General features: G+C 41.2%; 223 protein-coding genes, 1 tRNA gene, 4 pseudogenes and 1 riboswitch (2 of these 229 cut by a window edge). Of the genes and pseudogenes, 152 read left to right on the top strand and 76 right to left on the bottom strand.

Annotated elements, in window-relative coordinates; all coding sequences use genetic code 11:
* A protein-coding gene (locus BK049_RS03725) for a homocysteine synthase (RefSeq protein ID WP_071167865.1) crosses the window boundary here: on the bottom strand, positions 1–1,231 show its 5' portion. 62 nt of this gene lie to the left of the window's left edge; only the first 1,231 of its 1,293 coding nucleotides appear in the window; its start codon is at positions 1,229–1,231; its stop codon lies off the left edge, out of view.
* Between the two features lie 264 nt (positions 1,232–1,495).
* On the opposite strand from BK049_RS03725, the gene BK049_RS03720 reads away from it, so the two are divergent.
* The 12 genes from BK049_RS03720 (at position 1,496) to BK049_RS03665 (ending at position 10,741) form a co-directional block, all read left to right on the top strand.
* Entirely contained in the window at positions 1,496–1,651 is a 156-nt protein-coding gene (locus BK049_RS03720; protein WP_034739115.1) for an FbpB family small basic protein, read from the top strand.
* A 163-nt stretch (positions 1,652–1,814) separates the two neighbouring features.
* Positions 1,815–2,582, top strand: a complete 768-nt coding sequence (locus BK049_RS03715) for an ABC transporter ATP-binding protein (RefSeq protein ID WP_071167864.1) — start codon at positions 1,815–1,817, stop codon at positions 2,580–2,582.
* 14 nt (positions 2,583–2,596) lie between these two features.
* A complete protein-coding gene (locus BK049_RS03710; protein WP_071167863.1) occupies positions 2,597–3,586 on the top strand; it encodes an aliphatic sulfonate ABC transporter substrate-binding protein in 990 nt (329 codons plus the stop codon).
* 80 nt (positions 3,587–3,666) lie between these two features.
* Positions 3,667–4,419, top strand: a complete 753-nt coding sequence (locus BK049_RS03705) for an ABC transporter permease (RefSeq protein ID WP_425304333.1) — start codon at positions 3,667–3,669, stop codon at positions 4,417–4,419.
* 14 nt (positions 4,420–4,433) lie between these two features.
* A complete protein-coding gene (gene ssuD, locus BK049_RS03700) occupies positions 4,434–5,576 on the top strand; it encodes an FMNH2-dependent alkanesulfonate monooxygenase (RefSeq protein ID WP_008358669.1) in 1,143 nt (380 codons plus the stop codon).
* 543 nt (positions 5,577–6,119) lie between these two features.
* Positions 6,120–6,332 (top strand): hypothetical protein, encoded by a 213-nt coding sequence (locus tag BK049_RS03695; RefSeq protein ID WP_008358673.1) that lies wholly within the window; start codon positions 6,120–6,122, stop codon positions 6,330–6,332.
* 115 nt (positions 6,333–6,447) lie between these two features.
* Positions 6,448–7,194 carry an ABC transporter ATP-binding protein gene (locus BK049_RS03690; RefSeq protein WP_008358675.1) on the top strand — a complete coding sequence of 249 codons (747 nt, stop codon included), beginning with the start codon at positions 6,448–6,450 and terminating at the stop codon, positions 7,192–7,194.
* The gene (locus BK049_RS03685; protein WP_071167861.1) at positions 7,172–8,638 is read left to right on the top strand and encodes a hypothetical protein; all 1,467 of its coding nucleotides are present in this window, start codon (positions 7,172–7,174) and stop codon (positions 8,636–8,638) included. The genes BK049_RS03690 and BK049_RS03685 overlap by 23 nt, the downstream gene beginning before the upstream one ends.
* The gene (locus BK049_RS03680) at positions 8,622–9,527 is read left to right on the top strand and encodes a PqqD family protein (protein WP_071167860.1); all 906 of its coding nucleotides are present in this window, start codon (positions 8,622–8,624) and stop codon (positions 9,525–9,527) included. The genes BK049_RS03685 and BK049_RS03680 overlap by 17 nt, the downstream gene beginning before the upstream one ends.
* Positions 9,524–9,805, top strand: a complete 282-nt coding sequence (locus BK049_RS03675) for a hypothetical protein (protein ID WP_008358682.1) — start codon at positions 9,524–9,526, stop codon at positions 9,803–9,805. Before BK049_RS03680 ends, BK049_RS03675 begins: the two co-directional genes overlap by 4 nt.
* An 80-nt stretch (positions 9,806–9,885) precedes the next feature.
* Positions 9,886–10,539: a hypothetical protein gene (locus tag BK049_RS03670; RefSeq protein ID WP_071167859.1), complete on the top strand. Its 654-nt coding sequence runs from the start codon at positions 9,886–9,888 to the stop codon at positions 10,537–10,539.
* A 128-nt stretch (positions 10,540–10,667) separates the two neighbouring features.
* A tRNA-Gly gene (locus BK049_RS03665) sits at positions 10,668–10,741 on the top strand.
* Positions 10,742–10,838: 97 nt separating this feature from the next.
* Here BK049_RS03665 and BK049_RS03660 read toward each other — a convergent pair.
* The gene (locus tag BK049_RS03660; RefSeq protein WP_174549222.1) at positions 10,839–11,435 is read right to left on the bottom strand and encodes a hypothetical protein; all 597 of its coding nucleotides are present in this window, start codon (positions 11,433–11,435) and stop codon (positions 10,839–10,841) included.
* 83 nt (positions 11,436–11,518) lie between these two features.
* Between BK049_RS03660 and queG the strand changes: the two genes are divergently transcribed.
* From queG to BK049_RS03615, 9 genes are all read left to right on the top strand, one after another.
* Positions 11,519–12,667: a tRNA epoxyqueuosine(34) reductase QueG gene (gene queG, locus BK049_RS03655; RefSeq protein ID WP_034739126.1), complete on the top strand. Its 1,149-nt coding sequence runs from the start codon at positions 11,519–11,521 to the stop codon at positions 12,665–12,667.
* A 62-nt stretch (positions 12,668–12,729) separates the two neighbouring features.
* Positions 12,730–13,632 (top strand): amidase domain-containing protein, encoded by a 903-nt coding sequence (locus BK049_RS03650; protein WP_071167858.1) that lies wholly within the window; start codon positions 12,730–12,732, stop codon positions 13,630–13,632.
* 43 nt (positions 13,633–13,675) lie between these two features.
* A complete protein-coding gene (trmL, locus tag BK049_RS03645) occupies positions 13,676–14,149 on the top strand; it encodes a tRNA (uridine(34)/cytosine(34)/5-carboxymethylaminomethyluridine(34)-2'-O)-methyltransferase TrmL (protein ID WP_003211950.1) in 474 nt (157 codons plus the stop codon).
* Positions 14,150–14,637: 488 nt separating this feature from the next.
* The gene (locus BK049_RS03640; protein ID WP_071167857.1) at positions 14,638–16,533 is read left to right on the top strand and encodes a PrkA family serine protein kinase; all 1,896 of its coding nucleotides are present in this window, start codon (positions 14,638–14,640) and stop codon (positions 16,531–16,533) included.
* Positions 16,534–16,673: 140 nt separating this feature from the next.
* Positions 16,674–17,837 (top strand): sporulation protein YhbH, encoded by a 1,164-nt coding sequence (gene yhbH, locus BK049_RS03635; protein WP_008358696.1) that lies wholly within the window; start codon positions 16,674–16,676, stop codon positions 17,835–17,837.
* 360 nt (positions 17,838–18,197) lie between these two features.
* Complete coding sequence (locus BK049_RS03630; RefSeq protein ID WP_008358698.1) at positions 18,198–18,830, top strand: biotin/lipoyl-containing protein; 633 nt, start codon at positions 18,198–18,200, stop codon at positions 18,828–18,830.
* A 39-nt stretch (positions 18,831–18,869) separates the two neighbouring features.
* Positions 18,870–20,489 (top strand): DHA2 family efflux MFS transporter permease subunit, encoded by a 1,620-nt coding sequence (locus tag BK049_RS03625; protein ID WP_008358699.1) that lies wholly within the window; start codon positions 18,870–18,872, stop codon positions 20,487–20,489.
* Between the two features lie 17 nt (positions 20,490–20,506).
* A complete protein-coding gene (locus BK049_RS03620; RefSeq protein ID WP_008358701.1) occupies positions 20,507–21,031 on the top strand; it encodes an NAD(P)H-dependent oxidoreductase in 525 nt (174 codons plus the stop codon).
* A gap of 13 nt (positions 21,032–21,044) precedes the next feature.
* On the top strand, positions 21,045–21,404 hold the full coding sequence (locus BK049_RS03615; RefSeq protein ID WP_008358703.1) for a hypothetical protein: 360 nt from the start codon (positions 21,045–21,047) through the stop codon (positions 21,402–21,404).
* Between the two features lie 110 nt (positions 21,405–21,514).
* On the opposite strand, the gene cspB is transcribed toward BK049_RS03615, so the two are convergent.
* Together cspB and BK049_RS03605 are read right to left on the bottom strand one after the other, a co-directional pair.
* On the bottom strand, positions 21,515–21,715 hold the full coding sequence (gene cspB, locus BK049_RS03610) for a cold shock-like protein CspB (protein ID WP_003212277.1): 201 nt from the start codon (positions 21,713–21,715) through the stop codon (positions 21,515–21,517).
* A 211-nt stretch (positions 21,716–21,926) separates the two neighbouring features.
* Positions 21,927–23,018, bottom strand: a complete 1,092-nt coding sequence (locus tag BK049_RS03605; RefSeq protein ID WP_071167856.1) for a diguanylate cyclase — start codon at positions 23,016–23,018, stop codon at positions 21,927–21,929.
* Between the two features lie 96 nt (positions 23,019–23,114).
* On the opposite strand from BK049_RS03605, the gene BK049_RS03600 reads away from it, so the two are divergent.
* Entirely contained in the window at positions 23,115–23,495 is a 381-nt protein-coding gene (locus BK049_RS03600; protein WP_008358708.1) for a hypothetical protein, read from the top strand.
* A 34-nt stretch (positions 23,496–23,529) separates the two neighbouring features.
* Here the strand turns inward: BK049_RS03600 and BK049_RS03595 are convergent, their stop codons facing one another.
* A complete protein-coding gene (locus BK049_RS03595; RefSeq protein WP_071167855.1) occupies positions 23,530–23,949 on the bottom strand; it encodes a spore coat protein in 420 nt (139 codons plus the stop codon).
* A gap of 153 nt (positions 23,950–24,102) precedes the next feature.
* Between BK049_RS03595 and BK049_RS03590 the strand changes: the two genes are divergently transcribed.
* Complete coding sequence (locus BK049_RS03590; RefSeq protein WP_008358712.1) at positions 24,103–24,609, top strand: YhcN/YlaJ family sporulation lipoprotein; 507 nt, start codon at positions 24,103–24,105, stop codon at positions 24,607–24,609.
* A 156-nt stretch (positions 24,610–24,765) separates the two neighbouring features.
* Positions 24,766–25,641 carry a hypothetical protein gene (locus BK049_RS03585; protein WP_008358714.1) on the top strand — a complete coding sequence of 292 codons (876 nt, stop codon included), beginning with the start codon at positions 24,766–24,768 and terminating at the stop codon, positions 25,639–25,641.
* 28 nt (positions 25,642–25,669) lie between these two features.
* On the opposite strand, the gene BK049_RS03580 is transcribed toward BK049_RS03585, so the two are convergent.
* Entirely contained in the window at positions 25,670–26,314 is a 645-nt protein-coding gene (locus tag BK049_RS03580; protein WP_071167854.1) for a spore coat protein, read from the bottom strand.
* A 144-nt stretch (positions 26,315–26,458) separates the two neighbouring features.
* On the opposite strand from BK049_RS03580, the gene BK049_RS03575 reads away from it, so the two are divergent.
* From BK049_RS03575 to BK049_RS03565, 3 genes are all read left to right on the top strand, one after another.
* The gene (locus BK049_RS03575; protein ID WP_071167853.1) at positions 26,459–29,833 is read left to right on the top strand and encodes a CheR family methyltransferase; all 3,375 of its coding nucleotides are present in this window, start codon (positions 26,459–26,461) and stop codon (positions 29,831–29,833) included.
* An 83-nt stretch (positions 29,834–29,916) separates the two neighbouring features.
* Positions 29,917–32,823, top strand: coding sequence for a 5'-nucleotidase C-terminal domain-containing protein (locus BK049_RS03570; RefSeq protein ID WP_071167852.1), 2,907 nt, complete (start codon positions 29,917–29,919; stop codon positions 32,821–32,823).
* Positions 32,824–32,872: 49 nt separating this feature from the next.
* Positions 32,873–33,442, top strand: coding sequence for a class D sortase (locus BK049_RS03565; RefSeq protein WP_071167851.1), 570 nt, complete (start codon positions 32,873–32,875; stop codon positions 33,440–33,442).
* A gap of 31 nt (positions 33,443–33,473) precedes the next feature.
* Here BK049_RS03565 and BK049_RS03560 read toward each other — a convergent pair whose 3' ends face one another.
* Entirely contained in the window at positions 33,474–34,376 is a 903-nt protein-coding gene (locus BK049_RS03560; RefSeq protein ID WP_071167850.1) for an RluA family pseudouridine synthase, read from the bottom strand.
* Positions 34,377–34,485: 109 nt separating this feature from the next.
* On the opposite strand from BK049_RS03560, the gene BK049_RS03555 reads away from it, so the two are divergent.
* The 3 genes from BK049_RS03555 to BK049_RS03545 all read left to right on the top strand — a co-directional run bounded on the left by BK049_RS03555 (position 34,486) and on the right by BK049_RS03545 (position 37,353).
* Positions 34,486–34,827, top strand: a complete 342-nt coding sequence (locus tag BK049_RS03555; protein WP_008361526.1) for a DUF5365 family protein — start codon at positions 34,486–34,488, stop codon at positions 34,825–34,827.
* Between the two features lie 306 nt (positions 34,828–35,133).
* Entirely contained in the window at positions 35,134–35,799 is a 666-nt protein-coding gene (locus BK049_RS03550) for an HAD family hydrolase (protein WP_071167849.1), read from the top strand.
* Between the two features lie 15 nt (positions 35,800–35,814).
* Positions 35,815–37,353, top strand: a complete 1,539-nt coding sequence (locus BK049_RS03545) for a bifunctional GNAT family N-acetyltransferase/carbon-nitrogen hydrolase family protein (RefSeq protein ID WP_008361523.1) — start codon at positions 35,815–35,817, stop codon at positions 37,351–37,353.
* Positions 37,354–37,399: 46 nt separating this feature from the next.
* Here the strand turns inward: BK049_RS03545 and BK049_RS03540 are convergent, their stop codons facing one another.
* The gene (locus tag BK049_RS03540) at positions 37,400–37,816 is read right to left on the bottom strand and encodes a hypothetical protein (RefSeq protein WP_008361521.1); all 417 of its coding nucleotides are present in this window, start codon (positions 37,814–37,816) and stop codon (positions 37,400–37,402) included.
* Between the two features lie 165 nt (positions 37,817–37,981).
* Between BK049_RS03540 and BK049_RS03535 the strand changes: the two genes are divergently transcribed.
* From BK049_RS03535 to BK049_RS03485, 11 genes are all read left to right on the top strand, one after another.
* Positions 37,982–38,398, top strand: a complete 417-nt coding sequence (locus tag BK049_RS03535; protein ID WP_071167848.1) for a VOC family protein — start codon at positions 37,982–37,984, stop codon at positions 38,396–38,398.
* Between the two features lie 87 nt (positions 38,399–38,485).
* Complete coding sequence (locus tag BK049_RS03530) at positions 38,486–39,403, top strand: AEC family transporter (RefSeq protein ID WP_008361518.1); 918 nt, start codon at positions 38,486–38,488, stop codon at positions 39,401–39,403.
* Positions 39,404–39,433: 30 nt separating this feature from the next.
* A complete protein-coding gene (locus tag BK049_RS03525) occupies positions 39,434–41,026 on the top strand; it encodes a PucR family transcriptional regulator (RefSeq protein ID WP_008361515.1) in 1,593 nt (530 codons plus the stop codon).
* A 253-nt stretch (positions 41,027–41,279) separates the two neighbouring features.
* Entirely contained in the window at positions 41,280–42,620 is a 1,341-nt protein-coding gene (locus tag BK049_RS03520; RefSeq protein ID WP_071167847.1) for an aspartate aminotransferase family protein, read from the top strand.
* Between the two features lie 151 nt (positions 42,621–42,771).
* A complete protein-coding gene (locus BK049_RS03515; protein ID WP_008361512.1) occupies positions 42,772–43,329 on the top strand; it encodes a glycerol-3-phosphate responsive antiterminator in 558 nt (185 codons plus the stop codon).
* A 216-nt stretch (positions 43,330–43,545) separates the two neighbouring features.
* Positions 43,546–44,361: an MIP/aquaporin family protein gene (locus BK049_RS03510; protein ID WP_008361510.1), complete on the top strand. Its 816-nt coding sequence runs from the start codon at positions 43,546–43,548 to the stop codon at positions 44,359–44,361.
* Between the two features lie 15 nt (positions 44,362–44,376).
* Positions 44,377–45,873, top strand: a complete 1,497-nt coding sequence (gene glpK, locus BK049_RS03505) for a glycerol kinase GlpK (protein WP_008361508.1) — start codon at positions 44,377–44,379, stop codon at positions 45,871–45,873.
* A gap of 139 nt (positions 45,874–46,012) precedes the next feature.
* The gene (gene glpD, locus BK049_RS03500; RefSeq protein ID WP_008361506.1) at positions 46,013–47,674 is read left to right on the top strand and encodes a glycerol-3-phosphate dehydrogenase; all 1,662 of its coding nucleotides are present in this window, start codon (positions 46,013–46,015) and stop codon (positions 47,672–47,674) included.
* Between the two features lie 158 nt (positions 47,675–47,832).
* Positions 47,833–49,578, top strand: a complete 1,746-nt coding sequence (locus tag BK049_RS03495) for a phospho-sugar mutase (RefSeq protein ID WP_071167846.1) — start codon at positions 47,833–47,835, stop codon at positions 49,576–49,578.
* Positions 49,579–49,733: 155 nt separating this feature from the next.
* A complete protein-coding gene (locus BK049_RS03490; protein ID WP_008359898.1) occupies positions 49,734–50,879 on the top strand; it encodes a GAF domain-containing sensor histidine kinase in 1,146 nt (381 codons plus the stop codon).
* Positions 50,876–51,526 carry a response regulator gene (locus tag BK049_RS03485; protein WP_071167845.1) on the top strand — a complete coding sequence of 217 codons (651 nt, stop codon included), beginning with the start codon at positions 50,876–50,878 and terminating at the stop codon, positions 51,524–51,526. Before BK049_RS03490 ends, BK049_RS03485 begins: the two co-directional genes overlap by 4 nt.
* A gap of 69 nt (positions 51,527–51,595) precedes the next feature.
* On the opposite strand, the gene BK049_RS03480 is transcribed toward BK049_RS03485, so the two are convergent.
* Complete coding sequence (locus tag BK049_RS03480) at positions 51,596–51,844, bottom strand: YhdB family protein (protein WP_008359893.1); 249 nt, start codon at positions 51,842–51,844, stop codon at positions 51,596–51,598.
* A gap of 192 nt (positions 51,845–52,036) precedes the next feature.
* Here BK049_RS03480 and BK049_RS03475 point away from each other — a divergent pair, with 192 nt between their 5' ends.
* The gene (locus BK049_RS03475) at positions 52,037–52,357 is read left to right on the top strand and encodes a YqzG/YhdC family protein (RefSeq protein ID WP_008359890.1); all 321 of its coding nucleotides are present in this window, start codon (positions 52,037–52,039) and stop codon (positions 52,355–52,357) included.
* 45 nt (positions 52,358–52,402) lie between these two features.
* Here BK049_RS03475 and BK049_RS03470 read toward each other — a convergent pair whose 3' ends face one another.
* Positions 52,403–53,878: a catalase gene (locus tag BK049_RS03470; RefSeq protein WP_008359888.1), complete on the bottom strand. Its 1,476-nt coding sequence runs from the start codon at positions 53,876–53,878 to the stop codon at positions 52,403–52,405.
* Positions 53,879–54,038: 160 nt separating this feature from the next.
* A complete protein-coding gene (locus BK049_RS03465; protein ID WP_008359887.1) occupies positions 54,039–54,470 on the bottom strand; it encodes an Rrf2 family transcriptional regulator in 432 nt (143 codons plus the stop codon).
* 184 nt (positions 54,471–54,654) lie between these two features.
* Here BK049_RS03465 and BK049_RS03460 point away from each other — a divergent pair, with 184 nt between their 5' ends.
* The gene (locus BK049_RS03460) at positions 54,655–55,854 is read left to right on the top strand and encodes a globin domain-containing protein (RefSeq protein WP_071167844.1); all 1,200 of its coding nucleotides are present in this window, start codon (positions 54,655–54,657) and stop codon (positions 55,852–55,854) included.
* A 67-nt stretch (positions 55,855–55,921) separates the two neighbouring features.
* Positions 55,922–57,346, top strand: a complete 1,425-nt coding sequence (locus BK049_RS03455; protein WP_412096212.1) for a SpoVR family protein — start codon at positions 55,922–55,924, stop codon at positions 57,344–57,346.
* 168 nt (positions 57,347–57,514) lie between these two features.
* Here BK049_RS03455 and BK049_RS03450 read toward each other — a convergent pair whose 3' ends face one another.
* A complete protein-coding gene (locus BK049_RS03450; protein ID WP_008359875.1) occupies positions 57,515–58,879 on the bottom strand; it encodes an alkaline phosphatase in 1,365 nt (454 codons plus the stop codon).
* Between the two features lie 355 nt (positions 58,880–59,234).
* Between BK049_RS03450 and BK049_RS03445 the strand changes: the two genes are divergently transcribed.
* Together BK049_RS03445 and bcaP are read left to right on the top strand one after the other, a co-directional pair.
* Positions 59,235–60,056 (top strand): C40 family peptidase, encoded by an 822-nt coding sequence (locus tag BK049_RS03445; protein WP_008359873.1) that lies wholly within the window; start codon positions 59,235–59,237, stop codon positions 60,054–60,056.
* Between the two features lie 453 nt (positions 60,057–60,509).
* Positions 60,510–61,910 carry a branched-chain amino acid transporter BcaP gene (gene bcaP / locus BK049_RS03440; RefSeq protein ID WP_008359871.1) on the top strand — a complete coding sequence of 467 codons (1,401 nt, stop codon included), beginning with the start codon at positions 60,510–60,512 and terminating at the stop codon, positions 61,908–61,910.
* Positions 61,911–61,974: 64 nt separating this feature from the next.
* Here the strand turns inward: bcaP and BK049_RS03435 are convergent, their stop codons facing one another.
* The 3 genes from BK049_RS03435 to BK049_RS03425 are packed head-to-tail and all read right to left on the bottom strand — an operon-like array spanning position 61,975 to position 63,795.
* Positions 61,975–62,265, bottom strand: a complete 291-nt coding sequence (locus BK049_RS03435) for a hypothetical protein (protein WP_008359869.1) — start codon at positions 62,263–62,265, stop codon at positions 61,975–61,977.
* Positions 62,253–63,311, bottom strand: a complete 1,059-nt coding sequence (locus BK049_RS03430) for an anti-sigma factor (RefSeq protein ID WP_071167843.1) — start codon at positions 63,309–63,311, stop codon at positions 62,253–62,255. The genes BK049_RS03435 and BK049_RS03430 overlap by 13 nt, the downstream gene beginning before the upstream one ends.
* The gene (locus BK049_RS03425) at positions 63,304–63,795 is read right to left on the bottom strand and encodes a sigma-70 family RNA polymerase sigma factor (RefSeq protein WP_008359865.1); all 492 of its coding nucleotides are present in this window, start codon (positions 63,793–63,795) and stop codon (positions 63,304–63,306) included. The genes BK049_RS03430 and BK049_RS03425 overlap by 8 nt, the downstream gene beginning before the upstream one ends.
* A 386-nt stretch (positions 63,796–64,181) precedes the next feature.
* Between BK049_RS03425 and BK049_RS03420 the strand changes: the two genes are divergently transcribed.
* On the top strand, positions 64,182–64,784 hold the full coding sequence (locus BK049_RS03420) for a lysophospholipid acyltransferase family protein (RefSeq protein WP_008359863.1): 603 nt from the start codon (positions 64,182–64,184) through the stop codon (positions 64,782–64,784).
* Positions 64,785–64,823: 39 nt separating this feature from the next.
* Here BK049_RS03420 and BK049_RS03415 read toward each other — a convergent pair whose 3' ends face one another.
* Positions 64,824–66,155, bottom strand: a complete 1,332-nt coding sequence (locus tag BK049_RS03415; protein ID WP_008359861.1) for a hemolysin family protein — start codon at positions 66,153–66,155, stop codon at positions 64,824–64,826.
* 58 nt (positions 66,156–66,213) lie between these two features.
* Positions 66,214–66,654, bottom strand: coding sequence for a MerR family transcriptional regulator (locus tag BK049_RS03410; RefSeq protein WP_008348973.1), 441 nt, complete (start codon positions 66,652–66,654; stop codon positions 66,214–66,216).
* A 335-nt stretch (positions 66,655–66,989) separates the two neighbouring features.
* Between BK049_RS03410 and BK049_RS03405 the strand changes: the two genes are divergently transcribed.
* Both BK049_RS03405 and BK049_RS03400 read left to right on the top strand, forming a co-directional pair.
* Entirely contained in the window at positions 66,990–68,372 is a 1,383-nt protein-coding gene (locus tag BK049_RS03405) for a hemolysin family protein (RefSeq protein ID WP_071167842.1), read from the top strand.
* An 87-nt stretch (positions 68,373–68,459) separates the two neighbouring features.
* Complete coding sequence (locus BK049_RS03400) at positions 68,460–68,852, top strand: transcriptional regulator (RefSeq protein ID WP_071167841.1); 393 nt, start codon at positions 68,460–68,462, stop codon at positions 68,850–68,852.
* On the opposite strand, the gene crcB is transcribed toward BK049_RS03400, so the two are convergent.
* The 3 genes from crcB to BK049_RS03385 are packed head-to-tail and all read right to left on the bottom strand — an operon-like array spanning position 68,849 to position 70,332.
* Positions 68,849–69,214, bottom strand: coding sequence for a fluoride efflux transporter CrcB (gene crcB / locus BK049_RS03395; RefSeq protein ID WP_008359846.1), 366 nt, complete (start codon positions 69,212–69,214; stop codon positions 68,849–68,851). The genes BK049_RS03400 and crcB overlap by 4 nt on opposite strands.
* A complete protein-coding gene (locus BK049_RS03390) occupies positions 69,215–69,610 on the bottom strand; it encodes a fluoride efflux transporter FluC (protein ID WP_008359845.1) in 396 nt (131 codons plus the stop codon).
* A 5-nt stretch (positions 69,611–69,615) separates the two neighbouring features.
* Positions 69,616–70,332, bottom strand: a complete 717-nt coding sequence (locus BK049_RS03385; protein WP_008359844.1) for a glycerophosphodiester phosphodiesterase — start codon at positions 70,330–70,332, stop codon at positions 69,616–69,618.
* Positions 70,333–70,640: 308 nt separating this feature from the next.
* On the opposite strand from BK049_RS03385, the gene BK049_RS19265 reads away from it, so the two are divergent.
* From BK049_RS19265 to BK049_RS03375, 3 genes are all read left to right on the top strand, one after another.
* Positions 70,641–70,742, top strand: coding sequence for a YhdX family protein (locus BK049_RS19265; protein WP_008359843.1), 102 nt, complete (start codon positions 70,641–70,643; stop codon positions 70,740–70,742).
* Positions 70,743–70,906: 164 nt separating this feature from the next.
* Positions 70,907–71,995: a mechanosensitive ion channel family protein gene (locus tag BK049_RS03380; protein WP_008359837.1), complete on the top strand. Its 1,089-nt coding sequence runs from the start codon at positions 70,907–70,909 to the stop codon at positions 71,993–71,995.
* Between the two features lie 29 nt (positions 71,996–72,024).
* Positions 72,025–72,756, top strand: coding sequence for an NAD-dependent protein deacylase (locus BK049_RS03375; RefSeq protein WP_034739446.1), 732 nt, complete (start codon positions 72,025–72,027; stop codon positions 72,754–72,756).
* A gap of 40 nt (positions 72,757–72,796) precedes the next feature.
* Here the strand turns inward: BK049_RS03375 and BK049_RS03370 are convergent, their stop codons facing one another.
* Positions 72,797–73,651, bottom strand: a complete 855-nt coding sequence (locus BK049_RS03370) for a polysaccharide deacetylase family protein (RefSeq protein WP_008359834.1) — start codon at positions 73,649–73,651, stop codon at positions 72,797–72,799.
* A gap of 296 nt (positions 73,652–73,947) precedes the next feature.
* Here BK049_RS03370 and dat point away from each other — a divergent pair, with 296 nt between their 5' ends.
* Positions 73,948–74,802 (top strand): D-amino-acid transaminase, encoded by an 855-nt coding sequence (gene dat, locus BK049_RS03365; protein ID WP_071167840.1) that lies wholly within the window; start codon positions 73,948–73,950, stop codon positions 74,800–74,802.
* A gap of 207 nt (positions 74,803–75,009) precedes the next feature.
* Here the strand turns inward: dat and BK049_RS03360 are convergent, their stop codons facing one another.
* A complete protein-coding gene (locus BK049_RS03360) occupies positions 75,010–75,516 on the bottom strand; it encodes a universal stress protein (protein WP_008362069.1) in 507 nt (168 codons plus the stop codon).
* Positions 75,517–76,070: 554 nt separating this feature from the next.
* On the opposite strand from BK049_RS03360, the gene bmrC reads away from it, so the two are divergent.
* The 3 genes from bmrC (at position 76,071) to BK049_RS18715 (ending at position 81,262) form a co-directional block, all read left to right on the top strand.
* The gene (gene bmrC / locus BK049_RS03355) at positions 76,071–77,828 is read left to right on the top strand and encodes a multidrug ABC transporter ATP-binding protein BmrC (RefSeq protein ID WP_071167839.1); all 1,758 of its coding nucleotides are present in this window, start codon (positions 76,071–76,073) and stop codon (positions 77,826–77,828) included.
* Positions 77,825–79,840, top strand: coding sequence for an ABC transporter ATP-binding protein (locus BK049_RS03350; RefSeq protein WP_008362065.1), 2,016 nt, complete (start codon positions 77,825–77,827; stop codon positions 79,838–79,840). The genes bmrC and BK049_RS03350 overlap by 4 nt, the downstream gene beginning before the upstream one ends.
* A gap of 70 nt (positions 79,841–79,910) precedes the next feature.
* A protein-coding gene (locus BK049_RS18715; RefSeq protein WP_145939389.1) for an IS3 family transposase occupies positions 79,911–81,262 on the top strand; the annotation gives its coding sequence in 2 pieces (ribosomal slippage) (positions 79,911–80,355 and positions 80,355–81,262; 1,353 coding nt in all).
* 89 nt (positions 81,263–81,351) lie between these two features.
* Here BK049_RS18715 and BK049_RS03335 read toward each other — a convergent pair.
* The 7 genes from BK049_RS03335 to BK049_RS03305 form a co-directional block, all read right to left on the bottom strand.
* Positions 81,352–81,969: an NAD(P)-dependent oxidoreductase gene (locus BK049_RS03335; RefSeq protein ID WP_008361302.1), complete on the bottom strand. Its 618-nt coding sequence runs from the start codon at positions 81,967–81,969 to the stop codon at positions 81,352–81,354.
* A gap of 284 nt (positions 81,970–82,253) precedes the next feature.
* Positions 82,254–82,457, bottom strand: coding sequence for an alpha/beta-type small acid-soluble spore protein (locus tag BK049_RS03330; RefSeq protein WP_008361305.1), 204 nt, complete (start codon positions 82,455–82,457; stop codon positions 82,254–82,256).
* Between the two features lie 227 nt (positions 82,458–82,684).
* Positions 82,685–83,791, bottom strand: a complete 1,107-nt coding sequence (locus tag BK049_RS03325) for an ABC transporter ATP-binding protein (RefSeq protein ID WP_008361307.1) — start codon at positions 83,789–83,791, stop codon at positions 82,685–82,687.
* Between the two features lie 141 nt (positions 83,792–83,932).
* Positions 83,933–84,808, bottom strand: a complete 876-nt coding sequence (locus BK049_RS03320) for a helix-turn-helix domain-containing protein (protein WP_008361309.1) — start codon at positions 84,806–84,808, stop codon at positions 83,933–83,935.
* Between the two features lie 20 nt (positions 84,809–84,828).
* Positions 84,829–85,038, bottom strand: coding sequence for a YheE family protein (locus tag BK049_RS03315; RefSeq protein WP_008361312.1), 210 nt, complete (start codon positions 85,036–85,038; stop codon positions 84,829–84,831).
* A 150-nt stretch (positions 85,039–85,188) separates the two neighbouring features.
* Positions 85,189–86,541: a YheC/YheD family endospore coat-associated protein gene (locus BK049_RS03310; RefSeq protein WP_008361313.1), complete on the bottom strand. Its 1,353-nt coding sequence runs from the start codon at positions 86,539–86,541 to the stop codon at positions 85,189–85,191.
* Positions 86,498–87,604: a YheC/YheD family protein gene (locus BK049_RS03305; RefSeq protein ID WP_008361316.1), complete on the bottom strand. Its 1,107-nt coding sequence runs from the start codon at positions 87,602–87,604 to the stop codon at positions 86,498–86,500. The genes BK049_RS03310 and BK049_RS03305 overlap by 44 nt, the downstream gene beginning before the upstream one ends.
* A gap of 214 nt (positions 87,605–87,818) precedes the next feature.
* Between BK049_RS03305 and BK049_RS03300 the strand changes: the two genes are divergently transcribed.
* From BK049_RS03300 to BK049_RS03280, 5 genes are all read left to right on the top strand, one after another.
* Positions 87,819–88,952 carry a DUF445 domain-containing protein gene (locus BK049_RS03300; protein ID WP_008361318.1) on the top strand — a complete coding sequence of 378 codons (1,134 nt, stop codon included), beginning with the start codon at positions 87,819–87,821 and terminating at the stop codon, positions 88,950–88,952.
* Positions 88,953–89,074: 122 nt separating this feature from the next.
* A complete protein-coding gene (locus BK049_RS03295; RefSeq protein ID WP_008361320.1) occupies positions 89,075–89,431 on the top strand; it encodes a YlbF/YmcA family competence regulator in 357 nt (118 codons plus the stop codon).
* A gap of 444 nt (positions 89,432–89,875) precedes the next feature.
* Positions 89,876–90,742: a Cof-type HAD-IIB family hydrolase gene (locus BK049_RS03290; protein WP_008361321.1), complete on the top strand. Its 867-nt coding sequence runs from the start codon at positions 89,876–89,878 to the stop codon at positions 90,740–90,742.
* 113 nt (positions 90,743–90,855) lie between these two features.
* On the top strand, positions 90,856–92,355 hold the full coding sequence (locus tag BK049_RS03285; RefSeq protein WP_071167836.1) for a coproporphyrinogen III oxidase: 1,500 nt from the start codon (positions 90,856–90,858) through the stop codon (positions 92,353–92,355).
* A 75-nt stretch (positions 92,356–92,430) separates the two neighbouring features.
* Entirely contained in the window at positions 92,431–93,705 is a 1,275-nt protein-coding gene (locus BK049_RS03280; RefSeq protein WP_071167835.1) for a lysine N(6)-hydroxylase/L-ornithine N(5)-oxygenase family protein, read from the top strand.
* A gap of 39 nt (positions 93,706–93,744) precedes the next feature.
* Here BK049_RS03280 and BK049_RS03275 read toward each other — a convergent pair whose 3' ends face one another.
* Positions 93,745–94,968 (bottom strand): cation:proton antiporter, encoded by a 1,224-nt coding sequence (locus BK049_RS03275; RefSeq protein ID WP_008361327.1) that lies wholly within the window; start codon positions 94,966–94,968, stop codon positions 93,745–93,747.
* Positions 94,969–94,971: 3 nt separating this feature from the next.
* The gene (locus tag BK049_RS03270; RefSeq protein WP_008361329.1) at positions 94,972–95,469 is read right to left on the bottom strand and encodes a cation:proton antiporter regulatory subunit; all 498 of its coding nucleotides are present in this window, start codon (positions 95,467–95,469) and stop codon (positions 94,972–94,974) included.
* Positions 95,470–96,045: 576 nt separating this feature from the next.
* Here BK049_RS03270 and BK049_RS03260 point away from each other — a divergent pair.
* Positions 96,046–96,810 (top strand): enoyl-CoA hydratase, encoded by a 765-nt coding sequence (locus tag BK049_RS03260; protein WP_034739834.1) that lies wholly within the window; start codon positions 96,046–96,048, stop codon positions 96,808–96,810.
* A gap of 233 nt (positions 96,811–97,043) precedes the next feature.
* Here BK049_RS03260 and BK049_RS03255 read toward each other — a convergent pair whose 3' ends face one another.
* Positions 97,044–97,232 (bottom strand): YhzD family protein, encoded by a 189-nt coding sequence (locus BK049_RS03255; protein WP_008361117.1) that lies wholly within the window; start codon positions 97,230–97,232, stop codon positions 97,044–97,046.
* A 170-nt stretch (positions 97,233–97,402) separates the two neighbouring features.
* Between BK049_RS03255 and BK049_RS03250 the strand changes: the two genes are divergently transcribed.
* The 4 genes from BK049_RS03250 to BK049_RS03235 all read left to right on the top strand — a co-directional run bounded on the left by BK049_RS03250 (position 97,403) and on the right by BK049_RS03235 (position 102,764).
* Positions 97,403–98,617, top strand: a complete 1,215-nt coding sequence (locus BK049_RS03250; RefSeq protein WP_071167833.1) for a metallophosphoesterase family protein — start codon at positions 97,403–97,405, stop codon at positions 98,615–98,617.
* Between the two features lie 16 nt (positions 98,618–98,633).
* On the top strand, positions 98,634–101,408 hold the full coding sequence (locus tag BK049_RS03245) for an ATP-binding protein (protein WP_071167832.1): 2,775 nt from the start codon (positions 98,634–98,636) through the stop codon (positions 101,406–101,408).
* A gap of 62 nt (positions 101,409–101,470) precedes the next feature.
* Entirely contained in the window at positions 101,471–102,418 is a 948-nt protein-coding gene (yhaM, locus tag BK049_RS03240; RefSeq protein ID WP_008361123.1) for a 3'-5' exoribonuclease YhaM, read from the top strand.
* A gap of 115 nt (positions 102,419–102,533) precedes the next feature.
* The gene (locus BK049_RS03235) at positions 102,534–102,764 is read left to right on the top strand and encodes a sporulation YhaL family protein (RefSeq protein WP_008361125.1); all 231 of its coding nucleotides are present in this window, start codon (positions 102,534–102,536) and stop codon (positions 102,762–102,764) included.
* 61 nt (positions 102,765–102,825) lie between these two features.
* On the opposite strand, the gene BK049_RS03230 is transcribed toward BK049_RS03235, so the two are convergent.
* On the bottom strand, positions 102,826–103,701 hold the full coding sequence (locus BK049_RS03230; protein ID WP_008361127.1) for a peptidylprolyl isomerase: 876 nt from the start codon (positions 103,699–103,701) through the stop codon (positions 102,826–102,828).
* A gap of 161 nt (positions 103,702–103,862) precedes the next feature.
* Here BK049_RS03230 and BK049_RS18710 point away from each other — a divergent pair, with 161 nt between their 5' ends.
* Both BK049_RS18710 and BK049_RS03225 read left to right on the top strand, forming a co-directional pair.
* A complete protein-coding gene (locus tag BK049_RS18710; protein ID WP_008361129.1) occupies positions 103,863–103,949 on the top strand; it encodes a YjcZ family sporulation protein in 87 nt (28 codons plus the stop codon).
* A gap of 145 nt (positions 103,950–104,094) precedes the next feature.
* Complete coding sequence (locus BK049_RS03225; RefSeq protein WP_034647786.1) at positions 104,095–104,184, top strand: YjcZ family sporulation protein; 90 nt, start codon at positions 104,095–104,097, stop codon at positions 104,182–104,184.
* Positions 104,185–104,237: 53 nt separating this feature from the next.
* On the opposite strand, the gene BK049_RS19670 is transcribed toward BK049_RS03225, so the two are convergent.
* Positions 104,238–104,423, bottom strand: coding sequence for a hypothetical protein (locus BK049_RS19670; RefSeq protein WP_082194762.1), 186 nt, complete (start codon positions 104,421–104,423; stop codon positions 104,238–104,240).
* A gap of 82 nt (positions 104,424–104,505) precedes the next feature.
* On the bottom strand, positions 104,506–105,024 hold the full coding sequence (locus BK049_RS03220) for a DUF3267 domain-containing protein (RefSeq protein WP_008361131.1): 519 nt from the start codon (positions 105,022–105,024) through the stop codon (positions 104,506–104,508).
* A 233-nt stretch (positions 105,025–105,257) separates the two neighbouring features.
* Here BK049_RS03220 and BK049_RS03215 point away from each other — a divergent pair, with 233 nt between their 5' ends.
* The gene (locus tag BK049_RS03215; RefSeq protein ID WP_071167831.1) at positions 105,258–105,602 is read left to right on the top strand and encodes a YhaI family protein; all 345 of its coding nucleotides are present in this window, start codon (positions 105,258–105,260) and stop codon (positions 105,600–105,602) included.
* Here the strand turns inward: BK049_RS03215 and BK049_RS03210 are convergent.
* A complete protein-coding gene (locus tag BK049_RS03210; protein ID WP_008361135.1) occupies positions 105,580–106,194 on the bottom strand; it encodes an HTH-type transcriptional regulator Hpr in 615 nt (204 codons plus the stop codon). The genes BK049_RS03215 and BK049_RS03210 overlap by 23 nt on opposite strands.
* 187 nt (positions 106,195–106,381) lie before the next feature.
* The gene (locus tag BK049_RS03205) at positions 106,382–106,738 is read right to left on the bottom strand and encodes a YtxH domain-containing protein (protein WP_071167830.1); all 357 of its coding nucleotides are present in this window, start codon (positions 106,736–106,738) and stop codon (positions 106,382–106,384) included.
* A gap of 128 nt (positions 106,739–106,866) precedes the next feature.
* Between BK049_RS03205 and yhzF the strand changes: the two genes are divergently transcribed.
* Complete coding sequence (gene yhzF, locus BK049_RS03200) at positions 106,867–107,058, top strand: membrane protein YhzF (protein WP_008361139.1); 192 nt, start codon at positions 106,867–106,869, stop codon at positions 107,056–107,058.
* A gap of 51 nt (positions 107,059–107,109) precedes the next feature.
* On the opposite strand, the gene BK049_RS03195 is transcribed toward yhzF, so the two are convergent.
* The 3 genes from BK049_RS03195 to BK049_RS03185 form a co-directional block, all read right to left on the bottom strand.
* Positions 107,110–107,628: a tryptophan transporter gene (locus BK049_RS03195; RefSeq protein ID WP_008361141.1), complete on the bottom strand. Its 519-nt coding sequence runs from the start codon at positions 107,626–107,628 to the stop codon at positions 107,110–107,112.
* A 127-nt stretch (positions 107,629–107,755) separates the two neighbouring features.
* Positions 107,756–108,835 carry a 3-phosphoserine/phosphohydroxythreonine transaminase gene (serC, locus tag BK049_RS03190; RefSeq protein ID WP_071167829.1) on the bottom strand — a complete coding sequence of 360 codons (1,080 nt, stop codon included), beginning with the start codon at positions 108,833–108,835 and terminating at the stop codon, positions 107,756–107,758.
* 161 nt (positions 108,836–108,996) lie between these two features.
* Positions 108,997–109,425, bottom strand: a complete 429-nt coding sequence (locus BK049_RS03185; protein WP_008361144.1) for an HIT family protein — start codon at positions 109,423–109,425, stop codon at positions 108,997–108,999.
* Positions 109,426–109,912: 487 nt separating this feature from the next.
* Here BK049_RS03185 and BK049_RS03180 point away from each other — a divergent pair, with 487 nt between their 5' ends.
* The 3 genes from BK049_RS03180 to BK049_RS03170 are packed head-to-tail and all read left to right on the top strand — an operon-like array spanning position 109,913 to position 112,624.
* The gene (locus BK049_RS03180; protein WP_008361146.1) at positions 109,913–110,653 is read left to right on the top strand and encodes an ABC transporter ATP-binding protein; all 741 of its coding nucleotides are present in this window, start codon (positions 109,913–109,915) and stop codon (positions 110,651–110,653) included.
* Positions 110,646–111,866 (top strand): ABC transporter permease, encoded by a 1,221-nt coding sequence (locus tag BK049_RS03175; RefSeq protein WP_071167828.1) that lies wholly within the window; start codon positions 110,646–110,648, stop codon positions 111,864–111,866. The genes BK049_RS03180 and BK049_RS03175 overlap by 8 nt, the downstream gene beginning before the upstream one ends.
* A 50-nt stretch (positions 111,867–111,916) precedes the next feature.
* Positions 111,917–112,624, top strand: a complete 708-nt coding sequence (locus BK049_RS03170) for an EcsC family protein (protein ID WP_071167827.1) — start codon at positions 111,917–111,919, stop codon at positions 112,622–112,624.
* A gap of 26 nt (positions 112,625–112,650) precedes the next feature.
* Here BK049_RS03170 and BK049_RS03165 read toward each other — a convergent pair whose 3' ends face one another.
* Positions 112,651–113,838, bottom strand: coding sequence for a M20 family metallopeptidase (locus BK049_RS03165; RefSeq protein ID WP_008361153.1), 1,188 nt, complete (start codon positions 113,836–113,838; stop codon positions 112,651–112,653).
* A gap of 121 nt (positions 113,839–113,959) precedes the next feature.
* On the opposite strand from BK049_RS03165, the gene BK049_RS19660 reads away from it, so the two are divergent.
* Entirely contained in the window at positions 113,960–114,358 is a 399-nt protein-coding gene (locus BK049_RS19660) for a hypothetical protein (RefSeq protein WP_242059748.1), read from the top strand.
* Between the two features lie 149 nt (positions 114,359–114,507).
* Here BK049_RS19660 and BK049_RS03155 read toward each other — a convergent pair whose 3' ends face one another.
* Positions 114,508–114,993, bottom strand: a complete 486-nt coding sequence (locus tag BK049_RS03155) for an antibiotic biosynthesis monooxygenase family protein (protein WP_071167826.1) — start codon at positions 114,991–114,993, stop codon at positions 114,508–114,510.
* A 127-nt stretch (positions 114,994–115,120) separates the two neighbouring features.
* Between BK049_RS03155 and BK049_RS03150 the strand changes: the two genes are divergently transcribed.
* The 7 genes from BK049_RS03150 (at position 115,121) to BK049_RS03115 (ending at position 125,166) form a co-directional block, all read left to right on the top strand.
* Positions 115,121–117,256 carry a transglycosylase domain-containing protein gene (locus BK049_RS03150; RefSeq protein WP_071167825.1) on the top strand — a complete coding sequence of 712 codons (2,136 nt, stop codon included), beginning with the start codon at positions 115,121–115,123 and terminating at the stop codon, positions 117,254–117,256.
* Between the two features lie 124 nt (positions 117,257–117,380).
* Positions 117,381–118,439, top strand: coding sequence for a uroporphyrinogen decarboxylase (gene hemE / locus BK049_RS03145; protein ID WP_008359013.1), 1,059 nt, complete (start codon positions 117,381–117,383; stop codon positions 118,437–118,439).
* Positions 118,440–118,471: 32 nt separating this feature from the next.
* A complete protein-coding gene (gene hemH / locus BK049_RS03140) occupies positions 118,472–119,410 on the top strand; it encodes a ferrochelatase (protein WP_008359015.1) in 939 nt (312 codons plus the stop codon).
* 22 nt (positions 119,411–119,432) lie between these two features.
* Positions 119,433–120,845 carry a protoporphyrinogen oxidase gene (gene hemY, locus BK049_RS03135; RefSeq protein ID WP_071167824.1) on the top strand — a complete coding sequence of 471 codons (1,413 nt, stop codon included), beginning with the start codon at positions 119,433–119,435 and terminating at the stop codon, positions 120,843–120,845.
* Positions 120,846–121,019: 174 nt separating this feature from the next.
* On the top strand, positions 121,020–121,598 hold the full coding sequence (locus BK049_RS03130; RefSeq protein WP_008359019.1) for a TetR/AcrR family transcriptional regulator: 579 nt from the start codon (positions 121,020–121,022) through the stop codon (positions 121,596–121,598).
* A 64-nt stretch (positions 121,599–121,662) separates the two neighbouring features.
* Entirely contained in the window at positions 121,663–123,972 is a 2,310-nt protein-coding gene (locus BK049_RS03125; RefSeq protein ID WP_071167823.1) for a YhgE/Pip domain-containing protein, read from the top strand.
* 144 nt (positions 123,973–124,116) lie between these two features.
* Positions 124,117–125,166, top strand: coding sequence for a M42 family metallopeptidase (locus BK049_RS03115; RefSeq protein WP_071167822.1), 1,050 nt, complete (start codon positions 124,117–124,119; stop codon positions 125,164–125,166).
* 33 nt (positions 125,167–125,199) lie between these two features.
* Here the strand turns inward: BK049_RS03115 and BK049_RS03110 are convergent, their stop codons facing one another.
* Positions 125,200–126,489, bottom strand: a complete 1,290-nt coding sequence (locus BK049_RS03110) for a glutamate/proton symporter GltT (RefSeq protein ID WP_008359027.1) — start codon at positions 126,487–126,489, stop codon at positions 125,200–125,202.
* 339 nt (positions 126,490–126,828) lie between these two features.
* Positions 126,829–126,966 (bottom strand): protein YhfH, encoded by a 138-nt coding sequence (gene yhfH, locus BK049_RS03105; protein ID WP_008359029.1) that lies wholly within the window; start codon positions 126,964–126,966, stop codon positions 126,829–126,831.
* 156 nt (positions 126,967–127,122) lie between these two features.
* Here yhfH and BK049_RS03100 point away from each other — a divergent pair, with 156 nt between their 5' ends.
* From BK049_RS03100 to BK049_RS03090, 3 genes are all read left to right on the top strand, one after another.
* On the top strand, positions 127,123–127,866 hold the full coding sequence (locus BK049_RS03100; RefSeq protein ID WP_071169179.1) for an MBL fold metallo-hydrolase: 744 nt from the start codon (positions 127,123–127,125) through the stop codon (positions 127,864–127,866).
* Between the two features lie 2 nt (positions 127,867–127,868).
* A complete protein-coding gene (lplA, locus tag BK049_RS03095) occupies positions 127,869–128,858 on the top strand; it encodes a lipoate--protein ligase (RefSeq protein ID WP_071167821.1) in 990 nt (329 codons plus the stop codon).
* A gap of 169 nt (positions 128,859–129,027) precedes the next feature.
* Positions 129,028–130,581 carry a fatty acid--CoA ligase family protein gene (locus tag BK049_RS03090; protein ID WP_008359035.1) on the top strand — a complete coding sequence of 518 codons (1,554 nt, stop codon included), beginning with the start codon at positions 129,028–129,030 and terminating at the stop codon, positions 130,579–130,581.
* Positions 130,582–130,595: 14 nt separating this feature from the next.
* Here the strand turns inward: BK049_RS03090 and BK049_RS03085 are convergent, their stop codons facing one another.
* Complete coding sequence (locus BK049_RS03085) at positions 130,596–131,012, bottom strand: YhfM domain-containing protein (protein WP_071167820.1); 417 nt, start codon at positions 131,010–131,012, stop codon at positions 130,596–130,598.
* A gap of 177 nt (positions 131,013–131,189) precedes the next feature.
* Here BK049_RS03085 and BK049_RS03080 point away from each other — a divergent pair, with 177 nt between their 5' ends.
* Entirely contained in the window at positions 131,190–132,473 is a 1,284-nt protein-coding gene (locus BK049_RS03080; protein WP_008359040.1) for a M48 family metallopeptidase, read from the top strand.
* A 47-nt stretch (positions 132,474–132,520) separates the two neighbouring features.
* Here the strand turns inward: BK049_RS03080 and BK049_RS03075 are convergent, their stop codons facing one another.
* The 4 genes from BK049_RS03075 to BK049_RS03060 form a co-directional block, all read right to left on the bottom strand.
* Positions 132,521–133,666: a serine alkaline protease SapB gene (locus BK049_RS03075; protein ID WP_008359041.1), complete on the bottom strand. Its 1,146-nt coding sequence runs from the start codon at positions 133,664–133,666 to the stop codon at positions 132,521–132,523.
* A 386-nt stretch (positions 133,667–134,052) separates the two neighbouring features.
* The gene (locus BK049_RS03070) at positions 134,053–134,637 is read right to left on the bottom strand and encodes a histidine phosphatase family protein (protein WP_008359043.1); all 585 of its coding nucleotides are present in this window, start codon (positions 134,635–134,637) and stop codon (positions 134,053–134,055) included.
* Between the two features lie 62 nt (positions 134,638–134,699).
* Positions 134,700–136,046, bottom strand: coding sequence for a globin-coupled sensor protein (locus tag BK049_RS03065; protein ID WP_406566821.1), 1,347 nt, complete (start codon positions 136,044–136,046; stop codon positions 134,700–134,702).
* Positions 136,047–136,087: 41 nt separating this feature from the next.
* Complete coding sequence (locus tag BK049_RS03060) at positions 136,088–137,620, bottom strand: FAD-dependent oxidoreductase (protein ID WP_071167819.1); 1,533 nt, start codon at positions 137,618–137,620, stop codon at positions 136,088–136,090.
* A gap of 141 nt (positions 137,621–137,761) precedes the next feature.
* Between BK049_RS03060 and BK049_RS03055 the strand changes: the two genes are divergently transcribed.
* Positions 137,762–138,622: an SDR family oxidoreductase gene (locus BK049_RS03055; protein WP_071167818.1), complete on the top strand. Its 861-nt coding sequence runs from the start codon at positions 137,762–137,764 to the stop codon at positions 138,620–138,622.
* 56 nt (positions 138,623–138,678) lie between these two features.
* Here the strand turns inward: BK049_RS03055 and BK049_RS03050 are convergent, their stop codons facing one another.
* Complete coding sequence (locus tag BK049_RS03050; protein WP_008348804.1) at positions 138,679–138,915, bottom strand: IDEAL domain-containing protein; 237 nt, start codon at positions 138,913–138,915, stop codon at positions 138,679–138,681.
* A gap of 289 nt (positions 138,916–139,204) precedes the next feature.
* On the opposite strand from BK049_RS03050, the gene BK049_RS03045 reads away from it, so the two are divergent.
* From BK049_RS03045 to BK049_RS03030, 6 genes and pseudogenes are all read left to right on the top strand, one after another.
* Complete coding sequence (locus tag BK049_RS03045) at positions 139,205–139,783, top strand: competence protein ComK (protein WP_071167817.1); 579 nt, start codon at positions 139,205–139,207, stop codon at positions 139,781–139,783.
* A gap of 147 nt (positions 139,784–139,930) precedes the next feature.
* Positions 139,931–140,053, top strand: a pseudogene (locus BK049_RS19260) (D-TA family PLP-dependent enzyme); the annotation flags it as partial.
* Between the two features lie 21 nt (positions 140,054–140,074).
* Entirely contained in the window at positions 140,075–140,746 is a 672-nt protein-coding gene (locus tag BK049_RS03040) for a helix-turn-helix transcriptional regulator (protein ID WP_071167816.1), read from the top strand.
* 24 nt (positions 140,747–140,770) lie between these two features.
* The gene (locus BK049_RS03035) at positions 140,771–141,880 is read left to right on the top strand and encodes a threonine synthase (RefSeq protein WP_071167815.1); all 1,110 of its coding nucleotides are present in this window, start codon (positions 140,771–140,773) and stop codon (positions 141,878–141,880) included.
* 98 nt (positions 141,881–141,978) lie between these two features.
* A pseudogene (locus BK049_RS18695) lies at positions 141,979–142,228 on the top strand (cupin domain-containing protein); the annotation flags it as partial.
* A gap of 293 nt (positions 142,229–142,521) precedes the next feature.
* Positions 142,522–143,004 carry a hypothetical protein gene (locus tag BK049_RS03030; protein ID WP_071167814.1) on the top strand — a complete coding sequence of 161 codons (483 nt, stop codon included), beginning with the start codon at positions 142,522–142,524 and terminating at the stop codon, positions 143,002–143,004.
* Between the two features lie 31 nt (positions 143,005–143,035).
* Here BK049_RS03030 and pdxR read toward each other — a convergent pair whose 3' ends face one another.
* Positions 143,036–144,475, bottom strand: a complete 1,440-nt coding sequence (gene pdxR / locus BK049_RS03025; protein ID WP_071167813.1) for a MocR-like pyridoxine biosynthesis transcription factor PdxR — start codon at positions 144,473–144,475, stop codon at positions 143,036–143,038.
* A 145-nt stretch (positions 144,476–144,620) separates the two neighbouring features.
* Between pdxR and BK049_RS03020 the strand changes: the two genes are divergently transcribed.
* The 7 genes from BK049_RS03020 to BK049_RS02990 all read left to right on the top strand — a co-directional run bounded on the left by BK049_RS03020 (position 144,621) and on the right by BK049_RS02990 (position 150,999).
* Positions 144,621–145,790 carry an MFS transporter gene (locus tag BK049_RS03020; protein ID WP_071167812.1) on the top strand — a complete coding sequence of 390 codons (1,170 nt, stop codon included), beginning with the start codon at positions 144,621–144,623 and terminating at the stop codon, positions 145,788–145,790.
* 63 nt (positions 145,791–145,853) lie between these two features.
* Positions 145,854–146,132: a barstar family protein gene (locus tag BK049_RS03015; RefSeq protein ID WP_008359067.1), complete on the top strand. Its 279-nt coding sequence runs from the start codon at positions 145,854–145,856 to the stop codon at positions 146,130–146,132.
* A gap of 158 nt (positions 146,133–146,290) precedes the next feature.
* Positions 146,291–147,241, top strand: a complete 951-nt coding sequence (locus tag BK049_RS03010; RefSeq protein WP_008359069.1) for an ABC transporter permease — start codon at positions 146,291–146,293, stop codon at positions 147,239–147,241.
* Positions 147,234–148,184, top strand: coding sequence for an iron chelate uptake ABC transporter family permease subunit (locus BK049_RS03005; protein WP_008359071.1), 951 nt, complete (start codon positions 147,234–147,236; stop codon positions 148,182–148,184). The genes BK049_RS03010 and BK049_RS03005 overlap by 8 nt, the downstream gene beginning before the upstream one ends.
* Positions 148,175–148,933 carry an iron ABC transporter ATP-binding protein gene (locus BK049_RS03000; protein ID WP_008359073.1) on the top strand — a complete coding sequence of 253 codons (759 nt, stop codon included), beginning with the start codon at positions 148,175–148,177 and terminating at the stop codon, positions 148,931–148,933. The genes BK049_RS03005 and BK049_RS03000 overlap by 10 nt, the downstream gene beginning before the upstream one ends.
* A gap of 22 nt (positions 148,934–148,955) precedes the next feature.
* Complete coding sequence (locus BK049_RS02995; protein WP_071167811.1) at positions 148,956–149,900, top strand: siderophore ABC transporter substrate-binding protein; 945 nt, start codon at positions 148,956–148,958, stop codon at positions 149,898–149,900.
* A 139-nt stretch (positions 149,901–150,039) separates the two neighbouring features.
* Positions 150,040–150,999, top strand: coding sequence for an LCP family protein (locus BK049_RS02990; RefSeq protein ID WP_008355118.1), 960 nt, complete (start codon positions 150,040–150,042; stop codon positions 150,997–150,999).
* A 40-nt stretch (positions 151,000–151,039) separates the two neighbouring features.
* Here the strand turns inward: BK049_RS02990 and BK049_RS02985 are convergent, their stop codons facing one another.
* Complete coding sequence (locus BK049_RS02985; RefSeq protein ID WP_232532167.1) at positions 151,040–151,471, bottom strand: enoyl-CoA hydratase; 432 nt, start codon at positions 151,469–151,471, stop codon at positions 151,040–151,042.
* Between the two features lie 88 nt (positions 151,472–151,559).
* Positions 151,560–151,922 carry a YhjD family protein gene (locus BK049_RS02980; RefSeq protein WP_008355122.1) on the bottom strand — a complete coding sequence of 121 codons (363 nt, stop codon included), beginning with the start codon at positions 151,920–151,922 and terminating at the stop codon, positions 151,560–151,562.
* 157 nt (positions 151,923–152,079) lie between these two features.
* On the opposite strand from BK049_RS02980, the gene BK049_RS02975 reads away from it, so the two are divergent.
* Together BK049_RS02975 and lepB are read left to right on the top strand one after the other, a co-directional pair.
* Positions 152,080–152,697 carry a TVP38/TMEM64 family protein gene (locus BK049_RS02975; protein WP_008355124.1) on the top strand — a complete coding sequence of 206 codons (618 nt, stop codon included), beginning with the start codon at positions 152,080–152,082 and terminating at the stop codon, positions 152,695–152,697.
* A complete protein-coding gene (lepB, locus tag BK049_RS02970) occupies positions 152,697–153,209 on the top strand; it encodes a signal peptidase I (protein ID WP_008355125.1) in 513 nt (170 codons plus the stop codon). The genes BK049_RS02975 and lepB overlap by 1 nt, the downstream gene beginning before the upstream one ends.
* 37 nt (positions 153,210–153,246) lie before the next feature.
* Here lepB and BK049_RS02965 read toward each other — a convergent pair whose 3' ends face one another.
* Positions 153,247–154,392, bottom strand: a complete 1,146-nt coding sequence (locus tag BK049_RS02965) for an AbrB family transcriptional regulator (protein ID WP_008355127.1) — start codon at positions 154,390–154,392, stop codon at positions 153,247–153,249.
* 271 nt (positions 154,393–154,663) lie between these two features.
* Here BK049_RS02965 and BK049_RS02960 point away from each other — a divergent pair, with 271 nt between their 5' ends.
* Genes BK049_RS02960 through BK049_RS02950 form a run of 3 tightly spaced genes read left to right on the top strand, consistent with a single transcriptional unit; the run spans position 154,664 to position 156,386 of the window.
* Positions 154,664–155,086, top strand: coding sequence for a BlaI/MecI/CopY family transcriptional regulator (locus tag BK049_RS02960; protein WP_008355129.1), 423 nt, complete (start codon positions 154,664–154,666; stop codon positions 155,084–155,086).
* A complete protein-coding gene (locus BK049_RS02955; protein WP_008355132.1) occupies positions 155,079–155,918 on the top strand; it encodes a M56 family metallopeptidase in 840 nt (279 codons plus the stop codon). The genes BK049_RS02960 and BK049_RS02955 overlap by 8 nt, the downstream gene beginning before the upstream one ends.
* Positions 155,919–155,975: 57 nt before the next feature.
* Entirely contained in the window at positions 155,976–156,386 is a 411-nt protein-coding gene (locus tag BK049_RS02950; protein WP_008355134.1) for a DoxX family protein, read from the top strand.
* 195 nt (positions 156,387–156,581) lie between these two features.
* Here the strand turns inward: BK049_RS02950 and BK049_RS02945 are convergent, their stop codons facing one another.
* The gene (locus BK049_RS02945; RefSeq protein WP_008355136.1) at positions 156,582–157,028 is read right to left on the bottom strand and encodes a ferritin-like domain-containing protein; all 447 of its coding nucleotides are present in this window, start codon (positions 157,026–157,028) and stop codon (positions 156,582–156,584) included.
* A 167-nt stretch (positions 157,029–157,195) separates the two neighbouring features.
* On the opposite strand from BK049_RS02945, the gene addB reads away from it, so the two are divergent.
* The 5 genes from addB to BK049_RS02920 are packed head-to-tail and all read left to right on the top strand — an operon-like array spanning position 157,196 to position 169,299.
* A complete protein-coding gene (addB, locus tag BK049_RS02940; protein ID WP_071167810.1) occupies positions 157,196–160,705 on the top strand; it encodes a helicase-exonuclease AddAB subunit AddB in 3,510 nt (1,169 codons plus the stop codon).
* Entirely contained in the window at positions 160,683–164,387 is a 3,705-nt protein-coding gene (gene addA / locus BK049_RS02935; protein ID WP_071167809.1) for a helicase-exonuclease AddAB subunit AddA, read from the top strand. The genes addB and addA overlap by 23 nt, the downstream gene beginning before the upstream one ends.
* Positions 164,388–164,413: 26 nt before the next feature.
* Positions 164,414–165,589, top strand: coding sequence for an exonuclease subunit SbcD (gene sbcD / locus BK049_RS02930; RefSeq protein ID WP_008355143.1), 1,176 nt, complete (start codon positions 164,414–164,416; stop codon positions 165,587–165,589).
* A complete protein-coding gene (sbcC, locus tag BK049_RS02925; protein ID WP_008355145.1) occupies positions 165,586–168,981 on the top strand; it encodes an exonuclease subunit SbcC in 3,396 nt (1,131 codons plus the stop codon). Before sbcD ends, sbcC begins: the two co-directional genes overlap by 4 nt.
* 18 nt (positions 168,982–168,999) lie before the next feature.
* Positions 169,000–169,299, top strand: coding sequence for an HNH endonuclease family protein (locus tag BK049_RS02920; protein WP_008355148.1), 300 nt, complete (start codon positions 169,000–169,002; stop codon positions 169,297–169,299).
* A 47-nt stretch (positions 169,300–169,346) separates the two neighbouring features.
* Here the strand turns inward: BK049_RS02920 and BK049_RS02915 are convergent, their stop codons facing one another.
* The 8 genes from BK049_RS02915 to BK049_RS02880 form a co-directional block, all read right to left on the bottom strand.
* The gene (locus tag BK049_RS02915; protein ID WP_003211468.1) at positions 169,347–169,565 is read right to left on the bottom strand and encodes a spore germination protein; all 219 of its coding nucleotides are present in this window, start codon (positions 169,563–169,565) and stop codon (positions 169,347–169,349) included.
* A 22-nt stretch (positions 169,566–169,587) separates the two neighbouring features.
* Positions 169,588–170,022 carry a spore germination protein GerPE gene (locus tag BK049_RS02910; RefSeq protein WP_008355151.1) on the bottom strand — a complete coding sequence of 145 codons (435 nt, stop codon included), beginning with the start codon at positions 170,020–170,022 and terminating at the stop codon, positions 169,588–169,590.
* Positions 170,022–170,198 carry a germination protein GerPD gene (locus tag BK049_RS02905; RefSeq protein ID WP_003210893.1) on the bottom strand — a complete coding sequence of 59 codons (177 nt, stop codon included), beginning with the start codon at positions 170,196–170,198 and terminating at the stop codon, positions 170,022–170,024. Before BK049_RS02905 ends, BK049_RS02910 begins: the two co-directional genes overlap by 1 nt.
* Positions 170,195–170,809, bottom strand: a complete 615-nt coding sequence (gene gerPC, locus BK049_RS02900; protein WP_008355155.1) for a spore germination protein GerPC — start codon at positions 170,807–170,809, stop codon at positions 170,195–170,197. The genes BK049_RS02905 and gerPC overlap by 4 nt, the downstream gene beginning before the upstream one ends.
* 31 nt (positions 170,810–170,840) lie before the next feature.
* On the bottom strand, positions 170,841–171,074 hold the full coding sequence (locus BK049_RS02895; RefSeq protein ID WP_008355157.1) for a spore germination protein GerPB: 234 nt from the start codon (positions 171,072–171,074) through the stop codon (positions 170,841–170,843).
* Positions 171,075–171,088: 14 nt separating this feature from the next.
* On the bottom strand, positions 171,089–171,310 hold the full coding sequence (locus BK049_RS02890; protein WP_003211745.1) for a spore germination protein: 222 nt from the start codon (positions 171,308–171,310) through the stop codon (positions 171,089–171,091).
* Positions 171,311–171,437: 127 nt separating this feature from the next.
* Positions 171,438–171,599: an aspartyl-phosphate phosphatase Spo0E family protein gene (locus tag BK049_RS02885; protein WP_008355160.1), complete on the bottom strand. Its 162-nt coding sequence runs from the start codon at positions 171,597–171,599 to the stop codon at positions 171,438–171,440.
* A 122-nt stretch (positions 171,600–171,721) separates the two neighbouring features.
* Complete coding sequence (locus BK049_RS02880) at positions 171,722–172,816, bottom strand: CotH kinase family protein (RefSeq protein WP_008355162.1); 1,095 nt, start codon at positions 172,814–172,816, stop codon at positions 171,722–171,724.
* Positions 172,817–173,018: 202 nt separating this feature from the next.
* Between BK049_RS02880 and BK049_RS20220 the strand changes: the two are divergent.
* The 4 genes and pseudogenes from BK049_RS20220 to BK049_RS02865 all read left to right on the top strand — a co-directional run.
* A pseudogene (locus BK049_RS20220) lies at positions 173,019–173,069 on the top strand (hypothetical protein); the annotation flags it as partial.
* Positions 173,070–173,262: 193 nt separating this feature from the next.
* Positions 173,263–173,610, top strand: a complete 348-nt coding sequence (locus BK049_RS20215; protein ID WP_083381077.1) for a hypothetical protein — start codon at positions 173,263–173,265, stop codon at positions 173,608–173,610.
* A 46-nt stretch (positions 173,611–173,656) separates the two neighbouring features.
* Positions 173,657–174,562, top strand: coding sequence for a fumarylacetoacetate hydrolase family protein (locus tag BK049_RS02870; RefSeq protein WP_008355167.1), 906 nt, complete (start codon positions 173,657–173,659; stop codon positions 174,560–174,562).
* Positions 174,563–174,654: 92 nt separating this feature from the next.
* Entirely contained in the window at positions 174,655–175,023 is a 369-nt protein-coding gene (locus BK049_RS02865) for a YisL family protein (protein WP_008355169.1), read from the top strand.
* Positions 175,024–175,264: 241 nt separating this feature from the next.
* Here the strand turns inward: BK049_RS02865 and BK049_RS02860 are convergent, their stop codons facing one another.
* A complete protein-coding gene (locus BK049_RS02860; protein WP_071167808.1) occupies positions 175,265–175,792 on the bottom strand; it encodes a DUF2777 family protein in 528 nt (175 codons plus the stop codon).
* 154 nt (positions 175,793–175,946) lie between these two features.
* Here BK049_RS02860 and asnB point away from each other — a divergent pair, with 154 nt between their 5' ends.
* The 4 genes from asnB (at position 175,947) to BK049_RS02840 (ending at position 181,757) form a co-directional block, all read left to right on the top strand.
* Positions 175,947–177,788, top strand: a complete 1,842-nt coding sequence (gene asnB / locus BK049_RS02855) for an asparagine synthase (glutamine-hydrolyzing) (protein WP_071169178.1) — start codon at positions 175,947–175,949, stop codon at positions 177,786–177,788.
* A 147-nt stretch (positions 177,789–177,935) separates the two neighbouring features.
* Positions 177,936–179,453: a phytoene desaturase family protein gene (locus BK049_RS02850; RefSeq protein WP_008355175.1), complete on the top strand. Its 1,518-nt coding sequence runs from the start codon at positions 177,936–177,938 to the stop codon at positions 179,451–179,453.
* Complete coding sequence (locus BK049_RS02845) at positions 179,450–180,925, top strand: phytoene desaturase family protein (RefSeq protein ID WP_071167807.1); 1,476 nt, start codon at positions 179,450–179,452, stop codon at positions 180,923–180,925. The genes BK049_RS02850 and BK049_RS02845 overlap by 4 nt, the downstream gene beginning before the upstream one ends.
* Positions 180,918–181,757 (top strand): phytoene/squalene synthase family protein, encoded by an 840-nt coding sequence (locus BK049_RS02840; protein WP_008355179.1) that lies wholly within the window; start codon positions 180,918–180,920, stop codon positions 181,755–181,757. Before BK049_RS02845 ends, BK049_RS02840 begins: the two co-directional genes overlap by 8 nt.
* A 50-nt stretch (positions 181,758–181,807) precedes the next feature.
* Here the strand turns inward: BK049_RS02840 and BK049_RS02835 are convergent, their stop codons facing one another.
* Positions 181,808–183,184: an MATE family efflux transporter gene (locus BK049_RS02835; RefSeq protein ID WP_008355181.1), complete on the bottom strand. Its 1,377-nt coding sequence runs from the start codon at positions 183,182–183,184 to the stop codon at positions 181,808–181,810.
* 114 nt (positions 183,185–183,298) lie between these two features.
* Between BK049_RS02835 and BK049_RS02830 the strand changes: the two genes are divergently transcribed.
* The 10 genes from BK049_RS02830 to BK049_RS02785 all read left to right on the top strand — a co-directional run bounded on the left by BK049_RS02830 (position 183,299) and on the right by BK049_RS02785 (position 194,355).
* Positions 183,299–184,165: a helix-turn-helix domain-containing protein gene (locus BK049_RS02830; RefSeq protein ID WP_071167806.1), complete on the top strand. Its 867-nt coding sequence runs from the start codon at positions 183,299–183,301 to the stop codon at positions 184,163–184,165.
* A gap of 14 nt (positions 184,166–184,179) precedes the next feature.
* Complete coding sequence (locus BK049_RS02825) at positions 184,180–184,740, top strand: GNAT family N-acetyltransferase (protein ID WP_071167805.1); 561 nt, start codon at positions 184,180–184,182, stop codon at positions 184,738–184,740.
* Positions 184,741–184,809: 69 nt separating this feature from the next.
* Positions 184,810–185,076 (top strand): hypothetical protein, encoded by a 267-nt coding sequence (locus BK049_RS02820; protein WP_071167804.1) that lies wholly within the window; start codon positions 184,810–184,812, stop codon positions 185,074–185,076.
* A 36-nt stretch (positions 185,077–185,112) separates the two neighbouring features.
* The gene (locus tag BK049_RS02815) at positions 185,113–185,373 is read left to right on the top strand and encodes a hypothetical protein (RefSeq protein ID WP_232532052.1); all 261 of its coding nucleotides are present in this window, start codon (positions 185,113–185,115) and stop codon (positions 185,371–185,373) included.
* A gap of 671 nt (positions 185,374–186,044) precedes the next feature.
* Positions 186,045–187,391, top strand: coding sequence for an aspartate aminotransferase family protein (locus BK049_RS02810; RefSeq protein ID WP_071167802.1), 1,347 nt, complete (start codon positions 186,045–186,047; stop codon positions 187,389–187,391).
* Positions 187,378–188,874, top strand: a complete 1,497-nt coding sequence (locus BK049_RS02805; protein WP_008355197.1) for a pyridoxal phosphate-dependent decarboxylase family protein — start codon at positions 187,378–187,380, stop codon at positions 188,872–188,874. The genes BK049_RS02810 and BK049_RS02805 overlap by 14 nt, the downstream gene beginning before the upstream one ends.
* Positions 188,871–190,652 carry an IucA/IucC family protein gene (locus tag BK049_RS02800; protein ID WP_008355200.1) on the top strand — a complete coding sequence of 594 codons (1,782 nt, stop codon included), beginning with the start codon at positions 188,871–188,873 and terminating at the stop codon, positions 190,650–190,652. Before BK049_RS02805 ends, BK049_RS02800 begins: the two co-directional genes overlap by 4 nt.
* Positions 190,649–191,203, top strand: a complete 555-nt coding sequence (locus BK049_RS02795) for a GNAT family N-acetyltransferase (RefSeq protein WP_008355203.1) — start codon at positions 190,649–190,651, stop codon at positions 191,201–191,203. The genes BK049_RS02800 and BK049_RS02795 overlap by 4 nt, the downstream gene beginning before the upstream one ends.
* Positions 191,178–192,527, top strand: coding sequence for a lysine N(6)-hydroxylase/L-ornithine N(5)-oxygenase family protein (locus BK049_RS02790; RefSeq protein ID WP_071167801.1), 1,350 nt, complete (start codon positions 191,178–191,180; stop codon positions 192,525–192,527). Before BK049_RS02795 ends, BK049_RS02790 begins: the two co-directional genes overlap by 26 nt.
* Positions 192,528–192,540: 13 nt before the next feature.
* Positions 192,541–194,355, top strand: coding sequence for an IucA/IucC family protein (locus tag BK049_RS02785; RefSeq protein WP_071167800.1), 1,815 nt, complete (start codon positions 192,541–192,543; stop codon positions 194,353–194,355).
* Positions 194,356–194,399: 44 nt separating this feature from the next.
* Here the strand turns inward: BK049_RS02785 and BK049_RS02780 are convergent, their stop codons facing one another.
* From BK049_RS02780 to BK049_RS02760, 5 genes are all read right to left on the bottom strand, one after another.
* A complete protein-coding gene (locus tag BK049_RS02780; protein ID WP_071167799.1) occupies positions 194,400–195,257 on the bottom strand; it encodes a GNAT family N-acetyltransferase in 858 nt (285 codons plus the stop codon).
* 97 nt (positions 195,258–195,354) lie between these two features.
* The gene (locus tag BK049_RS02775; RefSeq protein ID WP_071167798.1) at positions 195,355–196,290 is read right to left on the bottom strand and encodes an anti protein; all 936 of its coding nucleotides are present in this window, start codon (positions 196,288–196,290) and stop codon (positions 195,355–195,357) included.
* Positions 196,291–196,410: 120 nt separating this feature from the next.
* A complete protein-coding gene (metH, locus tag BK049_RS02770) occupies positions 196,411–199,839 on the bottom strand; it encodes a methionine synthase (RefSeq protein ID WP_071167797.1) in 3,429 nt (1,142 codons plus the stop codon).
* Positions 199,823–201,664 (bottom strand): bifunctional homocysteine S-methyltransferase/methylenetetrahydrofolate reductase, encoded by a 1,842-nt coding sequence (locus BK049_RS02765; RefSeq protein ID WP_071167796.1) that lies wholly within the window; start codon positions 201,662–201,664, stop codon positions 199,823–199,825. The genes metH and BK049_RS02765 overlap by 17 nt, the downstream gene beginning before the upstream one ends.
* A 78-nt stretch (positions 201,665–201,742) precedes the next feature.
* Positions 201,743–201,862: riboswitch (SAM riboswitch) on the bottom strand.
* Between the two features lie 81 nt (positions 201,863–201,943).
* The gene (locus BK049_RS02760; RefSeq protein ID WP_071167795.1) at positions 201,944–202,435 is read right to left on the bottom strand and encodes a YajQ family cyclic di-GMP-binding protein; all 492 of its coding nucleotides are present in this window, start codon (positions 202,433–202,435) and stop codon (positions 201,944–201,946) included.
* A gap of 228 nt (positions 202,436–202,663) precedes the next feature.
* Here BK049_RS02760 and BK049_RS02755 point away from each other — a divergent pair, with 228 nt between their 5' ends.
* From BK049_RS02755 to BK049_RS02735, 4 genes are all read left to right on the top strand, one after another.
* Complete coding sequence (locus BK049_RS02755) at positions 202,664–203,512, top strand: CvfB family protein (RefSeq protein ID WP_008355220.1); 849 nt, start codon at positions 202,664–202,666, stop codon at positions 203,510–203,512.
* Positions 203,513–203,669: 157 nt separating this feature from the next.
* Positions 203,670–204,647: a BMP family lipoprotein gene (locus BK049_RS02750; protein WP_008355221.1), complete on the top strand. Its 978-nt coding sequence runs from the start codon at positions 203,670–203,672 to the stop codon at positions 204,645–204,647.
* On the top strand, positions 204,644–206,293 hold the full coding sequence (locus tag BK049_RS02745; protein ID WP_008355224.1) for a methyl-accepting chemotaxis protein: 1,650 nt from the start codon (positions 204,644–204,646) through the stop codon (positions 206,291–206,293). Before BK049_RS02750 ends, BK049_RS02745 begins: the two co-directional genes overlap by 4 nt.
* 119 nt (positions 206,294–206,412) lie before the next feature.
* Positions 206,413–207,566, top strand: a protein-coding gene (locus BK049_RS02735) for an IS3 family transposase (RefSeq protein WP_145939387.1) whose coding sequence is annotated in 2 segments (ribosomal slippage) — positions 206,413–206,686 and positions 206,686–207,566 — 1,155 coding nt in all. Because the reading frame shifts where the segments join, the coding sequence is not laid out codon by codon here.
* Positions 207,567–207,623: 57 nt separating this feature from the next.
* Here BK049_RS02735 and BK049_RS02730 read toward each other — a convergent pair.
* The gene (locus BK049_RS02730; protein ID WP_008355227.1) at positions 207,624–208,481 is read right to left on the bottom strand and encodes a DegV family protein; all 858 of its coding nucleotides are present in this window, start codon (positions 208,479–208,481) and stop codon (positions 207,624–207,626) included.
* A 140-nt stretch (positions 208,482–208,621) separates the two neighbouring features.
* On the opposite strand from BK049_RS02730, the gene BK049_RS02725 reads away from it, so the two are divergent.
* Positions 208,622–209,464, top strand: a complete 843-nt coding sequence (locus tag BK049_RS02725; RefSeq protein WP_008355229.1) for a YitT family protein — start codon at positions 208,622–208,624, stop codon at positions 209,462–209,464.
* A 14-nt stretch (positions 209,465–209,478) separates the two neighbouring features.
* Positions 209,479–209,934, top strand: a complete 456-nt coding sequence (locus tag BK049_RS02720) for a BsuPI-related putative proteinase inhibitor (protein WP_008355230.1) — start codon at positions 209,479–209,481, stop codon at positions 209,932–209,934.
* A gap of 221 nt (positions 209,935–210,155) precedes the next feature.
* On the opposite strand, the gene BK049_RS02715 is transcribed toward BK049_RS02720, so the two are convergent.
* From BK049_RS02715 to BK049_RS02705, 3 genes are all read right to left on the bottom strand, one after another.
* Positions 210,156–210,347 (bottom strand): DUF3813 domain-containing protein, encoded by a 192-nt coding sequence (locus BK049_RS02715; protein ID WP_008355232.1) that lies wholly within the window; start codon positions 210,345–210,347, stop codon positions 210,156–210,158.
* Positions 210,344–210,496 (bottom strand): hypothetical protein, encoded by a 153-nt coding sequence (locus BK049_RS02710; RefSeq protein ID WP_008348539.1) that lies wholly within the window; start codon positions 210,494–210,496, stop codon positions 210,344–210,346. Before BK049_RS02710 ends, BK049_RS02715 begins: the two co-directional genes overlap by 4 nt.
* An 88-nt stretch (positions 210,497–210,584) precedes the next feature.
* Positions 210,585–211,397, bottom strand: a complete 813-nt coding sequence (locus tag BK049_RS02705) for a Cof-type HAD-IIB family hydrolase (protein WP_008355235.1) — start codon at positions 211,395–211,397, stop codon at positions 210,585–210,587.
* Between the two features lie 137 nt (positions 211,398–211,534).
* Between BK049_RS02705 and yjfP the strand changes: the two genes are divergently transcribed.
* The 13 genes and pseudogenes from yjfP (at position 211,535) to BK049_RS02640 (ending at position 225,934) form a co-directional block, all read left to right on the top strand.
* Positions 211,535–212,320 carry an esterase gene (gene yjfP / locus BK049_RS02700; protein WP_008355237.1) on the top strand — a complete coding sequence of 262 codons (786 nt, stop codon included), beginning with the start codon at positions 211,535–211,537 and terminating at the stop codon, positions 212,318–212,320.
* Positions 212,321–212,366: 46 nt separating this feature from the next.
* Positions 212,367–212,675 carry a metal-sulfur cluster assembly factor gene (locus BK049_RS02695; RefSeq protein WP_008355239.1) on the top strand — a complete coding sequence of 103 codons (309 nt, stop codon included), beginning with the start codon at positions 212,367–212,369 and terminating at the stop codon, positions 212,673–212,675.
* Positions 212,676–212,791: 116 nt separating this feature from the next.
* Positions 212,792–214,169: pseudogene (locus BK049_RS02690) on the top strand (FAD-binding oxidoreductase).
* Complete coding sequence (locus tag BK049_RS02685) at positions 214,166–214,714, top strand: MFS transporter (RefSeq protein WP_008355242.1); 549 nt, start codon at positions 214,166–214,168, stop codon at positions 214,712–214,714. The pseudogene BK049_RS02690 and the gene BK049_RS02685 overlap by 4 nt, the downstream one beginning before the upstream one ends.
* A 137-nt stretch (positions 214,715–214,851) precedes the next feature.
* Positions 214,852–215,889 (top strand): N-acetyl-gamma-glutamyl-phosphate reductase, encoded by a 1,038-nt coding sequence (argC, locus tag BK049_RS02680; protein WP_008355245.1) that lies wholly within the window; start codon positions 214,852–214,854, stop codon positions 215,887–215,889.
* A 20-nt stretch (positions 215,890–215,909) separates the two neighbouring features.
* Positions 215,910–217,130 (top strand): bifunctional ornithine acetyltransferase/N-acetylglutamate synthase, encoded by a 1,221-nt coding sequence (gene argJ / locus BK049_RS02675; RefSeq protein WP_008355247.1) that lies wholly within the window; start codon positions 215,910–215,912, stop codon positions 217,128–217,130.
* A 14-nt stretch (positions 217,131–217,144) separates the two neighbouring features.
* Positions 217,145–217,921: an acetylglutamate kinase gene (gene argB / locus BK049_RS02670; RefSeq protein WP_008355249.1), complete on the top strand. Its 777-nt coding sequence runs from the start codon at positions 217,145–217,147 to the stop codon at positions 217,919–217,921.
* Positions 217,918–219,069 carry an acetylornithine transaminase gene (locus BK049_RS02665; RefSeq protein WP_008355252.1) on the top strand — a complete coding sequence of 384 codons (1,152 nt, stop codon included), beginning with the start codon at positions 217,918–217,920 and terminating at the stop codon, positions 219,067–219,069. The genes argB and BK049_RS02665 overlap by 4 nt, the downstream gene beginning before the upstream one ends.
* A gap of 69 nt (positions 219,070–219,138) precedes the next feature.
* Positions 219,139–220,200, top strand: a complete 1,062-nt coding sequence (locus BK049_RS02660) for a carbamoyl phosphate synthase small subunit (RefSeq protein ID WP_008355254.1) — start codon at positions 219,139–219,141, stop codon at positions 220,198–220,200.
* Entirely contained in the window at positions 220,193–223,273 is a 3,081-nt protein-coding gene (locus tag BK049_RS02655; RefSeq protein ID WP_071167793.1) for a carbamoyl-phosphate synthase (glutamine-hydrolyzing) large subunit, read from the top strand. Before BK049_RS02660 ends, BK049_RS02655 begins: the two co-directional genes overlap by 8 nt.
* A complete protein-coding gene (gene argF / locus BK049_RS02650; RefSeq protein ID WP_071167792.1) occupies positions 223,270–224,220 on the top strand; it encodes an ornithine carbamoyltransferase in 951 nt (316 codons plus the stop codon). Before BK049_RS02655 ends, argF begins: the two co-directional genes overlap by 4 nt.
* A gap of 101 nt (positions 224,221–224,321) precedes the next feature.
* Positions 224,322–224,501, top strand: a complete 180-nt coding sequence (locus BK049_RS02645) for a YjzC family protein (protein WP_071167791.1) — start codon at positions 224,322–224,324, stop codon at positions 224,499–224,501.
* A gap of 167 nt (positions 224,502–224,668) precedes the next feature.
* On the top strand, positions 224,669–225,934 hold the full coding sequence (locus BK049_RS02640) for an MFS transporter (RefSeq protein ID WP_071167790.1): 1,266 nt from the start codon (positions 224,669–224,671) through the stop codon (positions 225,932–225,934).
* 117 nt (positions 225,935–226,051) lie between these two features.
* On the opposite strand, the gene BK049_RS02635 is transcribed toward BK049_RS02640, so the two are convergent.
* A complete protein-coding gene (locus tag BK049_RS02635) occupies positions 226,052–226,246 on the bottom strand; it encodes a YjzD family protein (RefSeq protein ID WP_071167789.1) in 195 nt (64 codons plus the stop codon).
* A gap of 297 nt (positions 226,247–226,543) precedes the next feature.
* Between BK049_RS02635 and BK049_RS02630 the strand changes: the two genes are divergently transcribed.
* From BK049_RS02630 to BK049_RS02610, 5 genes are all read left to right on the top strand, one after another.
* Positions 226,544–227,002, top strand: a complete 459-nt coding sequence (locus BK049_RS02630; RefSeq protein ID WP_071167788.1) for a DinB family protein — start codon at positions 226,544–226,546, stop codon at positions 227,000–227,002.
* 173 nt (positions 227,003–227,175) lie between these two features.
* A complete protein-coding gene (locus BK049_RS02625) occupies positions 227,176–227,916 on the top strand; it encodes an alpha/beta fold hydrolase (RefSeq protein ID WP_008355266.1) in 741 nt (246 codons plus the stop codon).
* 75 nt (positions 227,917–227,991) lie between these two features.
* On the top strand, positions 227,992–228,570 hold the full coding sequence (locus BK049_RS02620) for a hypothetical protein (protein WP_008355268.1): 579 nt from the start codon (positions 227,992–227,994) through the stop codon (positions 228,568–228,570).
* 90 nt (positions 228,571–228,660) lie between these two features.
* Positions 228,661–229,620: a BMP family ABC transporter substrate-binding protein gene (locus tag BK049_RS02615; protein ID WP_008355270.1), complete on the top strand. Its 960-nt coding sequence runs from the start codon at positions 228,661–228,663 to the stop codon at positions 229,618–229,620.
* Positions 229,621–229,631: 11 nt separating this feature from the next.
* On the top strand, positions 229,632–229,829 hold the full coding sequence (locus tag BK049_RS02610; protein WP_008355272.1) for a ComZ family protein: 198 nt from the start codon (positions 229,632–229,634) through the stop codon (positions 229,827–229,829).
* A 10-nt stretch (positions 229,830–229,839) separates the two neighbouring features.
* Here the strand turns inward: BK049_RS02610 and BK049_RS02605 are convergent, their stop codons facing one another.
* On the bottom strand, positions 229,840–230,073 hold the full coding sequence (locus BK049_RS02605; RefSeq protein WP_008355274.1) for a hypothetical protein: 234 nt from the start codon (positions 230,071–230,073) through the stop codon (positions 229,840–229,842).
* A 169-nt stretch (positions 230,074–230,242) separates the two neighbouring features.
* Here BK049_RS02605 and BK049_RS02600 point away from each other — a divergent pair, with 169 nt between their 5' ends.
* Positions 230,243–230,686 carry the 5' end (the start) of a beta-ketoacyl-ACP synthase III gene (locus tag BK049_RS02600; protein WP_071167787.1) on the top strand. Its footprint extends 495 nt past the window's final position, so 444 of the gene's 939 nt are visible here — the first part of the coding sequence; its start codon is at positions 230,243–230,245; its stop codon lies off the right edge, out of view.

The following is a 230,686-nucleotide window of genomic DNA, read 5'->3' as shown; positions in this document are numbered from 1 at the left end:
TTCCAACAGATAAACGGATGAGTTCTGGTGTAACGCCTGTCGCTTTTTGCTCTGCTTCACTTAATTGTTGATGCGTTGTGCTGGCAGGATGAATAATCAGTGACTTAGAATCGCCCACGTTGGCAAGGTGTGAGAAAAGCTGGACGGAATCAATGAGCTTTTTCCCTGCTTCTCGCCCACCTTTAATACCGAATGTGAGGATGGCTCCTTGTCCTTTTGGTAAATAGGTTTGAGCCAGCTCAAAGGATTCATGGCCTTCAAGACCTGGATAGCTTACCCATTCTACAAGAGGATGCTCCTGTAAAAATTGTGCGGTCTTCAATGCATTTTCACTATGACGCTCAAGACGTAGATGCAATGTTTCTAAGCCTTGCAAAAGTAAAAATGAGTTGAATGGTGATAAAGCCGCCCCTAAATCACGCAAGAGCTGTACACGTGCTTTTGTGATATAAGCCGCTTCTCCAATCGCTTCGGTATACGTCAGTCCATGATAGCTTGGGTCTGGTTCCGTCAGTCCTTTGAACTTATCACTGTCAGCCCACGGGAATTGACCACTATCGACGATGACTCCGCCAATAGATGTGCCGTGGCCGCCAATAAATTTCGTCGCTGAATGGACGACAATGTCTGCACCAAACTCAATAGGTCTTAACAAATAAGGACTGGCAAGCGTGTTGTCCACAATAAGTGGAATATGGTGCTTGTGTGCAATGGCTGAGACGGCTTTAATATGTAAAATGTCGCCTTTGGGGTTCCCGATACTCTCTGCATAGACAGCTTTTGTTTTGTCTGTAATGGCCGCTTCGAGTTCTTCAAGGTTAGATGAATCTACAAATTTCACGGTAATGCCAAGCTTTTTTAATGTATGGGCAAATAGATTGTATGTGCCGCCATAAAGACTGCTGGAGGATACGATTTCATCGCCAGCACCTGCAATGTTTAAAATGGAATAAGTAGTAGCTGCTTGTCCAGAAGAGACGGCAAGCGCACCAATTCCACCTTCAAGCGCTGCGATCCGTTTTTCAAACACGTCATTTGTAGGATTCATAATACGTGAATAAATATTGCCGGGTTCCTGAAGTCCAAATAAATTCGCTGCATGCTCACTATCTCTAAAACCGAAAGAGCTTGTTTGATAAATAGGTACGGCTCTTGAATAGGTGGCTGAATCAAGTTCCTGACCTGCGTGAATGGCTTTTGTTTCTAGACGAAATTGAAGATCTTCTGACATGTGTGTATCCTCCTTTTGTTAGATAAAACCAACTATTTTGATAAGAAATATTTAATAAGACTATAAATCTTGTTTCCTGTCCGGTCAATGATTTTTTAGATAAATCTGAAAAAACAATAATTATAGTTGACAGGTCGGAATAGTGTGTATTAACATGACCATACTGAAAACATCAACAAGAATAGCTGATCGGTCAACCGAAGGCTCTATCACTTATCATGAGTGAAGGGCCTTTTTTTATTTTAATTAGAAGGGAAGATGAACATGGAAAAAAAGAAAAAACGAAGAAAATACAGAAGACATCTGGATCTTACACTAGACATTTTGATTGAGCGGAACAAATATGAGATTTACAGTAATCAAGAACGAATAGAAGCGATTTACGATCGAATTGATGAAAAGCATACAAGGTCGAAATAACTATTTTATAAAATATAGTTGATTTATAGGGATAATATGATTTAGGATGGTGCTAACAAATCAATATGAACAGCTGATCGGACAACACGAAGGCTCTTATCTCTCTTTTGGGATAAGGGCCTTTCTGTGTATATGCAAGAAGACAAGAGGAGTGAAGGGTGCAGTGACAATTTCCATTGATATTGTGGGGAAGTCTTTTTGGAAAGACAAACAAACCATTCAAGTGCTTGAGGACGTGAGGCTCACCATCGTTCCTGGTGAATTCGTGACGGTGATTGGTCCGAGCGGATGCGGGAAAAGTACATTGCTGAAGATCATTGGAGGGCTTGATACAGATTATGAAGGAGAGATCGTGATAGGAAAAAGGCGTGTGACAGAACCAGGAATGAAACAGGGCTTTATCTTTCAAGAGCATCGCTTGTTTCCGTGGCTGACGGTCGAAGAAAATATCGCTGCCAATTTCAATTTAAAACAAGCAGCTATACGCCGAAAAGTGGATGAATTGATTGAGATTGTTCGGTTAAAAGGTTTTGAACATGCTTATCCACATGAGCTTTCGGGCGGAATGTCACAACGTGTAGCCATCGCAAGAGCACTCCTGCGTGATCCGGAGATTTTACTGCTTGATGAACCATTTGGTGCGCTGGATGCATTTACACGGAAACACCTACAAGATGTGCTGCTGGATATTTGGCAGGAGAAAAGAACCACGATGGTGCTTGTCACTCATGATATTGATGAATCCATTTATTTAGGCAATGAAATTGTGCTGTTACAGGCAAGACCCGGCCGAATTCATAAAATCCTTCCCGTGAATTTACCGTTTCCGCGGAATAGAACGTCAACAGCCTTTCAGAGCTTAAGACAAAAGGTGCTTTCAGAATTTGAGAAAACAGATGAGCTGTTATTGACGGATGGCTCAGGAATTTAAGGAGGTCAAATCGGATGAAAAGGCAAAATAGAATCGCTCTCTTTCTGGTTCTCCTCCTTGTATTAGCAGGGTGTGATCAAAGCGTCAATGGATCAGAAAACAAGCCGAAAGAGATTCGGATTGGCATTCAGCAAAGTCTAAGTCCACTACTTTTAGCAAAGGAAAAAGGATGGTTTGAACAATCATTTGAAAAAGAAGGTGTGAAAGTCAAGTGGGTGGAGTTTCAAAGTGGTCCTCCCCAATTCGAAGGACTGGCCGCTAATCAATTAGATTTTTCTCAGGTTGGTAACTCACCTGTTATAGCTGGCCAGGCAGCAGGAATTGATTTTAAGGAAATTGGTTTATCTCAGGATGGACTGAAGGCGAATGGGATTTTAGTGAACAAGAACAGTGAGATTCAAAAAGTAGAAGATTTAAAAGGGAAAAAAATTGCTGTTGCGAAAGGGAGCAGTGGTTTTGACTTTTTATACAAAGTGTTAGATCAGGTAGGATTATCTGCAAAGGATGTTCAGATCATTCAGTTGCAGCCGGATGAAGCAATATCTGCGTTTGAGAATGAGTCCGTTGATGCTTGGGCGATTTGGGAGCCGTTCTTATCACTTGAAACGATACAAAAAGGGGCAAAACTGCTGGTCAATGGAGAAGCGACCGATTTATATTCTCCAGGATTCACACTTGTCAGAACCAAGTTTGCCGATCAGTATCCTGAACTGGTGGTGCAATTTTTAAAAGTTTATAACAAAGCGGTGAAATGGCAGAAAGCAAATCAACAGGAAGCCATTACACTATATGCTCGTTTGAAGCAGCTAGATCAGAAGGTGGTGACACAAGTATTAAACAATACAGAGCCGCTCAATGAGCCCATTTCTAAGAAGATCATAAACGCCCAGCAGCATACAGCTGATTTTCAATATCAAACAAAGGCGATCCAGCGGAAGATTGATGTTAAACAGGTAGTAGATAATTCGTTTATTGAAAAAATGCTGAAAGAGGAGAAGAATTGATGAAAGCTGTATCTAATCCAGCTCTTGTGACTAAAACCGAGAGACCGAAGAAAAAGAGGAGAAAAGCTTCATCCTTGATCATGTTAAAAGGACTTGTATTACCTGTTTTACTCATTGTGATTTGGCAGGTAACTGCTGGTTTCCAAATCGTTTCTTCGACTGTACTTCCTGCCCCCACTGTCATTGCGGAATCTTTTCGAGAGTTGATCCGTTCCGGTGAGCTGTTTGGCCATCTTTATATCAGTCTTTACAGAGCGATTTGCGGGTTTTTACTTGGGGGAGGTTTAGGACTTGTGATGGGCGTGTGTGTCGGTTTTTCTAGGAAAACAGAGCAGTATGTAGATCCGACCTTGCAGATGCTGAGAACAGTTCCTCATTTAGCGGTGACACCTTTATTTATTCTTTGGTTTGGTTTTGATGAATCAGCGAAAATTTTGTTAATTGCACTTGGGGCTTTTTTTCCAATCTATATCAATACCTTTCTAGGGATTCGCAGTGTAGATAACAAGCTATTTGATGTGGCTCGCGCTTTAGAGTTTAATCTGTATCAAAACATCACAAAGCTGATTTTACCTGCTGCCCTTCCACATATTCTTCTGGGCGTGAGGCTTTCATTGGGCATTGCCTGGCTTGGTTTAGTCGTGGCTGAATTAATGGGGTCGAGCAGTGGTGTCGGCTATATGATTATGGATGCAAGGCAATTCTCGCAAACGGATAAAGTGTTTGTAGGGATTATCATCTTTGCGGTAGTTGGTAAAGTGACAGATTCATTTGTACGTCTGTTAGAAAAGCGTCTGCTTAGTTGGCGCACAAGTTATCAAGGTGAAAAATAATTGGAGGCGATGTGATGAATATTCTATGGTTTATTCCAACTCACGGGGATGGTCGTTATTTAGGATCATCAAAAGGTGCAAGACAGGCAGACTATCCATATTTTAAACAAATTGCTCAAGCTGCTGATCAGCTTGGTTATACGGGGGTCTTGCTGCCTACAGGAAGATCTTGTGAAGATCCATGGCTGACGGCTGCTGCTTTAGCGGCAGAAACAACTCATTTAAAGTTTCTTGTGGCTTTGCGGCCGGGTTTGATGCAGCCGTCTGTTGCTGCTAGAATGACCTCCACACTCGATCGACTTTCAGGCGGGAGGCTGCTGATCAATGTTGTGGCGGGCGGAAGTAAAGAAGAACTTGCAGGTGATGGGCTATTGATTTCTCATGATGAACGCTACGAGGCAACAGAGGAATTTTTAACCATTTGGAAGCGGCTATTGAAAGGGGAGAAGGTGCAGTTTCAAGGAAAGCATTTGCAATCACAAAATGGACAGTTGCTATTTCCACCAGCTCAAACGCCACATCCACCCGTCTTTTTTGGTGGATCATCAGAAGCAGGAATTCAAACAGCTGCAAAGCATACAGATGTTTATTTAACTTGGGGCGAGCCGCCTGCACAAGTAAAGGAAAAAATCGCACAAGTGAAGAAGCAGGCTGAAAAGGAAGGAAGAACGGTGAAGTTTGGTATTCGTCTTCATGTGATTGTGAGAGAAACGGAAGATGAGGCTTGGCAGGCAGCGGAACATCTGATTCGTCATTTAGATCAAAAGACGATTGATGAGGCGCAAAAGGCTTTACAAGGGATGGACTCAGTAGGGCAAAAACGAATGGTTGAATTACATCAAGGAAATAAAGAAAAGCTTGAAATTAGCCCGAATCTTTGGGCAGGCATTGGTTTAGTTCGTGGCGGTGCCGGAACAGCGCTCGTCGGTGACCCGCAAACAGTGGCAGAACGTATCGTAGAATATCAATCTCTCGGTATTGATACATTTATCTTTTCTGGTTATCCGCACTTAGAAGAGGCTTATCATTTAGCAGAACTTGTTTTCCCGCTTCTTCCATTTAAAAGAAATGGTGATGCAAGACTTCATGTGCCAGCTGGAGAAATTATAGGGAACCATTACTTCCCTGATACAGCCTCTGCTGCAAGTTCGTCATAAATGAAAAGCAAAGCAGCCCAGCGAGTGTGGCTGCTTTGCTTTTTTATATAGAAAAACAAGAACGTAAAAAGGTGTGTGCGGTTGAAGAAGGTAAGGGCTTTTTTCCCAATGCGCTTTCTTGTATATACATATTTCGAGTGGCAAGAGAAGAAGGAAAATATACTCACTCTTTTGTCCGAATTATCAGTAAATATTTCATAATTGGTCTGTTAACGACATATAAACAGGACTTTTATATCTGATATATCGGGGGAATTCTTTCTAGCTCATAAAAATGAAAGAATATATAGAACAGATGATAAAAATGAACTATTTGAAAAGAAACAGAAAAAAGATGGTTTTATTGACATTATATGGGTTTTATGGGCATTCTGTTGTGGCAGAAAATAGTAAAATAGAGAGTGTCTATCCAGTCGAAAGGGAGTAATTGAATAAAAAGTCACATTTTGAACGAAAGTACGTTCCCTCAAAAATGGGATCTTCTGTTGATGTTTGAAGTGTGACGCCTATGATACGATCATCATAAGCTGGGAGGTGAAAAGTATGACTTATGCAGCGCCGCAAGTTGACTATTCCACTATGGAACCTGCTATTATGGACCAAGCTTGGTTCTTAGTATTTATTGCAGTCCTTCTCGGATTGGGAGCAACAGTTGTTCTAGGAGCAGCAGTTTGGTGTTTAGCAAACGGCAAGGGCAGCTTTACAGGAGCCGTTCAGTGGGAAAGTGGCTTAAAAGTCCAAATTGAATGTAAGTAGCTATACTTAGGATTCATCTTTTTACTTCTAGGATAAGACACCAGGGCTAAACCGTCTGTGGCGGGCGGTTTAGCCTGATCTGTTTTTAAAGAATATGCAGACACTTGGAGGTTATATGTTTACGATCGAGAATTTAACCAAGACGTATAAAAATAATGTGACTGCTGTCAATGATTTTCATTTAAAGATCGCCCCTCATCAAATCGTTGCTGTTGCTGGACCGAATGGATCCGGTAAAACAACGATGATTAACTGTATACTCGGGATTATTAAGCATACAGAAGGAACGATTCATATAAAGGATGTCACAAATGATGATCCATCCTTTAAAAAACAAGTAGCCTATGTTCCAGATGACCTGCTGCTCCCTGAAGCATTGACTGGTGCTGAATATTTAGAGTTTGTTTCTTCTATGTATGAATGTAAAACAATTCAAAGAAGAAATCAACTAATTGAATTGTTCGATATGGAATCGGCTTTATCTAGACCGATTGAAACCTATTCACATGGGATGAAAAAAAAGACACAGCTGATTGCTGCCTTTATGCTTGATAGTCAACTGGTGATCATGGATGAGCCCTTTAGAGGACTTGATATTGAAGCGGTTATAAACACAAAGAAACTGATGAAACGTTATGCCGAGCACCATGGTGCAATTTTGCTTTCAACGCATGATATGCTTTCAGCTGAAGAGCTGTGCCACAAAATCGCCATTATTTCTAAAGGAAATAAAATGGATGAAGGAACAGTTTCAGCTTTAAAAGAGAAGTATCAATCAAGCACACTGGAACAGGTGTTTCTGAAAGCTTCAATGTTAAGTGATAGGGGTGCACATTTTGATGAAATCATTAATCATTTCTAAAATGATGCTTAAAATGTGGCAGCAGGAGATGTATAAGCTCTTTGATACTCAAACGAAGCGAATCATTGTGGTCTTATTCTTTTTGTTTGCCGTCATAATGGGGGCTATCATTGGATACAGCTTTACCGGTGTCTTTATGAAGGCTTTCTTAAATGGAGATGAACGTTCACTTGGGTTGTTGGTTGTGTCGATGGCCATCAATGCATCCATTTTTACAAGCTTGTTATTTGTGCTGATCAAAGTCAGAACACCTGAACAAGACCGGTTTTCTATGCAGCTCAGCTGGTTTCCGCTGTCTACTTTTCAGAAAAGTCTAGGTTACTTCATTCCGATGGTGATAGTGGTGACAGGGCTTGTTTTGTTTTTTATCGGTATCTTGCTTTTGCCTAATTTTATTGCTCAAGGAATGGGTATTTTCTTTATCTTTACGTTCTTTTTGATGGTGCTGCTGCAATCGCTGTTCGTCTTAACGCTGCTTCAGCTCATTTATAACATGACTTATTTACTCGTACTAAAGTTAAAATTACCGTTGCAAAAATTTGCAGCGATATTTGTTTTATTGGTGTTGGTTGTAGCGTATGGCATGACGCATTTCGACATCAACCAAATACAGCAATCATATGTACAGTTTGATTATCATTTGATGTATTTGACAACACCGTTTTTCTTAGCGGCACAAGGGATGTCTCCTGATGGGGTGAATCCTGCAATGTTGACGATCTTCATCCTATTATCTGCGGGCGGCGCATTTATTTCTCTCGCTTTGATGCCGATTATGGCTGAGAAGAAAGCGTTAACCTTTCTGCACAAACTGCCATTTTCATCTTCAAAAAAGTGGTCACTCATTGTAAAGGAAATGAAGTCACAGGTGCGAAATGAAGAAAATATTTTAAACTTTCTCATTCTCCTCATTGTGATCTTATTTGTTCGTTATCAGTTTGCCTTCCGTTTTGATGGAGAAGCTTTTTTTGTCCTATGTGCTTTAGCTGGATTAACAGCCTTTAATTCATTTGGCAATGATAAACGAATGCTTGGCATGTATAAAACATTTGGTCTAAGGTCGTGGGAAGTGGCTCTTTATAAGTTTCTAGGACTTTTGCTCGTTGGTGTGATGCAAATGGCTTTATTTATGATCACAACATTGACACTCCCTGATCAGATCTGGATCGTTTTGCTTGGCGTCGCTGTCTTGTGTAATGCGACTGCTCTGTTTTATGTGGTGGGTATCTTACTGCCTCTTGATCGAAATAATCCATACACAGGCATTTTTTCGTTTGGAGCGCTTATTTTAATCATGATTCCGATTGTCTTTATTGGAAATTATGTGATAGGGGAATCGAGTCAAACGCTTCAGTGGCTGCTTGTGGCAGGATTTGAATGTCTGCTCATCTTTGCCATATATAAAGGTTTTTCATGGAGGTATTCACATGATTCAACTTCTTAACAGTAAGCTAAAGATTGAGCGGATACCGGCACTTGCGCCGTATGTGACCTTACAAAAAAGGCATCTGACTGATACGCAGTATGGAAGTTCACTTCCGATCAATGAAAGTGCATATCATATGTTAACGAAAGTTGATGGTCAGAGGACAGAGGCAAGTATTACAGCAGAGCTGGCTGATTTGTTTCAGGTCGATGAGTCTGTGATTGCTCGTGATTTCTATCAACTGATGATGGGGCTGAATCAGCATCATTTGTTATCGATTCATTATCAATCGCCATATCGGGCTGTGACAGCCTGCTGTCAATTTTTTAAGCAGTATCAAGTAAAGATGAAGGAGCGGTTTGATTGCACAGGGCATTCATTCCTTCACCTATTGGGGACTGCTTTGCTCATGGTAACGCGCAAAATCATCTTTTTCTGGATGCTCTTTATGATCATGGCTGGAATCGCCTTTTTATTTATTCCAGATCCATCAATTGCGGCCATCGCCATTTATTTTACGATTATTTATTTCGGATTAATAACTGGAACCGCCTTGCATGAGGCAGCACATGGGTATGCACACCGGAAGTTCGCAGGCCGGGATGGTCCACAAGGTTTTTTTGCGAGCGATATGATGTCCGTGAAATTTGTGAGACCCGTACTAGATCCATTTCAGAAAAAACAAGTATGGATTACACTGCTTGGTCCGCTCTTGCCTGGTGTAATCGGGGCAGCTGGAATCATGGTGACTGTTTTATTTTTGGATGAAAATCCGATTTCGACAGGCTTTTTCATTTTTTCAATCACGTATTTTATTCAATTGCTCTATCTTCTTCCGTTTATGGGAGATGGGAAGTCTATTATAAAGCAGCTATTGCTTGGTGGGATGGGAGGACAACGATCATGAACGTTCAAGCAATAAAACAAGGGGCAATTGTTGGTAGTTTTCTAGGATTTTTAGGCTATCCAATGCTGACAATTGGTGTATTGTTCTATCATTTATTTCAATCAAAAACAAATGATGAATTATTATTTAACAGTCTTGCTTTTGAGATGGAAGGTTCATCAGCTTTTACATTCCAAATCAAGCCAAATTTTTTTATTTATATGGTTGTGATTTTTGCTGTGAGTTTTCTCATTGTGGCACTGCTCTCGTCGATGAAGCAGAAAAAAATGAAAGATTAGGAGAACTATCCTAATCTTTTTTTGTCTATTCAACCAAATTTTAGTATAATGAAGAATAAACATATAAAAGGGGATTATTAATGATTAAAAAATGGAGTATTCTTTTATTATCTGTTTTTCTATTAGCAGGATGCAGCGAGAAGGCGGCAGAAACACCGACGACAGAGAAGACGGTATCTAAAATAGAAACAGAGCCTGTCTCTAAAAAACAAGTTACCATTGAAAACATGAAACTGACAAAGAAAGAAAAAAACTTACTCGATGCATCAACCCCAAATGAAATGGTGGCTCTAACATTGAAAGGACTAACGAAGAAGAATAAGAGTATCACTTTTATTGGGAGTCATTACAAAAATGGCCGGCTAATTGATAAAGAAGCATCATCTGCCACTTTTACTTTACATCAAGATGGAACTGATCAAACGCTGAATGTGCTCTTTCAATTAAACCATGAGAAAGATACATATACATCACAATTTAGTATTTGGTCAGACAAAAAGAATGATGTGACGAAAGCTACATCAAGTTTTCCATTCAAAGTAAGTGATTATGTATTTTCTGCACAATCAGAATCTGTTACATTGGCTTCAGGAGAAAAAGCGCTCATTGCGTACACAGCGTCAATGGGGAAAGATGGGAATTCGCCTTTTCTAGAGCAAGTTGAGAAGAACCCGAAGCAAGCACTGAAGAATATGTCGCAGGCCTATTTATTTTATATACAGCTAGACAAATAACTATCGTAATATATATGGAGAATATGAAGATTTTTTGACGAAAAATTTTCATATTCTCTTGACGAATGATGAAGAAAGTTGTAACATAATAAAAGTCAACGCAATGATGTTGTCTTTAAAAGATTGATGCGGGTGTAGTTTAGTGGTAAAACCTCAGCCTTCCAAGCTGATGTCGTGAGTTCGATTCTCATCACCCGCTCCAATACATAATTTTGTGTATAACGCAGTATTTCGTTTCATAGATAAACGAAGTGTTGCGTTTTTTATTATGTCAGTATAATGGAAAAAGCACTGTCAGCCTACAGTGCTTTTTCCATGAGTTCATATTTACTTTCTCCACCATGTATTTGTATAAACATCTTCGTCAAGGATTGTATAAGCGCTTCACTCTTTTCCCGGGAAATAGATGGCGGGAAGAGGATAATTTGAAGAATGTTCTCTGTGTCCTGGGAAATGTGTGCTTGACTTGCCTGAGAAAATAACCCTTTAAGACCTGCACCGTCCTGCCATTCAATATGACCCGTATCAGTCTTTGTCAATGACAGTGGGTCTTTAAGACGATCGGCATCTAATGTAAGGATAGGCAAGAAATATTTTAACGAAAAAAATATCGACAAATCCTGTACGGAATTGGTCGAGTCAATAAATTGTTCCTTTTGAATATCAGAAAGAAGGGGAAGAAAAGGGACGCCTTCTAAAAGACCAGTCCATTCTTTGATCTCTGGCACTTCTTCCAAGAGTTGATCTTCATACTCGAAAAATAAAGATTCTTGAAACAGGCGTAATCGGCCTTTTAGCATTTGAGGTGACTTTCCTACCTCAATATGTGAATATTCAATCTGTCCAACATGGATAGACGGGCTTTGAGGTTGAGAAATTTCCATATGTATCTTCACAGTGACTCACTCCAATCGGTCATGATACACTCGTATTATACTGAAAACAACTGAAGAAACAAAGAAAGGAGGTTTGCAAGGTGATTCATGTTGGACAATTAAAAGAAGAATTGATTCAATATGCGAACGAAATTGGTGTCGATAAAATTCGATTTGCAAGTGCTGATACATTTGATTCATTAAAGGACCGCCTCATCTTACATGAATCGTTAGGGTATTTGTCCGGCTTTGAAGAACCTGATATCGAAAAACGAACAAATCCTGCTTTGCTGCTTCCAAAAGCAAAATCAATTGTTGCCATTGCGCTCGCTTATCCTTCCAAAATGAAAGATGCTCCCCGCAGTACAAAGGATGCGAGAAGAGGAATCTTTTGCAGGGCTTCATGGGGAACGGATTATCATGTTGTACTGAAAAAAAAGCTTGATATGCTCGAGGAATTTTTGCGAAGCAAGCATGAAGATATACGTACGAAATCAATGGTGGATACAGGTGAACTGTCTGATCGTGCTGTAGCAGAACGTGCTGGCATTGGCTTTAGTGCAAAGAACTGTATGATTATCACACCTGAGTTCGGATCTTATGTGTACTTGGCTGAAATGATCACAAATGTCCCGTTTGAACCGGATGAGAAAATTGAAGAACAGTGCGGGACATGCAATAAATGTGTGGACTCATGTCCAACCGGTGCTCTTGTGAATCCAGGACAATTGAATTCTCAAAGGTGTATTTCGTTTTTAACTCAGACAAAAGGGTTTTTACCTGACGAATTTCGTTCGAAAATAGGGAATCGATTGTATGGATGTGATACGTGCCAAATAGTTTGCCCAATCAATAAAGGGAAGGACTTTCATCTGCATCCTGAAATGGAGCCGGACCCTGAAATTGCAAAGCCGCTCTTAAAGCCGCTGCTGACGATCAGCAATCGTGAGTTTAAGGAGAAGTACGGTCATGTTTCGGGATCATGGCGTGGGAAAAAGCCTATTCAGCGGAATGCCATTTTGGCACTTGCTCACTTTAAAGATACATCTGCCTTGCCAGATTTGGTTGAACTGATGCATAAAGATCCAAGGCCGGTCATTCGAGGCACAGCCGCTTGGGCAATTGGCAAAATTGGCGATGAGCAGCAGCTGTCAGAGCTGGAAAAAGCCCTTGAGCGGGAAAGTGATGAAGAAGCAAAACAAGAGATCATCAAAGGGATCGAGCTGTTACAGACACCTTTAAATACTAAATAACATCCCTTTGAACATAGAATGAACCAAACAGAGATTTTTAAAAAAAGTTTGGTGGTGTCTGTGTGAAACAATTATTAGAGCAAACGTTAGAAGACAGGCTGGCCTATTTATTAAATGGCAGTACGATCAAACAGCCGCAGCTTGTGTCGGATGTGGACGCAGTGGAACGGAAAAAAGAGCTTTTTGCTAGAAGACAGGTTGAGATTGTGAAGGCGAAAGCAAAAGCAAAACTTCTAGGTTCCATGATTCAAGATGATGGCGTTCAGCAAGTGGAATATCTTGCGCATCTCACTTATGTCTGTAAGGATATAGACGATTCTTTTTATTTAGAGGAACAGGTTGAGAAAAGAGAAGCGTTTCTTTATCATGACATGCTTGTGAAGGATCGTATGGTACAAGAGGAACGGCAAAACGAAGATCAGGTTGATGAGCGCTTCCAGCACGAAGAACAATTCGGGAGAGCCTTTCACTATGACCGGCGGGCAGCCGTGCAATATGCGGAGACGTACTGGAATAAACGGAATCCAGCCTATAAAAATTTTGAAGATAACTGTACAAATTTTATTTCGCAATGTCTAAAAGCAGGGAATGCGCCAATGAGAGGATATCCGAATCGCGGATCAGGCTGGTGGGTGCGTTCACATACGTGGAGCTACAGCTGGACGGTGGCACATTCGATGAAAAATTATTTAGCGAATTCTAAAGCGGGATTAAGAGCGAAGAAGCTGAAGGAGCCGCAGGAGCTTCAAATTGGTGATGTCATTTGCTACGATTTTGAGGGGGATGGAAGGTATAATCATACAACAATTGTCGTTGATCATGATAAAGGCGGGATGCCTCTTGTGAATGCGCAGACGTATGACAGCCGCATGCGGTACTGGTCATATGAGGATTCAACCGCTTATACACCAGCTATCCGTTATACGTTTTTTCACATTTTGGACGATGCCGCGAAAGATAGTTAATGGTATAATGTTGAGCGGAAAAGAAAATTAGAGGTGAACTTTTTTGGGACTTCATGTCGTTTTATATCAACCAGAAATTCCAGCTAATACTGGAAATATTGCGCGTACATGTGCAGCAACAAATACAACACTCCATCTGATTCGTCCGCTTGGTTTTTCGACAGATGACAAAATGCTGAAGCGTGCAGGACTCGATTATTGGAAATATGCCAATGTCGTCTATCATGATTCATTGGATGAATTGTTTGAGGCGCATCCGAAGGGACAATTTTTCTATATTACGAAATTTGGTCAAAAGCCGCATACAACGTTTGATTACTCTCAGTTAGATGAAGACTATTTCTTCGTTTTTGGCAGAGAAACAAGTGGATTGCCGAAAGATTTAATTGAACGCAATATGGACCGCTGTCTTCGTTTGCCGATGACAGAGCATGTTCGTTCACTTAATCTGTCCAATACGGCAGCGATCCTAGTTTATGAGGCGCTTCGCCAGCAGCAATATCGGGATCTGATATAAGGTCATAATGTAAGCCGGGATTCCTATCTTGGCTTTTTTTAGCGGTCACGCCGACTTCGCTTCAGGTGTCAGTCAATCGAGCTTGATATGAAAGCGTAGAAAACAACGAACTAAATAAAAAAGGATGTTCCGCTGATGGAACATCCTTTTTTTCATTTACCAGGCTTGCCTTCGTAGCCAGCTGTGAAAATGGATACTAAAAACGTAATGATGACGCCCATCATAATGACCGTTCTCATATAAGCTCCCCCTTATCCCTTTGTTCCTTCGCTGCCGGTTTCATATGTTGTGAAGTTCGCCTTGAAAAGCAGGAGAAGAAGATCATTTTTCTCCTGTTTTTCCTTTATTATGAAGGGTCTTGCAGATGGTTGTCAATTCAGTTTGCCAATTCGTCATTTTGAAGAACGAAAGCATGTAATAGGACGCCTCCGCATAGATTGTAAAACAGTATCTGATTTCTAGCTTCAATCTTGAAAGAGGAGGTTCATATGGATATTTTAAAGAAAATTGAACAGCACAGAGAAGAAGAGCAGCGTCTTAAATGGGAAGGCACATTCAGCGATTATTTAGACATTATTAAGGAAAATCCACTGGTCGCTCAATCTGCTCATTCTCGCGTTTATCATATGATTAAAGACAGCGGGATTGAAGAGGAGAATGGGGTCAGAACCTACAAATTTTTTGATCAGGAGCTTTTTGGATTAGAGGAATCACTGGAAAGGCTAGTAGAAGAATATTTTCACCCTGCTGCTAAGCGATTAGATGTCAGAAAGCGTATTTTATTGTTAATGGGTCCAGTCAGTGGCGGGAAATCCACGTTAGTGACAAGGCTGAAACGAGGGCTTGAAGAATATTCACTGACAGATAATGGCGCAGTTTATGCGATCAAAGGCTGCCCAATGCATGAAGATCCGCTTCATCTGATTCCACAAAATCTGCGGGAAGATTTCTATAGAGAATATGGCATACGTGTGCAGGGGAATCTATCTCCACTGAATATGATGAGGCTGGAAGAGGAATATGGCGGCCGCATTGAGGATGTAAGGGTGGAACGTATTTTCTTCTCAGAGGACAAACGGACCGGTATTGGTACCTTCAGTCCGTCTGATCCGAAATCGCAGGACATTGCTGATTTAACAGGAAGCATTGATTTTTCAACCATTGCTGAATTTGGATCAGAATCAGATCCTCGTGCGTACCGGTTTGATGGGGAACTTAATAAAGCAAACCGCGGGATGATGGAATTTCAAGAGATGTTAAAGTGTGATGAGAAATTTCTATGGCACCTTCTGTCCTTAACGCAGGAGGGAAATTTTAAGGCGGGCCGTTTTGCGTTAATTAGTGCGGATGAATTAATTGTGGCGCATACGAATGAAACGGAGTACCGGTCATTTATTTCTAATAAAAAGAACGAGGCACTGCATTCAAGAATTATTGTGATGCCTATTCCTTATAATTTAAAGGTGACAGAGGAGGAACGCATTTATCATAAAATGATTTCAGAAAGTGATGTCTCAGATGTTCATATTGCACCGCATACGCTGAAGGTGGCCGCAATGTTTTCTATTTTGACGAGACTCAAAGAGCCGAAGCGGTCTGATATAGATTTGGTGAAAAAAATGCGTCTGTATGATGGGGAAAGTGTCGAAGGCTTTCAATCGGCTGACATTGATGAGATGAAAAAGGAATTTCATGACGAAGGAATGAGCGGAATTGACCCGAGGTATGTCATTAACCGCATTTCATCCACCATTATTCGAAAGAATATGGAATCGATCAATGCGCTGGATGTTCTTCGTTCCTTAAAAGAAGGGCTTGATCAGCATCCGTCCATTTCAAGCGAAGACAAGGAGCGTTATTTGAATTTTATTTCAGTTGCGCGTAAAGAGTATGACGATATAGCGAAGAAGGAAGTTCAAAAGGCATTTGTGTATTCCTATGAAGAATCTGCGAAAACGCTCATGGATAACTATTTAGATAATGTCGAGGCTTACTGTAATAAAAACAAACTGCGTGATCCGTTAACAGGTGAAGAAATGAATCCTGATGAAAAACTCATGCGCTCAATTGAGGAACAGATTGGTATTTCTGAAAACGCCAAAAAGGCATTTCGAGAAGAAATTCTGATTCGTATTTCCGCTTATGCGAGAAAGGGCAAACGCTTTGATTATAATTCGCATGAGAGATTACGAGAAGCCATTCAGAAGAAGCTCTTTGCGGATCTGAAAGATGTAGTGAAAATTACGACATCGACGAAAACGCCAGATGAACAGCAGTTGAAAAAGGTCAATGAAGTAGTGGCTCGGTTGATTGATGAGCATGGCTATAATTCCACAAGCGCAAATGAACTCTTAAAATATGTAGGCAGTCTTCTGAATCGTTAATAAATGAAGGAGGCATTATTGGCGCAAACCCGCACCGATAATGTCTTTTTTAGAAATAATCGTCATTTCGATGACAGGCAGCATACGATAAAGGAATCATTGATTACAAGAAGTGTGCAAAAAGGTGAGGAGGGGGATGGATGTCCCGGCAAGAAAAAAGTCAGTTTATTGTTTCACAGGAAGACTGGTCCCTCCATCGAAAAGGCTTTGACGACCAGCAGCGTCATCAGAAAAAAGTCAAAGAGGCGATTAAAAACAATTTGCCGGATCTTGTCACAGAGGAAAGCATTATTATGTCTAATGGCAAGGATGTTGTCAAAATTCCGATCCGTTCTTTAGATGAATATAAAATTCGGTACAACTATGATAAGAATAAGCACGTGGGTCAAGGGGATGGAGACAGCGAGGTTGGCGATGTGGTCGCTCGGGATGGATCAGATAGTAAGCAAGGACAGGGGAAGGGGCAAGGGGCTGGAGATCAAGCAGGTGAGGATTATTACGAAGCAGAAGTCTCATTAATGGATCTAGAGGAAGCGCTGTTTCGTGAATTAGAACTGCCAAATCTTAAACAAAAGGAGCTTGACGACATCATTGTTGAGCAAATTGAGTTTAATGATATTCGCAAAACGGGGCTAACAGGCAATATCCATAAAAAACGAACGATGCTGTCGGCATTTAAACGAAATGCGATGATAGGAAGCCCTTCCTTTTATCCCATCTATCCAGAGGATATCAAATATAAGACGTGGAATGAAGTCACTAAACCAGAGTCGAAGGCGGTTGTCCTAGCGATGATGGATACGAGCGGTAGTATGGGACTTTGGGAAAAGTATATGGCGAGGAGCTTTTTCTTTTGGATGACACGTTTCTTACGGACAAAGTATGAGACGGTCGATATTGAATTCATTGCCCACCATACGGAGGCGAAGGTCGTAGATGAGGAGCATTTCTTTTCTCGTGGTGAGAGCGGGGGAACCATTTGCTCGTCTGTCTATCGAAAGGCACTGGAGCTTATAGACGAACGATATCCACCGTCACGATATAATATTTATCCTTTTCATTTTTCAGATGGTGACAATTTGACCTCTGACAATGCCAGGTGTGTGAAGCTCGTTTCTGAGATTATGAAAAAAGCCAACTTATTCTGTTATGGTGAAGTGAATCAATATAACCGACATTCGACGTTAATGTCAGCATATAAGCATATTCAGGATGAGAAATTTAAGCATTATATTTTGAAGCAAAAACCGGACGTTTTTCTCGCATTAAAAAAATTTTTTCAGCAGGAAGAAGTTCTTTCTTAAAGAGAACATTTGAAAAAACCTTTCAGCATAAGGGCTGAAAGGTTTTTTGTGTTGAGAAGGAAGGGATCGCCAGAAAAAAAGTAAAACTTTCTCTTTGACATTTCAATTTTCATTTATTAATATTTAATCTTGTTAAATATATTTTTCAAAAAAGATGCCGATCGTCTTTTCTTCTTTTTCTGCTTTTTGCTCATGAGTGAACAATACGTATAAATGGGCTGCACACCACTTTTCAGCGGAGTAGAGAGAGGGGAAACATGCAGCGTATGAGCTTGTTTCATATTCTGTCAGATGATGGGCATTCTAATCTTGCTAAAGCAGATGACACTATATTTTTATACATGAAAGGAGAAACAAAACATGAACAGAGGACGTTTATTGTTAACGAATATTATTGGCCTTATTGTGATTCTTGCCATTATTGCTGGAGGTGCTTATTACTACTACGAAAGCACAAACTTTGTCAAAACGGACGAAGCAAAAGTGACAGGCGACATGTATCAAATTACAGCACCAGCAGCTGGACAAATCAAAGGCTGGAACATTGATGAAGGTGACGAAGTGAAAAAAGACAGCACCGTTGCAAAGGTTGAAGGAGAAGCAAAAACAAACATTAAAGCAGTAGCTGATGGCACATTAGTCAAAAAAGAAGTACAAAACAACCAACAAGTGCAGGCAGGTACAGTTCTTGGTGAAACCATTGACCTAAGCAAGCTTTACATTACAGCAAATATTAAAGAAACAGACATTAAGAACGTTGAAAAAGGTGACAAAGTCGACATCGTTGTAGACGGCGATCCTGATACAACATTTGAAGGAACTGTTGAACAAATTGGTTATGCGACAAACTCAACATTCAATATGCTTCCGGCAACAAATTCAAGTGGTAACTATACGAAAGTCACACAAAAAGTAGCAGTGAAAATTTCTATTAAAAATCCATCTGACAAAGTACTTCCAGGTATGAATGCTTCTGTCAAAATTTCATCTTAATGATGACTGATATCAAAAAATGAAAGGAGGTTGTCTGAGATGGCAAATCAACCTGCAGCGACAAAACAGGGAACAGGCTCCTTGTCTTTACTGATCATTTTAATGGCCGGTTTGTTCGTAGCGATTTTAAACCAAACGCTTTTGAACGTAGCCATGCCCCATTTGATGACTGAATTTAACGTGAGTGCGACGACCATTCAGTGGCTTACAACAGGTTACATGCTTGTCAACGGTGTGCTCATTCCGTTATCTGCGTTTTTGATCACACGTTTTGGTCAGCGCAGCTTATTCCTCGTGGCGATGATTTCATTTACACTAGGGACCTTTATTTGCGGTATTGCGCCGAACTTTTCTACGATGCTCATTGGCCGTTTGATTCAGGCAGTCGGTGGCGGTATCTTACAGCCGCTCGTCATGACAACAATCCTTTTTATTTTCCCTCCGGAAAACAGAGGGAAAGGAATGGGGATTTTTGGTCTTGCGATGATGTTTGCACCAGCGGTTGGACCAACATTATCGGGTTATATTATTGAACATTATTCATGGCGTATTATGTTTTATGGACTTGTACCAATCGGTGCGATTGTCATTATCGCGGCTTTCTTTATGTTTAAAAATATTGTAGAGCCTAAAAAAATCAAGCTGGACAGCCTTGGAGCGATTCTGTCGATCGTTGGTTTTGCTTCGCTTCTATACGGAGTGAGTGAAGCGGGAAGTGATGGTTGGACAGATCCAATCGTTCTATCTACGATTATTATTGGTGCGATTGCGATCATTCTTTTTATTTTCCAACAGCTAAAAGCGGAAAATCCGATGCTCGATTTCCGCGTGTTTAAATACAGCATTTTCTCATTATCAAGTGTCATTAACATTATCATTACCGTTGCCTTATACACTGGGATGTTCTTACTTCCGATCTATTTGCAGAACCTTGTTGGGTTTACTGCATTGCAATCGGGATTATTAATGCTTCCAGGGGCACTTGCGATGCTGATTATGTCCCCAATCTCAGGGATCTTGTTTGATAAATTTGGACCTCGTCCGCTTGCCATTTTGGGGATGCTGATTACCGTTGTGACCACATACGAGTTTACAAGGCTGACGATTGATACTTCTTATAGTCACATTGTGCTCATGTATGCAGTACGTGCCTTCGGTATGTCACTCTTGATGATGCCTGTCATGACTGCTGGGATGAACCAGTTGCCACAGCATTTAAACAGTCATGGTACAGCGATGTCTAATACATTAAGACAAATTAGTGGTTCGATCGGTACGAGTTTGATCACGACGATTTATACAAATCGGACGACATTCCATTATTCCAATATGGCGGATCAAACGAATACAGCTGACCCGTTCTTTATGAATTCATTCCAGACGGCTGTGTCAAATGTGATGCATCATATGGGTATGACAGCAGAAGCTGCTCAAAAATATGTATACACCCAGCTCTTTACAAAAGCACAGGTCGATTCAAACGTGATGGGTATTAATGATGCTTACATGTGGGTGACATTATTCTGTGCGGCTGGCGTGATTCTCAGCTTATTCCTGCGCGATGTACGTAAGGATAAAAAGCGAAAAGAAAAGCAGGATAAGAAACAAGAAATGACATTGCTTCCAGCACCTAAGGAAGCAAACCAAGATGCAAGATAAGTGTGGAGGGACCGTACATGAAAATTTATGTCGTATACGATAGTGAAGGTGACCATACAAAAGCACTTGCAGAAGCGATTGCAGCGGGCGCAGGTGAAACAGAGCAAGCTGAGGTGTTCATTGATCATGTGAAAGATGCGGATATTCGCAAGCTTGATCAAATGGATGCGATCATTTGGGGTTGCCCTGGTCACTTTGGTACCATTAGTTCAGGATTAAAAACATGGATTGACCGCCTTGGCTACTTATGGGCAGAAGGAAAACTGATTGATAAAGTCGGTGCTGTTTTCTGTACAACGGCTACAACACACGGCGGATTAGAAATGACAATGCACAATTTGATTACACCTATGTTCCATCAAGGGATGCTTGTGGTTGGTCTTCCTGGAAATGTTCCAGAGAATGCGTTATACGGTTCTTATTATGGAGCGGGTGTGACTTGCCCAATTGATTCTGATGAAGTGATTTCTGCAGAAGGCATTGAGCTGGGGAAAGCATTAGGAAGACGTGTAGCATCAGTCACTGCGTCATTTAAGCGATAAGGAGAGGGTTCTTTTGGCGACGATTATTGTAGCGTTAGCAGCTGCTATTCTAGTCATTATTGGATTAGTAGCGTTCAATGTCAGACACGCTTCGGTCGAGAAGGAAGAGGTCAAAGAAGATGTGTCTAATCAGTCTCACGCGCCGCGCAGCGAGCCAAAAGTTGCGGCGAGACCTGTAGAGCCTGTTGAGGAAGAAAAAGCGTCAGAGCCTTCTCGAACGGACGATACGGCGTCTGGCGACGATTTCTATAGACAGGCGCTTCAAAAGTTTAAACAGCCAGAACCACCTGTCAAAGAAGAAGAACCAGAGACGAAAATGAATGATGATATGTATCGTTCTGCTCTGCAAAAGCTTAAGCAGAAGGACAAATAAAAAAGAGAACCTCTCAGCAGGTTCTCTTTTTATTGCACAAAAAAACCGACGGCAGAAGCCGAGCGGTTTTCCTTCACTCTATAAAGTGCTAAAAGAGCAATGCTCTTAAATTACGCTTTGTTAACGTTAGCAGCTTGTGGTCCACGGTTACCTTCAACGATTTCGAAAGAAACTGCTTGACCTTCTTCTAAAGTTTTGAAGCCTTCGCCTTGGATAGCAGAGAAGTGAACGAATACATCGTCTTGACCTTCTACTTCGATGAATCCGAAACCTTTTTCAGAGTTGAACCATTTTACTTTACCTTCTAACATGAAATTTCCTCCTAAAGCGATCTTAACGCTTAAATTCACTATTCTTGCTCTTACACAAACTTCAAAGACGAAAACTATTTCAAAACTTTCTTCTTAAAGATGATACGAACAAAAATAATTACCTTTACTTTACCAGTGTTTGCGGGAAAAAACAACTGTTATACGAAAACTTTTTTAAAAATAATTAGCGCTAACAAATTGAGGAAAAAGCTTATCTGAAATGATCTCTTTTTCGCTTTGAAAAGCTCACTTGGTTTCGGCCTGACTGCTTCGCTTTATAGAGCTCCTGGTCCGCTATAATCGGTAATTGTTTGATGTTTTCACTTGCTCCTGTATCATAAGCACATCCAAGTGACGCCGTGATGTGAATAGACGTTCCGTTTTGTAAATAAATCGGCTGGTCCGCTATTTTTCTCCGCAATCGCTCTGCAATTTGCCATGTTTTTTCAACTGAACAATTCGGTAAAAGCACAGCAAATTCTTCACCGCCAATTCGCCCGATATAATCAGAGCTTCTTGTGTTTTTGATCAGCCTTGTTCCGATTTCTTTTAAAACAATATCTCCCTCATGATGCCCATATTGATCATTGATGGATTTAAAATAATCAATGTCTAGGTAAATAAGGGACATTTGATGGAGAGGCTGCTTTAATTTGAGAGCAAAAGCGTCACTTAATACCTCATCAAACTTCCGTTTATTTAACAAACCAGTTAAAAAGTCATAATGAGCTTGGGATTTATACAAATTTAACAGCTGATAGGCTTTTGTTTGATGCTCAATGACATAAAAGTTAAATAAACCGGCAATATACGAGAAAATCCAGTAAGCGACATGCAGTTCAAATGTTGTTTCATGGACGACGGTGATAAATAAAATGGTCGCTATGACGTTGCTGATTGTAATAGATAACAGCATTTTTACGACATGATTGATATGACGTTCAGCAATCAAAAAAGAGGCTGTTGCGATAAACGTCATAGAAAAAATATTGATGAAAGAAGCGACGTTGACTTCAATTAATAATCGCCCGATGATGACAACACATGCTGCGATGAACGTTTGCGCGATGCCTCCGTAAAATGCCGTTAAAATAAGGGGAATATGTCTTAAATCAATGATGGCTGGTCCTGCTTTAATAGAGAAAAACATTAAGAGGACACCGAGTAACCCAGAAATCATGCCTTTGCATACTTGTCTGAGCAGGGTATCTTCCTTCTTTAGAAAATTCTCTTTAAACACAAGCATCAATAAATAATGGAAAGTAACAAGAATTGTTAAATTAATAAAGAGGTCTCTTAGCAAAATAAAATCACCTTTTTAAAATTACTAAAATTTGTTGCAAAAGAAAAGGGGAGCAAGATAATTAATAAAAAATTTCACTTATGAGGGGGTTAAAAAATGGGGAGAAAACAATTTCCAGATCAATCGGACTGGCTTTCTTTTTTTGAGACGAGGCCTGTTGAAGGGTTTGAACGAGATATGCCTATTGAATATCAAGATCTAACATTTCGGTTTGAGAATCAAGAAGAGCGATTTGTGGTGACGATGTTACTTGGGGTTCAAGAGTTTTCTTTAAAGGCTGTTCGAAAAAAAGATGCATCCGTTTTAGGCGTGTATGATTTTAAAACCGTGAGACATGTCGAAATAAAAAAGGACCGGCAGCATGAGAAAGAGCTTTTGATCATACTAGATGATGTGGATCGGTTTGTTATCACGGTCGAAATCACCTTTTTGCCTTCCTTCTGCATGATGGTGAAAGAGCACTTTTCAGGAGAGTAAACAGGAGCCTTTTTCGTGAAGGCTCCTGTTTTGATTATTTGTGCTCGATGTCATTGAGCACTTGCTGAATAGATTCATCATCCATGACATTCATGACATTTTCATCAATGTGAAGTGACTGTGCGTAAGATTCTCTTGGCTTGTGGGTTTGATGCGTAGTTGATGATGATGGCTGCTGCTGTGATTGGTTTGTCTGGACAGCGGTGAAAGCCTGTTTAATCATTTGACCGACTTCAGCCGTTCCTTTAGATTCTTTCTGTGCATGCGATTTCGAATGTGACTCATGGCGAGATGGCTCATGACGGTTATGATCGTGGCCTTTCATCATTGAGGACAAGTTCATTTGTGTCATGCGGCTGATTCTTTTCCGTAATACAGGGGAGAACAGTGCAATCACCGCTGTCGAAGCGGCGATCATTGTGCCAGTGCTCATGCCTTTTCTTCTTTTAAACAAACGAATCCCTCCAGTTGATCGTGATGATACTTCTTTATCATGTTTAGGATGACCAAAGAAGGCTGAATTATGAATTCATTTTCCTGAAATAGAGGATGTGTGCATAAAAAGCCTGCTGGATGAAAAACCTATGAACAAAAGGAGGGATAATTGATGAATAAGAAATGGATGCTTTCTTTACTACTCGTTCCGACATTGATGACTACTGGGTGTGGAATGAATAATCAAGGCGATGAGCGAAGAGGAACAATGAATCAACAGTATGAAAATGTCACATATAAGAACGAAAACATGAGACAGGATCAGCCAAATGTTCAAACACCTCAGAAGGTCAAAGTGGCAGACAAAGCGTCAGAGCTTGTTGCTAACATGTCTGAAGTGAAAACAGCGAACGTACTTGTCACAGGGAAAAATGCATTTGTTGCCGTTGTGCTTGAAGGCAATAAAAGCGGTGATGTCACAGATGATTTGAAAAAGAAAATTTCTGATAAAGTAAAATCTACTGATCAACAAATTGATAACGTGTATGTATCCGCTAATCCAGACTTTGTCGATCGTATGACAGGGTACGGAAAACGTATTAGAAGCGGAGAACCAATTTCAGGATTCTTTGACGAATTTACTGAAACCGTTCGACGTGTTTTCCCTGAATCAAAATAGCTACGACAAAAGCCGTATGTCAAATGCGGCTTTTTTGTTTGGAACCGCACCTTGTGCACCTGAATGCATAAAGTAAAAAATAGATCACCTCTTGTTGATCTTTGTTTTTTCATAGAGAGAAAAAGAGGTTGCAGGATGAATTCAGGTGGGGAGTAAATGAAAGCAAAACCGGTATTGATTCATAAAAAACTTGTAAGCGGAATGATTGCAGCAGGTTTGATTTTTTATGCGTTCACCGCATATTTGATTTATGTTGCGTTTCAGCTGACAGGACAATATTTAGAACAGCAGTCCTCTCCGAAAACAGTATTAACGGAGGGACTCAATAAACAGGTCTATGAACATATTAGAATTTACTATGCAGAGGAAGAGGACGCCTTTGTCGATTTGACCATAGAGGCGCTGGAAAAGGCAAAGAAGAGAACGATGTCAGTGTTTCAGTTTGAACCTGACAAAGCGTTAGATATCATTTACTTTGATGATAAAGAGACGATCGAGCAATTTGCAGGCATCAAGCATATTACGGGTTTTTACTCTGATTATGATCGCATGATTGGATTATACCCAGATAAACGGGAAGAATTGTTGAAAAAAGAGACACTGCCCTTATACTTTTTCAACACGTTATTCATTCATGAGTATGCTCATTTCGTTTTCTATGAAAGCGTGCATGCATACAAGGTGTCTCCAGTCATCTTTCCACTTTGGTTCCATGAAGGAACAGCAGAATGGACGGCCTATGATGTGCTGAATGCCACGTCTGAACGGTTCGATGTCATTCCTTTTCAATCTCTTCATTCTGATCAAGACTGGCAGAATTCTCGAACGACGTATGAGACAGACGTCTATTTACAAAGCTACTATATGATCTATGAGTTGGTACAACTTTATGGACGAGATATCATACATGAGATCATGGAGGAAACGGCGAAAACCGGCCGTTTTGATAGAGGCTTTGAACAAGCGACAGGACAACGTCTCACAAATTTTGAAGAGCACTTTACACTGATCTATCAAAGAAAAAACGGCTGACCAGGAAAATAGGTCGGCCGTTTTTTGTCTAATGAAGCGGCTTTTGCTGATTGGCTTTGCTTGGCGGCATTTGAACTTGTCCCTGCATAGGGGCAAAAGTAGATGTCATCGCTTGCATGTCTTGAGTTGTAAGCTGCGGAACTTGATAGTAGCCATGTTTGTTTTGATATAAGAAAATTTCATACGCCATTTCAATAAAGTTCGGAATTTGCGCTGCAAGTACCCGTCTAACGACAGGATTTGTTACCTCTAAAGCGGTCATTGACAGTAATCCTGCATGTGATTTCACGAGACCGAGCATATGCCCTGTAATCCCTGCGTCTTTTACGTCCTGCATTGACTGATTCGGCTTCTTCGGCTGTGACGGTTTAATCCCGTATGTGACCTGTGTTTGTTCTTTCATCATATAAGTAGCAGTGTCTTCACTAGGCTTTTGTCCAGTAGAAAAACAATCTACCGTGACATTGTACTGCGACAAAATGAATTGATATTGTCGATCTAAGATGTCGGATAATGCAGGATCTTGGATGAACTGCCGAAAGATCATGTATTGATCCAAAATATTAATGGTGCCTGCTAAAATTTCATGTAAATCGAATAACTCGTGCCCGCCATGGTTGAATTCAGGCTGCTGAGCATGTCCTTGTCCGAATGACTGTTGATCGTTTTGCATAGAAATTCCTCCTATTGTTTATACATTCTGTTTTAATGTGAGGAAATTTTCCTTCTTTCATACAAAAAACATTATTTACAATTAGAGGGTTTTCTTCCTTTTTGTCGAAAAAAAGTATCAGACGAATGAACATGGGGGTAGCAGATGCAGGACAAAATCATTAATCGTTTGATAGAAGACGAACATGTGCAGGCACCAGTGATTGGCATCGGTGTTTCGCCGTTTGAGCAGCATCATCTCGAGGCTTTTTTTCAATCATTTCCACATGAATTAAATGCCTCTTTTATTGTTGTGCAAAATCATGTGACGGACGATTGTGTAATTGATTTGGAAGCACTTGTTTTACCGATTGGCTACCGGGCAAAAACGATTAAACATGGTGAGAAAGTCATGCAAAAAACGATTTATGCTTGTCCGCAGCATGCAGTTGTGACATTGACAGAAGATAAACGGCTGCACATATCGGAGCAGCTTCCAACGAACAAGACATGCGCTGTCAATTCGTTGTTTCAGTCACTTGCCAGCGTGCAAAAGGAAGAGGCCTATGCGATCTTTTTCCAAAAAGGCTATTGTGTAGGAAGTGGTTTGCTTCAATTAGTTGAGCAAGGCGGTACAGCCTTATCATGCAGTGAGACAAATAATGAGCTGGATAGTATGCAAACATTTCAAGACCCTTCTGCACTTGCGGCTTATATTGGAAACATCATCACGGCTTCGCATATCGATATTTCCAACCCTGTTTTGGTCAGAATCATTGAACGTCTTGAAATGCATAAAGGAATTGCATTTTCAACCTATGACAAGAATAGGCTGCTCTCTGTTCTTCAAAAAAGAATGCGGAGTGCCAAACAACCGATTTCATCATTGGCAGATTATGATCGTTTATTAGACAGAGAATCAGATGAGCTTGATCGCCTACATGTACAGCTTCTCAGTGGGACGACTTCTTTTTTTAGGGATATGGAAGCTTTTCGTGTATGTGAACATAAGGTCATTCCGTCGATCATTGAAAATACAATGAAAAACGGGAAATCTCGATGCCGCATTTGGATTGCAGGCTGTTCTACAGGTGAAGAAGCCTATTCTTTTACGATTTTATTTTTAGAAGAACTGAAGCGAAGACAAGTGTCCGTTGAACTTCAAGTGTTTGCAACAGACATCAACCGAAAAGCCATACAAAGGGCAAGTAAAGGGGTGTTTTCCGCTGAGTCTATGGCGAGGATGCCAGAAAAATGGAAGACGCGATATTTCGAAAAGAAAGGTGACGCTTATATTGTGAAGCAGTCGCTTAGAAAACATATCGTCTTTGCTCCTCACAATTTATTGATTGATTCACCTTTTATCCACCTCGATTTTATCAGTTGCCGAAATGTTCTGATGTACTTCCAGCCAGAAGTCCAAAAACGAGTATTATCCCGATTCCAATATGCATTAAAGGATCAAGGGATGCTGATACTAGGGCCGAATGAAACGGTCCCCAATATACCTCGTTTATTTCATTTGTTCAATGAAAAGTGGAACATTTATACCCACTCAAACGTTTCTAAACACAATGTGCCTTGGGCGCAAGACTCGTGTGATATGGAGTTAAAAGAACGAGCTGCCCAATATATGAAAGAAATCGCCCAGGATGATGCATGCATCGTCATAAATGATTGCGACAAAATCCTCGCAATGTCAGAGGGTGCCTCTTCTTTTTTAGAACATACAGAAGTGTCAGATCAATCTTGTAAATATGTAACACCAGATTACATGAAAGAGATGTTGAGTCAATCCTTTCAAAAGGTGTGGACAGAAGAGACCGAAGTGGTATTTCAGCATGTCCCCATCTCTGAAAATGGCAGACAGCAGTATGCTGATTTTACAGTGAAAAGTTTTGATCGCCGTTTCAAGGGAGTATACGTCATTCTCATTCGAATGAGTGAGAGAGGAAAAAATCAAAAGAACGGCAGGGACAAAGAGATGCAAGAGCAGAATTCAGTCTATCAACAGCGAATTGTCGATTTAGAAAACGAGCTCAATGAGGTGAAACAAAAGGAGCAGGAAGCAAGAGCCGAACTAAAAGAAAAAAACATGCAGGTAGAGAAGCTTGAGAAAACCCATGAACATTTTATTAATATCATAAACAATTTGAAGGTGACAAGAGAAGAACTGTACCGGCCATCTGTGAAGCCAGAGATTGCCACGTTGTTTGTCGACTGGGAAATGAATATTCACTATAACACACCTACAGCTGCCTCTTTATTTACTTCAGCTCAAGCCCGGAACCAGCAAACTTTTCAATCAATGGCGAAGAAGCTCACGCAGGAAATACTCTATCATGACATTCAATCTGTCATGTCGGACAGGCGCATCATCGAACGTGAAATTGAAACAAACGATGGAGAACAATTCATCGTGCATATCACACCTCACTATGAACAGGATCATGAGGGAGCGGTGATGACTTGGTTCAAAATGACGGAAATGACGAAATTGAAGCAGGCACTTCATCTTTCGGTGACAGCACTAGATAACAGCCATATTCATATTGTGGTCGCAACGGAGGAAGGGGTCATTCAATGCGTGAATCAGCGCTTTTGTCAGTTTGTACAGAAGCATGAATACAACCTGATCGGGAAAGATGTTTTTTCTGTCTATCAAGCGTTGTGTCAATGTGATGATTTAGCTAAGCAATGGGACGTTTGTTTAAGAGAGGGCAGCTGGTCTGGGGAGTTGTATTTTCAGGATTTATCCGGACGTGAGCGGTGGGAGAGAGTCTCATTACATCGAATTGATGATCCTGGCAAAATGCAGACATCCGTCATGCGCATTTCAGAGGATATTACGAGTCAAAAGCAGTCGGAGAAAATGCTGATGAAGTCAGAAATGCTGTCGGCAGTTGGTCAGCTTGCAGCTGGCATTGCCCATGAGATACGAAACCCGCTTACGTCGTTGAAAGGCTTTTTGCAGCTGATGATTCAAAGTAAAAAGTATCAGAAGGATTATGCGGATGTCATGATGTCAGAGTTTAACCGGCTTGAAGCGATTATTAATGAATTCCTTGTGCTCTCTAGAAGCAAGTCTGTTAATTTTGAGCCAGTACATGTCAATCTTCTGCTTGAAGAAGTCATTATGGTTGTTGAATCGCAGGCGGTCTTAAAAGGAGTGTCCATTCAAAAAAAACTTTCTCCATCACTCCCTAACATTCAAGGCATACCGAATGAACTGAAACAAGTCTTTCTGAACATTCTTAAAAACGGAATTGAAGCGATGGATGGTGTGAGAGGTGTGATCCAAGTGACCTCCATGCTGAAAAATAATCAAATGATGCTGATATTTGAAGACCAAGGAAAGGGCATACCAGAAGATGAGATTGCGAAACTGGGTGAACCGTTTTATACAACGAAAGAAAAAGGGACGGGACTGGGATTGATGATGACGATTAAAATTATTGAAAGCCATGGCGGTACCATTCGTTTTGAAAGCAAAAGCTTTGAAGGGACGCGCGTGATTATTACGTTTCCAACGAATTCTTAGGGATAAGTTTTACATGAAATCCATCCAGCATCAATATTTACTTTGTACACTATGAGAGATGAAGCTCAAAGGGGAGAGATCTAATGAAACGTATGCAATCCATTCGAATGATCTGTTGTTTGGTTTTGGTGATATTTAGTCTGCAATCCTTACTGCCTGGTATCATGACAGCGGAGCCGGTCAGTGCATCTGACAAGAAGGAAAATGTCTCGAAACAAATGAAGCAAGTGACCATCAAAAAAGCCCGTAAGCTCATCGGAGAGACGGTGACGGTGAGTGGAATTGTGACAGCAGATCAATCCGCTATAGGAAATGGGAAGCTCTCAACATATATTCAAGACAAGACCGCTGGAATGAATATTTATTCTGCGCAGCCGAACAATTTTCCGGAACTGAAAGCTGGTATGAAGGTGACGGTGACTGGCAAGGTAACGCTATATAAAGGGCTGGTTGAAATTGTGCCAGATCAAGACCGTTTGCAGATAGATGCTATGAATCAACCATTGCCAGCGCCGAAGCGAGTCTCCATTAAACAACTGGAAACGGATCATGCAGGTAAATATGAAGGAAGACTTGTAAAAGTCAAAGGCTACGTGGAATTAAAACCAGACCAGTCTGCTGGCGGCGGTTACAATGTAACCATGATCGATCGGAAATATCATAGCACTGTCCTTAGAGTGATGGAGAATACGGGTGCCATTGATCAAGTGAAGACAGGGAAATGGTATGAGTTTACAGGGATTCTAAGCAGATACGATACGCTGCAGGTGCTGCCAAGGCACAAGGCTGATATCAAACTGCTGAAACGTCAGCCAAATCCGCCAAACATCAAGAAAGAATATCAGGCAACCGTTGACCGTGTTGTAGATGGAGACACCATTCATTTAAAGAAGCCAGTGCTAGGTACGACAAAGGTGCGCTTTGTTCATATGGATACGCCGGAAACCTATCATAAGCCCAAAAATGAATTAGATCAGAACCAACTGCGCTTTGGACAAAAAGCGACTGATTATTTAAAAACACTTCTTTCAAGCGGTGATCAAGTGACATTAAAGATTGGCCCTGAAGCGAAGGATGGCTATGGACGTCTTCTAGCTCAAGTGAAAACCAAAAAAGGCATCAATACGAACTTAGAGCTTGTGAAAAAAGGATATGCCCCTACTTATTTCATCTGGCCTGTTGGAGATGAAAAAGAGTACGATGCGTTTCAGCAAGCTGTGAAAGAAGCGAAGGAAAAAGGGCTGGGTATTTGGAATGAAGCGGATCCTTTGATAGAACAGCCATTTGAATTTAGAGCGCGTGAGCAGAAAAAAGGGCTCACACGTTATGTCGGTGATTCTTCTGCAAAAACCTACGTATCACCTGACAACTGGAAAGAGGTTGATGTAGAGAAACGTGTCTTTTTTGCCTCAAAAGAAGAAGCAGAGCAGGCTGGATATCAGGCATCCACGTCATCTCGTGAAGTACCATTAACCATTTTAAGCATGAATGATTTACATGGGAAAATTGATCAGCAATATGAGCTGGATCTAAAAGGTGATGGCAGTAAAGGAATGTATGGACGGATGGATTATGTGGCGGCTTATATGAAACAAAAACAAGCGTCACAAAAAAATACAATCACGGTCCATGCAGGAGATATGATTGGCGGGAGCTCACCGGTATCATCTCTTTTGCAAGATGAACCAACAGTTGAACTAATGGAGAACATCGGTTTTGATGTCGGTACAGTCGGCAACCATGAGTTTGATGAAGGCGTTGATGAACTATTGCGTATCCTAAACGGCGGGGAACACCCTAAAGGTACAAAAGGATACGACGGCCAGAACTTCCCGCTTGTTTGTGCGAATTGTGAATACAAGGATACTGGGAAACCGCTTTTACCTGCTTATGAAATCATAGATGTTGAAGGAATCCCAGTGGCATTTATCGGTGTTGTCACAAGATCAGCCGCGGGCATGGTGATGCCAGAGGGAATTAAAGATATTCAGTTTACAGATGAAGTGAAAGCAGTCAATGAAGCAACGAAGGAATTAAAGCAAAAAGGGGTCAAAGCCATTGCGGTACTGGCTCATATGACAGCCTCTCAAAATGGCGATACCATTACTGGAGAAAGTGCGAAACTTGCCAAAGAAGGTGATGATGAAATTGATGTCATTTTTGCTGGACACAATCACGAAGTAGTCAATGGGGAGGTCAATGGGAAATTAATCGTTCAAGCCTTTGAATATGGAAAGGCCATTGGAGAAGTCAATGTCACACTGGACCGGAAAACAAAGGATATTGTCAAAAAGAGTGCAAACATTCAGTATGTAGACCAGACTGGTATTGAAAAGGACAAGGAAGCAGCGGACATTTTAGATCGCTACGGCAAAGAAGTTGAACCGATTATTAGTGAGGTTGTAGGAGAAGCAGGCGTCAAAATGGAAGGCGGCTATTCAAATGATGGAGACACACCGCTCGGTAACCTCATTGCGGATGGGATGAGATATTCGATGAAAAGTGACTTTGCCATGATGAATGGCGGCGGTATCAGGCAGCATCTCGAAAAAGGGCCGATTACATGGGGAGATCTCTTTAATATTCAGCCATTTGGCAACGTTTTAGTCAAGCTGGAAATTCAGGGGAAGGATTTGGTCGATATCATTGAAGCACAAATCTCTCCTCAATTTGGACCAGATTATAGCATTTCAGGCTTTTCATATTCCTATGATCCGTTAACATATAAAGTAGTCGACTTGAAACTGCCAGATGGTTCACCAGTTGTTTTCGATCAAACGTATACACTCACAGTGAATAACTTCATGGCCACTGCAACTGGAAGTAAATATGCGCCAATCGGGCGGTTAGGGAAGAACCCTGAAACGGGTCCAGAAGATTTAGAAGCGACCGTTGCTTTCGTTAAGAGCTTCGAGGGCGCTGCCATTGTGTATCAAAAAGAGGGCCGAATTGAGAAAGTAAAACTAGAAGAAAAGGCAGCAGCAAGCTGAAGGCTCATCACCTCAGAAGAATCATTGTTTAAGACGAAGGAGTTAAAGCATGAAAAAATGGCTTGCAGTTACTGTAATGACAGCGGGAATTGCGCTGCTCGGCTGGGGAATATGGCAAATCACCTCTACTCATCTTCAAACAGCACAATCATTAGAGGAAGCGAAGAAGGTGGTAGCGGCCGATCAAGGGATGTCAAAGAAGACGTTTGCTCCTGAAATGGGAAAAGCCTCAGGCATTCTCACCATTCCGAAATTAAAGGCGGACCTGCCGATTGTCGAAGGGACGGATGCGGACGACCTTGCCAAAGGAGTCGGGCATTATAAAGGCAGTTATTATCCTGATCAACATGGACAAATTGTTCTGTCTGGGCACCGGGACACGGTCTTTCGCCGGACAGGTGAGCTGGACATTGGAGATCAACTGAAAATCACAGTGCCATACGGGGAGTATGTGTATGAAATCACGCATACGAAAATTGTGGATCAGCATGATACATCCATTATCACTCTGCAGAATAAAAAAGAAGAGCTCGTACTAACCACATGCTATCCATTTCATTTCGTCGGTAATGCACCAGAGCGATACATTATTTATGCGAAAAGAGCATCTGTTTCATGAAAAAAGAGCCTGCGTATGGGGCAGGCACTTTCTACATGTTGTCCATTAGTTCAGCCATATCAGCTGGAAGCGGTGCTTCTATTGTAAGCTGCTCGCCTGTAAATGGATGTTTCATGTCTACTTGCTGGGCATGCAGAGCGCATCTGTTGATATGCTCACACATACCGCCATACAATGTATCTCCAGCTAAAGGATGCCCGGCACTGCTAAGATGAACACGAATTTGATGCGTTCTTCCTGTTTCTAACTGCAGCTTGACGGCTGTCATCTGTAAACGTTTATTGCGTTTGATGACCTCAAAATGAGTCAATGCGCTTTGACCAGTCGGGGATATTCTCCTTCTGACTGCATGGTGCTTGTCGCGCCCGATTGCCGCATTGATCGTTCCTTTCTTTTTCTGAAAAAGCCCTTGTGCGATGGCCATGTACGTTCTTTTTATCAATTTTTTAGAAAGCATTTGATCAAGGACAGCATGCGCTAACCTGTGTTTGGCAAAAATGACGGTGCCGCTTGTGTCTTGATCAAGCCTGTGAATATGTCTGACCCGTTTTTCCTCCCCGTTCGCTTGAAAATGGAAGGCGACAAGGTTGGCAAGTGTGCCCGTCTGCCCTTTTTCATTCGGATGTGTTGGCCGGCCAACTGGCTTTTGTACAATCAGTAAATGCTCATCTTCAAAAAGCACCTCTAATTCTCCGTATTCTGGCGTCACATCGCTTTCTTCTGTTTCAAATAAATCAATGATGATTTGATCGCCTTCACTGACTTTTGCTGCGTGGTGTGCAGGCTTTTGATTCAGGCGCACTTTTTGGTGCTCCATCCAAAACTGGATGATCGGCTTTGAGGCAGACACTTCGTCTTTTAAACATTGACTTAAGGAAGTGCCTTGATGCTGCTCACCTACTTTTAGTGAAAGGGTGTGTCCTTTTATGATCATGATATCTGGTCCTCTCTTTGGGTATATATAGGAAACACTTACCTTGGCGAATGCCTTTTTTTCTGTGCTATTCTGAATGGAGAAATAACGACAGAGAGGTAGATGTCACGTGAGATTAATGAAAGCTGCTACAGACCTTCAAGAGCAGGCAATTGAAGAAATTGCCAAGGAAGTTGAAGAGCTTTTACCCCATTCTTTACATGGAGAACAGCGGCAGAAACAACGCCCGCTTACATTCATTGATGGTGTTTATAATGGGACAATGGATGATGCTTTTCGTATCTTATCAGGTCTTCAGCTATTACATACCATTATGTTAAAGCCAAAGCGTCATATCACCAAACGAGATCGTGAGTTATTTGAGCTGAACCGTGAACAAGTCAATGCGTGCGGCTTTTCTTTTCCGTTTGACTTAGATGATTTTGCAGGCCGTCACCTTCAAAATGCGTAAAAGCTGGTGTGAACTTCCTTGTTAACTTACAAGGTAGCCGCACATACTATTTTTAAGGGAACGGAGAAACCTTTAAGATCTGTAATACCAAACCCGCTCTTTTTCACATTCTTTATTCTCCACGAATCGGAGCGCTTGGATCTCTTGCAGAATGAATCGAACATGATAGGAGCCTGACAAACGATGCAGGCTCCTTTTATACATAATCATTTTAGCAGACATTCATCTTTGAAAGTCAATTTTATTCACGATATGATAGCATGGAGTATCGTATTTAAGACTTTCGTAAAAAAAGGAGTGGCCTCGTTGGTAAAGGCGATTATATTTGATTTTGATGGATTAATTTTAGATACAGAAACACATGAATATGAGGTTCTGCAGGAAATGTTTGCAGAGCATGAATCGGAGCTGCCTCTTTCGGTATGGGGAAAGGTCATTGGGACGCAGGCAGGCTTTAAGCCCTTTGAATATTTGGAACAGCAGGTAGGGAAGACACTAGATCATGAGGCGCTTACAGCGGACCGGCGTTCCCGTTTTCAAAAGAGAATGAAGGATGAATCAGCAAGACCTGGTGTAGAAGCTTATTTAGAGGCAGCAAAGGAGCTTGGGATTAAGATTGGACTTGCCTCAAGCTCAGACTATAAATGGGTGTCTGATCACTTAAAGCAAATTGGGCTTTTTGATTATTTTGAATGTATCCGCACGTCAGATGATGTGGAAGAAGTCAAACCGAATCCAGAACTTTATTTACAAACTGCCAAATGCTTAGGTGTAGATCCGAAAGATTGCGTGGCATTTGAGGATTCTGTGAATGGAGCAGTCGCTGCCAAACGAGCAGGCATGAAATGTGTGATCGTCCCAAATAAAGTGACAAGCACGCTGCAATTTGAAGAATATGATGTCAGATTAGAATCAATGGCTGAAATCGAATTGCTCCAACTATTCCATCAGCTTGAAAAAGAGGATCAGTAAGGGGGCAAAAACATCATGGCAGAAAAATTAGATTTAACACGGTTTGAAAAAAGAATGGTGATCCGTAATATCAGGGAAGAAGATATTGATCGAATCATTGCACTGCAAGAGGTATGCTTTCCGGGCATGGACCCTTGGAAACGAGAGCACCTTGAAAGCCATCTTGAACATTTCCCAGAAGGGCAGTTTTGTGCGGAATTCGAGGGGGAAATCATTGGCTCTTGTTCAAGTTTATTAATTAACTTTGATGAATACGATGATCGGCATACTTGGCAGGACATTACAGATGATGGGTACATCACAAACCATAACCCAGATGGGATGAATATGTACGGAATTGAAGTGATGGTGAGTCCTGATTACCGCCGCATGAAAATTGGTCATCGTTTGTATGAAGCAAGAAAAGACTTAGCGAGAAGATTAAATTTAAAAAGCATCATTATTGGCGGACGTATCCCGAATTATCATAAATATCAAGAGGAAATGACGCCCCGCCAATATGTTGAGCAGGTCATGCTGCACCAAATTTATGATCCTGTTTTATCTTTTCAGCTGTTAAATGAATTTAGCCTCATGCGGATCAATCCGAATTACTTGCCGGATGATAAAGCGTCCAGCACGTATGCGACGTTGATGGAATGGAACAATGTCGATTATCGCCCGCAATCGAAAAGATATTATAAATCGGCTTTCCCGGTTCGAATTTGTGTGATTCAATATGCGATGAAACAAATTCATTCCTTTGAGGAATTTATGAATCAAGTCGAGTATTACGTGGATGTTGCATCAGATGCGTCAGCTGATTTTGCTGTTTTCCCGGAAATTTTTACGACGCAGCTCATGTCATATTTAGAGGAGAGATCCCCAAGTCTAGCGGTGCAGCGGATTACGGAATATACTGAGGACTACATTAATTTGTTTACAGATCTCTCTGTAAAATACAACATTAACATCATCGGAGGTTCTCATTTCGTTGAAGAGGAAGGGAAAATCTACAATATCGCCTATTTATTTAGACGTGATGGAACGATTGAAAAGCAATATAAGCTTCATATCACGCCGAATGAACGAAAATGGTGGGGGATTTCAAGTGGTGACCAAGTCCGGGTGTTTGATACCGACTGCGGCAAAATTGCGATTCAAATTTGCTACGATATTGAATTCCCTGAGCTGGCCCGGATTGCGGCTGATAAAGGAGCGAAAATTATTTTCACTCCGTTCTGTACAGAAGACCGCCAAGGCTATTTAAGGGTGCGTTACTGTGCGCAGGCTAGAGCGGTTGAAAATCAGATTTACACAGTGATCTCAGGAACTGTTGGAAATCTTCCGCAAACAGAAAATATGGATGTCCAATATGCACAATCTGCTATCTTTGCACCATCTGACTTTGAATTTGCAAGAGATGGCATTGTAGGGGAGTGCAACCCGAATATAGAAATGGTTGTCGTCGGTGATGTCGACTTAGAAATATTAAGAAGGCAGCGTCAAGATGGGACGGTTCGCCAGCTGAAGGACCGAAGAAGAGACGTGTATCATATTGAATATAAGAAATAACCAAAACAAGCGCCCCGCTGTAATGTAGGGCGCTTGTCTTTTATATTTACATTTTCTTTAATGCGGATGTAGCAAAGTGGGCAATGCTTTTGGCAGCTAAAAATGGAACACCTGATTTGATGAGAGATTGATCAATCGTTTTTTCTACTTGTTTCCATGTAAGATCAGGTTCTTCTAAAAGACTTTTTAAATCAGGCCCTACATGTTGATTGAAAAACTGTTCAAATTGTTCACGTTTTTCTTGTCCTGCAAGCACTTCTAATTTTTGTAACCATTTTTCTTGTTTGTCTAAAGAAAGTTTGATGTTTTGTTTAATTGTGTCTGTGATTGAAGGAAGCTGAAAATCACTCTGTGCTGTAACCTGCTTAGTTTGAATAAAGGCAGCATCAGCTGTCTGTGTGAACGGTGAAGCGAATAAAAGGACAGTAGTGGAGAGCATCAAAGATTTTGCGATTGTTTTCATCAAGAAAACCTCCTAGTTTTTTAGTATCATGTTCGAGATTCATTATATATTTTTGTTAAAATAAGGTAATGAGTCTTGGCGCTTATTTTTTCTTGTGACAAAGGGATGCCAAATCAAAAGACGAATATACTGAAAGGACATCATGTTTTAAAAAGGGAGAGGGATATGGGGCGACAATCTAAACATCTGTATATTAATTTGCCGGTCAAGGGTGTGAAGGAGTCAAAGGCTTTTTTTGAGCAGCTAGGGTTTGACTTTGATCAGCGATTGACGAATGATCAGGCCGCTTGTTTGGTGATAAATGATACGATCACCGTCATGTTGCTATCACTCAAGCATTTTCAATCCATTTCAGAGAAGCAATTGGTGGATGCTAGGCATGGATCAGAGGTCATTATCTCGCTGCAGGTTGATTCGAAGGAAGAGGTAGATGAGCTGGTGGAGCAGGCGATCGCAGCAGGTGGATCGCCGTTTAAGGAAAAACAGGATCATGATTTCATGTATGGCTGGAGCTTTCAGGATCTTGATGGTCATTTGTGGGAAGTGTTTTATATGGATGCGGAGAGAAGCGGCCTTTCATAAGGGTGCTTCTTTTTTATTGTTTATCAGTGGTATGATAATAAGAAAGCAAAAAAATAAGGAATTCATCTAGAGAAAAGTAGGTGCAGCATGGAGTTTTTACTTGTCTTAATGCCAGTGTTCGGCATTTTCCTCATAGGATATATTGGGCAAAAGGCAATTGGTTTTGATATACATACGCTCTCATCAATGTCTTTATATTTAATGTCACCATTTCTTGCGTTTGAAACCTTTTATCAAAATAAAGTATCGATGGACTATGTGTACTTATCTATATTTGTCATAGGGCTCTGTCTTTCCCTTGTTTTATGTGTCTTCATTTTATCTCGTATTTACGGATATTCGAATGAAACGTATTGTGCCATGATTTTGTCATCAGCATTTATGAATAATGGGAATTACGGCACGCCCGTTGTCCTTCTTGTCTTTGGAGCAGCTGGTTTAGATATTGCCATCGTTTTGATGGTTCTCCAGCAGCTTGTCATGAGTACAATCGGCATGTATTATGCAGCAAAAGGCGGAGAGGATGCGGGAGATCTAAAGGTCGTGTTGAAAAAGGTGCTGCGTATGCCGGTTGCATATGGGGCGCTCCTCGGCCTATTATTTCAGCTCATTGACCTTTCATTACCTAAAGAGCTTATGACGGGTGTTCAGCTTGTTGGGGATGCAGCGATACCGACAATTATGCTCATTTTAGGCATGCAGCTTGCAGTGATTTCTTTTAAACAAGTGGATTATCGCAATATTTCCTATGCTGTGCTGCTAAAGTTATTTATTTCACCACTGATCGCATTCGGCTTTACGCTTATTTTACCGGTAGATGATTTGGTGAAACAAATTATGATCTTAGTTGCAGCCATGCCGACAGCAGCGAATACTACGCTGATGGCTGTACAGTTTCGAACGAAGCCTGAGTTTGTCTCAAGCACGACGTTTCTTAGTACCATATTAAGTATCGTTACTTTACCTGTTTTATTATGGATTTTATCCATGCACCCTCTGGGATAGGGGACGACACACAAAAAGGGGGATATATGAATGAATGTAGATGTTCATTTCCAAGTAAGTGATGTGTTAAAAACGAAGTATTTTACACATGCGAAGGTATTAGCAGGGGAAAAGGGACTGTTTCGTCAGGTGAAATGGGTTCATGTGTTAGAAGTGCCTGCTGTAGAGGATTTGTTAAATGGGGGAGAGCTCATCCTAACGACGGCCGCAGGCTTTCAGGATCAATTGGATGTGTTTCAAGATTTTTTAAGCCAGCTGATTGATTCAGGTGCAGCCGGCCTGTGTATTGAATTTGTACCGCTACGATTGGATGTGCCTGAAGAACTGATTGCTTATGCAGAAGAACGAGATTTTCCGCTTATTCTGTTTACAAAAGAAGTGAAATTCGTCAACATCACGCAGCACCTTCATACGATGATGATCGAGCGTCAGTATCAAATGATGGCGGATTTAGAAGCATTATCATCAAGACTGAATGAGCTTTTACTGAAGCCTCATCCACAGATGGATATTTTGGATCAAGTGTATCAGCATGTGAGAGGAATTCTTTTACTCATACCTGTTCAAGGCGAGCCCATTATTTTATGTGATTCTTCCAAACAAACAGAAGAGCTTGTCATGAATTATTTAGCACATGCTTCCTTGCCAAAAGGATACGAAGTGACTCAAAAGCAAGTCTTGGCACTTAAACAAACTTTTGCAGACCTTGTGCTTATTCATCAATCGAACACGCTTTCAGAATTTGAACTGCTTGTGCTTGATAAGGGAGCGAATGCCCTTGCCCAGCAAACATTAAGGGAGCTTTATACAGAAGAGCTGAAGAAGACAAAAGAGAACGAATGGCTGCAGCAATGGTTTCATGAAGAGCATACAGAAAGAGATATTTTAGAACACCTTGAGGATACGGAAGGATTAAAAAAAACGACCGGCTGTGTGGTCATGCTTTTTCAAAAGAATCATCAGCTGGAAGACATAGCAGGAAACCTTTATTTTCTCGTCTCTTGCCGCTCCATTTTTCAGCGTGCTGGTTTCCATTTGATCGTGTATGAGCATCAGGGACAAACCTTATTTATTTTATTGAATACAAGAAAGATTGAAGACTGGAAAGAGCGTGCAGAGAAAGCAGCAAATGAAATCAAGCAATTATATGATCGGGAGCAGCCTCATGGCACAGTCATCAATTTTGGAATCGGGCAGTATTGTGAGCAGTTTCAGCACATGAGAAAAAGCTTTCAATCAGCGAAAGAAGTGCTGCATTTAAAGAAAGTGATGCCGCAGCGGGTAGAAAGCCCATTTTATCAAGATTTACACATGCTTCGGCTCATGCCTGTTATGAAAGAGAGCGGACTATTAGAAAGTATGGTGAAAGAGTATTTAGAGCCGGTGATTTTATATGATAAACAAAATAGCGGAAGGCTCTTTCAGACGCTGAATATCTTTTTACAGACAAATGGTTCTAAAAAAGAAACCGCAAGCCAGCTCTATATTGTCAGGCAGACACTTTATCACAGACTTGATAAGCTGCATGCGCTGCTTGGTGAGGATATGATGCAATCACCAAAACGCCAAGCGCTTGAATTTGCAATCCTTGCTTATGAATTTTTGCAAGGGAACCGCCATTAACTGCGCATGTTAGATTTGCCAACGTATCAAGTAGAGTGTCTTATGGTTCTTTTCAATCAGTTGACGATCTGTCTAATGTAATGTGCCTTGCCCCTTTTTTATAATAAAAGCAACGATTGGTTCGCTCTAACGGGCGGTCTTGTTTCAGTTTCATATGCCTCACTTTTCATCCATATAATGAATGGAGAGGCCATATGCTGGACCGGTCGAAGTTTCTTTAATGATGAAAACGGATACATGGGGGCGTGGGAAGATGAAAACACATGAGCAGGCTCAAGATCTTCAGGCGAAAGATGATCAGTTGATTTGGCATCATATGAAAGGAACAAACAAGGAAAATGAAAGTATGGTCATTCATGAGGCAGAAGGCGCATGGGTGACAGATATTCACGGGAATCGATATTTAGACGGAATGTCAGGCCTATGGTGTGTGAATGCTGGATATGGCCGAAAAGAGCTTGCAGAAGCGGCATATCAGCAATTAAATACGATGCCTTACTATCCGCTGACACAAAGCCATGTACCAGCCATTCAGCTGGCTGAGAAGCTCAATGAATGGCTTGGCGGAGACTATGTGATCTTCTTTTCTAACAGCGGCTCTGAGGCGAATGAAGCTGCATTTAAGATTGCCAAACAATATCATGCGCAAAAGGGAGAGAGTACACGCACGAAATTCATTTCCCGATATCGATCGTATCACGGCAATACAGCAGCCGCTCTCGCCGCAACGGGTCAAGCGCAGCGTAAATATAAATATGAACCATTAGGACAGGGCTTCATCCATGTCGCACCCCCTGATATGTATCGGCATCCTGAGGACCAAGAGAGCTTGGCAAGTGCTGATGCAATTGATCAAGCGATGACGTGGGAATTAAGCGAGACCATTGCCGGGGTCATTATGGAGCCGATCATTACGGGAGGCGGTATCTTAATGCCGCCAAAAGGATATTTGAAGAAGGTTCAAGAAATCTGTGAAGATCATGGGGCACTCCTCATTGTGGATGAAGTCATCTGCGGCTTTGGCCGAACTGGAAAGCGGTTTGGTTTTATGCATGAGGAAGTAAAGCCAGATATCATCACCATGGCAAAAGGGATCACAAGCGGTTATTTACCGCTTTCTGCAACGTGCGTGAAACGAGAAATCTATGAAGCGTATGCAGGAGAAGATACGTATGACCGGCTGCGTCATGTGAATACATTTGGGGGTCACCCTGCTTCCTGTGCGGTTGCACTTGCCAACCTGGACATTATGGAAAACGAGCAATTAGTGGAGCGGTCAGATACACTTGGCCGAGACATGCTCGATCGCTTGCAGGAGTTAAAAAAGCATCCGTTTGTCGGTGATGTCAGAGGAAAAGGCTTGCTGTTTGGGATCGAGCTTGTTCAGGATCAGCAGTCCAAAAAGCCAGCTGATCCAAGTGTTGTCGGTCAATTCATTGCAGAATGTAAAAAACGCGGGTTGATCATCGGAAAAAATGGCGATACGGTGGCTGGTTATAATAACGTTGCACAGATTGCACCGCCGCTCAATATCACAGATGAAGATGCCTCATTTATTATTCATACTTTAAAAGAAAGCATGGCACAGCTATAGCAGAGAGAATCCTCTGCTTTTTTTATGTGCAGGTAAGTAGAGGCAGCTAGGTTGAATGGGCAATGGACACACTAGGTGTATTGAAAAAAACATGAGATTCTATTACTGTAAGGAGAAGGCTAAACCAATACACTTTAGAAGGAGACGGCATATGAGTTTTCATGATCAACCCATTCTACCTGCTGTTCGTAATATAAAGCAATTTGAGGAATTTTTAAAAAGTCCCTTTACATATGGCGTCTTACTTGATGTTCACTTAGGCCGGCTGAAGGGCATCATGAATGAGGCAAACGCACATCATAAAAAAATGTTTGTCCATGTCGATTTAATTCATGGTATCAAACATGATGAGTATGGAACGGAGTTTATTTGTCAGGAAATGAAACCGGCAGGCATTATTTCTACTAGGTCTTCTGTCATAGTAAAAGCCAAGCAGAAAAAGGTATATGCCATACAGCGAATGTTTTTACTTGATACAAGTGCGATGGAAAAAAGCATGGAGTTTGTTGGGAAACATCGTCCGGATTTTATTGAAGTATTGCCGGGTGTCGTGCCAGATTTGATTACAGAAGTGCGCGAAAGAGCTGGAATACCAATATTTGCAGGAGGGTTTATCCGAACAAAAGAAGATGTAGAAAGGGCGCTTGCAGCAGGAGCGACAGCTGTGACGACATCGAATACAGCGCTTTGGAAAGCGTTCCAAAAGTGAAAAAGATAAAATGTGAAATTTGATTGACAACGTTTTCATCCTCTGATACTATAGCACTAAGTTAATAATATGTGATGGAGAAATGGAGATCCACAACAACGCTTTACTAGGTGACAAATGACCCTGATGTAAAGTCTGTTTGTTGTGGATCTTTTTTTCTTTATCTTTTCTACACATTTATAGGGGATGGCAACTGAACCAGAGGAGGAATTTTTCATGACACCATTTTGGGGTGAAGTCGTAGGTACAATGCTACTGATTATTTTTGGAGGCGGTGTATGTGCGGCCGTCAGTTTAAAGAAATCGCTTGCATATCAGTCTGGCTGGATTGTAATCGCTTTCGGTTGGGGATTTGCGGTGGCTATTGCAGCATATGCAACTGGTGGAATTAGCGGCGCACATCTAAACCCGGCGCTCACAATTGGTCTTGCTTTAGAAGGAAGTTTTCCTTGGGCTGATGTTCCAATGTATATTACCGGTCAAATGCTTGGCGCATTACTCGGAGCTATTATTGTCTTTTTACATTACTTACCGCACTGGAAAGCAACAGACGATCCAGGTGCAAAGCTAGGCGTATTTTCAACTGGTCCAGCGATTCCGCATACTTTTGCGAACGTACTAAGTGAAGTGATTGGCACATTTGTATTGGTAGTAGGAATCTTGGCGATCGGTGCAAATAAATTTGCAGACGGGGTCAACCCGCTGATTGTTGGTTTCTTAATTGTGGCGATTGGTCTTTCGTTAGGTGGAACAACTGGTTATGCAATCAACCCTGCACGTGATTTAGGTCCGAGAATTGCACATGCAATATTGCCGATTCCAGGTAAAGGGCCATCTAATTGGAAATATGCTTGGGTGCCTGTTGTTGGTCCAATTTTAGGTGGAGCGTTTGGCGGTGTTTTCTACAATGCAGCCTTTAAAGCAAACGTCACGCCAGCTTTTTGGATTGTAAGCGTTATTTTAGTTGTGGTATTGTTAGGACTCTATGTCTCTACGAAAAACCAAACAAATACTGTAAATGAAAGTATGTAAGGGGAGGAAAACACCATGGCAAAAGAAAAATATATTCTCGCATTAGATCAAGGGACAACAAGCTCAAGAGCGATTTTATTTGATCAAGAGGGCAAAATTGCACATACAGCACAGAAGGAATTCAATCAATATTTTCCGAACCCAGGCTGGGTAGAACACAACGCAAATGAAATTTGGAGCTCTGTTCTATCTGTTATTTCAACTGCTTTAATTGAATCAGGAATCGAAGCAGATCAAATCGCAGGTATTGGGATTACGAACCAGCGGGAAACAGCTGTTGTTTGGGATAAACATACAGGCGCACCTGTTTATCATGCAATTGTTTGGCAGTCTAGACAAACATCTGGCATTTGTGAAGAACTGAAAGCACAAGGACATAATGAGACGTTCAGAAATAAAACAGGTCTTCTCATCGATGCCTATTTCTCAGGTACAAAAGTGAAATGGATTTTAGACAATGTAGAAGGTGCACGTGAGAAAGCGGAAAATGGCGACTTACTATTTGGCACAATCGATACATGGCTCATTTGGAAAATGACTGGCGGTAAATCACACGTGACAGATTATTCGAATGCGTCAAGAACACTCATGTTCAATATTTACGATCTGAAATGGGATGAAGAATTACTTGATATTTTAGGCGTGCCTGCTTCCATGCTGCCAGAGGTCAAACCATCATCACACATTTATGGTGAAACGACCGACTATCATTTCTTCGGTAAAAATATCCCGATTGCAGGAGCGGCGGGAGACCAGCAGTCTGCGCTATTCGGTCAGGCTTGCTTTGAAGCAGGAATGGCAAAGAACACATATGGTACAGGATGTTTCATGTTGATGAATACAGGGGAAAAAGCAATTAAGTCGGATCATGGATTATTAACGACGATTGCATGGGGCATTGACGGCAAAGTTGAATATGCTTTAGAAGGAAGTATTTTCGTTGCTGGTTCAGCTATCCAGTGGCTACGTGATGGACTTAGAATGTTTAAAGACTCGAAAGACAGCGAAGCTTATGCAAAGCGCGTAGAATCAACAGACGGCGTCTATGTCGTTCCAGCATTCGTTGGTCTAGGCACACCATATTGGGACAGTGATGTCAGAGGCGCTGTATTCGGTTTAACACGCGGTACTTCCAAAGAGCACTTTGTCCGTGCAACATTAGAATCACTTGCTTATCAAACGAAAGATGTATTAGATGCGATGGAAAAGGATTCAAACATCTCATTAAAAACATTGCGTGTCGATGGCGGAGCTGTGAAGAATGACTTCTTAATGGGCTTCCAAAGTGATTTACTGGATGTACCAGTAGAACGTCCAGAAATTAATGAAACGACGGCACTCGGTGCGGCCTATCTTGCGGGAATAGCAGTTGGCTTCTGGAACGACCGTTCAGACATTGCAAACCAATGGAACCTTGACAAGCGCTTTGAGCCTAAAATGGAAGAGGACAGCCGCAACTCGTTATACAGCGGGTGGAAAAAGGCTGTAAAAGCAGCTCAAGCTTTCAAATAAACAAAAAGTATGGTATACTTCAAGTAAGTTAATAGAACGGTTGGAGAACTGGAGAGACCGCAAGCACCGAAGTGTAGAAATACGCTTTGGGTGTTTGCGGTCTCTTTTTCTTTACCGTACAACATGGGAGGAACAAGAGATGACTTTTTCTAGCTTAGAAAGAGAACAAATGCTTCAGGAAATGACAAAAAAACCATACGATGTGTTTATCATTGGCGGGGGTATTACAGGCGCTGGTACAGCACTTGATGCGGCTTCACGCGGAATGCGCGTTGGTCTTGCGGAAATGCAGGACTTCGCAGCTGGTACGTCTAGCCGCTCAACAAAACTTGTGCACGGTGGACTTCGTTATTTAAAACAATTTGAAGTGAAAATGGTGGCAGAGGTCGGGAAAGAGCGTGCCATTGTATATGAAAATGGGCCACATGTGACAACACCCGAATGGATGCTTCTTCCGATGCATAAAGGCGGTACATTTGGTAAGTTCTCAACATCAATTGGTCTAAGAGTGTATGACTTTTTAGCAGGAGTCAAGCATAGCGAACGCAGAAGCATGCTAAGTGTCAAAGAAACACTTGCCAAAGAACCGCTTGTGAAAAAGGACGGCTTAAAAGGCGGCGGCTACTATGTTGAATATCGTACAGATGATGCTCGCCTTACAATTGAAGTGATGAAAGAGGCTGTGAAATTCGGTGCGGAAGCTGTCAACTATGCGAAAGTCAAAGAATTTATTTACGATAAAGGCAAGGTTGTCGGCGTAGTCATTGAAGATGTCATGACTCAGAAAACATACGATGTATATGCGAAGAAAATTGTCAATGCGACAGGTCCATGGGTAGATCAGCTAAGAGAGAAGGACCACTCAAAAGAGGGGAAACATTTACAGCATACAAAAGGAATCCACCTAGTATTTGACCAATCTGTTTTCCCATTAAAACAGGCGATCTACTTTGACACACCTGATAAACGTATGGTCTTTGCGATTCCAAGAGAAGGAAAAACGTATGTTGGAACAACGGATACAGTGTACAAAAAAGAACTGGAACATCCGCGTATGACAAAAGCAGATCGTGATTACGTCATCAAAGCGATCCAGTACATGTTCCCTGATCTAAACATTTCAGAAAAAGATGTTGAATCCAACTGGGCTGGTCTTCGTCCGCTTATTCATGAAGAAGGCAAAGATCCTTCAGAAATTTCTCGTAAGGATGAGGTATGGACATCACCTTCAGGCTTAATTACGATTGCTGGTGGTAAATTAACAGGCTACCGTAAAATGGCCGAGCACATTGTAGACCTCGTACGTGATGGACTCAAAGAAGAAACGGGAAAAGATTACGGGCCATGTAAAACGAAGCATCTGCCAATTTCAGGCGGACATGTCGGCGGTTCTAAAAATATGGCAGCCTTTGTACAAGCGAAAACATCAGAAGGAGCTTCTATTGGTTTGACAGAACCGATTGCTGAAAAACTAGCCAAAAAATACGGCTCAAACGTCAGCAGTGTCTTCAAGCGTGTAGAGCAGCTTCAAGGTGAAGCAGACAAACGAAATATTCCAGCGTATGTACTGGCTGAGCTTGTCTATGCGATTGAGGAAGAACTTGCCGTGACACCGGTTGATTTCTTCTTAAGAAGAACAGGCAGCCTATTATTTAATATCAATTGGGCAAAAACGTATGCACAGCCTGTCGTTGACTATATGGCTGATCGTTTTGGCTGGGATGATGCGACGAAACAAAAACATCAAACAGAATTAGAGCAACTATTCCATGAAGCAGTCGTTCCGCTTGATGCTGAATAAGAGAAAAAGCCGATCGTGTATCGGCTTTTTTTTATTGTTTTTTACTCTTTGTTCATCATTTTTTCATATGTCAATGATATAACATGACATGAAGGATAGTTCCATATAAAATAACAGTAGATATTATCTTATTGATGATAAGAGCTGGGAGGAAGGCTATGAGTTGGAATGCGAATTATGAGCGATGGATCAATGAAAAACACCTGGATACTGAATTAAGGGAATGGCTGGAGGCGCATCAGGATGATCAAAAAGCGCTTGAAGACTGTTTCTACAAAAACCTGGAGTTCGGAACTGGAGGAATGCGCGGAGAGATTGGTGCTGGAACGAATCGAATGAACGTCTACACCGTTCGAAAAGCATCAGCTGGTCTTGCGGCGTATATTGCAAAACATGGAGAGGATGCAAAAAAAAGAGGCGTCGCGATTGCATATGATTCACGCCATAAATCCCCTGAATTTGCGATGGAAGCAGCCAAAACGCTTGCTTCAAACGGCATTCAAACGTACGTATTTGATGAACTGCGTCCGACACCAGAACTCTCTTTTGCAGTACGGGAGCTGAATGCCTTTGCGGGTATTGTCGTGACAGCAAGTCATAACCCGCCAGAATATAATGGCTATAAAGTATATGGAGAAGATGGCGGCCAGATGCCCCCATTTGAAGCAGATCAAGTCATTAAAGAAGTAGATGCCATTGAAAATGAACTAGCGATATCAGTAGAATCAGAAGAAACATTGAAGCAAAATGGGCTGATCCGCATGATCGGAAAAGAAATTGATCAAGCGTATATCCAAAAATTAAAAACCATCAGTGTGCACCCTGAGCTTGCAAATGAAGTGGATATCAAAGTGGTGTTTACCCCGCTTCATGGGACAGCGAATAAACCTGTCCGAAACGGGCTTCAGGCTCTTGGGTATCAGCATGTGATCGTTGTGCCTGAACAGGAAAAGCCAGATCCACAATTCTCGACGGTTACGTCTCCAAATCCAGAGGAGCATGCAGCATTTGAATACGCTATCAAGCTTGGCGAAAAGCAAAATGCCGATCTCCTGATTGCAACAGATCCAGATGCAGACCGATTAGGCATCGCTGTTAGAGATCATGAGGGAGAATTTACTGTTTTAACAGGCAACCAAACAGGAGCGCTGCTGCTTCATTATTTATTGTCTGAAAAGAAAAAGCTAGGTCAGCTGCCTCCTCGTCCGGTTGTGATGAAAACCATTGTGACAAGTGAGCTTGGGCGTGCTGTGGCATCGGCATTTGGAGCAGACACGATTGATACGCTCACTGGCTTTAAATTTATTGGTGAAAAAATCAAGCAATTTGAAGAAACCGGAGAGTACACGTTTCAATTCGGCTATGAAGAAAGCTACGGCTATTTGATCGGTGATTTTGCACGAGATAAAGATGCGGTCCAAGCGGCGCTATTAGCCGTTGAAGTTGCTGCTTTTTATAAGAAACAAGGCAAGTCATTATACGATGCCCTCGTTGATATTTTTAAGGAATTCGGATTTTACAGAGAAGGGTTAAAGTCATTAACCTTAAAAGGGAAAGAAGGAGCGGAGCAGATTTCGGCCATCCTTCATACCTTTAGAACCAATCCGCCAGCTGCTATTGCAGGTCAGCGCATAACTGTTATTGAGGATTATCAATCAAGTCAAAGACACCTTGTGGCTGAAAAGAAAGAAGAAACCATTCATCTGCCGGCATCAAATGTCCTAAAATATTTCCTTGAAGATGGCTCTTGGTTCTGCATAAGACCTTCTGGTACTGAGCCAAAAGTGAAATTTTATATCGCCGTTAAAGGCTCATCTTTAACAGACAGCGAAGAAAAGCTAAAGCATCTATCAGAAGAAGTGATGAAAGTCGTTTATGATATTGTGGAAGAAACAGCTAAATAAAGAAAGAAACAACGCCATCGTGTCATACATGATGGCGTTTTTCTCAGCCAAAAGGATGAGAAGAAATCATCCTTTTTGAGAAAGAGCGAAGAAGGTGCTCATGGTATAATCAACGTAATGATAAGAGAAGGCAGCAAATGCCGGGGGTAAACAGGATGGGAGAATACCAAGAGAAGGTTCAAACCTTAAAGACATTAAAAGAAATTGCTGAAAAGCTCAATGAAGGCATGGAAATGAAAGAAACACTTCATGAAGTCCTTCAGATGCTCATGGATGTCACAGGCTTTCAGACAGCATGGATTTATTTTATAGAAGAAGACGGCTCATATGAGCTGATGGCACATGTATCCTTACCTCAAGCACTGGCAAAGGATCGAAAGAAATTGTTGTGCCAAAATGATTGTTATTGCATCAATCGATATACGAAGGGATCACTGCAATCAGCCACCAATATCATTAACTGTAAACGGATTGAAACGGCAATTGAACAAAAGCTTGGGGATACGGAAGGAATTACGCATCATGCAACCGTTCCACTCAAGGCATGTAAGCGCACCTTTGGTTTATTAAATGTGGCGGCAAAAGGTAAAGTCACATTTACACAAGAAGAGCTGAATTTACTTGAAAGTATTGCGCTTCAAATTGGTACGGCGATTCAGCGGATGAAGCTTGTTCAAAATGAGCAGCAGCATGCACTCCTTGAAGAAAGAAACCGTCTTGCACAGGATTTACATGATTCGGTCAATCAAATGCTGTTTTCTGTGAGTCTTACTGCAAAGGCAGCCCGTCAAATGACAAGCGATCAGAATTTAGGGGAAATGATTGATTTTATTCAGCATTTATCACAAGATGCCCTCATTGAAATGCGGTCACTCATATGGCAGTTAAGACCAAGAGGACTTGAAAAAGGGTTTACGACAGCAATTGAAGAGTATGCACAGCTTTTAGGGCTAAGCTGCACATTATCTTTATCCGGCTGTTTGGAAATGGATCATTCATGCCATGAGACTTTGTTTCGCGTATGTCAAGAAGCACTGAATAATTGTCAAAAACATGCGGGAGTAGAGGAAGTAGAGGTTAAACTTGAACAATCGGCAGACACGTTCGATATGAAAATAATTGACCATGGAAAAGGATTTCGGTATGACGAACAAATGAGCCTTCCTTCATTTGGGCTGAAAGGAATGGCTGATCGCATCCATCGAGCAGGTGGTACATTTTGTATTGATTCTGAGCTTGGCAATGGAACCACAATTCATGTAAAAGTGCCATTTTCTCAAGAAAGGAAGGGATCGTCATGAGAGTCGTCATTGCAGATGATCATCATATTGTGAGAAAAGGGCTGGTGTTCTTCTTGCAAACACAGCCTGATGTGGACATCGTAGGCGAGGCATCTAATGGAGTAGAGGCATTAAAGATTGTCCAACAAACGCAGCCTGACATTGTTTTAATGGATCTCTCAATGCCTGTGATGAACGGTATTGAGGCAACAAAACAAATGATGATCGATAGGCCGGAGACACGTATTGTGATTCTGACAAGCTATGCGGATAAAGATTATGTCATTCCAGCAATTCAAGCCGGAGCGAAAGCCTATCAGCTAAAGGATGTAGCGCCAGAAAAGCTGCTCACGACAATGATTGAAGTACAAAATGGCACGTATCAATTAGACGGTTATATTACAACCTTTCTTGTGCATCATCTGACAGAGCCAAAAGAGCAGAAATGGGCACTGATGAACGAGCTGACCAATAGAGAGCGGGATGTCCTATTTGAAATCGCAAAGGGCAAAAGCAACAAAGAAATCGCCTCCTCGCTGTTTATTTCTGAAAAAACAGTTAAAACGCACGTATCTCATGTTTTATCCAAGCTAGAGCTGGCAGATCGAACCCAGGCCGCTCTTTATGCAGTGGATTATCAAAAAAATCAGCCGAAAGAGCTGCTTTAACAAAAACATGCAGTCACGGGCGCCAAAAGAAGAAAAAGGCTAAAATAAAGATCATTTTAGCCTTTTTCTTTATGTGTACATCGGTTCTGCATATGCTTCAGAAACGGCCGCCTCTGAAGCGTGGTCAATATACTGGAGGAGCCCATATAAACATTTTTCAACAGCTGCATCGTTTCGGTTAAATTGATACGCGTGTAAGAAATGCTCAATACGTTTCGAGAGCAAGTCATCTTGTGTACGTACCATAAGAATAAGTAAATTATCCCATTGCGAGCGATGCGTATAATAAAGTGCTTTATCATAATCCGCCACATTCATTAAACCTTCTCCTTTCCCTTGAGAAGTCTTCATTAGTTTGCTCGGATCATATCGACATTTTCAGGGGAAAAGTTGGTGTCCGCATAAAAAGGGGACCGGGAATTATAGGCTGAATAAATGCTTCATGTATGAAAAAAGATTGAACAGCAAAACCTAAGGGGAAATCTACATGAAAGTGAGATCAATGATATCATGCAGCCGAAATGGTGGATGCTTATTGCAGCAGGAATGATTTTATTCGGCAGTCTCATGGTGCATCCAGCATCAAAAGCAGCCGCATATCCCGCAGACAATTGGGAAAGGCTTGCTTATACTGCCTTGCAAGATGAATATGAAGGTGCCTCTTTAAACGATTATCATTACATTGGACGCACACAAGTGAATGATGAACAAACAAAAGATGTGTTTCGCGTCACCGTAAAGGAAGGCTCAACACTTTTTGCCGCCCACGCAGAAATTTATTTTCACCCGGAGACCGGTCATTTGATTAGTATTAACGTGTTTCGATTATAAAATAATAGCACCTCTTACCAAAAGAGGTGCTGATCATGAGATGTTTTACTTCATGTTTCCTTGAAGATAAGAGCGAATATCCACTCCGAGTGAATCCGCTAAACGCTGTCCGTAATCTTCATCTGCACGATAGAAGTTGCAAATTGCAAGTAATTTCGTTTTTTCATTTACGTCTTTCAAATCAGCTGTCAGGTTTTTAATCAATGCTTGTTTCTCTTCTTCAGAGTAGCTTCGATATTTTTCCCCCGCTTGTTTGAAATCGTTCGGTTTTTCAATTTTTTGTCTCACCATACGATCACCGTGAAGAACAGGCTCACTTTCTTTATAGTGAGGGTTCTCTTTTGGCTGATCGTCATAACGGTTTGGTTCATAGTTAATATGTCCGCTTGGACGAGTTGTTGTCATAAAGCCATCCTGCTGGTTATTGTGTACAGGCGCATAAGGGCAGTTGACTGGAATACGCAAGTAGTTCGCACCAAGACGATGACGCTGCGTGTCAGGGTATGAGAACAGACGACCTTGAAGCAGTTTATCTTCAGATGCTTCAATTCCTGGAACTAGTGCACTTGGTGTAAAAGCAGACTGTTCTGTTTCAGCAAAGAAGTTTTCTGGATTACGGTTCAGTGTCATACGTCCCACTTTTTGCAGCGGATAATCTTCCTCGCTCCACGTCTTCGTAGGATCACATGGATCATAATCAAGTTCATCATAATCACTGAGCGGCATAAGCTGAACGTAAAGATCCCATGCTGGATAATTTCCTTTTTCAATACGATCATACAAATCTCTTGTCGCATGCTGGAAGTCGTTTGCTTGAATTTCTGCAGCTTCTTCCATTGATAAATTGCGAATGCCTTCTGATGGTCTCCAGTGGTATTTCACATATTTTGTTTCTCCGTATTTGTTTACCCATCTAAACGTATGAACACCAGAACCACGCATTTCAGCGTAGTTCGCAGGAATACCTTCGTCAGAGAAGAGCCATGTGAGCATGTGAGTCGATTCAGGTGTTAATGTCATAAAATCCCAATAACGGTCAGGATCTTGAATATTGGTTACAGGATCTGGCTTAAGAGAGTGAACCATATCAGGGAATTTGAGTGCATCACGAATAAAGAAGACAGGCAGGTTGTTGCCGACTAAATCGTAGTTGCCTTCTTCTGTATAAAATTTAACAGCGAAGCCGCGTGGATCACGTAATGTTTCAGGTGAACCTTTAGGATGAATAACCGTTGAGAAACGAACAAAAACGTCAGTTTGTTTCCCTTCTTCACTTAAGAAGGCTGCTCTTGTATGCTTTTCCATGCTATTTTCTACTTCAAACACACCATAAGCGCCGGCGCCTCTTGCATGAACGACACGCTCTGGGATACGTTCACGGTCAAAATGCGCAAGTTTTTCAATCAAATGGTAATCGTCAAGAAAGGAAGGTCCGCGGTGGCCGGCTGTTCTTGAGTTTTGATTGTCGCCAACAGGCACGCCCTGATTTGTCGTCAAATGTTTATGATTTGAATTTGTCATTCTTTTCTCCTCCTGTAAACAAAAAAATGGGTTCTAGCAATCTATATACCCTAATTATATTGAATAAAACATGATAGTCAATATTTATTTATAATAATTTTAAATAAATTATTATTACAAGGAGGTAAAGAAAAAGACGAAAGAAATGAATTCTTTCGCCTTAGAGCAGAAGCTCTCTGAGAGCATCTTTGTTTTGTGTTAAATCTTTTAATGTGTATTGATCTAGAACGCGTAAATAAGCAGTGAGTGCTTCATGAAGTACGTGCTTTAATGAGCAAATCGGGGAGATAATACAGCTGTTTTTCTTTGAATCAAAGCATTCAACCATGACTAAATCATCCTCTGTATAGCGGACAACCTCACCAATGTTAATGCTTTCTGGGCTTTTCCCCAGTCTAATCCCACCATTTCTTCCGCGAATCGTTTCCACATAACCGCGTTTTCCAAGATGGTAAATCACCTTCGTCAGGTGATTTTTTGAAATGCCATAAATATCGGCAATCTGCTGAATATTTGACAGTTCATTGTTGTCTCTCGACGCTAAATAAATGAGTACCCTCAATGAGAAATCTGTATAATTTGTAAGTTTCATTTTGACGACCTCTAAACCTAATAGAGTTTTGTATCATCGTAACACATTTTAGACAAAAACTGTTCGAGAAAGTGTTAAATGTGACAACATTTAAAACATGTATTATAAATATTGCTTTTATAGCCTGTCATCTATTACGATAAAGATGTATTTAAAATACATCTTTTTGAAAGAAGGAATGACAATGTTATCTTCAGATCAAATGAATGCCATTAAACAATCAGCCCCTCTACTAAAAGCCGAGGGAACAAAACTTGTGACAGTTTTTTATCAAAATATGATCAGACAGCACCCAGAGCTTCTCAATCAGTTTAATAAAACGAACCTCATGAATGGAAGTCAGCCAGAGGCGCTTGCGGCAACCTTATATCAAGCTGCACTGTACATTGAACGATTAGAAGAATTGCTTCCTGCTGTCAAACAAATTGCCCATAAGCACGTCAGTGTCATGGTGAAAAAAGAGCAGTACCCCATCGTTGGATACCATCTTATTGAAGCCATGAAAGAGGTATTTGGATTAACAGAAGAAGACGAAACGTTAGCCGCTTGGAAGGCTGCCTATGACATCATTGCGAATATATTTATCACCATTGAAGCAGAAATGATGGAGGAAAATTTAAAACAAAAAGGCGGATGGGCAGATGTCAAACCGTTTGTGATTAAGAAAAAGAAACAAGAATCTCCGTCACTCACTTCCTTTTATTTAGTACCAGAAGATGAATCTGAACTGCCAATTTATGAAACAGGTCAATATATTACGGTGCAAGCAGATATGCCGGGTGAAGCCTATGTATGCAGCAGACAGTACAGCTTATCAGATCAATATCACCCATCTTACTACCGCATCACAGTGAAACGAGACGGCCATGTATCCACATTCCTCCATGATGACATGGAAGAAGGGGATATTCTTCAAGTGAGTATGCCGCAGGGAATGTTCTGCTTACAAGGGGACATCAAACAGCCCGTTTATTTGATCAGTGCTGGGTCTGGTGTTACACCAATGATTGGTTTAGTAAAAACAGCCGCTCATCAAAATCTGCCATTTACGATGATTCATGCAGATCGAATAGAGGACGTGACCGCTTTTGAAAAAGAATTTGAACGTGTTCTAGCTTTATCCCCTCATGGACGTATCATCCTATGTAACGAGCAGTTTGAAGCGTCAGGAAAGGGTGAGCTGGTGGAGAAGGTGGCTTCCCGTATTGACCGTTCATTCCTTCAATCAGTGATTGGAGAAGGGGAAGGACAATTTTACCTTTGCGGTTCCCCGGCCTTTACACAAGAGATGATCTATATCCTAAAAGCGATAGGAATTCCGGAACAAAATATTCATTTCGAAGCATTCGGCGGGCAATCCATGAAAGAGATAGAAGTCGTGTAAACCAACGGCTGAACATCATGTTTTTTTAGATACGCTCATATAGTAGGGATAAGTCCGATGAGGAGGGATGGTTTCCTTGAGCGTATCTGAAAAGCGTCTTTTACAAAGAGCCATTGATGAAATTACAGAAATTGCAGAAGGATTTGGTCTAGATTTTTATCCGATGAGGTATGAAATCTGTCCCGCGGAAATTATTTATACGTTTGGTGCATATGGGATGCCAACACGATTTAGCCACTGGAGCTTTGGCAAGCAATTTCATAAAATGAAGCTTCATTATGATTTAGGATTAAGCAAAATTTATGAGCTGGTGATTAATTCAAACCCTTGCTACGCCTTTCTACTTGATAACAATACGCTTGTTCAAAATAAATTAATTGTGGCTCATGTCCTGGCGCACTGTGATTTCTTCAAAAATAATTGCCGTTTCCAAAACACAAAACGAGATATGGTCGAAAGCATGGCAGCGGCGGCAGAGCGAATTAAAGAGTATGAGCATGTTCATGGAACAAAAGAAGTCGAATCGTTTTTAGATGCCGTATTGGCCTTGCAGGAGCATATTGATCCGTCTCTTGTTCGTTCAAAATTAAGCTGGAATATTGACGATGAAGAAGAATATGAAGAAGACCATTCAAAACGTCAAACGCCGTATGATGATTTGTGGGGAATGGATGAGCCTAAGACGCGTGAGAAAAAGAAAATTGTCAAGCAATTCCCGCCAAAGCCAGAAAAAGATATTTTGCTCTTTATTGAGGCACACTCCCGGGAGCTGGAGCCGTGGCAGCGAGATGTGCTGACCATGCTGAGAGAGGAAATGCTTTATTTTTGGCCGCAGCTAGAAACGAAGATCATGAATGAAGGCTGGGCATCGTATTGGCACCAGCGGATTATGCGTGAGCTTGATTTAGATTCAAGTGAATCAATTGAATTTGCCAAATTAAATGCAGGCGTGGTACAGCCGTCTAAGACGGGGATCAATCCTTACTATTTAGGGCTGAAGATTTTTGAAGATATCGAAGAGCGCTATGATCACCCATGCGAGGAATTAAAAAAAGCAGGGGTGACAAAAGGGTCCGGCCGCAGCAAAATGTTTGAAGTGCGGGAAATTGAATCAGACATTTCCTTTATTCGAAACTATTTAACGAAAGACCTTGTGATGCGGGAAGACTTGTATTTGTTTCAAAAGCAGGGAAGAGACTATAAAGTCATTGATAAAGAATGGAAGGCAGTTCGTGATCAGCTGGTCAGTATGAGGGTCAATGGCGGATTTCCGTATTTGACAGTAATAGACGGCGACTATTTAAAAAACAATGAACTCTACATCAAGCATTGGTACGAAGGCATTGAGCTCGATCTGAAATACTTAGAAAAAGTACTCCCCTATTTGTATCAGCTATGGGGGAGAAGTGTACACATCGAGTCAGTTCTTGAAGGTAAAGAAGTGATGTTTTCATACGATGGAAAAGGGGTTCATAGGAAATATTTAGTTTAAAGATCATTAGAAAAGATGTCCTAAAACGGACATCTCAGTGTGTAGACAAACCCTCGCATTTCACGAATATCAAATTCGCTCCGCGCCGAGCAAGGTCACGATGAAAAGAAGACAAAGGGCTAAAATAAAGGTCATTTTAGCCCTTTGTCAACAATCTGATTTTCCATTTTATTGGTTTTTAAGCAGTTTAAAGATGTGTTTCGCCTGATCTGTATTTTCCATCAGTCCTTTTAGTTTTTGACTGGATGGTCCGTATGCAAAGAATGGGACTTCATCACCTGTATGCCCCGATGTTGTCCAGCCTGTATGTGATCTCGTGTTAATGACTTCTTCAATCGCATCATCAATTTGTACAGCTTCTTTTGTTTCAGCTGCCTTTTGAATAGAGGCGATTTCTTCTTTTGTGAAATCAAGGTCGATATATTGTGTAAGCGCAGACTCAACCGTCATGCCGCCTGCGATTTTATTTGCAATAAAATCAGGCGTCTTTTTCGCTGCTTTGACTGGTTTGTAATCCCAGCTGCCAGAGCCGTCTGCCCCGAAAGAAAGACCGCCAGTTGAATGATCCGCCGTTGTGATCACTAACGTGTTTTTATCCTTTTTGGCAAAACGAATGGCTTCTTCAAATGCTTTTTCAAAATCCTTCATTTCACTCATCGCACTGACAATATCGTGGTCATGTCCAGCCCAGTCAATTTGACTGCCCTCGACCATGAGGAAAAATCCTTTTTTGTTTTTAGATAGCTGTTTAATGGCTGAGGATGCCATGTCTTGCAAGGAAGGCGTTGTTTTATCACGATCAATGGCTTTATCGAGACCACCATCAGCAAAAATGCCTAACACTTGTTGATGTTTGTTTTGTTGCAAGGCTGCTTTGGTGGTTACATAATCATAGCCTGCTTTTTTGAATTCTTTCGTCAGATCACGATCCTTGCGAACAAAATCGACAAGTCCTCCGCCAAGCATGACGTCGATCTTATGCTGGTTCCCAATTTTCTCATCGAAAAAATCATCCGCAATGGCTGCTGTGTTTTTTCTGGACACATCATGGGCGGCATACGCAGCAGGTGTGGCATTCGTTAATTCAGATGTGACGACAAGTCCAGTCGACTTTCCTTTCCGTTTTGCTTCTTCTAAAACGGTTTTTAGTGTTTTGCCGTTTTTGTCCACACCAATGGCATTGTTGTATGTCTTTTGACCAGTTGCCATGGCTGTGCCAGCTGCTGCTGAATCGGTGATGTTACTTTTTGAATCATCAGGGTATGTTTTGTGCATGCCAGTGAGGTAAGGGTCAAACGCTGTTTGCTTTGAAAGGTCACCGTTGTGTTTAAATGAGCGGTAAGTTGAAAGATAAGGTGTTCCCATGCCATCTCCAATCAGCACGATCACATTTTGCACGTCATTTTTTGGTTTCTTTTTCGCCTCAGCTTTGTCAGCCTGTCCAAATTCAATTCCTGAAAATATGCCAATCGACAGCACAGATGCCGCTGCCGCTGCAGCTATTTTCGTTTTCGAGCTTTTCAACACACTCATTTATTTTGCCTCCTCATTGTTTATATGTTGCTCTTACGTTTACAATGGTAGAGCAGAAGTGTGGATTCCTTTTTACAGCACCGTAAAGTTCACTTTAAAATTGTAAAAGTCCACTTTACATAGAATGAACCAAAATGAGAAATGAATGTATCATTTATCCATGACAAGATGCATTTATTTTGTCATGATTGTGTAATGAAAATGAAATAAAAAGAACCCTAAAAAAAAATAATTTTTGCCGAATTAATAAGCATAATGTCGTAGGAAGTCAAGACTATTTCTTCTGGTATTCGATCCTTATAATAGTAAGTAGATAAAAATTCGGATCACGATAGGATACATACAGGAGGAACAAATGAAAAAACAATGGATCACAGCTGCAAGTGCAGTTCTACTTGGAACGACATTATTTGCCGGAGCTGCTTCAGCACAATCAGTAAAGGTTCAAAAAGGTGACTCTCTTTCTGTTCTAGCGAAAAGATATAAAACAACGGTGAGCAAGATTAAATCAGACAACAAGCTGAAATCTGACATGATTTATGTTGGACAAACGTTAAAAATCAATGGAACTTCCTCGAAAACAACAACGAACACAACAACCAAAGTAAAAGCGGCTTCAGCGACAACCACTCATACAGTTGTCAAAGGTGATACATTATCTAAAATTGGCAAAAAGTATGGAATGACAGTGAAAGAGCTGAAATCGGTCAATAAACTCAAAACAGATCTCATTAAAATTGGACAAAAGCTGAAAGTGAAGCAGACGTCTAAAGTCAACACAGCACCTGTCAAAGAAAAAACAGTAGCTACATCGTCTTTAAATGTGTCTAAACTCGTAGCAGATGCTAAAGCACAAAGCGGCACACCTTATAAATGGGGTGGAACGACGCCTAAGGGTTTTGATTGCAGCGGTTTTATGTGGTATATCATTAATAAACAAACAAAGATTTCAAGACAAACCACTGAAGGTTTTTGGGCATCGATGAAAAGCGTCTCAACACCAAATGTTGGAGATTTTGTGTTCTTCACAACATATAAGTCTGGTCCATCTCACATGGGTGTCTATATTGGGAACAACAAGTTTATCCATGCTGCCTCTGACGGTGTAACGATCAGTGATATGAGTTCAAGCTATTGGAAGCCAATTTATCTTGGCGCGAAAACATTTGTAAACTAATTGATTCTAAGAGGCTGCTCATCTGGCAGTCTCTTTTTTCATATATTATTCTTGCTGCCGAACTGGACCTTTATCATAGTTCGCTATCAGCCTAAAGGCTCTAAAATAGTACAAGTGAGGACATGTGATCAAAAGAAGGGGCTTATTTTTGTTTAATAATAAGTATGCTAAAAAAATATAATTTTGAATGTTATATCATAAATAAATGAGGACAAGCTGTGTATTGAATAAAGAATGAAGAAAATCTAACCCATTTATTGACAATTGAAATTGTTGATATACAAGAATTTTCGCTCTATTTCGTAAAAAAGTGTTTTCATTTTTTAATTTTCATATATAATAATTTTACGCCACTAATTTATAGCGCTAAATTTAATCTAAATATTCAGAAAATAATGTTAATTATGAAGTCGTGGTGTCTTTAGACTGATACTAAGTTTTGGGAGTGATGGTATGAGCAATTCGTTGTTTAGAAAGAAGAGCATTTCAGAGCTAATTGCGGCAACACAAGGGGAAAAAGCGTTAAAAAAGGAATTAGGTTCATTTGATTTAACGATGCTGGGCATTGGAGCGATCATTGGAACTGGGATATTTGTTCTGACAGGTACAGGCGCCGTTACAGCGGGACCAGGCCTTGTTTTATCATTTGTGATCGCAGGCCTTGCTTGTTTGTTTGCGGCACTGTCTTATGCGGAATTTGCGTCCACAGTGCCAGTGTCAGGATCTGTGTATACATTTACGTACGCATCTATGGGAGAATTCTTAGCGTTTATCATTGGCTGGGATTTGATATTAGAATACATGCTGGCCGCTAGTGCTGTTTCAGCAGGCTGGTCAGGCTATTTTGTGTCATTTTTAAATGGGATAGGTATTCATATACCGGTTGAGTTAACAGCAGCACCAGGTGGTTTGAAGGGGCAAGTGACATATTTTAATCTTCCTGCATTTATTATTTTAATGATCATCACCTTCTTGCTGTATTTCGGTATTAAAGAATCAAAACGAGTCAATAACGTCATGGTGATTATGAAGATTGCGGTCATTTTACTCTTTATTTTAGTCGCTGTGAAATATGTAAAACCTGAAAACTGGACACCATTCGTTCCATTTGGAACATCCGGCGTCTTAAGTGCAGCAGCCCTCGTATTCTTTGCGTTTATTGGGTTTGATGCAGTTGCTTCTGCGGCAGAGGAGACAAAAAATCCATCACGAAACTTGCCAAGAGGGATCATTTCTTCTCTATTAATTTGTACGGTTTTGTATGTCATTGTCAGTGCGATCATGACGGGTATTGTACCATTCATGGACTTTGAAGGGGTATCACATCCAGTATCACTTGTACTGCAAGTGGCGGGACAAAACTGGGTAGCAGGCATTGTGGATGTTGGAGCTATTTTAGGGATGACCACGGTCATGCTTGTCATGCTGTACGGCCAAACACGTGTCATGTTTGCCATGTCTCGTGACGGTTTGGTACCAAAGGTTCTTTCAAAGGTTCACCCAAAGCATAAAACACCGTATATCAATACACTTTTCTTCGGTACATTGTCAGCACTAATGGGAGGATTTATTCCACTTGATGAGCTGGCAAGCCTAGTGAACATCGGAACACTGTCAGCATTCATTTTGATTTCAGTTGCTGTTATTGTCATGAGAAAAACACAGCCTGATTTACCGAGAGCATTCAGATGCCCAGCGGTTCCGCTTATTCCAATCTTAGCGATTTTATCTTGCGGCCTGCTTATTTATAAACTTGGGACGATCACATTTGTTCGATTCTTAATCTGGCTTGCCATTGGGCTTGTTGTCTATTTCTTATATTCAAGAAAGAACTCCGAATTAAACAAAAAATAAAGAGAAAAAAAGCCAGCCATACTTGGTGCAGTCAAGTATGGCTGGCTTTTCGTTTTGTAGGTTATTAGAAACCTAATTGTAGATCGACATCAATGGAAACAATGGCATAGACACAAACGATGACAAAAATATTCAGAACGACGCCTAGGAGACCTGGGCCTGTGCGGCCTTTTTTAATGAACAGCTCGATCACACCGAATGGAACTGCGGCCATTGCAAAAGGAAGCATCTGAAACGAATAAAAGGTCACATTGCTAATAATGGCGAGGTTCAGCATGAGCAGGGATAAAATAGCGGTGCCGACAGAAATCCAGCCAAACACATTATGCTCTTTAAAAATTCTTACCAATTCCATAATTCCACCTCGCTCACTTTTGCCGATTTAATGCGTTTTGTCTTCACGAATTTCTCAATTTCCTTAGAAGGACCAGTGACAACAGATCCATACACTGTAACACCATTTTGATTGATATAGCGTATTCGGTTAGAGAGATCAAGTTCAGGTCTGCCAGAGATTATTTTTGCCCACTCTGGATGCTGATTCACATAGGCGAGGGCATCTTTGAATTGATCTACCTCTGTTTTTGATGTGTGCTGGAGCTCTTTTAAAAATTCAGAGTCTTTCCCAGGAAAACCGATTGGCCGCTGATTTCCACTTAATGAATCTTCTGTTTTCACCGCATTCCAGAGCACTTTCATATCGTATTTTTTAGCAAAGGAATACACTTCCTTTGGTGTGTAAGCCTTGTCATAGGATACATACACTTCACTCACGGTTCCTTCAGGCAGCTTGTCTAAAGTGGTGAGTACTTGTTTTTTTGATGCATCTGCCTGCGTAGAAGGGTGGGTAAAGAAATCCTCTGTATTGCGTGCACTATCACCATAAAAAGAGATGGTCGGCTTCTTTAATTTATCGAAAAACATTTCAATTTGTTCACTGCCGATGGCTTTTGTCTTGTTCCCAATTTGTTTTTGCAGCTTAAGCTCTGTGTTCATACCAAACAGCTTAACCTGGCCTTTTAAATCTTTCATATCAATGGCGACGTTTGGTTTGGTCAAAGCGACTGTCACAGCGGCTGTTTCCATAAAATGATTGCCTTTGCTTTCTGCTCCGCCAACGCCGTAGTAAAGATAACTTCCTAGTGTACAAAGCGGTAAAATAATGAGTGTAGATATGACAGCAAGTACGGAAATGCGTAAATATGACTTTCTTTTTCCGTATTGTAAAATGGCTTTTTGCTTTTCAGGACTGATAGAGAAGTCTGTCCAATTTGAGTCATTCAGTTCCTGGCTTAAGCGTTTTTCGTTTTCTTCAAGCTCTTCTTCAAACGCCATCATTTCTTCCTCATTCATCTCGCCATTATTATATTGTTCCCATCGCTTGTTAAACTCTTCATTCATCATTAACACCTCTGTTATATAGTGCTTTTAGGCGCTGCCTTGCACGAAATAAAACACTTTTAAAATTTGCTTCAGTAATATTCATGACCTTGGATGCTTCCTTGTAATTCAGTTCTTTTAAATAATACAATGTCAACGCTTCCTTGTAGTTATCTGGAAGCTGCTCCAAATACATCGTGAGGACTTCTTTTATTTCAATTTGTTCAGCAGGGCTTTGTACAGACGTTTGTAAAAGGCCGCCAATTAGATCATCCGATATGGTCACTTCTTTTTTATGTTTCCTGACATAATCAATAAAAGCATTTCGTGCCACCTGAAATAACCAAGGTTTCACTTTGCTATGGTCATAGGAATGAATATGTATATAAGCACGCATAAAGGTTTCCTGCAATAAGTCTTCTGCCAAATGTTTGTCTTTTGTCATGGAGAGCAGAAACCTGTAAACATCGTTCATATACAGTTGATAAATTTCATCGATCGTCACTGATTTTTCTCCCCTCTATGTTATACACGCATAAGAAAGGCATAAAGTTGCACGAAACTTCTCATAGACCGTACATTACTCATCTCTTTCGCCGAATCAAAATCATTTCTCCTTATCATAGCGAAATTTGCAACATTTATAAAGTATTTTCAGTAGAACAAATCAGGAAAAAAACTCGAAAAACGACAAATTTGGACACAACTCCTATTTTATTCTCTCCTAAATCACAAGCCTGAACACAGAAGGAGTGATGATTTCAAACAAAAAAGATGATGTCAGTAGACAGACTCCATTTTATCAGCATGATGAAATTTTTAGTACCAGGTAATAAAAAATTTGTTATAATAGAGACAAATCCTTCATTCTTCAAACAAAGGAAGTGCACTATGTATAAATTTTCAGGCTATACCATCAAAGCATTATTTGCTCTCCGAGGCGGAATCAAAGTATATCAAAAAGAGAATCTGCCAACGGATCGGGGATTTGTCATTGCTTGTACGCATGAGGGTTTTGTGGATGTTCTTGCATTAGGCGCAGGAATTCTCCCGTTTGAGATCCACTACATGGCGAAAAAAGAACTGTTTGCAAATAAATGGATCGGCGGATTTTTAAAGAGAATTCATGCCTTTCCAGTTGATCGAGAGAATCCTGGGCCAAGCAGTATTAAAACGCCCATTAAATTATTAAAAGAGGGAAAGATCGTTGGAATTTTTCCAAGCGGAACTCGTACAACTGAAGATGTTCCTTTAAAAAGAGGGGCGGTCACCATTGCACAACTCGGCAAATCACCAATCGTTCCGGCCGCGTACAAAGGGCCATCAAATGCGAAAAGCCTTTTCAAAAAGGGGAAAATGCGTTTAATCATCGGTGAACCGATTGAGCTGTCTGAATTTGACCATCTGCCACCAAAAGAAAGATTAGGTGCGATGACGGAAGTACTAAACACAAGAATCAAAGAACTTGAAGCCCAGTTAATAGAAAAGGGATAAAGAAAACGACCGCTTGCTAAGGCAAGGGTCGTCTTTTTCTTACGAAGCGCCTTCTTCAGCTGCTTCTAATAATTGTTCGTTTAGCTTTTTGACTTCGATGTAGGCCACATGGTGTCCATCGACTTCATTGATAATAAATTCATAGCCTTGTTCTCGAATGGTGTCATTTTTCTCGACTTCATATTTTTGTGTAAGGAACCAGCCGCCGATCGTGTCGACTTCTTCGTTATCAAGCTGCGTTCCTAATAGCAGGTTGACTTGATCCACAAGGACTTTTCCATCAAAGATGTAATGGTCTTCTCCAAGCTTACGCACTTCATTGATTTCATCAATATCGAATTCATCACGAATTTCGCCGACGATTTCTTCAAGGATGTCTTCAACTGTCACAAGCCCTGCTGTACCGCCATATTCATCTGATAAAATGGCCATGTGTACACGCTCACGCTGCATTTTCAGCAGTAGATCATGAACAGGAACCGTTTCAATCACATGAATAATCGGGTTCACAAAATTTTCGATCGTATCACTTGTCGAACATTCACCACTAATACACGCAGTGAGTACCTCTTTAATATTCACAACACCGATAATATTGTCTTTATCGCCGTCTTCAATTGGATAACGTGTATATTTCTCGACCTTGGTCACTTTCAGCATTTCCTCAATCGTAATATCGTGCGGGAAGCTGACAACTTCGGTACGAGGAATCATAATTTCTTTTGCCAGACGATCATCAAATTCGAAAATTTTATTCACATATTTGAATTCAGACTGGTTAATCTCGCCGCTCTTATAGCTCTCTGATAAAATAATCCGCAATTCTTCTTCAGAGTGCGCCATGTCATGCTCAGAAACTTGCTGAAGACCGAACGCTTTCGTTAATAAACGAGCAGATCCATTTAATACCCAAATAAACGGGAACATCACTTTATAAAATACCATGAGCGGTCTAGCAAAAAGAAGAGATACTTGCTCAGCCTTTTGAATGGCGAGTGTTTTTGGTGCGAGCTCTCCAACCACAACGTGTAAAAACGTCATGATACTAAACGCAATAATAAAAGTGACAATATGACTGGCTGATTGAGGAATTGACAGCTCTGTAAAAAGTGGTGCAAGCATATGTGCAATCGTTTCTTCCCCTAACCAACCAATACCAAGGGCAGTAATGGTAATACCAAGCTGACAAGCCGATAAGTACTCATCAAGATGAGTGGTGACGTGCTTGACAGCAACTGCTGTTTTATTGCCTTCTGCGATTAATTGATCAATTCTTGAGCTTCTTAAGCGAATGATCGCAAACTCTGATGCAACGAAAAATGCGGTTAAAGCTATAAGTAAAGCAACTATGAGTAAATTCACTATGTCCAATTAAGGCCTTCGTTCTGACTTTGAGAACGAAGGTAACACCTCCTGTTTAGTAAAAATTTTAACTTAACAGCAGTAAAAATGATTGGACAGCCGTCATTTTTTCAGGAGTAAGCTGCTCTTTTAGTTTTTCACGTTGTTCTGGCTGAAGCTGCTTACAACGTGCCAAAATGCGGTCCATATGCTCATTCATCCGATCGATATCAGAGGTTAAATGGACAAGTTCATCAGGATCTTCCTTTTGAGAAGGAAATTGTTCATCTAATCTGGATTTGATGTCAGAAAGAGCCAATCTCTGCTGTTTGCAAAGAACGATTAATTGTAATCGTTTTAAAGCATGTTCATCGTAATAACGATAATTAGAGCAAGATCTAACAGGCGCAAGCAACCCTAGATTGGTATAATAATCTACAGTGCGTTTTGTCACCTGTGCAATCTGTGCTAGTTCACCAATACGATACTTTTTCTCAGCCCCATCTGAACATCTCCTCCTAACCGTCACGTTATAGTTTATGAAAATAGTTTAATATAATTCGAGTCTGAAATACAAGTTAATTGTTCATATTTACTACCAATATGGAGAAACAGAGGGCATTTCCCTCAATTTAGGTGATCATGTCTAAAATAACAGGGTGATGCAGGAATTTTCAGATTATTTATGGTAAGATAAAATGAATACCGTTTCATATATATGTAGAGAGACGGATTTTACGTGAACCGGAGGTGGTTAAATGGGGCCCTCAATGTAGTCTTATTTAATCAGTTAACCGTTTTGCAAAAGACAACATCATCAATCAGGAGGTGACTCCTTGTTCTTCTAAGAAAGAGCAAGGTTAAATGGACGATATTGTTAATCTGAGTATAGTCGGTGTTTTGATTGCTTTAACAGCTTTCTTTGTTGCATCTGAGTTTGCCATTGTAAAGGTGAGAAGTTCAAGAATTAATCAGCTTGTTGCCGAAGGGTCCAAAAAGGCCATCATGGCGAAAAAGGTGACATCAAGGCTTGATGAATATTTGTCAGCCTGTCAGCTTGGTATTACAGTGACCTCCCTTGGTTTAGGGTGGATCGGTAAGCCGGCAGTAAAAGAACTATTGGTTCGAGGGTTCGGTTTGACAAACATTCCTGATTCAGCAATCAGCCTGATCTCAGCAACACTTGCGTTCTCTATTATTACCTTTTTGCATGTAGTCGTTGGGGAGCTTGCACCAAAAACGCTTGCTATTCAAAAGGCAGAAAAAATGACGCTTTGGCTGTCAGGACCACTGCATGCATTTTATATCCTCATGTTCCCTTTCATTTATGTGTTGAATGGGTCAGCTCGTATCTTAACCAAAATGATGGGCATCGATATGGGTTCTGAAAAAGAACATTCTCATTCAGAAGCGGAATTGAAGATTTTATTATCTGAGAGCTTAAAAAATGGGGAAATCAACTCATCAGAATATCATTATATGAATAAAATATTCGATTTTGATAATCGAATTGCAAGAGAAATCATGATACCGCGAAGAGAGATTTGTGCGATACCAGATGATATGCCATTAGATGATATACTGTCCATCATGACAAAGGAAAAGTATACACGCTTTCCAGTGTTTTCAGGGGATAAAGACCATGTCATTGGCATGCTGAACAAAAAACAGCTCTTTGCAGATATTGTGTATCAAGGAGAAAAAGATCAACTGAAGATTCAAGATTATATTTATCCAGTGATTGAAGTGATTGACACAATTCCCATTCAGGAGCTTCTCGTCAAGATGCAGCGTGATAGAATGCATATGGCGGTCTTAACGGATGAATATGGCGGAACGTCTGGACTTGTCACAACGGAAGATATTTTAGAAGAGATTGTTGGAGACATTCGTGATGAATTCGATGAAGATGAGCAGCCGGTTATTCAAAAAAGAGCCGATCATCATTATATATTAGATGGCAAAGTGAGATTAACAGAAATTCAAGATTTCATCGAGCTTTCTTATGAAGATGATGAAATTGATACAATTGGCGGGCTCATCTTGAAGGAAAATATTGATATCCAAGAAGGACAATCGATTTATCTTGATGATATTCGGATAAAGGTACTGGAAATGGATGGGCGCTATATTAGAAAGATCGATTTAAAGAAAGGCGTCACAGCAGCAGAAAAGGGAAATGCGCTTCCTGAGCTTGATATAAAAGAGCCGCTGTTAGTAAATGAAATGACCTTGAGCGAAAAATAAGCTCAAGGTTTTTTTAGGTATTTAGGCTCTTTTTAGAGAATGTATGTTCGTTTATAATAAGAACAAACGTTCGTTAGGAGGATGGACATGCTTTGGTATGAAACAGCAAGTATCACAGAGAAAAAAACCTCAATGAAACGAATCGAGTTTCATTTGAAAAATTTCAAAAATTATCAGGCAGCAATCTTAAACATTGAAAGGCAGCTTGAAAAAAGAAGTCATCTTCAACAAGATCACATGACAAAGAAAAAATTAGAAGAACAGAAAAACCAGTATGAACTCATTGTTGCTTGTATTGAAACAGCAATGAAAGAATTAGATGAAATAGAGCGGAAGCTCATTGATTACAAATATTTTCGAGATTGGCGTATGGCAAAATGTGCAATCGAAATCGGCTATAGTGAAAAAACATTGTTTTTAATGAAGCGCCAGCTGATGGATCAACTGCTGATCAGCTTAGCCGCCATCACGACGATTTAAAAAAGAAGTTGTCCTAGTGTATCAAACGCAGCAAAGAGGCATAAAGAGCCGATCATCGTCGCAAATAAATAGACAGCGAGCTTGCCTATTTGATGCTGAAGCAGCATGGTTGCAGACTCGATACTAAAAGTAGAGAATGTTGTAAAACCACCGAAAAAACCGGTTCCAATGATCACAAGCAGCGGGTGATTGGATGTCACTGCGCCTGTCAGAAAACCTAAACCAGCTGCACCTAATAAATTGATCAAAAGAATACTGTACGGGAAACGGGCATGGGATTGGGTTTTTTGTAGCATTTGACTGATGAAGAAACGAAAGACACTGCCAATCCCTCCAGCCACAGCTGTATAAAGAACAATCATTTATTTGCTTCCTTTCTGCTGTTTATTTTGATGAAAGAGCCGTTGAGCGGTCAAAAGTCCAGCTAAAGCAGCAGCTACTCCAGCAATCACCGAGAGCAGGATGTACATCATACTGATATTGACCTGTCCAGCTTGTAATAGGAGAACTGCCTCTTTAGAAAAGGTGGACATTGTTGTAAACCCACCGCAAAATCCTGTTCCGATCAAAGCGGCAAGATATTTTTTTCCCTTCTGAAATAGAAAGTATCCTGTTGCAAAACCAAGAAGCAGACTGCCCGATATGTTTTCGATCATCGTTGCATAGGGGAATGTTTGGCTGACAACGGTTTGGCTGAGTTCATATCTGCAAAGTGTACCAAGCAGTCCACCGATAAAAACCGCGAAATAAGTTTTCATGTAGATCATTTCTCCTTTTGGAAAAATAGCGGGTGATCCGTTACCACGCCATCAATTGGGTATTTTTTAATCCGATCTGCTGTTTTTTGATCTTTCACTGTCCATATAAATACATCCATCCCGAATGAGTGAATACGATCTATCCAGCAGCGGTTCATCATCGTTTTCTTCATATTCAAACAATCCGCAAAGGAGCTGTATACGGCTAAACTGCTTTTGGCCATTTTTAACATAGAAGGCTTAATGATAAAAGCAGTTCGTAGAGAAGGCGCATAAGCTTTCATTCTTTGAAGGGCAGTCTCATCAAAAGATTGAACCATGATATGACGGGAATAGGCAAACTTGTTGATGATGTCGGCAACGGCTTTTTCAATCCCAATTTGCCGTTTAGGGTGCTTCAGTTCAATCAGTATTCCAATACGTTTGCTGTATCTCTCAAGAATATCTTGTAAGGTTGGAATTCGTTCGTTTCCGTACGAATGACCAAACCAGCTTCCTGCATCCAGCTTTTTCAGCTGATCAAGTGTATAACCTTTAACCAAACCGCTTCCGTTCGTTGTTCGATCAACGGTATCATCATGGATCACGACGACGTGCTGATCCATTGTCATCTGTACGTCTAACTCAATATAATCTGCTCTCTGCTTAACAGCTAAATCAAACGCAGCGATTGTATTTTCTGGGGCAGCGCTTGATGATCCTCTATGGGCGATAATATACACTTGCTCCAGCTCCCTGACATAAGTTCTGGTCTTATCATATCAAATGCTTTGTCGGTTTTCCTTCTTTACTATATGGAAAGGGAGAGCGCCGTATGTAATGATGAAATCGCATGTACTGGGAGTGCATGATTGTAGGAATATGAAAAGTTAAAGGAATAGCCCAAGCTATGTTTGAGTAAACCTGAATTACATCAATTTTTCTTCGCTCAATTTTGTCCAAATCGTCAGCGTTCGTCAAAATATTAGTACTTTCGTCATATTGACTGAAAATTCTGATGTTTTATAATGATGAAAAGGAGGCGAGATGATTGGGTAAAGGGAGAATTAGAGTGGAAGAACGTATTAAGGTCGAAACGGATGCTGAAATGTTTAAAGCGACTCTCCTGGATCAGGCTCAGAAGAAAAAGTAGTTTGTTGCCCGTCGATATGTCTCTAGCCAAAATTTCATAATTGAACATCATGCCTCGGGATACGTCCCGAGGCTTTTTATATAGAGGTCAGACATTTAAGAGAGGACATAAACGAAGGTTATATTATAAAATAGAGAGGATTGTTTTAAAGGAGAGAGACAGACATGTTTACACAAAAATGGATGGATACATATTTTACAGTAGATATTGCGATCCAAATTGGCATTAGCCTTTGTATTTTATTGCTTTTTTTATTGCTTCGAAAAGTATTTACGAAATACTTGTTTCACCTTCTTTTTAAGCTGACAAATCGGTCAAAAACCGAAGTCATTAATCAAATTGTGGTGGCATTCGAAAAACCTGCCAGACTGTTTTTTGTGGCACTAGGTCTATATTTTGCGTTAAGACAGGCACCATACTTTGAGCATCACATGGATGTCATTGTCAAATTATATAGATCCTCTATTATATTGATGCTGACGTGGGGGCTTTGTAACTTAACCGCTGCTTCTTCTTTCTTATTTCAAAAAGTAAATTCAAAATTTGAATTAGAGATGGATGATATTTTAGCGCCATTTTTATCAAAGGTTCTTCGCTTCATTATTATCGCACTGAGTATTAGCATCATTGCACAGGAGTTTAATTATGATGTGAATGGACTTGTGGCAGGACTTGGTCTAGGTGGTCTGGCTTTTGCGCTCGCTGCGCAGGATACAGTGGCGAACTTTTTTGGAGGAATTGTCATCATTACAGAGAAGCCTTTTACGATGGGCGATTTTGTAGAGACCCCAAGTGTACTTGGGACTGTAGAAGACATTACGTTTCGAAGTACAAAGTTTAGAACACCTGCTGAAGCGGTGGTGACCGTTCCAAATTCCACCCTTTCAAAGGAGCCAATCACAAACTGGACGAGAATGAATAAACGACAAATTACGTTCTCCGTTCGTGTGTCCTACAATACACCAAAGGAAAACATTGATAAGTGCATCAAACGTCTAAAACAAATGCTGTATGAACATGATGGGGTTCATAAGGAAACGATTATGGTGAATCTCGATGTATTGGCAGACAGCTATTTGAACTTATTCTTCAACTTTTACACAAACACAACAGCTTGGTCTGAAAACCTCGATATTAGGCAGGATATTAACTATCGCATCATTGATATTTTCCACGAAGAAGGAGTGGAATTTGCATTCCCTGGTCAGACCATTTATATGAAACAAAAAGGTGAGAAACAGCAGGGTGAATAAAGGAGGAAGTGTGTTTGGATCAAACAAAGGTGGCAGCATTAAAAGAGAGGCTAGCGCAAGCTTCACATATTATGGTCCTTTCAGGTGCTGGGATGAGCACAGAATCGGGAATTCCTGATTTTAGATCAACAGGAGGGCTATGGACAGAAGATACTTCTCGTATGGAAGCGATGAGCCGCTCCTACTTTTTATCGCACCCTCATCAATTCTGGCCTAAATTCAAGGATTTGTTTCAAATGAAAATGAGTGGAGAGTACGAGCCAAACGCTGGACATGCTTTTTTAGCCGACTTAGAGAAGCAGGGGAAGCATGTGGACATTTTCACTCAAAATATTGATGGCCTGCATAAAAAGGCGGGAAGCCAGCATGTTTATGAACTGCATGGTTCCATTCAAACGGCCACTTGTCCCTCTTGCAGAACAACATACGAGCTGCCTTATTTATTAAAAGAAGAGGTGCCGGTTTGTCAAAGGGTCTCCTCAGGCGGCCGCACGTGTGGACGTGTGCTCAAAACAGATGTCGTCCTTTTTGGAGATAGGGTGAAGCATTTTGATCAGGTGGAGAGGTCGCTTCAGCAAGCGGACATGCTGCTAGTCATGGGCACTTCCCTAGAAGTGGCGCCAGCACGATATATTCCAGAAGATGCAGCCCATCATCCTTCCATCTTCAAGGTCATGATGAATTTGAGTGAAACGGAATACGATTCACTGTTTGATCTTGTCTTTCACGAACGGATTGGTGATCTTGTGAAGGCTTTATAAACTATTGAAGAACCCGCATCCAAATGATGCGGGTTCTTCTTTATTGTTGCAGAGGCTTCATGGTTTCATCAAGGACTTCAAATGTATAGCCCTTCGCTTTTAGCCGTGTGATCAGATTGTTTAAGTATTTTGCTGTAGCTGGTTGATCATGCATTAAAATGATCTTCGGTTCTTTTGGGTATTTTGTTTCTAACACTTGCAGTTGATTTAATATTTCTTGTACATATTTTGAGCTTTTATATTTCCAGTCAAGACTATCAATAGTCCAGTCCCAGTAGATAAAGCCTTTTTGTTTTAATCGTGTTTTTTGCTGATCTGTTAAATTTGGAACACTGCCATATGGTGTTCTCACAAGATGTGTGTACTCGCCTGTGACAGAAGCCAAAATGCGCTGATCTTCTTTCATCTCATTTACGGGAGAATCACTTTTTTGATAAAAGCGTTTCACATCATGCGTGATGCCATGAAGCCCTAATTGATGCCCTTCTTGATGGAGTCTTTTCACAGCTGCTGGGTGTTCTTTGATCTGCGGTCCAAGCATAAAGAATGTGGCCTTCACCTTCTGCGCCTTTAGTACATCTAATAGCTGATTTGATGTCGTAGAAGGACCATCATCAAAGGTTAAAAAGATCGTTTGATCCGTTACATGTTTGTTTGGATTGATCTTAAAATGTGCATCTAATGTTTTCGTAGAATCATCTTTTGCTTTCAGACTGGTGCTTGTGTCTCGAAATGAACTGCTCGCAGACATTTCATCCGGCTGATCTGCTGCCTGCATATTGGTTTTGGACATATCCCAAATGAAAAAAAGGATCAATGTCAGAATCATCAACCCAATAGCCTTTGAGAGCAGCAGCGTGTTTGAAGGTGTCTGTTTTTTTGTAACCTGTTGCATGACAATCGCTCCAATAAATCAAAAATTTTGTGTCGAATCATGTAGTGGATTCTGTCTTTTTTCGCTGTTTTTTGTCGTGTTTATATGGAGTAAGTATACAGGAAAAAAGAACCTATGAATATAGAAGATGCTAAAAAATTGGAATCTTTTTGGTTATGAATCTATATTTGTTACAATAGGAGGTTATCGATTCATTTTCATATGAAATAATTCTGAATAATCATTGAAACGTTTACATTTATCGGCTAAGATAGCATCAGACTCAACCATAAAGCAAAGCGAAGGGGAGATTCCATATGAAAGTATTGTACAATGGAGATTTCATTGAAAAAAAAGATGCACATGTTGATATTGAAGACAGGGGCTACCAATTTGGTGACGGAGTCTATGAGGTCATCCGTGTATACAATGGTACTTTGTTTACATTAAAAGAGCATACAGAGCGTCTGTTCAAGAGTGCAAAGGAAATCGGCATTCATCTGCAAGGTACGGTATCAGATATGGAAGAAAAATTAAAAAAGCTAGTCGCTGACAATCAATTAACAGATGGCGGTGTATATATTCAAGTCACGCGAGGCGTCGCACCTCGTAAACATCAATATGGTACGCTCACCCCTCAAATTACGGCATATACATTCCAAGTGAAAAAGCCGGTTCAGGAGCAAACTTCTGGTGCAAAGGCTTTATTGTCAGAGGATCTTCGCTGGTTAAGATGTGATATTAAAAGCTTAAATCTCTTATATAACGTCATGGAAAAGCAAAAAGCATCTGAAGCTGGTGCATTTGAAGCGATTTTAATCAGAGACGGCTTTGTGACAGAGGGGACCTCCTCGAATGTATACGCCGTCATTGATGGCGTGATTCGTACACACCCAGCGAACAATCTGATTTTAAATGGCATTACCCGTCGAAAGCTGCTAGAGGTTTGTGAGGAAGAAGGATGCAGGTTTGAAGAGACCCGTATTAGCAAAGAAGAGCTGTTGCACGCGCAGGAAATTTTCATCAGTTCAACGACTGCTGAAGTCGTTCCGATTGTAGAGATAGATGGTCAACCAGTAGGAGAAGGTGTTCCAGGAGAGATCACGAAACGTGTACAGGAAGGTTTCCAGAAAAAGATTAAGCATGAAAGTGAAGCATCTATTTCCTCGTAAAAGGAGAAAGGCTGTAAACCAATGTTTACAGCCTCAGCGTGTAGACAAACCCTCGCATTCTTTGTCAGTCCTGCGTGCCGGTGCTCACGAATGTCAAATTCGCTCCGCTCCTGTACTCGTCCTTCCTAGACTGCAAAGGTTTTCAGTTCACGCTGAAAAGAAGACAAAGGGCTAAAATAAAGTTCATTTTAGCCTTTTGTGATTTGTTTATTTTACAATAAGCACAGGTATATCTGATTTGGACGATAATTTTTCACTTACACTGCCAAATAGCATTTTTTTTAATCTGCTTTGGTCACGTGCTCCCATGACGATGAGGTCTGCTGATATTTCTTCAGCATATTCGATAATTGCTTCCGCAGGCTCCCCTTCAACAATTTCAATGGTAGCTTCAAACTGCTCTTCATTCAAAAGCATCCTCGCTTCTGCAACGACCTCTTCTGTATGGTCTTCAAAAATCAAGGGACTTTGCTGTTCATCATGAGGTACATACACAGGGGGTGTTTGAAGGTCTGCCATGCCACCTCCGATATAAGCGCCGCCAGTCATTGGGCGCGGTGCATCAAACATCTGTCTGCTGGATTTCCCATCATGGGAATAGACAACGGTCAGCTTGGCATGCAAGGTTTTGGCTAAAGCGATTGCTTTCTTTAATGCTTTCTTACTGTCTTCATGTCCATCAAACGCAACGACCATCCGATCAGCTTGAAACAATGTCCTCATTCCTTTCAAAAGGAGTCTTTACACTCATGGTATACCCGTTATCAGAAAAAGATACACATGAGAGGAATTGTATTTTTGTTAGAAAATTTCATTTATTGAAAAATATTTATTGACAAAATAGTGACAGCCACTATAAGATAAAACAAGATTCAAGAGCCAAAAGGAGGAAATGTCATGTGCAACATTGGAAGAATGAAACCAAACTTCATGAACGGGCTTCACGTGACAATTACACCTTCATTGGTCATTGAAAAGGAACTTGTATGTTCCAATTGATCGGATGAATCAAGGCGTATGTTGCGTATTTGTCAACATACGCCTTTTTATCATGTAAAAAAGAGGCGTACCAGTCAGCTGGTTGCCTCTTTTTTGTTGTTTACATTTCGCATCTCGAAATAAAGAAGTGGAAAGCAGCAATCAAATGAAGAGGAGTGAAAGCATGTGAACATGCCAAAAGCAAGACAAACGATCAAAGATCAAAAAACGAAACAAGGTGACAGCCAGGAAAATATAGAAAGCGGCTAGCTTTAAAAGGAGAGACAAACATGTTTTCAGTATTTGCGAAATTAGGCTGGTTCTTTAAACAAGAGTGGAGGCGGTATACAATCGCCATTACACTGCTGCTCATTGTGAATGTGCTTGAAATGCTGCCACCGAGATATCTAGGTCAGGCAGTGGATGACATTCGTTCTGGTCAATTTACCACATCCAGCATTGTATTTTATGTGACCATTTTTTGCTTACTCGGTGTCCTCGTCTATACGCTCACGTATTTTTGGATGTATCAGTTATTTGGAGGCGCGAATGTCATGGAACGTGTGATGCGCGGAAAACTCATGCATCACTTATTGAAGATGACACCTACTTTTTATGAAAAGAAAAAAACCGGTAACTTAATGGCCTTAGGCACAAATGATTTGAACGCTGTCGCTTTAACGACAGGCTTTGGTGTTCTGACATTGGTTGATTCCACTGCTTATATGCTGATGATCTTTTTTACGATGGGGCTGACGATTAGCTGGAAATTAACTTTCATGGCCATTATTCCGATGCCGCTAATGGCCATTTTGATTGCGTTTTATGGCAGCAAAATTCATGCTCGGTTTACAGTCGCTCAAGATGCATTTGGTGATATGAATGATCGTGTACTGGAATCAGTTGCCGGTGTTCGAGTCATCCGGTCTTTTGTACAGGAAAAACAAGATGTCAATCGCTTTCGCGAAATGACAGAGGATGTATTTCAAAAAAATATGCGAGTGGCGATTATTGATTCATTATTTGAGCCGACAGTGAAATTACTTGTTGGCATTAGTTACTTAATCGGCATCGGCTATGGGGCATATCTTGTGTTTCAAAGTGACCTAACCATTGGTGAACTTGTCGCATTTAACGTCTATCTTGGGATGATGATCTGGCCAATGTTCGCAATCGGTGAACTGATTAATATCATGCAAAGAGGAAATGCCTCATTAGACCGATTGAATCATACACTCAGCTACAAGCCTGATGTAACAGATGCAGCTCAGCCTAAAACGTTACAAGAGCCGGACGATATTCAATTTGAACATGTGACGTTCAGGTATCCAACTTCCTCTAAAGATAATTTAATTGATGTGTCCTTTACTGTGCGAAAAGGACAGACGATTGGCATTACAGGGAAAACTGGAAGCGGTAAAACAACGATTGTTAAACAGCTCCTGCGGCAGTATCCGACAGGTGCTGGAAAAATCCTGCTTTCAGGTGTTCCAATTGAAGACATCGAATTGGATCAGCTGTTCCAATGGATTGGCTATGTTCCACAAGATCATATCCTTTTCTCCAAAAGTGTTGAAGAGAATATGCGTTTTGGTCACATGGAAGCAAGAGAAGATGAATTAGCACAAGCCATCAAAGATGCCTACTTTGAAAAGGATTTACGCTTTTTGCCCGAAGGGTTAGAAACCATGGTTGGGGAAAAAGGTGTGGCGCTGTCAGGCGGACAAAAGCAGCGGATTTCCATTGCTCGCGCGCTATTAATTGATCCTGAGATTTTAATTTTAGATGACTCGTTATCTGCGGTTGATGCGAAAACAGAAACTGCTATTTTAGAGAATTTAAGACAAAACCGTCGTGGAAAAACGACTTTTATTACAACACACCGTCTATCAGCTGTTGAGCATGCGGATCTTATTCTTGTAATGGAGGAAGGACGCATTGTTCAAAAGGGAACCCATCAAGCGCTCATTCAGCAAGATGGATGGTACAAAGAACAGTTTCTGCGTCAGCAGCTGACAAATCAGCTGGAAGGAGGGGATGAGGCATGACAACAGGAAGAAGACTCCTTGCCTACGCACTCCTATATAAGAAAATATTGTCTGTTGCCTTGGTCTTTTTAATCATTGCGGTTGGTGCTGAATTGACGGGACCATTCATCGGGAAGAAAATGATTGATGATCATATTTTAGGTGTAGAAAAACCGTATGTTGAAGTAAATGAAAAAACAGATCAAACCGTTTATTACCAGGGAAATAACTATATACGAAACGATCGCTTAAAGAATGAAAATGAATCTGGAAAGCAAATCAACGTGGTGCAAGTTGGGTTTGGCTACTATGTTGTGAATGAGCCTATTCGTTTTGATGGAAACCGGACGATAACAGGAAATCAACTCACCATTGAAAATGGAAACGAGCGCAAGACCTATGAGGTACAGCGTTTATCAAAAGAAGAAATTTTTGCTTTTTATCAGCCGGAAATCAGTGGTTTGGTGCAGCTTGTTCTATTTTATCTAGGGCTGCTCATCATTGCGATTTTCTTTCAGTATGGGCAGCATTATTTGCTCCAGCGCATTGCCAATCGGATTATCCAAAAGATGCGGGTCGACGTGTTTGAACATATTCAAACATTGCCCATCCGATATTTTGATAATTTACCGGCTGGAAAGGTTGTAGCACGGATTACAAATGACACAGAAACGATCCGTGATTTATATGTGACAGTTCTCGCTAATTTCGTCACAAGTGCCGTTTACATGATTGGCATTTATATCGCCATGTTTTTATTAAATGTGAAACTGGCGCTCATTTGTTTAGTGGCTGTGCCGATCATTTTCCTATGGTCGATGACTTACCGAAAGTTTGCATCAGTATATAATCACCGTATTCGGTCCATCATCAGTGAAATCAACGCTAAGCTAAATGAAGCCATTCAAGGCATGACGATTATTCAAGCATTTCGTCATGAAAAAGCAACGAAAGAAGAATTTGATGAGCTGAATAACAATCACTTTCAATATAAACGAAAGATGCTGCATTTAAATTCACTCCTTTCACATAACCTAGTCAATTTGCTTCGCAATTTAGCGTATGTAGCACTCATTTGGTACTTTGGTGGCGCATCCTTAAGTGCGTCAGGCATTGTGTCCATTGGGGTACTCTATGCGTTTGTTGATTATTTAAATCGATTGTTCCAGCCGATTACAGGCATTGTAAATCAATTTTCTAAATTAGAATTAGCAAGGGTTTCATCTGAAAGGGTTTTTAGATTACTAGATGAACCAGGAACTGAAGTGGAAGAACCTGTGCAGAAGAAAATAGAGGGACACGTTCAGTTTCAGGATGTCACCTTTGCGTATAATGAGGGGAAAAATGTATTAAAGAACATCACCTTTGAAGCGAAAAAAGGTCAAACGGTAGCACTCGTTGGACATACCGGTTCTGGGAAAAGTTCGATTATGAACTTGCTGCTGCGTTTTTATGATATTCAGCAGGGAGACATTCTCATTGATGGAGAAAGCATTTATCAACAGTCGCGCCAAACTTTACGTCAACATATGGGCATTGTTCTACAAGATCCATATTTATTTTCTGGAACAATTGCATCCAATGTCAGCTTAGGGAATGAAGACATTAAACGTGAAACCATTGAAACATCGTTAAAGCAAGTTGGCGCGGCAGAACTATTAAAGCATTTGCCTGAAGGCTTTGATGAACCAGTCGTTGAAAAGGGGAGCACCCTTTCCTCGGGGGAGCGTCAATTGATTTCATTTGCCCGTGCACTGGCATACGACCCAGCAATCTTAATTTTAGATGAAGCGACTGCTAACATCGATACAGAAACAGAAGCCATCATTCAGCGAGCGCTTGATGTGGTCAAAGAAGGGCGAACCACCTTTGTCATTGCACACCGTTTATCCACCATTAAGAAAGCTGACATGATTTTGGTGTTAGAAAAGGGTGAGATCGTCGAGCGGGGAAGCCATGAAGGGCTCATGGAGCAAGGCGGGCTGTATGCACAAATGTACGAATTGCAAAAGGGAGCTGTGGCTAGCAGCTGATAAAAAGAGCCGTCATATGAAGTGCACCCCAAATATTAGACACAGTCTAACATTTGGAGGTGCTTTTCTTTTGGCTAAATTTACAATTGAAGATAAAATCAAAGCGGTAAAACGATACCTTATTGACGGCGAACCCCTGCTTGGAATTGCAAAACAGATTGGCGTGCACAAAAGTATACTTCAATATTGGGTCAGAAAGTATCAATATCATGGCGAAAAAGCTTTTTCAAAGTCATATACAAATTATCCAGTCCAATATAAACTAGACGTACTTGATTATATGAATGAACATGGGACGTCTATCCTGGAAACAGCTGCACTCTTTAATCTGCCTTCTGATACCACGCTTTGGAACTGGAAGCGCATCTTGGAAACACAAGGAGTAGACGCCCTTCAATCTAAGAAAAAGGGGCGTCCGTCTATGAAAAAGAAAACCGGAAAACAAGAAATAACGAAAGGATCAATGGAAGCGTTACAGGCAGAAGTAGAACATTTACGCATGGAAAATGAGTATTTAAAAAAGTTGAATGCCTTAGTTCAAAACAAGGAACAATCACCAAACAAGACAAAGCGCAAGTAGTCTATGATTTAAGGCATCAATATCCGGTGAAATCACTTCTTAAGCTCGCATGTATTCCGCGCAGTACCTGCTATTACTTGATCAAGCATTTAGATCGTCCTGATCAGGATATCGAACTGAAAAAGATGATTCAAACCATTTATCAGGAACATCAAGGACGTTATGGATATCGCCGGATTCGTGATGAACTAATCAACCGAGGACAAAAGGTGAATCACAAAAAAGTCCAGCGCATCATGAAAGCTCTAGGGCTAAAATGCATGGTTCGAGTGAAGAAATATCGTTCATACAGAGGCACAGTGAACAAAATAGCGCCTACTATTTTGGCTCGTCATTTTCAAGCTGATAGGCCAAATGAGAAATGGGTCACAGATATAACGGAGTTCAAATTATTTGGTCAGAAGCTCTATCTTTCGCCCATATTAGATCTATTTAATGGTGAAATCATTACCTATACAGTCGGTTCAAGACCTGTTTATTCTCTCGTCTCAACGATGCTTCATCAGGCGTTCAACCGTTTAGATGAAGAGGAGAAACCAATGATACATTCTGATCAAGGATGGCATTACCAAATGAAGCAATATAGACAAGCCTTAAAAAAGCGTGGGATTACACAGAGTATGTCTCGAAAAGGTAACTGTTACGATAACGCAGTTATCGAGAACTTCTTCGGTATCTTAAAGTCTGAATTTCTATACCTAAAAGAATTTGAGAACGTCGAACACTTCAAGCAAGAACTTGAACAATACATTGACTACTACAATCACACACGTATAAAGACCAAACTAAAAGGCATGAGTCCGATACAATATCGAACTCATGCCTCGAAAGCTGTCTCATAAAAACCCGTGTCTAAATTTAGGGGGTCACTTCAATTCAATGGAATGAGGCTCTTTTTATGGGTTGTATATAGTTTGCATGAGCTAAATGCTTAATAAGCAATGCCAACGCGTTGATGCAAAAATTCCTTTGAGTTTAACTGTTGATATAAAAAGTGTGCAGTATCTTCAACCGAAATTTTCTGTCCATCTATAGGGAGAAAATCCTTTTCATAGCGATATGAACGTGTCACTTCTCCATCTGGTAAATAAGTTGGGCAAATAATCGTCCAATCTAAATCAGTTGATTGAAGAATTTCAAACGCTTTGGCATGTTCTTTAGCTGCTCGGGAAGTGGTTCGCCTTGATTCATTTGTTTCAAAGCGGTAAAGCTCCGGCTGCTGCCTCGCTTTCAAAATCCCCGCAGTGCCAATCGTTATAATTCTTGATGTTCCTGTTTGCTTCATGGCTTGTACGATATGATCCATTGAAACAGATAAAGTGTCATCACCATCTGTCGATAGACAGCTGACGACGATATCTGATCCTTTGATCGTTTCAAGCACATCCTCTTGATTTCTGGAATTGCCGGTGACTTGAAACATACCCGCAAGCATTTCTTCCCGGTTTGTCCGAATTAACGAACGAACCATGTAACGATCATCCTCTTGTACGAAACGAAGAAATGCTTGTCCTACACGTCCATGAGCACCGAAAAGAGCTATTTTCATCTGTTCGATCCCTCCACTACATACTATAAGTGAAAAGAACTCAAAATGGTACAATTTTATGTCATGCTTTTTTTATAAAGGTGAAAGGACCGAATACTATGAGCATATTCACATAATAGAGAGATACCGACAAATTGTAGAAGTTCAAAATTCATACCAGAAATAATGTCCATGAAGATCCGCTCCTTTCTAATACATCATATGAACACAAAAGGAATCGGTGAGGGATAAAAGCAAAAAAAGAAGACACCTGAAAAGGTGCCTTCTATGATCCAAATATGAAATTAAGCTTTTGTTCCGCCAAGGTTTTGTTGAGCGTAAGACACAAGACGTTTTGTAATTTCTCCACCAACTGAACCGTTAGCACGAGCTGTTGTTTCTGCTCCAAGGTTTACACCAAACTCAGAAGCGATCTCGTATTTCATTTGATCGATTGCTTGCTGTGCTCCAGGAACTAGTAATTGATTCGAACTATTAGTATTTGCCATGATGTGAATCTCCTTTTTATATATGATTTTTTTGGTTGGGTTTGCTGGAATCGCACCAGCGAAATGATCATGTCATTTGCCACTTGGCGAAACCCAATGCGGTAACTGGTTTGTACTAAATATTATGGTTCGTTGCGAAAAAAACATACGAAAAAAGAACATGGTAAATGTTGTTTTAACATACAAAAAACCATCACTTAATCGTGATGGTTTGGGCGAGCCTTTTCTTATTCAGCAGAGCGGATGCGCAGCTCAGTTTCGGTATCAAAGAAGTGAGCTTTATTCATATCAATGGCAAGCGGGAGAGTCTGACCTGCCTGAACGTCTGTACGAGAATCAACACGTGCAATAAACGTTTGGCCATTGAGAGATGAATACAGCATTGTTTCTGCTCCCATTAATTCTGCCACTTCTACGTTTGCTTCAATTTTTGTTCCTTCAGAAGCCTCTATAAATACAGGTTCATCGTGGAAGTCTTCTGGTCTGATGCCTAAAATAACATCTTTTCCGATATAGCCTTGACTGCGTAATACTTTCATTTTCCCTTCTGGGACACGAATGTGCGTATCGCCAACCGCAATGGCACCGTCAGAAAGTTTTCCTGTAAAAAAGTTCATCGCAGGAGACCCAATAAACCCGCCTACAAATACATTCTCTGGGTTTTCATACACATCCTTAGGCGCACCAACCTGCTGGATAAAGCCGTCTTTCATGACAACAAGCCGGGTAGCCATTGTCATAGCTTCCGTCTGATCATGTGTGACATAAATGAATGTCGTCTGCAGCCGTTGATGAAGTTTAGAAATTTCAGCTCGCATCTGTACACGGAGCTTTGCATCTAGGTTAGAGAGCGGTTCATCCAAAAGAAAGACTTTCGCATCCCGCACAATGGCTCTTCCAAGGGCAACACGCTGTCTTTGGCCGCCAGAAAGTGCCTTAGGTTTTCTATCTAAGTATTGTTCAAGCCCCAATATTTTAGCGGCATTTCGAACCCGTTCATCTATTTCAGCTTTAGGAAACTTCCGAAGCTTTAATCCAAAAGCCATATTATCATATACATTCATATGAGGATATAATGCATAGTTTTGGAACACCATTGCAATATCCCGGTCTTTTGGTGCCACGTCATTCATCCGTTTGCCGTCTAAAAGAAAATCACCTTGTGAAATCTCTTCAAGACCTGCAATCATGCGAAGAGTGGTTGATTTTCCGCAGCCCGATGGCCCAACAAAGACAATAAATTCTTTATCTTGTATATGTAGATTAAAGTTATCTACTGCGGTTACTTTATTATCGTATACTTTGTAAATTTGATTCAGCATCATTTCAGCCATTGATGACAGCCTCCCAATCCCTTTTTTGAAAGCGCTTTACTTATAAATAAAGTGTATAAAAAGGAGGGAATTCTGTAAATGGACAACGTGCACAACATCTGATTTTCGTTTTTGGGCAGGGTGCTTACATGTCACTCATATTTAAGAAAGATCGAGAAGGTTCATCATCATATAGGCTGCTGCTGCTTCTTGAAAATGTCGTATATCCAGCCCTGTCCGCTCAATAAATTTATCAATCCGATACTGAAGACTGTTTCTGTGGACGTATAAAGCCTTAGCCGCCTGAGATGCATTAAAATTACATTGCATATAGGTCATAAGCGTTCTGTAAACATCTCGATCAAAGACTGTCTCTTTAAATGCATCTGATATGGCATCAGAAACGATGTCCGCATCATATCGAATGAAGGATGGTAGACATTGATAAAATGTTGTGACCCCTGACCTGAGCTTTCCACGCTGCATATGCCACAAAAAGAGTTGATGTTCATTTAATAATCTCATCTTTACATGCTCATTCGGCAAATGCAGTTGTCCTTGTAAAAAGACGGAGTTGGTTAAAAAATCACTTGTAATGGCTTGTGACAAATCATTTAGCCGGTCTAGCTGACCATTATCTGCCGAGGCGTTTGTTTGAATCAGCATGGCTGTTTCACCGCCTGTCCATATGAAGTGAGTGTGTTCGAGGCTGCTGTTCACAGCCTCTTTGATTTGCTGTCTTTGCTCTACTTGATGATCCATTTTAAAATAATGAACACGAACGGGTTCATGAATGGTCAATGATTTGTTTTCAAAAAGAAAGCTGTACCATTTCTGTTCATCTTCGGTCTTCTGCGTATGAGAGATATCAATCGGTGTTAGGAAAGAATTGAGAAGAAGAATTTCTTTTGTTGATAGCTCTTTTTTGTTTACACCAAAAATTTCGCCTTCGTCTGTCTCATACCAAAGTATATGTTTATCTTTTGTTGGTGTACTGATGATATGGTTTCCGTAAACAAGTTTTAACTTTTCTAACATGGCGAGGCTCCTTAACGAGTTTAATCATAGACATGGAATAGCATTAATTCGTGGATTTCTTCTTTTAAGGTTGGTTCAACTTCATGAGGCGGAAGAAGAGAGCCCCATTCAATATCACCTGTTTTGTGGTAGATGCCTTCATAGTGGGCACCATTGTGAAAAAAAGAGATTTTCCAGCCAGGCAATTGTGCCTTTTTAAAGAGAGGTTTCCATTGAAAATGAGAAATCATATCATCATTGCCTCCTTGCTTATATTGATGAAACAATAAATCAACACGACCATACGGAAACAATCTTGAACTTGGTTTTATTGTATCTCATCTATTGAAAAGAGCATAGGAAAAGCACAGATTTTAGAACACCATACCCTAAAAGAATAACTAGATACTTGCTTGGCCTGTGGTCAGTGCTGTTTGAGAGAGGTAAGAGGCGTAATCAACAATTCTTTTCCCAATCAGCCATTCTGAGTTTTTCAAAGAAGCATGCTTGAAAATTTCACGTCCAGGACGAGAATTGGCTTCAAACATCCAAATAGCACCAGATGTATCAATGCCTAAGTCAAAACCAATTTCACCAATAAGACCGGGCATTTTTTCATCTATCACCTGACTAAGTGTGATGGCGGTCTCAGATAGCTGCTGCAAAATCTTGAAACGTTTATCCGTATCAGGAAAGGCCTCGTTGAGTGTTTTGATTGATCCGCCATGTAAATGATGGGTCGTGACTGTGTGATCTCCTGAGAATTTTGCAGCAGCAGCTGTAACTGTCCAGTGTCCGTACCTATTTTTATTCGTGTGTACCCTAAAGTCCATTGGTTGATGATCGACGTGCAGAAGCTCAATGCCTTGTTGGGCGATAAAGTTATGAATGGGCTCATCTTTACGCAGCTGTTTCACAAAATGATCGATTGAATCATACGAAATCGTTTTTCGTTTATTTGAACATACAGCGATCCCGCTTTCCGATTTCTTTAATCGATAAATACCATCCCCATGGCTGCCGTTTATCGGTTTTAAATAAATGACATGATGCAGATAAAGGAGTGTCTCTATTTTAGTTAGAGCATCAATAGGATCTAATTGTATGGAATGAGGTAGGAAGGACCTTGTGCTTTCGTCTGTTAAGAGCCGCTCATGAATTTCCCACTTATTAAAAAAATAAGGATTGAACCAAGGAATATTGTAGTCCTGAGTCAGTTTCCGTTTCGTTTCTTGAATGAATGCAGATTGGGCAGCCTTTCTATTTGGCAGCCGGTCATAGACGATGGATGGAAGGGGGACCTGTTTTTTTATCCATTTTTCCTCTTGATAGAGCAGACCATCGATTATTCCTTTTTCCCAATCAATTGAATGGGTACCAAAAAGATAAGCAAATCCGCTATGCTGCCTGCAAGATTGCAGAAGCTGTATGAAAAAGTCTGACCTGTCTCCTAATGGAGGTGCATTTTGTTCAAAGCCTGCGGTGAAGATGCCGATGAAAGGTCCAATATAAAGTGTATGTTGATCAAATATGACCTCGATTTTTGTGCTATAGGGAATCAGTAAATCATGATATAGATCTTGCGATAATAAAATTTTTTGAGAATGTTGATGGTAGGAAATACTGAAATCCTCTACTACACGAGACCCAGCAGCGATAGATAAGATAGCACCCTTCTGTTTCCATTGGATGGGCAGATACACTGTTTTTTCACTTGTCAGATGAGGAGCGATGATGCAGCGTTTTCTCTTCATAAGAAACCTCCTTCTGTTGAGACTTCATAGATTTGGCGTGTTCAAGTATGATTTGAATCATTTGATTTTCCTTTTCAGGGTAAGCTTTTAAAAAAGCGGATCGTCCTGGCTTTGACCTTACATTTGAGATGTATAGTTTGCCTTCACTTGTATGAAGTAAGTCTACAGCGAATTCAATGCATGGAGAGAACGTTTTATCTATAAATACTGATAGGGATGACTGAATGGATGCAATATCATCTAAAAGGAGCTCTTGAATGTGTGGCTGCAAGGAGTGTAAGTAGTGATCAAATCCTAACACATGAACGGAATTTTGTGTATGACTCAAAAGGCTGTTTTCGACTGATGATTTTGTATGAATCCCCATGCTTTTCCATTGATTTTGTGAGTCTTTCATCAAAAAAATCCTGATTTCATTAAATAAAAAATCCTTTTGATCACTCGTGTTAAAACATTGAAGGAAATAGCGGCCAATATATTTTTTGCACCAGCGCTCAATCTCTGATGGACGAGAAAATGTCATCATTTGCTCGGGGCTCAGTTGAACAGTGAATGTTGATTTGTTTTTTAAGGAAATGAAGCAAGTGGGTGCAGTGTGCTGATGAGAGAGTGGCTGTATTTTACAGTATCCGCCTCTTTTCACCATGTTGAGAAGATCTGATGGCTCTTTCAATAAAGAGCACACAGGTAAATATGGCTCTAATGAAGGCTGGAGACGGAGCTGCTCGAATAGCAGCATCTTATCTTGGATTCCGGTATTTAAAAAAGATGTTTTTGGGTACTTTTTTAACCAAGTCATGATAGGTTTTGCTTTTTTTGATTGTGCGTCATGCTGGTATAGGCATCGATCATAAATCATGTCAGGAATCGAAAATTCTGATGCTTCAAATCCTTGGCCAGACTTGAATTTTTGACCGTGGATTAAATTTGAAGCAGGTTTTAAATCATAGGGGGTAAAACGAACAACCTCTAAATCAAAAGATGAGGCAGCTTTGGCAAGCTGATGTGTGAATGCCTCTTCATGTTGCAAAGAAAGGGTTACAATACCTAACGTCGCTGTCATCATACAACACCTACTTTTCAACTTCTTTTTTTCACCATTGAAAAACACTTTTTTATGATTTTACATAAACCTGGCGCTCCTTTATCATTACGACAGATCACTTTATCATATGTCACCATGCATGCTTCATTTGCTTGGGATCTTGACAACAACTATAATACGTATAGATCAAAACAATAATCACCCGGTATTGTTTGAAAGGTAGATGACGACTTTGGATATACTTACAACGTTTATTTTTATGATTGTAATAGGTGCAGTTATAGGGGCAGCGACAAACCATCTTGCAATTAAAATGCTCTTTCGTCCTTATAAACCATATTATTTATTTGGGAAGCAACTTCCATTTACCCCAGGGCTTATTCCGAAAAGAAGAGATGAAGTAGCCAAGCAGGTCGGTGTCATGGTCATGGAGCACTTACTCACGCCAGAGGGAATTCAAAAACGATTTGAATCGTCCGAGGCAAAGCAAGACATATTGGATACAGTGCATCGATATATTGACAAGGGTGCTGACATGGAGATAACAGTTCTCGACATGCTAGAAAGATACGGTGTTTCACAGGCTGACGTAAGAGCAGATGAATGGCTTCACCATTGGTCTGATAAAAAGCTTTATTCTTTGCTTGAGACATATGATCAGCAAACATTATCTGAGCTGCTACCTCAGGAAGTGGAAAGTAAACTCTCAGCCAAAATTCCAGATGCGGCAGATTATATTTTGAAAAGAGGTATTCATTACTTTGAAAGTGATGAAGGGAAAGCAAGGCTTGGCAATATGATAGATGATTTCCTAAAAGAACGAGGCATGCTTGGCAGTATGGTTCAAATGTTTTTAGGAAATGCCAGCTTAATTGATCGGGTACATCCTGAAATCATCAAGTTCCTAAAGAATGCAGAAACAAAAAGGTTCTTATCAGACTTGCTCGTTCAGGAGTGGGACAAGGTAAAGCAATTCTCTTTAAATGAGCTTGATGAAAAATGGAATGTGAAGGAGCTTCTATTTAGTGTGAAAAAGCAATTGCTTTCACATTTTTCTACAAAGCTGCTATTAGACAGACCAGTTGGAGGTTACATCAGTGCAGTAGCGGATGATCTGAAAACACAATTTGCTCCAGTTTTCATTGATAAGGGGATTGAAGCCGCATCTCATGCTTTAGAGGGACTGCTCGCAAAGCTTCAATTTGAAGAAATTATTCGTGAGCAAATTGAACTTTTTCCACTTGAAAAAATGGAAGAGCTAGTGGTTAGCATTTCCAATAAAGAGTTGAAAATGATCACATTTTTAGGTGGGCTTTTAGGCGGAATGATTGGTGCTATCCAAGCTGTTTTTGTCACTTTATTCTAAGAGAAAATCGAGAAATTTTGTTGAATTCATTGTATATATATGAAACGAGAGCCATAGTTTGTTATAGTGGAGTGGTGTCCGCCGATCCATATCGGTGATAACGGATAGAAAGGAGACATAACATGTCTGTAAATCTTTATGATGTTGCATATGACCTTGAAAAAGCACTGCGTCATAGCGAAGAATATTCAACGTTAAGAAATCTTTATGATGAGGTAAACGAGGATGAGTCCTCTAAAAGAATGTTTGAGAACTTCCGTGACATTCAAGTCAACCTTCAACAAAAACAAATGACTGGTCAAGAGATTACGCAAGAAGAAGTAGAGCAAGCGCAAAAAACAGTTGCACTTGTGCAGCAGCACGATAAAATCTCTCAGTTGATGGAAGCAGAACAGCGCGTAAGTGTTCTCATTGGTGAATTAAATAAAATTATCATGAAGCCTCTTGAAGAGCTTTATGGAAATGCAGAAGAAAATTAATTGAAAGGGCGATGCGATTCGCCCTTTTTTATGTTTCACTGCCTTCTATGCACCTTGAAAAAAAGGGTTGTCGAAGCTCATAAATTCTGCGATAATACTTATTGAAAGTGCTTTCAAAAAAGTACTCTCGTGATGAATTGGGTGCGTTTCACTTGGGCTTTATGGCGATGAGTCAAATGAGAGAGAAGCGCTTCTGGGAGAAAAGCAAAGCATAAGGGGATCTGATATAAGCAATGCTTTGGTGTGTAAGATTAGGGGATAATGGGGAGCTTCATCACTCCATTGTTACGCATCCAAACCGTACATAAAAAAAAGCCTAGGGGTAGGCTTTTTTTATTTATCATGGATTCATCAAACAAGGGCTGCTACAACTGCATGTTCTAAAGCATTAAACTAGGGCATATCCTCATCGTAAGTACAGTCATCAAGAAGGGGGATGCCTCAGTGTCAAAAAAACTACTTGCACTCAATATAGATGGAACGTTGCTTCGTTCCAATGGAAAAATCCATTCCGCTACTAAAGAAGCTGTGGAATATGTAAAGAAAAAAGGGGTTTACGTGACGATTGTCACCAACCGGCATTTTCGATCAGCACAAAAAATTGCCAAGGCGTTGAAACTATCCAATGCAACCCTTGTGACGCATAGTGGTGCATTTATTGCTGATAAGCTCGATGAGCCGCTCCATGTGAAGAAATTAACGGAAGAAAAAACGTTTAATCTTGTGCAAATCCTTGAAAGTTTTGATTGTAATATCCGTTTGCTGCATGAAAAATTCTCAATCGGCAACCGGAAAAAAACACAGTCGCAACTGATGGGAAAAACGTTGATTCATCCGTCTGATCCGATTTTCTATCCTGTCCAATTTGTTGAATCATTAAGTGATATGCTGATGGATGAACCGGTCAGTACACCTGTTATTGAAGTGTATTCGACCGCAGCGCTTCAGCCTGAGATCCACCAAACCATTCAACAAGCGTTCCCATCTGTTGATCTGATCAAGATCAGTGATGAGAAAATGAATATCGTTTGCAAAGGGGTATCGAAAGAAGCAGGACTTTCTTTGTTAACCTCAGCACTAGGTTTTACATTAGAAGATACGGTCGTGATTGGCCACGGGACAGACGATATTCCAATGCTTGAGTTAGCTGGCTTAGGCGTTGCTATGGGAAATGCACCTCATTCGGTCAAACGTAAAGCTGATTGGGTGACACGTTCTCATGATGAACAGGGTGTCGCTTATATGATCAAAGAATACTTTAGGATGCAGCAAAGGGAAGGCTTTTTACACCAATTTGATATTAAACGATAGTACGGTGAAGGCTCTGTCAATCAAGAAATGACAGGGCCTTCGTCTATTCCCTTCATTGCTTTTCCTAGTTGAATTTTGTAAAATGAAACAAGTTTGAAGATAAAGGTGATACGATGCGAATTTTAATAAAAGGGCTGTCTGATGAACGATTTCATCGCCCGCTTGTCAATATAGCCAATTTATTTGAGGAAGACAGTGAAGTGCTGTTCGATCGAACCGAAATGGCTGAAGCTCTAGTAATGGAGTTTAACTGGAAGGAAGAACATGGAGTCGTTGAAGCAACTGGCCATATTGCTGGATCGTCCATAACCAGCCGTTTTGCAAGAGAGATGCCAGAGGGCTTGAACGATAAGGAGCGCTGGAAGCAAATCAAAAATACCGTGCTGTCTGTTTATTTACACCTGCTTCAGGAGCATACAGGAATGACGCAAAAATGGGGGATTCTCACAGGGATTCGTCCTACGAAATTACTTCATAAGATGCTCAGAGAAGGTATGACAAAGGAAGAAGCGCATGCTGCGTTAAAGCGTGATTACTTAATTCATGATGAAAAAATCAATTTGATGCAGGAGATTGTCGACCGGCAAATACAAGCCATCCCAGATCTGTATGACCTTCAGGAGGAAGTGAGTATTTATATCGGTATTCCTTTCTGTCCAACAAAATGTGCTTATTGCACGTTCCCTGCTTATGCCATTAAAGGACAAGCTGGAAGAGTGGGAACGTTTCTGTTTGGGCTACATTATGAGATGCAAAGAATGGGCGAATGGTTAAAAGAACACGGGATTAAAGTGACCACGGTTTATTTTGGCGGGGGCACGCCAACAAGTATTACAGCGGAAGAAATGGATTTGCTGTATGAAGAAATGTATCGCTCTTTTCCTGATGTGAAACACATTCGTGAAATTACTGTAGAGGCGGGGCGTCCTGATACCATTACGCCTGATAAGCTGGAGGTGCTCAACCGGTACAATATTGACCGGATTAGTATTAATCCGCAGTCATATGAGAATGAAACACTGAAAGCCATTGGGCGGCATCATAGTGTGGAAGAAACGATTGAAAAGTATCATTTATCACGGCAGTACGGCATGAATAATATTAACATGGACTTAATCATTGGTTTACCTGGTGAAGGACTGAAGGAATTTCAGCACTCCTTGCAGCAGACAGAAGAACTCAAACCCGAATCTTTAACTGTGCACACACTCTCCTTTAAAAGAGCGTCTGAAATGACCCGTAACAAGGAGAAGTATCAAGTAGCAGACCGCGAAGAAATCACACGTATGATGGATGAAGCGGTTGCTTGGACGAAAGCACATGAATATCATCCTTACTATTTATACAGACAAAAGAACATCTTGGGAAATCTCGAAAATGTCGGGTATTCGTTAGATGGGCAGGAAAGTTTGTATAATATCATCATTATGGAAGAGGTGCAGACGATCATTGGCATTGGATGCGGCGCGGCCAGTAAATTCATTGATCCGCGCACAGGGAAGATTACGCAGTATGCCAATCCAAAAGATCCTAAATCGTATAATGATCGCTATGAGCACTATACAGAAGAGAAGATTCAATTTCTTGAGTCATTATTTGTTTCTCGCGTTTAAACACTGCGGTACCGCAGTGTTTTTTTCATTTGTAAAAGGGTATATAGGAGGTAAAAAGTTAAAGCAGGTGTACATATGATTGATGTGATCGGAATTGGGATTGGGCCCGCAAATTTAGGCTTGGCCGCTTTATTAGAGGAGTATGAAGATGTGACATGCTGTTTTTTTGAACAGGAGACCGAATTTGCCTGGCATCCTGGTATGCTGATCAAAGGAACGGATTTGCAGGTTTCCTTTCTAGCAGACCTTGTGACGATGGCGAATCCAAGGAGCAGGTATACATTTTTGAATTATTTACATGAGTCAAACAGGCTTCACCGTTTCTATACCTTTGAACAATTTGATATTCCACGGAGAGAATTCAATGCGTATTTAGCATGGGCTGCAGGTGAATTAGATAGCTGTCAGTTTGGGATGAAGGTTGAAGAAGTGATGGACTGCCAAGATGGGTATTTAGTGAAAGTCCGAAAATTGACAGATGGATCGCTTTCTGAATATCGCGCAAAGCATGTGGTTCTTGGAACTGGAAGTAAGCCGATGATTCCTGTTGATGTGCCAGAAGCTGCTTTGCCGTATGTGACCCATAGCAGCCGTTATGTAGATCGGCAAAAAGAAATTCACGAAGCTCAATCAGTGACGGTGATTGGTTCAGGTCAGAGTGCGGCTGAAATTTTCTTAGATCTCCTTCAGCATCAAACGAAAGGGCAGCAGCTTTCATGGTTTACGCGGTCTAGTGAATTTAGAGAGCTGGAGACAGCAGAGCTTGGTCAGGAGTTATTTACGCCAAAGTATGTCGAATATTTTCATTCGCTTCCTTATGAAGAACGGATGAACACGTTGCCTAGACTGGCGGGATTAAGAAATGGCATAGATGCCTCGACGCTTTCTCGCATCTATCAGGAATTGTATCATCGCTCCGTTTCAGGAGAGGAGCCGTCTGTTCTCATTCAGCCGATGACTGAGCTTGAAGCGGTTCATATGAAGGACGATCAGTCTTTAGAGCTGCATCTGAAACAATGGCAGCTGAAGAAAGAAAAGACAATCGCAGCGGATCATGTAGTATTGGCCACAGGATACACGCCGAATATTCCGTCATGGTTTAGCACATATGAACCTTTGATTGAGTGGGAGAGTGATCAGCATTTTAAAGTGACAGATGATTTCAGACTTGTGTTTAAAGACAAACGCTCCCATCATTTCTTTACATTCACGAACCTTGATCACTCTCACGGAACAGCGGCAACCAATTTAAAACTATCTATCTATCGCAACCAAAAAGTGATACAAACGATACGGGGAATAGAGAAAGCGCCAGTGAAGCAAGAAACAGCATTTCAGCAATTTATTTAAGCAATGAAAGAAGGGCCCCGGAATCAAGGGCCCTTTCGATTACAAAGTGGGTTCTTTTTTTACTTTTGGTTTTTCTGTTTTCCATTTGAAGATTTTGTTTAGGATTTGATAGATACGCTTCGATTCTTTCGTCACTAGCGGTCCTAAAATCGCAAGAATTAACACATATAATGCTGCAAATGGCTTCAATGTAGCGGCAAGCCCGCCTGCAATGCCAAGCTCGGCGACAATGATGGAAAATTCTCCTCTTGATACGATCGTTAATCCAATATTAGAAGAAGCTTTATGAGAAAAACCAGCTCTTCTTCCAGCAAACATCCCAGCAGTGAAGTTCCCAATCAGGGTGAGAATGACAGCACCAATTGCAAGCCAGAAGGCATCTCCTAATGTAAACGGGTCGATACTCAATCCGAAGCTGAAGAAGAACATCGCTCCAAAGAAATCTCTAAATGGAACAACGAGATGTTCGATGCGGTCTGAGTGTTCTGTTTCTGAGAACACAAGGCCAAGTAAGAGTGCACCAATTGCTTCTGCGACATGGATCGTTTCTGAGAAACCAGCGACAAAGAACAAGGCGGCAAAAATCACAATGATGAACACTTCATTCGAACGGATATCGAAAAGCTTATTTAATAGTTTTGGGAGCTTACGCGCGATGATAAAGAAAAGCATCATATAACCAAAAGCGATTAAAATAGATAATAAGGCACCGCCAACGGATGTGGCATCTCCAAGGACAAGACCTGATACGACAGATAAATAAACGGCGAGGAAAATATCCTCAAACATAATAATCCCAAGAATTAACTCTGTTTCAGGGTTCGCTGTCCGTTTCAAATCAACAAGGACTTTGGCGACAATGGCACTTGATGAAATGGTGATAACCCCTGCCATAATAAGAACTTCAAGGAATCCAAAGCCTGTGATAAAGCCATAAAGCAATCCTAAGCTGAAGTTGATCAAAATATAAATAGATCCGCCGACTGCAATGGATTTACCCGATTTAATGAGCTTTCCGACAGAGAATTCAAGTCCAAGGTAGAAAAGAAGGAACAAGACACCCATTCTACCAAAAAACGAAATGATTTCGGTGCTTTCGATAAATTTCAAATCAATGATCCCGATGGTTGGTGCATGTGGACCGACAATCATTCCGAGGACAATCAGAAAAGGAATGATCGAAAATTTAATTTTATTGGCGATTAAGCTGGCAATGGCGATGAGAATAAGCGCCGTCCCAACTTCAAAGACTAAATGATCCATTCATCACTCTCCCCCTCTTGAAAGAAAATCACGTATTAAGCGTTTTAAGTGTTTTCTTTCGCCTGAAATGACGATCGTATCGTTTTCTTGAATAATCGAATCGGCACCAGGGTTGAGTAATTTTTCATTCGTATGCTTAATGATCGCAATAACGGTTACTTCATAATTTTGTCTCACATCTAAATCACCGAGTGTATGTCCAACCGCTTTTGCGCCTTTTTCTACTTTAAACCATTCAATGATCAAGTCATTGAATGCCATTTCAATGGTTTCAAGGGCTTGCGGCTTATATACCATACCGCCAATAATGGCAGCAACTTGCCGGGATTCAGCATCATCGAGAGAAATGGTGGACAGCACTTCATCTGGATCATCATCGTCGAAACGATAAATCTCCCGTCTGCCATCATCATGAATCACAATCGTCATCTTTTCTCTATTTCTTGTTTCAATTTCAAATTTCTTTCCAATCCCAGGAAGATCATTTTCTTTAATGTCCATTTTATCCCTCCGAATATGATAGGTTTTGTTTTTCATATAGTCAATACGGATGAAATAAAATGAATCAGTCGAGGTAATTTGATTGATACATGATGGGGATTGCACACTTCATTTCCAAAAAACATAAATCAATAGATAGTGCTGTTGATGCTGCACGCTTTAAAAGAAAAGCCTTTGAATCCCCCATTGATAATCTGTCTTTTAACAGAATAGATGAGGCCAGTTTTTTTGAAAATGGAGGTGTCTTCACAGCGTTTATTTCTTCCTCATAGATGGACGGAGAAATAAGGTTGGGTGTGCTCGCCTCTGCTTGTGAAGCAAAAACGACATTTGAAAAGGGAGAAAACATGACGATGAAGCTAACCAATATGAGTATGGAACATCTTATCAATCATTCTCCCCCTTTCAAACGATTTTTTATTTCTTATTTTACTATATAAAAATATATTTCTTGTTTCAACCATTATGCTCATTTTGGTATCAATTGATCTTGAAATTTTTTATTCAGAGGAAAAGGAATTACTTGAAGGGTATTGAAGTAAGACATTAGCTGTAAAAGAAAGAGGGGAATGGATGATGACCTATATCAATTGTCAATTAGATGGGGATATTTTTGAAATCGCTTTCAATAGACCGGAAGCTTATAATGCGTTTCATGTTGACATGTTTGCAGAATTTAAGGAGGCGTGTGATACAGCGAGTGAGAGCAGTGCAAAGATCGTTGTGATCAAGGGAATAGGGAAAGGGTTTTCGGCAGGCGGAGATATTGGAATGATGCTGAAGCAAGATCGTGAAGAAGATTTTCATCGTGTGATGGATTTGATTGAGGGAATTACACTATCTTTAGCTCGTATGCAAAAAGTGACGATTGCGCTAGTCCACGGGGCAGCGGCTGGTCTTGGTTTTAGCTTTGCCCTAAGCTGTGACTATTTGTTTATGCATCAAGATGCAAAGCTCGCTATGAACTTTAATGGAATTGGGCTAATTCCAGATGGTGGAGGGCATTATTTCCTGACTAAACGAGTAAGTGAGCAAACCGCTAAACAATTGATTTGGAGCGGGCAAAAGCTGTCGGCTGAAGAAGCGATCGAGCTTCGTCTTGCAGACGGTGTGTTTCAAGAGGAGGTTGAAACGTATCAAAAAGTGTGTGTGAAGCCGTTTATCAACATGCCGCTTCAAGCATTTATTGAAACAAAGATGATCTATTTCCAGCAGTCAGAATCACAGCTGTTAGCCGTTCTTCAAAAGGAACGTGCGGCGCAGGCAAGACTCAGACAAAGTCAAGATCATAAGGAGGGCATTCAAGCCTTTTTAGAAAAAAGACGTCCTGTATTTCATTAAGTTTAAAGGAATGTAAAGCCGGCGCATGCCGGCTTTCAGCGTGTAGACAAACCCTCGCATTCTTTGTCAGTCCTGCGTGCCGGTGCTCACGAATGTCAAATTCGCTCCGCGCCGGTACTCGTCCTTCCTAGACTGCAAAGGTTTTCTATCACGCTGAAAAGAAGACAAAGGGCTAAAATAAAGATCATTTTAGCCCTTTGTCAACAATCTGAAGCCGGCGCATGCCGGCTTTTTTAACGTTCAAATAATAGAAGCTTGCCTGCATCATTCACAAGGCGATGAGAATGCTTCGTGTATTGCTGTTCGATTAAGCGATGCCGTCCTAATTCCTTCGCCTTTTCATCGTTATTTGCTGTGATTTTTTCGTTTAATAAGGTCTCACCTGACGAATCAAATACGGTCAAAAAGTATGTTTTCTCCATACCTCATCTTCCTTTCTTTTGTTTTTTAATGAATTAAACAAGGAGTCAGGTAAAACCTCTTTTTTGTCTTTAAAAATGTGTTTTTTAGAATGAGAGTAATAGAACGTGCATTCGTAAAAACGGCATGATAAAATATGGACAACGACAGTATTGTATAAGGAGATAGACGTTTGACGAAGCTTACCTTTATTCATGCCGCAGATCTTCATTTAGATAGTCCGTTTGCGGGAATGTCAAATATACCAAACCAAATTTTTAAGAGGTTGAAAGAAAGTACATTTCAAAGTGCGAGGAACATGTTTGACCTTGCGATTGATCGAGAAGTAGACTTTGTGCTGCTGAGCGGAGATTTATTTGATGAATCGAATCGCAGCCTGAAAGTCCAGCTTTTTTTAAGAAATCAGTTTCTTAAACTGCAAGAACACGAAATTGACGTGTTTATTATTTATGGTAATCATGATCATTTAGGCGGTGAATGGACGCCAATTGAGTGGCCGGAGAATGTTCACGTTTTTTTGAGCAGTACGCCAAGTGAGCAATCGTTTTATAGAGGAGATCAGCTCGCCGCAAGTATTTACGGATTCAGCTACAATGAGCGGGCGGTTTATGAGAATATGACATCTCACTATGTAAAAACAACAGACGCACCCTATCATATTGCGATGCTTCACGGCACATTAGCGGGTCAAGAAGGACATGATGCATATGCGCCATTTCAGCTTCAACAGCTCCTGTCGCGGGATTTCGATTATTGGGCGCTTGGACATATTCATAAGCGGGCTCTTTTGCATGAAGACCCAATGATCATTTACCCTGGAAACTTGCAGGGGAGACATATAAAAGAAACAGGAGAGAAAGGCTGTTATGTCGTTCATCTATCCGAAAATTCTCACGCAGCGGAGTTTATTGGCTGTTCTGATGTCATTTTTGAGACATTGTCATTAGATATCACAGATACAGCACATATGACGGACCTTGTGACACTTGTGGACAAACAGATGAGTAGGCTGAAAGAGCGGGGCATTCCTCATGTTGTGAAAATCGAATTGACTGGAGAAACCCCTGCTTATATTCGACTATCGCAGCTTGAGGTGCTGGAGGAGCTGATGGCTGTCCTTCATGAGCAGGAAGAAGAGGAAGACATATTCGTTTGGGTGATGTCGATTGACTGCCGAACAAATGAGGATATCGTCTATCCGGAAGATTCTTTTTTGAAAGAACTAACATCAGAAATTGCCCAGTTTGATACGTATGAAGAGCTGCTCTCACCGATTAAGCGTCATCCAACTTATAGAAGGTTAGGAAAAGCTCTCACAAAAGAGGATGAAGTGGATATAAAAGAAGAAGCACAAAGGCTGCTGACAGAACAGCTGAAGCAATTGTGAGAAAAGGAGAGGCATGATGAAAATACGTTCACTTCATATTGCGAATTTCGGAAAATTTTCTAATCAAACCTTTCACTTTTCTGATGATGGTTTTCAGCTAGTTTATGGCCTGAATGAATCGGGGAAATCGACATTGAAGGCGTTTATTGAATCGGTGTTATTTGGTTTTTCGAAAAGCAAAACGTATCAGCCGAAGCAGGGCTCATTTTATGGCGGCTCCCTCACATGTTTAGATGAAGAATTAGGTGTGATTCATATTGAGAGAACGTCTGATCAAGGCGGAAAAGCACAGGTGCTGTTACCCAATGGTGAAGTGAAAGACGAAGCTTTTCTACGTACGATGTTAAAGGGAACAGATCGCAGGTTATTTCAATCGATTTATTCTTTTGATGTGTTTGGGCTGCAAAATGTTCAAGCGTTAAACCAAGACCAAATGGGTGAATTTCTACTCTTTTCAAGCTTATTTGGCTCAGATGCGGCATCCAAGATGGATAGCAGACTGCTAAAACAGCAGGAGCAGCTATTTAAACCCAATGGACGCAAGCCTGAATTAAATCAGCAGCTTGAGCGTCTAAAAGAGCTGGCAGGTCAGCTGAAACAGGCAAAATTGGCAGAGGGACGTTATTCCGAAAAGAAACGAGAGCAAGCTGAATTAGCGGAGAAAATCGAACAGCTTCAACAAGAAATGAATCAGGCAGAAATAGACATTCAACAACTGACTGAACATATTCGGCTGTATCCCATGATAGAAAGCAAAGTGGAGCTTAAAAAAGAATTGGCGCGTTATCCAAAGCGAGTCAAACAGTTTAGACAGGAAACCGAGCATGAGCTTGATAAACTAGAATCACACCTTCACCCGAAAAAGGCACAATTGACAGCACTGAAACAAAAATTAGATCACTTGCAAACTTCGCTCACGCAAGTTCAACCACAATATGACAAGGATACATTGTTGGAGATGAAACGGGTCATGGCTGAGTCACCTGATGCTGAGTTTGTAAAGAAACGCATAGCAGAAGGGAAAGTAGAGCGGGGTTCATTGAAACAAAAAATAGAAGAAGCCGCAGCGAAGCTGAAGTTTCAGCGTCCAATGCAGCTTGATCAAGTGGATGACTCACTTGATTTTGAGTGGGAATTAAAGGAGGCTGTCAGCCAATACGTTCGTTTAATGGATAGAAAAGCGCAGCTTGATGACCGGTTTGATCATGCAAGACATGAGTTAGAAGAAGCGGAAACCGCTCTAAAAGGATTAAAGGAGCAGCCGGTGTCAGACGAGGTCAGAGGAACAAGAGCGAAAGAGAAACAGACTCCTTTCCGGACGTGGTTATTCCCGCTAATGCTTATGACAGATGCTGTCATCCTCATCATCTTATTCTTTTTAGCAGAGAGCTGGGTGCCTTTGCTGTTTGCGGGGTTTTCTGTATTTACCTTCATAGCGATTTATCCATTGCTTAAACAGACACAGTTGAAACAAGCAACCAATGGTAGCACCTCTGAGTCCTTTTATGTTCAAGCGGCTTCAGCTGAAACGCTTGTCAGGCAAAAGGAACTTCTATATGAAAGAATCATCCGTCAATATGAAGACTGGGAGCAAGAGCTGGAGCCTGTCCAGCAGCAAGTAGAGGAAATGAAAAGACAGCTGGGCTTGTCGACAGAGCTTCCATTCCTTGTAGAAGCTTTTCATATCCTAAAACAATTAAAAGCAAATACAGCGGCATATGAGGCACTTGATAGGGAAATAGAAGCGCTCACTTATCAGCAATCGGACTATGAGCAAAAAGTCGCAGCGCTAAGCCGCCTCCTTCAAAGAAAAGAAGGAAGCATTCAAGAAACCATCTCAGCCTTTCAAGAGATATTGAAAGATGAGGCGAAAAGAGAAAAAGAACGTCAGGCATTGCACATCTCCATTCAACATGTGGAGCAGCAGCTGACAACGCTGGAAGGAGAAATTCAATATTACGAAAAGCAGATGGACGAGCTTTTTCGTCAAGTAGAAGCAGAGTCAAAGGAAGACTACCATGTACTGTCTCATCAATCCAAAGAATACCGGGATCGGCTGCATCATTTGCAGCAGCTGAATCAAGAGCTGCACAGAAGCGGTTGTATGGATGAGGAGGAAGTTATTGCTCGTAAAGGATTGAGCCACCTTGAGGAAGAGTGCGCACAAGCGAAAAAGCGTCTGCATGACATTGAACAAAATGTGACGAATATGAAGCAGCGCTTGGCAGAACGATCAGTGGAAATCCGGCAAATCGAAGCGTCAGGTACAGTGTCTGATTTGACTCATCAGCTTGCGATAGAGCAGGAGCATGCGAAGCACCTTGTGAAAAAATGGGCAGCTATTCAGCTCGTCCGCTCCGTTATTCGAGAGAAGCTAAATGAGCATAAAGAAACGAGGCTGCCAGCGCTTCTTCAAACGGCTTCCCGCTTTATTCAGCCGTTAACGAATGAGCGATATGAATCCATTTTATTTTCAGGCGAAGATGACCGGCTGATTGTGAAACGGAAGGATGGACGAATATTCCGCCCAGAGCAGCTTTCACAGGCAACTTGTGAACAAGTTTATCTTGCGATTCGTTTTGCGCTTGCTTTGTCCCACCAGCAGAATTGTCAGCTTCCCTTTATGATGGACGACAGTTTCGTTCATTTTGATCATGTCCGTCTAGGAAGAGTGCAGGAGTTAATGAAAGAACTCACTCGTTTTGAGACGCAGCTGTTTTATTTCACCTGTCATCATCATATGAAAGAAACAGTGGAAGAGGGACAGATTACGAGTTTAGCGGCAGATTGATTGACAAATAATGACTTATGTTATACTTATATGAGCAGAAACATGGAAGGAGCTTTTATTGAATGGCTAAAGGGATCATGACCTATGACGTCGGCGAACAAGTTGACCTGCATTTATTAATTAAATCATCTACTAAAGGGATTGCAAGTAATGGCAAACCATTTTTAACCTTAATTCTTCAAGATCAAAGTGGAGATATTGAGGCGAAGCTATGGGATGCAAAGCAGAATGATGAGCTTACATATGCCGCGCAAACCATCGTGAAGGTAGTAGGTGATATTCATCATTATCGCGGGAGGAATCAACTGAAGCTTAGGAATATACGCCCTGTTGCTGAAAACGAGCAAATTCGAATTGATGATTTTCTAGAAACAGCTCCTATTCCAAAACACGATATGATGGATACCATTATGCAATATATTTTTGATATGAAAAATCCTAATATTCAACGTGTCACAAGACATTTGCTCAAGAAGTATGGACAGGAATTCGCCGATTATCCAGCAGCTACAAAAAACCATCACGAGTTTGTATCGGGTCTTGCCTATCATGTGGTATCTATGCTGCATTTAGCGAAATCAATTGTTGATCTATATCCATCACTCGATCGAGATCTTTTATATTCAGGCATCATTCTTCATGATTTAGGGAAAGTCAAAGAGCTTTCCGGTCCAGTTTCGACTACTTATACAGTCGAAGGGAATTTAATTGGGCATATTTCTATTATGGTGACAGAAATTGCAAAAGCCGCAGAAGAGCTTGGTATTGATTCAGAGGAAATTCTCATTTTACAACACTTAGTGCTAAGTCATCACGGAAAAGGAGAGTGGGGCAGTCCTAAACCGCCAATGGTGAAGGAAGCTGAAATTCTCCACTATATTGATAATTTAGACGCGAAAATGAACATGATGGATCGTGCGCTTGAACATGTGAAGCCAGGAGAATATACAGAGCGTATTTTTGCATTAGAGAATCGTTCATTTTATAAACCAACCTTTCACAATGAATAACATTGTCAAAACGTCCGCTGGAAGCGGGCGTTTTTTTTCATAACTTGTCTTCTTGCCGCATAAGCATGTAACACAAAGGAAGAGAGATTTGTCCTGAAAAAAGGAGGCGATGACAATGTTGTTTTTTCCGTGGTGGGTGTATGCATGTATCATTGGCATTATCTTTTGTGCATATAAATTAATGACGACAGCCAAAGAGGAGCAAGAGATTGATCAATCCTTTATTGAAAAAGAAGGAGAAATCTTTATTGAGCGAATGGAACAGGAAAGAGAGCGCAGACGTCAAGGTCAGCAAGTAACACGATCACAGGAACCGGCGAAACATGAAGACCATTCGATTGCTTAGACAGCCATCTATTCATACAAAAACCCCTCTGCAATTAAAAACGCAGAGGGGTTTTTCGTGATTATTGGCTTTGAGTTTCTGTTGTTGTTTGTTCAGATTTTTCTTTGAACGTGTCTTGAAGTTCTTTATCTTTTACTTTCACATCGGCAGCTTTCACCAATTTGTTTAAGATTGTTTGGATTTCAGTTGAGTCTGCTTGCTTTTGTTCAAGCAGTTCTTTTTTTAAGTCTGCTTTCATGTCATTATATTTACCGCGTTCTTCGGTCTTTTTAATGATATGGTAGCCATATTGTGATTTTACTGGCTTGCTGATTTCATTTACTTTTAGTTTGAAGGCCGCTTTACTGAAGTTCTCATCCATTTGGCCGTCTTTTGCGAACCAGCCTACATCGCCGCCTTGTGCTGCTGAAGACGTGTCAGTTGAGTATTCAGACACTAGGTCATCCCATTTTTCGCCTTTATTTAATTTCTTTTCCACTTCTTCCGCTGTTTTCTTATCAGCGACTAAAATGTGGCTCGCGCGGATTTTCCCTTTGAGGTCATCATAATACGCTTTTACTTCTTTATCAGTGATTTTAATGTTAGCTTTTGCAGCCTTTTGCGTAAGTAGCTCATATTTCACTTGATCTTTGATGTAGTCTTTCCCGTATTCATCTTGAAGCTGTTTTAAACGGTCTGCTCCAAGTGTCTTTTTATATTCTTTCAATTTCTTATCAATTTCTTTATCTGATACTTTGTATTTGTCAGCAAGAACCTTTTGTTGAACAAGTAGGTTTAATGCATCTCCGCCTGCTTGTTTCTTAAGAGTTGTGTAAAGCTCTTCTTTTGTGACATCTCCTGATTTTGTTGTTGCGATGACTTCTTTATCACCGCTACTGCATGCGCCAAGAGTTAAAACACTTACTGCTGTTACAGCTGCTAAAGCTATTTTTTTCATTCAAAAAACACTCCTAATCTTTCCAATTTATTTATCATTGCTTGTATCATAACATATTGTGACACGCTGTAAAAAGAAATGCAAATGGGAGGGCATTCGTCTAGTCAATTTTTTGTGCTCGACATACACATATAGTGATCACAAAAAGGAGGCTGAATTATATGGGAGCAGGATATTCTAATGGATTTGCTTTATTGGTCGTGCTATTCATTTTGCTGATCATCGTTGGTGCAGCATATCTTTACTAATTAAATCGCTGTTACAGAAAGGAGCCGTCCTGCCATGCGTGCGGGCGGTTCTTTTTTAAAACGATGACAGGTGCCTAAACGTTTTCAATGTTTCTGCATACACTGAGCTTAGAACAGAGGAAGAACTGGCAGGAGGTGTTTTCACATGGGAGGAGAAGTCTTTGCTGGCGGTTTTGCACTAGTCGTCGTGTTATTCATTTTATTGATCATTATCGGTGCATCTTGGATTTACTAATAGATCATCCTACACAAAAAGCTGCCATCAAACAGGCAGCTTTTGCTTTGATCTTAAACAGAAATGGTAATTTCAACAAATGATGAAATGAGTAAGATCAGGATCGATACATTGATAAAGCGAAACACCTTATCTTGCCGTTCTTCAGGAATCTCTCTGACAAGGCATAATGTATTAGTAAGCCTGTTTATTGAGTACACAATAAACGCGGCAAAGGCGATGAAGTAAAATAAAACTATCGGAGATCCCCCCTCTCTATGCTATTCCCATACTACATTACCAAATTTTTTATGAAAAAGATAGAAGTTGGCTTTAAAAACCTCATGATGAGGAAGTTGGGTCAACTAAAATATCAAACTCGTCTTGGGCTTGATCAATGATGCAGGATTTTGGTGCTTTTAGCAGTTTCCATGCAAATAAAAAGTCAGGCAAACAATAGCCTGCATGAATACTTGCGATCATGATAAAATAGTGTGCGTACATTGGAAATGCTATTCCTAAAATAAAGTAAACAGGTGAGATGACACAAAACGGGCTGAGCAGTGAGAAAAGCATCACTCTCTTCGGCACGCGCTGCCAGCAATTTCGTTTAAATAACGTCATTTTTTTCTTATTTTTCATCACTGGGATCAAGTGAACCACACGGTGGACAAGCAATGTCGCAAGTAAAAGCACGACAAAGAGAGGTGCATTGTGACTGCTGAGTCTCGTTTCAGGATGAGTCAGTTGAAAACATAAAAACGCCATAATGAAAAAAAGTATAGTAAGACTTATTGCTGAAATCATCATTCTCGTATAACCATAATCCTTTTCAAGATTAATGGTCTTCCAACAATTCATTTTTCATCCTTCCAATCTCAAAAATCTAATTGAATATCTCAAGATAATTTACTCTTCCTGAGGATAAAAATCAATGGTTTTGATGAAAAAAATAAAATGTTCTATTCATATGGAATTAAAGAGAGGAAACTTTGGATTTTTCAAGAAAAAAAGACAAGAGGGGGAGGTTCGTCTCTTTCGTCAATGAGTAATTTCGGCTAAAATAGAATGACTAAGAGAAAGAGGGAACGTACATGAGTATTGAGGAACGAATGAGCCAGCTCGAATATTATATGGAGCTTTTACTGACGGCGACAGATATGAGTCGTTATCCATATTATGCGCTATTAATCCGGCAGCGTGTATCAAAAGAAGAGGCAAAGGACATTGAACGTATTTGTGCTGAGCTTTCAGATGAAATGGACAAGCAAAAAGCACAAGGCTATGTCATGTTCGACAATCTCCTTGCGCTTTTTGCGGGGCAGTTAGTTGAAAAGCTGGATGTTCATGAGACCATTTTTGCTTTGCATGATCAAGGGCTGTTTCAGCCGTTAATGAATGAATTTATAAAGATCATTAAACAATTTGATTTGCTTTAGCCGCTTTCTCATCTGCTGAGTCTTCAAGCTCCTCAGTCTTTTTCGTGACTTTCCCACGCTCATTCAAAAAGTCCTTCTCGATGTTTGAAAACGATTTCTCAAATATCTCCATGAAATCCTCACCATAAATATTTCGAATAATACACATCATTTCTAAAATTTCAGGGAACTTTCCGTAAATGTCATGAAGCGGCTGTGCGCCTTTGACAATACCAGTTCGTGCCGGGTCGTAATCTTCGAGTAGTTTATGGAATGTCTCTTCGCCTTTTGGCGTTAGCTCAATATACGTATTGCGTTTATCGTTTAACTTTTTAGAAAATTTCAAAAATCCTCTTTCCTCTAATTTCTTGGAGAAGTTAAACGCCGTTGATACATGCATGACGCCAAACTTTGCAATTTCTGATATTGAAGCTCCTTTTAATTGATACGCAATCCATAAAATATGATGCTCATTGATATTCAGGTTATACGGTTTGATCCACTGCTGCCAATCTTTTTCAATGGATTTCCAAAGAGCTTTGCTCAATTGGGCCATTCTTTGACTGAATAAAAGTGCTTCTTTTACATCGAAAGGCTGTTCCGAATGATTCATCCATTTCACCTACTTCTCTTTTTCTTGTAATTCTATTATGCCAATAAAATAAAGATTAATAAAGCTGAAAATTCAAGAATTTTAAAAAGTCATGAAAAACATTGTCAAAATAACCTTTTTTGAACAAAAAAAGTGCGGGATACGCACACCGCACACTTTTGTAAACGAATATTTATTTGTGAGTATATTAGTTTTGTAAGGTTTTCTCCAGCTGTTTGAGCTTTTCCTCAATTTCTTGAATTTCCTTTTGCAGGTCCTGCTGATGAGGTTTGATTTCTTCACGCCATTGCTGAATTGATGTTTGCAATTCAGTCCCGACCTCTTTAATGACTTCTGCACTTTCTTTTGCTGTTTCAACAATTTGCTCTTTTAGAGCCTGTCCATCTCTTTTTAATTTTGTCAGCGTATCTTCGAATTTGTCATAGCTGTCTTTCATCTTTTCGCGTACATCTCTGCCAGAAGAGGGAGTCGTCAGGAGCACTGCCGCACCTCCGAGGAGACCGCCTACAAATAATCCTGTTAATAAAGAACGTCCACTAGCCATTCCAATCACCTCTAGTCAAATTTTACACATTCGCAAGTTCTCTCTGAGCTGATGATCAGCTTCATTGAACTTCCATACATAGCTTGCTTTATTTTAGCATACTTTTGAAGAAAAGGGAGGGGAGAAGGTTGTCTGTCTTTCTGTTCGTTTTTATGTGTATCGGTGTTATTTTCGCAGGTGGTTCCATTCATTATGTAAGACAGCTTGGGTATGCAGGGTCTTATCCGCCAAAACATGTATTGAAACAAAAAGCACTTGTCTGTGCGGCAGGTGCAGGGATTTCGCTCCTCGTTTTGCTGCTTACCCTTTTTCTTTTATAAAAGGTTGAAAAAAAACCTCTTCATCTTATTATGAAGAGGTTTGGTTATTCATTAAGCGACTTCGATCATTCTTGCACGCTTTAGAATGGACTGAGCAATCGGGAACACAAATACCATTGCGATGGTATTAATCACAACTGCTGGCAGGACAACACCCACAAAAAGTGCCGGTAATGCAGCTGGCAGTCCAGTGATCAGTAAAGCGGCCGATAGGAAAACCACGCCGGATACGGCGGTTCCGATAGCTGTTAGCACGGCGGTCAGCACGACTTTGTTCTTCATCTTTTGGCAGGATAAGAAAAGGGCCAAAAAGATAAAGGCTGTTACCGGCTTATCTATCATATTTGGAATTTGTCCGCCTGGGAAACCCGTTGTCAAAGCGGAAATGACCCCAGTCACCAGGGCAATGACGACGACATGCTGCACCCGAGGGAAAAGGATGATGCTTAAAAACATCATGACCAGCATCATATCAGGTTTCATTCCGAAAAAGATGGGCGGGAAAATCGTGTGCAAAACAGCTCCCATTGCTGCAAGCAATGACATAATCACTAATTCTTTTGTTTTCATTTCTATGCTCTCCTCTGCTAAGCTCTTATAGGACTCTCCAATAATATGGCTCATCATTTATTGCAAGAGTCATGACCTTATATTTCTCGTCATTATAACAAATTTATTTCGCGATAGAAAAGCTTTTTTACTCATTTTCTTGCTGGAACTTTTTCATAAAGTCCGCAAGTTTTTGGCAGTCTTCTATAGAGACCGCATTGTAAATAGATGCTCTGCATCCACCAACAGAACGGTGGCCGGCAAGTCCAACCATTTGTTCTTGTTTTGCTTTCTCTACAAAGGATGCGGTGAGCGCATCATCACGAAGGGTGAATGTGATATTCATATGCGAACGGCTGTCAGCGCGTGCATGTCCTTTGTAAAAACCGCCGCTTTGATCAATCGTATCATAGAGAATCGCTGCTTTTTGTTCATTGCGTTTTTCTGCTGCTTCTACGCCGCCAGCATGTTTGACATGCTCAAGGACAAGAGACAGCATATAAATGGCAAAAGTCGGTGGTGTGTGATAAAGAGAATTGGCTTTCGTGTGTGTTGAATATTTTAAAATTTTAGGTGTGCCGCTTTTTTCTTTCTCTAATAAACGTTTGCGCGCGATCACAATCGTGATACCAGAAGGCCCAAGGTTTTTTTGTGCCCCTGCATAAATGAAATCAAATGAAGAAACGTCTATTTTTTTGCTGAGAATATCACTGGACATGTCCGCAATGAGCGGAAGCGATGTGTTTGGGAACGTTTTCCACTGAGTACCGAAAATCGTATTGTTCGATGTGATGTGCAGGTAAGCACCCTCTGTTAAACTGGACGTATCTACTTCTGGAATATACGAATAGTTGTCGTCTTCGCTTGAAGCAAACACAGACGTGTGACCAAACACTTTTGCTTCTGACAATGCTTTTTCTGACCAGGCTCCTGTTTGAATGAAATGAGCGGTTTCGCCTTCGTGTAAGAAGTTCATTGGAATCATCGCAAATTGAAGACTTGCTCCGCCTTGTAAAAAGAGGACCTCATAGTCTTCTGGAATGTCCATCAGCTCCACCAAAAGCGCTTTTGCTTTATTGTGGACCTCTTCGTATTCACTGCTGCGATGAGAAAGTTCCATCACAGACATCCCGGTTTGTTTAAAATCAACAAGTTCTTCCTGTGCTTTTTGAAGCACTTCTAGCGGCAGTGCCGCCGGACCAGCATTAAAATTCGTCGTTCGCTTCATCACAATCTCTCCCTATTTCTCGCGTTAATGGATCAAAAGATAAAACCATCCTATCACAAATTTGAGGGATTTGGACAAAAAAATTGAATCGTCCTAAATATCTTACTATTCAGGAGATGTAAGCTCTAAAAAAGAGGCAGACAGAAGAAAAACCTCATCAATTAAGATGAGGTGAGCCGCGTATGGATGGCAGAAGAAATGTCTTTTAAATCCTCTGATGTGTATTGATCTTGATGTGATTTCCATACTGCGCCAAAGCCATCTCCTTTGCCGTAGCGCGGAATGATGTGCATATGGTAATGGAATACAGATTGTCCGGCTTTTTCGCCGTTGTTGTTGAGGAGATTTAAACCAATTGGTTCAAATTCCTGTTTAATGGCCCTTGCAATCTTTGGAATCGCTTGGAAGTAGTGATTCGACACGTCTGGTGTCATGTCATAAATGTTTTCTTTATGTATTTTCGGGATTACAAGGGTATGTCCTTTTGTCACTTGGCTAATATCAAGAAAAGCCAATACATGCTCGTCTTCATATACTTTTGCACATGGAATGTCTCCATCAATAATCTTGCAAAAAATGCAGTCGCTCACGCCATGTCACTCCTCATTCTTTTTCTTTATCGTATCACAAAAAGAAACAAAAAAGAAAACAGGACAAGCGAACTCCTTTGGTCGCTCATCCTGTTCCTGCAGAAGAAATGCCGATGTTTTCATTTGATATGCCTTTTTGAATTCTCTATTTACTGAAATAAAGAATTCATATGCCTGCTATTTCTGCCGTAAACACCTCATTTGACGTTTTGGTTTGTCGTATACAACATTGTATAGGACACAAAAATCAAGAATCAGTGAAGCAAAACAGAAGCTAAGGTTTTAGATGAAAAACCAACTTGTCATGCGGTTCTTTGCCTTTAACAAACACCTCATTTACGTATTGGTCATCAAGTTCATTTCTTCTACATACATTATGATGACCAAGGCGCCTGTGTTTTATTCATGGCCAGTCTATAGGTAAACATTTCAAATTATCTTTCGTTTTTGGTACTATAAAGGAAAAAAGAAAGAAAGGAACGAAGTGATGTCCCTTTTAACTGTAAAAGATGTAACGGGTGGATATACGAAGAATCCCGTTCTGAAAAATATTTCATTTGAATTAGAAAGAAACCAAATCGTTGGCCTCATTGGTCTAAACGGGGCGGGAAAAAGTACAACCATTCGTCATATTATTGGATTAATGAAACCGCATAAAGGTGTTATTGAATTAAACGGACGAACCCTTCAAGAAGATCAAGAGGCGTATCGTTCGCAATTTACGTTTATTCCAGAGACACCTGTTCTATATGAAGAATTAACATTAAAAGAGCATTTAGAGCTGACGGCGATGGCTTACGGCCTTTCAAAAGAACAATTAGAAGAACGTTTGCCATCATTGCTGAAAGAATTTCGAATGGAGAAACGGCTGAAATGGTTCCCTGCTCATTTTTCTAAAGGAATGAAGCAGAAGGTCATGATCATGTGTGCGTTCCTGGTAGAACCAGAGCTGTATATCATTGATGAACCGTTTTTAGGGCTTGATCCGCTTGCGATAAATGCCCTATTGGAACGAATGAATGCTGCGAAGAAAAACGGTGCTAGTGTCCTGATGTCAACGCATATTTTGGCAACGGCTGAACGCTACTGTGATTCCTTTATTATTTTGCATGAAGGGGAAATAAGAGCGAAAGGAACACTGACTGAGCTGAGAGAGCAGTTCAACATGAGAGATGCGACACTTGATGATCTTTATTTGGAATTAACAAAGGAAGAAAGCTATGAGTAAAACAACGCAAACCATTTGGAAATCACGATTAGAGGAACACGTACAGGAAACAAGAAAATACTTAAAATACATGTTCAATGATCACCTTGTTATTGTGCTGATCTTTTTCCTTGCCGGCGGCGCAAGCTGGTATAGCAATTGGCTGAAACATATTCCAGCTCACTTCCCGTCATACTGGGTCATGGCAGTTGTTTTCTCATTGGTGCTGACAAGCTCCTACGTGCGAACGTTGATCAAAGAGGCTGACCTCGTGTTTTTGCTTCCTTTGGAAGGGAAGATGGAGCCTTATTTAAAACATGCTTTTAACTTCAGCTTCCTTTCTCAGCTGTTTCCTTTAATTGCCGTATCGATTATTGCTCTTCCGCTTTATTCGGCTGTCTCAACAGGAGACCTCATGCTGTATGTGCTGATTTTGGCGCAAATGATATTGATCAAGGGTCTGAATACAGCGATTCAGTGGAGAATGACTTATTTCCCAGGAAAACATGTCAGATGGCTTGATGCGGCGATTCGTTTTCTATTGAACACGATTATCATGTATACCGTTTTACAGGCAGCCTATGCGATTGCAATTGTTTTTTACATTTTATATGCCGTTTATCTGATTTATTTAACAAATGCAGTAAAAAAACAGCCTTTTCAATGGGAATTGCATATTTCTGATGAATTAAAACGGAAGCAGCGCTTTTATCGTTTGGCGAACTTATTTACAGATGTCCCTCATTTAAAGAAACAAGTGAAAAGAAGGGCATACTTGGACTGGATTTTGCAGTTTGTTCCCTATGAGCAGCGCAAAGCTTTTTCATACATGTATGTGAGGGCGTTTTTACGTTCAAATGACTATTTTGGCCTTGTGTTTAGGTTAACGGTCGTGTTTGTGCTCATTATCCTGTATACCGGTGCAGCTGATTGGGTGGGGGCATTACTCGTTTTGTTCACAGTATTTATTACAGGTGTACAGCTTGTCCCATTAACGAAGCACTTTGCACATCTTTCGTTACAGGCACTTTATCCAGTCGCTCAGACGGAAAAGGAACGGAGCTTTTTTGTACTCGTCCGCAATGTGCTCATCATCCAGTCGATTGTGCTTAGCTGCGCCGTTTTGCCAGCAGGAGGATGGAAGGGAAGCGGACTTGCTCTTCTCATTTCATTGGCATTTGTGCTGGTGCTGTTCAAGCCTTACGTTCAAAGCCGATTAAAAAAGATGAGATAAGCGGAGAAATGTTCTTTACAGCGAGCGGATGACATCGAGGAGGGGACCGGATGAATGCAGCTGAACGAGATTTGTATGAAGAGGCTATTCTTTTTCGAACGCGTTTTTTAAGAAAACCTTCAAAGATCGAGCGGATTTCAAAAGGAGTTCAGCAGCAAGTGAACCGGCGAATCCCTGCTCGATTTCACCAAGTCATCACAAGTGCGGTCAAAACAATGGTGGAATCCACTGTATCAGGAACACACTTTACTTCATTTTCAGTGATCGATGACCAATTGTCTATCGTAGAGAGAAATGAGCTGGCAAAGGATCGAGTGAAATATTATCAAAAGGCAGCTGCGATTGAAGGCATTGGAACAGGTGCGGGTGGGTTGTTCCTCGGAATGGCGGATTTTCCGCTGCTGCTGAGCATTAAGATGAAATGTCTTTATGAGCTCGCATGTATTTACGGCTTTGATTTGTCTCAAAAAGAGGAAAGACTCTTTTTGCTCTGTATTTTTCAACTCGCGTTCTCAGGCAGTGAACATCGTCATAAAATGATGAAAATCATTGAGGATTGGGAAACAAGCCGAGAGGAAATGGATTGGTACAGCTTTCAGCAGGAATATCGAGATTATATTGATCTGGTCAAGCTGTTTCAATTAATGCCAGTGGTCGGTGCCGCAGTTGGCGGGGTAGCAAATCATCAGCTGACAGGACAGCTTGGAGATGTCGCACGTCATGTGTTTCACTTGCGAATATTGGAAGAAAAGAAGTGAAAAAGCCGCTGATCAGCGGCTTTTTTTTATTCGTCGTAGGAAAGGACGGCATGAGCAAGTACCTTTGCTGCGACAGGCATGGCTTTTTCGTTGACATCAAATTTCGGATGATGATGTGGATACACATCCTGGCTGTTTTCTGGCATGGCCCCTGTGAAGAAGAAGGTGCCAGGGACATGTTGAAGGTAGTAAGCAAAATCTTCTCCGCCCATTTGGGTCTCTGCTTCTTTTACTTCTGTGACTCCTTCTGTCTGTTTGGCTATTTCAGCAATATATTCAGTTGGCGCAGGGTGATTTTTGACAGCAGGATAGCCTCTCACATATTCATATGTGTAAGATGCATCGTGCATGTGGCAAACCCCTTTCACCACCTGTTCAATTTCACGTTCAATGATGTGGCGTGCACTTTCTTCAAAAGACCGTGCAGTACCGGTTAAGACAGCTGAGTCTGCAATCACGTTAAAGGCATTCTCAGCGACAAATCCCCCAACAGATACCACTGCGGAATCAATCGGATTAACTTTACGGGCAACGACTTGCTGAAGATTAGCGACAATTTGTGAACCGATGAGGACGGCATCTTTTGTGAGGTGAGGCTGTGCGCCGTGTCCGCCTTTCCCTTGGACTTGAATAGAGAAACGGTCGGCGGCAGCCATAAAGTTCCCGCTTTTATAAAGAACAGTGCCACAAGGCTCTGAAGACCAAAGGTGTGTGCCGAAAATGACATCAACTCCGTCTAAACAGCCGTCCTCAATCATCGGCTTAGCACCGCCGGGGGCATATTCTTCAGCGTGCTGATGGATGAGAACGATTTTTCCTTTTAACTGATCACGGTGCTCATGCAAAATTTTCGCTAATACAAGAAGCGTCGCAGTATGCCCATCGTGACCGCATGCGTGCATGACCCCAGGCTTTGTCGACCGGTAAGGCACATCCTTTTCATCGTGAATAGGAAGTGCATCAAAATCAGCTCTAAGGGCAATGGTCGGCCCTGGTAAAGCTCCATCAATAAAGGCCAAAACGCCATGACCGCCTACCTGAGTACGTGTCGGTATATGTAATGTGTCATAGTAGTTTGCGATGAAAGCGGCAGTTTCTTCTTCCTGAAAAGAAAGTTCTGGATTCATATGGAGATGGCGTCTAATTTCAACCATTTCCTCATAATGTTCATCAAGACGCTCATTGATCTTTTTGTGTAAAGTGGATACTGTCATTGATCCGAAAACCTCCCTTATGCTCTTTTACTGATTGTATGGCAATTGTTAGAATCTTTCAACAAAAGAGGATTTCGTGAACGACTGACAAGGTCATTTTACATAAAAGTCGAAGAGTGATATGAAGCTGGAAAAAAGGGGGAGAGGGATTGGGAAGCTGTCCAAATTGTTCAAAAGCATTTTCTTTCGTCGAAAAATTTCAATTATCACTTGCGAGAATCATGCTCTGTCCAAGCTGCCGGCACCAAATCAAAGAAACGTTCGTTTCGAAGATGAGTTTTTTCATGATCTGCTTGATTCCACTGTTGGTGCTGCTTATTCAGATGAAAGGTGCTTCACCTATGCTGAAGTGGCCGATCTTATTAGGATGGATTTTGCTGAATTTTTATGTGCTTCAGCCGATCATTCATCGGTACGAGCTAAAGGAAAGGCATTGAAAGCCCAGCAGAAGGGCTTTCAGCGTGTAGACAAGCCCTCGCATTCTTTGTCAGTCCTGCGTGCCGGTGCTCACGAATGTTAAATTCGCTCCGCGCCGGTACTCGTCCTTCCTAGACTGCAAAGGTTTTCATGTCACGCTGAAAAGAAGACAAAGGGCTAAAATCAAGTTCATTTTAGCCCTTTGTCAACAATCCGAGTTTTTTCATGAAAAGAAGTGCGAAAAGCACTTCCTTAATGGTCTGTGACGGCATGATAGGATGTGAGATAGGCAGGGCGGGAGAAGATGGAACCTGTATCCTCGTGTGGCTGAAAAAAGGCTTCTGACTCTTGAAAGTCTTGAAATAAGTCTTCTGATTCCCAAAGGGTCAAAATCAAGTAAACCTCTTCATCCTTTTTTGGTCTTAACACACGAAGTGCCTGAAAGCCGCGCTGATGTTCTGAAATGTTAGTTTTTTTCTGAAAGGTGGATTCAAAAAGTGCCCTGCTCTCGAGCTTTACAGGGATATGATTTAAAGTGACGAAACCAGATTGGACAAGCTCGCCTTTCGAATAAATCACATCATAGGCATGGGGCGCTTTAAAGACCGTCTCACCCTCCGTTTCATGAAAAAGAGCCGCTTGTTCTTTCCCGACCATATAAAGCAGATTTTCCAGATGGTGCTTTTTTGCGATTTTTTGCAAAAAGTCTGCTGTTCCATATGTAATATAGAAATTCATCTAAACCGCCTCCTGCTTGATAGTATAACAAAAGAATGATATATAATTCTTTGGTAGTCAATCCATAAAACATATTATGAAGCAATACATCCCATACTATCCGTATAAAGGAATGAGGTGACCTAATTTGAAGAAAAAGAAGATAATCATTCCATTAGTCATAGCAGGAAGTACGCTCGTGCTTTCATTTATTGGCTATCTGACCATTTTGTTTTTAGGACATTATGTTATAGATGAGAAGAAGCTCGTTTTTCACGCTTCCTCAAAAATCATTGATCAGAATGGAAAAGAACTCACAAGCATGTATTCGGAAAATCGGGACCCTGTGTCATTAAAGGAGGTCCCTGATAAAGTGGCGAAGGCTTTTGTTGCTGTAGAGGACAAGCGCTTTTATGAGCATCATGGAATTGATGCACAATCTATTTCAAGGGCGATTTATCGAGATATATTAGCAGGTGGAAAGGTAGAGGGCGGCAGTACGATCACCCAGCAGCTTGCCAAAAATATTTTTCTCACAAACGATAAAACGTTTCTTCGAAAAACAAAAGAAGTCATTATTGCTATTAATTTAGAAAGAGATTACTCAAAGGATAAGCTGCTTGAGATGTATTTGAATCAGCTTTACTTCGGCCACGGCGTCTATGGCATTCAAGCAGCCGCCAATTACTATTTCAGTAAAGATGTAAAAGATTTAACTGTCAGTGAGGGGGCTACGCTTGCCGCAATGCCAAAGGCACCGTCAACGTATTCGCCTGTTTTACACCCAGATAAAAATAAACAAAGACGAGATACCATCCTGAATTTAATGAATGAACAAGGATATTTGTCATCTACAGAGACAGTAGAAGCAAAAGGAAGAACATTGGGCATCCACTTGAAAAAGAAATCAGAAACACCTTGGGTGGACAGCTATGTCGATCTCATCATAAAAGAAGCAGAATCACAGTATTCGATTTCACATGAGCAATTGCTTCAAGGCGGCTATACCATTACGGTACCGATCGATATGAATTTGCAAAAAGTCGCCTATGAAGCAATGAAAAACAACCGTTATTTCCCGGGAAAAAGCGGCTCGCCAGAAAGCAGTGCAGTGTTTATTGATAATGTGTCTGGGGGAGTAAAAGCAGCCATTGGCGGACGGGAATATCAGGCAAGAGGGTACAACAGGGTAACGGCTCTGAGACAGCCTGGATCTGTTTTTAAGCCGATAGCAGTGTATGGTCCAGCGTTGCAGGAGAAAAAATTCAGACCTTATTCACTCCTTGAAGACAAAGAAAAAAGCTATGACGGCTATTCACCAAAGAATTACGATGGACAGTATGAAGGACAAGTTACGATGGTAGATGCCCTCATGAAAAGTAAAAATACAGCTGCTGTATGGACGTTAAGTCAGCTTGGCATTGACACCTCTAAATCTTATCTTGAAAAGATGGGGATTGATATTTCGGATAAAGGACTTGCCATAGCACTTGGCGGTTTAGAAAAAGGGGTTTCTCCATTGCAGATTGCTGGAGCCTTTCATACATTCGCAAATGAAGGCGTCTATAAAAAGCCTTTCTTCATTCAGAAAATCACCAATGATGAAGGAGAAACCGTTGAAAAAAATCGAAACAAGCAAGAACGAGTGTTTAGTGTGCAAAACGCTTGGAATATGACAAGAATGCTGCAGCAGGTCGTCAAAGGCGGTACAGCTCAGAGCGGTTCATATGCCGGGGATTTAGCAGGTAAAACAGGTACAACCACTTATTCGGGTGTGAAAGGTGCAACAAAAGATGCTTGGTTTGCTGGCTATACACCTAGTACAACGGGTGCGATCTGGATGGGGTATGACAAAACCGATAACAGCCATTATTTAACCGGCGGCAGTCAGTATCCAGTGCAGTTATTTAAAGATATCTTGACGACAGCCCAAATCACCAATGAAACCTTCGAGAAACCAGAGGGGATTAAAGAACTTCAATCGCCGATCCATTTAGAAGGATTGTCAGGCTTTGAAGCACGTTATGTGTTTAAAATCAAAGGGCTGTTTACATTGGAGCTGTCATGGGATGAACAGGAGGACAAACGCGTCGAGTATCGCATTTATGAAAAGAGAAATGGAAGCGAGACACTGATCGACTCAGTAACAGGAACAAACAGCTATACAATGCCGTTTGCGAATGTGTTTTCAGATGCAGAGTATAAGGTTGTTCCATACAATACTCAAACAAAAGAAGAAGGCGAAGGCAGTTCTTACGTCAAGCCAGAGACTTTTGGTCGTTAATATTCGGCGATTTTTTGAACATTGAGCCGCTTTAGTATACCGTGCCTTGAAAAAGCGGTATAGTAAAAGCAGTGTTTGAGCCTTATACAAAGAGAGTGTGAGGCGAAAGGTGGAATGAAAGGTAATGGGAAAAACGAAGGGTTTTAACGACACGTTCTTAAAGGCGTGCAAAGGGGAAAAAACAGACCATGTACCTGTTTGGTATATGAGACAGGCAGGACGCTCACAGCCTGAATATCGTGCCCTCAAAGAAAAATACGGGCTATTTGAAATTACGCATCAGCCAGAGCTATGTGCTTATGTAACAAGACTTCCTGTAGAACAATATGGTGTAGATGCCGCTATTTTATATAAAGATATTATGACCCCGCTTCCAGCGATTGGAGTGGACGTTGAAATTAAAAATGGGATTGGACCTGTGATTGATTCACCTATTCGGACAAAGGCGGATATTGACCGTCTTGGCGAGCTTCATCCTGAAGAAGACCTGCCATATGTGCTTGATACGATCAAGCTGTTAACGAAGGAGCAGCTGAATGTGCCGCTTATTGGTTTTGCAGGCGCCCCTTTTACGATGGCAAGCTACATGATAGAAGGCGGTCCATCTAAAAATTATCATAAAACGAAGGCGCTCATGTACAGTGAGCCAGAGACATGGATGCTGCTAATGAACAAATTAGCTGATATGACGATCACGTACATACGGGCACAGGTGAAAGCGGGAGTTCGTGCATTTCAAATCTTCGACTCTTGGGTTGGCGCTTTAAATGCAGCGGATTACCGGACATTTATAAAGCCGGTCATGCAGCGTATTTTCACAGAGCTGAAGTCTGAAAATGTACCAATGATCATGTACGGAGTTGGTGCAAGTCATCTAGCGAAAGATTGGCATGACCTGCCGCTTGATGTCGTTGGACTTGATTGGCGTATGAGTGTAGACGAAGCGCGTAAAGAAGGGTTAACCAAAACATTACAAGGAAACCTTGATCCAACGATTTTACTTTCTCCTTGGGAAGTAATTGAAGAAAGAGCAAAAGACATTTTAGATCAAGGGATGAAATCAGATCACTTCATCTTTAACCTAGGTCATGGGGTATTTCCTGATGTTTCACCAGAAACGTTAAAGAAGCTGACAGATTTTATTCACGACTACTCAGCTAAACATAAAAAAACATCCATTTAAACTATTTCAAATGATCAGAAGGAGTGTTGGTTGTGGAGAAAAAGAAAATGGGGCTTCTTGTTATGGCATATGGCACCCCATATAAAGAAGAAGACATTGAACGTTACTATACACATATTCGCAGAGGCAGAAAGCCGGAGCCAGAGATGCTGCAAGATTTAAAGGATCGTTATAAGGCCATCGGTGGTATTTCTCCTTTATCAAAAATTACAGAGCAGCAAGCAAACGGTTTGTGTGAACATTTGAATCATATCCAGGACGAGATTGAATTTCATGTGTACATTGGTTTAAAACATATCGAGCCTTTCATTGAGGATGCGGTTGCTGACATGCACAAGGATGGCATCACAGAAGCTGTAAGTATTGTCCTCGCGCCGCACTTTTCCACATTTAGTGTGAAATCGTATAACAAACGTGCCCAAGATGAGGCAGATAAGCTGGGTAATCTGAAAATCACTTCTGTTGAAAGCTGGTATGATGAGCCGAAGTTTGTAGATTATTGGGTCAAACAAGTGAAAGATACGTATGCATCCATGAGTCAAGAAGAACGAGAATCAGCCGTGCTGATTGTGTCTGCACACAGCCTTCCTGAAAAAATCATTGCAGCAGGAGACCCATACCCTGATCAGCTCGCGCAATCTGCCAAAATGATTGCTGAAGGTGCAGGGATTGAGCATTATGAAATTGGCTGGCAAAGTGAAGGCAATACGCCTGATCCATGGCTTGGACCAGATGTGCAAGATTTAACGCGTGACCTGTTTGAACAAAAAGGCTATAAAACGTTCGTATACGTGCCTGTTGGATTTGTCGCTGATCATCTTGAAGTGTTATACGACAACGATTATGAATGTAAAGTTGTAACAGATGAAATTGGCGCAGCCTACTATCGTCCCGAAATGCCAAATGCGAAACCGGCATTTATTGATGCACTAGCAGCAGTCGTATTAAAGAAGCTTAACGAAAGCAAGTAATCATATAAAAGAAGGCGATCCTATGCATGACAATCAAAAACACCTTGTCATCATTGGCGGCGGCATCACTGGTTTGGCTGCCGCCTTCTATTTGGAAAAGGAAGTCGAAGAAAAAGGTCTTCCTATCCAAATATCACTTATCGAAGCGAGTCCTAGGCTAGGTGGAAAAATACAAACCTTATATAAAGATGGCTATATCATTGAACGTGGACCTGATTCATTTTTAGAAAGAAAGGTCAGTGGACCGCAGCTGGCAAAGGATGTCGGTCTAGCCGATCAGCTCGTCAATAATGAAACAGGCCAAGCGTATGTACTAGTCAATGAAACCCTTCATCCAATGCCAAAGGGAGCTGTTATGGGGATTCCAACTCAAATCAGCCCTTTCATTACAACTGGGCTTTTTTCAGTTGCAGGAAAAGCAAGAGCAGCGATGGATTTCATTTTGCCAAAAAGCAAACAAACAGAGGATCAGTCACTGGGAGAATTTTTTAGAAGACGCGTGGGTGATGAAGTGGTGGAGAATCTAATTGAGCCGCTTTTATCAGGCATTTACGCAGGTGATATTGACCGTCTGAGCTTAATGTCCACCTTCCCGCAGTTCTATCAAACAGAACAAAAGCATCGCAGTTTGATTCTTGGCATGAAAAAATCACAGCAGCACGCGAAAGCGCAGCAAGTGACAGCGAAAAAGCAAGGGCAGTTCCAGACCATCAATCAAGGGCTGCAAGCACTTGTTGAAGCGGTAGAAAGTAAACTCAAGCTGACGACGATTTACAAAGGGACAAAAGTGACCAAGATTGAAAAAACAGATGGAGGCTATGGCGTTCAATTAGACAGCGGCCAAACGCTTTATGCAGATTCAGCCATTGTCACAACCCCTCATCAATCAATCTATTCAATGTTTCCAAAAGAAGCAGGACTTGAGTACCTGCATGAGATGACATCTACCTCTGTTGCAACAGTGGCTCTCGGTTTTAAAGAAGAGGATGTCCACAATGAATATGATGGTACCGGTTTTGTCATCTCAAGAAATAGTGATTTCTCCATTACAGCCTGTACGTGGACAAATAAGAAATGGCCACACACAGCACCTAAAGGAAAAACATTGCTGCGTGCATATGTTGGGAAAGCTGGCGATGAATCAATTGTCGAGCAGTCAGATCATCAAATTGTCAGCATCGTGCTGGAAGATTTGAAGAAAATCATGGATATTAAAGCAGATCCAGAGCTGACGACAGTGACTCGCTGGAAGACGAGCATGCCGCAATATCATGTGGGGCATCAAAAAAAGATTTCTCAAATGCGAGAAACGTTTAAGCAATCATATCCTGGTATTTATATCACAGGTGCTGCTTTCGAAGGTGTTGGAATCCCTGATTGTATTGATCAAGGAAAAGCGGCCATCTCAGAAGCTGTATCTTATCTATTTTCATAAAAATGAACTCCCTTTTCTGTCATGGAAAGGGAGTTTTTCATGTTCGTATGTTTCGAAAAGAGTGGTGAATAATAAAATGTAACAAAGTTGTTGCATCTGAGGAAAGGGATGTGGTATATTACTTTCTGTACTTAATGACCAAAACGTTCAAATAGTCATTTTGGGAGTGAGATCATGAGTGTTGATAGGAGACAAATGATTTTAGATGGAGCCACAAAGGCGTTTACTCAATTTGGGTATAAAGCCACGACAATGGACCTTGTAGCAAAGCTTGCCAACGTCGGAAAAGGAACGATTTATACCTTTTTCAAAAACAAAGAAGAGCTGTTTGATGAAATTTTCACATCACTGTTGATGGAGATGAGGAAAATTGCGGACGAAGCGATAGATGAGAAGAATACGTTCTCTGAAAACCTTCACTTAGCACTCTTTGCAATATTAGAATTTAGAAAAAACCATCAGCTCACAATTAAAATCTTTCAGGAAAATGCGGAGCTTGGCACGTCAGCGGTCAAAGAAATGATAGAAAAAATGGAGCAGATGATCATTCGCTATATTAAAACAAAAGTAAAAGAAGCGATTGAAAAAGGCGACATTAAGCCCTGTGATCCTGAATTGACGGCATTTGTGATGGTGAAACTATATATTGCACTTATTTTTGATTGGGAAAAGCGATACGAGCCTTTAACAAAAGAAGAGGTAGCCGAATCGCTCGAGCTTTATGTACTCAAAGGACTGTCTGCAACAACGTAATTTTTTTTGAGTTCAAATGACCAAATTGCCAATTTAGTCATTCATCAATGGGAGGAAAACAGCAATGAATTTAATTCGGAATCAATGGAAAGACATTGTGACGAGCAAAAAACTACTGATCCCGATTTTAGCTGTCTTATTTATTCCACTGATTTATAGTGGTGTATTTTTAAAAGCTTACTGGGATCCATATGGTACAGTTGATCAATTACCTGTAGCGGTTGTCAACTTGGATGAAGGCAGTCATTATGACGGCAAAACCCTTCAAGTGGGCGATGATTTAGTGAAGGAATTGAAGAAGAACAATAGTTTTAAATGGCACTTTGTCGATAGTGAAGAAAAGGCCATCAAGGGCTTAAATAACGAGGACTATTACCTCGTCGTTGAAATTCCGAAAGATTTCTCGAAAAACGCGAGTACAGTGCTAGACAAACATCCAAAAAAATCGAATCTGAAATATTATACGAATCCAGGTGCAAACTATGCTGCGTCACAAATTGCGAATAATGCCATTATCAAATTAAAAGATTCGGTTTCAAAGGAAGTCACAGAAAATTATGCAGAGGTCATCTTTGATAACTTCAAAACGATTGCAAAAGGGTTAGATCAAGCAAGCGATGGGGCGAAGAAAATTGATGACGGAACAAAAAGTGCAAAAGATGGCAGTAAAAAGTTAAAAGACAATTTGGCGAAATTGGCAGAAGGAACGTTAACCTATAGTGAAGGTGTTCATCAGTTCGCAGGAAAAATGGGTGAGCTGAACACTGGAATTCAATCTCTTGACAGCGGTCTTGGTCAGCTCTTAACAGGCTATCAAACGATCGATCAGAAATTTGGAGAACTTGGTACAGGAATTGATACATTGACCGAAGGGTTAAACACAAGCCTTGAAGGACATCAGCAGCTTGCTTCTAAAATGCCGCAATTCACAGCAGGCATTGAACAGCTCAATCATAAAGCACAGTCATTTTCAGAAAAAATTGCAGCCGTCGAAAAAGTATTATCTTCACCAGAATTAGCGAATCTTGAAAAGATGGCGCCTAAGATAGACCAGGTGAAAAAAGACGCAAAAACATTGAATACCAAACTTGCTTCTTTAAACGAAGCGTTATCAAATCGAGATGCAAAAGTAAAAAGCATTATTCAAAACAGCTCGATGACAGATGAAGAGAAAAAGGCAGCAATGGATCAGCTCGAAAGCCTTCCTAAGATCGAACTACCTGACCTGTCTGGACTTGAACAAAGCTTAGCGGCCTTGCAGGAACTGCCTGACGCAAGCGAAATTCAATCTGCGGTTGCTTCGGCAAAAGCACAGCTGCAGCAAGTCAAGCAGCTACCAAACAAAACAGAACAGCTGTACACATCGACAGTTGCGATACAAAACGCCATTGATCAAATGACGTCTGGTACGAATCAATTGTATCAAGGGGCACTGAAGCTTCAAACCGGTCAAGGGCAATTACAAGAAGGTCTGCAAACTGCAAATGGCAAGCTTGATACAGCGAAAAGCGGTGCAGATAAGCTTGCAAATGGATCAAGCCAGCTTAGCGCAGCTTTAAATAAGCTGGAAAGTGGATCGGAGAGTATCCAAAGCAACTCATCTAAGCTTGCTGAGGGCTCAAAATCCCTTGATAAAGGATTGGGTGACTTAAAGAGCGGGACAGGGAAGCTGTCCGATAAATTAAAAAGTGCAGCAGATGAAACAGGAGAAATTGATGCGGGTCAGGACAATTACAATATGATTGCCAGCCCCGTTAAAACAGAGAATGATACAGCGAAAAAGATTGATAATTATGGAACAGGGCTCACGCCTTATATTTTATCTATGGGACTCTTTGTAGGGGCTCTCATGCTGACCGTTGTATTCCCAATGAAAGACCCTGCTGGACGCCCTAGAAATGCGTTTGAATGGTTTGTCAGCAAATATAGTGTGCTCCTGCTCGTTGGTATCTTACAGGCCGTGATTGCAAGCTCCATGCTCATCTTTGGACTTGGACTTGAGGTGGAAAGCCTCTGGCGCTTCTATCTCTTTGCCATTATTGTGAGTCTGACGTTCCTAGCGATCATTCAGCTTCTGGCGACAACAATGGGGAACCCAGGTCGCTTCATCGCTGTTATTATCTTGGTTCTTCAGCTTGCAGCAAGTGCGGGTACATTCCCGATTGAGCTTGTACCAAAATTCTTCCAAGTCATTCATAGTTTGCTTCCAATGACATATACAATCAATGGATTTAGAACGATCATTGCAAGCGGTAATGACAGCTATTTATGGCACCAAGCAGCGATCCTTGGAACAGTTGCCATCGTCATGATGGCCGCAACAACAGCATACTTTGCTTGGAACATCAGAAAAATGAAACAAGAAGAAGCTTAATCAAGGAATCCTTTCTCTTCATCGAGAAAGGATTTTTCTATGAGAAATTAGACATCAGGAACCCGAAACGATATATTTTAAGTAGAGATGCTGAAAAAGGCATGCTTGGAAGGAATGACTTGCAGACAAAGGAGGAAATGCCGAATGACAACTGAAGTAAATGAAACGATTCAACTCATTCAAAAGCTCGTATCGATCCCAAGTCCATCAGGAAATACAGAAAAGGTGATCGGCTTTGTTGAACGTTTTTTACAAGATTTAAAGATCGAAACAAAGCGAAATCGAAAAGGTGGATTAATTGCCACAATTAAAGGGACGGATGACCAGGAGCATCGCATGCTGACAGCACATGTCGATACGCTTGGTGCGATGGTAAAGGAAATTAAATCAAATGGCCGGCTGCGTCTTGCACTCATTGGAGGCTTTCAATATAACTCAATAGAAGGCGAGTATTGTGAAATTGAAACAGCATCAGGCCGTACATACACAGGAACCATTCTCATGCATCAAACGTCAGTTCACGTATACGAAGATGCTGGAAAAGCGAAACGAAATCAAGAAAATATGGAGATTCGCCTAGATGAAAAGGTGAAAAATGCAGACGAAGTCAAAGCACTTGGCATTCAAGTAGGAGACTTTATCTCGTTTGATCCTAGAGTGGAAGTGACACCTTCAGGCTTTATTAAATCAAGACATCTGGATGATAAGGCAAGTGTGGCATTATTGCTGCGATTAATTCACCGCATTCAAACAGAAAACATCACACTGCCGCATACGACGCACTTCTTAATTTCAAATAATGAAGAAATCGGCTACGGTGGAAATTCGAATATTCCTGAAGAAACGGTAGAATATATGGCTGTTGATATGGGAGCCATCGGTGATGGTCAATCAACCGATGAATACAGTGTATCAATTTGTGTGAAGGATTCAAGCGGCCCCTATCATTATGGTTTGCGCAAGCATTTAGCAGCATTAGCTGAAGCCAATGAAATTGATTACCGACTTGATATTTACCCTTATTATGGCTCTGATGCGTCAGCGGCGATTAGAGCAGGGCATGATATCATTCATGGACTGATTGGACCTGGCATTGACGCTTCACATGCGTTTGAAAGAACACATGAAGATTCACTGATTCATACAGCCAATCTCCTGTACCACTATGTTCAATCGAAATTAATCACAGCATAAAAAAAGAACCCCGATAGCAGGGGTTCTTTTTCATTAGCTTGATAGTTGTGTTGGCTGAGGAACATCTTGTCCAGTCATCACACGATGTCCTTTTTCAGGGTCATATTGCCCTTCCCACTTAGACATCACGACAGCTGCAAGTGCATTACCTGTTAAGTTAACAACAGTTCTGGCCATATCCATGATACGGTCAACACCTGCAATAAATGCTAAGCCTTCAGCAGGTACACCGATCGTTCCCAGTGTTGCAAGTAATACAACAAATGAAGTACCAGGAACGGCAGCCATTCCTTTAGATGTGACCATCAGCACAAGAACAAGAGTGAGCTGCTGGACGATGGTGAGATCAATGCCATATACCTGTGCAAGGAAAAGCGCAGCGATGGCTTGATACAAGACGGAACCGTCCAGGTTAAACGTATAACCAATTGGAATAACGAAAGAGACAATTCCTTTTGGACACCCGATGCGCTCCATTTTATCCATCACTCTCGGTAAAACTGTTTCAGAGCTGGATGTACTAAAGGCGAGAAGGACTTCGTCTTTCATGTAAGCAAGAAATCTGAAAATATTGACGCCAATCATCTTTCCAATAATTCCGAATACAACAATAAGGAAAAGTGCGAGCGCAAAATAAACAAGACCTACGAGCTTACCTAATGAAATAAGCGATTCAAGACCAAATTTTGATACTGTCACACCAATAAGCGCAAATACACCAAATGGTGCAGCTTTCATCACAACATTGACGACATGGAACATCGCATGTGATACACCTTCAAAGAAGGCGAGCACTGGTTTGCCGCGTTCACCAATAGCTGAAACGCCTAGTGCAAATAACACAGTGAAGAAAATAATCGCAAGCAAATCACCTTCCCCTAAGGATTGGAAGAAGTTCGTCGGAACGATATGAAGGAACGTATCAGCAACTGATTTACTGCTTTGTTCTTTTTCCGTTTCAACATACTGGCTAATATCTTGTTTTTCCGTATGTCCAAAGTCAACGCCTGCACCCGGTTGAACGAAGTTAGCAAGCACAAGACCAAGGATGATCGCAAATGTTGTGATAATTTCAAAATAAAGAATGGTTCTAAAACCAAGTTTCCCTACTTTTTTACCATCACCGGCACCTGCAACACCTAAAATCAAGCTAGATACGACAATCGGAATGACAATCATCTTAATGAGTCGTAAGAAGAAGTCTCCAATTGGTTTTAAATACGTCTCAACACCCGGGTTACCGAAAAAGATCGCACCAACCACGACACCGAGAATCAGACCGATTAGGATTTGAGTAGCTAATCCAAATTTTAATTTTTTCATAGATTTCCTCCCTAACATATTCATTAAAGGAATATTACCATTATATTAAGTTTTAATATACGAATTAAAGTATAACTAAAATTAAAGAGGTTCGTCCACGATTAAATTATATTTGGAAAATACAAAATTATTTGAAAAAATGGACACTTCGAACCTCCTTTGTTGTTTTGAGTCAATAAAAAGTGACTTACGAACTAAAAGTCATCATATAAAAATACTAAAAACCCCTTGTATATCAGGGGTTTTACCTTTTTACCTATTTTTCAGAAAAAATAAAAAGCACTTTTGCCTCCAACTGACGACGGAGGAAAAAAGTGCTTTTTTATTGAAGTTATTTCCTTATTTAAGATAACTTACTTGTGAGCATTCCTCACATTCATTACCGTAACACTCGTGCTGTTCCATTAAATCATTTCCACATTTTGTGCATTTTTTTGAAGGCAAATTTCTAAAAAACTCAGTGATTTTCCCTAGCATTTGTCATCCTCCAATACATTTTGTTGCTATCATTGTATTATAACAGATTTATAATTGTCAATCTGTTTTGTAACAATAGGCAAGAAGAATGCTTTTTCCATGAAAAATGGGTATATTGTAAGAAGGGGATTTTTAGAAAAGGAGGGAAAAATGACGATGAAATTAACGGTGATTGGTTGCTATGGAGGGTTTCCGGCAGCTGGTGAAGCAACATCAGGTTATCTGTTGGAATCAGATGGTTTTCGTCTGCTTGTCGACTGCGGGAGCGGTGTTCTGTCAAAGCTTCAGCAATACATTGATATAGAAGAACTTGATGCTGTTCTCCTTTCTCATTATCATCACGATCATATTGCAGATATCGGACCTCTCCAATATGCGAAATTAGTGGGGTATCATTTAGGAAAAAGCAGCGGCCTGCTTCCGATCTATGGACATACTGGTGACCAAGAAGCATTTCAGCGGCTCTCGGATGATGTACATACAAAGGCAAAACCTTATCATCCGGAAAAGGGGATTCAAATTGGCCCATTTCACATTGATTTTTTGAAAACGGTTCATCCGGCAGAATGCTATGCGATGAGAATTCAAGCAGATGGTGCTGTGGTGGTGTATACAGCGGACTCAAGCTATCAAGATGCATTTATCCCTTTTAGTCAGGATGCCGATCTACTCATTGCCGAAAGCAACTTTTATGCAGGACAAGACGGATCAGGTGCAGGCCATATGAACAGCACTGAAGTAGGGAAGGTGGCCAGTGAAGCAAATGTGGGGGAACTCATCATCACTCACCTGCCTCATTTCGGGCGGCATAAAGACCTAGTCAATGAAGCACATGCGTTATATACTGGCAGTATACAGCTTGCCTATTCAGGGCTTAGATGGAACAAGGAAGGAAGATAGAGATGCTGTTTATCGATAACGAACAACATTATGATCCAATGATTAATTTAGCAATTGAAGAGTATTGCTTAAAATATTTAGATCCAGAAGAAACGTATTTGCTGTTTTACATCAACCAGCCGTCCATTATTATTGGCAAGAACCAAAATACAATAGAAGAAATTAATACAAAATATGTAGAAGAGAATGGAATCAAAGTTGTTCGCCGTCTATCTGGCGGTGGTGCAGTTTACCATGACAAAGGAAACTTAAACTTCAGCTTTATCACAAAAGACGATGGGGACAGCTTTCATAACTTTAAGAAATTCACGGAGCCAGTCATCAAAGCGCTTGAAAAGCTAGGAGTCAAAGCTGAATTAAGCGGCAGAAATGACATCATGGCAGAAGGACGTAAAATTTCTGGAAATGCTCAATTCGCAACGCGGGGCCGTATTTTCAGTCATGGCACCCTGCTATTTGATTCAGAAATTGAGCATGTCGTTTCTGCATTAAATGTGAAAAAAGAAAAGATTGAATCTAAAGGGATTAAGTCCATTAGGAGCAGAGTCGCCAATATTAGTGATTTGATGGATCAAAAGATGACAACAGAAGAATTTAGAAACATTCTTTTAAGCTACATTTTTGATACGAATGGGGACGTGCCTCAATATAAGTTGACAGAAAAGGATTGGGAAAAGATTCATGAGATTTCTCGGGATCGATATCAAAAATGGGAATGGAACTATGGCCGTTCTCCGAAGTTTAATTTGCAGCATTCAAAACGTTTCCCAGCTGGCTCTATTGATCTTCGATTAGAGGTGAAAAAAGGCATCATTCAGGACTGCAAAATCTTTGGTGACTTCTTTGGTGTGGGCGATATAGCCGATATAGAACAAAGACTGATCGGAAAACAATATGATCGGAAAACAATTAGTGATGTATTAGAAGATATGGATATGCGCCATTATTTCGGCAACGTATCGAAGGAAGACTTTCTTGATTTGATTTACTAAGCGGAAAGCACGGCTTGAGATAGCTGTGCTTTTTTAACGAAAAGAAATGAGAGCGTTTTACATTTGATCTTGTGAATGTTTTCGATTGTCTATTATAATAGAAAGGAGGAATGTTTGGCCTCAAAATGAATGGCTATTCATTCATTGACGATGCATAAGGGGTGGGAGAATGGATTTGATCAAAAATCTTGAGCAGACTGCGATGACCAAGGGCGAAAATGTGGCACTGATTTTTGAAGGAAACAAGTGGACCTATCGAGAACTCATGACAAGTATCGAGCGTTTTGCAGATGGTTTAGTTAGCGAAGGGTTTCAAGCTGGAGATCATATTGCGCTGATTTTAGGAAATTCACCACATTTTGTTATTTCATTTTTTGGAGCATTAAAGGCAGGGCTTGTTGTTGTACCCGTCAATCCAACATATACGCCAAGTGAAATCGGATATATGCTGATCACAGGTGATGTAAAAGGCATTGTCGCACCGGATCAGCTTCTGCCGGTGTACGAGCAGGTGTATGAACAGCTTCCGTCCATTGAACGAGTGATTATTTGTGCAGAAAATGAATTTGTGTGCAGATCAAGTTTAAAAGAAGTATCTGATCGCCTTGTCTTCTTTGGAAAGCTTGTGTCTGGAGATGCGCCAGAAGCTGAACATCCTACCAGACAATCTGACGATACGGCGGTTATTTTATTTACATCTGGCACTACAGGAAAACCAAAGGGTGCGATGCTCACGCATTTGAACCTGTATTCAAATGCAAGGGATATTGCTGAGTACCTATCGATTGATGAAAAGGACAAGGTCATTGCTGCTCTGCCGATGTTCCATGTATTTTGTTTAACAGTCTGTATGAATGCACCGTTGATTCATGGTGCGGCTATTTATGTTCTGCCGCATTTCAGCCCATCAGAGCTTTTACGCATGATGGAGAAAGAAAAACCAACACTATTTGTTGGTGTCCCAACCATGTATAACTATTTATATCACCAAGACGGCCACGATGAAGCGATGAAATCAGTGAGAATTTGTATATCAGGCGGTGCCTCGATGCCTGTTGCTTTACTTCACGGTTTTGAGAAAAAATTCGGTGTCACGGTGCTGGAGGGCTATGGATTATCAGAGGCCTCCCCAGTGACTGCATTCAATCCCCTTGACGGAAAAAGAAAACCAGGATCGGTCGGGACAGATATTATGAATGTGAAGAATAAGATCGTGAATGAACTTGGAGAGGAAGTCGGTCCGAATGAAGTCGGAGAACTCATTGCAAAAGGGCCAAACATTATGAAAGGCTATTATCAAATGCCAGAAGATACAGAGGCAGTACTGAGGGACGGCTGGCTGTATACAGGAGATTTGGCGAGAAGAGATGAAGACGGATATATTTATATTGTTGATCGAAAAAAGGATATGATTCTTGTTGGCGGGTATAATGTTTACCCAAGAGAAGTAGAAGAAGTGCTATATCAACATGAAGCTGTAGCAGAAGCCGTTGTCATCGGTGTGCCAGATCCAAACACAGGAGAGGCTGTCGTCTGTTACATTTCCCCTAAGAAACATGCTCACATCAATCATGATGACATCATCACTCATTGTTCACGCTATTTGGCGAAGTATAAGCAGCCCCAAACGATCCATTTCATAGATGATATTCCTAAAAACACGACTGGCAAAATTTTAAGAAGAGCGCTAAAAGACAAGTACCAAGCAGAAGCAAGTAAGTAAAAAAAGGGAGTCTCTTATGAAGAGGCTCCTTTTTGAATCGCTTCGTGTATTTGTTTCCGAAAGGAATTTGACTGTTTTGGATTTAATTCATAATATGTGCCATCCACTAAAAACACGACTTGAGATCGATTGGTCCATAGCTGAAAAGTAGTGCCATTTGTTCGTCCGAACATCACCTTGGCGATATAATCTGGCTTTTTTAAATTCTTCTTAAGATGATTGCTCGTTTGTTTACCTTTGTTTAATTGTTCGATGACATCTTCAGCTGTATCTTTATCATCAATTTCATAAGAAATAGACTGGTTCGTCGGTGAAAGCAATAATTTCTCTGCTCGATTCTCATCGAAGATTTCACTTGTCCGGCTGAACACATAAAAGAAGGTGATCAGTAAAAGTCCAAAGATCACAATTCCTGCAAGGATTTTCTTCATGATGAACCTCCAACTCACTGTTTTACCGTTAGTTTCTCCGATTTTTGAGAAGCATAATCATTTTTTTCGCTCGAGCTTTTTCAGATGGGGCATGCTATGATGGAGCCACATGAGACAGGTTCTAAACAAAAATGTACATGATTAGAATAAGTAGAGAAATGGAAAGGAGGCTGACCAGTGCGAGTACGTAAATGGATAGCTCTTGCAACGGTAGCATACATAGTGTACGGTCTTTTTATTTATTCTTATTTGTTTCTAATGGGGGATTCATCTGTTCCTGACAGTGTGAAAGGGACAAGTGCAGACCCGCATACATTTATGACAAGTCATGAGCTTGTGATCAGTGAGAGTTACTCGAACATCCGTCATCTGCTATACTTTATGACCATCCCATTGGATTGGTATGTCTTTTTCCTTTTGCTTATTTCTGGGTTTTCACGGAAATTAGCAGATTGGAGCTTGGCAGCAGCTCGTTTTCAATTTTTAAGCCAACTTGTTTATGTTTTTATACTGTCGCTTTTGACGATGCTGGTTACACTGCCTTTCAAGTGGATTAGCTATCAGCTTTCCTTGCACTACGGTGTATCTGCTCAAAGCACAGCAAGCTGGTTAAAAGACCAAACACTGGATTTCTGGATTCAATATCCGCTTCTTGTTCTATGTACGGTCGTGTTCTTTTGGCTCATTCAAAAGAGAAGGAAGTTATGGTGGCTGTATGCCTGGTGTTTGACAGTACCAGTCACACTTTTTCTTTTTTTTATACAGCCGGTCGTCATTGACCCCCTATATAACGATTTTTATCCATTAAAGGATCAAGCGCTTGAGAAAAAGATCTTAACCCTTGCAGAAAAAGCGCATATCCCCGCAGATCATGTATATGAAGTCAATATGTCGGAGAAAACAAACACGATGAACGCTTATGTAACAGGAATTGGTGAAAATAAGCGGATTGTCTTATGGGACACGACACTTCAAAAGCTAAAAGACCGTGAAATTTTATTTATTATGGCACATGAAATGGGACATTACGTCATGAAGCATGTTTATATCGGCCTAGCAGGATATTTGGTGCTGTCACTGGCCGGATTATTTGCCATTGACCGTCTTTATTTTTACCTTTATCAAAGGGGAGCTGCTCTATTTCGTCTGAAGGGGCCCTATGACGTCGCTACTCTTCCGCTTCTTTTGGTCATTGTCTCCATGCTGTCATTTGCAGCTTCTCCGTTTACAAATGCTGTGTCGAGGCATCAAGAACGGGCTGCTGATGAATATGCCGTGAACCTGACAAAGGATGGGGAGGCGGGGGTGACGTCGTTTCAAAAGCTTGCAAAATCAGGGCTGTCCCAAGTCAATCCGCCGCTTTTAGTGAAAATATTTCGCTATGGACATCCAACGATGATGGAGAGAATCATCGATATGGAAAAGGCAGCAAAAAAAGAGGAAACGTCAAAAAAGCAATAAACAAATAACATCCGGCTGATCCAGCCGGATGTTTTGATCATACTTTTTTAGTTAGCAGCCGCTTGAACGTTAATTAATCCCTTTCCGTAATAGAACGAGCTACCAAGCGGAGTGGCTGTATTTTCTAAACGCTGGCGCACCTGCGTATTTGTTAGGTTCGGGTGCTTAGACAGAATAAGCGCTGCTGCTCCTGCTACATGAGGAGAAGCCATAGATGTCCCGGTATAAGATGCATATCCACTGCTTGGTACTGTACTTAAAATGGACGTACCAGGTGCAGAAACATCTAATTCAGGACCTGCACTAGAAGATGAGTTTCTTACATTGTTGCTGTTCACATTAGCAACGGCAATCGTAGAATCATATTTTGCTGGATAGCCAACGGTGCTTGTAGAGCCACTGGAACCTGAATTTCCTGCTGCGGCAACAACCACCACTCCGCGATTATTTGCTGTATCTACAGCATTTTTAAGCGCTGTGGAACCACTTGGTCCGCCTAAACTCATATTGATCACATCCATATTATTGGCAACAGCCCATTCAATACCGCTAATAATCCAGCTGTATTGTCCATCGCCGTTACGGTCTAACACTTTAACGGCATACAAGGAGGCACTTGGTGCGACACCAAGAACACCAATTGTGTTATCAAGGGCAGCAATGGTTCCTGCTACGTGAGTTCCGTGTGATTGAAAATCTTGGGTGGCATTTGGCTCTGAAGGGACGAAGCTTGCACCGCCTGCAACATTTAAGTCAGGGTGTGCAGCGTGGATACCAGTATCAAGGACAGCTACTTTCACATTAGCACCTTTATAACCTTGAGCGTGTACTGCTGGAGCTTTGATTTGAGGGATACCATAAGGGACGGTTTGTGCATATGCTTCTGCTTTGTAGTCTTCTTCTACATAATCAATGCTAGGGTCATGTTCAAGTTTTTTTGCGGCTTGTTCGGACATTTTTACTTGTGCAGCATTAATGAGGCGATATTGCTTTTCTAATGTCCCACCATTTTGAGTGACCGCTTGTTTTTTAGAGCTGTTTGTGGTGGCAGAAGCTTTGAAGCCAACAATATAGCTTTTTTCACTTTCTGACTTTGAGGCCGTTTCGGCATTTGCCATAGAGCCTCCAAACCCTGCTGAAAACAGAAGAGGGACAGCCAATAAAACACTTGTCATCACATTTTTCTTTTTCACGCACATTCCACATCCCTTTTTTCTTATTTCAGAATAATCATCTATAGTCTATAAGAATGACCCGTTTGATTATTCTGTATTTTCAGTTTAAGGGAGATAGGCAAATAAGAGTAGGCCTGAATTTTTGTGAAAGTCCTAGCGAAAAATAGGGAATTAAGTCGCTTGGAAATTATGGTAAATTATGTTTATTCTATATTTTCGGCGATTTTCTATTAAAAAGGAATCGTGCTTTTTTGCTTATGATCGATTTGTGGATAAACATTCGATACCCGAAATGCCATAAAATAGGTAGAAAAGGCTAGCATCTATTTCGAATTTCGATATAAAAAAATATTATTTGATCATTGTTTCTGACAACAAAAAAACCTGCTTGGAGAGCAGGTTTCTTAAGAAGGAGCAGATTGTGTTAAATGGCTGACCACGTTGTAATCGCGCACCTTCCATTTTCCATCTTTCCATTCCACATAATTTAAGCAGGCATTCTCAAGTCGTGTATCTTGTAGACCCATATGTTCATCAGCAAGAGTGGAGAGTAGGGCATGAATGGCAGCACCGTGAGCCACGATCAGCACATGTTGATCTGGATAGGCTGCTCTGACCTTTTCAATCCCTTCTACCATTCGATCTTGCATCGCTTCTAACGATTCCATATTTGGATACTGTTTATCGGGAAACAGTTTCTGACGTTCCTCAAACGACATGCCTTCAGCGTCACCGTAATCACGTTCAATAAAATCGTCCATGATAACGAGCGGTGCATGTACATGCTGTAAAATCAACTGCGCTGTTTCTTTTGCCCTTGATAAGGGACTGGAAATGACAACATCCCAGTGAACATCTTTTAAGTAAAGGCCGGTTTGTTCCGCCTGCCATTTACCAGTATCATTTAAAGGGATATCTGTTCGTCCTTGAATACGTTTCGCTGCATTCCAATCGGTTTCACCGTGTCTGACTAGGCAAATTGCTGTCAATCAAATCCCGCCTTTTCTATCTTTTCTTCTATTATACTAAAACAAGAAGAAAAATGACTGGATCAGCGATTTGTCAGGCTTGTTAAAGATTCGACGGAACTTGCCACTTGGGACACTGTTTGTTTCACTTCTTTTAATTCGTTCAGGAACGTTTGCAGATCTATTTCGATTTTTCCGTTTTGGTTTTTGCTTAGGTTCATGCTGCTCACGATATCATCGAAGAGAGAGTTGATTTGGGTCATTTTTTCTTTACTGTCTGTTACAAGTAAATTCACGTCAGCGATATGCTGGGACACAATAGCGATTTGTGAATTTGTGTTGTTGACGAGCTCTGATACAGTAGAAACCGTTTTCTTAGTGTCTTCTGATAATTTTCGAACTTCGTTTGCAACGACAGCAAAGCCTTTGCCATGCTCACCTGCACGTGCAGATTCAATTGAGGCATTTAAAGATAGTAAATTCGTTTGCTCTGCAATGCCTGTGACAATCCCAAAAATTTGTTCGATTTGTTTCGCAATTTCTTCTAAGCGTTTAATCTCTGTTTCAATCTTTGTCATGCTGCCATCAATTTGATTCATTTGGGTTTGCTGAATTTCTAACTCTTTTTTACCGCCAATTGATTTTTCTTCGACCTGTGCTGAAATTTTCGTTCCAGCCTGTGACATATCCGCCATCTCATCAGATTTTGATACAAGTTTGTCCACAGCATTTGTTGTGTTTGAGAAGAGGGAAGCAAGCGAATTAGAGGTTTCTGTAATTTTTGTATGAAGCTCTTTTTGCTGTTTTTCTGCTTCATCACGAATTTTAGAATACTCATTTTGGAACGTATCTAGGACAAGCTGCTGCTCTAAATTTAAAATTTTCGTCGTCGCTTTGACTGCCGTCTGATATTCTTTGAAATCTTGGATATGCTGAGCGAATAAATCCATAATCGAGAGCAAGAGGTCTTGGAATGCTGCCATATACCATTTAGGCTGAAGCCCAATTCGCAAATGAACTTGTGCGATTTTAATTCTTTTGGCTACATAGGATTCGTCAATCACACCGGCAAACATTTCACTGATATGAATGCGGAGTGTTTTTTTCAGACGTTCGACTGAGCTGTTATCTTGAATGATGTGCATCAAGGAAGACTCAACCTCTAAGTTTTTATAAAATTTATCGACGATATGTTCAATATCATCTTGAACAATCGGATTTAGCTGTTTCAGAATAAAAAGGTCTTGCTGAGTCAAATCAATCATTTTAATCTGTTTGGCAATGTCCGTATTCTCCGAAAAATCGATTCGTTTTATCCCATCATCCTGTTGTGTGAAAAAAGCAGTCTTTTTCGTTTTACTCTCTTTTTTAAATAACAATGTGTTAGTCCCCCCATAATGATCACAAATATCAGACTTTATGTTTTTTATCGGATAATATTGGCTTTTTTAAAGGGGAAACCAGTGAAATTTTACTGTTCTTTATATGACCTTTTTAGTGGTTTCTTCGCTGGACCTTCTACTACTTCTCCAGTAATGGAGAAACGGGACCCGTGACAAGGGCAGTCCCATGTCCGGTCACTATTATTCCAAGCGACTTCACAGCCTAGATGAGTACATGTTGTATCGACAAGAAAGACATTGCCATCCTCTGACTTAAAGGCGCCGCATTTTTTATGTTGATCAAACACAATCCCGCCTTCGCCTGGTTTTAAATCATCAATGGTTTGATCCGGTCGCTTGAATTTACCGCTGATCAGCTTCGCCGCAACATTGGTGTTTTCTTTGATAAAGTCTTTGAAGAATGGGTCAGAAAGAAGTCTTGATGGTGTAAAGATGGATTCGTAAGGATTTGATTTTCCCTCAATCAAATCTCCAATAAGTGTTGCTGCGACATGGCTGGTCGTCATGCCCCATTTTCTAAAGCCTGTCGCAACAAAAATATTGCTATGGTGTTTCGTCAAGTGGCCAATATAAGGCATGTGATCCATCGTGACCATATCGTGTGTTGACCAGCGATAAAGAACTTTTTCTATACCAAGGGTGGCGTCTCCGAACTTTTCTAGTGCTTCATAGTGAGCGGATTCATCTCCGCCTTGCCCGGTTTTATGCCCTTCTCCTCCGATGAGCACGACGTCTTCTCCGTGGAATTTTGCCTTTCTTAATGAATGGGCAGGCTGGTCAATTCCTAAGTACATGCCGTCTGGAAGCGGTTTGGTTGTTTTGGCTGCGACGACATAAGATTGCTCGGGATGGATTCGGGTGAAATAAAGTCCTTTGCCATCATAAAAAGGAAAATGTGAGCATGAAATGATAAATCGGCCCGTCAGATGATGGCCACTTTTTGTGATGACAGCTGGTCGTTTTCCTTCTTTTACATCGACTGCAGTTGTCTGTTCAAAAATGCGTACACCTCGGCTGACGAGCTGATCGATGAGTGCATGAAGATAATGAAGTGGATGAAATTGTGCCTGCTGCGTCATGGCAAGGGCAGCTTTTATGTCAGCATCAAAAGGGAGCTCTGTTTTCCATTCGCGGTCAATACCGAGCTGTTTATAGGCATCTAATTCCTTCTTTAACTTTTTGACACCGCCTTCTTCCGTTGTATAAAGGTAAGCATCCTTCACCTCAAGCTGACAATCAATGTCATACTTTTTCACGCGTGCTTGAATCAGCTCTTTTGCTTTCTCATTTGCCTCTACATATAAACGGGCCTTTGGCATGCCAATATGCTGAATCAGCTCATGATAGTATACATCGTGCTGGGAGGTAATTTTCGCTGTTGTATGTCCGGTCGTCCCTTGCAGCACTTGATCAGCATCTATGATGATCACATCCAGCCCTCGTTCTGTCATTTCAAATGCAGCAGCAATACCGGTAATACCAGCCCCGACAATGATCACATCTGCTGTGAGATCTTCGCTAACAGAAGGAAAAGAATCCTTCTGACCTTCGACTAACCATAACGATGTTGTCTGTTCTAATTCTTTATGTTCTTGTTCCATGTTGTCGCCTCCAGTGACTTGTTATGTATAATTTTTACACAATACTGAAAATCATACATTTGAATGGAAACAAGAGCGAAATACATAAAAAAATGGCCAACACATAAAAATAAGCGAGATAGAAGGAAGGAGTGGACTGATGTGTCAACAAAGCAGCCGAAGAAAACCTTACCGCCTCAGCACCAGAATGAACGTCCCGGTCTTGAATATAAAATGAACCCTAGACCTATTTTTGATCGAGACGTGCAGGGCAAAAAGCTAGCTGGGAAAACGGCCATTGTGACAGGCGGAGATAGTGGAATCGGCAGAGCAGTATCTGTCTTGTTTGCAAAAGAAGGAGCCAATGTAGCGATTGTTTACTTGAATGAACATCACGATGCAGAGGAGACGAAGGACTATATTGAAAAGGCGGGAGGGCGTGTCATCTTAATTCCTGGGGATTTAGGAAATGAAGCCTTTTCAGATGAGGTGGTCAAAAAAACAAAAGATGCTTTCGGTTCGATTGATATTTTGGTCAACAATGCAGGTGAACAGCATCCGCAAAAAAGTATTGAACAGATTACCTCTCACCAGCTTCTTCGGACATTTCAAACGAATATTTTTGCGATGTTCTATTTAACAAAAGCAGTGCTTCCACATTTAAAAAAAGGAAGCAGTATCATTAATACAGCATCGGTCACTGCCTATAAAGGTCATGAAACCTTGATTGATTATTCATCGACAAAAGGGGCAGTCGTGACGTTTACAAGATCTTTATCCCTATCGCTGATCAAACAAGGGATTCGAGTGAATGGGGTAGCGCCTGGGCCAATTTGGACACCGCTGATTCCATCCACATTTACGGAAAAGGAAGTTTCTGAATTTGGCGGAAATGTCCCCATGGAACGCCCTGGTGAGCCAGTAGAGCTAGCGCCGAGTTATTTATTTTTAGCGAGCGAAGACTCATCTTATATGAATGGACAAATGATACATGTCAATGGCGGAACGATATTAAATGGGTAAACAAAAAACTTGCGGTAAAGAGACAAGGTGCTGTCTCTCTGCCGCAAGTAACATCATCAAGATTGATGTAAGCAGTGTTCTGCATATTGAGCTGACAGGTCATTGAATCGCTTTTCATCACGCTGATCCAGGGCCTTATCAATCTCTTCTCTAAGGAAGGTTAAGCGCTGTTTATAAAGCGCCTCATCTAAAACCATTTGAATATAGATGTCTAAAATGGTGACGCCATTCTCTTCGGTTTTTTGGGTGTTGCGGGACTTCATGAGCTCAGCATACGTTTTTTTCTCTTTCATAAAGAATCCCCCCGATGCCTTTTTTATAGTATATGGATTGGCGGAGAAAAAATCAATAAGAATTTATAATTTTTAGACAATTTATTTTTGAGCCATATCGACACCCCTTGTCCAGTCGACAGGAGGCGATATATCTTTAAAAATGCCTTTTAGATAGATCGAAGGTACTAAAAAACACGATAAAAAGATGATTTTAAATAAATTTTGAAAAAATCCTGTCGTTTCTTATACGTTGGTGATAGATTAATAGTATCTAAAATAACCAAAAATTAACACAGGAGGAAATGAAGTGTCAGGAATTAGCGAAACACCTTTAGATTCATACGTCATTAATCAAACAACAATGGCGGTCCTTCCGATTGAAGAAGGAAAACGAGTATATTCAAAAGTGATTGAAAGAGAGACAAGCTTTTATGTTGAATTAAAGCCTCTGCACATTATAGAACGCAGCTGTAGGTTCTTTGGCTCAAGCTATGCAGGCAGAAAAGCGGGAACATATGAAGTAACAGGAATTTCCCACAAGCCTCCCATCGTGATTGACTCATCCAATCATTTGTATTTCTTCCCAACCTATTCATCCAACCGCCCCCAGTGCGGATGGATTTCCCACAAATACATTCATACCTTTCAAGAATCGTCCCTCGGAGACACGGTTGTCACTTTTACCAATGAGCAATCGGTCAAACTGGACGTCTCATATAAATCATTTGAAAGTCAGGTGCACCGCACAGCATATCTTCGAACGAAATTTCAAGACCGTCTTGATGGAGGTCTTCCTAAGAAACAAGAATTTATGCTGTATCCAAAGGAACAGCAGCTCAACCTTGTGTATGACTTTATTTTAAGAGAACTTCGTAATCGATATTAGTTCAACACCAGCGGCAGCAAGCCGCTGGACTTCTTCACCTGCCATACTTCGCACATCGTCATTTCTTTTTCATCGAAAAAACAATTGATTATCATATAAAAAATTATATAATTTAATCATGTCAATAAAAAATTATATATTTTGATGAAGGTACGAATCATTCTGGATCACATATGTCCTGTGGTCAATCTTCATGAAAAAGCATACCTCATTCAAGATGGTGAAGTAGTAGAAGAGTTAGCGATTGCCAGTAAAGGGAAACTACAATAAAGCAACAATGGAGTGAAAGAAATGTCAGAAGTGAAACATCAATTAAACCATTACATTCCGATTGCAAAAACGATTGCGCATATGTTTGGCTCTTCTTGTGAAGTGGTCATTCATGATTTGACCCAGCCGCAATCGTCCGTCATCTTTACGATCAATCATCATGTCACAGGGAGAGCGGTCGGACAATCGTTTGACCATCTAGTAAAAGAGGTGCTCTTATCGGACGAATTTGATGAAGATTACTTGGCAGGCTATGAAATAAAAACAGAAGATGCAAGAATCATTAAAGCATCTACAACACTTCTTCGTGATGACAAAGACCAGGTGATCGGGGCGCTTTGCATCAACTACGATATGAGTACAGTAAGTCATGTAAAAGAATTAATCGACAAGCTCGTCCCTGGATTAGCAAAAGAGATGCCTGCCGCATCGCCAAAGAAAAGCAAAGATACGCTGCAAAGTGTAGATGAAATTGCAGATCGTCTCATTGAGCAGATCATTTCTCATCAAAAAGGCTCATTAAAAAAGCGGCAAGAAAAAATTGAACTGATTCGTTTTATGGATGAGAAAGGCATCTTTCTCATGAAAGGGTCAGTGGATAAAGTAGCGGAGCGGTTAGGTATATCGAAGGTCACGGTTTATAGCTACTTAGACGAATTGAAGAAAATGAAAGAATCAGAGGAAACATCGTAAATCAAATCGAATAGGGGGATGGCTATGCTAAAAGAAACCTATGTTTGCACCTCATGTGAGACAGCCTATCCAAGTACACCTGATATTTGGAAATGTCCGTGCGGCGGTCTTTTGAAAATAGAGTGGGAGAAACCAGCGTTTTCAAAAAAAGAGATTCAAAGTGAGTTACCTGGAATGTGGAGATATGAAAAGGCGCTGCCTTTTCATTCGCCATGTAGCGTGTGGGAAGAGGTCACTATGGGTGAAGGATATACGCCGCTTGTGCCGTTATCACAAGATGATCCTCACACATTTGTGAAAGTAGATTACATGATGCCTACGCTTTCTTTTAAAGACCGAGGAGCAGCTGTCCTGATCGCAAAAGCAAAAGAATGGGGCGTCAAAAAGGTGATCGCTGACAGCAGTGGAAACGCCGGTACTTCTATTGCCGCCTATGCGAAGCGTGCTCAGATTGAATGTGATATCTTTTTAGGGACATCCACTTCACCGAAAAAAGTCGCTCAAATAAGCGCACATGGAGCGAATATTCGTATGGTTGATGGAACGAGGGAGGATGTGGCAAAGGCAGCGCAGTTGGCAGTTCAGCAAGAGGGAACGTTTTATGCCAGTCATGTGTTTAATCCTTACTTTTATGAAGGAACGAAAACATACGCTTACGAAATGTGGGAACAGCTTAGCCGCGTGCCGGATACGTTAATCATTCCTGCAGGCAACGGCACACTTCTATTAGGCGTTTACCAAGGTTTCTGTGAACTATTAGTGGAAGGTCTCATTGAGGCATTGCCGAAAATCGTCGCGGTGCAAGCAGAAAACTGTGCCCCGCTTGCCGAAGCTTTTTATGAGCAGCGTCTTGAGAAAGTGTCGGTTCAAAATAAAGGAACGATAGCTGAAGGCATTGCCATTGCAGCACCTGAACGTGCAGCACAAATCCTTCACGCCACGAAGCAGACAAATGGGTATATTTTGACCGTGAATGAGCAAGAGATTAAGGGCGCACACACAGCACTAGCAGCGAAAGGGTTCTACGTTGAACCAACCACAGCAGCCAATTATGCTGGCTTTTTGAAGCACCGAAGAATGGCACATGAACGGATTGTGCTGCCGCTATGCGGAGCGGGATTAAAAGCCATTTAAATTCAAAAGGGGAATCACTAATTGAAATCCATTCATCTAAAGGACATTTACATAGCACTGGTCATCGCTGAAATGAATGATGTGCAATGAAAATATAAGGGGAATTCGTTTGGCATCAGCATGATCACACGGACGAAGTATTTCTCGTCATTGAAGGTGAGATGGAAATTGAGTTTAGAGATGGCAAGGTTGAACTGAATGCAGGAGACTTGTATGTGATGCTTAAAAGGAAAAGAGCACAAACCGTTCGCACAGGAAAAATGTCATGTCATGCTGGTTGGACCGCGGGGAGTTGTCAATACGGGAGATACTTCATCTGAACTGACAGCAGAAAACGATGTGTGGATTGGATATCATGCAAAAGGAAAAGGCGCCGAAAGGGGTCTTTTTTATTTCAGAAAAAAGGACGAGATTGAAACCATACGTGCGTCTCTCGTCGTCTATTGACTGTATCAACATGAAATGGCAGGGAAATGTGAACCATTAGAAGGATTTTCATTCATTTCCTCACAAATCGCAGAAGTGATACAGGCGGTCTGTTACAATAAAAAGAAGTCATTTCTTGTAAGGTGTTCGTATGAGGTAAAAGATGATCATTTTTGACCGATATGAACGAATGGGAATAGAAATGGAGGCTCTGTATGAAAAAACGATGGCATTTGATGCTGCTATTTACCGTGACAGTGACACTACTCACAGCCTGTAATCAAGCAGGTCAGCCGCCTTCAAAACAAAACACAACAGGAGACACGTATGAACAATGGGTTCAGCGTTATATGGATGAGTTAAATGAAGCCTATGAAAACATGACCGATCAATTTATTTCAGACGGACATGGGAAAATCCAAGCAAATGAAAAATTGAGAAAAGCGACGAAAGCATTTGATCGTGTGATTCAAAAAGGACTTGCTCATCAAGAAGTTCCAGCTGCGTATAAAAAGGCTGACAAACAATTAAAGACAGGCCTTGCTTCATTTGAAAAAGGAATTGACAAGGTGGAGCAGTTGTTGAAGCACCCCGATCAAGAAAAGTTGTTTATGTCAGCAACCCAGCATTTTCAAGATGGATTGCAAGAGACAGCCTCATATATTGAAGAAGTGGGGAACATTCAGCAATCACGTTAAAAAGACCCGGAAGTCAATCTTCCAGGTCTTTTTAGATGCAAAATGTTTGCTTTAACCGGCGCACGCCTTCTTGGATCATGTCTTCATCCGTACAGGCAAAACCAAGCAGCAATCCTTTTCTTTCGCTTTCATAGCAATAGGGGCTTAATGGATAAATGCCGACGCCCGCTGCTTTTGCTGCCTCAATACTGCCTTTTTCATCAAAGTCTGGTGTTCCTTCTAAAAATACATGAAGACCTGTATCGGTTCCATATAAATCGAAGTGTTTGTCAAAGTGATGTGTCAAAAGGGCATGCATCATGGCGGCCTGCCGCTTTTTATACACCTGTCTCATTCGCCTGACATATCGGTTGAATTCTCCTTCTCGGAAAAAAGATGCAAGTGTGATTTGCTCCATGATCGGCAGCTGTCTTTGAATAAGCGATTGCAGTGCAGCGATTTCTTTGACGACAGCTTGAGAGCCGATAATTGCGGCAAGACGGATGCCTGGTGCGAGCACCTTTGAAAAACTTAATATATAGATCACATGGTCAGGTGCTTCTGAAAATAAGGAAGGAAGCGGCCCGCCATGATAACGATAATCCCCATCAAAATCATCCTCTAATATATAAGATTGATGTTTGACAGCAAACTGCAGCAGTTGCTGTCTTCTATTGACGCTCATACAGACGCCGGTTGGACGCTGATGTGAGGGCGTCACAGCGATTAGCTTTGTACGTTCTGGCAATGTATCCACGATCATTCCTTCTTCATCTACAGCAGCAGGATGAATGTTCATTTCACGATGTAAAAAAGAAAGTCTTGCTCCGGGAAAACCAGGATCTTCAACAGCCACCATATCCCCCTTTTTGAGCAGTACTTGTGAGATTAAGTCAATGGCTTGCTGCGTGCCCCCTGTTAACACCATTTGATCTTCTTCTATCTCGATGCCTCGTTCAACAGATAAGTATTGGCGAATTTCTGAGCGCACTTCCCATAATCCATGCGGAGAGGAATAGCCCCAATCTTTCATATCTAAGCGCTGTAATGCTTTTAGAAGCGAGCGTTTCCAAATGTTTTGAAAATGTTCGTCGATGGCTGGTTCTTGATGGCGAAAGTCAATCTCAAGCTTCTCATGAAATTGATTGGCCGATAGCCAGTGATCCATTTGTTTTTCAGCCTCGTCAAAGTGAGGTCTAACTGGAAGCGCAAAAGGCGGCTCGCTTTGACGGGGAGGAGAAGCTGCGTATTGATCACTTGAAATGACCTTTGTCCCGCCTCTTCTAGAGGTGCTCACATAGCCTCTTGCCAGCAGTTCATCATAGGCGAGCTGTACGGTTGATCTTGATACGTTGAGCTCCTGTGCCAACACTCGCGATGGCGTTAACTGATCATCAGGATTCAGTGTTTTTGTATGAATTTTTTGAATGATACCAGTGACGATTTGCTGCCAGAGCGGGGTAGAGCTTGAGCGGTCTAAATGAATATACACGGTGCACCTTCTCCCTTACTTTTAGGTCATCCTATCATGATGACATGAGATTTTGGACTGGTCAATAGAGTGATTTTTGGATGTAGGAAGAAATCCAAATGGTGTGTACACTGGTTCATATCATTTATAAAGAGGAGAGAGTCCAATGATTCCTGCATCAAAAGAAGAAACAGCCCATCTATCCATGGTGCCGTTTATGATTGTTTTATTTGGCCTTTTCATGATTACGGCTGCTGTGAACCTGCAAGTGCCTCTTTATACGGCGTATGCAGACCAAGCAGGATACGGAAAGGCGGCTACTGCCCTTGTATTTGCCGCATATGTATTCGGACTTATACCGGTATTGCTGTTACTTGGCGGCATATCAGACCGGGCTGGCCGGAAGCCGATTTTATTGGTCGCACTCTGCTTCTCGTTATGTGCCACTCTTTTGATGATCGTGGAGCCGACCATTCAAATGCTTTTTGCAGCCCGGCTGCTCCAAGGAGTGGGGCTTGGCTTAAGTGTTGGAACATGCACGGCCTACTTGATTGCTTTATACCCAGAGAAATCAAGCTGGATTCCAACTTTTATCGCACTATGTAGTTCTGTTGGGTTTGGGGGAGGTGCTCTTTTTACAGCGATACTTTCCTTTCAACATGTGTCGCTGACGCCGCTTAGTTATTGGGTTGTGTTGGTCTTTTTCATCCTGACGATTGTTGGTGTATTCTTTTTTGTGCCGCCTGTCCAAGGAGATGCGGGCAAACCGTTAATGAACATGCCAAGGTTTCCAAAAGGGACAATGCTGGCGAACTTAGCCATTGCCATTGCATGGTCTGTGTGCGGTCTCATCATTTCTATTTTGCCAGCACAGCTTAAACTAAATGGCTATGAATTGTGGGTAGGACCGGCGCTGTTTTTTATTAATATAGCAGGTGTCCTGATGCAGCCATTTGTTCGCAAGATGAATAGCAGCGCAGCGCTCAGGATAGGGTTTATTTGTCTTCCATGTGGATATGGTCTGTTGTTATTCGGTGCAAATGGCGGATCCATCCTCCTTGTGCTTGCTGGAACTCTTTTGGCGGGCACTGCTTGCTATGGATTTACTTACTTAGGGGGCTTGCAGCTCATTGTCGAACAAGGGAAGAAGGAAGCGGCTAGAGCCGTTGCAGGGTATTACTTGTTTGCGTATCTAGGTCTTGGCATACCGAGTGTGTTTGTTGGTCTCTTTGCTGATATCTACGGTACTCAGACGGTATTAACCCTCTTTTTCTTGATCGTTTTTGCAGCTTGCCTCATCCTGTCGACCTTAGGGTTCAGGCAGAATCAAACGTGAGAGGTCTTCTTTCTCTTTCCCATCCCTTTCGTTTAAAATAAAGGCAGGAGAGGGGGAGATGATATGAAAAAAGTACAGCTGGATGGTGCGATGTGCAGATCGCAGGAGGCGCTTCATGATCAATTAAAAACAGTCTTGCAGCTACCTGACCATTACGGGAAAAATCTTGATGCGCTTTGGGACTGTTTAACAGGAGAAGTGAGTCTTCCTGTAGAGCTTACATGGATCAATTATCAGGCAAGCAAAGACGAGCTTGGCGATTATGCAGAGAGCATGAGGCAGTTATTTCAAGAAGCAGAAGAGGAACTAAAGGGGCAATTCCAATTGAACATTCAATCATAAAAAACAGCTGATTCTGAAGGCTGTTTTTTTGTGTAAATGAAATCGTTTCTCATTCTACTATTGAATATTTCACTAAATATGATAATATATGAACTGTCGCTTAATTGATAATGATAATCATTTGTGACGGAGCGCTTGATAGAAAGTGAGAAACCTGTATGAAGTTGTACCAATTAAGTTTGTTGTTTGTGTGTTTGGCATGTGCGTCACTGTTTGTCGGTGTACAGGATCTGTCTATTTTACAGTTGTTTCATCTAACAGATGAACAAGTGCAAACCTTATTATCAAGCCGCATCCCGCGGTTGATGAGTATTGTGCTTGCTGGCATGAGTCTGAGCATATGCGGCTTTATTATGCAAAGCATGACGAGAAATAAATTTGTATCTCCAACCACTGCAGGAACAATGGATTGGGCCAAGCTTGGGATCTTGGTCGCCATGCTTGTTTTTACACAGGCAAGCCCGCTAATGAAAATGGCTATCGCTTTTCTATTTACTTTAGCCGGTAATCTATTATTCTTAAAAATTTTGCGCCATATTAAGGTGAACGATACGATCTATGTACCGTTAGTCGGCTTAATGTTTGGCGGGATTATTAGTTCTATCTCCACGTTTATCGCCTATAAATATGATCTGATTCAAAACGTATCAGCATGGCTGCAAGGGGATTTTTCTCTTATTGTTCAGGGGCGTTATGAGCTGCTCTATGTGAGTGTTCCGCTATTGATCATTGCGTATGTATATGCGGACCGTTTTACAGTGGCTGGTATGGGCGAGAGCTTTGCCGTCAATTTAGGTTTAACGTATAAACGTGTGATGGCAGTTGGTTTGGTGATCGTTTCGATGATTACTTCTGTCACGATTTTAACTGTGGGTATGCTGCCATTCCTCGGCTTAATCATTCCTAATATTGTATCGATCTACCGAGGGGATCATCTGAAAAAGAGTCTGCCGCATACGGCTTTACTAGGTGCCATTTTTGTGCTCATCTGTGACGTACTCGGACGGGTGATCATTTATCCATATGAAATTTCTGTCGGGCTCATGGTCGGCATCATTGGAAGTGCGATCTTCCTGTACATGTTATTAAGGAGGAAGCGCTATGCATAAGAAACGAATGCTATTTCTCATTGCAGCCATTGCAGCCGTATTTGTTGTCATTTTTATCACCTTTCAAATGGGGTACTGGGAGTACACAGTGCCGAGCCGTTTAAAGAAGGTACTTGCGATGACATTGACAGGGGGCGCTATTGCCTTTTCCTCTGTGGTGTTCCAAACCTTGACCAACAACCGAATTCTAACACCAAGCATTTTGGGACTAGATGCGCTGTATTTGTTTTTGCAAACGGCGATTATCTATCTTTTTGGATCGACCAATTGGATGATCACTAATAAGAACCTGAATTTTTTCCTTTGCGTTGGATTGATGATTCTTTTTTCCGTACTTCTATATACGGTGATGTTTAAACGCAAAAACAAGCACATTTTCTTACTCCTGCTTGTTGGGATTGTATTTGGTACATTGTTCAAAAGTCTTTCTTCCTTTATGGAAATGCTCATTGATCCGAATGAATATCAGGTTGTACAGGATAAATCCTTTGCAAGCTTTAATCATATGAACACAGATATCCTCCTCATCGCTTCTGTTTTATTTGCGGCGCTGTGTCTTTATATTTGGACATTCCGCGCTAAATTAGATGTGATGTCGTTAGGAAAGGAACATGCTGTGAATCTCGGGATTGACTATGACGGTATCACCAAAAAGATGATGATTGTCATTGCCGTTCTTGTGTCCATTGCGACGGCCCTTGTCGGCCCTATTACATTTCTTGGCTTACTCGTCGTGAACGTGGCAAGAGAGCTCTTTCGTACATACCGTCATACGTACTTGCTGTTAGGCTCTTTTTTCATTAGTGTCATTGCCCTTGTCGGCGGGGAATTTCTTGTGGAAAAGATATTTAGCTTTCAAACGCCGCTTAGTGTGCTGATTGATTTAGTCGGTGGCTTGTATTTTATTTACTTACTTTTAAAGGAGAGTCGTTCATGGTCGTGATGAAGGGAGTCAGTAAGACATATAATGGAAAAACAGTGCTTTACGAAACAACTGTCAGTGTGAAAAAAGGACAACTGACCTCTCTCATTGGTCCAAATGGTGCGGGCAAGAGCACACTTTTGTCCATCATGAGCCGTCTGATTCAGCCAGACACAGGTGCAGCTTATCTAGAAGACAAACCATATAGTCAGTATCCTCCGCAGGAGCTGGCGAAAAAGATGAGCATTTTAAAGCAGTCCAATCACATGAGTGTACGTCTGACCGTTCGGGAGCTTGTCAGCTTTGGCCGTTTTCCGTACTCACAAGGCCATCTGACAAAAGAGGATGAGAAGATGATCGATGTGTCCCTTCAATACATGAAGCTTGTCGATATCCAGCATCAATATTTAGATGAACTGAGCGGCGGACAAAGACAAAGAGCTTTTATTGCGATGGTGCTGGCTCAGGATACGGATTATATCTTTTTAGATGAGCCTTTAAACAATTTGGATATGAATCATTCTGTGGAGATGATGAAGCTGTTTCAGCAGCTCGTGAATGATCTGGGGAAAACGATTGTTGTGGTTCTCCATGATATTAACTTTGCATCTGTATATTCCGATCATATCGTCGCCTTAAAAGATGGACAGATCATCAAAGAAGGCGGAGCAGACGAAGTGATTCAAACCGATGCACTTGAACAAATTTATGACATGCGTATACCGATTGAAATCATTCGCGGTGAGCGCATTTGTTTATATTTTTCTTAAAAAAACGAAGAGGTGAAGAAGTATGAAAAAATGGATATGGTTGATGACTGTATTAACAGCGATGGTTGTACTCGCTGCCTGTGGTAACCAAGGGAAAACAGAAGGAACAAGTGAGGAAACCGTGACGGTTAAAGACATGCTGAATAAAGATGGCGTGAAAATCAAGAAAAACCCGAAAAAGGTTGTTGTGTTTGATATGGGAAGTCTTGATACGCTAGACAAACTAGGTGTGAATGTGACAGCTTTACCAAAACAAGTGATCCCTAAATATTTATCTAAATATGAAAGTGACAAATATGTGAATGTCGGCGGTTTAAAAGAGCCGAACTTTGAAAAAATTGCAGAGCTCAAACCGGACTTGATTATTATTCAGCACCGTCAAGCAGATGCATTCGACGAATTTTCTGAAATTGCCCCTACGATTTACATGGATGTAGATAATGCAAACTATATGAAATCATTTAAAAAGAATGCCGAAACGTTAGGAAAGATTTTTGATAAGGAAGACAAAGTCAAAAAAGAACTTTCAGCGATTGATCAAAAAGTGGATGCATTAAAGAAACAAGCAAAAGAGTTAAAGAAAAATGGTCTTGTGATCATGGCGAACGACAGCAAAATGACGGCATTTGGTCCTAAGTCAAGATATGGTCTGATCCATGATGTATTTGGCATTACACCGGCTGATTCAAAGCTTGAGCCATCTGACAAACACGGACAAAGCATTTCATATGAGTATATGGTCAAAACGAACCCAGATTACTTATTTGTTGTTGATCGCGGTGAAGCGATTGGAGAAGAAACGTCTGCGAAACAGCTTGTTGAAAATGATTATGTGAAATCAGTCAAAGCGATCAAAAACAATCATGTGGTGTATTTGAACTCTGACATGTGGTATTTAGCAGGCGGCGGCCTTGAATCATTGAATGCCATGATAGATGAAGTGAAAAAAGGAATTGAACAAAAGTAATGGATGAAAAGCTGCTCATATCGAGCGGCTTTTTTATTGTGGATTCATAAAAATATGTTGCGTGCAGGAAACTTTCGTTAAAATATGTTATAGTGGAACCTACATTGCTAGACTAAGATAGAGTGAGGGTTCGGAAAGGATGAAGGAAAAAACAAGAGCAAAAAGAAGAAGGCTAAGACCTTGGGTGAAAGTCGTGCTGTTTATCATGGCATTTGTCATGGTAATGGCGGTATCTGTGACAGGATACGCATACTATAAAATTTCAAAAGCGTCGAATAAAGCGCAAGTATCATTAGAAAGAGGAGAGACCTCGCAAAAGCGTGTGAAAGCTTTTGATCCAGGAAAAGATAGCTTTTCGGTGCTCCTCTTAGGGATTGACAGCCGTCCAGGTGAAACGGTAGACGAAGCAAGAAGTGATGCGGTCTTACTTGCGGCGGTGAATCGAACAGAGAAAACGATCAAGCTTCTTAGTATTCCTCGTGATTCTTATGTAGATATACCGGGAAGAGGCTATGATAAAATTGCTCATGCTCATGCGTTTGGCAGTGCAGATTTATCAGTCAAAACGGTAGAGAATCTGTTGAACATTCCCGTAGACTATGTGATTTCAGGGAACTTTAAGGCGTTTCAAGACATTGTCGATGAGCTAAATGGAATTGATGTGACGATTGAAGATGAGGGCATTGCAAAACAAATGGAAAAGGATTCAAAAGGAAAAGTTCATGTGGAAACAGGCACACAAACACTCAGCGGTGAAGAAGCATTAGCGTTTGTGAGAACGAGAAAGGCAGATAGTGATCTCATGCGCGGAAAGCGCCAAATGGAGGCACTTCAAGCCATCTTTGAAAAATCAAAATCCATTTCTTCCATACCGTCATATGACAACATCATTGATACACTTGGTGATAACGTCTCCACTAATTTATCCATGAAGCAGTTTATCGGTCTTTACCCTTTACTAAGTTCATTGAAATCAGTGGATACTCTTCAGTTAAAGGGGCATGATTATCAGCCTGGGAATGTGTACTACTTTGAGTTAGATGGAGCTGGGTTAGAAGAAGTCAGACAAGAGCTGAGAAAGCAGCTTGAATTATCATAAATCATGAAGAAGCCTGCCGCAGTGGCAGGCTTTTTGTCTTTTAATAGTAGAGGGTTGCAGGCATCGTTGGGTACCACACGCCATTTAAAGCAAGCGCCCAGCCATATACTTTTTCGCCGGATTCAATCTTGTCCTTCACCGCAGTGAGTGTTTCGTATGAAAAGACTTGATAAGACTGTCCGGTTTTTTTAGCGACAATGACCGATAGAATATTGTCATTGAATACACTCGGCTCCTCGTCATTACTCGTCCAAGCAATTCGATTATAGTAAGTTGTGTTAAAAGGATTCTCGAGTGCCTTCACTTCAAACTTCACTCGTTTTCCAACGATAGAAACCGTTGTATAGGCCACACTTGTAAATTGTGTAGATGCTGCTGCTTCTTGTTTTCCTGTTTGCACTGGTTCTAATGCAGAAACTGTGCTTGGCACAAGTAACCCTGCTGCTAAAGTGAGTGCTGCTATTTTTTTCATCACTATGCAATTCCTCCTAATTTTTGGTATGTTTATCAATTCGCCAAAAATTGGAGAGTTCCTTTTCGAATGTAAAATATAACCACATTTATTTTTCTTGATGGAGAAAATATTGGGTGAGCATTTCCTCTACACGATGACGTATACGTGGATTAAAATATTTATGCTTTTCTTCATAACCATTCATCATAAATAAATATGTCGTAAAACCTTCATCGTGTTCAATTTGCTGTACTTTCATTTTTTCTTGACGTAAATGCTGTTTCAATTGATAAAGAGCTGTTTGTGCTTCTTTTAATGAAGATGTGACAAGCTGAATATATGGTTCATTTAGTTTAAATGTTTGATGTTTTTTGAGGTGCGTCAAGTCACGGTTGAGGATGGAGATGACCATTGGAAGAAAGATGGCCTGTTCCATCATCTGAAGCTGTACACTTGATAGTCTTGTCATGTCCATGCCTGCTTTCTTTATAAATAGAACATTTGTTCTTATTTATTATATCGGATGAGTCTAAAAATCTCAAGGGGAAGGAGAGGGATTCATTTGTATATTTTTATGCTTTCCATGTAAAATGAAAGATAGACAAACCTTGAAGGAGTCAAACAAGTTGCCATCATTTCTTTCCATATTTACTCATGAACATATCACATCATTTTTTGAGAGCTACAAGGCCTTTGGCCCAATTGTGGCCATATTGCTTCCTTTAATAGAAGCATTTCTGCCATTTTTACCCCTCGTTGCGTTTGCTGTGGCAAATGCAAATGCCTTCGGGCTATGGGAAGGCTTTTTATTGACCTGGATTGGTGCAAGTGCAGGATCTATTCTTGTCTTTTTACTGATCAGAAAATTTGGACAGATGAGAATGCTGAACTTTATCAGCAGACACCCTTCCATTAAAAAGCTGATGCTTTGGGTGGAAAAACGGGGGTTTGGCCCGCTTTTTATTTTACTTTGCTTTCCTTTCACCCCTTCTGCTGCCGTCAATGTAGTAGCAGGACTATCAAGAATTAGCATCTGGCAATTTTCATTAGCCGCTTTATCAGGTAAGTGTGTCATGCTCTTAATGATTAGTTTTATTGGCTATGATCTTTCGTCTTTGGTAAAGAATCCGTTAAGAAGTGTTTTTGCAGTTCTAGTCATCGCTTTATTATGGTATGTTGGAAAGAGAGTAGAAAATAGGTTGAACATTCGGATGAGTCAGCGTGAGGACAAAGGAGGCTCTTAATGAAAAAGAAGCCATTTCTGTGGTTGATGATTATTACATGCATCGTCTTATTGTTCCAAGTAAAGAATTTCATGTTTGTCACGTACAAAGTAGAAGGGGTTAGTATGGACCCGACATTTACAGATGGGACAGAATTATTAATCAACAAGTTCTCACCAAAACTCACGAAAATTAACCGGTTTGATTACGTTCTCTTTCATGGGCCTAAAAATCAAATTTTGATCAAACGGGTCATTGGACTGCCAGGGGAAACGCTCAAGTATGAAGACGATCAGCTATTTGTTGATGGTGCGAAATGGAAAGAGCCATATTTAAAAGAGCAGAAAAATCATAAAATGGGCAACGTCCTGACAGGTGATTTTCAGCTAAAAGCCATTACAGGCCATCATAGGATACAAGATAATCATTACTTCGTGATCGGAGATAACCGAATACATAGCTTTGACAGCCGGCATTTTGGAACCATCTCAAAGGATCAAGTAGTCGGTGTAAAAAGGCATCAACATGAATAAAAAAAGAGGCGCTTTGCATAAGCAGAGCGTCTCTTTTTTATTTGGCGGCTTTATAATCAGTCTGTCTTTTTGCCCAAAAATGATGTAAGAAACGAAAAAATGGTGGCAACATGGCGATCACCAAAATAATTCTAACGACTTGTACAGCAACAACAAAGGTGGAATCCTCATGGAGTGTGACTGCTGTTGTCGCCATTTCTGCAATACCGCCAGGCGAAAAAGCAAGAATGGCCGTAATGACAGAAATCCCTGTGATCTCTGCAATCGCAATTGAACTAAGAACAGTTGCAGCAATCAGTCCGGCTGAGCTGACGATGGCCACAATCAAGGTGTTTTTTAGTCCGACAAACATTTGTTTATTCATTTTTGAACCGATGGTTGCCCCTAGAAATACCTGTGACGCAATGTTCGCTTGGGCTGGCCAGTAAGGAATCAAATCATGACCAATCAAGGCACCTGCACCTACTTGAAGTGCTGCGACACTTAGCATACTGCCAATGAGCCAAGGGGCAGGAAAATGAAGACGAACGGCTAGACGTGACATAAGCCAAGCACCTAAAATGAGAGCAGCTGTCCACGAGATGTTTGACAGTGTGAACACGCCTGATGAAAAGGCGCTGCCTTGTACTGCTGCGGCCGCATCTGATTGGCTTTTTGTATTTAAATAAAACACTGTAAATGGAATGGTGAGTACAACCATTAAAACACGTATCGTTTGGACAAGACTCACTACAGCTGTATTTGCTCCAACCTCTTGGGCAATTCCCGGCATAGCGGATAAACCGCCGGGGGCAGTACCAACAAAGCTGGTCAGCATATCTGTTTTGCTCAGCTTCCATAAGACAAACCCGGAGAGCATGGCTAATAAAATAGAAAAGACAAGCATGAAACTCACTGGAAGCCAATTTTCAGCGAAAATGTGAAGGACTTTCATGTTCATTTTCTGCCCTAGTTCGATTCCAAGAATGAATTGACCAAGGAGTAGCCATCTGCTGTGAATACGTAAGGTGTTGTATCCTTTGCGCTGAAACAGGGTGGGGCGGCGCATTGCCATAAACGAAGCTGTGATTAAAGTACCAACCATCCAGCCAATAGACATCCCTGTTAAAGACAAAAGAAATCCTCCTAAACCGCTTATCGCAATCAGAATGAGATCGGTTCGAAGGCTGTTTCCTTGTTTCATCAAATGTAAACCTTCTTCCTATATCTTTGTTCAGTAAGTGAAATGTTGATAAGTTCACTATAATACAAACATCTTTATAAATAAAATACGAATTTTTTTAGCATTTTCATAAGATTACCTTATAGTTTAAATACAAAAAGATTGTTTTTGTATAAATAAGTATATAATTTTTACCAAAAGCAGAGGCAATACACAACGATTTTCCCCTATTTTTGTTATCAGTTGACTATCATTTTCAATTACACTACACTACTTAGTGTGAGGTGATGACATGAAAATTCCTTCTTTTAAATATAACGAAAAGGGATTGAACCGTTTTTTCGGTCCTTTAGAAGGAAGGATTATGGAGATCCTTTATCAAGGTGAGGATATGCCGATTAAAGAAGTCCAGCAGAAGCTGTCAGATGAGAAGCCGATTAATTTCAACACGGTCATGACTGTACTGAATCGCTTAACCGAAAAAGGAATCGTGGAAAAGAAAACAAAAGGACGTTCTTCTATCTATAATCCTATTTTAACAAAAGAAGAATTTTTAAATGAGCAAACGAAATGGATTACACAAGGTCTGATGGATGATTTCGGTCCTTTGGCAGTGAATCATATGGTGGACGCGATTGAAAGTGCTGATCCTGAATTACTTAAAGTGCTTGAAGCAAGGCTTGCATCAAAAAAAGAGGAGAAGCGGCATGATTAAAATGAAATCGAGACTGCTGTTTTTGGGTGGTATATTGATTGGTTTAGCGATTTTTTATCAGATGGGTTATTACTTGCTCTCAGGCTTTTTTGGCTGGAATCAAGCATATAATCTGATCCATGTATGCCAGTCTGTTCTCGAATTCTATGGATTCACTCCTTTAAAATATTTTCTGGATGCTTTGGTTCTATATACATTAGGTTTTGCCGTTTTCTATATGACGAAGCAGATCAGAAAGTATATGCATTTCAAAAGCAATATGATGATGGCAGTCGATCAACCATCGACGAAATGTCTATCAGAGAAGTATGAAAATGACATCATTGTATTTCATTGCCGAGAACCGCTTGCTTTCGCAATGGGAATGCTTCACCCAAAGGTTTACGTATCAACAGGTCTTATGAGCATGCTTGATGAAGAGGAAATTGATGCGGTTGTTCATCATGAATTGCACCATAAATACAGTTATGACCCTTTAAAGGCTTTCGCTTTTTCAATGCTCACAAAAGTGATTTGGTATATTCCAGTATTGAAGCATATGAGACAAAGCTACTCCGTTTTTCGTGAAGTGATTGCAGATGATTATGCCATTCAGCAGACAGGCACTGAGCTTGGAGTAGGACAAGCCCTTTTGAAACTCATTAAAAATAGAACAAAGTTTCAAAAACAAACGAAGTTTGCGGTGTCCTTTGGAGATCGGGCGTTGAATTTAAGAATACAAAAGATCTTAAACCCAACATACAATATCCCATTCAATGTACCACTCATTCCAATCGTGACATCAGCCATCCTCATGTTGGTCTTAATGATTATGCTTAACCTAAATTACTAATTTTTTTTACTAATTAACATTACATTATGTAGTGTAAAAACAGGAGGAAATCACTATATGAAATCAAATCAAGAAATAGGAACACTTTTCGTACGCGTGATCTTAGGTATTATTTTCTTTATACACGGGCTTCAGGCATATCAAGGAGGTCTAGGAGGCACAGCTGCATTTTTTGGTCAAATCGGTGTACCGGAATTTATGGCCTATGTTGTAAAGACAATTGAGCTTGTCGGTGGAATCGCCCTGATTTTAGGTTTAGGGACACGTATTTTCGCCGCTTTATTTGTACCGATTATGGCTGTGGCGATTATCACAGTTGGTTTTCCAAAAGGATTTGTGGGCGGTTATGAATTTGAACTTGCGTTATTGGTTATGGCGCTTTACTTGACACTTAGCGGCAGTAAGATGCTGTCAATTGATGGATTGCTAAAGCATCAGCAGCAAAGCAAAGAAGCAAATTTTCATTAAAAGATCTAAAAAACTCCTTCTGCTATTTGTGGCAGAGGAGTTTTTTTATTGGTCAAATGCACTTTTTCTTGTTGGAAAAAGTGAAAAAGGAGAGACATTTCGTAGATGACAGCACTCTATTTCACATATTGAATGAGCAAAAAGACATTTTCAATTTTTGACGGAACATACGATCTCCTATTAAAATAAGACTAACTAAGAAACATGGTGCGTTAAAAGATAGAGAAACCACACAGCATGCTGCTGTTCATCTTGAGCGATACGTTTCATCAATTCTTTTGTTCCTTGATCGCGGACATAGTCTGATACCGTTAAGTAAAAATCGACTGTTTTCTGTTCGTCTTTAAAGGCAAAAACGAGACCTTCTCTAAATTGATCTGGACAAGGTTCTGTTACGCTTGGTTTGTGGTTTTTACCAGTTAAAGAATAGTATAGCTTTGAAAATAGCTGATAGTGTCTGACTTCATCCTGACGTATTTCTTGAATGATTTTTTTCGCCTCAGGGTTTTTGGCTTTTTGGGCAAGTTTTTCGTAGCATTGGATCGCAGAATATTCGCCATTGATGGCCTTCTCAAGGTCTGAAATGATCCTTGTGTTTTGGCGCATGTCATATGGTGAGTAGTCATAATAACCGTAATACATGATATTGCCAGCCTCCTTTTAGATCATGATGGTTTATGATATGAAAGGAGTTGGGAAAGGTGCCTATTTCTTTTCAATGAGGAAGGAGAAAGGGAAGGTGAGAGGAAAATAGCTATTTACTTTTATTTTCGCTAGAATATGAGTACATAAGAAAGGTGTTGTGGAACGTGGAGATTCAGTTTTTAGCAGGCAGATCGGGGAGTGGAAAAACGACTGCAATCTTAGAAGAGATCAAAGAACAACTTAGGCTTGATCCGCTGGGTCCGCCCATCATTTTTTTAGTCCCGGATCAAATGACATTTTTAATGGAATATGAGCTTGCAAAAACGTCTGACGCTGGCGGTATGATCAGAGCCAAAGTCTTTAGTTTTACTCGTCTTGCTTGGTCTGTTTTACAGCAGACTGGCGGAGCGAACCGGCAATTTGTCACTAGCACGGGAATTCAGATGCTCTTAAGAAAAGTGATTGAAGAGCAGAAAGACAAGTTTAAAGTATTCAAAAAAGCGAGTGATAAGCCGGGATTTGTTGAGCAAATAGAAAAGACGATGGCTGAATTTAAAAGGTACTGCATGATGCCGGAGGATATTGAAAAAATATCAGTATCCAGCTTGCATTCAGAGTATACAGAAGAAAGACGGGCTGCCGAAAAGCTGCATGATCTGCATGTTCTTTATCAGCAGATGGAGCAGTATTTACAAGATGAATATGTGCATTCAGAGGACTACTTGACACTTCTGGCACAGCAAATTCCATTATCTGAGGAATTAAAAGGAGCACACATTTATATAGATGGTTTTTACCAGTTTACCCCGCAGCAGCTCCTAGTCATTGAACAGCTTCTGCTCCATGCAGCAAAAATAACGGCTGCTTTCACAGTGGATCGTCCATATCATGAGACACAGCCAAATGAACTTGATTTATTTCGGATGACCGGTAAAACATATTTTCAGCTTTATCAGCTTGCCAAAGAGTGTGGATCGTCCATTTCTGAACACATGTTGGAGAGAAATAAGCGGCATCTTCATGCACCAGATCTTGCTTATTTAGAAAACCAGTATGAACAAAGACCGCTTCAGCCTTATCAAGAAGAAACGCCTCATCTCACCGTGTCAAAAAGCGCAAACAAACGAGCTGAAATGGAGGGAGTAGCGAGAGATATTCTTGATTTAGTGAGAGAGGAAGGGCTTAGGCTGCGTGACATCTCAATTGTGGCAAGGCATGTTGACGACTATAAAGATACGTTAAAAGAGGTGTTTCGAGATTACGATATTCCTTTTTTTATTGATGGAAATGAATCAATGCAGTATCATCCGCTCATTGAATTGATTCGTTCAAGCCTCGATGTCATAAAAGGGAACTGGCGGTATGAAGCGGTGTTTCGCTGTGTGAAAACAGAGTTCCTATTTCCGCTCGAACTCGCCAAAAACAAAGCAAGAGAACAGGCAGATCAGCTAGAAAACTATTGTATTGCTTATGGTGTAAAGGGCGAACGCTGGACAAACGGCTCTCGTTTTCATTACAGGCGATTTCAATCATTAGATGAAGATTTTGGACAAACAGATCAAGAAATTGAAATGGAACAAATGCTAAATGACGTAAAAGACTGGATTGTTCCTCCTCTTTTTCAGTTGCAAAAAAGATTGACAAAAGCGCAAAAGGTGAGAGACATGGTGGAGGCTCTCTATGTCTTTTTAGAAGAAATACAAGTACCGGATAAGCTTGAAAAGGCAAGACTTGAGGCTGAAGAAGCAGGCAGGCAGGCTGAAGCGATGCAGCACGGGCAAGTATGGGATGCTGTGATTCAATTAATGGATGAATTTGTTGAAATGCTCGGCGAGGAGGAGCTTTCCTTTCCATTATTCCAACAGATGATGGATACAGGATTGGCATCTCTAAAGTTCGCTTTGATTCCACCTTCACTTGATCAAGTATTTGTAGGAAGTATGGATTTATCCAGAATGTATCAAGTGAAGTGCACATTTATCATTGGCGTAAATGATGGCGTTATCCCTGCGCGGCCTTCTGATGAAAGTGTATTGTCTGAGGATGACCGGGAATGGTTAAAGCGTGCAGGAGCAGAGCTGGCAGAGACAGGAAAGGAACGGCTGCTGGATGAGCAGTTTTTAATTTACCAGGCGTTATCCAGCCCATCCCGCCATCTCTATTTATCCTATTCAGCTTCAGATACGGAAGGGCGATCTCTTTTGCCTTCGACGCTCATCAAGTATTGCCAAGAACTGATGCCACATCACCAGCATGCGCTTTATGTGTTAGATCCAGAGCAACTGGATGATCAGGAACAATTAAAATTTGTAGCAAACGAGCATGTCTCGTTATCCTATACCGTCTCACAGCTGCAGCAATGGCTTAATCAATATCCCATCAGCGGTGTATGGTGGAGTGTATATAATGATTTAATGACGTCGCCTAATCGTGATGTATCAAAAAAGATCATGTCAAGTTTGTTTTTCACAAATAGAGCGAAGCGATTAAAACCAAACGTCACAAAAGAGCTTTATGGTGATCATATTCAAGGCAGTGTTTCGAGAATGGAGAAATTCAATGCGTGTGCATTTTCTCATTTTGCTTCACACGGGTTAAAACTAAAAGATCGCCAATTTTACAAATTGGAAGCACCCGATATCGGTCAGCTGTTTCACTCGGCGTTAAAGCATATTTCAGATACACTTGTTGAACAAAAAAAGGAATGGAAAAACTTAACGAAGGAAGATTGTGTGTCCTACTCAAGACATGCAATTGAACAGCTGGCTCCGCGTTTGCAAAAGGAAATTCTATTAAGCTCGAACCGGCATGCTTATATGAAAGAAAAACTTCAAAAAATCCTCATAAGAGTTTCTTCTATATTAAGCGAACATGCCAAAGTGAGCGGATTCTCTCCGGTTGGACTTGAATTAGGATTTGGAGGTCAAGGCCCTCTGCCGCCATTTACTTTTCAATTAAAAAATGGCTGCACGATGGAGCTGGTCGGAAGGATTGACCGAGTGGATAAAGCAGAAGGTTCAAAAGGACTGCTTTTAAGAATTGTCGACTATAAGTCTAGCGAAAAGGGGCTGGATCTAGCAGAAGTATACTATGGTTTGGCGCTGCAGATGCTCACTTACTTAGACCTGACCATTACGTATTCTAAAGAGTGGCTAGGCATGGAGGCGACACCGGCAGGAATTTTATACTTCCATATTCATGATCCTCTCATTCAAGCGCCTATTCCGCTGGCAGAGGATGAAATTGAACAGGAAATCTTCAAGAAATTTAAAATGAAGGGTCTATTGCTCGAAGACGTAGAAGCTGTGAAGCTGATGGATCAAACGCTTGAATCAGGAAGGTCGCAAGTCATCCAAGCCGGTTTGAAAAAGGATGGGTCTTTCCGGTCTGACTCTGCGGTATTAAGTGAAGAGCATTTTCACATTCTCACAAAACACGTTCGGCGTACTTTTGAAGAGGCAGGGGAGAAAATTACAAATGGTGAGGTAGAGATCAATCCATATAAATTGAAGGATCAAACACCTTGCCGCTTTTGCTCCTTTAAGTCTATTTGTCAGTTTGATGAATCAATAGAGGATAATGAATTTAGGGTGCTTACATCTGAAAAGGATGATGTCATGATAGACCGGATCAAAAAAGAAGGGGATCAGTATGCAAATACCAAAACCGAATAACAGTACTTGGACGGATGATCAATGGGAAGCCATCGTTTCAGAAGGACAAGATATTCTTGTTGCTGCGGCGGCAGGGTCAGGAAAAACGGCTGTCTTGGTTGAACGGCTGATTCGAAAAATGACCCGGCCAGAGCAGCCAATTGATGTGGATCGCCTGCTCGTTGTGACTTTTACGAATGCATCTGCGGCAGAAATGAAGCACCGGATCACTGAAGCCCTTGAAAAGGAATTATCCAAAAATCCTGGGTCACTTCATATAAGAAGACAGCTGTCCCTCATGAATCGTGCCAATATTTCTACCTTGCACTCCTTTTGTTTACAAGTTCTCCGTACCTTTTATTATGAGATTGACCTTGATCCAGGCTTTCGTTTAGCCGATCAAACAGAAGGAGAATTATTAGGAGACGAAGTGTTAGATGAGCTGTTTGAGGATGAGTATAAGGCTGGAAAGCCAGCATTCTTTGAACTGGTTGACCGTTACACATCAGATCGTCATGATTTAGATCTTCAATGGCTTGTAAAAAGAATATATGAGTTTTCTAGATCGCATCCATCGCCTGAACAATGGATGCGGGCATTCCTATCTCTCTATGATGTGGATGCACAAACAAAAGTAGAAGAATTACCATTTTACCCTTATATAAAAGAGGATCTTTCTCTCGTTTTAAGAAGCTGTCAGGAACTGCTTGAACAAGCTCTGACCCTATCAAAAGAGCCGGGCGGCCCAGCACCGAGAGCAGAGAATTTTATAGATGATTTAGAGCAAGTGAATGAATTAATCACAAATCAAGATGATTTTGAGAAACTTTATGAGCTCGTACCGAACATCAATTTTAAAAGGCTAAAGACGTGTAAAGGGGACGACTATGACCCTGTTCTCGTAGAAAAAGCTACAGATGCACGCAATCAAGCCAAAAAACAATTAGAAAAGCTAAAAGATGAATACTTTATGCGCAATCCTCAGCAGCATCTAAAAAGCTTGGCTGAAATGAAGCCAGTTGTAGAAACACTTGTGGAACTTGTCATCCAATTTGGAGAGCGTTTCGAAAGAGCAAAACAAGAGAAATCAATCGTAGACTTTTCGGATTTAGAGCATTATTGTTTACGCATCTTAGCAAAGCAGGATGCGGAAGGACATCTAATTGAAACAGAAGCAGCCAAATACTATCAACAGCAATTTGAAGAAGTGCTCGTTGATGAATACCAAGATACAAACCTTGTCCAAGAAACGATTTTAAAGCTTGTATCTAAAGGGGAACGTCCTGCAGAAGGGAATCTCTTTATGGTTGGTGATGTGAAGCAGTCTATTTATCGCTTTAGACTTGCTGAGCCGATGCTCTTTTTAAATAAATATAAACACTTTAAAAGAGACAGCAAAGATACAGGGAAAAGAATTGATTTAAACAAAAACTTCCGCAGCCGGTCTGATGTTTTAGACAGTACAAACTTTCTGTTCAAACAGCTGATGGGAGAAACTGTTGGAGAAATTGAATATGATGAACAAGCTGAATTAAAGCTTGGAGCGAGTTATCCGCAAAGCGAAGACACAACGACAGAAATGCTCCTTGTACACCTAGATCAACACGAAGCAGAAAGTGATGAAGAACGAGAAGAACTGGAGACCGTACAATTTGAGGCGAGGGTGATTGCAAGGAAAATAAAAGAATTGGTGGAACAACCTTTTCAAGTGTATGATGCAAAACAAAAAATAAGCCGCAACTTGCAGTATCGAGATATCGTGATTTTGCTAAGGTCTATGCCGTGGGCACCGCAAATGATGGAGGAGTTGAAGAAGCAGGGAATCCCTGTTTATGCGAATCTTTCCTCCGGCTATTTTGAAGCTACAGAGGTATCTGTCGTTCTTTCTTTGTTAAAAGTAATCGATAATCCATATCAAGATATCCCGCTTGCAGCTGTCTTAAGGTCACCTATTGTTCATTTAGACGAAAATGAGCTGGCACTCATTAGAACGAGTGATAAAAAAGGCACTTATTATGATGCTGTAAAGGCATTTATGAGTGTGACGCATTCTGATCATCCGACATGCAAAAAACTGGAGCAATTCTTCTTCCTGCTGCGTAAATGGCGTGATTTCTCCATGACTCATTCGGTAGCAGAATTAATTTGGGAAGTGTACCGTGATACACATTATCTGGATTATGTTGGCGGGATGCCAGGGGGGAAGCAGAGACAGGCGAATCTCCGTGCTCTTTATGATCGAGCCAAACAGTATGAGAAGGCTGCATTTAGAGGGCTGTTTCGATTTCTTCGGTTTATCGAACGAATGCAGGAGCGTGGAGATGATCTTGGGGCGGCGAAAACGTTCAGTGAAACAGAGGACGTTGTCCGTATGATGACGATTCATAGCAGTAAAGGACTCGAATTCCCAGTTGTGTTTACCGCAGGGCTTGGCAGGAATTTTAATATGATGGACCTAAATCAGTCCTACTTGCTTGATAAAGAACTAGGCTTTGGCAGCAAATATATTCACCCTGAGCTGAGAATTAGTTATACGACATTACCGCTTGTAGCGATGAAAAAAAAGATGAGAAAAGAGTTATTATCTGAAGAGCTGAGGGTTCTATATGTGGCGCTTACAAGGGCTAAGGAAAAATTATTTTTGGTCGGTTCTGTCAAAAATCAGGTGAAAGCTTTAAGCAAATGGCAAAATGCCGCAAACGGAGAAGAGTGGCTCCTCCCTGATTTTGAACGTTATCAAGCCAAAACATACTTAGATTTTATTGGACCTGCCCTCATTCGTCACCAAGCAATGAAGCCTATTTTAGAGGAATCAAGAGATGTCGTTCTTTCGCATCCATCATCATTTACCATCACATTTCATCAAGCTTCCGATCTTCTAAAAGAGGATGTGTCACTTGAAAAGAAGAAGCAAGACGAAGTGATGCAAGCATTAATGGAAGGTGTGCCTGTTGAAGGGTATGGCGATTATGAAGATGAAGTAAAAGAAAGACTTTCATGGCGATATCCATATTTAGCGGCCTCTCAAGTCGGTACAAAGCAGTCGGTTTCAGAGATAAAAAGGATGAAAGAAATCCAGGATGAATACAGTGTGCCTTCTTCTATTCGAAAACCGCGTGCGACATTGTATGACAGGCCGGCTTTTATGAAGAAAAAAACACTCACTGCCGCAGAGCAAGGTACAGCGATGCATACGGTGATGCAGCATATTCCGCTTCCTTCAGCTGAGGCCTATGATGAATCTCGTATACAAGAACTGCTCGATTCCTTAAAAGAGCGAGACTTACTAACAGATGAGCAAATCGATTCCATCAATCGAGAAGGAATTGCTGCCTTCTTTTCTACTTCTATTGGTCAAAAACTGCGGAAAGCGGACTGGGTGAAACGAGAAGTGTCGTTTAGTATGGTTTTACCTGTTAAAGAGGTATACAGCCACATTGAGGTAGAGGGTGAACCTGTGCTGATTCAAGGAATGATTGATTGTTTATTTGAAGCAGATGGTAAGCTCTATTTACTTGATTATAAAACGGATAGAGTGAGTGGCAGATTCTCAGGCGGACTAGAGGAAACGAAAGCGATGTTGAAAAAACGCTATGAAACACAAATAGCGTTGTATGCAAGAGCGGTAGAACGTTTAACAAGCAGAACATTAGAGGAGAAAATCCTCTATTTCTTTGATGGGAATTTAGAAATTTCTTTATAAATGTACTGGAATGAGAGGTGAATCACATGAGGATTCTGCATACAGCGGATTGGCATCTAGGGAAAACCCTTGAAGGCCGAAGCCGGCTTGAAGAGCAGGCTGAGTTTTTAGATGAATTGTATCAAATCGTTAAGGATGAACAAATTGATGTCATTGTGATGGCTGGTGATGCCTTTGATACAGTGAATCCGCCTGCTCGAGCAGAACAGCTTTTTTATGAAAGTCTGTCTGCATTATCTGATAAAGGAAAGCGTCAGGTTGTGGTGATCTCAGGCAATCATGATAATCCAGATCGTTTATCAGCTGCATCCCCTTTAACAAATGAACAGGGGATTCATTTAATTGGCTATCCGGTAAATGACATCATTCGTGTCGATGTTCCTTCTGCAAGTGAACGTTTATCTATTGCAGCACTAGCTTATCCATCCGAGGCGAGGCTAAACGAGGTGCTGGCTGAAACATTTGAAGAGAAACTGCTTCGTGATCATTACAACTTAAAAATACAACAAGCGTTTCAACATTTAAGCCGTCAATTCGAGGCTGATACGGTCAATATCGCAACAAGCCATATTTATGTGGCAGGAGGAAGTCAAACAGATTCAGAAAGGCCGATTGAAGTGGGAGGAGCATATACCGTTGCCGCCGAAAGTCTGCCTGAAGCGGCTTGTTATGTCGCACTTGGTCATTTGCATCGCCCGCAAACCATTAAACGTGCCAAAACGATTGCCCGCTATTCTGGATCTCCGCTTGCATACAGCTTTTCAGAAGCAGGCTATGCCAAATCAGTAACCATTGTAGATGCAAAGCCTAATGAAACAGCAAGCTGGAAAGAAGTGTTTTTATCAAGCGGTAAACCACTTGTGAAGTGGAAGGCAGTTGAGGGATTGAGCCAAGTACACGGTTGGCTGGATGAAAAGCGGGATCTTCATGCCTGGATTGATTTAGAGATTCATTTAACAGACCAGTTGTCGATTGAACAAATCCATCAGCTTAGAAAACAGCATAGTGGATTTGTCCACATTAGACCGAAGTTTAAAGAACTACAGCGAATGGAAGAACAAAAACAAGTGGAAAAGCTCTCGATCGAAGAGCGGTTCGTGAAATTTTATGAACGCCAGACAGGCGGCGGTCTGCCAGATGAAAAAACCGTCAAGCTGTTTTTAGAGCTTGCCAATGACATGCAAGAGGAGGAAGCGAATTGAAGCCGATTACGCTAACCATTAAAGGACTTCATAGCTTCAGAGAAGAGCAAACCATTGACTTTAGCTCCTTATGTGATGCAGGTGTGTTTGGCATCTTTGGGCCAACAGGAAGCGGAAAGTCGTCCATTTTAGATGCCATGACACTAGCACTCTACGGCAAGGTCGAACGTGCATTAAATAATACGCATGGTATTTTGAATCAAGCTGAAGAAAAGCTGTCAGTTTCTTTTACGTTCGCTTTGCAAAAGGAGCATCACATTTCTTATAAAGTTGAACGTGCCTTCAAACGGGCAGATGAAATGAAGGTCAGAACGACATTATGCCGTTTGATTGAAATTGGTGACACCCAGACAGTTCTTGCAGATAAAGCGAGTGAGGTCAATCGTAAAATAGAAGAATTGCTTGGATTAACAATTGATGATTTTACGAGAGCGGTTGTTTTACCTCAAGGGAAGTTTGCAGAATTCCTTTCATTGAAAGGAGCCGACAGACGCCAAATGCTTCAGCGTCTGTTTAATCTAGAAAAATATGGTGATCAGCTTGTCAAGCGTTTACGTGCAAAGGCCCAGAATCATTATGGACAGAAAAATGAACTGCTGGCTGAACTGACTGGACTAGGAGATGCTGGGCCAGAGGCATTAGCGAAAGCAAAAGAAGCGGCTGAGCAGGCAAAGGCCGTTTTTCATGAGAAGAAACAAACGAGGGACGAAGCGTTCACTGCTTTTACAAAGGCGCAATCCATCTGGCAGTATCAACAGGAACGAGAAGCATATGGGACGGAACTAAACAAACTCGATCAGCTGGCACCCGTGATGGAAGAGAAAAAGAATCAACTAAGCATTGCGGAGCAGGCAGAGGCTTTAAAGCCCTACGCGGATGCATTAACAAAGGCTGAAAAGCAGCTTGCTCAAGCGCTGACAGAGAAGCAGGAAGCAGAAAAGCATTTACTTCATCAACGAACGATCTATGATCAAATGACGCAGGAGTATGAGCAGGCGCGGCAAAAGAAAATAGAAACTGAGCCAGAGCTTCTCCAGAAGAAAGAGCAGCTCATTCAATTAAAGGAAATTGAACGAAAAAAAGAAGCAGCTCTTCAGGAAAAAGCAGGACTAGAGCAGCAAAACAATGAAAAAGCGCAGCAATTGACCCAAAAAAAAGCAGAAGCAGAGAACCTACAATCTCTGTTAGAGCGGGCACTTGCGAAACAAACGCAGCTGAAGCACGAGCTGGAACAATTACAAGTCTCTGTAAAAGAGCGGAAAAATGTACAGGATGCACTGCGTTTCAGTGAAAATGTTCAAAGAATCAATTTGAGCATTCAAAAGGAAGAACAAAAGGTTGAGGAGCTAAAACAGCGGTCATCACAGGCAGCACAATCGTATGAAAAGCTTCAAAAACAGCAAAAAGACCATTATGAAAAAATAGATCAATCGTTTCAAGCCATTGAACAATTTTATTTTTACGTATGCGAATTCGAACGGGGTCTGACAGAGTGGAGTAAAAGAGAACAGAACCTAAAACAAGAAAAATTAAAACAGCGTGATGCTGTAAGAGCGGCAGAATTAAGAAAAGAATTAGCGGCAGAGCTAGTAGACGGTGAACCATGTCCTGTTTGTGGATCGATTCATCATGATCCACAGGCTGTGATAGACAATGATCATGATGAAACTGTTGCACAAATTGATGAAGTGATTCTAAAAATGGACAAAGAGCTCAAGCTGGCAGAGGAATATGCTAGAGACATGTATGCTGCAAAGCAGCTGCTAGAAACGCATGCCAATCAATTAGTCAAACAGTTCTCCTTTTTGTCTCAAAAAGCCCCTGATTCGGAAGTCGCTGCAGCAGTAGAAGCAGTACAAAACCCGCAGTCCTTGCATCATCTGATTCAAGAATGGAAAGGCATGAAACAAGATATTCAAGCAATCGAAAGCAAACGAGCTCGTTTAATGGACGTCACTCATGATCAAGCCGCAGAGATGAACAAAGTAAAAGAGCAGCTGACATTTGAGCAGCAGCGCATTCAAGAATTAGAAATGCTGATCAAAGAGCTTCGATCTGAGCTTTCAGAGCAAACGACACAATTTGAGCAAGCCTTCCCGCACTTAACAATCAACCAAGTGCAGGAAATGCAAAAACAAATAGATGAAAAGGATCAGCAAGCGGAAGGTTATCAGGAGCGTATTGAGAAAAGTATTTCATTTTTAGAAGAGAAACAGCAAGTAAAAGAGCAGCTGCATACAGCCATATACGAGCTAGAAAAGGAGCTGGATAAGCTATCTCATCAGATAGAAAATCAGCAGCACCTGATCCATCAATACGACACTGATTTACAGCGATATCCTTTAAAAGCTGCTTCTATTTCTGATGAACTGATCGAGGTTCAACAATCTCTTGCTCATCTAAATGAAAAAGAACAGCAATCGTACGAGCAATTAAAGCATGCGCAGCAATTATTTAGTGACGCGCAAAGCCATTTCTCAAGCAGTCAACGTCAACTCCAAGAGGCTAACCGGCGAAAACAAGAAGCTGAGGCAGCATGGCAAAAAGAAACAGAGCCTGCTCCTTTTGATCTGCCGCAGGAGATAGAACCTGCTTTAATGGATCGATCTGTACGTGATACAGTCAAACGAGAAATTGAGGAATTTGAGGATAAAAGAAAGCAATGTGCAGCAAACTTAAAGCGAATTTCTGACCTGTTAAAAGGTGAGTCGCTAGATGAAGACCAGTGGAAAGACGTTCAATTAAGAAAAGAAGCTGCAGAAAAAGAACTTGAAGAAGCGACAGCAAGGAGTGGTTCTGCACAGGAGCAGCTGCGTGTGATTGAAGCAAACCACCAGCGCTTTGCAAGTATTCATGAACGTCTTGAAGAACTGCAGCAAGAAATTGACCGGCTGGATAAGCTTCAAACCGTGTTTAAAGGAAATACGTTTGTTGAGTTCTTAGCAGAAGAACAGCTAGAGAGTGTCAGCCGAGATGCTTCTCACCGTCTTGGGATTTTGACAAGACAAAGGTATGCCATTGAAGTCGACTCAGAGGGCGGTTTTGTCATGCGTGATGATGCCAATGGAGGCGTCAGACGTCCAGTATCCAGCTTGTCTGGGGGAGAAACCTTCCTGACTTCTTTAGCGCTTGCACTTGCTCTGTCAGCGCAAATTCAGCTGAGAGGTGAGTTCCCGCTGCAATTCTTCTTCCTTGATGAAGGGTTTGGTACACTCGATCAAGACTTGTTAGATACGGTGATTACGGCATTGGAGAAACTGCAGTCTCAAAATTTAGCCGTTGGCGTGATCAGCCATGTGGAAGAATTAAAGATGAGATTGCCAAAGAAACTGATTGTCCATCCAGCAGACCCAAGCGGGAAAGGGACAACGGTATCAATGGAATTAATGTGAAGCTGAGGTGATGTCAGGATGGCAAAGCAATCAATTGGATTATGTGAGCTGTGCGGAAGACAAGATGTCGTACTGACGGAACATCACTTAACGCCAAGAGAAGAAGGTGGGGCATTTCTACCGACTGCCTTCCTGTGCATCCCTTGCCATAAACAAGTTCATGCTCTTTATACAAACCAGGAGCTTGCCGCACGTTTGAACACGCTTGATGCACTAAGACAAGATGAAAAGCTCATTCCGTACATCAAATGGATTCGAAAACAGCCGGCAAGCAAGCTGGTCAAAACAAAAAAATCGAGACAACGCAGAAAGAAATAAGCATAAAAAAGCACTCCTCTAAATGAAATGGATGTAGAGGAGCCGCTTTATGCATTGCCTACCATATTCTGATCATTTAAGTCAGGATCCACATAGTTGGTTGCGCTAATGCCATTATTTAAAATCAAGAAATCTCCGGTATTCCCCGCTCCAGAGCCTAAAGCAGATTTTGACGAACTTTTAGGCGAAAGATAAAATGAGTCACCGACGTTTACGACGCCCCCAGAAATCGAGTTAATGTAAATGGGTCCGACAATTGCTGGCATAATCGACATCCTTTATTCGAAGTCATATCACCATCATATGCGCAGGGAGGTCCAATTGTGAGTTTGGCGGATTTTCGTCGTCGTTACTAAATAACTCTCGAATATGCTTCACTCGCGCAATGCCATTCATTCCACACGTAGAGCCAATTTGATAGATAGAGGAGGAAGACACCCCTTCTACATGTATTGACGATACTTTAATGAGAGGCTTTTCATGATAAAAGGCCGTTCTAACCGATCTTTCTGGTAGCATCAATGGTATTGGCTCAAAATACACTTCAAATTCTTTTGCATCCAAGTTTTCTGCTTCATTGCCATAAAACAAACTAATCGTTCGTTGAACAGCTAATACCTTAACGTTTGGGCATAGCGCCTGTGTATCACCAATTTGAACAACACTCGAAATCCCGACAGAATTCACCTTCGTGAACTTTACTTGAGATGTTCGTTTAATCATTATCGAGGTGCTAGAGGAACAAACGGGCCAATAATCAGTGATTCTGGCGGTGTATCGAAAATCGATGACAATTGTACGTGGTCTGTATCCCCAATAATGAATAGGGAAGAGGACGATACCCCGACTACTTTAATACTTCCGGTTTCGATGTTGCGGTTGACGACTGTGAAATTCATCCGTTTTCCTCTCCTTTCGTTTCACTTGGAATATGGGCTAAAAAGTGCTCAATCGCCCGTTTTACATCATGCTTCACATATTCAGCAATTTGCTCTGATCGCTGCAAAGGGGTCATATCTTCCCGGTGTGGCAGCTGTCCCGCATAGTATTTGATTCTGCTGTCTATTTGCTTTCGAATGTCTTCAATGATATGGTGCTTGTTGCTTTCATCAAGCGAGCCTTCATATCGCTGCTCGAGTTCTTCAAGAAGTTCTGGCGCTTCTTCATTTAAGAAGGCATCGACAAGCTGGCGTGTTTGATTGAAAAATTGATCAGCCATTTCTTGCTGCATCATTCCAATTCCCGGGGTTGTTGTTTGGCCCACTTCAAAATTTTGAACACTGTTTGGATCAGATGGATTGAGGCCGATATTTAATGTGCCTTCCAGCCGCTCGATTTTCAGTTGATCAAATTGATAATCAATCCGTTCAATCGTTGTTGTCGGTTTATCTTTGATCAGTTGCATTTCCTGCTGAAGCTCGTTAAGCCTTTTTTCAAGCATCATGATTTGTTGTGTTTGCTTTTGAATGATGCCATACATTTGTGAAGCGTTATTTTGATAGTCATACATATGCATACACCTCCGGGGATTGCAGATGAACTTAAGATGTTGGTGACTGAAGCGGTACAAACGGTGCTGTGCTTGCGCCTTGAGATTCTTCAATTCCTTGTGTGCCTGCTGCAGCAGGTGCTGCTTCTACGTAGCTGCCGGTGTTATACAGGTTGGAGAGTGCCTTGATTGATCCAGCACTTCCAATTTGCAGAACAGATGAGTTACTCACAGACTCCACACGTAAGTAATTAATTTGTATCGCTTGATTAATATAGAAGTTCAACGGATTCTCACTCCTTACAAGTTACCAACAAGCGGTTGATCAATGACATCACTATCATACGTATTTGTCACACTTTTATAGTTGCTAATACGTAATTGATCACCAGTGTTAAAACTGCCTGCGCCAGCAAAGGTTTTAACCTGACTATTTGGAGAAATGGTGATGCAGTCTCCAACATGAACGACTCCGCTCGTTCCGACGGCATTTACTTTAAAGGCTCCAACAATAGCCGGCATAGCGGTGCACATCCTTTATAGAAATAGGGCACTTCGTTTTTGGGCGTTTCACCATAGCTTATGATGGGTCTTTTAATGTGTGATTGTCTTTTTGAAGACTATTGATAAGAGGAATGAAATGTATGGTTTAGCCTTTATTCGAGCATTCTTTAGAGGTGTATTTGATGCCTTTATTTAATAGTGTGTCAAGTTCTTGACTGCACCTGATGGTTTCTTCTGCATTCATACCGAATTTTTTCGCAGTCTCAATTAAATGTAATCTTTTCTGTTCAATTTCATAATTGATCATAACGGACGCCAACTCTCACATTTTTTATCAAATAGAAGTATATGGTTATTATACCCTATTTTTCTATAAAAAAAGCTGTTTCGTCAATATGAGAAGTAAAGTGACAAAATTCGAAAGCACCTTTACATGCGAGATGTCTCTTTTTTCATCTCAGCTTGTAAATAACGTCGTCTTTTGTTGATATACTGCCGGATTAATTCTCGCTCTGAATGCAGCATGTCTTTTCGATCTTTCGTATATGGATCATCCCCGATTCGCTTTTCAATAGCTGCATGCCATTTCTCAATGACGGGACAGAGGCGGTTTTCTAAAAAGTGTGTATCCAGTACGTGCTGAAAAAGAGCATAATAGGTTCTTTTAAACGAAGGAATATCTAGCAATCTAGCGGTTAATGTATTAAAGCCGCTAATGGGGATATAATCAAACGCCATTTCTTCTCCGTGAATATCACGACCCCATGTCGCATCATAATCCCAAGGGAGCACTTGACATCGCCCCTCGTCATTCACATAAAGAGCATAGTTATGAACAAATCCATCAAAGTTCTGGGTGCACACCACACCAATGAGCCAACGGAAATATTGTGTCACATCAAGGTACTGCTCAATTTTTTCTGCAAATGTGTCGTCTTTTGCTGTGTTCAGAAAGTAAATAAACTCGTTCAGCTCTTTGTCGTGTTGAGGTGTTCCCGTTTTTTTCTCGTATCCGAGAAGAAGATGTTTTTTTGGCTTTTTATCAAACGAACTCAAAAGAGAGAAATTGGCGTCATCATCTACTGCATAATAAATACCGCCTCCATGTAATTGTCTTTTTTGGAGGAATCGTTCATCCACGGATTCTATTTTTAAATAAATGCCTTCTTTTCTTCCATTGATGGTTAGAAACACATGAGAAGCGGCAGGGCTTAACACCCCCAATTGTTCGAAGAAATAAAAAGACAGCCTGTTTCGGATAAGAGAAGGATCATTGTACTCTGCATTTAAGTGAAAAAGAGACTCGCCTTGTCTTTGCTTTGGTTTCCTATATTCAATTTGATAGGACTTTTTCTTGAGCTTTCGAATGTGTGATCCGCGGTATGAGGCATAAATATGTGACTTCGTTTGACCGGTTTTGAGAATGCCCTCAACGGGCTCATCGTTCCATACGTCCTTTTTTAATTCCATGAGATCCTTTGGATGAATCCAGATATCCAGTTGTTTTAAAGGTTCTGTGTCCATGTGTCATCACCCTCCTATATCTGCTTCACTATATGAAAATGAAGGAATGTCCTGTACCTGCTGATAGGTATTCATGGAGTTTTCTAAGAAAGAGGCATTCGCCAAGAACACTTGTCTACCGACTCTCGTAACATAAAGCAGAGAAGATAAACAGCTTTGTCTGTTTGTTTTGTCAGAGCACAGATTGGGAGGGGAATTGTTCGTGAGTACATTTGATCATTCTCATATTGAACATGCAGTTGATTCACTTCGAAGTGAGGGGCGTGATCATCACTTAGATCGTGAACCAGAATCGAGACATTCGCATAAATCATCTCGTTCTCGTCAATCAAGACGCCGTCACTGGTTCTTTGGTGGAGGCGGCTGCCGTAAGTCATACCGCAGCAAAAAGAGTCACAAAAGCTATCGCTCTAAAAAAAGCCGCTGTTCCAAGAAAAGCGTGAAGAGTGAAAAACCATGCAAAAGTAAAAAATCATGCAAAAGCAAAAAAAGTGAAACGAAAAAATCATGCCGCAGCAAACACAAATCTCATCATAAGAAAAGCTGCCGCAAGTCACATCGCAGTCATCGATCAAAACGATCTCATCACCACAAACGTAGTCATTCTTGCCGAAGATGCGGAAAGAAAAAACATCATTCTCGCAGTCGAGGTCGAGGGCATGTCGATCGTAAATGGGATCAAGGAAATATGTGGGAATATCGACGCTACCGCTAAATATCAGATTTTCATTTTTGAAACCCTTTTTAAAAGAGAGTATGATAAAAAAGGGTTTTTTTATTTCATAGAGAAATAAAATGAGACATCATCACTAAGTGAAATGAAGATTGTGAGGGGAAGACATGAAGTTTTTTACAGGTGAGATACATGATAGGATGTTTATTGGGATCGTCATTGATGATGAATGGGTAATGGACATCAAAAAGGCTGAAGTCAAGTTATTTGAGCTTGAGACACTACCCAACTCTTTATCTGAATGCATCAACATGGGGGACAAGTTTGTGGATCACGTCAGCCAGCTTCTTGATTGGGCTGAGAAAAAAGAAGAAGACCGCGGCTCTTATGTCTATCCGCTTTCAGACGTGAAACTCCATGCACCGATTCCAAAGCCATCTAAAAACATCATGTGTGTCGGGAAGAACTATCAAGATCATGTTATGGAGATGGGAAGTGCGGCAGATATTCCTACAGACGTGATGATCTTTACTAAAGCACCTACCTCTGTTGTTGGACATGAAGCGGACATCCTTCTTCATGAAGATGTGACTAGTGAATTGGATTACGAGGGGGAGCTTGCCATCGTCATGGGTAAATCAGGAAAGAATATTGCACCTGAAGAAGTCCGTGACTATATTTTCGGTTACACCATTTTAAATGATGTGACGGCCAGAGATTTGCAGAAAAAGCACAAACAATTTTTCATAGGAAAAAGTTTAGATACATCTTGTCCAATGGGACCTTACATTGTCCACAAGTCAGTGATCGAGGATCATGGCGCGCTTCATGTGGAAACAAAGGTAAACGGAGAGGTTCGTCAGTCTGCCAGTACGGAATTAATGATCTTCCCGGTGGAGGACATTGTCTCTACTCTTTCAAAAGGGATGACGCTGGAAGCAGGTGACATCATTGCAACGGGTACACCTTCTGGCGTTGGAAAAGGATTTGAGCCGCCAAAGTTTTTGGCTTCAGGAGATCATATTGAAGTAACGATTGAACCGATTGGGACGTTATCGAACCGCGTCAAATAAAGCGCATGCTGACATAGGATTGTCATTTTGTGTTCGACTTATTTCGTGGTACGATGAGAAGGTACTTGTTCTGATAAAGGGGGAAACAACAAATGGGAACACATTTACATATTACAGCATGGGTGCTAGGTATTATTTTATTCTTTGTCGCCTTTGCATTAGCAGGTAAAAACGACAAAGGGGCTAAAATTGTCCACATGATCGTACGACTCTTTTACTTGCTCATTATCGCAACAGGCGTAGAGCTATATGTTCGCACAGGAATGAAAATTCCAGGTTTCGGGGGCGAGTATATTGGTAAAATGATATTTGGGCTCCTTGTGATCGGTTTAATGGAAATGGTCCTTGTACGCAAGAAAAAAGGAAAATCGGTGACAGGTGTGTTGATTGGGTTTATTGTGGCTGCGATTGTCACGATACTGCTAGGCTTGCGTCTACCGATCGGTTTTCATATCTTCTAAGATAAAAAGGACATTGCTTATACAAAGCAGTGCCTCAGATTGTTGACAAAGGGCTAAAATGAACTTTATTTTAGCCCTTTGTCTTCTTTTCAGCGTGACCTGAAAACCTTTGCAGTCTAGGAAGGACGAGTACCGGAGCGGAGCGAATTTGACATTCGTGAGCACCGGCACGCAGGACTGACAAAGAATGCGAGGGTTTGTCTACACGCTGGGGCATTGCTTATACAAAGCAGTGCCTTTTTTATGTGACATCAAACGAAGAAATGAGCCGGTGTCCGTCAGAAGTCGTCCATTCAAACTGAATTTGGCTTGCGGCGGAATGATGGTGACATTGAAGGGCAAGTGATTGTGTATCTCTCGAAAATTGGAAAAAAGAGACGGCATGAAAAGGATAAAAGGATGAAAAGACACAATCGTAGACGGAGAACCCAAGCTGCTCTATATCGTCTATGATTTGGTAAAAAGCGTTTTCTGGTACGAACATAAGCAAGTCAAGCCAGCCTTTGGAAAGAGACGCTTTATATTGAATCGCTTCACCGCCTTTTATCTCCATCAGCTGTCCATTTTCAAGAAGAATCATGGACCCGAGCCATTCTCCTTTTGTCCATCGGTCATTTTCTTTCAAACAGATCATAGAGCTTTGAAGACTTTCTGGCAGCATGATGTCCCCTTCTTCATCTTCAATGAGACAATGACCGTTTTCAATCAGTAAATACCCGTTACACCATTTTTGTCTATGATGCTGAAGATATTTCAATCGTTTCTCCAATGGCAAAAGCTCCTTTCCTCTTTCTTTTCTTACCAAATGATGCTTGTCCTATACATACGGAAAAAAGGACAAATCAACTATCAAGGAGACGATGCATAAACTAAGAAAGGCTGAATGAGAACACTTGATGAAAAACGGATGGGAGCTGATGATGATGTGTGGAATAACAGGCTGGGCAGACTTTAAAAAGCAGCTCATCCAACAGGATCATGTAATCAATCAAATGACAGATACATTATCTAAAAGAGGGCCAGATGATACAAATACGTGGAAAAGTGAGCATGTTCTTTTTGGGCATAAACGGTTAGCCGTTGTCGATGTAGAAGGCGGAAAGCAGCCAATGACATATACTCATCAAAACCATGCTTATACGGTTGTATACAATGGAGAGCTCTATAACACGGAGGATATAAGAAAAGAATTATTAAAAAGGGGGCATCGCTTCCTTGGACATTCTGATACAGAAGTTCTTCTTCACGCGTATACAGAATGGAAGGAAGAGTGTGTGACCCATTTTAATGGCATCTTTGCATTTGTCATCTGGGATAGTGAGCGTGAACTATTATTTGCAGGGAGAGACCGGCTCGGCGTCAAGCCATTTTTCTATACAGAACGTCATCATTCCTTTTTATTTGGTTCAGAGATCAAAGCACTGCTTGCTCACCCTGATATGAAAGCAAAAGTCGATCATGAGGGGTTATCGGAAATCTTTGGCTTAGGGCCGTCTAGAACACCAGGGCAAGGTGTTTTTAAAGGTGTGAAAGAGCTGAGACCTGCCCATGCCCTCACCTTTTCAAAAGATGGTCTGCGTGTGTGGAGGTACTGGAATGTCAAAAGCAAGCAGCATACAGACTCGCTTGATGACACTGCTCAGCACGTGAAGGAACTCTTTACAGATGCTGTCACAAGACAGCTTGTCTCAGACGTGCCAGTTTGTACGTTTTTATCTGGGGGCGTCGATTCTAGTGCCATTACGGCCATTGCCGCTAAGCACTTTGAAAAAATAGGGAAAGCACCACTTCATACGTATTCCATTGACTACGAAGGAAATGATCAATTCTTTGAGGCGAGTCAATTCCAGCCGAATGCTGACGGGCCGTGGATTGATCGAATGACCAAAGCGTTTCAAACGAATCATCACAGCTGTATCATTGGTCAAAAAGAGCTGGCTTTTTATTTGAAAGAAGCGGTTGAAGTGCGAGATTTACCGGGCATGGCAGATATTGATTCGTCGTTACTTTGGTTCTGCCGAGAAATAAAAAAGGATTTCGTTGTCGGCTTATCAGGTGAATGTGCGGATGAGATTTTTGGAGGCTATCCATGGTTTCACATGGCAAGCGAAACGAATGGATTTCCGTGGATGAGATCAACTGAATCCCGCATTCAGCTTCTTCAAGACTCATGGCAAAAGAAATTATCACTGAAGGAATATGCACAGAGTAAATATGAAGAAACCGTGGCAGAAACACCTCTTTTAGACGGGGAAACAGGAGTAGATAAAGCCCGGAGAGAACTTTTTTACTTAAATATGATTTGGTTTATGACAACGCTGCTTGATCGAAAAGATCGCATGAGCATGGGCGCGAGCCTTGAGGTGCGTGTGCCATTTGCAGATCATCGACTCGTTGAGTATGTATGGAATATTCCTTGGGAAATGAAAATGCATGGAAATCGTGAAAAAGGGGTTTTGAGAAAAGCATTAGAGGGAATTTTACCGAGTGAAGTGCTTTATCGCAAGAAGAGCCCTTATCCGAAAACACATCATCCAGCGTATACTCAGGCTGTAAAAGAGATGTTAACAGATTGCCTTGCGCAAAAGGATTCTGTGCTTCATGAATTTTTAAATCCACACCAATTGAAACAGCTGATTGAAACGGAAGGGGCTTCCTTTCAAGTTCCTTGGTATGGCCAGTTAATGAAAGGGCCTCAGCTCATCGCCCATCTGGCGCAGATTCATCATTGGTTTGAAACCTATCGCATTGATATAGAAGCGTAACAAAAGGTCGGCTTTCTTGCACTTGTTGAAAGAAAGCCGGCTTTTTTGCTACATAACATGAGACTTTTAGAGCACATCAAAAGTTGATCTAATTCTTCTAATTTGTATAATTAACTTAAAGTGAATTAATTTGGAGGAAATAGGATAATGAAAATCATTGTGATCGGAGCAGGACCAGGGGGACTTGCAGCAGCCATGATGCTGCAAAGCAAAGGACATGACGTTCATGTATACGAAAAACAGCCCTTTGTTGGCGGACGTAACTCTAAGTTTCAACTTGGTGATTTCACGTTTGATACAGGTCCTACCTTTCTCAGTATGATTCATATTGCAGAGGAGCTGTTCACCTTTGCTGGTAAAAATCTTTATGACTATATGGATGTCATTGAATTAAAAGAAATGTATAGATTAATCTTTCAAGACGAGAAGCTTGATATGATTCGAGATCGAGACGAAATGTACAAACGGTTAGAAGCCTTTGCATCTGGTGAAGGCGAGGGATATTTACGTTTTATGAACGATACAAAGCGAAAAATGGACCGCCTGACGCCAATTCTACAAAGTAAAATGGACCGTTTTCATCATTACTTGCGTCCGAAGGTTATTAGAGCGCTTCCACAGCTTTCATTAAATAAGAGCTTATACGATGTGCTGTCAGACTATTTCTCGAATGAATCAGTGAAATATGCATTTACATTCCAATCAAAATATTTAGGGATGTCACCTTGGGAATGCCCTGGCGCATTTTCAATCCTTTCGTTTATGGAGCATGACACAGGCGTTTTCCATCCGAAAGGCGGAGTGAACCAGCTGTCAGAAGCGATGGCAAAGGCAGCTGTTGAATCTGGCGCAACCATTCACCTGTCATCTGGAGTTGAAAAGCTGCTGACTGAAGGCAGGAAAGTGAAGGGGATTCGCTTAGAAACAGGGGAAGAAATCGAGGCGGATGAGGTGGTTGTAAATGGTGATTTTGCACACGTAATGACAAAGCTTGTAGAGCCGGGTCTCTTGAAGAAATATAGCGAGAAGAAACTGAAAAAGAAAAAGTTCTCATGCTCGACCTTTATGCTGTATTTAGGCTTAGATACGATATATGATGAGCCGCATCATACCATCGTTTTTTCCGATGACTATGCGAAGTTCGTCAAAGAGATTACGAAAACCTTTGAGCTGCCGGATGATCCGTCCATTTATATTCAAAATGCAAGTGTGACAGATGATTCGCTTGCGCCAAAAGGCAAATCAGCTCTTTATGTGCTTGCGCCAGTTGCGAATAATCAAAGCGGTATTGACTGGGAAGCGCATCAAGATGAATTTAGAGAGCTTGTGCTGGATACGTTGGAGCGGAAAACAGGCTTTAAAAATATTAGACAGCACATAGAAGTCGAGCGGATGATCACACCGAAGCATTGGGAGGAAGAGCTTTATGTGTATGAAGGTGCGACATTTAACCTTGGCCATCAGCTTACGCAGATGATGGTGCTAAGGCCGCATAATGAATTTGATGAATTGAAGCACTGCTGGCTTGTTGGTGGAGGAACGCACCCAGGAAGCGGTCTGCCGACCATTTTAGAATCAGCGCGTATTACGACAAATGCGATTCTTTCAAAAGAGAAGCATACGCACAAAAGAGTGCCACATCAAGAAAAGGGGAGCGCCTCATGAAAAAACATATATTAATTGCTGGCGGCGGTATTGGCGGAATGATCTCAGCACTTTATTTAAAAAAAGCTGGACATGATGTCACCCTTGTCGAAAAAAATGAACGGCTTGGCGGGAGACTTGCTTTTGTACGTGAGAAAGGATATAAAGTAGATGAAGGTCCGACCATTGTCCTACTTCCTGATATGTTAAAAGGAATTTTACATGAGATAGGAATTGACGAATCCTCACTTGATCTGCTGCAGCTAGACCCGCTGTACACGATTCAATACCAAGATGGCACTTCTTACACGAAGTATTCTGATATCCTGCGGCAGCTCGATGAAATCAGGCGTGTATTTCCAAAGGAAGAACAAGGATTTCTGAAATTTATGGAAGAAATGACGAATCGATTTCAAGAAGGGCAGCAAGCTTTTCTAGAAAAATCGTTTCATGAAAAACGCACCTTTTTTACAAAAGCAAACATGAAAATTTTAATGAAATTAAAAGCATATCGAACGGTTCAAAGCGCGCTAAAAAAATATTTCTCAGATGAACGCCTGAGAGATGCGTACGCACTTCAAACCCTCTATGTCGGAGGAAACCCGTATGAAGCGTCTGCTATTTATTCGCTAGTTTCATATAGTGAGCATGCCCATGGAATTTATTATTTAAAAGGCGGATATGCGAGTTTAGTAGATATATTGGAAAGACAGCTCCTAAAGATGGGGGTCGAAGTAAGACAAAATGAAGAAGTAGTGCAATTGGAATTTGAGGGGAAACGAGTGGTCAAAGCAAAAGTAAATGATGAAGACATAGCAGCGGATGCATTTGTGATAAACGGAGATTATCCAGCAGCGTTAAAACAGCTTGGTTTAGTTGAACAAGACCGGCGCAAATACGTTCCATCCTCCGGCTGCGTGATGGTGTATCTAGGGTTAAACAAGATATACCACGAAGCACCTGTTCATCAATTTTTTATGGGAGAACACTTTGATCAGCATATGAAAGACGTTTTTCAAACGAAAACGATCCCACAAGACCCGTCGTTTTATACATTTCATCCATCGATCATTGATCCATCACTTGCTCCAAAAGGCTGTAGTGTCCTATATATGCTGATTCCTGTACCGTCAGGAGATCACATCAACTGGGAAGAGGAGACAGACTTTGTCGATAAAATGGTGGAGCGTCTTGAAAAAAGAGGCTTTCCGCAATTGCGAGAGTCGATTGTCTGGAAAAAGGTCAGAACACCCAATGATTCAATGCGAGAAGGATTGTTTGAAGGCGGCAGCTTTGGACTTGCTCCTAATTTGTTTCAATCAGGTGTTTTTCGGCCGCAAGTGAAGGTTGCAGAGACAGACAATCTTTATGCGGTGGGCGCTTCAATTCATCCCGGCGGCGGGGTACCAATTGTGATGCAAAGTGCGAAGCTCATGGCTTCTGTATTGCTAAAAGATTTGAACGACAGAAAGGAAGTGAAGCTAAGTGGTTGATGTACAAACAGCTTTGAAAGTATGTGAAGAGACCATTCAAACACATTCAAAAACGTTTTACCGTGCCTTTTCCATGCTGCCTAAAAAGAAAAGACAGGCAGTTTGGGCTGTTTATTCCTTTTGCCGGAGAGCGGATGACATTGTAGATGAGTCCACTTCACCAAAAGAGGAACTGGCGTCTTTTCAGGAGGCGTTTGATCGTTTCTTACAGGGCGAAGTAGACCGTCATGATCCAATGTGGGTAGCGCTCGAGCATACATTTCAAGAGTTTCGTATGGATGAAGCCCCGTTCTTCGACCTGCTGCGAGGACAGGAGATGGATTTAGAGCAGCATAGATATGAAACGTTAGATGAACTGCTCATTTATTCCTATCATGTCGCAAGTACCGTTGGGTTGATGCTGCTTCCAATCATTGCACCACGTAAAAAAGAACAGCTAAAAGAAGCAGCGATTTCGCTGGGGATTGGCATGCAGCTGACCAATATTCTTCGTGATATTGGTGAGGATAAGGCGGAAAGAGACCGCATTTATTTACCAAAACAAGTCATGGATCAATTTGGGTATACAGAGCAAGAATTGCAAGAAGGCATCGTCAATCAAGCATTCCAGCATGTATGGGAATATATTGCCTTTGAGGCAGAGGCGTACTACGAGGAATTTTTTGACCACCTTCATGAATTTCCGCTTTATTCACGTATACCGGTGAAAGCGGCTGCTCACTTTTACAAGGCCATTTTAGATAAAACAAGAGAAAATGAATACCGCGTGTTTACAGAGCGTTCGTTTATTTCAACACAAGAAAAAGCACTTATTTTAGAAGATATGATGTAATGATAAGGACCGTTGTCAATCATCTGAAAGGACTGCACCCGCAGTCCTTTTTATGTGGAAGTAAAACGATATTCCGTCCATATCCTTGAACGCCACCGCCTATACATAAAGATGCCTCTTACCCACTCATCCACGATAAAAGAAATCCAAACCCCAACAAGGCCCATCTCAAGCTGAATGCCTAAAATATATGCGATCGGAAGCCCGATTCCCCACATTGAAATCATCGCCATATAGACTGGGAATTTCGCGTCACCAGCTGCCCGCAAGGAGTTGATGATGACCATATTAAAAGAACGTCCAGGCTCTAAAATGATCGTTAACAGAAGAAGCAGGCTGGCAATTTGAATGATTTCACTGTTGCTAGTGAAAAAAGCGAGTAAATGCGTCGATGATAAAGATAAAGCAGTGGAGGAAAGAAGTGATATAGCAATGGCCCAGTATAGGCTTTTCATGCATCTGCGATAGGCAGCGTCAAATTCTTTTGCCCCGATATGACGTCCGATTAAAATTTGGGTTCCTTGGCTAATGGCTGCGCCAAACAGCATAATGAACATCATGAAGTTCTGCGTATAGACTTTTGCGGCTAGTGCTTGTGTTCCCATAAATGTAATAAACAGCGTAATGATCATTTGAGAACCATTATAAGAAAGCTGCTCTCCAGCAGAAGGAATCCCAATTTTCAGCAGCCTTTTTAAATGCGTCTTCTGGATGTGAAACATTTTTTTCAGTGAAAACCTTAGCCCAATTCGGCGGCGAACAATCAAGATCATGGCGGTCAATCCAATGAACCGAGCAAATGATGTGGAAAAAGCAACACCCATTACGCCTAATACAGGGAAGCCAAACGGGCCGAAAATGACCAAATAATTACCGGCAACGTTTAACAAGTTCATTCCGATGGTGACATACATCGTGTCTTTCGTAAATCCGTAGCTTTTTAAAATAGCACTATAGGTCATAATGAGAGCCTGAATAAAGGAAAGCAGTCCGACAATCTGTAAAAAAATTGAGGCATCCGGCATTAGCTCGTGTGATAACCCCATCATATGCAGGATGGGAACAGCTAACACAAACATGAGGAGACTAATGACAAAGCTAATCAGGAAGTTGGTTCCTAGTGATACATAGGCAACTTGGGTCGCTTCCTGCTTGCGGCTCGCTCCTAAAAGCTGCGCAATCACAATCGTCGTACCTGTTGTAATAAAACTGAACATCACAATCAATAAATTTAGCAACTGGTTGCTGACACCGACTGCGGCTACACTGCTGTCAGCGTATTGACTGAGCATCAGTGTATCTGCACTGCCCATCAGCATATATAAAGAGATTTCGATAAAAATAGGCCACGTTAATGCAAATAATGAAGGGTGAGATTTCTCACTTTTGGCTTCAACCTGTGGAATTGGCAGTGCTTGAGGTTTCATCACATCGCCCTCCTTTCGTATAAATCCGATTTATAGTGTACCGTGCATTGACTATAATAAGAAGAGATCAAACCGAAACTTATTGGAGAAATCCGACTTCATAAGGGGATGAATATGAGTCCATTTATTACATTTACTGTACCGCCGTTTCCGGTTTATATTGCTTCAGGCAAAGGTGTATTTCATCAAGGAGAAAGACATATCTCTAGAATCTTCACTGTATTTGATCTTCTTTATGTCACAAAAGGTGAACTGTGGATAACAGAAGACGAGGTGCCCCATCACGTAAAAGAAGGAGAATACATCATATTATCACCGGGCCTGTCTCATGGCGGACATCTGCCATGCAAAGAAGAAACACTTTATGAGTGGCTGCATTTCTCAATTGATCCATTTGAGTTTACGGATCGGTCGAGAGAACACTGGCTTGATATGAAACAAAATCAAGCCACTTTCGAAAAAGCAGCAAGCTATGAATTTCGTCTGCCCCAAAAAGGAAAAGTGAAAGGAAGAAGTGTGTTAGAGAAGCATCTTTCAGCTATGAGGGCATTAAATGATGATGCGTCTGAGCTTCCGCTGAAAAAGCAGCTTCAATTTGAGGGAATGCTTATTCATTTGCAAAAGGAAGCATTTCATATTCCAAGTGCAAAGGAGACCGTCGCTTCAGAAGTGGTTCACTATCTTGAGCGTCATTTTACGCAAAAATTAAAAATGGAGAAGCTGGCAGAGGTTCTTCATTATCATCCTGATTACATGACAAGATGTATGCAAACTGTGTACGGAATGACTCCTAGTCAGTACATCAATCGTCTAAAAATGGAAAAAGCCAAAAGCATGCTTGCTTCAACAAATGAAAAAATAGCTTTCATTGCAGAACATGTAGGCATTGATGATCCTACATATTTTTCTAAGCTGTTTCGGCAAAATGAAGGCATGACGCCTATCCAATACCGTCATCTTGCAAAAAGAACAACAAAGTAAAGGAACGTGAACCGATGAATGGGAAAAAAGAGGAGCTTGTGAGCATACGTCCATTAGACGAAAGAGATTTAGAAGTGGTGTGGCATTTAAAATTTAAAGCACCTGATCAGTCCTATCGAAAGTGGAATGCACCTTATTTGATTGAACACGACATATCGCTTGCTGCATTTAAGAAACGATATGTACAGGATGAATCCACCCCGCCGAAACTATTTGGCATTGATGTAGGCGGCGAAATAAAGGGCACGGTGTCTTATTATTGGGAAAATGAACGCACACGCTGGCTTGAATGCGGAATCCTTATTTATGACTCACGCTTTTGGAATGGCGGCGTTGGAACGAAGGCGTTACATCTATGGGTAGATGAACTATTTTCGCAGATAGATATCCCGCGAATTGGTTTGACCACCTGGTCTGGAAATGAACGCATGATGCGCTGCGCAGAGAAATGCGGGTTTACCCTTGAGGGGAGACTGCGAAAGGTTCGTTACTACCAAGGAGAGTACTATGATTCGATGCGTTATGGGATGCTAAGAGAAGAATGGCAAAATCTTCCGTGTTATCTATCTAAATAATTTTTCTTATTATTAGGACAAAAGTATCGTATGATGGAATAAACTGAAAAAGAAGGGCGGCAGGTAAATGTGAGCTGGATTACAGGTTGGTTTGTATCCATTTTCGTTGCAATCTATCTATTCGTAGATGCACCAAAACATGGGAAAAATAAATGGCTATGGTCCATTTTAGGTCTTTTATTTGGGCTCTTTACACTTGGAATCTATCTCATTCAAACAGGAAGAAAAGGGTTGGGCTGGACAGTGCTGATTGTATCCATTCTCATCTATTCTATTTTTATCCTAGTCTATGTCTTTTACTTCATATTGCTGATCATTGGGTACTCAAACGCATAATTCAGAGACCGCATGTACATAAGGGGGAATTTGATCGTGAGAATCACGGGTTTATTTGTTTCACTTGCTGTTGCCATCTATTTATGGTTTGATGCGCCAAAGCATAACAAAGACAAATGGCTATGGGCCATCCTAGGTTTACTTTTTAGTACAATCGTTCTTGGCATCTATTTGATCAAAACAGAGAGGAAGGGGCTGGGCTGGACGATCCTCATTTTAACTATTTTATTTTATCTCATGCTGCTGATCTCTGTTTTGATCGGTATCATCCTTTTTTATCAGGTAAGTCCTTCATAATGAAGGGCTTTTTTAGCTGTTGAGCAGGTACACCTGCAAGGACAATCTGTGAATCCCGCCTTAATAAATATCACAATATGCCCCAATTTTTGCGTGCTTGCCCGCAATCAAGCGCCCCGTATGATTGATGCAAAGACATCAATCGGGATATCAAAGCCATGCGGCATCCCCTTCTTTTTATGTAAATACCTTTGACCCTTCCATATATCATCACCAAACCACCGTGGTCTTTTGTGATGAATGGCTAATGCTTTCTGATCCTGTACCAAGTAGTGGAGAAGATCCTGCTTCGTTAAAATCCTCGATTTATTTTAGAGAAATGATACCTCTATCACCATTTATACCAACATAGAAGTTCGCTATTTCTTTGCTTTTCTACATTCATTTCATCCAGCTTTCCTGTATAAAATAAGCATTCAGTGACGAATAGAACAAAAGAACCAGGAAAATTGATTTGTAATTTTTTTCAACAACCTTCAAGATGAAACGCTTTCTCTCCTTATGGCAGTAGATGTTTGTAAAAATGACACGAAATTACTCGTAAAAAAGAGAATGTGACATTCATATGCTTTTCGAATCATCTTTTTGAATACAATTGACTTTCATATTTGACATCCTCTAGTCTAGTAATTGAAAATGATAATCTTTATCAATTGGAGGAGTGTTTTATTATGTCCATCAAAACCGTTTCTAAAAATCAGAAGTTTTTAGAGCAGCAAAGTCAAAGAGAATCTAATGCAAGGTCTTACCCGAGACGGTTCCCATTAGCTATGCAAAAAGCCGAAGGCATGATCGTGACAGATGCGGATGGCAGAGAGTTTTATGACTGCCTGGCAGGTGCAGGAACACTTGCACTTGGTCACAATCATCCGGTTGTGATAGAAGCGATTGAACGTATGCTTCATGAAAAAAGACCATTGCATACGCTGGACATAACCTCAGAAATTAAAGAAGAATTTGTGAATGAGATTTTTTCTCACTTGCCAGAGGAGTTTGCGAAAAGAGCGAAAATTCAATTTTGTGGACCAACTGGTGGTGATGCTATAGAAGCAGCCATTAAATTAGTCAAGACAGCGACAGGGAATCGTTCCATTCTTTCATTCCATGGCGCTTATCATGGAGCGACACATGGCACGATGTCATTAAGCGGGAATTTGTCGCCAAAAGAAAGAGTGCAAGGGTTAATGCCAGATGTCCATTTCCTGCCTTATCCATATGAATACCGCTGCCCATTTGGTATTGGCGGTAAAGATTCGCACCGTATTTCCAGCTCTTATATCGAGCGTGTTTTAAATGATCCTGAAAGTGGGATTCTTTCGCCGGCAGGCATGATCTTTGAAGCTGTGCAAGGAGAGGGCGGCTCCATCCCGGCATCCATTGAATGGATCCAAGAAATGAGACGAATCACAAAAGAAAAAGGCATTCCGCTCATTATTGATGAGGTTCAATCAGGTATTGGACGAACAGGTAAGATGTTTGCCTTTGAACATGCAGGAATTGTGCCAGACGTCATTGTGCTGTCAAAAGCAATTGGGGGAAGCCTGCCGCTATCAGTTGTGATCTATGATAAAGACTTGGATCAATGGAATCCAGGTGCACACATTGGCACATTTAGAGGAAACCAAATGGCGATGGCAGCAGGAACCGCTACACTTAAATTTATAAAAGAAACCAATTTGCTTGATCATGTAGAAAAGATAGGTGAGCGTATGCGGGCTAGCTTAAAAGACATCCAAAAACAAGTACCTGCTCTCGGTGATGTACGAGGAAGAGGTCTAATGATTGGCGTTGAAGTCGTGAATACCGATGAGAAACAGGATGTGGACGGTAGTTATCCAGCGAATCCAGAGCTAGCCAGTCTCATTCAAAAGAATTGCTTCGATAAAGGCTTAATTGTGGAGACAGGAGGCCGCTTTGGAAGTGTGATTCGATTCTTACCGCCTTTGACCATGACGGAAGAACAGCTCGAAAAAGTCATCGCGATTTTTAAAGAGGCGGTTTACGATGCAGTCAACTAAGACTTCTGTTGATTCATTATTTATTAATCAAAGCCAGCTTGGGAGGGAGTCCTTCCAAGCGGCTCTTCATACATCAATCGACAGCTTAATGGACGAGTGGGAAAAAGACAAAGGACCTTACAGCGGAATATTGCCTGGGAAATTAGCGGCTAGTGTCGAATCGTTATTCCAGTTTCAACCGTCGGGAGAATCCATTGAATCTGTTTTTCGGGATATAAAAGAACACCTTTTGCCGCATTTGGTTGATGTATCACATCCTAAATGCTTGGCGCATCTACATTGCCCGCCTCTCATTCCTGCGCTTGCAGCAGAGGTGATGGTAAGTTCCTTTAACCAATCAATGGATTCCTTCGATCAAAGCGGCATCGCTTCTTTGGTTGAGGAGGAAATCCTAAAGTGGCTATGTGAAAAGTTTTCTTATGGAGAACGAGCAGATGGAACATTTACGAGCGGCGGAACTCAATCTAACTATATGGGACTGCTTTTGGCGAGAGATGCATTTTGTGAAAATACTTGGCATTGGAATGTTCAGCAGAAGGGCTTACCGGGCGAAGCTCACCGTATGCGCATCCTCTGCTCCAAGAATGCCCACTTCACTGTGAAAAAGTCAGCATCCCAGCTAGGTTTAGGTGAACAGGCAGTCGTGCTGGTAGAGACAGATGAGCATCACCGAATGGACCTAAATGATTTGAAGAAGAAGCTCGTTGAGTTAAAGGAGCAGGACCTGCTGCCTTTTGCTATAGTAGCGACTTGCGGGACAACTGATTTTGGCAGTATTGATCCGGTTCGTGACGTGTACGACATCGTCAAGCCATTCGGTCTGTGGATTCATGCAGATGCTGCATATGGCGGAGCACTTGTGTTAAGCGAAATCAATCGAGGTAAATTAGCCGGCATTGAACTTGCTGATTCGATCACGATCGACTTTCACAAACAATTTTATCAGCCGATCTCCTGCGGGGCATTTTTGCTAAAAGATAAAAGACATTTTGGTTTGATTGATTATCATGCAGATTATCTGAACCCAAAGGAAGATGAACTGGATGGAATCTTGCACCTCGTCAATAAATCTGTTCAAACAACTCGCCGGTTTGATGCACTGAAATTACTTCTTTCCCTTCGTCTGATTGGAGAAGAAGGGTTCGGCGGCATCATTGACCATACCATCCAATTTGCAAAGGATGTGGCTGTGCTTATTGAGCAAAATGATCATCTTCAAGTGATCAATCCTGAGCCGGAAATCAATGCGATCGTCTTTCGATTTATGGATGAGCATCACACAGATGACGTCAATAAGATCATTCATCGGACTTTATTCCAAACCGGTACTGCTGTTGTTGCAAAAACAGTGGTTGATGGTCAAACATGCTTGAAATTCACTTTGTTAAATCCGAGAACGACAATCACACATATTGAGGAAATCCTTTCTGACATCGTTGATATCGGGATCGCTCATATTCAATCCGGGAGGGTACTACGTTGAGTCAATATAAACAAATGGCTGAAAATGCAACCATGCAAAGCTTTTTAAATTGTTTTTTACGTGAAACAGGAATCGATCGTTCTGCAAAGAAAGAGACATACGAAGACGGTTCGCTTGTATTCGTAGCAAAACTAGCAAGGCAAGATCTTGAGCTTGTCATTCCGATCCGATATTTTTCGCCTGTCGGCCGTCATCTATTTGATTTTCCCGTTCGCTTTCGCCCGCAAGGCAGTAAGCAGGAGGGAACGGTTGTCGATTACACGACTCTTGTTGCTTTATGCTCAAAGGAACTTCTCATTGAATACGGTCGTACAGATGCAGAGGATGAGTTCATGCTTCGCATCATTTTAAGCTGCCGGAATATTGAACGATTCTTAAAGGAGAGAGAAAGTGATCGAGAGGCTCTTTCTCAAGCTGATTTTGAATATATCGAAGCGGAGCAGTCACTTCTCCTTGGACATTTAACGCATCCTACACCAAAGAGCAGACAAGGAATGACAGAAGAGGAGGAAGCCATTTATTCTCCTGAGCTGAAGGGTTCCTTCCAGCTTCATTACTTTAAAGCGCACCCTTCTATTGTGCTTCAGGATTCTTCTATTTCACAGTCTGCACAGAGCCTCATGCTTGAGGAGCTATTGCGCCAGATGCCAGAAGAAAAAGAGCGGCTGAATACCTTAACAGAAGGCGGAGAATATGTCCTCATTCCGATTCACCCCCTTCAAGTGAAAGTGGTCATGGAGAAAGCCTTCGTCAAGCGTTATATAGAGGACGGGAAGCTGGCTTATGTAGGGCCGCTAGGGTCTGAATACACAGCGACATCTTCCTTTAGAACCGTCTATCAAAAGGACTCTGCTTACATGCTCAAATTCTCTGTCCCTGTGAAGATTACGAACTCCTTGCGTGTCAACAAACAAAAGGAACTTGATCGCGGAGTTGAGATGTCTCGTATTTTAAAAACAGAATTAGGCGTTTCTTTATATGACAAATTCTCTGGATTCCGGGTGATTGAAGATCCTGCGTATTTATCCATTCAAGGAGACGAGGCGGAATCTGGCTTTGAGGTGGTCATTCGTCAAAATCCATTCTTGCATCATGAAAAAGGGGCAAGCTTAATTGCTGGGCTATGTCAGGATCATGCATATGGAGGAAAATCACGCCTGGCAGGAATCATTCATGAACTAGCAGACAGAGAAGGCAGATCAACAGAAGCGGTGAGCCGCGACTGGTTTAAACAATATTTAACCATTTCGTTAGAGCCGATGCTTTGGCTGTTTGAAACGTATGGTCTTGCCCTTGAAGCCCATCAGCAAAATGCTGTCGTGCAGCTAAAGGATGGTTATCCAGACACATTCTATTATCGTGACAACCAAGGCTACTATTATAGTGAATCGAAAAAGGACCAACTCGCAAGGCTTGTTCAAAATTTAAGCGTCAGAAGTGAAACCATTTGTGCAGATGATGTAGCCGTTGAGAGGTTGCGCTATTATTTCTTCTTTAATCATTTGTTTGGTCTCATTAACGGCTTTGGCACAGAAGGGCTGGCAAAGGAAGAAGACTTGCTGGCACTTGTTAGAGACACACTGCTTGCGCATGAAAAGACATATGGTGAATCTGACCTGACAAACAGTCTTCTCCGCTCAAAGGAATTGCCTTCAAAAGCGAATTTGCTCACGCGGTTTGAAGATATGGATGAACTGACAGGTTCTCTGGAAACGCAGTCCAGATACACGCCGGTCTTAAACCCACTCTTTTTGCATAAGGAGGCGCTGATTGGATGAGGGATCGTATTAGGTTCATTCGGGCTGAATATGAAAGGGACGTCCGCCTAGTCCATAAGTGGATGCAAGAAGATTACGTTCATCCGTTTTGGCATTTGAATATTCCGTTTCCTGCTTTTGAAAAGCATTTTTATCAGGCGATTCATGATCCTCATCAAACCCTTTATTTAGGAACGATTGACGGGACGCCGATGAGTTATTTTGAGGCATACAATGTGAAAGGCGATGTGATTGAATCGTACTATCAACCTTCCCCTCATGATCAAGGGATTCATCTGTTAATAGGGGAGCCAGATTATGTTGGAAAAGGATACGCTGCACCGCTCCTTCAGGCCATGACAGCTTTTCAATTTGAGCAGAACAAACGAACAGAAAAAATCGTTGCTGAGCCGGATATTCGGAACGAAAAGATGATCCATGTCTTTGAAAAGTGTGGATTCGAGCGTGTGAAACCAGTCAATTTACCAGATAAAACAGGACTTTTGATGTTTTGTGATCGAGATCGATTTGAAAGGAAGTATAACCATGACGCGGTTCAACAAGCAAACTAATGTAGTGGATGTCATTGGAATTGGCATTGGACCATTTAACCTAGGGCTTGCTGCATTATCTGAAGAAGTAAAGGAAATTGATGCGCTGTTTTTTGAAAGAAGTGAAGCCTTTCACTGGCACCCAGGTATGCTCATTGAAGGGACGACACTTCAAGTCCCATTTTTAGCGGACCTTGTCAGCATGGCAGATGTGAAAAGTAAATATAGCTTTCTCAACTATTTGCAGGAGCAAAACCGGTTATATTCATTTTACTTCCTAGAGGACTTCCACATCCCGCGCAAGGAATATAGTCATTATTGCCGCTGGGTCGCTGAACAATTAGACTCTTGCCGTTTTGGGATGAATGTCGAATCTGTCTCATTGACCGAGAAGGCAGGCGAAAAGCGATATGAAGTGCATGTCCGTCATGTGAAAGATCAAACCGTAGAGGTGTTTGAAAGTAAGCATCTCGTTTTAGGAATCGGTACGCAGCCAGCGATACCAGCATCTCTCCAGCCAGCTTTAGGAGACAAAGTGTTTCACTCAGCTGAGTATTTGAAACGAAAGAAAGAAGGCTGTTTCAAAGGAAAGTCTGTAACGGTCATTGGTTCTGGTCAAAGTGCGGCAGAAGTATTCTATGATATTTTGTCAGATGATGAGGCAAAGGATATTCACTGGTTTACACGGTCTAAAGGATTTTTCCCAATGGAATATTCAAACCTTGGTCTCGAGTATTTTTCTCCAGATTATATTGATTTCTTTTATGAGCTTCCGCAAACAAAAAAAGATGCGCTATTAAAACAGCAAGACTTGCTGTATAAAGGCATCAGCTCTGCGATGATCCGTGATATTTATCACCTGCTTTATGAACGTTCTGCTTGTGGAAAGCAGCTGAACACAGTGCTGCAAGCGATGACAGAGATCAATTTAATTGAGGAAACAGAGGATGGCTTATCACTTTCTTGCTCTCAATGGGTGAAAGAGGAATCCTTTACACATGAAACAGATATTGTCGTCTTGGCAACTGGCTATCAATCGGTATTACCACCGTTTATCCAGCCGATTTCTCATCATATTCAGTGGGATGATCAAGGACGTTTCCAAGTCGAACGTGAATATCGTTTGAAAACAAACACAATGGGTGAAAATGATATTTTTGTGCAAAATGCAGAGCTTCACACACACGGGGTCGGTGCACCAGATTTAGGGCTCGGGGCGTACCGAAACAGTGTCATAATCAATGAACTTGCTCGTCAAACGGTGTATCCACTTTATCAAAAGCACGTCTTCCAGACATTTGGTATACACAAGAACGTAAACACATTTGAAGAAATCAAAGGTTAAGGAGGATGAACCGATGAGTGTACAAGATGAATTGAAAAAAGCGGTGAATCCTGCTGCTTGGAAAAAAGCAAACAAGCGAATGGTGGCAAAAATGCTGTCTGAATACATGTATGAGGACATGCTTCATCCCGTTCAGCTAGACCAAAAGGATGGCATCGCCCAATATGAATTAATCATTCACGAACATAAAAAATATCGCTATCTCGCAAAACCTCGTTTGTTTGATAGTTATGATACGATTGCTGAATCGGTCGAGTGCTGTCAAGATGGAAAATGGACAAAGGATGTCAGTGCCATTGTGTTTTTACTAGACATCCAACCAATCATTCCAATGTCTTCTGACACAACTGGCCATCTGATCAAAGAGCTTCATCATACCTTGTTAGCAGATGTTCATTTGCTGTCGAAAAAGGCACTTCGTGCAGATGAACTAACAGATACAGATTATGCATGGATTGAAGGCGAAATGACGGGTCATCCTTGGATTGTGTATAACAAAGGGCGCATTGGGTTCAGCTACGATGATTACTTAGCCTATGCACCTGAAAGGCAAGAAAGTGTGCAGCTGTCTTGGATTGCTGTTCACAGGGAGCTTGCTACATTCCATGCGGTCGATCATGAAAACTATGAACAAGTGATTGCCAAAGAATTAGATGAAGTCACGATTCGTCAATTTCACCGTGTGTTAAAAGATGAAGGGCTGAATGCAGCTGATTATTATATGATGCCTGTTCATAAGTGGCAGTGGACTCATATGATCATTCAGCATTTCCCTGAAGATTTGGCTATGCGCCGCATCGTGTATGTAGGAGAAGGGCTGGATCAATATATCCCGCAGCAGTCTATTAGAACCTTTACCAACATTTCAAATAAAGGCAAGCATCATATTAAACTACCAATGAGTATTTTAAACACACTTGTATACAGGGGGCTCCCATCAGAGCGTACAGTCATCGCCCCTCGTATTACAGCGCATATTAAAGGAATCGCCGATCAAGACGCCTTTTTATCTGACGAGTGCCGCGTGATTTTACCAGGAGAGAATGCCAGTATCAATGTCGATCATCCATACTACAGCAAGCTGCCTGGTGCGCCGTATCAATACCTTGAAATGTTGGGTGTGATTTTTAGAGAAAGCATTTATACGTATTTAGATGAAGGGGAGAGCCCTGTCACTCTTGCGGCACTCACTTATGAGGATCATGAAGGTGAGCCTTATATTAAACAGCTCATTGAAAAATCGGGTCTTTCCGCAAAAGAATGGATGGCGTCATTCTTCCATGTCATCATGCCGCCGCTTCTGCACTTTATGTATCAATACGGAACGGTCTTTTCACCGCACGGGCAAAATACGATTCTCGTGTTAAAAGACCACAAGCCGCATCGTTTGGCGATCAAAGATTTTGTGGATGATGTAAACATTAGTGATCAGCCGCTGCCTGAATTAGCTTCATTAGAAGATGATTTAAAAGAAGTGCTGCGAAGTGAGCCGCCGGAAGGTCTTGTGCAATTTATCTTTACGGGACTGTTTATTTGCAATCTTCGTTACGTGTCAAACGTGTTAGAGAATCACGATCTGTTAGATGAAACGACTCTTTGGCGCTTGCTTGCAGAAGAAATTCAGCAGTATCAAAAGCAATTCCCGCAGCTAAAAGATCGTTTTGCCTTATTTGATCTCTTCCAGCCTCAGCTGACAAAGCTTTGCTTAAACCGTAATCGCATGATTGATTATGGCTATGGAGATGGAGATGACCGGCCGCATGCGTCAGAGCATGGAAAGGTCACGAATGCACTTGCTCAAGTTCTTTCATCCGTAGGCGGGAAGTAAAAAAGAAAAGCTGTAGACATCATGTGTCTACAGCTTTTTGTTTTTTAAGAAAATGCTTGTGAGGCCAGAAAATAAAGAAGCGCAGGATCGTTCTGCTTTTCGTTTCCGCGAATCATCATAAAATGCGCTACGTTCGTTTTTGTAAATCCTGCTGCAACAAGTGATGCATGCAGGCGTTCAGCCGTTTCTTCCTGCATATCTAAACGAAAGGCGCCAGAATCAGTCGAGATGAGCGATTGGATGAGTGAAAGGGCCGTTTGTTCATCGTTTGCGGCAAGCGGGCCAATCATCAGATTAGCAGGAGTTTTAACGCCAAACGCAAATCCGGTGATGTCGTGATGTTCATTCTGTGCAATCAGCCGGAACGCTGATCGTTCCATTCGCTTCTTTAAAAAGCTGGCTCGATTGGTGCCTGCGCCTTTCTCGTCAAGTGCTTCAATGGCCGGAAGGTGCGTTTCATCTGCTGGAGCAAGATGAATTTTCTCTGACACGTGAAGTGCGGAAGGGTTCGTTTTTTGTGCTTTGTATGTATGAATGTAGCCGGCTGTGTGAAAGCCGATCTTTTCATAAACGGGCCGTCCCTGTACAGTCGCTGTTAAAACGACTGGGACACTGTGGTGGCTTTGATGAAGCAAGGTGTCAATCATTTGACGTGCAAGACCTAAGCCGCGATATGTCTCCGATACAATGACAGCCCCAATTGATGCCACTCTGTCATATTGGAAAAGTCCAGCGCATGAGATCACTTGTCCGTCCGTTGTTGTAAAACCTGTAAAGTATCCATTTGTTAAAAGAGATGTGAGTTCTTCTGCATCGTAATCAGGCCAGTCTACCTCTTTTGACAATGCAATTAGGTCAGGTATGTCATCAAGTGTTAAAGATCGTTGCATAACGTTTGCCAATACACGCAACTCCTTCTTAGCTGAATTTGTCTATATGTATCGTACCATATGAAAGCATAAGAAAAAGGAAAAGGGGGTCCTTTTCCTTTCGGATTGTTTAGTAATTGAGGTCACGGTTGTATTCATACTCAAAGGTGAGCTGCAAGTTTTTAATTGAGACAACGCCCACTTTGATTAACCGTCCACCGATCAGCTGAGGTATCTCTATTGCATTGAAAGAAACAAAAAATCGGTCTTTTGCTGGTACTTCACTTGTTTTATAAGAAGAGATATCTACTTTTTGACCATTCCAAGGTACGTTCACTGTCCCGCCTTTTAAGGAAGAAACGGTAAAGACATAATTGTGTGCGTTTGTACTGCCCTTTTCAGCTTCTAATGAAAGGCCAGTGACAACGGCATCCTGCGGCAAGCTGCTTAAATCAAAAGAAGAATTTGGAGAACCGGCTTCATTGAAGCTGTTCAGTGTAGCAGGTGATCCATATCGTTTCGTTGTGCCTTTTTCAATGCTTTTATCAAACACAATACGATACATCTTGTCATCTTCATTTAATAATCGTTTTGGTTTGACGGCTAAGTAGTAGTCAGTACTGGCGGTAATTTTCGGCATATGGATGATTTCGTTTTGGTTGTTTGTCCGCACAGAGGAAGACACGAGTGTCCCGCTTTGATTGTAAAGGTAAAGATCGAAATCATTTCCAGCTTTCACATTCACGAGTTTAATCGAAAAACGGCCGTCTGCGCCATCGAATTTAGAGCTGGTGAACCGATAAAAATCAATGTCATCCATAGAAGAGATACTGCCCTCGTGATATAAGTATGTTTTGTTTAGATGAAGAGAATGCTGTAAGAATTGAGCTTTTTCCATCGTATCATTGTTTGCATAATCACTGTCTGGATAAAGGTGCTCCAATTCTTCCGTATAATATTTTGTTTGTTTCGTAGAAGCTTCACTCGCTTGTGCAGGTGACGGAAAGAGAGGTGCAGTGATCAAGAGACCTGTAAGCAGTAAAACCCCGATTTTCTTTTTGAACATGACAAACATCTCCTTTTAAGTAAATAACTTTCATTTATAATATCGGTAAAAAAGAGTAAATTTGCATATTTATGCCACTTTTTATTTTAAAAAAGAACCTCCAATCAAGGAGGATCTTCTTTAATGAACGTTAAAATATCGAGCTTCAGGATGAGAAACAACAATTGCTGAAACGGATGCTTCGGGCTCCATCATGAAGCCTTCTGTGAGATGAATGCCGATTTTTTCTGGCTGGAGCAGGTTAAACAGCTTTTCTTGGTCTTCTAGATTTGGACACGCTGGATAGCCAAAGGAATAACGCTGCCCTTGATATTTGGCCTGGAATCGTTTCTCCATGGTGAAATCAACTGGGTCAGGAAAGCCCCATTTGTCACGAATTACTTGGTGCGTTCTTTCAGCTAATCCTTCTGCAAGCTCAAGCGCTAGAGCTTGGACAGCATGCATTTTTAAATAATCACCTTCTTGTTTAAATTGCTGTGCAACCTCACGAATGCGGGCACCAGCTGTGACGGCAAATAAGGCGATATAATCTTTCTCGTTTTCTTCGCTTTTCCGTACATAGTCCGAAATGGAGCGGTATGGGAGTTTCTCCTGTCTTGGAAATTGAAATGTTTCGATGATGCGGTCAGGCGCTTCAGGATCATAAATATGCAGATCATTTCCATTTGAACTGGCAGGGAAGAATTGATAAACAAATGCAGGTGCAAACCAGTTCTTCTCTCTTCCTTCCTGAAGGAGATCTGTGACAAGCTGTTTTAACTCTAGTGCTTTAGGGTGTTGTTCAGCCAATAATTTTTTGACCTTTCCTTTTAACCCGAGATGATGACCAATCAGCATTTGCTCATTTACATAGGGCATGATATGGTGCAAATCAATGTCCCGCACATAATGGCGTTTTGTATTTTCTGGCGTGAAAATGGGCGCCTCCGGAAGTGCCGCTCGTTTTTCGAGTAATTCAATCACAGCTTTCGGCTGCTTCACTTCTTTCTCCTTGCTCAATTCTTCTTGCTCTGCTGAAGGCTTTGTTTGAAATTGAAGCGGATTCGCTTGTAACTCATTGGCTAATGACAGGCCGTCCATTGCATCTTTTGCATAAAGAACAGGTCCGTCATAATGAGGCGAAATTTTCATCTTCGTAAATTTCCGTGAAAGCGCCGCGCCGCCCACTAAAATGGGAACGGAGATGTTCGCTTTTTGTAAATCTTGAGCAGTCAGGACCATTTGCTGTGCTGATTTGACAAGTAAACCTGATAATCCAATCATATCTGGTTTTTCCTTCTCCACAGACTCAATCAAAGTTTGAGGGGTTACTTTGATTCCGAGGTCGACCACTTGAAAGCCATTATTGCTCAATATGATGTCGACAAGGTTTTTCCCAATATCATGGACATCTCCTTTGACGGTGGCGAGGAGTATCTTTCCTTTACCGCTTGCATGCTGCTTTTCCATATATTGCTCAAGATATGAAACAGATGCTTTCATGACCTCTGCCGATTGCAGCACTTCAGCCACAATCAATTCGTTTTGGTTAAAAAGACGTCCAACCTCTGCCATCCCCTGCATTAATGGACCATTGATGATCTGAAGAGGTGATTCGAATTTTTCCAAAGCAAGGGCGAGATCATCAATCAGTCCTTCTTTCGTTCCTTCAATGACATAGAGCGCCAGCCTTTCATCAAGCGATAAGGAGATCTTTGGCTTTTTCTCCGTTTTCTTTTTCCCGCGATAAAATTGTGTGAATTCGGCAAGTGTTTGATCGTTTGTTTGATAAAGTAATGTTTCAGCCAGCTTGATTTCTTCCTTTGGAATCGAAGCGAAGCGTTCAAGCTTTTCAGTATTCACAATCGCATAATCAAGTCCTGCTTGGACGCAGTGATACAAATAGACGGCATTTAGAATTTCTCTGCCAACAGGCGGGAGTCCAAATGACACGTTACTGATGCCTAAAATGGTGAGGCACTCTGGCAGTCTTTCTTTGATTAGTTGAATGCCTTTAATCGTTTCCTCAGCAGCACCGATATACTGCTCATCTCCAGTACCTACTGGAAAGACAAGGGGATCAAAAATGATGTCACTTGCAGGAATTCCATATTTCTTTGTTAGCAGATCATGGGACCGTACGGCAATCTCAAGTTTTCGTTCTGCTGTCACGGCCATCCCTGTTTCATCAATCGTTCCAACAACCAGTGCACCGCCATATAGTTTCACAAGCGGAAGAATCTCTTCAAAGCGCTCTTCACCATCCTCTAAATTAACAGAATTGATAATGGCTTTCCCTTGAGAATATGTGAGGGCTTTTTCGATCACGTGTTTATCCGTTGAATCAATGACAAAAGGGGCTTTGACTTTTTTCATGGCCTCTTTTAAAAAGCCTTCCATGTCTTCTGCCTCATCACGATCTGGATCTGCTAGACACACATCAATGACATGTGCACCATTTTTCACCTGAGCACGAGCAATTTCTGACGCCTCTTCGAACTTTTGTTCCGCAATGAGTCGTTTGAATTTACGTGAACCGATGACATTTGTTCGCTCTCCAACAAAGAGCGGACGCATCGCTTCTTCATAAATGAGAGGCTCAATTCCTGATACAGTATGCGGTGACGACTCATGTGTCATGCTGCGGGGCTGGAGCGAACGTACTTCGTCTGATAGTGCTTGGATGTGTGCAGGTGTTGTGCCGCAGCAGCCGCCGACGATATTTAACCAACCTTCCTTGGCAAAAGCGGCGATTTTTTTAGCAAGAGAAGCAGGGGATTCGTGATATTGTCCTTCTTCATCAGGGAGACCAGCATTTGGATAGCAGCTGACAGCCGATTTTGCGATGGAGGAGAGTGTGCGGATATGGTCTGTCATAAACTCTGGACCAGTTGCACAGTTTAAGCCAACGCTGATTGGTTTCATATGTTCAAGTGAGATATAAAAGGCTTCAATATCTTGGCCGGCAAGGGTTGTGCCCATTGGTTCAATCGTTCCTGACACCATTAGTGGTAATTGAATGCCAGTAGCATGAAAGGCTTCCTGAATGCCTTTGAATCCAGCTTTTACATTGAGCATATCTTGACTTGTTTCTAAAAGAAGAGCATCACATTTCCCATCAATCAGGGCGCGTGCCTGTTCTTCATAGTTTGCGACGAGCTCTTCAAACGATGTGCCGCCTGTTACGGATAATGTTTTTGTTGTGGGTCCCATTGCGCCTACAACAAAACGCGGCCACTCCGGTGTGGACAAACGGTCTGCCTCGCGCTTTGCCAATTGAGCAGCCTTTATGTTGAGTTCATAGGCGAGATGACCAAGGCCATATTCATCGAGAACAAGCTTCGTCGCGCCGAATGTATTCGTTTCGATTAAATCTGCACTGGCCTCAAGATATTGCCGGTGGATCGATGAGATCAGATGAGGGGCTGTGACATTCAAATATTCGTTACAGCCCTCATACTCTTCTCCGCCAAAGTCATCTGCTGTGAGATCGGCGTTTTGAATCATTGTGCCCATTGCACCATCAAGGACGAGGATGCGTTTCTGGAGCTGTTCAGTGATAGTTGACATGTGCGTTTGTCTCCTTTTCTTTCTGATGAATGTAAGTTGTGAGTTCTGCTGTTAAATCTGATCGAAGGAAAGGGGTAATTAAATAGATGCCATTAAACAATTCACAGGCTGTATCTAATAAAGACCGAGCAATCGCTAAGCCTTCAGTTCGCTGCTTTTCTTTATCTTCGCCTGCCTTCGCCATAATCTCACGAATCGAGTCAGACAATTTGATGCCCGGAATCTCATGATGAATAAACTCTGCATTTCGGCTGCTTGTCAGCGGCATAATGCCGATATAAATCGGTTTATCCAAATGACGGCTTTCCTCATGAATTTTCACAAGCTGTTCTTCAGAATAAACAGGCTGTGAAATGAAATAATCAGCACCGTATTCTATTTTTTTCTCAAGACGTTTGACCGCCTTATCAATATGACGGACATTCGGGTTAAATGCGCCAGCCACTGAAAAATTGGTCTTTTTGCCGAGCGGCTTTCCAGAAAAAGAAAGTCCTTCGTTAAATTGTTTGATCAGACGAATCAAATCAAAGGAGGTTAAATCATAAACAGATGTTGCCCCCGGGAAGTCACCGATTTTAGATGGATCGCCTGTAATGGCTAATATATCGGTTAGACCGAGTGTATCAAGTCCCATCAAATGGGATTGAAGTCCAATCAAATTACGATCACGGCACGTGATATGGACAAGTGAACGCATATCAAGCTGCTGTTTCAATAAAGCGCCACAAGCGACATTGCTAATACGGGGCGTAGCAAGAGAATTATCAGCCAGCGTGAGGGCATCAATGCCCACACTTTTTAATTCGTTCGCTGCAACAAGGAATTTTTCAAAGTTGAGCTTTTTCGGCGGGTCCAGCTCGACGATAATTGATCGTTTTTTCACAGCCAGCTCATCAAGTCCAGGCTCTGTGCGCTGGTCTTGGATCGAAATCATTTCTTCTTTTAACACTTTCACTTCTTTTTCGGTGATCGGTGCTAAATCTTTGACCGCTTCAGCCATGGCGCTAATATGCTGAGGCATTGTTCCGCAACAGCCGCCGATGATTCGTGCACCCTGATTTCTAAACTCAAGTGCACTTTTTCTGAAATAATCATTATCTGTATCATAGACGAGTCTGCCTTCCTCAAAGGAGGGAAGACTGCTATTAGGATAGACAGATAAATACGAATTTTCCAAAATTGGAACGCCTTCGAGTGCCTGAATCATATGATAAGGGCCCAGCCTGCAATTAATACCGACGACATCAGCGCCTAGTGCGGATAATTCGGATAAACCGTCTTTTAGCGGTGTGCCGTCCTGCAGAACACCTTGCTCATGCATGGAGACATTCATAACAATTGGGAGAGCCGTTTCTTTGCGTGCAATTTGGAGAACAGCTTTTGCTTCTTCAATGTCGTAATACGTTTCTAGCAATAATCCGTCAGGCTGTTCATTTAAGAGGATGTACAGCTGCTCTCTAAAGCTCCGTTTAATCTCGTCTAAAGAGTAGGCGTTTTTGTTAAATGTTCGGATACCGCCAATCGTTCCGAGGACATAAGCTGAGCCGGCGGCTGCTTTTGCAATTTGTACCGCTTTTGTATTGATGCGTTTTGTTTCTTCTTCTAGGCCGTAGCGGGATAGTTTAATATAATTCGCGCCGTATGTGTTCGTTTGAATGATGTCCGCCCCAGCCTGCACATACGCCTCATGTACTCTTTTCACTTCATCTTCTTTCGATAAATTTAATTCTTCAAAGCAGCGGTCGATGCCGTAAGAGTATAAAAGTGTTCCCATTGCACCGTCAGCAATTAATACGCGGTTTTGTAAGTCTTGTAATAGGCCCATTGGTTTCCTCCTTATTTTTATGTAACAAAAAAAGCCTTCTGATAAGAAGAAGACTTTTTGGTTTTATTGAAATTCTTCTTCTCATCTACCAAGCAGTTGCTTGCTGGATTTAGCACCTTGGTCATAGAAACATACATTTCTACTACACCGGTTGCTGAGGCTTCACAGGGCCAGTCCCTCTGCCTCTCTTGATAAGAAAGCGATATGAACATGTCAATGAGTTGAGCTTCCATCAACTGTATCGAAAAAATAGGAAATAATCAATGGGAAATTTAAAATTTATCGAAAATTTATAAATTGGACATCAATCGGCAAATCAGCTTTGCGTATGAGAGACATGACCTCTTGTAAATCATCTTTATTTTTCCCTGTTACACGCACTTGGTCATCCTGAAATTGAGATTTCACTTTGATGCCGGACTGCTTAATCAATGCATTGATTTTTTTTGCATTGTCTTTATCAATCCCGCTAATCAGCTTTGCCCGCTGGCGTACGGTTCCCCCTAGGGCGTGTTCGGTTTTTCCGTAGTCGATGTTTTTAGTCGGGACATTGCTTTTAATCAGCTTGGTCACTAGTACATCTTTTAGCTGCTCAAGCTTGAAATCATCATCAGAGATGAGAACGAGCTCTTCTTTTTCTAACGAAATATCACTTTTACTTCCTTTAAAATCATACCGGTTTTTAATTTCTTTCAGCGCTGCTTGAATGGCGTTTTGCACCTCTGGCAGCTCCACCTTTGATACAATATCAAATGAACTTTCTTTTGCCATCACACATGACCTCCAAGTATGGGATATTGCGTCTATCTTATCATGCCAATAGGGGAAGAAGAAACTTTATCGAATAGCGTTCAGCTGTATTGCGGTATAAATTAAGTGCAGTTTGTCCACTTTAGCTAACAGAACTAGAGATGTTCATGTTGACAGAAGTATAGTAGAATAAAGTGAATCAAAAGATGAACGAACGCTCTTTTAAGGGCAGATAGGAAGGAAGAGAACATGAGACCAGGTGAGCAATTGACCTTGCAAATAGAGAACGAGATGGAATACGGCTACTTTTTAACAGATGGCGAGGATTCTGTCCTCCTGCACCGCAGTGAAATGACAGAGGATATCGAAGATCGTGATGAAGTAGAGGTCTACTTATATGTAGATCATGAGGAAAGACTGGCAGCTACGATGAAAATTCCTACAATTAATGCCCATACATATGGCTGGGTAGAAGTTGTAGACGTGGTGGAAGATATGGGGGCATTTGTCGATGTAGGACTGTCAAAGGATGCACTTGTTGCAACTGAACACCTTCCGCCTTTTGAGGAAGCGTGGCCGAAAAAAGGAGACAAACTATATTGTATGCTGAAAGTGACAAGCTACGGTAGAATGTTCGCAAAGCCAGCCACTGAAGACGTGATCAGCGAATTGTTTACTGAGGCGCCAGATACCTTAATGAACAAAGAGATCACTGGAACGATTTATCGCTTAATTGCAACAGGTTCCTTCATGCTGACAGATACAGGGATAAGAGGGTTTATCCACCGCACTGAGCGGAAAGAAGAGCCAAGATTAGGATCGACCGTTACGGGGCGCGTGATTGCAGTGAAAGAGGACGGGACTGTCAATGTGTCACTGCTTCCTAGAAAGCAGGATGCATTATCTGCTGATGCAGAAGAAATTTTGACCTATATGAGAACAAGAAATGGTGCAATGCCTTATTGGGATAAAAGTGACCCAGAAGATATTCGTGAAAGATTCCAAATGAGTAAGGCAGCCTTTAAACGAGCATTAGGACATCTGATGAAAAATGACCAAGTTTACCAAAAAGAAGGCTGGACATATGAGAAAAAGTGAGCAATTGCTCGCTTTTTTTATTTTTGTCATAAATAATGGGTTTTTTCAGTGAAAAAAGTCATAAAAAAAGTTGAAAAACCTTCACTTGATCATTGAAACAAAGCCTATCAAATCCGATAAGAAAGGGGTAAGGATGATAAAAGGAGTGTGTGTTTGGATGAAAGTGAAGATTTCATTACTTCTGATGGCAGCCATGATCATGGTACTTGCCTCATGTAGCAATCAACAGGGAGGACCACCACAATCAAATGCGAAGCAGATTGGCGTCATGCTGACAGACGATGGTCTTGGTGATCAATCATTTAACGATTCATCATTTAAAGGGTTAGAAAAAGCACGTGACGAGCTTGGCATTGAATTTGATTATAGAGAAATTGCAGAAACCAAAACATATGAAAAAGGGCTAACAGAGCTTGTGAAAGATGGAAATGACCTGATCATTGGTGTAGGGTTCAGTATGCAAGAAGACCTAGAAAAGGTAGCAAAAAAATATCCGAAAAAGCAATTTTTGCTCATTGATGCTGTGTCTGATCTGAAAAATGTCACATCAGTGACCTTTAAAGAAGAGCAGGGCAGCTATTTAGCGGGAGCACTTGCTGCTATGACGACAAAAAGTGATGTCATTGGGTTCGTTGGCGGCGTCGATGCAGATGTGATCCACCGGTTTGAAAAAGGATATCAAAAAGGCGCAAAATCTGTGAATCCAAACATCAAGATCTTAACCACCTATGCCGGCACATTTAGTGATGCAGACAAAGGCAGTAAAATAGCAAAAGAAATGATCAATAAGAAAGCAGACGTTTTATATGCAGCAGCCGGCTTTACGGGTGTTGGTGTATTAAAAGAAGCGCAAACGCAAGGCAAATATGCAATTGGCGTAGACAGCGATCAATACTATACGGCTGAAAAAGCCGTTATTTCATCTATGGTCAAAAAAGTCGATGAAGTGGTTTATCAATTCAGCGAACAGCTCGTCAAAAGTAGCAAAATCAAAAGCGGTCATATCGTGTATGATTTAAGCAATGACGGAATTGATATGGCAAGAATCCGGGTGCTCAAAGATGCTGAGAAATTGACCAAAAAATTAAATAGACTGAAGCAGACGCTTTTGAAAGATGAGGGGGCAGCATCATGAGCTTACGCATCAAAATTTTGCTCAACGCACTCATTTCACTTCTTTTAGCGGTTGGCATTATCGCCTATATTATTGTGAGCATGACAAAGATCCAATCATCAAACGAAACAGAAGTACAAACCTTACTCAACGTACAAAAAACGAAGGCCAGCTTTGAAAGTGTTGAACAGGCCATGACCAATTATTCCATGACTCTTTCAGATGAACAGCTAGAGGTCGTTCAAAGTGATATTTCTGCAGCAAAAAAACAACTGAAAGCATTAAACAAAAATGCAGGAAATATGAGAAAAGAAGTCTTAACAAGGCTCGCTTCAAAGTTTGATACATGGACAAAAGAAGCAAACAGTGCCATTAGTGAAAAAAATGCTTCAGATGCAAGACGTGTGGCTGCAAGAATTAATGGTGTCTTAAACGACGTGCATACGATGAATAAACGAGCACAAGAAGCGTATGAACAAAACCTTAAGAATGCAGCAGCCAATGTGCAGTGGATCATCACAAGCGCATTTGTCGCAGCCCTCACGCTGATTGTCATCGCTGTCTTTTTAAATATTGTGTTAACGAGAGCCATTGTGACGCCAATCAAATCACTGTCTTACCGGGCGAAGCAGATCGCAGAAGGGAACCTCGCTGTGGAGCGGACGAACATCAAGCGTAAAGATGAAATCGGCGATTTAAATGAGTCGTTCAATCAAATGACTGATCAGCTGATTAGCTTGATTCAAGAAATCAGCCAAGTCTCAAAGCAAGTGGAGACATTCTCGATTCAGCTAGATGATGAAAACAAAAAGCTCATGGAATCTGCCAATCAAGTGTCTGTATCGACAGACGAAATGGCAAATGGTTCACAAGCGATTTCAGAGGATCTTCAGCATGGCGTTAGCTTGATTGAGAAAATGGACCATCATGGACGTAAAAACTCCGAAAGATCTCACACGGTCATCCGTAGTACAGAGGACGCCATTAAAGCAGTGGAAAGCGGGAAGCACACGTTAACAGAAACAACAGCAGCAATTGAAAAAAATACACGTGCAACAAGACAAATCGAACAGTCAGCAGGAGAATTCACACAATACGCAAGCGGAATCTCCGCAATGGCCAAAACGGTGTCTGACATTGCGGACCAGACCAACCTGCTCTCGCTCAATGCGGCCATTGAAGCGGCAAGAGCAGGCGAAGCAGGCAAAGGCTTTGCCGTTGTAGCAGATGAAATTCGGAAACTTGCAGATGAATCGTCTAGTGCGACAAGACAAATCTTTGATATGGTCAATCATATTGAAAAAGGCATTCAGTCCATTAGTCAGACTGTACAAGAAGGGGTCAAGCTTTCTCTTCAGCAGCAGGATGCAATGGACAAAACCTCACACTCTTTTGAAGATATAGAAGCAAAAGCAGTGCATATTAAACAAGAGATGGCATCTTTAAATGAACAAATTATTCAATCAACGGAGCTTGGCGGACAAGTCCTTCACTCTATTGAAAATATTAGTGCGGTTGTAGAAGAAACAGCAGCAGGCAGTGAAGAAATTTCTGCCTCGGCCAATGAACAGCTGCAATCGTTCCATCAAATGAACAAGCAGGTAGAAGAGCTGATGAATATGACGGCTAGGTTAAACGAAACCGTTCAGCGATTTAAACTTTCATAAGAAAAGCACCCTTCCCATGCTTCAGGTACTGACCCCATCAGATGAGACAAATAAAAAACACCTTCAAGTTTGAAAATGGATCGTTGTGATCCGAAATAAAACATGGAGGTGTTTTTTCTATGGGGACAAGAGTGAGTTATCCGGTTGAAGTCAAACAGAAGGCTGTAGAAATGAGATTGGCAGGCGTACCTATGAAAGAGATTATGCAAAAATTGAATATCAAGAATAAGACGCAGGTTCAGACATGGGTGAGGTGGCATAAGGCTGGGGATACACACCGGTTTGAACAGCCTGTTGGAAAACAATATACCTATGGAAAGGGTCCTGAGTACTCTTCCGAATTAGAGAGACTTCAGGCAGAAAATCGCTATTTGAGTCAACAGAATGAAGTTTTAAAAAAGTACAACGAATTGGAAAGGAAGTTGATAAGGAAACGGCAATCAAACTGGTAGAAGAATTGTGCGAAACGATGACGATACAGGACACCTGTTTCCATTTAGGTATCTCACGCACTTCGTACTATAGATGGAAAAAGGATCTGACTCAGAATCACTCTAAAAGACAACTAGAGAAACAGGTCGGCACGTTGTGCCGAGAGCACAAGTATCGATATGGTTATCGAAAAATCACCGCCATACTAAAAATGAGCATGCGTATTAACCATAAAACTGTTCAACGTATCATGCAGAAAAACCAGTGGCAGTGCCGAGTTAAAATGAAAAAGCGTAAGAAGAATGGGCAGCCCTATGCCGTGGCTGGTAATATACTGGATCGGAACTTTCAGTCTGATCGCCCTCTTGAAAAACTAGTAACGGACATCACGTATTTGCCTTATGGACAGAAACAATTGTACCTTTCCAGTATATTGGATTTATATAATGGAGAAGTGATTGCTTTTAATATTGGTGATAAGCAGGACACAGACTTTATCTTAAACACACTTAATCAGCTCCCATCACTGCCTGAGAATTGCGTGTTACATAGCGACCAAGGTTCTGTGTATACATCTTACGAGTATCAGAAAGCTGTTCATAAGAAAGGCATTACCATGAGCATGTCCCGTAAAGGGACGCCCGCTGATAATGCCTCCATCGAATCGTTTCATTCCTCACTAAAGTCTGAAACGTTCTATCTTAACAGGATTGATCGAACTACGAACACCATTGTAGAACGCACTGTCAAAGAATACATTTATTATTATAACAACATTCGTATTCAAACGAAACTAAACAACCAATCACCGATAAACTATCGGCAACTGGCTGTTTCGTAAAGGTGTTTTGATCCCTGTCTCAAAAACGGGGGTCAGTCCCTCAGGGAAGGGTGCTTTTTATGATGGGCTGCCTGTAAAAAAGATCGCAAGTGTGCCAGGTCCTGAATGGGATCCAACAGCAGCACCGATGATCTGAACGTCTATTTCTTTAGGGTGAAATTCAGATTCGATGAATTGTCTCATTTCATCTGCAAGTGCAGGGTCATCACCATGACTAATGCCAACCGTTTGGTTTGACCAGTCTGAACCACGTTCTTTCATCAGCTCGATAATGCGTTTTAACAGTTTTTTGCGTCCACGAATCTTTTCAAGGGGGATCAGTTTTCCATCCTCAACATGTAAAATGGGTTTAATGCTTAACAATCCGCCAACAAAAGCGGACGCTTTACTGATTCTTCCGCCTCTTGCTAAATACGATAAATCGTCTACAGTAAAAATATGTTGTAAAGATGCACAATAATGCTTTACAGACGTTTCAATTTCTTGTATTGTATTTCCGTCAATGGCAAGTGATTGAGCGTGTTTGACAGCGAGCCCATAACCAAGTGAAGCACATTTAGAATCAATGATTCGTAAATCGAAATCAGGATAGTCTTCCTTCACTTCGTTTGCCACCATCACAGCGGTTTGATATGTACCTGAGAGCTCTGATGAGAAAGCGACATAAATGGCAGATGTATGTTCTTGTGCGGCAGAAACAAAGGCTTCTTTGATCCGGTTTGGTGAAGCCTGTGATGTTTTTGGACTTTCGCCTTGTCTCATTGCATCAAATACTTGTTTTGGTTCAATGGTGATCAAATCTTCAAATTCCTGCTCGCCAAGTAATACGCGCAGCGGAATGAGTGTCATGTTTTGTTCATCATAATAAGAAAGAGGCAGATCAGCAGCACTGTCTGCTATGATATGAACAGTCATCAAAATCCCTTCTTTCTAAAAAAATCAACTATATGTCACATCTTTTTAGCCTAACTATATCATAGAAATCATCTTTTCGTGTTCAAATTCTAAATTTTAGGGAAAACCATAGAGAGAATGGTAAGTGGAGGAATGACAACATGTTCATTGGAGAAGCAAAAAAACTCATTGTCGTCGTCATTGGTGCATTACTCAATGCGATTGGACTGAATTTATTCTTAATTCCAGCTGACGTATATGCGAGCGGTTTTACAGGGGTAGCCCAGCTGTTATCCAGTTTAATTGATCAATATGCGCCATTTTATTTATCAACAGGAATTTTATTATTTATTTTAAACATTCCAGTCGGCATTTTGGGCTGGATGAAAGTTGGCCGTTCCTTTACTTTTTATAGCATTATTAGTGTTGCACTGACGACCATTTTTCTTGGCATTATACCAGAGACAAGTGTGTCCGAAGATATTTTATTAAATGCTGTGTTTGGCGGTGTGATTTCTGCACTTGGGATTGGGATCACGCTGAAATACGGGGCATCAACAGGCGGCCTTGACATTCTTGCGATGATTTTAGCGAAATGGAAGGATAAGCCAGTCGGTACGTATTTCTTCATTTTAAACGGAATCATCATTTTTACAGCAGGATTATTACAAGGTTGGGAGAAGGCTTTATATACCCTTGTCACATTATATGTGACCACAAGGGTCATTGATGCCATCCATACGAGACATGAGAAGCTGACAGCCATGATTGTGACGAAGAAAGCAGATGAAATCAAAGAAGCCATTTATGGAAAAATGGTCAGGGGTATTACGACTGTACCTGCAAAAGGGGCATTTACCAACGAACCAAAAGAAATGATGGTGATTGTCATCACAAGGTATGAGCTGTATGAACTTGAACAAATTATAAAGGAAGTCGATCCAAAAGCCTTTACAAATATTGTTCAAACAACCAATATTCTTGGATTTTTCAGACGAGATTAAAAGGTGGGTAGAAGATGAAAAAAGGTTTGGTGCTTCTTCTCGTTCTATTGGTTTTAACAGCATGTGGACAACAAAAAAAGGATGAACCAAACAAGGAGGTATCCGGTCAAATGGGAGAAAAAACAGTTGTACTCACAGTAGACCCCGTCCAAAAAGGTTCTTCGGTTCAATTCAACATGTCACTGAAAAATGAATCAGATCGAGATATTGAATTTACATTTAACACAAGCCAGAAATTCGAATTAAGTGTGTACGATGAAAACGGGAATGAAAAATACCGTTATTCGAAAGACCGCATGTTCACACAGGCCATCCAATCCTTTGTGCTGAAGGCAAATGAAACATATGACTTTCAAGATAAGTGGTCAAACGGTGTAGAGCCGGGAACGTATGAAGCGGTCGTCACGTTTAAAGGAAAAGCAGAAGGGCTCAAGCAAATCACGGAAAAGAAAACGTTCCAAGTGAAATAAGCGTGATCTGTTGTTCAATAAGAAAGCTGTCCAGAAAGTGGACAGCTTTAGCCCTTTGTCTTCTTTTCAGCGTGATCTGAAAACCTTTGCAGTCTAGGAAGGACGAGTACCGGCGCGGAGCGAATTTAACATTCGTGAGCACCGGCACGCAGGACTGACAAAAAATGCGAGGGTTTGTCTACACGATGAAGCTGTCCAGAAAGCGGACAGCTTTTTTTGCGCTAAAGGTCATCAAGCAGGTCTTGGAACGTATGCAGCTGGTTTCTTTCTGCATCTGTCGAGTTGGCAAATGCCGAGGATACGGCGTTTTTGGCCCGATTGACCGCCTGTTGACGCTCTAACCCAGATGAAAATGAAGAAGTAAGGGCTTCTTCAGTAAATGATTTGGCTTGATCAAAAAGTTCGTTTCTCACAATGAACCTCCAGAAGCATCAGTCTTCATATTTCCCCGGTCTTCCGCCGCTTCTTCAAGTGTGGAACGATAAGGAAAACGTGCGTCATGCAGACTGACTGAATCTTTACCTTGCTGTATAAAGCGTTTCGATTTGCTTCTTTTACCCATTCGGAATCCGCCCCTTTACACAAGCTGACAGGTCAACCTGTCTAACGGTAGTATGCCCGCTTCCTTCACCTATGTATGAATGGAAAAATTAAAGCGAGAAGTAATTCGTTAGGAATTTGGCAATCCCATCTTGTTCATTCGTATCTGTTATTTCATTTGAGACGCGTTTCACTGCATCAATCCCGTTGCCCATTGCAACCCCGCATCCAGCAAATTCAAGCATCTCTAAATCATTGTCTTCATCTCCAAATGCCACAATTCGCTCTTTGGGAACGCCATAATAATCACTGATTTTTTGCAGACCGACGGCTTTGTTCATGCCTGTTTTAATGATTTCAATCACGTGCCATGGAGCGGCCCAGCGCCGGTGATCAATGACTTCTGCATGAACATCTGTTAAATAGCTCCGAATCGCTCCAACGTCTTTTTCCTTTGCATGAATTAAGACGCTTGTCACATTCTCTCCAAGATTGTCCCTAAGGTCTCCAACAGTTACTTTGTTTGCATTCATATTAAATATATCAATGAGCTTTTCATCATGATAATGGAAATACAAATCGTCGAGCACTTCAGCCAGCACATTGTGCACGTGATACTCCTCACTTATGTCCACAAGCTGTTTTACGACTTGAAGATCAAGTGACGTGTGAAATCTGCCCCATTTTTCATCAAGCGGATGATGGACAAACGCTCCATTAAAGTTCACAATCGGTGAATCGAGCTGTAATTGCTGATAATAAGGAGAGCTGGAACGAAATGGCCGGCCAGTTGAGATACATACATGATGCCCGCTGTCTTTCACTTTTTGAATGACATCAAGTGTGTGCGCAGAAATCGTTTTATCATCTTTTAATAACGTGCCATCCAGGTCAAGTGCGATTAGATAAGGTTTAGTCTCCATAAAATCTCCTTTGATCTGTAAGTGATAGGAGGCAGCTAATGCGGGTGCCTCTATCTATAGTGTATCTTTATCACATCTTCGTTGTCTACATGTTAAAATAAACAAAGACGGGAATGATAAAGGAGGATTCATAGGCTGTGATCACCATTGATGAGCAAATTACGCGCGATATTCCATTTTTACATATCGTAAAAGCTGAAAATAAAGACAAACCGCTGCCGCTTGTATTTTTTATTCACGGGTTTACAAGTGCACGCGAGCACAACTTACATTTCGCCTTTCATTTGGCGGAAAAAGGCATGAGAGTCATTTTGCCTGACTGTGCTTATCATGGTGTAAGATCAGAAAACCTCAGCTTAGAGGAACTGGCATCAAAGTTTTGGGAAATTGTCCTGAACGAAATTCGTGAAATTGACATACTTAAAACACATTTTCAAGAAAAACAATGGATTGAAGCCGATCTAATTGGCGTTGCTGGTACATCTATGGGGGGAATCACGACCTTCGGCGCACTTGCAAAGCATGATTGGATTAAGGCAGCTGTCAGCCTGATGGGCAGTCCGAAATATACGACATTTTTAAAGGCACAAATCATGGACATGCGTCACAAAGGATTGATGAAAGACATCACGGACGAAGAAGTCAATCAGCAATTAGACGCTCTCCGTCCTTATGATTTAACGCTGCAAACGGATCGATTGAACAAAAGGCCATTGTTATTCTGGCATGCGGAAAACGATCCCGTTGTCCCATATCGCCACGCAAAATCGCTATATGACGAGTTAGCGGCAACCCAATATAAAGAAGACCAGCACCTCATTCGGTTTATCACAGATGAGCAGGCGGGTCACAAGGTCACAAGACAAGCGATGTTTGAAACGATTGACTGGTTTGTCACGCACCTGAAAAGCACAAACGTTTAGCCAAAAGGAAAAGTACGTTATACTAGTTGAAAAAGGAGTGGATATCATGGATGAAGCATTGAAAGAAAATATTTTAGGCGCCCTAGAACAGGTGATTGACCCTGAGTTAAATGTAGACATCGTCAACCTTGGACTTGTCTATGATGTCGATCTTGATGAGAATGGAAAAGTGGATGTGACCATGACCTTAACATCCATGGGCTGTCCGCTTGCACCCGTTATCGTGGATGAAGTCAAAAAAGCATTAAGCGACCTGCCTGAAGTGAAAGAAACAGAAGTTCACATCGTATGGAATCCGCCTTGGACACGTGACAAAATGTCAAGATACGCAAAAATTGCGCTTGGTATTCAATAAGAAGAAAAACGCCTGGTATGAGGAAAACTCGTACCAGTTTTTTTATGAAAAATTAAGATAGGAGATGAGAATCTCTTGATATAATGGATGTAATTTTACAGAACGGAGTACCTATAATGAAACGAAAGTGGATATGGATCGTTCTTTTGATGGGATATGCTGCTGCATTATTTGCATCTATCACTATACACGAAGGTCAAGCGCCTAAAGGGCAAGATCTTGAGGCTTTTACAGATGTCAGTCATCTCATGCCTGTCAAAATAAAGAAAGTCGTTCAAGGAAAAGAAATCGACACGATCAAAGAAGTATTAAAAGAAGCAAAAGAGAAAAATCTGCCCATTTCAATTGCCGGAAAGCAGCATAGCATGGGCGGCCACACGTATTATGAAAATGGCATCGTGCTTGATATGACGACATTCCGCCGTATTTTAGCTTTTGATGAAAAAAAGAAGACCATTTGGGTCCAAAGCGGTGCAACATGGGATGATATTCAAAAACATGTGAACCCATACGGCCTTTCAGTAAAGGTGATGCAATCTCAAAATATCTTTACGATTGGAGGGTCGTTAAGTGCAAACGCACATGGACGTGACATTCGCTACGGGTCGCTCATAGACACCGTTCGTTCTTTCAGACTTTTAAAAGCAGATGGGAAGATCATCACAGTCAAACCAGGCGATGACTTATTCACTGCCGTTATTGGAGGGTATGGTCTGTTTGGCGTCATTTTAGATGTGGAGCTGTCGTTAACGAGGGATGAATTATACAAAATGGAAACAACCTCTCTGAATTACGATGAATACACTGATTATTTTCAAACGCATGTAAAAGACAATCAAGAAGTCCGCATGCATCTCGCAAGAATCTCAACAGCGAAAACAAATTTTTTGAAAGAGATGTATGTGACGAATTATTCCCTCTCTCCTGACCAAGAGATCGAACCATACCGCAAGTTGAAAGAAGATCAACTCGTCATGCCCTTAAAATTGATGCTCGGCTTGTCAAGAAGGTTTGATATGGGAAAAGATCTGCTATGGAATTTGCAAAAGAAATATTTCCAAAGTCAAAATGACCAGCTGATCACAAGAAACAATGTGATGCGGTCAGATTCTGCTTTTTTAGAATATGAAAATGAGACAGACACCGATGTATTGCAAGAATACTTTGTTCCAGTTGAGCGTTTTCGTGCATATATCGATGAGCTGAGAGACCTTTTACAACAAGAAGAGTTGAATTTAATGAATATGACAATACGCTATGTTCAGCAGAATGAAAAAGCAGATCTTTCGTATGCAACACAAGATATGTTTGCACTTGTCCTTCTTGTGAATTACGGTTTTGAGGAAGAAGAAAAGGTGAAAGCGGCTCGGCTCATCCGCCACATGACGGATATTACCCTGCGGCATCATGGGAGCTATTACTTACCGTACAAAGCAGGCTGATCCAGATGGGAGATTTATTAATTACTTTTATGAAAGGTACAACACACAATGAATGCAAAAGCAATTAAATGGTTTGTCTACTCACAAAGCCTGCTGTTTTTCGCCAGCAGTCTGATCTTCCCTTTTTACATTCTTTTTATAAAAAATGTTGGATCAAGCTATTCTCAATTTGGTCTTGCCTATGGACTGTTTGGTTTAAGCGGTGCGTTTATTCATTTATTATTAGGGAAACTGCCTGAAACGACCGATAGACGGCTCTTTTTAATCATTCATTCGTTTGGTATGGCTTTTCTGTTGCTGCTTTTTCCGCATATTACAGAAGTAGAGCAAGTCTATATGATTCAACTTGCACTAGGTGCGCTTGGCGGTTTTCAAAAGCACGGGGAGAAACTGCTCGTCACCGAACTGACAAATGAGAAGAAAAGAATGAAAGAAGTCGGGCACTATCATTTTTGGACAGCTCTTTTTTCATCCATCGCCATTATGCTTGGCGGCCTGTTAGCTGATTTCTTCACCGTTCATTTCATTTTTTATGCAAGCTCTTTATTATATTTATGCAGTGCGCTGTTGGTCATCAATATCAAAAAGGAAAGATAAATCCGCATGTCTTACGAAGATATGCGGGTTTTTTGATGAAAAAAAATGAAAACAAATATTAAATATACAATTGAATTAATTTTTATACATGTTATAATGTTAAATAATTTCACAAAGATCAAGAGGGTGTATTGACGTTGAAAATAGGTATTATAGGTGCTACAGGATATGGTGGTGCGGAATTGGTTCGTATCCTCAAGCACCATCCAGATGTGGAGGAATGTATATTGTATTCATCCAGTGGTGATGGGCAATCATACAGTCAATCTTATCCGCATTTGACAACGATTACTGATCAAACATTAAAAGCCATTGATCCGGCTGCCATTGTGCGAGAAACAGATGCTGTGTTTCTAGCGACACCAGCAGGCGTATCAAGTGAACTCACGCCAAAGCTCATGAATCAAGGGGTGCCGATCATTGATTTATCAGGTGACTTGCGTATTCAAGATGGAGCAACTTACGAAGCATGGTATAAACGAAGGGCAGCTGATGAAGCATCCATTCAACAAGCTGTGTACGGATTATCGGAACTGAATCGTGAAACCATTAAGCAAGCGGAAGTCATTGCAAACCCAGGGTGCTTTCCTACCGCAGTTCTTCTCGGTTTAGCACCGCTGATGAAACAGAACCTAATGGATGAATCCATGATCATCATCGATGCGAAAACAGGCGTGTCTGGTGCCGGACGATCTGCTTCGCTTGGCACGCATTTTTCAGAGCTGAACGACAACTTTAAAATTTATAAGGTGAATGAACATCAGCATACACCTGAAATAGAACAAGTATTAAGAGAATGGAATCCGCAAACGGCGAACATCACATTTTCAACACACCTTGTCCCAATGACAAGAGGGATTATGGCGACCATGTATACACAATTGACATCAGATATCACAAAAGAAGAATTAATGAAGCGTATGACAGGCTTTTATGAAGATTCCTATTTTGTCAGAGTAAGAGATCACGGGGTGTATCCGCAAACAAAAGAAGTATACGGCAGTAACTTTTGTGACATTGGCTTTCATTTAGATGAGCGAACAGGCAGACTGACCATCGTGTCCGTCATAGACAATCTCATGAAAGGCGCAGCCGGCCAAGCGGTTCAAAACTTCAACATCATCAAAGGCTTACATGAAGAGGCGGGCCTCACAATGACACCTCTTTATCCATAAGAACAGGGGAGACAACAAACATGATCGAATTGAATGAGAAAAAAATTGTCAAAATAGACGGTGACGTATCATCACCAAAAGGCTTTGAAGCGAAGGGAATTCATATTGGATTACGCTATTCAAAAAAAGACCTTGGCTTGATCGTCAGTGAAGTACCAGCAACGAGTGCCGCGGTATACACACAAAGTCACTTTCAAGCTGCGCCTCTACAAGTCACACAAAAAAGCTTAAAAAAGACGGGTCAATTAAAAGGTGTGATTGTCAATAGTGCCATCGCTAACGCATGTACTGGTGAGCAGGGATTAAAGGATGCATACGACATGCAGGCAGCCTGTGCAGACATGTTAGGGACAGAACCTGATTACATTGCCGTCTCGTCTACTGGCGTCATTGGCGAATGCCTGGATATGGATAAAATCAAAAAAGGCATCACCGAGCTAAAAGAAGCAAAAGCAGAAAAAGGTCATTTTGAAGAGGCGATCTTAACGACAGATACGGTCATTAAAAATACAACATACACCCTGACGATAGACGGTAAAGAGATTCTTATTTCAGGTGCAGCAAAGGGTTCTGGTATGATTCATCCGAACATGGCAACAATGCTTGGCTTTGTCACAACAGATGCAAATGTCGAACAGGAAGCCTTACAAAATGCACTTCGTGACATTACAGATGTGACTTTTAACCAGATTACCGTCGATGGAGAAACATCGACAAACGATATGGTGCTTGTGATGGCAAATGGAATGGCAGAAAATCATGCGTTAAATGAAGAACATCCAGAATGGCCATTGTTTAAAGAAGGATTAAAACGAGCTTGTGAGGATTTAGCAAAAGAGATTGCAAGAGACGGAGAAGGCGCAACCAAATTAATCGAAGCGAAAGTCGTAGGTGCTAAAAACAACTTAGAAGCCGGTATCATTGCGAAAAAAATCGTAGGTTCAAGTCTTGTGAAAACAGCCGTATATGGCACGGATGCAAACTGGGGACGGATTGTCGGAGCCATCGGTCATAGCGCAGCTTCAGTTACACCGGAAGAGGTTGAAGTTTATTTAGGCGGGCAATGTCTGTTTAAACATAATGAACCACAGCCTTTTTCAGAAGAGGAAGCCAAAGCGTATTTAGAGCAGGATGAGGTTACGATTTTGATTCAAATGAATGAAGGAAATGGTGAAGCGGCAGCATGGGGCTGTGACCTTACCTATGATTACGTGAAAATTAACGCGAGCTATCGCACATAATGAAGGGGATAGACATGGATAAAACGATCGTGTTCAAGTGTGGAGGCAGTGTCATTCGAGAACTTTCAGAAACCTTTTATGAAAATGTCCGCTCACTTCAAGCTGCTGGATTTAAGCTGGCTATCGTACATGGCGGAGGTCCTGAAATCACCAGCATGCTGCAAAAATTAGATGTGAAAACGGAATTTGTTGATGGACAGCGCAAAACAACAAAGCCGGTGTTAGAGGTAGCCGAAATGGTTCTTTCGGGAACGGTGAATAAATACTTTGTTTCAGAACTGGCAAAGCATGATATTTCATCTGTTGGTGTATCTGGTAAAGATGGACAGATGCTTATCGCGGATTTTCTTGATCAAGATGTGTATGGCTACGTTGGTGAAATCAAAGAAGTCAATCCTGAGATGGCAGAAGCTTTAATGGATAAACAATTCATTCCTGTCATTGCTCCGCTATCTATGACCGAAGAATGCCAAACCTTAAATGTGAATGCCGATTTAGCAGCATCAGCTGTTGCAGGAGCCATGAAAGCCGACAAACTGATGTTTGTCACAGACGTGGAAGGCATCTTAAAAGATGGTGAGCTGTTAGACATCGTCACCGAACAGGAAGCCCTTTCACTCATTGATGAAGGAATTATTTCCGGGGGAATGATTCCAAAAGTTCAATCAGCTTTAAGTGCTTTATCAGGAGACGTGGATGAAGTCATGATCGTCAATGGCAAAGGCAGTCTCTTTACAGGGGAAACGTTTAAAGGAACAAGAATTGTGAAACAAAAGGAGGCGGTCCTGTGAGTCATCTCTTTCAAACGTATGGCCGGTGGAATGTTGAAATTAAAGAGGCATCAGGTTCTTGGGCAGTCGATACAAATGGGAAAAAGTATTTAGACTTTATTCAAGGCATTGCGGTGACAAACTTAGGTCACAATCACCCAAAGGTCAATCAAGCCATCAAGAAGCAGCTTGACGAGGTCTGGCATGTATCGAACCTGTTTGAAAATGGTCTGCAAGAAAAAGCAGCAGAAAAGCTGGCAGCAAACAGTTCAGGGGATCTCGTATTTTTCTGCAATAGCGGGGCTGAAGCAAATGAAGGAGCCATTAAATTAGCACGTAAAGCGACAGGGAAAACAAATATTGTGACATTTTTGCACTCTTTCCATGGGCGCACGTATGCTGGTATGGCTGCCACAGGTCAAGATAAAATCAAAACTGGTTTTGGACCGATGCTGGAAGGCTTTCATTATGTACCGTTTAATGACCCTGAAGCTATTGCATCATGTGAAGTAGATGATGTGGCAGCGGTCATGCTGGAAGTGGTGCAAGGTGAAGGTGGAGTGAATCCGGCTACAGGGGAATTTCTAGAGGCAGTTCAAGCGTTTTGCAAAAAACATCAAGCACTGCTCATCGTAGATGAAATCCAAACGGGCATTGGAAGAACAGGTACAGCATTTGCATACGAGCAAGCGGGACTTGATCCTGATATTATCTCAGCTGCAAAAGGGTTAGGAAATGGTTTCCCAGTCGGTGCGGTGATAGGAAAAAAAGCTTTAGGAGACGCATTCTCACCAGGTTCACATGGCACAACATTTGGTGGCAACATGCTCGCCATGTCAGCTGTGAACGCAACTCTTGATGTGATATTCAAAGAAGAATTTCTTTCAGAGGTCAAAGAAAAGGGTGCTTACCTTTTAACAAAACTGCAAGATGTCAAACAGCTGAACATCGTAAAAGAAGTACGAGGAAAAGGATTAATGGCGGGGATTGAGTGTCATCAGCCAGTCGGTGATTATATTACAGCCCTTAGAGAACAAGGTTTGCTGGTGCTTCCAGCGGGTCCGAATGTCATTCGTTTATTACCTCCGCTCAATGTGGAAAAAGCAGAATTGGATCAAGCAATAGAAGCGATTATTCAAGTTTTAGCAAATGAAACGGTGACAGTGTAAATTTTTTTACATCAATTCGCATAAAAATACATTTATATAATTAATTATTCATTTTGGGGTGACACAAGCATGAAAGGTTATTTAAATTTAGAAGATGGAGCCTCTTTTGAAGGAGATCTGACAGGAGATGCTGGCATGACTGGTGAAGTGGTCTTTTTTACAGGCATGACAGGTTATCAAGAGGTGCTCACAGACCCTTCCTATAAAGGACAGATCATTGTTTTCACGTATCCGCTCATCGGAAATTATGGCATCAATCATGAAGACTTTGAGAGCAAAAAACCACAAGTAAAAGCTGTGGTTGTCTATGAGGCAGCGGAGCACTTTTCTCACCATCTAGCAGCGGTAAGCATAAAAGAATATTTACAAAAGTGGAACATTCCGCTTCTTACACATACAGATACCCGCGCTGTTGTGCAGAAAATCCGGGCAAACGGCACAATGAATGCTGTCCTCAGTTTAGACGAAAACGAAACGCCGCCGGCGATGAAGCAAGTCAATGTGGTCGAGCAGGTAACAGAAGATGAGATCTACACACAAGGCAGCGGTCAAGAACATGTGGCGCTCATTGATTTTGGCTTTAAAAAGTCAATTGCAGACTCACTTGAGGCGCGCGGCTGTCAAGTAACAGTCATTCCATACAAGCAAATGGAAAAGGTGTTTGACATCAAGCCAGACGCGATTCTGCTGTCAAACGGACCTGGAGATCCCAAAACAATGAAGCCTTATTTAAAGACCATTCATCACATCATGATGACCTTCCCAACACTTGGTATTTGCTTAGGTCATCAATTAATTGCTCTTGCACTCGGCGGAGATACGTATAAGCTTCCTTTTGGGCACAGAGGAGCGAATCACCCCGTACAAGATACAGAATCAAAACGTGTCTTTATGACAAGTCAAAATCACAGCTACGTAGTCAATGAAAAAAGCATGAATGACAAAGAAGTGGATGTCAAATTCCTCCACGTGAATGACGGATCTGTTGAAGGATTCATTCATAAAGAGAAACTGATTATGTCAGTTCAGTTTCATCCAGAAGCACACCCAGGGCCTGCTGAAAGTGAATGGGTTTTCGATGATTTTATTGAGAAAGTGAAACAAGCAAGGAGAGAAGTTGCACATGCCTAAAGATCAAAGCATACAAACCATTCTAGTCATCGGGTCTGGTCCAATCATCATTGGTCAGGCAGCAGAATTTGATTACTCAGGTACACAAGGATGTATGGCCTTAAAAGAAGAAGGCTACAACGTCATTTTAGTCAATAACAACCCGGCAACCATTATGACAGACGAGTCATTTGCTGATGAAATCTATTTTGAACCGCTTTCAGTTGATTCAGTGACAAGAATCATTGAAAAGGAGAAACCGGATGGGCTCTTAGCCAACCTTGGCGGACAGACGGCGCTCAACCTTGCTGTCGAGTTAGAAAAAGCCGGCGTGCTAAAAAAGCATGGGGTGAAACTGCTCGGTACGTCAGTTGAAACAATTGAAAACGGTGAAGATCGTGAGAAATTCCGTGCCCTCATGAAGCATTTGAACGAACCTGTACCAGAAAGTGAAATTGTGGATAATGCGAAAGACGCGCTTCAATTTGCAAAAGAAGTGGGCTTCCCTGTTATTCTTCGACCAGCCTACACACTTGGCGGTAAAGGGGGAGGAATCGCTTTAACGGAAGAGGCTTTTAAACCGCTCATTGAAGGGGCCCTTCTAGCGAGTCCGATTCACCAGTGTCTAGTAGAAAAAAGCATTGCGGGCTTTAAAGAAGTCGAATATGAGGTCATGAGAGATCGTCAAAATACGTGTATTACTGTTTGTAACATGGAAAATATCGATCCAGTTGGTGTGCATACAGGAGACTCGATTGTCGTTGCACCGTCACAGACATTAACGGATCAGGATTATCAAATGCTCCGCTCAGCGAGTCTGAAAATCATTTCAGCACTGGATGTCGTTGGCGGATGCAACATCCAATTTGCTCTTGATCCACTCAGCAAAGAATATTTCGTCATCGAGGTCAATCCTCGGGTCAGCCGTTCTTCCGCTCTTGCATCAAAAGCAACAGGCTATCCGATTGCCAAAATGGCCGCAAAGCTTGCGGTCGGCTATACATTAGACGAATTGAAAAACCCGCTCACAGGTACAACCTATGCTAGCTTTGAGCCGGCACTCGATTATGTTGTGGTGAAATTCCCGCGCTGGCCGTTCGATAAATTTAAACAGGCAGATCGCAAATTAGGCACAAAAATGAAGGCGACTGGTGAAGTCATGGCCATTGACCGTAATTTAGAATCCGCCATTCAAAAAGCAGTCGCATCACTTGAGATCAACACAAAAGGCTTCCATTTGCTCGAACTGAAAGAACAATCAACTGAACAATTATTTGAATTAATCAAAACACCTGACGATCGCCGCTTCTTCGCTGTCATGGAGCTTCTTTCCAGACAAGAAACGGTTGAAACGATTCATCAAGTGACGAAAATTGATCTATTTTTCTTACATGTGTTCAAGCATATGATCACACTTGAACAGGAGCTGAAGGAGCATAAGGGAACGTTATCAAAAGACACTTTGAAAAAGGTAAAGGAAAAGGGCTTCCTTGATGAAACAATCGCTTTTCTCACGGGGAGCAGTGAAGAAGCGATTAGACAGCTTCGTCAAGAATATGGCATTGCTGCTTCATTTAAAATTGTCGATACATGTGCTGCGGAATTCGATGCGAAAACGAATTACTTCTATTCTACGTACTTTGGAAAAAGTGATGGCGAGCATCAGCAGAAAACAAAGCAGCGTGCACTCATCATTGGCTCAGGTCCGATTCGAATTGGGCAAGGAGTTGAGTTTGATTATAGTGCTGTGCATGGAGTTCTTACCTTGCAAAAGCTTGGATTTGAAACCATCATGATGAACAATAATCCAGAAACGGTAAGTACCGATTATGAGATTGCCGATCGTTTATACTTTGAACCAATTACGTTAGAGCATATCTTAAACGTAGTTGAAGCGGAACAAATTGATTTTGTCATCGTTCAGTTTGGCGGACAGACAGCGATTAATGTGGCAGAAGGTTTAGAAAAAGCCGGAGTCACTTTGTTAGGTACATCCTTTGCCACATTAGATGCATTAGAGGATCGTGATTTGTTCTATCAGCTTCTTGATGAACTGAATCTGCCTCATGCAAAAGGAGATACAGCTCATTCAAAAGAGGAAGCACTCGTGCATGCCGCAAGCATCGGGTATCCTGTCCTTATTCGTCCATCGTATGTCATTGGCGGAATGGGGATGATCGTTGTTCAATCAGAAGATCAATTGGCATCACTGCTTGATCAGCCGGATCATTTGCCTTATCCGATCCTCATTGATGAGTACGTCACTGGAAAAGAAGTTGAAGTCGATCTCATTTCTGACGGCAAGAAGACATTCATTCCAACGATCGTTGAGCATATTGAAAAAGCGGGCGTACACTCAGGTGACAGCTTTGCCATCTTACCAAGTGTCTCCATCAGTGAGGACATCAAACAGCAGGTGTACAGCGCCTCTGAACAAATAGCAAAGAAATTAGCATTTAAAGGCATCATGAATATTCAATTTGTGATCAAAGGGGATCAGGCGCTTGTATTAGAGGTGAACCCTCGGGCAAGCAGAACGGTCCCAGTTGTTAGTAAAGTCATGGGCATTGAAATGATTCCAATGGCTACCCAGTTATTAGCTGGTGCGACGCTTGAAGAATTGAACCCTTCAACGAAGAATAAAGGGGGAACAGCTGTTAAATTCCCAGTCTTCTCGTCTCATGCCATTCAAGATATTGATTTAAAACTGACACCTGAAATGAAAGCGACAGGTGAAGGAATGTGTGTAGGAAAGAATGTGGAAAGCGCCTTGAAAAAAGTATTTGCGCCAATTTGGCAAAAGAAAGGAAGTCTTTTTATACAAGGCAGTGAACAATTAATAAATGCAGCGAAACGTGCAGGCTTTGACGTCTGGACGGCCAGCTTTGAATCTTGGCTACAACAAGACGATAAATCTCTTCACATTCATTTAGGGGATGATGAAGAAGCAAAAGAGCAGCGTGTAAAAGCCCTCACACATGGTGTTCAAGTCCTTACCGAATATGAAACAGCTCAAGCATTCCTGCAAGGGAAAGATGGAGATGTTTCACCAGTATCTCTCCATGAATTATATAAAAAGGAAGTGACGGCATGAGTCAAGTCGACGTACAGCCCACATTATACGGAAAAGACTTTTTATCGCTAAAAGATTTTTCAGTCCATGACATTGCTTACTTAATTGAAAAAGCAGAAGAAATGAAACAACATCCATATCAAGATTTATTCAAAGGAAAAACGTTAGCCATGATCTTTGAAAAATCTTCAACTAGAACCCGTGTCTCGTTTGAAGCGGGAATGACGCAGCTAGGGGGACATGCACTTTTCCTCAGCTCAAATGATCTGCAAATTGGCAGAGGAGAAACGATTAGTGATACCGCCCAGGTGCTGTCTGGCTATGTAGATGGTATTATGATTCGAACCTTTGAACATGAGAAGGTAGAAGAACTTGCAAAATACGCATCCATTCCTGTCATAAACGGATTGACTGACTACTCACATCCATGTCAGGCACTTGCTGATTTATTGACAATAAAAGAAGCAAAAGGAACATTAAAAGGTGTGAAAGTGGCATATATCGGTGATGGAAATAATGTGGCTCATTCCTTGATGGTCGGCTGTGCGCAATTAGGCTGTGACATTGCTGTTGCATCACCAAAAGGCTATGAACCACTTCAAGACGTGACAGACACTGCTCGTGAGTTTGCCAAACAATCAGGTGCAGAAGTGATCGTCACAACAGATCCAGTAGCTGCTGTTCAGCATGCAGATGTCATTTATTCAGACGTATTTACAAGCATGGGGCAGGAAGCTGAAACAGAGAAACGTCTAGCTGAATTTAAAGAATATCAAGTTAATATTGACCTCATGCGTCATGCCGCAAAAGATTATATCTTCCTTCATTGTCTGCCGGCACATCGCGGAGAAGAAGTGACAGCTGATATCATTGATGGACCGCACTCAAAGGTGTTTCAGCAGGCAGAAAATCGCTTGCATGTGCAAAAAGCGTTAATTAAAGAGCTCATGTATCAACAACCAAAATAGATCAAGTGTCCCTGTCTCGAATGAGCAGGGACTTTTTGCATATTGGATTGGAGAGGCAATGGACGGGACATAATAACAACAATCGAGAAAGGAGGATGGAAATGGGTCAGCAGCATCAGTTTAAATCTGGGAATAAAGCACCTAATAATGGTATCTATATCGAAATCGGTGAGACCGGCAGTATGGTAAAAGATCCTTTAAAGATTAAGCTTAAAGCAGGCGACGTCTTTCCGGATAACTCGAACCATAACCGTGTTTGGACCTACCAAAGAAAGCCGTAAGCAATTGACTAAGAGTCTGTATGAATAAGTCTTTAGAGGCATGTGTCATGCCTCTTTTTTCTTTATAATAAAAAACAATTAAGTTCAAATTTTCAAATAAATAGTATGAAAAAAAGAGAAAATGAGGTAAAATATGTAAATAGTAAACAGTTGAAAGGATTTGTGTGATGGAAAAGATGAATCTCAGTGAAAGTGTTTGGAATAAACGCTTCACCTCATTATTCATATCAAGGCTCATAAAAAATACAGGTGAAAGTTTTGCTTTTACATCCGTTCTTTGGCTATTGATTTTAAGAGGGGATGGAGCGCTCGGTACAGGACTTCTTCTAGCAGTGACAGTTCTTCCTTCATCATTGTTAGCCCCAATACTAGGACCTCTTATGAAAAAACACCATTTGTCTAAATGGATGTTCGCTTCAGATGTCGTTCGAGCAACAATTGTACTCATCATCCCACTACTACATTTTTTGCACATATTGCCTCTATGGTTATTGATCTCATTAATGGTTATTCAATCGGCAACAGGTGCAGCATATAACCCAGCTTCTGTGGCGATTTTACCGCAGATTGTTCCGAAGCATCTCATTCAAAAAGCAAATGCCATCCTGCAATCTTCCTTTGAAATTGTCGCTCTTGCTGCAGTGATGGTAGCAGGTCTTTTGGTCAAATTAATTGGACCTGCAGATACCCTCTTGATCACCACTGTCTTATTTATCATATCTGGCCTGTTTATTATTGGCGTCAAACTGAAGAAGTCAGGCAAAGAAAAAGCAGCAGACATTAAACAAGCAAAGAATACATATCTGTACAACCTAAAAAGAGGTTTTCTAGTCGTCAAAAATCATCACATCTTATTTGCGCTAACCCTTTACTGTATTTTAATGAATGTCGCAGCGGCTCCGTGGCAGGCATTATCCGCTGTATACGTAGCGGAAGCGCTGCAAAGTGATGCAATGGTATATTCCATTTTAAGAGGCGTCGCCGCAGTCGGTGCGTTTATGATGGGCTTTGCGCTGGCGAAGGTGAAAATTAAACGGTTTGGCTTGTTCTTTATTGTCGCTGGTATGATTGAAGGTGCAGCGTTCTTTATCACAGGGATGAGCACATGGCTGCCGGTCGTTCTTTTTGCATCCTTTATTTTTGGTGCAGCGGTCAGTGCAATTAATGTTCCGGAAATGGTCATTATTCAAACCTCTGTTGACCAAGAAGATCAGCCACAAGTCTATGCAGTGATCAATGCGTCATCCAATGTCTTTCTCCCGCTTGCTGCTGTTATATCGGGCGTTCTGGCAGAACGATTTGGAGCGGGGCCTGTCATTGCTGGGGGAGGCGTGCTTGAAATTTTATCAGGCATTGCGATCTTCCTGTTTACAGGGCTTGCAAAAAGCCATTTGACCGCTGACAAACAGCAGTCTGAAACGGTTGAGGTGTAAATCAATAAAAAATACCCCCTGGTTGCTAAACAGGGGGTTTTGGCGTGCCGCTTTTCACATCACGCTGAAAAAAGAAAAAGAGCTAAAATAAATGATTTCAGCTCTTTTTCAGACATATTAAGAATGCTTTGTTGAACTTTCCGTTTCTTTCATTGGACTTACTTCAGCAAAGATGAATAAAATAACCGTAAACACTACTGCAAGAATGGAAGTTAACATAAAATCATAAGCAGCTCCATTCATAGATGCAACGATGTAACCAGCCATATGTGTCAGCAGAAAAGTCCAAATGAGGGTGATAATGTAATGCATTATTCCACCGTCCTTTATGTAACAATCTATTGACTATCATATCATAGATAAGAGGTAAGGGAAAAGACTGTTTTGCTCCAATTGTGAGCATTTTCATCATTGGACTTTAACAAGTGGTTGAATGTGATGATTCCCCGCAGATAAAACAGGTATTTATTGCAGGATTCGTACTGAAGCCCCAATAATAAGAAGTGACTGTACTTCACGTAGACAGGGAAATGCACAAGAGAAAAAATAAAACGCGCTGAATAATAAGTAACATGAAAAATATTTGACCTATAAGAAAGGGGAACAAGAATGAAAGAACGCCATGTGAATCTTTTCAAACAGTTAGAGACTTATCGAGCTGCTATTTTAGATAGTTTAGATGATGTAAGTGCAGATGAAGCTGAGATCATCCCAAATCATTTTCATAATAATATCAGGTGGAATATGGGACATCTTTACTTGGATCAATACTTATGGATTGAGACTTTAACGAAAGAGAAAACTGAGGTTCCAGATACTTTTCGCAAATGGTTTGGTTATGGGACAACACCAGATCATTTTTCAGATGAAACGCCTTCTTATCTACAATTAAAAAAAAGGCTGGAAGAACAGCCTGGTAAAATAATGGAAAAATACTCACGTCGCTTAGAAGTCGAATATCCCCCTACTGAAATGGGGATGCGAACCATTGAACAAGTGTTGATGCGAACCATCTTTCACGAGGGAATGCACCTGCAAGCGATTCTTGATATTAAAAAATGTTTATAATCAATCAAAAAAGTTCTGACGATATAGGAAAGAACCGCTTATATATTTCCATCAAATGTCAGATTCGCTTAAAAGATTAAGAAGATTTCTTTCATATTAGGGGATTTCCTTATTCGTAGATGAGTTGTTTCTCATATCATAGAAAGCAGAATCACTGAAAGGAGGCTAGCCATATGGGTGTAAGTGAACGTTTTATTCAGCTTGGTTCCCAGTGGAACGTCATCCACCTTCCTCAAAAACCAAATGGCTTTGGCATTCTAATCCTCGGTGACCGGAATCACTTTGTGCAGGAAAACACATCATTCTGGCTTCAGCATTATGGGAGAAACCAGCTTTTAACTGCTTTAAAGGATGAAGGGTATACATTGTTTAATAGTCATCTTCATGGCAACCACTGGGGATGTGAAGACGCTGTCTTTGATGCTAAACAACTCATTCATTATTCATTAAAACAAGAAATATTAAACCGAGAGATTCACGTGCTTGCAGAAGGAATGGGGGCACTCATTGCGATGAGTCTTGCTGAAGAAATGCCGGAAGTGTTAAGATCCATTGCAATGCTCAATCCTTGTTTAGATCTTAGTGCACATAGAGAGAGGGAGAAAGAGCATAAATTTTTCTACAAACAGCTGATCAGGGAGCTGGCGCAGAGCTACGGCTGCTCTGAACAGGAAGCAGAAACGTATCCACTTCCTTCTTGCCCCGTTCATTCAGCTCATGTACCGATTCATATATGGCAAAGGTTAAATGTTGCACCATACGCGTATGAGCTGCATGCAAAACCTTTTATTGATCAGCACATGATGAATGCAGACCATGGTCAGGTCGATCAGACCTTGCATATGTTTGATCATCCAAGAAGAATCTTTCAGTCCATTCACAAGTTTTATAAATCGCATGAAAGAGAATTGTAATGAATAGGATGATAACAGCCCTTCATAGAAAGGGCTCTTCTTTTTATTCGATATGCTAAAAAAGGGGACATGAAGATGGAAACAGGATTGATCATAGGTGCAGATGAATTTTTTGGCCTGACACTTTGTGAATATATGATGAAAGAGGGCATACAAGTCGATATCACGTGTCCACACGATCAGACAGAAGAGCAAAAGCTGCTATTAGGAGAGCGGATGATGTGGCTCGGCCGAAATGACCTCGTTCGTGTCATTGACCTTCAGGATAGCAAAGAGGCGTATGATCTCATCTTTATTCAATCAGAGGATTCACATGAAAAACAGGCAGAGTTGAAAGCAACACATGGGATGTACCGATTACTTTTCGAAGAACCGAAAGACGAATCGTCCAAACAACGTGTGCCAGCTGTTGTCCTTCCTCGTATGTTCGGACCGTGGTCACTCGATGAAAAAAGAAGAACAAGGGAAGATCACTCATTTTTTGTAGAAGATGTCGCAAAGGATCTTTTGAAGTGGGCGTCACACACTGATCAAAGGCAGGAAATGACGCATCAATTGAAGGTCGAAAGACAAACCGATGACCAACAAGCAAAGGAAATAATTGCAGAATGGAAAAGACAAAACTCAACATTTTTCGACAAAAAGCAAGAATGATCTTCCATCTTATCTTTTTTCAGTATAAAATAAACCTATATTTAACATACAGGTTCATACCTGCGTGTTGCAAAGGGAGTTGAACATGGCATGAAGTACCAACGGCTTGTCATGATCTTTTCGTTCCTTCTTTTATTATCTGCCTGCTCGCAGGCGCCTTTAAAAGGACATATTGAGAAGGTGGGTTTACTCGTCCCCGATACGATTAATGATCAAGTTTGGGGAACGAAAGGTTATAAAGGCTTATTAAATATCCAATCAACATTTGGTGTAGATGTTTATTATAAGGAAGGCATGGTCGACAAGGAGAAAATCGTTGATGCCATTGAAGAGTTCCATAAAAAAGGAGTCAATTTGATTATTGGCCATGGCAATGAATACAGCGAAATTTTCAACTTGATCAGTGAAGATTATCCAAAAACACAATTTATTACGGTCAATGGAGGCAAGCCTCAGGCTGACAATGTCACAAACGTGACGTTTAAAGGAGAAGCAATGGGCTTTTTCGGAGGCATGACTGCAGCACATATGTCCAAAACAAAAAAGATTGGTATTCTTGCTACATATGATTGGCAAAGCGAAGTAGACGGCTTTATCAAAGGGGCAAAATATCAAGACGCACATGTGCAAGTTCTAGCGGAATTTGTCGAAAACTGGGATGATGCTGACAAAGCTGTGAACCTCTATCAAAAATTGAAAAAACAAGGTGTAGATGTTGTGTATCCAGCAGGTGATGGTTATAATATCCCTGTCATTGAACAAATCAAAAACGACAATTTATCTGCGATCGGATATGTCACTGATCAATCGAACCTTGGAAGCCATACCGTCTTAACCAGCACAGTACAGCATGTTGATAAAGCGTACAGTATCATTGCGAAGAAGTTTAATGAAGGCAAACTAAACGAAGGTGAATACTCCTTTGACTTTAAAGAAGGAGTGATCGAAATGGGTAAATTTAGCTCAACCATTGACCGCGATTTTGTGAAAGACATAGAGAATGATATCTCGTATTACAAAAAAACGGGCAAACTGCCTAATGAAAAGTGAGGACGTTGAACATGCAGAACGAAAAATCGATGGAGTTTTTACAAATTGCGATGAAGTATTTTCCGCAAGCAAAAGAAGAATTAGATAAAGCAGGGGTTCAGCTTGATCCAGAAGCACTTCAGCCGCTTCTATCATTGTTTACATCTGTCATGCAAGAGGCATATGAGCTTGGAAGAGCAGATGCAGAATCAGAAAAAGCCACACAATAGTGGCTTTTTTTTATGATAATTTTTTCTTGAAGGCACTAATCATAGGGCCGACATCTTTAAACACAGGCTTCAATTCATCAATCGAATTCATAATGTTCCCAATCTGATTCATGACATGCATATAGTCAATTGAGTCATCACTTGAAGATGAATCCTTGCGTTCCTCCTTTGATTCTGATTTGTTTTTTTCCTTTTCAAGCGGCTGTCCAAACATCATTGCTGAGAAAATATCTTTTTGCGCCATATCACATGTTCCTTTCTACTATTGGTATATCATTAATCTATGAAAAAAGTGAGAGGAAAGGTTAGACGTTTGTATTGCCAAGGAGAAAAAAATAAGGTAAAATTAGTACCAGATACTAATATAAGATCACAATATTATATGCTCGTATGAGTAAAAGGAGTCTTATTCAATGAATGCTGGAATTATTGGCCTTGGCCGCTATATACCTGAAAAAGTATTAACAAATCGTGATTTAGAAAAAATGGTTGAAACTTCTGACGAGTGGATTCGTACTAGAACAGGTATAGAAGAAAGAAGAATTGCATCTGATGATGTCAATACATCTCATATGGCGCTTGCTGCTGCAAAAAAAGCATTAGCTGATGCAGATGTAGCTGCAGAAGATATTGATATGATTCTTGTAGCGACAGTTACGCCAGATCAAGCATTTCCGACAGTCGCTTGTATGATTCAAGAGCAGCTCGGTGCACATAAAGCATGTGCAATGGATATTAGCGCTGCCTGCGCTGGCTTTATGTATGGGCTTGTTACTGGAAAACAATTTATCGAATCAGGCACATACAAACACGTACTTGTCGTTGGTGTAGAAAAGCTCTCTCGCATTACCGACTGG

It is taken from the genome of Bacillus xiamenensis (assembly GCF_001857925.1).
Taxonomy (GTDB): Bacteria; Bacillota; Bacilli; order Bacillales; family Bacillaceae; genus Bacillus; species Bacillus xiamenensis.
This window is presented reverse-complemented; position numbering and strand designations above follow the sequence as displayed.

Excerpts from the sequence above, each read along its gene's own strand:
- BK049_RS03020 (WP_071167812.1), top strand. The coding sequence starts at position 144,621 with ATGATTCCTGCATCAAAAGAAGAAACAGCCCATCTATCCATGGTGCCG.
- BK049_RS03015 (WP_008359067.1), top strand. The coding sequence starts at position 145,854 with ATGAAAAAAGTACAGCTGGATGGTGCGATGTGCAGATCGCAGGAGGCG.
- BK049_RS03520 (WP_071167847.1), top strand. The coding sequence starts at position 41,280 with ATGAAAACACATGAGCAGGCTCAAGATCTTCAGGCGAAAGATGATCAG.
- hemE (WP_008359013.1), top strand. The coding sequence starts at position 117,381 with ATGGGAAAAACGAAGGGTTTTAACGACACGTTCTTAAAGGCGTGCAAA.
- BK049_RS03695 (WP_008358673.1), top strand. The coding sequence starts at position 6,120 with ATGACTTATGCAGCGCCGCAAGTTGACTATTCCACTATGGAACCTGCT.
- BK049_RS03370 (WP_008359834.1), bottom strand. The coding sequence starts at position 73,651 with ATGCAACAGGTTACAAAAAAACAGACACCTTCAAACACGCTGCTGCTC.
- BK049_RS02610 (WP_008355272.1), top strand. The coding sequence starts at position 229,632 with ATGCAGAACGAAAAATCGATGGAGTTTTTACAAATTGCGATGAAGTAT.
- argJ (WP_008355247.1), top strand. The coding sequence starts at position 215,910 with ATGATCGAATTGAATGAGAAAAAAATTGTCAAAATAGACGGTGACGTA.
- argB (WP_008355249.1), top strand. The coding sequence starts at position 217,145 with ATGGATAAAACGATCGTGTTCAAGTGTGGAGGCAGTGTCATTCGAGAA.
- BK049_RS03170 (WP_071167827.1), top strand. The coding sequence starts at position 111,917 with ATGAATGCAGCTGAACGAGATTTGTATGAAGAGGCTATTCTTTTTCGA.
- BK049_RS02850 (WP_008355175.1), top strand. The coding sequence starts at position 177,936 with ATGAAAATCATTGTGATCGGAGCAGGACCAGGGGGACTTGCAGCAGCC.
- BK049_RS03180 (WP_008361146.1), top strand. The coding sequence starts at position 109,913 with ATGTCCCTTTTAACTGTAAAAGATGTAACGGGTGGATATACGAAGAAT.
- BK049_RS02880 (WP_008355162.1), bottom strand. The coding sequence starts at position 172,816 with ATGGACACAGAACCTTTAAAACAACTGGATATCTGGATTCATCCAAAG.
- glpK (WP_008361508.1), top strand. The coding sequence starts at position 44,377 with ATGGCAAAAGAAAAATATATTCTCGCATTAGATCAAGGGACAACAAGC.
- BK049_RS03390 (WP_008359845.1), bottom strand. The coding sequence starts at position 69,610 with ATGAAAACTTATTTCGCGGTTTTTATCGGTGGACTGCTTGGTACACTT.
- BK049_RS03630 (WP_008358698.1), top strand. The coding sequence starts at position 18,198 with ATGAACAGAGGACGTTTATTGTTAACGAATATTATTGGCCTTATTGTG.
- BK049_RS03640 (WP_071167857.1), top strand. The coding sequence starts at position 14,638 with ATGGATATTTTAAAGAAAATTGAACAGCACAGAGAAGAAGAGCAGCGT.
- sbcD (WP_008355143.1), top strand. The coding sequence starts at position 164,414 with ATGAGGATTCTGCATACAGCGGATTGGCATCTAGGGAAAACCCTTGAA.
- serC (WP_071167829.1), bottom strand. The coding sequence starts at position 108,835 with ATGAAGCGAACGACGAATTTTAATGCTGGTCCGGCGGCACTGCCGCTA.
- lepB (WP_008355125.1), top strand. The coding sequence starts at position 152,697 with ATGAAAAAGAAGCCATTTCTGTGGTTGATGATTATTACATGCATCGTC.
- BK049_RS02805 (WP_008355197.1), top strand. The coding sequence starts at position 187,378 with ATGCAGTCAACTAAGACTTCTGTTGATTCATTATTTATTAATCAAAGC.
- BK049_RS02605 (WP_008355274.1), bottom strand. The coding sequence starts at position 230,073 with ATGGCGCAAAAAGATATTTTCTCAGCAATGATGTTTGGACAGCCGCTT.
- BK049_RS02660 (WP_008355254.1), top strand. The coding sequence starts at position 219,139 with ATGAAAGGTTATTTAAATTTAGAAGATGGAGCCTCTTTTGAAGGAGAT.
- BK049_RS03445 (WP_008359873.1), top strand. The coding sequence starts at position 59,235 with ATGAAAAAACAATGGATCACAGCTGCAAGTGCAGTTCTACTTGGAACG.
- BK049_RS03435 (WP_008359869.1), bottom strand. The coding sequence starts at position 62,265 with ATGGAATTGGTAAGAATTTTTAAAGAGCATAATGTGTTTGGCTGGATT.
- BK049_RS02885 (WP_008355160.1), bottom strand. The coding sequence starts at position 171,599 with ATGATCAATTATGAAATTGAACAGAAAAGATTACATTTAATTGAGACT.
- BK049_RS02945 (WP_008355136.1), bottom strand. The coding sequence starts at position 157,028 with ATGTATTACGGTTATTATGACTACTCACCATATGACATGCGCCAAAAC.
- BK049_RS03585 (WP_008358714.1), top strand. The coding sequence starts at position 24,766 with ATGAAAGCAAAACCGGTATTGATTCATAAAAAACTTGTAAGCGGAATG.
- BK049_RS03165 (WP_008361153.1), bottom strand. The coding sequence starts at position 113,838 with ATGACAGTATCCACTTTACACAAAAAGATCAATGAGCGTCTTGATGAA.
- BK049_RS03575 (WP_071167853.1), top strand. The coding sequence starts at position 26,459 with ATGCAGGACAAAATCATTAATCGTTTGATAGAAGACGAACATGTGCAG.
- BK049_RS03280 (WP_071167835.1), top strand. The coding sequence starts at position 92,431 with ATGATTGATGTGATCGGAATTGGGATTGGGCCCGCAAATTTAGGCTTG.
- BK049_RS02620 (WP_008355268.1), top strand. The coding sequence starts at position 227,992 with ATGGAAACAGGATTGATCATAGGTGCAGATGAATTTTTTGGCCTGACA.
- BK049_RS03215 (WP_071167831.1), top strand. The coding sequence starts at position 105,258 with ATGAGTATTGAGGAACGAATGAGCCAGCTCGAATATTATATGGAGCTT.
- BK049_RS03255 (WP_008361117.1), bottom strand. The coding sequence starts at position 97,232 with ATGGAGAAAACATACTTTTTGACCGTATTTGATTCGTCAGGTGAGACC.
- BK049_RS02720 (WP_008355230.1), top strand. The coding sequence starts at position 209,479 with ATGAAAAAAGGTTTGGTGCTTCTTCTCGTTCTATTGGTTTTAACAGCA.
- BK049_RS03005 (WP_008359071.1), top strand. The coding sequence starts at position 147,234 with ATGCATAAGAAACGAATGCTATTTCTCATTGCAGCCATTGCAGCCGTA.
- BK049_RS02910 (WP_008355151.1), bottom strand. The coding sequence starts at position 170,022 with ATGATTAAACGAACATCTCAAGTAAAGTTCACGAAGGTGAATTCTGTC.
- BK049_RS03475 (WP_008359890.1), top strand. The coding sequence starts at position 52,037 with ATGCAGCCGAAATGGTGGATGCTTATTGCAGCAGGAATGATTTTATTC.
- BK049_RS02655 (WP_071167793.1), top strand. The coding sequence starts at position 220,193 with ATGCCTAAAGATCAAAGCATACAAACCATTCTAGTCATCGGGTCTGGT.
- BK049_RS03295 (WP_008361320.1), top strand. The coding sequence starts at position 89,075 with ATGTCTGTAAATCTTTATGATGTTGCATATGACCTTGAAAAAGCACTG.
- BK049_RS19660 (WP_242059748.1), top strand. The coding sequence starts at position 113,960 with ATGAAGCTGGAAAAAAGGGGGAGAGGGATTGGGAAGCTGTCCAAATTG.
- BK049_RS02625 (WP_008355266.1), top strand. The coding sequence starts at position 227,176 with ATGGGTGTAAGTGAACGTTTTATTCAGCTTGGTTCCCAGTGGAACGTC.
- BK049_RS02710 (WP_008348539.1), bottom strand. The coding sequence starts at position 210,496 with ATGGGTAAAAGAAGCAAATCGAAACGCTTTATACAGCAAGGTAAAGAT.
- BK049_RS02615 (WP_008355270.1), top strand. The coding sequence starts at position 228,661 with ATGAAGTACCAACGGCTTGTCATGATCTTTTCGTTCCTTCTTTTATTA.
- BK049_RS02695 (WP_008355239.1), top strand. The coding sequence starts at position 212,367 with ATGGATGAAGCATTGAAAGAAAATATTTTAGGCGCCCTAGAACAGGTG.
- BK049_RS03110 (WP_008359027.1), bottom strand. The coding sequence starts at position 126,489 with ATGAAAAAATTAAAATTTGGATTAGCTACTCAAATCCTAATCGGTCTG.
- BK049_RS03490 (WP_008359898.1), top strand. The coding sequence starts at position 49,734 with ATGGGAGAATACCAAGAGAAGGTTCAAACCTTAAAGACATTAAAAGAA.
- bcaP (WP_008359871.1), top strand. The coding sequence starts at position 60,510 with ATGAGCAATTCGTTGTTTAGAAAGAAGAGCATTTCAGAGCTAATTGCG.
- BK049_RS03680 (WP_071167860.1), top strand. The coding sequence starts at position 8,622 with ATGATTCAACTTCTTAACAGTAAGCTAAAGATTGAGCGGATACCGGCA.
- BK049_RS03560 (WP_071167850.1), bottom strand. The coding sequence starts at position 34,376 with ATGATCATAAAAGGACACACCCTTTCACTAAAAGTAGGTGAGCAGCAT.
- BK049_RS02845 (WP_071167807.1), top strand. The coding sequence starts at position 179,450 with ATGAAAAAACATATATTAATTGCTGGCGGCGGTATTGGCGGAATGATC.
- BK049_RS03225 (WP_034647786.1), top strand. The coding sequence starts at position 104,095 with ATGGGAGGAGAAGTCTTTGCTGGCGGTTTTGCACTAGTCGTCGTGTTA.
- BK049_RS03325 (WP_008361307.1), bottom strand. The coding sequence starts at position 83,791 with ATGGCTGAAATGATGCTGAATCAAATTTACAAAGTATACGATAATAAA.
- argF (WP_071167792.1), top strand. The coding sequence starts at position 223,270 with ATGAGTCAAGTCGACGTACAGCCCACATTATACGGAAAAGACTTTTTA.
- BK049_RS03675 (WP_008358682.1), top strand. The coding sequence starts at position 9,524 with ATGAACGTTCAAGCAATAAAACAAGGGGCAATTGTTGGTAGTTTTCTA.
- BK049_RS03235 (WP_008361125.1), top strand. The coding sequence starts at position 102,534 with ATGTTGTTTTTTCCGTGGTGGGTGTATGCATGTATCATTGGCATTATC.
- BK049_RS03405 (WP_071167842.1), top strand. The coding sequence starts at position 66,990 with ATGGACGATATTGTTAATCTGAGTATAGTCGGTGTTTTGATTGCTTTA.
- BK049_RS02825 (WP_071167805.1), top strand. The coding sequence starts at position 184,180 with ATGAATGGGAAAAAAGAGGAGCTTGTGAGCATACGTCCATTAGACGAA.
- BK049_RS03400 (WP_071167841.1), top strand. The coding sequence starts at position 68,460 with ATGCTTTGGTATGAAACAGCAAGTATCACAGAGAAAAAAACCTCAATG.
- BK049_RS03155 (WP_071167826.1), bottom strand. The coding sequence starts at position 114,993 with ATGAATTTCTATATTACATATGGAACAGCAGACTTTTTGCAAAAAATC.
- BK049_RS03085 (WP_071167820.1), bottom strand. The coding sequence starts at position 131,012 with ATGAAGAAAATCCTTGCAGGAATTGTGATCTTTGGACTTTTACTGATC.
- BK049_RS03115 (WP_071167822.1), top strand. The coding sequence starts at position 124,117 with ATGACAACTGAAGTAAATGAAACGATTCAACTCATTCAAAAGCTCGTA.
- BK049_RS02725 (WP_008355229.1), top strand. The coding sequence starts at position 208,622 with ATGTTCATTGGAGAAGCAAAAAAACTCATTGTCGTCGTCATTGGTGCA.
- BK049_RS03090 (WP_008359035.1), top strand. The coding sequence starts at position 129,028 with ATGGATTTGATCAAAAATCTTGAGCAGACTGCGATGACCAAGGGCGAA.
- BK049_RS03465 (WP_008359887.1), bottom strand. The coding sequence starts at position 54,470 with ATGAAACTTACAAATTATACAGATTTCTCATTGAGGGTACTCATTTAT.
- BK049_RS03525 (WP_008361515.1), top strand. The coding sequence starts at position 39,434 with ATGAATGTAGATGTTCATTTCCAAGTAAGTGATGTGTTAAAAACGAAG.
- asnB (WP_071169178.1), top strand. The coding sequence starts at position 175,947 with ATGTGTGGAATAACAGGCTGGGCAGACTTTAAAAAGCAGCTCATCCAA.
- yhaM (WP_008361123.1), top strand. The coding sequence starts at position 101,471 with ATGGCTAAAGGGATCATGACCTATGACGTCGGCGAACAAGTTGACCTG.
- BK049_RS03040 (WP_071167816.1), top strand. The coding sequence starts at position 140,075 with ATGTCAGAAGTGAAACATCAATTAAACCATTACATTCCGATTGCAAAA.
- BK049_RS03460 (WP_071167844.1), top strand. The coding sequence starts at position 54,655 with ATGTTATCTTCAGATCAAATGAATGCCATTAAACAATCAGCCCCTCTA.
- BK049_RS02755 (WP_008355220.1), top strand. The coding sequence starts at position 202,664 with ATGAGACCAGGTGAGCAATTGACCTTGCAAATAGAGAACGAGATGGAA.
- BK049_RS03530 (WP_008361518.1), top strand. The coding sequence starts at position 38,486 with ATGGAGTTTTTACTTGTCTTAATGCCAGTGTTCGGCATTTTCCTCATA.
- BK049_RS03060 (WP_071167819.1), bottom strand. The coding sequence starts at position 137,620 with ATGGAACAAGAACATAAAGAATTAGAACAGACAACATCGTTATGGTTA.
- BK049_RS03720 (WP_034739115.1), top strand. The coding sequence starts at position 1,496 with ATGGAAAAAAAGAAAAAACGAAGAAAATACAGAAGACATCTGGATCTT.
- BK049_RS03480 (WP_008359893.1), bottom strand. The coding sequence starts at position 51,844 with ATGAATGTGGCGGATTATGATAAAGCACTTTATTATACGCATCGCTCG.
- BK049_RS03545 (WP_008361523.1), top strand. The coding sequence starts at position 35,815 with ATGGCAGAAAAATTAGATTTAACACGGTTTGAAAAAAGAATGGTGATC.
- BK049_RS03335 (WP_008361302.1), bottom strand. The coding sequence starts at position 81,969 with ATGAAAATAGCTCTTTTCGGTGCTCATGGACGTGTAGGACAAGCATTT.
- addA (WP_071167809.1), top strand. The coding sequence starts at position 160,683 with ATGCAAATACCAAAACCGAATAACAGTACTTGGACGGATGATCAATGG.
- BK049_RS02830 (WP_071167806.1), top strand. The coding sequence starts at position 183,299 with ATGAGTCCATTTATTACATTTACTGTACCGCCGTTTCCGGTTTATATT.
- BK049_RS03220 (WP_008361131.1), bottom strand. The coding sequence starts at position 105,024 with ATGAATTGTTGGAAGACCATTAATCTTGAAAAGGATTATGGTTATACG.
- gerPC (WP_008355155.1), bottom strand. The coding sequence starts at position 170,809 with ATGTATGACTATCAAAATAACGCTTCACAAATGTATGGCATCATTCAA.
- BK049_RS02765 (WP_071167796.1), bottom strand. The coding sequence starts at position 201,664 with ATGGGCCTATTACAAGACTTACAAAACCGCGTATTAATTGCTGACGGT.
- BK049_RS02750 (WP_008355221.1), top strand. The coding sequence starts at position 203,670 with ATGAAAGTGAAGATTTCATTACTTCTGATGGCAGCCATGATCATGGTA.
- glpD (WP_008361506.1), top strand. The coding sequence starts at position 46,013 with ATGACTTTTTCTAGCTTAGAAAGAGAACAAATGCTTCAGGAAATGACA.
- BK049_RS03510 (WP_008361510.1), top strand. The coding sequence starts at position 43,546 with ATGACACCATTTTGGGGTGAAGTCGTAGGTACAATGCTACTGATTATT.
- BK049_RS18710 (WP_008361129.1), top strand. The coding sequence starts at position 103,863 with ATGGGAGCAGGATATTCTAATGGATTTGCTTTATTGGTCGTGCTATTC.
- BK049_RS03380 (WP_008359837.1), top strand. The coding sequence starts at position 70,907 with ATGTTTACACAAAAATGGATGGATACATATTTTACAGTAGATATTGCG.
- BK049_RS03310 (WP_008361313.1), bottom strand. The coding sequence starts at position 86,541 with ATGAAGAGAAAACGCTGCATCATCGCTCCTCATCTGACAAGTGAAAAA.
- BK049_RS03035 (WP_071167815.1), top strand. The coding sequence starts at position 140,771 with ATGCTAAAAGAAACCTATGTTTGCACCTCATGTGAGACAGCCTATCCA.
- BK049_RS02785 (WP_071167800.1), top strand. The coding sequence starts at position 192,541 with ATGAGTGTACAAGATGAATTGAAAAAAGCGGTGAATCCTGCTGCTTGG.
- yhbH (WP_008358696.1), top strand. The coding sequence starts at position 16,674 with ATGTCCCGGCAAGAAAAAAGTCAGTTTATTGTTTCACAGGAAGACTGG.
- BK049_RS03270 (WP_008361329.1), bottom strand. The coding sequence starts at position 95,469 with ATGGACATTAAAGAAAATGATCTTCCTGGGATTGGAAAGAAATTTGAA.
- BK049_RS02640 (WP_071167790.1), top strand. The coding sequence starts at position 224,669 with ATGGAAAAGATGAATCTCAGTGAAAGTGTTTGGAATAAACGCTTCACC.
- BK049_RS03515 (WP_008361512.1), top strand. The coding sequence starts at position 42,772 with ATGAGTTTTCATGATCAACCCATTCTACCTGCTGTTCGTAATATAAAG.
- crcB (WP_008359846.1), bottom strand. The coding sequence starts at position 69,214 with ATGATTGTTCTTTATACAGCTGTGGCTGGAGGGATTGGCAGTGTCTTT.
- BK049_RS02810 (WP_071167802.1), top strand. The coding sequence starts at position 186,045 with ATGTCCATCAAAACCGTTTCTAAAAATCAGAAGTTTTTAGAGCAGCAA.
- BK049_RS03205 (WP_071167830.1), bottom strand. The coding sequence starts at position 106,738 with ATGGCTAGTGGACGTTCTTTATTAACAGGATTATTTGTAGGCGGTCTC.
- BK049_RS02775 (WP_071167798.1), bottom strand. The coding sequence starts at position 196,290 with ATGTTCAAAAAGAAAATCGGGGTTTTACTGCTTACAGGTCTCTTGATC.
- BK049_RS03470 (WP_008359888.1), bottom strand. The coding sequence starts at position 53,878 with ATGACAAATTCAAATCATAAACATTTGACGACAAATCAGGGCGTGCCT.
- BK049_RS03485 (WP_071167845.1), top strand. The coding sequence starts at position 50,876 with ATGAGAGTCGTCATTGCAGATGATCATCATATTGTGAGAAAAGGGCTG.
- BK049_RS02905 (WP_003210893.1), bottom strand. The coding sequence starts at position 170,198 with ATGAATTTCACAGTCGTCAACCGCAACATCGAAACCGGAAGTATTAAA.
- BK049_RS02630 (WP_071167788.1), top strand. The coding sequence starts at position 226,544 with ATGAAAGAACGCCATGTGAATCTTTTCAAACAGTTAGAGACTTATCGA.
- BK049_RS03455 (WP_412096212.1), top strand. The coding sequence starts at position 55,922 with ATGGTTTCCTTGAGCGTATCTGAAAAGCGTCTTTTACAAAGAGCCATT.
- BK049_RS02685 (WP_008355242.1), top strand. The coding sequence starts at position 214,166 with ATGAATGCAAAAGCAATTAAATGGTTTGTCTACTCACAAAGCCTGCTG.
- BK049_RS03685 (WP_071167861.1), top strand. The coding sequence starts at position 7,172 with ATGAAATCATTAATCATTTCTAAAATGATGCTTAAAATGTGGCAGCAG.
- cspB (WP_003212277.1), bottom strand. The coding sequence starts at position 21,715 with ATGTTAGAAGGTAAAGTAAAATGGTTCAACTCTGAAAAAGGTTTCGGA.
- BK049_RS03275 (WP_008361327.1), bottom strand. The coding sequence starts at position 94,968 with ATGGATCATTTAGTCTTTGAAGTTGGGACGGCGCTTATTCTCATCGCC.
- BK049_RS03535 (WP_071167848.1), top strand. The coding sequence starts at position 37,982 with ATGGGGCGACAATCTAAACATCTGTATATTAATTTGCCGGTCAAGGGT.
- BK049_RS03570 (WP_071167852.1), top strand. The coding sequence starts at position 29,917 with ATGAAACGTATGCAATCCATTCGAATGATCTGTTGTTTGGTTTTGGTG.
- BK049_RS03580 (WP_071167854.1), bottom strand. The coding sequence starts at position 26,314 with ATGCAAAACGATCAACAGTCATTCGGACAAGGACATGCTCAGCAGCCT.
- BK049_RS03430 (WP_071167843.1), bottom strand. The coding sequence starts at position 63,311 with ATGAATGAAGAGTTTAACAAGCGATGGGAACAATATAATAATGGCGAG.
- BK049_RS02950 (WP_008355134.1), top strand. The coding sequence starts at position 155,976 with ATGAAATCAAATCAAGAAATAGGAACACTTTTCGTACGCGTGATCTTA.
- BK049_RS02730 (WP_008355227.1), bottom strand. The coding sequence starts at position 208,481 with ATGACTGTTCATATCATAGCAGACAGTGCTGCTGATCTGCCTCTTTCT.
- BK049_RS02790 (WP_071167801.1), top strand. The coding sequence starts at position 191,178 with ATGACGCGGTTCAACAAGCAAACTAATGTAGTGGATGTCATTGGAATT.
- BK049_RS03175 (WP_071167828.1), top strand. The coding sequence starts at position 110,646 with ATGAGTAAAACAACGCAAACCATTTGGAAATCACGATTAGAGGAACAC.
- BK049_RS02960 (WP_008355129.1), top strand. The coding sequence starts at position 154,664 with ATGAAAATTCCTTCTTTTAAATATAACGAAAAGGGATTGAACCGTTTT.
- BK049_RS03705 (WP_425304333.1), top strand. The coding sequence starts at position 3,667 with ATGTTAAAAGGACTTGTATTACCTGTTTTACTCATTGTGATTTGGCAG.
- BK049_RS03620 (WP_008358701.1), top strand. The coding sequence starts at position 20,507 with ATGAAAATTTATGTCGTATACGATAGTGAAGGTGACCATACAAAAGCA.
- BK049_RS03125 (WP_071167823.1), top strand. The coding sequence starts at position 121,663 with ATGAATTTAATTCGGAATCAATGGAAAGACATTGTGACGAGCAAAAAA.
- BK049_RS03565 (WP_071167851.1), top strand. The coding sequence starts at position 32,873 with ATGAAAAAATGGCTTGCAGTTACTGTAATGACAGCGGGAATTGCGCTG.
- BK049_RS03710 (WP_071167863.1), top strand. The coding sequence starts at position 2,597 with ATGAAAAGGCAAAATAGAATCGCTCTCTTTCTGGTTCTCCTCCTTGTA.
- lplA (WP_071167821.1), top strand. The coding sequence starts at position 127,869 with ATGCTGTTTATCGATAACGAACAACATTATGATCCAATGATTAATTTA.
- BK049_RS03305 (WP_008361316.1), bottom strand. The coding sequence starts at position 87,604 with ATGACAGCGACGTTAGGTATTGTAACCCTTTCTTTGCAACATGAAGAG.
- BK049_RS03050 (WP_008348804.1), bottom strand. The coding sequence starts at position 138,915 with ATGAAAGAGAAAAAAACGTATGCTGAGCTCATGAAGTCCCGCAACACC.
- BK049_RS02635 (WP_071167789.1), bottom strand. The coding sequence starts at position 226,246 with ATGCATTACATTATCACCCTCATTTGGACTTTTCTGCTGACACATATG.
- BK049_RS03625 (WP_008358699.1), top strand. The coding sequence starts at position 18,870 with ATGGCAAATCAACCTGCAGCGACAAAACAGGGAACAGGCTCCTTGTCT.
- hemY (WP_071167824.1), top strand. The coding sequence starts at position 119,433 with ATGCATGACAATCAAAAACACCTTGTCATCATTGGCGGCGGCATCACT.
- BK049_RS02955 (WP_008355132.1), top strand. The coding sequence starts at position 155,079 with ATGATTAAAATGAAATCGAGACTGCTGTTTTTGGGTGGTATATTGATT.
- BK049_RS02985 (WP_232532167.1), bottom strand. The coding sequence starts at position 151,471 with ATGAAAAAAATAGCAGCACTCACTTTAGCAGCAGGGTTACTTGTGCCA.
- BK049_RS03195 (WP_008361141.1), bottom strand. The coding sequence starts at position 107,628 with ATGAAAACAAAAGAATTAGTGATTATGTCATTGCTTGCAGCAATGGGA.
- BK049_RS03690 (WP_008358675.1), top strand. The coding sequence starts at position 6,448 with ATGTTTACGATCGAGAATTTAACCAAGACGTATAAAAATAATGTGACT.
- BK049_RS03260 (WP_034739834.1), top strand. The coding sequence starts at position 96,046 with ATGACCTATATCAATTGTCAATTAGATGGGGATATTTTTGAAATCGCT.
- dat (WP_071167840.1), top strand. The coding sequence starts at position 73,948 with ATGAAAGTATTGTACAATGGAGATTTCATTGAAAAAAAAGATGCACAT.
- BK049_RS02995 (WP_071167811.1), top strand. The coding sequence starts at position 148,956 with ATGAAAAAATGGATATGGTTGATGACTGTATTAACAGCGATGGTTGTA.
- BK049_RS02870 (WP_008355167.1), top strand. The coding sequence starts at position 173,657 with ATGAAGTTTTTTACAGGTGAGATACATGATAGGATGTTTATTGGGATC.
- BK049_RS03210 (WP_008361135.1), bottom strand. The coding sequence starts at position 106,194 with ATGAATCATTCGGAACAGCCTTTCGATGTAAAAGAAGCACTTTTATTC.
- BK049_RS02795 (WP_008355203.1), top strand. The coding sequence starts at position 190,649 with ATGAGGGATCGTATTAGGTTCATTCGGGCTGAATATGAAAGGGACGTC.
- BK049_RS02965 (WP_008355127.1), bottom strand. The coding sequence starts at position 154,392 with ATGAAACAAGGAAACAGCCTTCGAACCGATCTCATTCTGATTGCGATA.
- BK049_RS02645 (WP_071167791.1), top strand. The coding sequence starts at position 224,322 with ATGGGTCAGCAGCATCAGTTTAAATCTGGGAATAAAGCACCTAATAAT.
- BK049_RS02915 (WP_003211468.1), bottom strand. The coding sequence starts at position 169,565 with ATGCCAGCAATTGTCGGACCCATTTACATTAACTCGATTTCTGGGGGC.
- BK049_RS02745 (WP_008355224.1), top strand. The coding sequence starts at position 204,644 with ATGAGCTTACGCATCAAAATTTTGCTCAACGCACTCATTTCACTTCTT.
- BK049_RS02980 (WP_008355122.1), bottom strand. The coding sequence starts at position 151,922 with ATGACAAGACTATCAAGTGTACAGCTTCAGATGATGGAACAGGCCATC.
- BK049_RS03320 (WP_008361309.1), bottom strand. The coding sequence starts at position 84,808 with ATGTTAGAAAAGTTAAAACTTGTTTACGGAAACCATATCATCAGTACA.
- BK049_RS02920 (WP_008355148.1), top strand. The coding sequence starts at position 169,000 with ATGGCAAAGCAATCAATTGGATTATGTGAGCTGTGCGGAAGACAAGAT.
- BK049_RS03330 (WP_008361305.1), bottom strand. The coding sequence starts at position 82,457 with ATGGCAAATACTAATAGTTCGAATCAATTACTAGTTCCTGGAGCACAG.
- BK049_RS02890 (WP_003211745.1), bottom strand. The coding sequence starts at position 171,310 with ATGCCGGCTATTGTTGGAGCCTTTAAAGTAAATGCCGTCGGAACGAGC.
- BK049_RS02990 (WP_008355118.1), top strand. The coding sequence starts at position 150,040 with ATGAAGGAAAAAACAAGAGCAAAAAGAAGAAGGCTAAGACCTTGGGTG.
- BK049_RS03000 (WP_008359073.1), top strand. The coding sequence starts at position 148,175 with ATGGTCGTGATGAAGGGAGTCAGTAAGACATATAATGGAAAAACAGTG.
- BK049_RS03130 (WP_008359019.1), top strand. The coding sequence starts at position 121,020 with ATGAGTGTTGATAGGAGACAAATGATTTTAGATGGAGCCACAAAGGCG.
- yhfH (WP_008359029.1), bottom strand. The coding sequence starts at position 126,966 with ATGCTAGGGAAAATCACTGAGTTTTTTAGAAATTTGCCTTCAAAAAAA.
- BK049_RS03590 (WP_008358712.1), top strand. The coding sequence starts at position 24,103 with ATGAATAAGAAATGGATGCTTTCTTTACTACTCGTTCCGACATTGATG.
- BK049_RS02865 (WP_008355169.1), top strand. The coding sequence starts at position 174,655 with ATGGGAACACATTTACATATTACAGCATGGGTGCTAGGTATTATTTTA.
- BK049_RS03540 (WP_008361521.1), bottom strand. The coding sequence starts at position 37,816 with ATGAAAACAATCGCAAAATCTTTGATGCTCTCCACTACTGTCCTTTTA.
- BK049_RS03350 (WP_008362065.1), top strand. The coding sequence starts at position 77,825 with ATGACAACAGGAAGAAGACTCCTTGCCTACGCACTCCTATATAAGAAA.
- BK049_RS03315 (WP_008361312.1), bottom strand. The coding sequence starts at position 85,038 with ATGATTTCTCATTTTCAATGGAAACCTCTCTTTAAAAAGGCACAATTG.
- BK049_RS03495 (WP_071167846.1), top strand. The coding sequence starts at position 47,833 with ATGAGTTGGAATGCGAATTATGAGCGATGGATCAATGAAAAACACCTG.
- BK049_RS03450 (WP_008359875.1), bottom strand. The coding sequence starts at position 58,879 with ATGAGTGTGTTGAAAAGCTCGAAAACGAAAATAGCTGCAGCGGCAGCG.
- metH (WP_071167797.1), bottom strand. The coding sequence starts at position 199,839 with ATGTCAACTATCACTGAACAGCTCCAGAAACGCATCCTCGTCCTTGAT.
- bmrC (WP_071167839.1), top strand. The coding sequence starts at position 76,071 with ATGTTTTCAGTATTTGCGAAATTAGGCTGGTTCTTTAAACAAGAGTGG.
- BK049_RS02705 (WP_008355235.1), bottom strand. The coding sequence starts at position 211,397 with ATGGAGACTAAACCTTATCTAATCGCACTTGACCTGGATGGCACGTTA.
- BK049_RS03285 (WP_071167836.1), top strand. The coding sequence starts at position 90,856 with ATGCGAATTTTAATAAAAGGGCTGTCTGATGAACGATTTCATCGCCCG.
- BK049_RS03010 (WP_008359069.1), top strand. The coding sequence starts at position 146,291 with ATGAAGTTGTACCAATTAAGTTTGTTGTTTGTGTGTTTGGCATGTGCG.
- BK049_RS03420 (WP_008359863.1), top strand. The coding sequence starts at position 64,182 with ATGTATAAATTTTCAGGCTATACCATCAAAGCATTATTTGCTCTCCGA.
- BK049_RS03670 (WP_071167859.1), top strand. The coding sequence starts at position 9,886 with ATGATTAAAAAATGGAGTATTCTTTTATTATCTGTTTTTCTATTAGCA.
- BK049_RS03100 (WP_071169179.1), top strand. The coding sequence starts at position 127,123 with ATGAAATTAACGGTGATTGGTTGCTATGGAGGGTTTCCGGCAGCTGGT.
- BK049_RS03230 (WP_008361127.1), bottom strand. The coding sequence starts at position 103,701 with ATGAAAAAAATAGCTTTAGCAGCTGTAACAGCAGTAAGTGTTTTAACT.
- BK049_RS03030 (WP_071167814.1), top strand. The coding sequence starts at position 142,522 with ATGAAAAAACGATGGCATTTGATGCTGCTATTTACCGTGACAGTGACA.
- BK049_RS02760 (WP_071167795.1), bottom strand. The coding sequence starts at position 202,435 with ATGGCAAAAGAAAGTTCATTTGATATTGTATCAAAGGTGGAGCTGCCA.
- BK049_RS03245 (WP_071167832.1), top strand. The coding sequence starts at position 98,634 with ATGAAAATACGTTCACTTCATATTGCGAATTTCGGAAAATTTTCTAAT.
- BK049_RS03600 (WP_008358708.1), top strand. The coding sequence starts at position 23,115 with ATGGGGAGAAAACAATTTCCAGATCAATCGGACTGGCTTTCTTTTTTT.
- BK049_RS02835 (WP_008355181.1), bottom strand. The coding sequence starts at position 183,184 with ATGAAACCTCAAGCACTGCCAATTCCACAGGTTGAAGCCAAAAGTGAG.
- ssuD (WP_008358669.1), top strand. The coding sequence starts at position 4,434 with ATGAATATTCTATGGTTTATTCCAACTCACGGGGATGGTCGTTATTTA.